This is a genomic window from uncultured Psychroserpens sp. (genome assembly GCF_947500255.1).
Classification (GTDB): domain Bacteria; phylum Bacteroidota; class Bacteroidia; order Flavobacteriales; family Flavobacteriaceae; genus Psychroserpens.
Genome location: NZ_CANMRL010000003.1, coordinates 1 through 230,686, shown reverse-complemented (window position 1 = coordinate 230,686; position 230,686 = coordinate 1). Strand labels below are relative to the sequence as shown.

At 33.6% G+C, this 230,686-nt stretch carries 207 protein-coding genes, 2 tRNA genes, 2 other RNA genes and 1 pseudogene (1 of these 212 cut by a window edge); 92 read left to right on the top strand and 120 right to left on the bottom strand.

Annotated features, from left to right (window positions below):
- Positions 1-492, bottom strand: partial view of an SRPBCC family protein gene (locus Q0783_RS10480; protein ID WP_298894926.1) — the 5' portion only. It extends 63 nt beyond the left edge of the window; 492 of the gene's 555 nt are visible here — the first part of the coding sequence; it begins with the start codon at positions 490-492; the stop codon falls past the left edge of the window.
- A 155-nt stretch (positions 493-647) separates the two neighbouring features.
- Here Q0783_RS10480 and Q0783_RS10475 point away from each other — a divergent pair, with 155 nt between their 5' ends.
- On the top strand, positions 648-1,757 hold the full coding sequence (locus tag Q0783_RS10475; RefSeq protein WP_298894924.1) for a helix-turn-helix domain-containing protein: 1,110 nt from the start codon (positions 648-650) through the stop codon (positions 1,755-1,757).
- A gap of 9 nt (positions 1,758-1,766) precedes the next feature.
- Here the strand turns inward: Q0783_RS10475 and Q0783_RS10470 are convergent, their stop codons facing one another.
- The 7 genes from Q0783_RS10470 to Q0783_RS10440 all read right to left on the bottom strand — a co-directional run bounded on the left by Q0783_RS10470 (position 1,767) and on the right by Q0783_RS10440 (position 8,891).
- Complete coding sequence (locus Q0783_RS10470) at positions 1,767-3,308, bottom strand: acyl-CoA carboxylase subunit beta (protein WP_298894923.1); 1,542 nt, start codon at positions 3,306-3,308, stop codon at positions 1,767-1,769.
- Positions 3,309-3,349: 41 nt separating this feature from the next.
- Positions 3,350-4,789: an acetyl-CoA carboxylase biotin carboxylase subunit gene (gene accC / locus Q0783_RS10465; RefSeq protein ID WP_298894922.1), complete on the bottom strand. Its 1,440-nt coding sequence runs from the start codon at positions 4,787-4,789 to the stop codon at positions 3,350-3,352.
- A gap of 1 nt (position 4,790) precedes the next feature.
- Positions 4,791-5,276 carry an acetyl-CoA carboxylase biotin carboxyl carrier protein subunit gene (locus tag Q0783_RS10460; protein ID WP_298894921.1) on the bottom strand — a complete coding sequence of 162 codons (486 nt, stop codon included), beginning with the start codon at positions 5,274-5,276 and terminating at the stop codon, positions 4,791-4,793.
- Positions 5,277-5,370: 94 nt separating this feature from the next.
- A complete protein-coding gene (locus Q0783_RS10455; RefSeq protein WP_298895463.1) occupies positions 5,371-6,057 on the bottom strand; it encodes a PrsW family glutamic-type intramembrane protease in 687 nt (228 codons plus the stop codon).
- A gap of 22 nt (positions 6,058-6,079) precedes the next feature.
- Positions 6,080-6,634: an NUDIX domain-containing protein gene (locus Q0783_RS10450; RefSeq protein ID WP_298894920.1), complete on the bottom strand. Its 555-nt coding sequence runs from the start codon at positions 6,632-6,634 to the stop codon at positions 6,080-6,082.
- A 4-nt stretch (positions 6,635-6,638) separates the two neighbouring features.
- Positions 6,639-7,796, bottom strand: coding sequence for an aminotransferase class V-fold PLP-dependent enzyme (locus tag Q0783_RS10445; RefSeq protein WP_298894919.1), 1,158 nt, complete (start codon positions 7,794-7,796; stop codon positions 6,639-6,641).
- Between the two features lie 6 nt (positions 7,797-7,802).
- Positions 7,803-8,891, bottom strand: a complete 1,089-nt coding sequence (locus Q0783_RS10440; protein ID WP_298894918.1) for a M42 family metallopeptidase — start codon at positions 8,889-8,891, stop codon at positions 7,803-7,805.
- A gap of 136 nt (positions 8,892-9,027) precedes the next feature.
- On the opposite strand from Q0783_RS10440, the gene Q0783_RS10435 reads away from it, so the two are divergent.
- The 4 genes from Q0783_RS10435 (at position 9,028) to Q0783_RS10420 (ending at position 15,077) form a co-directional block, all read left to right on the top strand.
- Positions 9,028-9,915 (top strand): ABC transporter ATP-binding protein, encoded by an 888-nt coding sequence (locus tag Q0783_RS10435; protein ID WP_298894917.1) that lies wholly within the window; start codon positions 9,028-9,030, stop codon positions 9,913-9,915.
- Between the two features lie 32 nt (positions 9,916-9,947).
- Positions 9,948-13,601, top strand: coding sequence for a M1 family aminopeptidase (locus Q0783_RS10430; RefSeq protein ID WP_298894916.1), 3,654 nt, complete (start codon positions 9,948-9,950; stop codon positions 13,599-13,601).
- 160 nt (positions 13,602-13,761) lie between these two features.
- Positions 13,762-14,451: a DUF4294 domain-containing protein gene (locus Q0783_RS10425; protein WP_298894915.1), complete on the top strand. Its 690-nt coding sequence runs from the start codon at positions 13,762-13,764 to the stop codon at positions 14,449-14,451.
- A complete protein-coding gene (locus Q0783_RS10420; RefSeq protein ID WP_298894914.1) occupies positions 14,451-15,077 on the top strand; it encodes a hemolysin III family protein in 627 nt (208 codons plus the stop codon). Before Q0783_RS10425 ends, Q0783_RS10420 begins: the two co-directional genes overlap by 1 nt.
- Here Q0783_RS10420 and Q0783_RS10415 read toward each other — a convergent pair.
- The 4 genes from Q0783_RS10415 to Q0783_RS10400 form a co-directional block, all read right to left on the bottom strand.
- Positions 15,074-15,445 (bottom strand): VOC family protein, encoded by a 372-nt coding sequence (locus Q0783_RS10415; RefSeq protein WP_298894913.1) that lies wholly within the window; start codon positions 15,443-15,445, stop codon positions 15,074-15,076. The genes Q0783_RS10420 and Q0783_RS10415 overlap by 4 nt on opposite strands.
- Before the next feature lie 82 nt (positions 15,446-15,527).
- Entirely contained in the window at positions 15,528-15,956 is a 429-nt protein-coding gene (locus Q0783_RS10410; protein WP_298894912.1) for a DUF4268 domain-containing protein, read from the bottom strand.
- A gap of 5 nt (positions 15,957-15,961) precedes the next feature.
- Positions 15,962-16,636, bottom strand: coding sequence for a ZIP family metal transporter (locus Q0783_RS10405; RefSeq protein ID WP_298894911.1), 675 nt, complete (start codon positions 16,634-16,636; stop codon positions 15,962-15,964).
- Positions 16,637-16,641: 5 nt separating this feature from the next.
- Positions 16,642-17,373 (bottom strand): class I SAM-dependent methyltransferase, encoded by a 732-nt coding sequence (locus Q0783_RS10400; RefSeq protein ID WP_298894910.1) that lies wholly within the window; start codon positions 17,371-17,373, stop codon positions 16,642-16,644.
- 91 nt (positions 17,374-17,464) lie between these two features.
- On the opposite strand from Q0783_RS10400, the gene Q0783_RS10395 reads away from it, so the two are divergent.
- Together Q0783_RS10395 and Q0783_RS10390 are read left to right on the top strand one after the other, a co-directional pair.
- Positions 17,465-18,625, top strand: coding sequence for a THUMP domain-containing protein (locus Q0783_RS10395; RefSeq protein WP_298894909.1), 1,161 nt, complete (start codon positions 17,465-17,467; stop codon positions 18,623-18,625).
- A 10-nt stretch (positions 18,626-18,635) separates the two neighbouring features.
- Positions 18,636-19,058 carry a hypothetical protein gene (locus Q0783_RS10390; protein ID WP_298894908.1) on the top strand — a complete coding sequence of 141 codons (423 nt, stop codon included), beginning with the start codon at positions 18,636-18,638 and terminating at the stop codon, positions 19,056-19,058.
- 34 nt (positions 19,059-19,092) lie between these two features.
- On the opposite strand, the gene Q0783_RS10385 is transcribed toward Q0783_RS10390, so the two are convergent.
- The 4 genes from Q0783_RS10385 to rlmD form a co-directional block, all read right to left on the bottom strand.
- Positions 19,093-19,641, bottom strand: a complete 549-nt coding sequence (locus tag Q0783_RS10385; RefSeq protein ID WP_298894907.1) for a DUF4136 domain-containing protein — start codon at positions 19,639-19,641, stop codon at positions 19,093-19,095.
- 76 nt (positions 19,642-19,717) lie between these two features.
- Positions 19,718-20,470 (bottom strand): DUF6048 family protein, encoded by a 753-nt coding sequence (locus tag Q0783_RS10380; protein ID WP_298894906.1) that lies wholly within the window; start codon positions 20,468-20,470, stop codon positions 19,718-19,720.
- Positions 20,436-20,987 carry a DUF6452 family protein gene (locus Q0783_RS10375; RefSeq protein WP_298894905.1) on the bottom strand — a complete coding sequence of 184 codons (552 nt, stop codon included), beginning with the start codon at positions 20,985-20,987 and terminating at the stop codon, positions 20,436-20,438. The genes Q0783_RS10380 and Q0783_RS10375 overlap by 35 nt, the downstream gene beginning before the upstream one ends.
- A gap of 20 nt (positions 20,988-21,007) precedes the next feature.
- Positions 21,008-22,462 (bottom strand): 23S rRNA (uracil(1939)-C(5))-methyltransferase RlmD, encoded by a 1,455-nt coding sequence (gene rlmD / locus Q0783_RS10370; protein WP_298894904.1) that lies wholly within the window; start codon positions 22,460-22,462, stop codon positions 21,008-21,010.
- 124 nt (positions 22,463-22,586) lie between these two features.
- Between rlmD and Q0783_RS10365 the strand changes: the two genes are divergently transcribed.
- The 4 genes from Q0783_RS10365 (at position 22,587) to rocD (ending at position 25,516) form a co-directional block, all read left to right on the top strand.
- Positions 22,587-23,093 (top strand): hypothetical protein, encoded by a 507-nt coding sequence (locus Q0783_RS10365; RefSeq protein WP_298894903.1) that lies wholly within the window; start codon positions 22,587-22,589, stop codon positions 23,091-23,093.
- Positions 23,094-23,651, top strand: a complete 558-nt coding sequence (locus Q0783_RS10360) for an RNA polymerase sigma factor (protein WP_298894902.1) — start codon at positions 23,094-23,096, stop codon at positions 23,649-23,651.
- Positions 23,652-23,691: 40 nt separating this feature from the next.
- Positions 23,692-24,072: a DUF6768 family protein gene (locus tag Q0783_RS10355; RefSeq protein ID WP_298759894.1), complete on the top strand. Its 381-nt coding sequence runs from the start codon at positions 23,692-23,694 to the stop codon at positions 24,070-24,072.
- A gap of 163 nt (positions 24,073-24,235) precedes the next feature.
- On the top strand, positions 24,236-25,516 hold the full coding sequence (rocD, locus tag Q0783_RS10350; protein WP_298894901.1) for an ornithine--oxo-acid transaminase: 1,281 nt from the start codon (positions 24,236-24,238) through the stop codon (positions 25,514-25,516).
- Positions 25,517-25,589: 73 nt separating this feature from the next.
- Here rocD and Q0783_RS10345 read toward each other — a convergent pair whose 3' ends face one another.
- Both Q0783_RS10345 and Q0783_RS10340 read right to left on the bottom strand, forming a co-directional pair.
- A complete protein-coding gene (locus Q0783_RS10345) occupies positions 25,590-25,934 on the bottom strand; it encodes a CCC motif membrane protein (protein WP_298759897.1) in 345 nt (114 codons plus the stop codon).
- An 11-nt stretch (positions 25,935-25,945) separates the two neighbouring features.
- Positions 25,946-26,248, bottom strand: a complete 303-nt coding sequence (locus Q0783_RS10340; RefSeq protein ID WP_298894900.1) for a DUF2752 domain-containing protein — start codon at positions 26,246-26,248, stop codon at positions 25,946-25,948.
- A 148-nt stretch (positions 26,249-26,396) separates the two neighbouring features.
- Here Q0783_RS10340 and Q0783_RS10335 point away from each other — a divergent pair, with 148 nt between their 5' ends.
- Both Q0783_RS10335 and Q0783_RS10330 read left to right on the top strand, forming a co-directional pair.
- Positions 26,397-26,591: a hypothetical protein gene (locus tag Q0783_RS10335; protein ID WP_298894899.1), complete on the top strand. Its 195-nt coding sequence runs from the start codon at positions 26,397-26,399 to the stop codon at positions 26,589-26,591.
- Positions 26,591-27,142 (top strand): Smr/MutS family protein, encoded by a 552-nt coding sequence (locus Q0783_RS10330; protein WP_298894898.1) that lies wholly within the window; start codon positions 26,591-26,593, stop codon positions 27,140-27,142. Before Q0783_RS10335 ends, Q0783_RS10330 begins: the two co-directional genes overlap by 1 nt.
- A gap of 1 nt (position 27,143) precedes the next feature.
- On the opposite strand, the gene Q0783_RS10325 is transcribed toward Q0783_RS10330, so the two are convergent.
- Positions 27,144-28,076: a hypothetical protein gene (locus tag Q0783_RS10325; protein ID WP_298894897.1), complete on the bottom strand. Its 933-nt coding sequence runs from the start codon at positions 28,074-28,076 to the stop codon at positions 27,144-27,146.
- A 134-nt stretch (positions 28,077-28,210) separates the two neighbouring features.
- On the opposite strand from Q0783_RS10325, the gene Q0783_RS10320 reads away from it, so the two are divergent.
- A complete protein-coding gene (locus Q0783_RS10320) occupies positions 28,211-29,353 on the top strand; it encodes a cysteine desulfurase family protein (RefSeq protein ID WP_298894896.1) in 1,143 nt (380 codons plus the stop codon).
- Positions 29,354-29,360: 7 nt separating this feature from the next.
- On the opposite strand, the gene Q0783_RS10315 is transcribed toward Q0783_RS10320, so the two are convergent.
- From Q0783_RS10315 to Q0783_RS10305, 3 genes are all read right to left on the bottom strand, one after another.
- Entirely contained in the window at positions 29,361-31,202 is a 1,842-nt protein-coding gene (locus tag Q0783_RS10315) for a hypothetical protein (RefSeq protein WP_298894894.1), read from the bottom strand.
- Positions 31,203-31,348: 146 nt separating this feature from the next.
- Positions 31,349-33,826: a carboxypeptidase-like regulatory domain-containing protein gene (locus Q0783_RS10310; protein ID WP_298894892.1), complete on the bottom strand. Its 2,478-nt coding sequence runs from the start codon at positions 33,824-33,826 to the stop codon at positions 31,349-31,351.
- Between the two features lie 11 nt (positions 33,827-33,837).
- Positions 33,838-35,529, bottom strand: coding sequence for a M23 family metallopeptidase (locus tag Q0783_RS10305; RefSeq protein WP_298894890.1), 1,692 nt, complete (start codon positions 35,527-35,529; stop codon positions 33,838-33,840).
- Positions 35,530-35,815: 286 nt separating this feature from the next.
- On the opposite strand from Q0783_RS10305, the gene Q0783_RS10300 reads away from it, so the two are divergent.
- The 4 genes from Q0783_RS10300 to rny all read left to right on the top strand — a co-directional run bounded on the left by Q0783_RS10300 (position 35,816) and on the right by rny (position 38,230).
- Positions 35,816-36,106 (top strand): hypothetical protein, encoded by a 291-nt coding sequence (locus Q0783_RS10300; RefSeq protein ID WP_230935710.1) that lies wholly within the window; start codon positions 35,816-35,818, stop codon positions 36,104-36,106.
- Between the two features lie 15 nt (positions 36,107-36,121).
- Positions 36,122-36,415: a cell division protein ZapA gene (locus Q0783_RS10295; RefSeq protein ID WP_230935709.1), complete on the top strand. Its 294-nt coding sequence runs from the start codon at positions 36,122-36,124 to the stop codon at positions 36,413-36,415.
- Between the two features lie 56 nt (positions 36,416-36,471).
- Positions 36,472-36,599, top strand: a non-coding RNA gene (gene ssrS / locus Q0783_RS10290) — 6S RNA.
- Positions 36,600-36,652: 53 nt separating this feature from the next.
- A complete protein-coding gene (gene rny, locus Q0783_RS10285; RefSeq protein ID WP_298894888.1) occupies positions 36,653-38,230 on the top strand; it encodes a ribonuclease Y in 1,578 nt (525 codons plus the stop codon).
- 29 nt (positions 38,231-38,259) lie between these two features.
- Here rny and Q0783_RS10280 read toward each other — a convergent pair whose 3' ends face one another.
- Both Q0783_RS10280 and xerA read right to left on the bottom strand, forming a co-directional pair.
- Positions 38,260-39,435 carry a PAS domain-containing sensor histidine kinase gene (locus Q0783_RS10280; protein ID WP_298894885.1) on the bottom strand — a complete coding sequence of 392 codons (1,176 nt, stop codon included), beginning with the start codon at positions 39,433-39,435 and terminating at the stop codon, positions 38,260-38,262.
- A 70-nt stretch (positions 39,436-39,505) separates the two neighbouring features.
- Positions 39,506-40,414 (bottom strand): site-specific tyrosine recombinase/integron integrase, encoded by a 909-nt coding sequence (xerA, locus tag Q0783_RS10275; RefSeq protein WP_298894883.1) that lies wholly within the window; start codon positions 40,412-40,414, stop codon positions 39,506-39,508.
- Positions 40,415-40,736: 322 nt separating this feature from the next.
- On the opposite strand from xerA, the gene Q0783_RS10270 reads away from it, so the two are divergent.
- From Q0783_RS10270 to Q0783_RS10255, 4 genes are all read left to right on the top strand, one after another.
- Entirely contained in the window at positions 40,737-41,324 is a 588-nt protein-coding gene (locus Q0783_RS10270) for an outer membrane beta-barrel protein (protein WP_298894881.1), read from the top strand.
- Positions 41,325-41,462: 138 nt separating this feature from the next.
- Positions 41,463-42,095 (top strand): porin family protein, encoded by a 633-nt coding sequence (locus tag Q0783_RS10265; RefSeq protein ID WP_298894880.1) that lies wholly within the window; start codon positions 41,463-41,465, stop codon positions 42,093-42,095.
- Between the two features lie 78 nt (positions 42,096-42,173).
- Entirely contained in the window at positions 42,174-42,593 is a 420-nt protein-coding gene (gene aroQ / locus Q0783_RS10260) for a type II 3-dehydroquinate dehydratase (RefSeq protein ID WP_298759941.1), read from the top strand.
- A 47-nt stretch (positions 42,594-42,640) separates the two neighbouring features.
- A complete protein-coding gene (locus tag Q0783_RS10255) occupies positions 42,641-43,123 on the top strand; it encodes an outer membrane beta-barrel protein (protein ID WP_298894878.1) in 483 nt (160 codons plus the stop codon).
- A 50-nt stretch (positions 43,124-43,173) separates the two neighbouring features.
- Here the strand turns inward: Q0783_RS10255 and lpdA are convergent, their stop codons facing one another.
- The 3 genes from lpdA to msrB all read right to left on the bottom strand — a co-directional run bounded on the left by lpdA (position 43,174) and on the right by msrB (position 45,745).
- The gene (lpdA, locus tag Q0783_RS10250) at positions 43,174-44,550 is read right to left on the bottom strand and encodes a dihydrolipoyl dehydrogenase (protein ID WP_230935701.1); all 1,377 of its coding nucleotides are present in this window, start codon (positions 44,548-44,550) and stop codon (positions 43,174-43,176) included.
- 56 nt (positions 44,551-44,606) lie between these two features.
- Complete coding sequence (locus Q0783_RS10245) at positions 44,607-45,161, bottom strand: DUF1572 family protein (protein ID WP_298894875.1); 555 nt, start codon at positions 45,159-45,161, stop codon at positions 44,607-44,609.
- Positions 45,162-45,262: 101 nt separating this feature from the next.
- Positions 45,263-45,745, bottom strand: coding sequence for a peptide-methionine (R)-S-oxide reductase MsrB (gene msrB, locus Q0783_RS10240; RefSeq protein ID WP_298894873.1), 483 nt, complete (start codon positions 45,743-45,745; stop codon positions 45,263-45,265).
- A gap of 109 nt (positions 45,746-45,854) precedes the next feature.
- On the opposite strand from msrB, the gene Q0783_RS10235 reads away from it, so the two are divergent.
- The 5 genes from Q0783_RS10235 to Q0783_RS10215 all read left to right on the top strand — a co-directional run bounded on the left by Q0783_RS10235 (position 45,855) and on the right by Q0783_RS10215 (position 49,904).
- Complete coding sequence (locus Q0783_RS10235) at positions 45,855-46,019, top strand: hypothetical protein (protein ID WP_298894871.1); 165 nt, start codon at positions 45,855-45,857, stop codon at positions 46,017-46,019.
- Between the two features lie 184 nt (positions 46,020-46,203).
- The gene (locus Q0783_RS10230; protein WP_298894870.1) at positions 46,204-47,034 is read left to right on the top strand and encodes a M48 family metallopeptidase; all 831 of its coding nucleotides are present in this window, start codon (positions 46,204-46,206) and stop codon (positions 47,032-47,034) included.
- Positions 47,035-47,103: 69 nt separating this feature from the next.
- Positions 47,104-48,438: an MFS transporter gene (locus Q0783_RS10225; protein ID WP_298894869.1), complete on the top strand. Its 1,335-nt coding sequence runs from the start codon at positions 47,104-47,106 to the stop codon at positions 48,436-48,438.
- Between the two features lie 33 nt (positions 48,439-48,471).
- Positions 48,472-49,053, top strand: a complete 582-nt coding sequence (locus Q0783_RS10220) for a hypothetical protein (protein WP_298894867.1) — start codon at positions 48,472-48,474, stop codon at positions 49,051-49,053.
- A gap of 122 nt (positions 49,054-49,175) precedes the next feature.
- Positions 49,176-49,904 carry a hypothetical protein gene (locus Q0783_RS10215; protein WP_298894866.1) on the top strand — a complete coding sequence of 243 codons (729 nt, stop codon included), beginning with the start codon at positions 49,176-49,178 and terminating at the stop codon, positions 49,902-49,904.
- Positions 49,905-49,975: 71 nt separating this feature from the next.
- Here Q0783_RS10215 and Q0783_RS10210 read toward each other — a convergent pair whose 3' ends face one another.
- From Q0783_RS10210 to Q0783_RS10195, 4 genes are read right to left on the bottom strand one after another with little or no spacing between them, the layout of a single operon-like run.
- Positions 49,976-50,692, bottom strand: a complete 717-nt coding sequence (locus tag Q0783_RS10210; protein ID WP_298894864.1) for a head GIN domain-containing protein — start codon at positions 50,690-50,692, stop codon at positions 49,976-49,978.
- Between the two features lie 29 nt (positions 50,693-50,721).
- On the bottom strand, positions 50,722-51,819 hold the full coding sequence (locus tag Q0783_RS10205; RefSeq protein ID WP_298894861.1) for a hypothetical protein: 1,098 nt from the start codon (positions 51,817-51,819) through the stop codon (positions 50,722-50,724).
- Positions 51,797-52,363: a hypothetical protein gene (locus Q0783_RS10200; protein WP_298894859.1), complete on the bottom strand. Its 567-nt coding sequence runs from the start codon at positions 52,361-52,363 to the stop codon at positions 51,797-51,799. Before Q0783_RS10200 ends, Q0783_RS10205 begins: the two co-directional genes overlap by 23 nt.
- 38 nt (positions 52,364-52,401) lie before the next feature.
- Positions 52,402-52,962 carry an RNA polymerase sigma factor gene (locus tag Q0783_RS10195; RefSeq protein ID WP_298894857.1) on the bottom strand — a complete coding sequence of 187 codons (561 nt, stop codon included), beginning with the start codon at positions 52,960-52,962 and terminating at the stop codon, positions 52,402-52,404.
- A gap of 230 nt (positions 52,963-53,192) precedes the next feature.
- Here Q0783_RS10195 and lon point away from each other — a divergent pair, with 230 nt between their 5' ends.
- The 4 genes from lon to cmk all read left to right on the top strand — a co-directional run bounded on the left by lon (position 53,193) and on the right by cmk (position 58,183).
- A complete protein-coding gene (gene lon / locus Q0783_RS10190; protein ID WP_298894855.1) occupies positions 53,193-55,646 on the top strand; it encodes an endopeptidase La in 2,454 nt (817 codons plus the stop codon).
- 7 nt (positions 55,647-55,653) lie between these two features.
- Positions 55,654-56,379, top strand: a complete 726-nt coding sequence (locus Q0783_RS10185; protein WP_298894853.1) for a LysM peptidoglycan-binding domain-containing protein — start codon at positions 55,654-55,656, stop codon at positions 56,377-56,379.
- A gap of 74 nt (positions 56,380-56,453) precedes the next feature.
- Entirely contained in the window at positions 56,454-57,473 is a 1,020-nt protein-coding gene (porQ, locus tag Q0783_RS10180; protein WP_230935684.1) for a type IX secretion system protein PorQ, read from the top strand.
- Complete coding sequence (gene cmk / locus Q0783_RS10175; RefSeq protein WP_298894851.1) at positions 57,473-58,183, top strand: (d)CMP kinase; 711 nt, start codon at positions 57,473-57,475, stop codon at positions 58,181-58,183. Before porQ ends, cmk begins: the two co-directional genes overlap by 1 nt.
- A gap of 29 nt (positions 58,184-58,212) precedes the next feature.
- Here the strand turns inward: cmk and Q0783_RS10170 are convergent, their stop codons facing one another.
- The gene (locus tag Q0783_RS10170; RefSeq protein ID WP_230935682.1) at positions 58,213-58,590 is read right to left on the bottom strand and encodes a LysM peptidoglycan-binding domain-containing protein; all 378 of its coding nucleotides are present in this window, start codon (positions 58,588-58,590) and stop codon (positions 58,213-58,215) included.
- 284 nt (positions 58,591-58,874) lie between these two features.
- On the opposite strand from Q0783_RS10170, the gene rpsA reads away from it, so the two are divergent.
- From rpsA to Q0783_RS10140, 6 genes are all read left to right on the top strand, one after another.
- Positions 58,875-60,710 (top strand): 30S ribosomal protein S1, encoded by a 1,836-nt coding sequence (gene rpsA, locus Q0783_RS10165; protein ID WP_230935681.1) that lies wholly within the window; start codon positions 58,875-58,877, stop codon positions 60,708-60,710.
- A gap of 125 nt (positions 60,711-60,835) precedes the next feature.
- The gene (gene pyrR / locus Q0783_RS10160) at positions 60,836-61,375 is read left to right on the top strand and encodes a bifunctional pyr operon transcriptional regulator/uracil phosphoribosyltransferase PyrR (protein WP_230935680.1); all 540 of its coding nucleotides are present in this window, start codon (positions 60,836-60,838) and stop codon (positions 61,373-61,375) included.
- Between the two features lie 5 nt (positions 61,376-61,380).
- Positions 61,381-62,310 (top strand): aspartate carbamoyltransferase catalytic subunit, encoded by a 930-nt coding sequence (locus tag Q0783_RS10155; protein WP_230935679.1) that lies wholly within the window; start codon positions 61,381-61,383, stop codon positions 62,308-62,310.
- A gap of 4 nt (positions 62,311-62,314) precedes the next feature.
- Positions 62,315-62,647, top strand: a complete 333-nt coding sequence (locus Q0783_RS10150; protein WP_298894847.1) for a ribonuclease Z — start codon at positions 62,315-62,317, stop codon at positions 62,645-62,647.
- The gene (locus Q0783_RS10145; protein WP_298894845.1) at positions 62,648-63,079 is read left to right on the top strand and encodes a hypothetical protein; all 432 of its coding nucleotides are present in this window, start codon (positions 62,648-62,650) and stop codon (positions 63,077-63,079) included.
- A gap of 1 nt (position 63,080) precedes the next feature.
- Positions 63,081-63,986: a ribonuclease Z gene (locus tag Q0783_RS10140; RefSeq protein ID WP_298894842.1), complete on the top strand. Its 906-nt coding sequence runs from the start codon at positions 63,081-63,083 to the stop codon at positions 63,984-63,986.
- On the opposite strand, the gene Q0783_RS10135 is transcribed toward Q0783_RS10140, so the two are convergent.
- Both Q0783_RS10135 and Q0783_RS10130 read right to left on the bottom strand, forming a co-directional pair.
- Positions 63,983-64,417: an SRPBCC family protein gene (locus tag Q0783_RS10135; RefSeq protein WP_298894840.1), complete on the bottom strand. Its 435-nt coding sequence runs from the start codon at positions 64,415-64,417 to the stop codon at positions 63,983-63,985. The genes Q0783_RS10140 and Q0783_RS10135 overlap by 4 nt on opposite strands.
- An 82-nt stretch (positions 64,418-64,499) precedes the next feature.
- Positions 64,500-64,931 (bottom strand): hypothetical protein, encoded by a 432-nt coding sequence (locus Q0783_RS10130; RefSeq protein WP_298894838.1) that lies wholly within the window; start codon positions 64,929-64,931, stop codon positions 64,500-64,502.
- An 82-nt stretch (positions 64,932-65,013) separates the two neighbouring features.
- Between Q0783_RS10130 and pdxH the strand changes: the two genes are divergently transcribed.
- Both pdxH and Q0783_RS10120 read left to right on the top strand, forming a co-directional pair.
- On the top strand, positions 65,014-65,661 hold the full coding sequence (gene pdxH, locus Q0783_RS10125) for a pyridoxamine 5'-phosphate oxidase (RefSeq protein WP_298894837.1): 648 nt from the start codon (positions 65,014-65,016) through the stop codon (positions 65,659-65,661).
- 199 nt (positions 65,662-65,860) lie between these two features.
- The gene (locus Q0783_RS10120; protein ID WP_230935672.1) at positions 65,861-66,355 is read left to right on the top strand and encodes a CAP domain-containing protein; all 495 of its coding nucleotides are present in this window, start codon (positions 65,861-65,863) and stop codon (positions 66,353-66,355) included.
- A 106-nt stretch (positions 66,356-66,461) separates the two neighbouring features.
- Here Q0783_RS10120 and Q0783_RS10115 read toward each other — a convergent pair whose 3' ends face one another.
- Both Q0783_RS10115 and Q0783_RS10110 read right to left on the bottom strand, forming a co-directional pair.
- Positions 66,462-67,157 carry a LytTR family DNA-binding domain-containing protein gene (locus Q0783_RS10115; protein ID WP_298894835.1) on the bottom strand — a complete coding sequence of 232 codons (696 nt, stop codon included), beginning with the start codon at positions 67,155-67,157 and terminating at the stop codon, positions 66,462-66,464.
- The gene (locus tag Q0783_RS10110) at positions 67,157-68,260 is read right to left on the bottom strand and encodes a histidine kinase (RefSeq protein WP_298894833.1); all 1,104 of its coding nucleotides are present in this window, start codon (positions 68,258-68,260) and stop codon (positions 67,157-67,159) included. The genes Q0783_RS10115 and Q0783_RS10110 overlap by 1 nt, the downstream gene beginning before the upstream one ends.
- A 211-nt stretch (positions 68,261-68,471) precedes the next feature.
- Here Q0783_RS10110 and Q0783_RS10105 point away from each other — a divergent pair, with 211 nt between their 5' ends.
- Together Q0783_RS10105 and Q0783_RS10100 are read left to right on the top strand one after the other, a co-directional pair.
- The gene (locus Q0783_RS10105) at positions 68,472-69,362 is read left to right on the top strand and encodes an ABC transporter ATP-binding protein (protein ID WP_298894831.1); all 891 of its coding nucleotides are present in this window, start codon (positions 68,472-68,474) and stop codon (positions 69,360-69,362) included.
- A 1-nt stretch (position 69,363) separates the two neighbouring features.
- Positions 69,364-72,927: a M1 family aminopeptidase gene (locus Q0783_RS10100; RefSeq protein WP_298894829.1), complete on the top strand. Its 3,564-nt coding sequence runs from the start codon at positions 69,364-69,366 to the stop codon at positions 72,925-72,927.
- A gap of 67 nt (positions 72,928-72,994) precedes the next feature.
- Here the strand turns inward: Q0783_RS10100 and Q0783_RS10095 are convergent, their stop codons facing one another.
- The 4 genes from Q0783_RS10095 to Q0783_RS10080 are packed head-to-tail and all read right to left on the bottom strand — an operon-like array spanning position 72,995 to position 87,703.
- The gene (locus Q0783_RS10095) at positions 72,995-74,929 is read right to left on the bottom strand and encodes an OmpA family protein (protein ID WP_298760029.1); all 1,935 of its coding nucleotides are present in this window, start codon (positions 74,927-74,929) and stop codon (positions 72,995-72,997) included.
- An 11-nt stretch (positions 74,930-74,940) separates the two neighbouring features.
- On the bottom strand, positions 74,941-75,858 hold the full coding sequence (locus Q0783_RS10090) for a type IX secretion system membrane protein PorP/SprF (protein WP_298894827.1): 918 nt from the start codon (positions 75,856-75,858) through the stop codon (positions 74,941-74,943).
- Positions 75,859-75,870: 12 nt separating this feature from the next.
- The gene (locus tag Q0783_RS10085) at positions 75,871-87,213 is read right to left on the bottom strand and encodes a gliding motility-associated C-terminal domain-containing protein (protein ID WP_298894826.1); all 11,343 of its coding nucleotides are present in this window, start codon (positions 87,211-87,213) and stop codon (positions 75,871-75,873) included.
- Positions 87,214-87,250: 37 nt separating this feature from the next.
- Positions 87,251-87,703 carry a hypothetical protein gene (locus Q0783_RS10080; RefSeq protein WP_298894824.1) on the bottom strand — a complete coding sequence of 151 codons (453 nt, stop codon included), beginning with the start codon at positions 87,701-87,703 and terminating at the stop codon, positions 87,251-87,253.
- Positions 87,704-88,016: 313 nt separating this feature from the next.
- Here Q0783_RS10080 and Q0783_RS10075 point away from each other — a divergent pair, with 313 nt between their 5' ends.
- From Q0783_RS10075 to Q0783_RS10060, 4 genes are all read left to right on the top strand, one after another.
- On the top strand, positions 88,017-88,502 hold the full coding sequence (locus Q0783_RS10075) for a histidine phosphatase family protein (protein ID WP_298894822.1): 486 nt from the start codon (positions 88,017-88,019) through the stop codon (positions 88,500-88,502).
- The gene (gene ppk1, locus Q0783_RS10070; RefSeq protein WP_298894820.1) at positions 88,502-90,553 is read left to right on the top strand and encodes a polyphosphate kinase 1; all 2,052 of its coding nucleotides are present in this window, start codon (positions 88,502-88,504) and stop codon (positions 90,551-90,553) included. Before Q0783_RS10075 ends, ppk1 begins: the two co-directional genes overlap by 1 nt.
- 1 nt (position 90,554) lies before the next feature.
- Positions 90,555-91,460, top strand: a complete 906-nt coding sequence (locus Q0783_RS10065; RefSeq protein ID WP_298894818.1) for a rod shape-determining protein — start codon at positions 90,555-90,557, stop codon at positions 91,458-91,460.
- A gap of 154 nt (positions 91,461-91,614) precedes the next feature.
- Positions 91,615-92,154: a porin family protein gene (locus tag Q0783_RS10060; protein WP_298894816.1), complete on the top strand. Its 540-nt coding sequence runs from the start codon at positions 91,615-91,617 to the stop codon at positions 92,152-92,154.
- Positions 92,155-92,229: 75 nt separating this feature from the next.
- Here Q0783_RS10060 and Q0783_RS10055 read toward each other — a convergent pair whose 3' ends face one another.
- The 4 genes from Q0783_RS10055 to dnaX all read right to left on the bottom strand — a co-directional run bounded on the left by Q0783_RS10055 (position 92,230) and on the right by dnaX (position 96,634).
- Entirely contained in the window at positions 92,230-93,690 is a 1,461-nt protein-coding gene (locus Q0783_RS10055; protein ID WP_298894814.1) for an META domain-containing protein, read from the bottom strand.
- 67 nt (positions 93,691-93,757) lie between these two features.
- On the bottom strand, positions 93,758-94,339 hold the full coding sequence (locus Q0783_RS10050; protein WP_298894812.1) for a tRNA-(ms[2]io[6]A)-hydroxylase: 582 nt from the start codon (positions 94,337-94,339) through the stop codon (positions 93,758-93,760).
- A gap of 2 nt (positions 94,340-94,341) precedes the next feature.
- Positions 94,342-94,905, bottom strand: a complete 564-nt coding sequence (locus Q0783_RS10045) for a hypothetical protein (protein WP_298894810.1) — start codon at positions 94,903-94,905, stop codon at positions 94,342-94,344.
- Between the two features lie 10 nt (positions 94,906-94,915).
- Positions 94,916-96,634 carry a DNA polymerase III subunit gamma/tau gene (dnaX, locus tag Q0783_RS10040; protein WP_298894808.1) on the bottom strand — a complete coding sequence of 573 codons (1,719 nt, stop codon included), beginning with the start codon at positions 96,632-96,634 and terminating at the stop codon, positions 94,916-94,918.
- A 102-nt stretch (positions 96,635-96,736) separates the two neighbouring features.
- On the opposite strand from dnaX, the gene rnpB reads away from it, so the two are divergent.
- From rnpB to Q0783_RS10020, 4 genes are all read left to right on the top strand, one after another.
- Positions 96,737-97,078, top strand: an RNA gene (gene rnpB, locus Q0783_RS10035) — RNase P RNA component class A.
- A gap of 77 nt (positions 97,079-97,155) precedes the next feature.
- A complete protein-coding gene (locus tag Q0783_RS10030; RefSeq protein ID WP_298894806.1) occupies positions 97,156-98,784 on the top strand; it encodes a tetratricopeptide repeat protein in 1,629 nt (542 codons plus the stop codon).
- An 86-nt stretch (positions 98,785-98,870) separates the two neighbouring features.
- Positions 98,871-99,884 carry a T9SS type A sorting domain-containing protein gene (locus tag Q0783_RS10025; RefSeq protein ID WP_298894804.1) on the top strand — a complete coding sequence of 338 codons (1,014 nt, stop codon included), beginning with the start codon at positions 98,871-98,873 and terminating at the stop codon, positions 99,882-99,884.
- Between the two features lie 113 nt (positions 99,885-99,997).
- Positions 99,998-101,575 carry a T9SS type A sorting domain-containing protein gene (locus Q0783_RS10020; RefSeq protein WP_298894802.1) on the top strand — a complete coding sequence of 526 codons (1,578 nt, stop codon included), beginning with the start codon at positions 99,998-100,000 and terminating at the stop codon, positions 101,573-101,575.
- A gap of 116 nt (positions 101,576-101,691) precedes the next feature.
- Here Q0783_RS10020 and Q0783_RS10015 read toward each other — a convergent pair whose 3' ends face one another.
- The 5 genes from Q0783_RS10015 to Q0783_RS09995 all read right to left on the bottom strand — a co-directional run bounded on the left by Q0783_RS10015 (position 101,692) and on the right by Q0783_RS09995 (position 105,313).
- Complete coding sequence (locus tag Q0783_RS10015) at positions 101,692-102,222, bottom strand: nuclear transport factor 2 family protein (RefSeq protein ID WP_298761360.1); 531 nt, start codon at positions 102,220-102,222, stop codon at positions 101,692-101,694.
- Between the two features lie 17 nt (positions 102,223-102,239).
- Positions 102,240-102,995 carry a hypothetical protein gene (locus Q0783_RS10010; protein ID WP_298894800.1) on the bottom strand — a complete coding sequence of 252 codons (756 nt, stop codon included), beginning with the start codon at positions 102,993-102,995 and terminating at the stop codon, positions 102,240-102,242.
- A gap of 233 nt (positions 102,996-103,228) precedes the next feature.
- The gene (gene rsmD / locus Q0783_RS10005; RefSeq protein ID WP_298894798.1) at positions 103,229-103,762 is read right to left on the bottom strand and encodes a 16S rRNA (guanine(966)-N(2))-methyltransferase RsmD; all 534 of its coding nucleotides are present in this window, start codon (positions 103,760-103,762) and stop codon (positions 103,229-103,231) included.
- On the bottom strand, positions 103,762-104,568 hold the full coding sequence (locus Q0783_RS10000; protein WP_298894796.1) for a DUF3822 family protein: 807 nt from the start codon (positions 104,566-104,568) through the stop codon (positions 103,762-103,764). The genes rsmD and Q0783_RS10000 overlap by 1 nt, the downstream gene beginning before the upstream one ends.
- Position 104,569: 1 nt before the next feature.
- Positions 104,570-105,313, bottom strand: coding sequence for a hypothetical protein (locus tag Q0783_RS09995; protein ID WP_298894794.1), 744 nt, complete (start codon positions 105,311-105,313; stop codon positions 104,570-104,572).
- A gap of 204 nt (positions 105,314-105,517) precedes the next feature.
- On the opposite strand from Q0783_RS09995, the gene Q0783_RS09990 reads away from it, so the two are divergent.
- The 7 genes from Q0783_RS09990 to Q0783_RS09960 all read left to right on the top strand — a co-directional run bounded on the left by Q0783_RS09990 (position 105,518) and on the right by Q0783_RS09960 (position 111,623).
- Positions 105,518-106,945, top strand: a complete 1,428-nt coding sequence (locus Q0783_RS09990) for an AAA family ATPase (protein ID WP_298894792.1) — start codon at positions 105,518-105,520, stop codon at positions 106,943-106,945.
- Positions 106,946-107,079: 134 nt separating this feature from the next.
- Complete coding sequence (kdsB, locus tag Q0783_RS09985) at positions 107,080-107,811, top strand: 3-deoxy-manno-octulosonate cytidylyltransferase (RefSeq protein WP_230935042.1); 732 nt, start codon at positions 107,080-107,082, stop codon at positions 107,809-107,811.
- Positions 107,808-108,512, top strand: a complete 705-nt coding sequence (locus Q0783_RS09980; RefSeq protein ID WP_298895461.1) for an HAD family hydrolase — start codon at positions 107,808-107,810, stop codon at positions 108,510-108,512. Before kdsB ends, Q0783_RS09980 begins: the two co-directional genes overlap by 4 nt.
- On the top strand, positions 108,512-109,132 hold the full coding sequence (locus Q0783_RS09975; RefSeq protein ID WP_298894789.1) for a CatA-like O-acetyltransferase: 621 nt from the start codon (positions 108,512-108,514) through the stop codon (positions 109,130-109,132). Before Q0783_RS09980 ends, Q0783_RS09975 begins: the two co-directional genes overlap by 1 nt.
- Positions 109,133-109,179: 47 nt before the next feature.
- Positions 109,180-110,262: an iron-containing alcohol dehydrogenase family protein gene (locus Q0783_RS09970; protein WP_298761346.1), complete on the top strand. Its 1,083-nt coding sequence runs from the start codon at positions 109,180-109,182 to the stop codon at positions 110,260-110,262.
- A 1-nt stretch (position 110,263) separates the two neighbouring features.
- The gene (locus tag Q0783_RS09965) at positions 110,264-110,812 is read left to right on the top strand and encodes a 1-acyl-sn-glycerol-3-phosphate acyltransferase (RefSeq protein ID WP_298894787.1); all 549 of its coding nucleotides are present in this window, start codon (positions 110,264-110,266) and stop codon (positions 110,810-110,812) included.
- Positions 110,813-110,825: 13 nt separating this feature from the next.
- Complete coding sequence (locus Q0783_RS09960) at positions 110,826-111,623, top strand: hypothetical protein (protein ID WP_298894785.1); 798 nt, start codon at positions 110,826-110,828, stop codon at positions 111,621-111,623.
- On the opposite strand, the gene Q0783_RS09955 is transcribed toward Q0783_RS09960, so the two are convergent.
- The 14 genes from Q0783_RS09955 to Q0783_RS09890 all read right to left on the bottom strand — a co-directional run bounded on the left by Q0783_RS09955 (position 111,620) and on the right by Q0783_RS09890 (position 128,506).
- Positions 111,620-112,033, bottom strand: coding sequence for a DUF3052 domain-containing protein (locus Q0783_RS09955; protein ID WP_298894783.1), 414 nt, complete (start codon positions 112,031-112,033; stop codon positions 111,620-111,622). The two genes, Q0783_RS09960 and Q0783_RS09955, sit on opposite strands and share 4 nt — an antisense overlap.
- 162 nt (positions 112,034-112,195) lie before the next feature.
- Entirely contained in the window at positions 112,196-112,660 is a 465-nt protein-coding gene (locus tag Q0783_RS09950; protein WP_298894781.1) for a nuclear transport factor 2 family protein, read from the bottom strand.
- A 143-nt stretch (positions 112,661-112,803) separates the two neighbouring features.
- A complete protein-coding gene (locus Q0783_RS09945) occupies positions 112,804-114,858 on the bottom strand; it encodes a DUF349 domain-containing protein (protein WP_298894779.1) in 2,055 nt (684 codons plus the stop codon).
- Between the two features lie 82 nt (positions 114,859-114,940).
- The gene (locus Q0783_RS09940) at positions 114,941-115,681 is read right to left on the bottom strand and encodes a shikimate dehydrogenase (RefSeq protein ID WP_298894777.1); all 741 of its coding nucleotides are present in this window, start codon (positions 115,679-115,681) and stop codon (positions 114,941-114,943) included.
- Positions 115,674-116,693: a DUF368 domain-containing protein gene (locus Q0783_RS09935; protein ID WP_298894775.1), complete on the bottom strand. Its 1,020-nt coding sequence runs from the start codon at positions 116,691-116,693 to the stop codon at positions 115,674-115,676. The genes Q0783_RS09940 and Q0783_RS09935 overlap by 8 nt, the downstream gene beginning before the upstream one ends.
- Positions 116,693-117,661, bottom strand: coding sequence for a DUF368 domain-containing protein (locus Q0783_RS09930; RefSeq protein ID WP_298894773.1), 969 nt, complete (start codon positions 117,659-117,661; stop codon positions 116,693-116,695). Before Q0783_RS09930 ends, Q0783_RS09935 begins: the two co-directional genes overlap by 1 nt.
- Before the next feature lie 98 nt (positions 117,662-117,759).
- The gene (locus Q0783_RS09925; protein WP_298894771.1) at positions 117,760-119,163 is read right to left on the bottom strand and encodes a tetratricopeptide repeat protein; all 1,404 of its coding nucleotides are present in this window, start codon (positions 119,161-119,163) and stop codon (positions 117,760-117,762) included.
- A 168-nt stretch (positions 119,164-119,331) separates the two neighbouring features.
- Positions 119,332-120,513: an aspartate aminotransferase family protein gene (locus Q0783_RS09920; protein WP_298894769.1), complete on the bottom strand. Its 1,182-nt coding sequence runs from the start codon at positions 120,511-120,513 to the stop codon at positions 119,332-119,334.
- Positions 120,513-122,303: an OstA-like protein gene (locus Q0783_RS09915; RefSeq protein WP_298894767.1), complete on the bottom strand. Its 1,791-nt coding sequence runs from the start codon at positions 122,301-122,303 to the stop codon at positions 120,513-120,515. The genes Q0783_RS09920 and Q0783_RS09915 overlap by 1 nt, the downstream gene beginning before the upstream one ends.
- Before the next feature lie 70 nt (positions 122,304-122,373).
- Positions 122,374-123,645 (bottom strand): adenylosuccinate synthase, encoded by a 1,272-nt coding sequence (locus Q0783_RS09910; RefSeq protein ID WP_298894765.1) that lies wholly within the window; start codon positions 123,643-123,645, stop codon positions 122,374-122,376.
- Positions 123,646-123,652: 7 nt separating this feature from the next.
- On the bottom strand, positions 123,653-124,108 hold the full coding sequence (locus Q0783_RS09905; protein ID WP_230935057.1) for a transcriptional repressor: 456 nt from the start codon (positions 124,106-124,108) through the stop codon (positions 123,653-123,655).
- Positions 124,109-124,134: 26 nt separating this feature from the next.
- Positions 124,135-126,339 carry a RelA/SpoT family protein gene (locus tag Q0783_RS09900; protein ID WP_230935058.1) on the bottom strand — a complete coding sequence of 735 codons (2,205 nt, stop codon included), beginning with the start codon at positions 126,337-126,339 and terminating at the stop codon, positions 124,135-124,137.
- A 127-nt stretch (positions 126,340-126,466) separates the two neighbouring features.
- On the bottom strand, positions 126,467-127,702 hold the full coding sequence (locus tag Q0783_RS09895; RefSeq protein ID WP_298894763.1) for a M48 family metallopeptidase: 1,236 nt from the start codon (positions 127,700-127,702) through the stop codon (positions 126,467-126,469).
- Positions 127,703-127,705: 3 nt separating this feature from the next.
- On the bottom strand, positions 127,706-128,506 hold the full coding sequence (locus Q0783_RS09890) for an RNA methyltransferase (RefSeq protein WP_298894761.1): 801 nt from the start codon (positions 128,504-128,506) through the stop codon (positions 127,706-127,708).
- A 185-nt stretch (positions 128,507-128,691) separates the two neighbouring features.
- Here Q0783_RS09890 and Q0783_RS09885 point away from each other — a divergent pair, with 185 nt between their 5' ends.
- A complete protein-coding gene (locus Q0783_RS09885; RefSeq protein ID WP_298894759.1) occupies positions 128,692-132,807 on the top strand; it encodes a T9SS type A sorting domain-containing protein in 4,116 nt (1,371 codons plus the stop codon).
- Positions 132,808-132,916: 109 nt separating this feature from the next.
- Entirely contained in the window at positions 132,917-133,720 is an 804-nt protein-coding gene (locus Q0783_RS09880; RefSeq protein WP_298894757.1) for a DUF6503 family protein, read from the top strand.
- Between the two features lie 71 nt (positions 133,721-133,791).
- Here Q0783_RS09880 and Q0783_RS09875 read toward each other — a convergent pair whose 3' ends face one another.
- The 4 genes from Q0783_RS09875 to Q0783_RS09860 all read right to left on the bottom strand — a co-directional run bounded on the left by Q0783_RS09875 (position 133,792) and on the right by Q0783_RS09860 (position 140,017).
- The gene (locus Q0783_RS09875; protein ID WP_230935063.1) at positions 133,792-135,102 is read right to left on the bottom strand and encodes an amidohydrolase family protein; all 1,311 of its coding nucleotides are present in this window, start codon (positions 135,100-135,102) and stop codon (positions 133,792-133,794) included.
- Positions 135,103-135,112: 10 nt separating this feature from the next.
- A complete protein-coding gene (locus Q0783_RS09870; RefSeq protein ID WP_298894753.1) occupies positions 135,113-138,091 on the bottom strand; it encodes an amidohydrolase family protein in 2,979 nt (992 codons plus the stop codon).
- Positions 138,092-138,157: 66 nt separating this feature from the next.
- The gene (locus Q0783_RS09865) at positions 138,158-139,243 is read right to left on the bottom strand and encodes a DUF3810 domain-containing protein (protein WP_298894751.1); all 1,086 of its coding nucleotides are present in this window, start codon (positions 139,241-139,243) and stop codon (positions 138,158-138,160) included.
- A gap of 27 nt (positions 139,244-139,270) precedes the next feature.
- On the bottom strand, positions 139,271-140,017 hold the full coding sequence (locus Q0783_RS09860; protein ID WP_298894749.1) for a hypothetical protein: 747 nt from the start codon (positions 140,015-140,017) through the stop codon (positions 139,271-139,273).
- Positions 140,018-140,088: 71 nt separating this feature from the next.
- On the opposite strand from Q0783_RS09860, the gene Q0783_RS09855 reads away from it, so the two are divergent.
- Positions 140,089-141,555 (top strand): aminoacyl-histidine dipeptidase, encoded by a 1,467-nt coding sequence (locus Q0783_RS09855; protein WP_298894747.1) that lies wholly within the window; start codon positions 140,089-140,091, stop codon positions 141,553-141,555.
- Positions 141,556-141,630: 75 nt separating this feature from the next.
- Here the strand turns inward: Q0783_RS09855 and Q0783_RS09850 are convergent, their stop codons facing one another.
- From Q0783_RS09850 to Q0783_RS09840, 3 genes are read right to left on the bottom strand one after another with little or no spacing between them, the layout of a single operon-like run.
- Entirely contained in the window at positions 141,631-142,857 is a 1,227-nt protein-coding gene (locus tag Q0783_RS09850) for a peptidylprolyl isomerase (protein ID WP_298761317.1), read from the bottom strand.
- Between the two features lie 16 nt (positions 142,858-142,873).
- On the bottom strand, positions 142,874-143,413 hold the full coding sequence (gene gldI, locus Q0783_RS09845) for a gliding motility-associated peptidyl-prolyl isomerase GldI (protein WP_298894745.1): 540 nt from the start codon (positions 143,411-143,413) through the stop codon (positions 142,874-142,876).
- A complete protein-coding gene (locus Q0783_RS09840) occupies positions 143,413-144,429 on the bottom strand; it encodes a bifunctional oligoribonuclease/PAP phosphatase NrnA (RefSeq protein WP_298894743.1) in 1,017 nt (338 codons plus the stop codon). Before Q0783_RS09840 ends, gldI begins: the two co-directional genes overlap by 1 nt.
- An 89-nt stretch (positions 144,430-144,518) precedes the next feature.
- On the opposite strand from Q0783_RS09840, the gene Q0783_RS09835 reads away from it, so the two are divergent.
- Together Q0783_RS09835 and Q0783_RS09830 are read left to right on the top strand one after the other, a co-directional pair.
- Positions 144,519-144,938, top strand: coding sequence for a nucleoside-diphosphate kinase (locus Q0783_RS09835; RefSeq protein ID WP_230935070.1), 420 nt, complete (start codon positions 144,519-144,521; stop codon positions 144,936-144,938).
- A 94-nt stretch (positions 144,939-145,032) separates the two neighbouring features.
- Positions 145,033-145,791, top strand: a complete 759-nt coding sequence (locus Q0783_RS09830) for a DUF481 domain-containing protein (protein WP_298894741.1) — start codon at positions 145,033-145,035, stop codon at positions 145,789-145,791.
- On the opposite strand, the gene Q0783_RS09825 is transcribed toward Q0783_RS09830, so the two are convergent.
- The 11 genes from Q0783_RS09825 to Q0783_RS09775 all read right to left on the bottom strand — a co-directional run bounded on the left by Q0783_RS09825 (position 145,792) and on the right by Q0783_RS09775 (position 156,325).
- Positions 145,792-146,352: a DUF4269 domain-containing protein gene (locus Q0783_RS09825; RefSeq protein WP_298894739.1), complete on the bottom strand. Its 561-nt coding sequence runs from the start codon at positions 146,350-146,352 to the stop codon at positions 145,792-145,794.
- A complete protein-coding gene (locus Q0783_RS09820; RefSeq protein ID WP_298894737.1) occupies positions 146,343-146,882 on the bottom strand; it encodes a YcxB family protein in 540 nt (179 codons plus the stop codon). The genes Q0783_RS09825 and Q0783_RS09820 overlap by 10 nt, the downstream gene beginning before the upstream one ends.
- Positions 146,883-146,989: 107 nt before the next feature.
- Complete coding sequence (locus tag Q0783_RS09815) at positions 146,990-147,184, bottom strand: cold-shock protein (protein ID WP_230935074.1); 195 nt, start codon at positions 147,182-147,184, stop codon at positions 146,990-146,992.
- Between the two features lie 280 nt (positions 147,185-147,464).
- Entirely contained in the window at positions 147,465-148,541 is a 1,077-nt protein-coding gene (locus tag Q0783_RS09810; RefSeq protein WP_298894734.1) for a DUF418 domain-containing protein, read from the bottom strand.
- A gap of 69 nt (positions 148,542-148,610) precedes the next feature.
- Complete coding sequence (locus tag Q0783_RS09805) at positions 148,611-149,381, bottom strand: hypothetical protein (protein ID WP_298894732.1); 771 nt, start codon at positions 149,379-149,381, stop codon at positions 148,611-148,613.
- 50 nt (positions 149,382-149,431) lie between these two features.
- Complete coding sequence (locus tag Q0783_RS09800) at positions 149,432-151,660, bottom strand: SulP family inorganic anion transporter (protein WP_298894730.1); 2,229 nt, start codon at positions 151,658-151,660, stop codon at positions 149,432-149,434.
- A gap of 30 nt (positions 151,661-151,690) precedes the next feature.
- Positions 151,691-152,047, bottom strand: coding sequence for a hypothetical protein (locus Q0783_RS09795; RefSeq protein WP_298761289.1), 357 nt, complete (start codon positions 152,045-152,047; stop codon positions 151,691-151,693).
- The gene (locus tag Q0783_RS09790) at positions 152,040-154,460 is read right to left on the bottom strand and encodes a penicillin acylase family protein (RefSeq protein WP_298894728.1); all 2,421 of its coding nucleotides are present in this window, start codon (positions 154,458-154,460) and stop codon (positions 152,040-152,042) included. The genes Q0783_RS09795 and Q0783_RS09790 overlap by 8 nt, the downstream gene beginning before the upstream one ends.
- Positions 154,461-154,533: 73 nt before the next feature.
- The gene (locus Q0783_RS09785; RefSeq protein WP_230935083.1) at positions 154,534-154,830 is read right to left on the bottom strand and encodes a DUF721 domain-containing protein; all 297 of its coding nucleotides are present in this window, start codon (positions 154,828-154,830) and stop codon (positions 154,534-154,536) included.
- Positions 154,830-155,249, bottom strand: coding sequence for a hypothetical protein (locus Q0783_RS09780; RefSeq protein ID WP_298894726.1), 420 nt, complete (start codon positions 155,247-155,249; stop codon positions 154,830-154,832). Before Q0783_RS09780 ends, Q0783_RS09785 begins: the two co-directional genes overlap by 1 nt.
- A complete protein-coding gene (locus Q0783_RS09775) occupies positions 155,246-156,325 on the bottom strand; it encodes a DNA replication/repair protein RecF (protein ID WP_298894724.1) in 1,080 nt (359 codons plus the stop codon). The genes Q0783_RS09780 and Q0783_RS09775 overlap by 4 nt, the downstream gene beginning before the upstream one ends.
- Before the next feature lie 121 nt (positions 156,326-156,446).
- On the opposite strand from Q0783_RS09775, the gene Q0783_RS09770 reads away from it, so the two are divergent.
- From Q0783_RS09770 to Q0783_RS09740, 7 genes are all read left to right on the top strand, one after another.
- Positions 156,447-157,223, top strand: a complete 777-nt coding sequence (locus Q0783_RS09770; protein ID WP_298894722.1) for a tetratricopeptide repeat protein — start codon at positions 156,447-156,449, stop codon at positions 157,221-157,223.
- 2 nt (positions 157,224-157,225) lie between these two features.
- Positions 157,226-157,708: a 6,7-dimethyl-8-ribityllumazine synthase gene (gene ribH, locus Q0783_RS09765; protein WP_298761281.1), complete on the top strand. Its 483-nt coding sequence runs from the start codon at positions 157,226-157,228 to the stop codon at positions 157,706-157,708.
- Positions 157,709-158,180: 472 nt separating this feature from the next.
- Entirely contained in the window at positions 158,181-158,486 is a 306-nt protein-coding gene (locus Q0783_RS09760) for a hypothetical protein (protein ID WP_298761277.1), read from the top strand.
- Positions 158,486-160,345: a DNA mismatch repair endonuclease MutL gene (gene mutL, locus Q0783_RS09755; RefSeq protein WP_298894718.1), complete on the top strand. Its 1,860-nt coding sequence runs from the start codon at positions 158,486-158,488 to the stop codon at positions 160,343-160,345. Before Q0783_RS09760 ends, mutL begins: the two co-directional genes overlap by 1 nt.
- 7 nt (positions 160,346-160,352) lie before the next feature.
- Positions 160,353-161,108, top strand: coding sequence for a rhomboid family intramembrane serine protease (locus tag Q0783_RS09750; RefSeq protein ID WP_298894716.1), 756 nt, complete (start codon positions 160,353-160,355; stop codon positions 161,106-161,108).
- On the top strand, positions 161,105-161,983 hold the full coding sequence (locus tag Q0783_RS09745) for a rhomboid family intramembrane serine protease (RefSeq protein ID WP_298894714.1): 879 nt from the start codon (positions 161,105-161,107) through the stop codon (positions 161,981-161,983). Before Q0783_RS09750 ends, Q0783_RS09745 begins: the two co-directional genes overlap by 4 nt.
- Positions 161,984-161,988: 5 nt before the next feature.
- A complete protein-coding gene (locus Q0783_RS09740) occupies positions 161,989-163,008 on the top strand; it encodes an endonuclease/exonuclease/phosphatase family protein (protein WP_298894712.1) in 1,020 nt (339 codons plus the stop codon).
- Here the strand turns inward: Q0783_RS09740 and Q0783_RS09735 are convergent, their stop codons facing one another.
- From Q0783_RS09735 to Q0783_RS09640, 20 genes are all read right to left on the bottom strand, one after another.
- Complete coding sequence (locus Q0783_RS09735) at positions 163,009-163,317, bottom strand: DUF6122 family protein (protein WP_298894710.1); 309 nt, start codon at positions 163,315-163,317, stop codon at positions 163,009-163,011.
- Positions 163,317-163,937 carry a WbqC family protein gene (locus Q0783_RS09730; protein WP_298894708.1) on the bottom strand — a complete coding sequence of 207 codons (621 nt, stop codon included), beginning with the start codon at positions 163,935-163,937 and terminating at the stop codon, positions 163,317-163,319. The genes Q0783_RS09735 and Q0783_RS09730 overlap by 1 nt, the downstream gene beginning before the upstream one ends.
- Positions 163,938-163,954: 17 nt before the next feature.
- Positions 163,955-165,673, bottom strand: coding sequence for a signal peptidase I (lepB, locus tag Q0783_RS09725; protein ID WP_298894705.1), 1,719 nt, complete (start codon positions 165,671-165,673; stop codon positions 163,955-163,957).
- A 60-nt stretch (positions 165,674-165,733) separates the two neighbouring features.
- A complete protein-coding gene (gene dapB / locus Q0783_RS09720; RefSeq protein WP_298894703.1) occupies positions 165,734-166,435 on the bottom strand; it encodes a 4-hydroxy-tetrahydrodipicolinate reductase in 702 nt (233 codons plus the stop codon).
- 3 nt (positions 166,436-166,438) lie between these two features.
- Entirely contained in the window at positions 166,439-167,035 is a 597-nt protein-coding gene (locus Q0783_RS09715; RefSeq protein ID WP_298894701.1) for a DUF5683 domain-containing protein, read from the bottom strand.
- Positions 167,025-167,924, bottom strand: a complete 900-nt coding sequence (locus Q0783_RS09710; protein ID WP_298894699.1) for a ParB/RepB/Spo0J family partition protein — start codon at positions 167,922-167,924, stop codon at positions 167,025-167,027. Before Q0783_RS09710 ends, Q0783_RS09715 begins: the two co-directional genes overlap by 11 nt.
- On the bottom strand, positions 167,924-168,688 hold the full coding sequence (locus Q0783_RS09705; RefSeq protein WP_230935100.1) for an AAA family ATPase: 765 nt from the start codon (positions 168,686-168,688) through the stop codon (positions 167,924-167,926). Before Q0783_RS09705 ends, Q0783_RS09710 begins: the two co-directional genes overlap by 1 nt.
- A 200-nt stretch (positions 168,689-168,888) precedes the next feature.
- Positions 168,889-171,738, bottom strand: a complete 2,850-nt coding sequence (locus Q0783_RS09700; RefSeq protein WP_298894697.1) for a pitrilysin family protein — start codon at positions 171,736-171,738, stop codon at positions 168,889-168,891.
- 184 nt (positions 171,739-171,922) lie between these two features.
- Positions 171,923-172,747 carry a hypothetical protein gene (locus tag Q0783_RS09695; RefSeq protein ID WP_298894695.1) on the bottom strand — a complete coding sequence of 275 codons (825 nt, stop codon included), beginning with the start codon at positions 172,745-172,747 and terminating at the stop codon, positions 171,923-171,925.
- A gap of 61 nt (positions 172,748-172,808) precedes the next feature.
- Positions 172,809-173,540 carry a type II CAAX endopeptidase family protein gene (locus tag Q0783_RS09690; RefSeq protein ID WP_298894693.1) on the bottom strand — a complete coding sequence of 244 codons (732 nt, stop codon included), beginning with the start codon at positions 173,538-173,540 and terminating at the stop codon, positions 172,809-172,811.
- Positions 173,541-173,587: 47 nt separating this feature from the next.
- Positions 173,588-174,097, bottom strand: coding sequence for a hypothetical protein (locus Q0783_RS09685; RefSeq protein WP_298894691.1), 510 nt, complete (start codon positions 174,095-174,097; stop codon positions 173,588-173,590).
- Positions 174,094-174,453 (bottom strand): RDD family protein, encoded by a 360-nt coding sequence (locus Q0783_RS09680; protein ID WP_298894689.1) that lies wholly within the window; start codon positions 174,451-174,453, stop codon positions 174,094-174,096. The genes Q0783_RS09685 and Q0783_RS09680 overlap by 4 nt, the downstream gene beginning before the upstream one ends.
- Positions 174,454-174,473: 20 nt before the next feature.
- Positions 174,474-176,594, bottom strand: coding sequence for a methylmalonyl-CoA mutase (gene scpA / locus Q0783_RS09675; RefSeq protein WP_298895459.1), 2,121 nt, complete (start codon positions 176,592-176,594; stop codon positions 174,474-174,476).
- Positions 176,591-177,193: a hypothetical protein gene (locus tag Q0783_RS09670; RefSeq protein WP_298894687.1), complete on the bottom strand. Its 603-nt coding sequence runs from the start codon at positions 177,191-177,193 to the stop codon at positions 176,591-176,593. The genes scpA and Q0783_RS09670 overlap by 4 nt, the downstream gene beginning before the upstream one ends.
- A gap of 3 nt (positions 177,194-177,196) precedes the next feature.
- Positions 177,197-177,844, bottom strand: coding sequence for a hypothetical protein (locus tag Q0783_RS09665; RefSeq protein WP_298894685.1), 648 nt, complete (start codon positions 177,842-177,844; stop codon positions 177,197-177,199).
- 11 nt (positions 177,845-177,855) lie between these two features.
- Entirely contained in the window at positions 177,856-179,217 is a 1,362-nt protein-coding gene (locus tag Q0783_RS09660; RefSeq protein ID WP_298894683.1) for a methylmalonyl-CoA mutase subunit beta, read from the bottom strand.
- The gene (locus tag Q0783_RS09655; protein WP_298894681.1) at positions 179,210-179,515 is read right to left on the bottom strand and encodes a septum formation initiator family protein; all 306 of its coding nucleotides are present in this window, start codon (positions 179,513-179,515) and stop codon (positions 179,210-179,212) included. Before Q0783_RS09655 ends, Q0783_RS09660 begins: the two co-directional genes overlap by 8 nt.
- On the bottom strand, positions 179,515-180,123 hold the full coding sequence (gene udk / locus Q0783_RS09650; RefSeq protein ID WP_230935109.1) for a uridine kinase: 609 nt from the start codon (positions 180,121-180,123) through the stop codon (positions 179,515-179,517). Before udk ends, Q0783_RS09655 begins: the two co-directional genes overlap by 1 nt.
- Positions 180,124-180,174: 51 nt before the next feature.
- Positions 180,175-180,633 carry a cytochrome c gene (locus tag Q0783_RS09645; RefSeq protein WP_298894679.1) on the bottom strand — a complete coding sequence of 153 codons (459 nt, stop codon included), beginning with the start codon at positions 180,631-180,633 and terminating at the stop codon, positions 180,175-180,177.
- On the bottom strand, positions 180,634-181,737 hold the full coding sequence (locus Q0783_RS09640) for a PQQ-dependent sugar dehydrogenase (protein ID WP_298894675.1): 1,104 nt from the start codon (positions 181,735-181,737) through the stop codon (positions 180,634-180,636).
- A 127-nt stretch (positions 181,738-181,864) separates the two neighbouring features.
- On the opposite strand from Q0783_RS09640, the gene Q0783_RS09635 reads away from it, so the two are divergent.
- From Q0783_RS09635 to Q0783_RS09625, 3 genes are all read left to right on the top strand, one after another.
- Positions 181,865-181,939: transfer RNA gene (locus Q0783_RS09635), tRNA-Pro, on the top strand.
- A gap of 9 nt (positions 181,940-181,948) precedes the next feature.
- Positions 181,949-182,022: transfer RNA gene (locus tag Q0783_RS09630), tRNA-Arg, on the top strand.
- A 452-nt stretch (positions 182,023-182,474) separates the two neighbouring features.
- Positions 182,475-183,050, top strand: a complete 576-nt coding sequence (locus Q0783_RS09625) for a sce7726 family protein (RefSeq protein WP_298894674.1) — start codon at positions 182,475-182,477, stop codon at positions 183,048-183,050.
- Here the strand turns inward: Q0783_RS09625 and Q0783_RS09620 are convergent.
- Both Q0783_RS09620 and Q0783_RS09615 read right to left on the bottom strand, forming a co-directional pair.
- Positions 183,031-184,095 carry a hypothetical protein gene (locus Q0783_RS09620; protein WP_298894673.1) on the bottom strand — a complete coding sequence of 355 codons (1,065 nt, stop codon included), beginning with the start codon at positions 184,093-184,095 and terminating at the stop codon, positions 183,031-183,033. The two genes, Q0783_RS09625 and Q0783_RS09620, sit on opposite strands and share 20 nt — an antisense overlap.
- A gap of 89 nt (positions 184,096-184,184) precedes the next feature.
- The gene (locus tag Q0783_RS09615) at positions 184,185-184,922 is read right to left on the bottom strand and encodes a DUF3800 domain-containing protein (RefSeq protein WP_298894672.1); all 738 of its coding nucleotides are present in this window, start codon (positions 184,920-184,922) and stop codon (positions 184,185-184,187) included.
- 528 nt (positions 184,923-185,450) lie between these two features.
- Between Q0783_RS09615 and Q0783_RS09610 the strand changes: the two genes are divergently transcribed.
- Complete coding sequence (locus tag Q0783_RS09610) at positions 185,451-185,873, top strand: hypothetical protein (protein ID WP_298761243.1); 423 nt, start codon at positions 185,451-185,453, stop codon at positions 185,871-185,873.
- Here Q0783_RS09610 and Q0783_RS09605 read toward each other — a convergent pair.
- From Q0783_RS09605 to Q0783_RS09590, 4 genes are all read right to left on the bottom strand, one after another.
- Entirely contained in the window at positions 185,870-187,051 is a 1,182-nt protein-coding gene (locus Q0783_RS09605) for a class I SAM-dependent methyltransferase (protein ID WP_298894671.1), read from the bottom strand. The two genes, Q0783_RS09610 and Q0783_RS09605, sit on opposite strands and share 4 nt — an antisense overlap.
- 7 nt (positions 187,052-187,058) lie before the next feature.
- Entirely contained in the window at positions 187,059-188,147 is a 1,089-nt protein-coding gene (locus Q0783_RS09600) for an AI-2E family transporter (protein ID WP_298894670.1), read from the bottom strand.
- 34 nt (positions 188,148-188,181) lie between these two features.
- Entirely contained in the window at positions 188,182-188,682 is a 501-nt protein-coding gene (locus Q0783_RS09595; RefSeq protein ID WP_298894669.1) for a TrmH family RNA methyltransferase, read from the bottom strand.
- Positions 188,683-188,895: 213 nt separating this feature from the next.
- Entirely contained in the window at positions 188,896-189,516 is a 621-nt protein-coding gene (locus tag Q0783_RS09590) for a DUF4159 domain-containing protein (protein ID WP_298894668.1), read from the bottom strand.
- A 76-nt stretch (positions 189,517-189,592) separates the two neighbouring features.
- Here Q0783_RS09590 and Q0783_RS09585 point away from each other — a divergent pair, with 76 nt between their 5' ends.
- On the top strand, positions 189,593-190,321 hold the full coding sequence (locus Q0783_RS09585; protein ID WP_298894667.1) for a thioredoxin family protein: 729 nt from the start codon (positions 189,593-189,595) through the stop codon (positions 190,319-190,321).
- Here Q0783_RS09585 and Q0783_RS09580 read toward each other — a convergent pair.
- The 4 genes from Q0783_RS09580 to Q0783_RS09565 all read right to left on the bottom strand — a co-directional run bounded on the left by Q0783_RS09580 (position 190,316) and on the right by Q0783_RS09565 (position 194,941).
- Positions 190,316-191,023, bottom strand: coding sequence for a 16S rRNA (uracil(1498)-N(3))-methyltransferase (locus Q0783_RS09580; protein ID WP_298894666.1), 708 nt, complete (start codon positions 191,021-191,023; stop codon positions 190,316-190,318). The genes Q0783_RS09585 and Q0783_RS09580 overlap by 6 nt on opposite strands.
- Entirely contained in the window at positions 191,023-191,661 is a 639-nt protein-coding gene (locus Q0783_RS09575; RefSeq protein WP_298894665.1) for a peptidylprolyl isomerase, read from the bottom strand. The genes Q0783_RS09580 and Q0783_RS09575 overlap by 1 nt, the downstream gene beginning before the upstream one ends.
- Positions 191,662-191,771: 110 nt before the next feature.
- A complete protein-coding gene (locus Q0783_RS09570) occupies positions 191,772-192,152 on the bottom strand; it encodes a Rid family detoxifying hydrolase (RefSeq protein ID WP_298894664.1) in 381 nt (126 codons plus the stop codon).
- A 17-nt stretch (positions 192,153-192,169) separates the two neighbouring features.
- Complete coding sequence (locus Q0783_RS09565) at positions 192,170-194,941, bottom strand: putative LPS assembly protein LptD (protein WP_298894663.1); 2,772 nt, start codon at positions 194,939-194,941, stop codon at positions 192,170-192,172.
- Positions 194,942-195,064: 123 nt separating this feature from the next.
- On the opposite strand from Q0783_RS09565, the gene Q0783_RS09560 reads away from it, so the two are divergent.
- The 12 genes from Q0783_RS09560 to bshA all read left to right on the top strand — a co-directional run bounded on the left by Q0783_RS09560 (position 195,065) and on the right by bshA (position 207,937).
- Positions 195,065-196,171 (top strand): N-acetylmuramoyl-L-alanine amidase, encoded by a 1,107-nt coding sequence (locus Q0783_RS09560; RefSeq protein WP_298894662.1) that lies wholly within the window; start codon positions 195,065-195,067, stop codon positions 196,169-196,171.
- 54 nt (positions 196,172-196,225) lie between these two features.
- Positions 196,226-197,167 (top strand): MlaD family protein, encoded by a 942-nt coding sequence (locus Q0783_RS09555; protein ID WP_298894661.1) that lies wholly within the window; start codon positions 196,226-196,228, stop codon positions 197,165-197,167.
- A gap of 7 nt (positions 197,168-197,174) precedes the next feature.
- Positions 197,175-198,482, top strand: a complete 1,308-nt coding sequence (locus Q0783_RS09550; protein ID WP_298894660.1) for a 4Fe-4S dicluster domain-containing protein — start codon at positions 197,175-197,177, stop codon at positions 198,480-198,482.
- Positions 198,483-198,484: 2 nt separating this feature from the next.
- Positions 198,485-198,823 carry a hypothetical protein gene (locus Q0783_RS09545; RefSeq protein ID WP_298894659.1) on the top strand — a complete coding sequence of 113 codons (339 nt, stop codon included), beginning with the start codon at positions 198,485-198,487 and terminating at the stop codon, positions 198,821-198,823.
- Positions 198,824-198,901: 78 nt separating this feature from the next.
- Complete coding sequence (locus Q0783_RS09540) at positions 198,902-199,693, top strand: (Fe-S)-binding protein (RefSeq protein WP_298894658.1); 792 nt, start codon at positions 198,902-198,904, stop codon at positions 199,691-199,693.
- A 3-nt stretch (positions 199,694-199,696) separates the two neighbouring features.
- On the top strand, positions 199,697-199,894 hold the full coding sequence (locus Q0783_RS09535; protein WP_230935129.1) for a hypothetical protein: 198 nt from the start codon (positions 199,697-199,699) through the stop codon (positions 199,892-199,894).
- Positions 199,895-199,901: 7 nt separating this feature from the next.
- Complete coding sequence (locus tag Q0783_RS09530) at positions 199,902-200,420, top strand: PH domain-containing protein (protein WP_298894657.1); 519 nt, start codon at positions 199,902-199,904, stop codon at positions 200,418-200,420.
- Positions 200,395-201,906 carry a PH domain-containing protein gene (locus Q0783_RS09525; protein WP_298894656.1) on the top strand — a complete coding sequence of 504 codons (1,512 nt, stop codon included), beginning with the start codon at positions 200,395-200,397 and terminating at the stop codon, positions 201,904-201,906. Before Q0783_RS09530 ends, Q0783_RS09525 begins: the two co-directional genes overlap by 26 nt.
- Before the next feature lie 34 nt (positions 201,907-201,940).
- Positions 201,941-202,426 (top strand): ABC transporter ATPase, encoded by a 486-nt coding sequence (locus tag Q0783_RS09520; protein WP_298894655.1) that lies wholly within the window; start codon positions 201,941-201,943, stop codon positions 202,424-202,426.
- Positions 202,427-202,443: 17 nt separating this feature from the next.
- Positions 202,444-203,667, top strand: coding sequence for a phosphoserine phosphatase SerB (gene serB / locus Q0783_RS09515; RefSeq protein ID WP_298894654.1), 1,224 nt, complete (start codon positions 202,444-202,446; stop codon positions 203,665-203,667).
- 166 nt (positions 203,668-203,833) lie between these two features.
- Positions 203,834-206,788, top strand: a complete 2,955-nt coding sequence (locus Q0783_RS09510) for a glycoside hydrolase family 3 N-terminal domain-containing protein (RefSeq protein WP_298894653.1) — start codon at positions 203,834-203,836, stop codon at positions 206,786-206,788.
- A gap of 12 nt (positions 206,789-206,800) precedes the next feature.
- Entirely contained in the window at positions 206,801-207,937 is a 1,137-nt protein-coding gene (gene bshA / locus Q0783_RS09505) for an N-acetyl-alpha-D-glucosaminyl L-malate synthase BshA (protein ID WP_298894652.1), read from the top strand.
- Positions 207,938-208,006: 69 nt separating this feature from the next.
- Here the strand turns inward: bshA and Q0783_RS09500 are convergent, their stop codons facing one another.
- Positions 208,007-208,813, bottom strand: coding sequence for a DUF1853 family protein (locus tag Q0783_RS09500; RefSeq protein ID WP_298894651.1), 807 nt, complete (start codon positions 208,811-208,813; stop codon positions 208,007-208,009).
- Between the two features lie 81 nt (positions 208,814-208,894).
- On the opposite strand from Q0783_RS09500, the gene Q0783_RS09495 reads away from it, so the two are divergent.
- Positions 208,895-210,016, top strand: coding sequence for a DEAD/DEAH box helicase (locus tag Q0783_RS09495; protein ID WP_298894650.1), 1,122 nt, complete (start codon positions 208,895-208,897; stop codon positions 210,014-210,016).
- 64 nt (positions 210,017-210,080) lie between these two features.
- The gene (locus Q0783_RS09490) at positions 210,081-210,626 is read left to right on the top strand and encodes a DUF4251 domain-containing protein (RefSeq protein WP_298894649.1); all 546 of its coding nucleotides are present in this window, start codon (positions 210,081-210,083) and stop codon (positions 210,624-210,626) included.
- A gap of 1 nt (position 210,627) precedes the next feature.
- On the opposite strand, the gene Q0783_RS09485 is transcribed toward Q0783_RS09490, so the two are convergent.
- Entirely contained in the window at positions 210,628-211,326 is a 699-nt protein-coding gene (locus Q0783_RS09485) for a LytTR family DNA-binding domain-containing protein (protein ID WP_298894648.1), read from the bottom strand.
- Positions 211,323-212,117 (bottom strand): histidine kinase, encoded by a 795-nt coding sequence (locus Q0783_RS09480; RefSeq protein WP_298894647.1) that lies wholly within the window; start codon positions 212,115-212,117, stop codon positions 211,323-211,325. Before Q0783_RS09480 ends, Q0783_RS09485 begins: the two co-directional genes overlap by 4 nt.
- Before the next feature lie 208 nt (positions 212,118-212,325).
- On the opposite strand from Q0783_RS09480, the gene Q0783_RS09475 reads away from it, so the two are divergent.
- From Q0783_RS09475 to Q0783_RS09465, 3 genes are read left to right on the top strand one after another with little or no spacing between them, the layout of a single operon-like run.
- The gene (locus Q0783_RS09475) at positions 212,326-213,216 is read left to right on the top strand and encodes an ABC transporter ATP-binding protein (protein WP_298894646.1); all 891 of its coding nucleotides are present in this window, start codon (positions 212,326-212,328) and stop codon (positions 213,214-213,216) included.
- Positions 213,217-213,218: 2 nt separating this feature from the next.
- Complete coding sequence (locus tag Q0783_RS09470; protein WP_298894645.1) at positions 213,219-216,491, top strand: M1 family aminopeptidase; 3,273 nt, start codon at positions 213,219-213,221, stop codon at positions 216,489-216,491.
- Between the two features lie 52 nt (positions 216,492-216,543).
- Positions 216,544-217,020, top strand: a complete 477-nt coding sequence (locus Q0783_RS09465) for a nuclear transport factor 2 family protein (protein WP_298894644.1) — start codon at positions 216,544-216,546, stop codon at positions 217,018-217,020.
- A 1-nt stretch (position 217,021) separates the two neighbouring features.
- Here Q0783_RS09465 and Q0783_RS09460 read toward each other — a convergent pair whose 3' ends face one another.
- The 3 genes from Q0783_RS09460 to Q0783_RS09450 are packed head-to-tail and all read right to left on the bottom strand — an operon-like array spanning position 217,022 to position 218,422.
- Positions 217,022-217,213 (bottom strand): hypothetical protein, encoded by a 192-nt coding sequence (locus Q0783_RS09460; RefSeq protein WP_298761207.1) that lies wholly within the window; start codon positions 217,211-217,213, stop codon positions 217,022-217,024.
- 37 nt (positions 217,214-217,250) lie between these two features.
- Positions 217,251-217,847 (bottom strand): hypothetical protein, encoded by a 597-nt coding sequence (locus Q0783_RS09455; protein WP_298894643.1) that lies wholly within the window; start codon positions 217,845-217,847, stop codon positions 217,251-217,253.
- On the bottom strand, positions 217,844-218,422 hold the full coding sequence (locus tag Q0783_RS09450) for a YceI family protein (RefSeq protein ID WP_298894642.1): 579 nt from the start codon (positions 218,420-218,422) through the stop codon (positions 217,844-217,846). The genes Q0783_RS09455 and Q0783_RS09450 overlap by 4 nt, the downstream gene beginning before the upstream one ends.
- Before the next feature lie 128 nt (positions 218,423-218,550).
- Between Q0783_RS09450 and Q0783_RS09445 the strand changes: the two genes are divergently transcribed.
- Positions 218,551-219,417, top strand: coding sequence for a winged helix-turn-helix domain-containing protein (locus Q0783_RS09445; protein ID WP_298894641.1), 867 nt, complete (start codon positions 218,551-218,553; stop codon positions 219,415-219,417).
- A gap of 175 nt (positions 219,418-219,592) precedes the next feature.
- Positions 219,593-220,033 carry a hypothetical protein gene (locus tag Q0783_RS09440; RefSeq protein ID WP_298894640.1) on the top strand — a complete coding sequence of 147 codons (441 nt, stop codon included), beginning with the start codon at positions 219,593-219,595 and terminating at the stop codon, positions 220,031-220,033.
- 9 nt (positions 220,034-220,042) lie between these two features.
- On the opposite strand, the gene Q0783_RS09435 is transcribed toward Q0783_RS09440, so the two are convergent.
- From Q0783_RS09435 to Q0783_RS09425, 3 genes and pseudogenes are all read right to left on the bottom strand, one after another.
- Positions 220,043-221,047 carry a type IX secretion system membrane protein PorP/SprF gene (locus Q0783_RS09435; RefSeq protein WP_230935149.1) on the bottom strand — a complete coding sequence of 335 codons (1,005 nt, stop codon included), beginning with the start codon at positions 221,045-221,047 and terminating at the stop codon, positions 220,043-220,045.
- Positions 221,048-221,069: 22 nt separating this feature from the next.
- A complete protein-coding gene (locus tag Q0783_RS09430; RefSeq protein ID WP_298894639.1) occupies positions 221,070-229,286 on the bottom strand; it encodes a T9SS type B sorting domain-containing protein in 8,217 nt (2,738 codons plus the stop codon).
- 75 nt (positions 229,287-229,361) lie between these two features.
- Positions 229,362-230,686 (bottom strand): annotated as a pseudogene (locus Q0783_RS09425) (hypothetical protein); the annotation flags it as partial.

Here is a 230,686-nt window from a genome sequence, read left to right as displayed (position 1 = left end):
TTGTTTTTCTCCTAAATTCAGAAATAAACCACCTAAGAATGCATTTTTAAATTCATAGCTCATGTCTATGGTTATTTTAGTTTTGTTGGGACTAATAGCATCTATTTTCCAGATTGCAGAAAGAGATTTGAAGGGAAGAGGATAGTCTTCCTTTTGCGTGTTGACTTCAAAACCAAATTCTTTTTCGGGAATCCATGACGTACAGGTTTCTTCCCAACTATTTCCATTTTGATCTGCACATATACGTTTTAAACCTAGTCCTTCTCCTTCTATTATTTTAACATCGTCAATACCATCAGCAGTGACTTTATGGTAATTACCTACATCTGATATGATACGCCACACTTTAGCTTTTGGGGCCTCAACAATGCGTTCTGAAATAAAGTGATTAGTGCCTTTTGCTTTTGAGTATTGTATGCTGCCATAAACTAATATGATGACAATTAAAGCACTAATAATAATCGAAGTCCATTTTAATATTTTACGTACCATTTGAAAAATAATTTTGATTAAAATTAGAGGATTGCTGTGATGTTTTTTAGTAAAAAGGGGCACGCTTAATTAATTGAAACCGATTGATTGAATGCAAATCATAAAAAGCTATTATCAATTAATAAAGGCTTACTATATTGCATTAAGTTTTTATTATGGATAGTTTAGGAGCATCAGCATTTGTACTTACATTCTTATTAGGAGGAACCATTCTAATTGGACTTTTTGTAATAGTGGTATTATTTAGAGCAAGATCTCTGGGAATATCAAGATGGTTTTTAGCAGCATTATTATTTTTTCTGATTTTACATTTAGATACGTTTTTGCTTTTTACTACTGAAATCATTAAGCAATACCCAAATCTATTAGGTCTTAGTTATCCGACTTTATTTCTTTTAGGGCCTTCTTATTTTTTGTTTGTAAAAAGTTTTAATACTAAGCGATTTACTTTTAATAGAGTGGATATGTTGCATACGTTGCCATTTATAATTGCATTTATTGAGCAGTTTATTTATTTAATGCAACCAACAGCTGCTAAGGTGAATACTATTAATTACTATTATAAAAATATACCAGATGGAAATGTTACGTTTATAGAATGGCTATCGGCTAACCTATTTATAATTCTGTTTTTTATTTATGTTGTTGTTTCATTAAAATTAATTAAGTTAAAATTCAACGGCAATAAGTCAGTACTCAATCGTATTTCATGGACCTTAATTGTTCTATGCGTATTTTACATGATATTTCAAACAGGATTTTTAATTACAGGAGTTTCTGCTATTACTACTGAAATTGTATTGGCAAGTTTAATGGCCATTACAATATTGCTTTTGAGTTATTCGGTAGTGGATATAAAAGATGTATTCTCAAAAAACAAAACTAAGTATGAAACATCACCTTTAAATAAATCTGAACAGATTTTAATTAATGAAAAACTGACTCATGCTGTTGCTGTAGAAAAAATGTATCTTAAGACCAATTTAAAGATAAAAGACTTATCTGTTGCAATAGATGTGCCTTCTCATCATATTTCTCAGGTATTGAGCGAACATATGAATATCTCTTTTTACGATTTTATCAACTCATACCGAATAGAGGAAGCCAAGCAATTATTTAAAAAAGGAACAGCATCAAAGCTTTCAATACAAGCTATTGGAGAAGAATGTGGATTTGGCAATAAAACAAGTTTCTATAGGGCGTTTAAAAAATTCACAAATGAAACTCCAAATTCCTATTTCAGTAAAATCACAAAAGAACTCTAGGGATAGATATTACAATGGAATATTTCCATGCTTGCGTTTTGGACGATCAACAACTTTATCTTCTAGCATTGCAAAGGCTTTTATTAGCTTTCTTCTTGTGTTCTTTGGAAGAATAACTTCATCAACAAAACCACGTTCTGCTGCGCTATACGGGTTTGCAAAAAGCTCAGCATATTCAGCCTCTTTCTCTTTCCATTTCGCTTCCTTGTCTTGGGCAGCGTTTATATCCTTTTTAAAGATGATTTCCGCAGCACCTTTGGCTCCCATAACGGCAATTTCGGCACTAGGCCAAGCAAAATTCATATCACTACCTATATGTTTTGAGTTCATAACGTCATAGGCACCTCCATAAGCTTTTCGTGTAATTACAGTTACTCTTGGCACTGTAGCTTCACTAAATGCATAGAGTAGTTTTGCGCCATGAACAATTATACCATTCCATTCTTGATCTGTGCCTGGTAAAAAACCAGGAACATCTTCTAGTACAAGTAAAGGAATATTAAAACAATCACAGAAACGTACAAATCGCGCTGCCTTTTTTGAACTGTTTACATCCAGTACACCTGCTAAAAACATAGGTTGATTGGCCACAATACCAATACTACGGCCACCTAAACGAGCAAAACCAACAATAATATTTTCAGCATGATCTTTATGAATCTCATAGAAAGAATCTTCATCTATGATACCTTTGATTACATCATGCATGTCATAAGGTTTATTAGCATTATCAGGAACTATTGTAGATAAGCTATCTCTTATTTCGTCTTGTAGGTTGTAGGGTAAAAGCTTAGGGGTTTCTGTGTTATTTTGTGGTAAGTAACTTAGCAAGGTTTTAACATCCTCTAGGCATTCAACATCGTTTGATGATGTTTTATGAGCTACACCAGATTTTGTTGAGTGTGTACTTGCACCACCAAGTTCTTCACTTGTAACCTCTTCATTGGTTACTGTTTTTACAACATTTGGCCCAGTAACGAACATATAACTCGTATCTTCTACCATAATTGTAAAATCTGTCATAGCTGGTGAATATACAGCACCTCCAGCACAAGGACCCATGATTGCTGAAATTTGCGGAATGACACCAGATGCCTGTACATTTCTGTAAAAAATATCTGCATAACCACCAAGAGAACGAACACCCTCTTGAATTCTGGCGCCTCCTGAATCATTTAATCCAATAACAGGCGCTCCAACTTTTACGGCCAAGTCCATTATTTTACAGATTTTCTCTGCATGAGTTTCAGAAAGAGAGCCACCAAATACAGTAAAGTCTTGTGCAAAGACATATACTAAACGTCCATCAACTGTACCATAACCTGTAACAACACCATCGCCATAGAATTTTTGGTTTTCCATTCCAAAATCTTTTGTTCTATGGGTTACTAAAGCACCTATTTCTTCAAAAGAGCCTTCATCTAAAAAATACATTACACGTTCACGCGCAGTGAGTTTTTTCTTTTGATGCTGCTTATCAATTCTAACTTGTCCGCCTCCTAAATAGGCCTTTTGTAATTTGTCGTTTAGGGTTTTTATTTTTGAATCCATAGAAAATGGTATGTTATTGAATGATTTATTTTAAACTGAATTTAATTTGGAATACGCAAAAGTTTTTGCTCTTCTAAATAGTGTTTTACGGCAACAAGAGCTGCAATTTTGGCTTCAGTTTTTTGTTGATCGATTAAATCCTCTGGCGCATAATAACGTTTCACAAAATGAGTATCGAAGTTTCCACTTTTAAAAGCCTCATGTTCACAAACGTAAGTTCCAAAAGGTAAAGTCGTTTGGATTCCTTCAATATGATAATCGTCAATAGCCTTTAGCATTAAAGATATAGCTTCATCACGTGTATTTCCGTAGGTAATAAGTTTAGAGATCATTGGATCATAATAGATAGGGATTTCCATACCTTGCTCAAATCCATTATCAACCCTAATGCCTTTTCCTTTAGGAAGTTTGTACGTCTCAAGAGTTCCTACGCTAGGTAAAAAATCATTTAGAGGATCTTCGGCATAAACGCGTAATTCTAAAGCGTGACCATGAATTTCAAGATCGTCTTGCTTTAGAGCTAATACTTCACCACGAGCCACTCGAATTTGAAGTTCTACTAAGTCGGTATTAGTAATAATCTCTGATACGGGATGTTCAACTTGTAAACGTGTATTCATTTCAAGAAAATAGAAATTGTGAGTATCGTCCAACAAAAATTCTACAGTTCCAGCACCAACATAATCACATGCTTGAGCAACTCTTACGGCTGCGTCTCCCATTTTTTGTCTAAGTTCAGGACTTAGCACACTTGATGGAGCTTCTTCAACGACTTTTTGATGACGTCTTTGAATACTGCATTCACGCTCAAATAAGTGGATGATATTACCATGTGTATCTGCCATTATCTGTATTTCAATATGACGAGGAGACGTGACGTATTTTTCAATAAATACAGAGCCATCACCAAATGCATTAACAGCTTCACTAATAGCTCGATCCATTTGAGATTCAAATTCCTCTTCATTTTGTACGATACGCATTCCTTTTCCACCACCTCCAGCAGAGGCTTTTATCAATATTGGAAAACCAATATCTTTTGCGATTTTTTTAGCTTCAGGAATGTCTGTAATAGCTTCATCTGTTCCAGGGACCATTGGTATATCATAAGCTTTAACAGCCTCCTTTGCAGCTAGTTTGCTACCCATGACTCTAATAGCTTTAGACTTTGGGCCAATAAATGTAATGTTGTTTGCTTCACAAAGTTCAGCGAAATCTGCATTTTCACTTAAAAACCCATAACCTGGATGAATACCATCAACATCTAAGCTTTTTGCAACCTCTATAATTTTATCACCTAATAGATAAGATTGATTAGAAGGAGCTTCACCAATAAGTACAGCTTCATCTGCATATTTTACATGCGGAGAATGTCTATCGATAGTTGAATAAACAGCTACTGTTTTAATACCCATTTTTTTTGCTGTAAGCATGACGCGAATTGCAATTTCTCCACGATTAGCTACTAATATTTTTTTCATTTTATTCGAATTCTATGAGCAATTGATTTTTTTCTACGGCATCACCTTTTTCTACTGAAATAGATTTTATGACACCATCTCTAGGAGAGGTAAGTACATTTTCCATTTTCATGGCTTCCAAGATTAAAAGCGTGTCATTTTCGCTAACTTCTTGACCATTCTTTACATTAATTTCAAGAATTAATCCAGGCATAGGTGCTTTAATATCATTAACAATTTTTGAGCTACCTATTTCAAATCCCATTTCTTTTATTAATGAGTCTAACTCATTTATAATATTTACATTATAAGTATTGTTGTTAACTTTTACTTGAAATTCTTTTTTGTTGAAATCTGATCTAGTTATTTCAGTTTTGTATGATGAATTTTCATGTAAAACATGATGTTCGCTTGCTGAAGTTTTGATGCTGTTGAGTTGGGAGCTTTCTGTTTCTGAAATATCAAAATCGAATGATGAATTGACATTTACCTTAAAGGATTGACTCATTAAAATGGTTTTTTTATTCGCAGTAAAGGTAACGAATTATAACGTTTTCGTAACGGATTATTTTTAGCAAAATAATTAAAATACATTATAGAAATTATAAACCATTTTTTGGATTGAAATGAGAATTCTCTTGATGAGTTTTAATGGCTTTGTGTGATAATATAATACCAAGAATAAGCGATATAAATGCGCCAACCCATATACCAGGAATAAAATCTATAAATAAGAAAAAGTCATAAAACCCATGAAATGTGACAGCCAATAATAATCCAAAGAGGTTGAGTTTGATCCTATTTTTTGAGAATTTTGCTTTTCCCATAAAATAACCCATTAAAATACCAAATGTAGCATGCGCCGGAACAGCAGTAAAAGCTCTTAAAATACCTGTGGCGTAACCACCTTCTAAAACATAAAGTATATTTTCTGTAGCCGCAAAACCCATAGATACCATGACTGCATACATGATGCCATCAAAAGGTTCGTTAAAGGCATCTTTTGGCTGAGAGAAAAACCGAACAATTATATATTTGCTAAATTCTTCAGTGAGGCCAACAACTAAGAATGCTTTTACAAACTGTTGAGGCACGCTAAACTCATCTTTAAGTGGAAGTATGATGTCAAATCCAATATAGATTATGGTTGTAATAATAATACTTATGATGGCTCCTAATAAAAAGCTTGCTAATAAAAGACCTTTTGGTTCCCTGTCATATTTATCCTTATAATACACGTATAGAATAATTATAAAGATAGGAGCAATGGCGAGTACAAGTAAATTGATCATGAACGAAAAGTAGTGAAAATTATTTAGCTAGGTTATTTTTAATGGCTTCTAAAACGAATTGATAGTAGGTTTTGTTACTTGATATGAAATGATTATTCATATCGCTATGCTCTAGTTTCTCATTAAATTCTGAAATCGTAACAAATTTTAAGGCTTCTACCTCGTTTGGGTTTGGAGTGAAATCCCCTATGTCTAAGTTAAATTTTACGATGTATGTATTGTGGAACTCATTATCAATAATACCGTTTGAATACGATTGAAAACATTCAAAAACACCTATCTTAATGAGTTGTTCTTCGGAAATTGAAATACCAATCTCTTCTTTTGTTTCTCTAATAGCAGCCTGTTCTATGGTTTCGCCTGCATCTACATGACCTGCAACAGAAACATCCCATAACAATGGGCAAATCAGTTTTGAAGCAGCACGTTGCTGAAGTAGAATTTCACCATCTGAAGTAAACAACCATATATGTGCTGTATGATGAAAATGTCCCTTAGAGTGAATTTCAGATTTTGAAGCCGAAACGCCAGTTAATTTTCCTTTTCTATCAGCGATATCGATATAATCTTCCATACTATTAGAGTACAGATTTAATGCAATTAACTAAGGTTTCAAAATCGGATTTAGTATTGTAGAAGTGGCAGGAAATTCGAATGAATTTACCTCTAAATGATACGTAAATCTGCTGTTCTTGTAGTGCCGTTTTGAGTTTCTTGATATCAAGGTTTTCAGGCAGTTTAACACCAAACAAATGATGTGTCCTATTTTCTGGGTGTTCAATTTGACAGCCTAAAGCTATTAATTGTTCTGTAGCAGATAGAGAAATAGATCTGCAATACTCTTGAATAGTATTCGATTTCCATTGAATCACTTGTTTTAGTGCTTCGATTTGCATTTTCACATAAATGAAATTGCCACTTTCACCTACAGCATATCTATTAGCTAGAGGTTTGTAACGCGCTTCATAATTAGTAAGGTCAGCTAATTTTTCACTATTCAATCGGTTGGCCCAATTGTTTTCAATAGGTTCTCCGTTATCGAAATAATTTCCATAATATGCATAAGCACATCCATAAGGACCAAAGAGCCATTTGTATCCAGCACAAATAAGCGCGTCTGGTTGAATCTCTTTAATTGAAAACGGATAAGCACCTATAGTTTGACTGCCATCTACAATCAATAAAGCGTCATGCGTTCTTGTTTTTGATCTTATAGCTTTTAAATCGAAAATTGTTCCATTAGACCAATGGATATTGCCTAAAGCCACAACAGCAGTTTTATCGGAAATAGCGTCAAGAATGTCTTTATTCCACTGTTTGCCATTATCTTCTGTAAGATTTGGGCTAGCTATGGTTATAATTTTTGCATCATAAGTTTCTGCAAGTTTCCTCCAAGCATAGATATTACTCGGAAACTGCTCTTCAATAACTAAAATCTCATCATTGGGATTGAGTTTGATATTGTTAGTAACAGTAGCCATTCCGTAGGAAACGGAAGGGATGGTTGCTATACGTTCAGGTTCATCTGTGTCAATGAGTTTTGCAAATAAATGCTTGAGTTCAGTTACAGGATCAAAAAAATCTGAAACCGGAATTGTATAGGGTTTGCTTTTTTGTAGTACGGCATCAAGACCAGCTTTCTCAACAGCTTTAAAAGAGGGAGAGAGGCTAGCTATATTTAGATAAGTAACGTCTTCAGGAATACTGAAAAGGTGTTTTTGATGTTGAATACTCATAAGTATTTATTCAAAATAAGAGAATGTATCTCCATCTTTAATTTTAAGAAGTGTTTCATAAATCATTTTAATGACATTTTCCACATCATCACGATGCACCATTTCAACAGTTGTATGCATGTAACGCAATGGTAAAGAGATTAATGCAGAGGCAACACCTCCATTGCTATAAGCAAATGCATCTGTGTCTGTACCAGTGGCTCTAGACAAGGCAGAACGTTGGAATGGTATTTTCTTTTCTTCAGCAGTATCTGTTATTAAATCACGCAATTTTTGTTGTACTGCTGGTGCATAGGCTACAACAGGACCTTTACCAATTTGTAAATGACCTTCTTTCTTTTTATCAATCATTGGTGTTGTTGTATCGTGCGTAACGTCAGTAACTATTGCTACGTTTGGTTTGATAGTATCTGTAATCATTTGAGCACCACGTAATCCAATTTCCTCTTGAACGGAGTTGGTGATATATAAACCAAAAGGTAATTTCTTTTTATTCAGTTTTAGTAATCGGGCTACTTCGGCAATCATAAATCCGCCCATTCGATTGTCTAATGCACGACAAACAAATTTATTTTTATTTAGAATATGAAAAGTGTCGGGATATGTGATCACACAACCAACATGTATTCCTAGTTTTTCGACTTCTTTCTTATTGCTGCAACCGCAATCTATAAAAATATTGTTTGGTTTTGGTGGTTCTTCCTTTGCGCGACTTCTTGTGTGGATAGCTGGCCAACCAAAGACACCTTTGACAATCCCTTTTTTAGTATGGATATCTACAATTTTACTTGGAGCAATTTGATGATCACTTCCTCCATTCCTGATCACATAGATCAATCCGTTATCTGAAATATAATTTACATACCATGAAATTTCATCTGCATGACCTTCAATAACTACTTTGTACTTAGCTTTTGGGTTGATTACGCCAACTGCCGTTCCGTAGGTGTCAGTGATAAACTCGTCTACATAAGGTTTTAGATAATCCATCCAAACCTTTTGACCGTTCCATTCATAACCTGTAGGTGCTGCATTATTTAAATATTTTTCAAGGAAATCGAGTGATTTTTTATTTAGGATACTTTTTGATGCCATAGATATGTTGTTATTTGTATTTCTGTAAAAATAAAAGGATTTATTCAGTATTAAAATGTTACTCAATTAAATTTTGTAACAAAATGAACTATTTTTACACTTATCACCTTATAAATTTAATTTTAAACAAAAACAGATGAAGCTAGTCATTAAAGATTTAACAAAAACATATAAAAATGGTGTCAAAGCTATAGATAATCTTAATCTCGAAATTGGTACTGGAATGTTTGGTTTACTTGGTCCAAATGGAGCAGGAAAGTCATCGCTTATGAGAACGATTGCAACATTGCAAAGTCCAGATTCGGGTTCGATTATGTTTGGAGACATTAATGTTTTGGAAGATAAAATGGCACTCAGAAGAATTTTAGGATACTTACCACAATCGTTTGGTGTGTATCCAAAAATGTCTGCTGAAGCTTTACTGGATTATTTTGCTACTTTAAAAGGAGTCGCTTCAAAAAGTGACCGAGCTGCATTGGTTAATGAAGTTTTAGAGATCACGAATTTATCAGACGTGCGTAAAAAGAATGTTGCAGGTTATTCAGGAGGAATGAAACAACGTTTTGGGATAGCTCAATTATTATTAAATAGCCCTAAACTTATTATTGTAGATGAGCCTACTGCAGGTTTAGATCCAGCTGAAAGACATCGTTTTTTAAATGTACTTCGCGAGGTAGGAACCAACTGCACTGTGATTTTTTCGACACATATTGTTGAAGATGTTAAAGAACTATGTAATGAAATGGCTATTTTAAATGGTGGACGTATTTTGAAACATTCGACGCCTTCAAAAGCTAGAGAAGAGCTTAGCGGGAAAATTTGGACCAAGATTATCGAGCGTGATAATTTAGAGGAAAATGAAGCTAAATACAATGTGTTGTCTTCTAATTATAATGAAGATAATACATTAAACATTAGAGTGTTTTCAGATCAATTACCTGATGCCGATTTTAAATCAACCGAGCCACAGTTAGACGATGTGTATTTTATAGCATTACGACAGGATGAACCTGTTTTAAGCTAATTGAAATTTATTTGCAACTAAAATAATACACTATGTTTTCTACTATATTTTTTCATGAATTGAAGTACTGGTTAAAAAAACCTGCCTTCTATATTTATATGGCAATTTTCTTTGCTTTGGCTCTATTTATTTCTGCAGCCAATGCAGGAATATTCGATAGCATAACAGTTACGACCGGTTCATCTAGAACTGTAAATTCACCGTTCGGTATTGCTAATTTATTTATTTCATTAACCATTTTTATTTTCTTTTTATTTCCATCAATTATTGGTGTATCAGTATATAGAGATTATAAGAGTGATATGCATACTATTTTATATTCATACCCATTTACAAAAAGCAGCTATTTATTTGCCAAATTTTTTAGCGCAGTACTTATTGTAACTTGTGTTGTATTAACTATTGGAATTGGAATGTTTATTGGGTATCGCTTACCAGGAACTAATCCTGATTTGATCACTGCATTTGATTTCAAATCTTATTTTAATGCGTATTGGGTATTCATTTTACCCAATATATTATTGTTTGGGGCTATTGTTTTTGGAGTTGTTACGTTTACAAGAAATATAGCGGCTGGATTTATAACTGTTATCTTACTGTTATTTGTCCAAGGCGTGGCCGAGAGCTTTTTATCGGATCCAGAGCATAGATATATTGCTGCCTTGGCAGACCCTTTTGGTGGAGCGGCTATGCAATATTATACTAGGTATTGGACTGTTGCAGAGCAAAATGAGTTGCATATCCCTATTAAAGAAGTTATTATATATAACCGTTTGATTTGGTTGGGTGTGTCTTCAGTTGTGTTTGCTTTGGTTTATAGATTCTTTAAGTTTAGCCAAAATGCTATTTCATTTTCACTCTTTAAAAAATCACAAGGTGTACGTTCTACAAAACGCAATTTTGGAGGTATAACAAGAGTAAATTTACCTAAAGTTAATTTTGATTACTCTTTTCTACAAAACCTGAAAAACACATGGAAAATATCTAATGTAGAATTTAAATATATTGTTAAGAGCTGGCCATTTATTAGTATTGTATTGGTAGGTCTTATTATTGTATTAATAGCGCTTGCAGATTTAGGAAACCCTTTCGGAACACCATCATATCCTAGAACATGGCGTATGTTACAAGGCGGAGGCGCATTTGTAATTGCTATCAATATTTGTACATTTTTATACGCAGGAATGTTAGTCAACCGTAGTAAGATTGCAAAAATGAATGGTATAGAGGACGTGACTCCAATTCCAAATTGGTCACTGTTTTTATCAAAATTTATTGCCATTGTAAAAATGCAAATGCTGTTGTTAACAGTTATTATGATATCAGGAATTTTATTTCAATTATATAAAGGATATTTTGATATTGAGATAGGATTATACATTAAAGAATTATTTGGTTTAAAGCTTATTAACTATGTGATTTGGGCTTTCTTAGCGCTATGGATTCAGACTTTGATACGAAATCCATATCTAGGTCTTTTTGTGTTGTTGGTTATTGCGATTGGTATTCCATTCTTGAGTTTGGCTGGTGTAGAACAGCCTATTTTTAAATATAACGAAGGTCCTGGGTTTAGATTTAATGACATGAATGGATACGGAGATTCTTTAGGTCGCTACTTATTATATAAAAGCTATTGGGTTCTTGGTGGATTAGTATTGATGGTCATTGCAGGCTTATTTTGGGTTAGAGGGTTGCCACATTCGTTTAAAGAGCGTATTAAAATTGCAAAATCTAGATTTAAGACTCCAGTTGCTATCACATTTTTAGTATTGCTTATCGGCTTTTTGTCTTTAGGTTTTAGAATTTTCCACGAAACAAATATTAAGAATGAAAGCTATTCTTCAAAAGAACAAGAGCAGCAACGTGTAGAGTGGGAGAAGCTCTATAAAAAATATCAAGATGTTGCCCAGCCTAGAATAATTGCTGTAAAAGCAAACTTGGATATTTTTCCGAAGACAAGAGATTTTAATGGGTCTGGAGAATATCTCATGGTCAACAAAACAGACCAAGTAATTGATAGTATTTTCTTAAACCATAATAGCTATCCAAGCACATTCGAATTTGATAGAGCTAATCAACTCGTATTAGAAGATACCTTGTACAACTTTGATATTTATGAATTAAAGCGTCCGTTGATACCTGGTGATACTATGAAGTTGCATTTTACAGTCAAAAATAAACCTAATACAATTTTAAGGCGTAATTCTCCTGTTATTGAAAATGGAACATTTCTTAATAATTTTCAGTTATTTCCAAGTTTAGGTTATGATGGGAGTAATGAACTTAGAGATGACAAAACGCGTAAAAAATATGATCTACCTCCTAATGCATTGCGACCTCACCCAAGTGATTCATCTGCCTTAGGAAACACATATATATCCAAGGATAGTGATTGGGTCGATTTTGAAGCTACAGTGAGTACGAGTGAAGATCAAATCGCAATTGCTCCAGGTTATCTACAGAAGGAATGGGTTGAAGATGGTCGCCGTTATTTTCATTATAAGATGGATAGTAAAATATTACATTTCTATGCGTTTAATTCTGCTAGATATGAAGTAAAGCGAGACAAATGGAATGATGTCGATTTAGAGATATATTACCATAAAGGCCATGAATATAATCTCGATAGAATGATGAGAGGTATGAAAGCATCATTGGCTTATAATACAGAAAATTTTAGTCCGTACCAACACAAACAAGTCCGCATTATAGAATTCCCAGCTGGTGGGTTTGCTCAGTCATTTCCAAATACGATTCCATTTTCTGGCGACGCAGGTTTTATTGCCGAGGTTGATGATAGTGAAGATGGAGGTGTAGATTACACTTATGCTATTACTGTTCATGAAGTAGCTCATCAATGGTGGGCACATCAAGTGATTGGTGCAGATGTTTTGGGAGCGACCATGATGTCTGAAAGTTTATCGGAATATGTATCATTAAAAGTTCTTGAGAAGGAAATAGGAAAAGATCAAATGCGCAAATTTTTAAAGAAAGCCTTAGATGATTATCTAACATCGAGAACCTTTGAGAGTAAACGAGAAAAACCATTAATGTATAATGATGGCCAAGGTTATATACGTTACCAAAAAGGATCGTTAGTGTTGTATGCTTTAAGTGATTATATTGGAGAGGATGTACTTAACAATGCACTTAAAACCTATGTAGAGAAAGTGAAATTTCAAGAACCACCTTATACAACATCAATAGATATGGTCAATCATGTTAAAGCAGTCACTCCAGATAGTTTGCAGTATGTGATCAAAGACATGTTTGAAACCATTACGCTATATGATAATAGAATTCTTAGTGCTTCTACTACTGAAATGGATAATGGAAAATATAAAGTTGATATCGAATTTAACGTGAGTAAATACCGAAATAATGAAAAAGGAAGACGATACTATTCTGAGGTTGGTAGAGACTCAATTACGTATTTACCTGAAGGAAAAGATAAGCCATTATTATCAGTAAAATTAGAAGATTATATCGATATTGGTATTTTCACCGAAGATGATAGCGATGGAAAGAAAAAGGAACGTGTCCTATATTTAAAGAAACATAAGATCACAGAGATTAATAATACACTGTCTATTATTGTTGATGAAAAGCCTACCGAAGTTGGTGTAGACCCTTACAATAAGTTAATTGACACACGTTCTGACGACAACCGACAGAACATAAATTAGTAATACTAACAAAATTGAGAAAACCCTTAAATAAATCATTTTTGGGTTTTCTTTGTTATTATAACTTAATTATAATATTAACACGAAATAAAGGTTTATAAACTAACAAATAATTAATTTTGATGATCTAAATGGAATGGTTTTGGCAGTAAGCTTACATATGAGATTAGTAGTATACCTTTTAATATGCTTTCCGTTGTGTCTTTTCGCTCAGGTTGAACCTGTTGAAAAAGACTCTACATTGGTACAGTATATCTATGTAGAAGGAGATTCTATTGTAAAAGAAGCTATAGACCTAAAAGAAGTTTTAGTGCTTAATAAGATCAATTTTTCAGATCGAGAAGAACGTAGACAGTACTTAATCTTAAAGAGAAAGACCTTAAAAGTGTATCCTTATGCTAAATTGGCAGCCGACCGTTTGATTACCTTAAAGCAGCGTCTGGAAACACTTGAAAAAAAGAGAGATAAAAAACGTTATGCAAAGAAAATTCAAAAGTATATTGAAGATGAATTTTCTGCAGAACTCAAAAAACTCACACGAACTGAAGGTCAGATACTTGTTAAATTAATTCATCGACAAACTGGGAAAACAACATTTCAGTTAATTAAAGAATTGCGCAGTGGTTGGCGTGCCTTTTGGTTTAATAGTACAGCCAACTTGTTTGATATTTCTCTTAAGCGTGAGTTTAACCCAATGGAGATAAAAGAAGATTTCTTTATTGAAGATATCCTAGAACGTGCGTTTCAAGACAGGGTTCTAAAACGTCAAGAACCAGCTATCGAATTCGATTACTACGACTTATCTGATAAATGGTTAAAGAATAAATCAACAGCCGAAATTAAAAACTAATGCGTATACAATCGCCTCTAGAAGAACGCTTAAATGCTTGGAGTCATGGTATTGGTGCTGCACTTGGAATTGCAGGTTTGGTGCTACTTATTGTCTTTTTAAAAGGAGAAACACCTTACGGACTCTTTAGTGTTATCATTTACGGAGTTTCAATTATCGTTTTGTTTTTGGCTTCTACATTTTATCATGCCGTAAAAGGGGATAAGCGTAAGCATTACTTTCGAATCGTTGATCATATTAGCATTTATCTACTTATCGCAGGAACCTATACACCTGTGCTGCTCATCATGTTGTCCGACAGCTTAGGTTGGGTACTCTTTTGGGTGGTTTGGGGAATTGCCGCCTTTGGAGTAATTCTAAAACTATTCTTTACAGGTAGATTCGAAACCTTTTCCACATTATTATACCTCGTTATGGGATGGTTAATTGTTTTTGACTTCTCTACCTTAGCCGATAGACTAGATACTAACGGATTGTACTTATTGTTTGCAGGAGGATTGCTTTACACAGTGGGAATCGTTTTTTATGCCATTGATAAAATACCTTATAACCATGTGATTTGGCACTTATTTGTATTAGGAGGTGCCATTTGCCACTTTTTCATGGTGTACTTTTTCGTTATTTAAACATGTTGATCGACTAATACAGCGTTGCCATCAGGATCGAGCATTACAATGCTTGCAGGACCAGAAGTCGACTCATCTGCCTCGCGTTCTAATTTCACATTCTGCGATTTAAGATGTTTTTGAATCGCTCTTACATCATCAAACTCTTCTAGTGTATTGGCATTTTCATCCCAGCCAGGATTGAAGGTCAGGATATTGTTTTCAAACATGCCTTGAAATAAGCCAACTAAAGCGTTTCCATTTTTCATAATAAGGTAATTGCGTTCTAAATCTCCAGCAAACACAGTAAATCCTAAGGTTTCATAAAAAGCCTTAGACGCGTGAATGTCTTTTACGGCTAAGCTAATTGAAAAAGCGCCAAGTTTCATAATTTTTTGTTTTAGGTTGATGTTTTAAAGATATAAATTTTACTCTATTATACTTTTCAATTTAAAATGAAAGCATAAGTGATTAATCGCTTATTATATCACGATACTCCTCAAAGAAGGCCTCAAATTTACTCATAGTCTCATTAAAAAACACCATCACCTCTTGCCATGAGTTTTTATTGTGAATAGACACCTTATGGTCTAAAGGTAAATAGATTCTAGAGATTTCTTTACCATTATCTAAGTAGAATTCTTCTTCAAAGTAAACTTCAGGTAAGTAATCTTCTCTTAAAATAGACTGTAATGATTGTAGTTTTTCCCAATAGATGATACGGTTTTCTAAATCGTCTTCTAAATCTAAAGCAACCAATGCCTTCTTTGTGTCGAAATGAAATTTGAATGAAAACCCTTTTATTTTGGTGTCATATAAAATCCACTTTCTTGGAAATGATTTTCCAAAACTGGTCCAAAATTCTTGCCGGAGTAGACGGCTTTCTTCCTTTGAAAACATAAAAACTAGATAAAAAACGCAATACCAACACCTAAAATAATTGCCACTAATTTTGAAAGGTTGAATTTATGACCTTCACTACTTTCAAATAAAATAGTTGTAGAAATATGAAAGAATATACCAATCACAATAGCATTTATCATGTTGAGGTATTCGGTATTAATGCTTGTAGCGTTAGAAATATAAGTTCCTAAGGGTGTCATTGCGGTAAAGACCGTTAAAAAGGAAATAATTTGAAGCTTACTATAACTGGATTGTAGTAAGAACATCGTCAATAATATGGCAATAGGGATTTTATGTACAAGTACGCCATAAACCATATCATTATGTTGATGAATAGGGAACCCTTCTAAAAAACTATGAATGCATAAACTTATAAACAAAAGCCATGGAAATGCGGTTTCATTTTTATGGATATGAACATGCCCATGCTCGGCACCTCTAGAGAAAAACTCAAGAATGATTTGTAATAGGATTCCACACATAATGAACAATCCTGTTTGCTTGGCTTCTAAATGCTCATAAACTTCAGGTAAGAGGTCAAAAAGAGTGAGTGCTAATAAAAAGGCGCCACTAAAAGAGAGGAGCAATTTTGTATAGGTATTTCTCTGTTGTTTAAAAATAACAACAATTATAATACCTAACACTACCGCATATACTGGAAATAAATATGTATTCATTTATATTATTTAAAAACCATAACTAAACGCTCAGATGTTTTATGATGAAACTTTCTAAGCTTGTAATCTCCAAAAACGTCTAACAGGTATACGCCTGCTTTTTCAAAAAGCGCTTCAAAATCGTTTAGGGTAAATGCTTTTACACGTTCCTGAAATTGAAAATCTTCACCTTCTGTAGAAAAAGAGATATCCTTAACTATATAACCGTCTTTAAGACTTCTTTTTTGATGAAAATCGATGCCTTCAACAGTTTTTACATTTTCAGTAATAAGGTTGTTAATAACATAATCACTATTCATAAAGTCGATCACACCAAATCCAAACTCGTTAAGATTAGCCTTTATGGCTTCTATGGTTCTTAGATTGTCTTCCTCATTTTCGAAATATCCAAAACTGGTAAATAAATTAAAAACAGCATCAAATTGTTTTTTGTAAGGTTTGCACATGTCATGAACTTCGAAATGAAGTGTATCATTCTCAAACTGTTTTGCATATTCAATGCTATTTTCAGACAGATCTACACCAGTGACATTATAACCCAGACTATTGAGATATACAGAGTGTCTTCCTTTTCCACAAGCTAAATCTAAGATGTCTCCTTGCTCTGGAACATTGAGATATTCAGTAAGATTATCCATAAACACCTGAGCTTCATTGTGATCTCTATCTTTATATAAAATATGATAGAATGGCGTATCAAACCATGAAGCATACCAATGTTGTGTGTCTTTTGTCATATTAACTTTCTAGTTAAATAAGAATCTCATTTTTAAATCTTCTTCTAAGCCACAAAAATACTTTATTTTTGCAATCTATTAGTCGTACAGCATGGAGAATAATTATAAAATGGTTGCAAAAACCTTGTATGGTTTTGAAGATTTATTGGAGCGAGAACTCATTCAATTAGGCGCAATGGAAGTTAAAAAAGGCGTTAGAAATGTGAGTTTTGTTGGTGACAAAGGGTTTATGTACAAGGTTAATCTAGCGTTGCGCACTGCGATAAAAATTTTAAAGCCTATAAAAACATTCCGTGTTTTAAATGAGCAAGATCTTTACGATCAAGTCTATAAAATGTCGTGGAGTAAGCATTTAAAGCCGACAGGTAGTCTAGCTGTTGATGCTACTGTGCATTCTAAAGCATTTACGCATTCAAAATATGTAGCATTGAAAACGAAGGATGCTATTGTAGATAAATTTAGAAGTACCGACGGCCAACGTCCTAATGTAGATTTGCGCTTTCCTGATTTAAAAATCAATGTGCACATAGATCGTCAAGTATGCACTATTTCTTTAGATACGTCTGGAGAGTCGTTACACAAACGTGGTTATAAATCTGCAACCAATATCGCGCCAATTAATGAGGTTTTGGCAGCAGGCTTAGTGATGCTTTCGGGTTGGGATGGACAGTCAGATTTTATGGATCCCATGTGTGGTAGTGGAACCATTTTAGCCGAAGCAGCTATGATTGCTTGTAATATTCCGCCAAATTTGATGCGAAAAGAATTTGCTTTTGAACGCTGGCAAGATTGGGATGTTGACCTATTTGAAAAGATTGAAGAATCTCTGCTTAGCAAAACCAGAGACTTTCATCATAAAATGATTGGTTACGATAAATCACCAAGTGCTGTGTCTAAGGCGAAGGCTAATATTAAAAACGCACATTTAGATGAGTTTATCACAATTCAGCATGAAGACTTTTTTAAGACACAAAAAGCAGGTGACAATAAATTACATATGGTATTTAATCCGCCATATGGTGAACGTTTAGATATTGATATGGAAACGTTTTATAAAGAGATAGGTGATACGTTAAAGCAAGGATATCCAGGAACAGATGCATGGTTTATTACATCTAATCTAGATGCTTTAAAACATGTTGGTTTACGTCCTTCACGTAAAATTCATTTATTTAATGCTAAATTGGAGTCCCGATTAGTGAAATACGTCATGTACGAAGGAAGTAAGAAGGGTAAATATATGGATAACTAAATACACTAAAATGATGAAACAACATATAAGTCTAGTTCTATTACTGTTAGTTTGCGTGATGTCTTACGGACAAGAATTAAAATGTAAAGAATTTAAAACAGGCACTTTTATTATTCCTGCTACCGATGTTGTTCCTTTGTCAACATTGAAACGATCTGAAACTTCTCAATTTGAATCCATCTCAAAAGATGATTTTATGGTGTTGGATATTGAATGGATTGATGACTGTAATTATATCCTAAAAACGAATGTTGAAAAAACGCCTGCGAAGCGTATTACAGATATTGACAAAACTATTGATAAAAATGGCGGCCTAAGAATTGAGATGCTTAGAACTGTAAAGGACACCTTGTTCTTTAGAGCTAAAGCTACTTTCAATGGCAAAGAGTATCCAATAGATGGCTATCAAATAAAAATTAGTGATGACTACTAGTGCTAAAGGCACACTGTTAATACTGGTACCTTAATTACTCAATAGGTTTTACAATATTAGGATAGGTTTCAAAAAGAGTTTTGACAGTTTTTGCTATATGCGACTCTAGTTTGGTGTCAGATATATTCATATTACAAGGCATAGATGCTTGCCAAATAATTTGATTTTTCTCCAAATTTGACATATAAATAATTAATGTTTCGTCGGTATATGTTTCTGTTTCTATAGTACATTCTCTCCAGTAGTTAAACTCACTAAATTCAGAGCAATCTCTAAAGGTTGCAGTTTCTTCTGAAATAACCAATCTAAATCCAACTTGAACATCAGGATTGGTACTATCAACAGTTAATCCTAGGTTTTCAACTTGCGAAGACACTTCTTGAGATAAATATTCTCTTATGCTAGCATTATCGTAATCTGGATAATTGGAGTGTTCGACCAATAGATCGTCTTCGCAGATAACAAAAGTATTATGGCTATTAAAGTCCTCATCAATATCATAGTCAAAAACTATAGATGATGTTGCTGCACAGCTTACAATAAGCAAAAATATAAATAGATAAGGTAATTGAAACGTTTTCATAGGATACGCTTTATGTGATTTCTACGACATAAAGGTCTATATACTTACAGAAAAATACTATGATATATGTCAGTTGTTAATTGTCTTCTTTTTCTACAACAACCTTTTTATCTTTTTTGTAAATAGGTATCATATAAGACACAGTGTAACCAAATCCAATTCCAAATCGTCCGCTGTCATACGTTCTATTGAATCCTGGAACATAAAGGTTTTCAAAACCTGAAGGTTGATCTTCACTAAGCATTCCTTTTAATTGAACATTTAGTCCTGCGTAAAAGTTTGTAAATAACTCAGCTTTGAGTCCGATAATTAATTCCGCCCAAATAGCAGTAAGTCCATTAAACTCTCGCTCAGTATTATCAGTAAAAGGTGCTTCCCAATATTGGTCTGTGTTAAAAATGGTGATACTATTTTGAGTTTGACTAAAACTACTTACGCCAACTCTAAATCCAGTATAAATCATGTTTTGCATGTCTAACCAGTTTTTGTAAGTGTTGTAATCTACACCAGCTTTGAAATAACTTCCTTTGGCTGTAACATCTAGAAAGTCATTTGTAATTCTGCGCTCTTCAGTACCTAATTCTCCAGCTATATATAGTTTTTTAGTTAGTCTGTAATCACCGTTAATTTCAAAGCCAGAATAATCATCATCTATAGCAGCACGTACTAGTTTTCCAATATCACCTCCAAGTCTGAGGCCATACTTTTGCTTATAGACAAGAGTGTCTGTTGTAGTTTCGTTGGATTCTGTTTGTGCTAGTGATGTCAATGGAAGCAACATCACGATTATCATACTAATGATAAATAATAATCTGTGCTGCATTTTCATTGTCTATGGTTTCGTTTACAATTTCAGTATTGGTAATCCAAATTTCGCTATCTACTTCTCTGGTAATGCCTCCAGTTGGGCCAAAGTTGAAAATACTTTTATAGCCACAAGCTCTTGATACGTATATAAATTCAGGAGTGTATTTAATTTCTATAATGTCTATATTAGAATCGTTATTAGGATCCATATTGTCAGCAAAATCAGCATCTTTTTCAAGCTGAAATCGGGTAATGGTTTCGATACCTTCTTCGGCAAATCGCAATGGGAGCACAATAGAGTCTGTATTAACTCTACTTAAAATTGGAGTTTCTGAAAACGGTAACCCATCATCACCTAGACCTTTAATCTCCAATTGTCTTACATCCTTAAAATTGTTTTGATTGTTGACATCATAAAACCTAATGATAAGGTGTGGTGTCGTTGCTGTGCCTTCAGCACAAATATCGTCGCGTTCACAACTCCATATAATAAATGAGGTAAGGATTGTTATGCTAAGTAGTACTATAAATCGTTTCAATTCTTCTTCAGTATTTGCGTTTAATGCTTTTCTAAAAGCAAAACGGTCTCAATATGAGCTGTATGTGGAAATTGATCCACCAAACTCAATTTTTTAACATCATAACCAGCTATCGTCAATTGCTCGACGTCTCTTGCCTGTGTTGCTGGATTGCAAGATACATAAACCAAACGTTCTGAATTTAGGTTTATGATTTTTTTAAGCGTTTTTGGTGTGATTCCTGCTCGGGCAGGGTCCAGAATTATTGTTCTAATTTTATTAATATATTCTGGATGTTCACTTAAAAACTTGCCAACGTCTGCTGCATAAAACTTTAAACCGTCTATATTATTGCGTTTAGCATTTTCTTTTGCATCTTCTATTGCAGATGCAACGATATCTACACCAATGATTTTTGTGTTATGAGCCTTAGATGCTATAATTTGCCCAATAGTTCCAGTGCCACAAAAAAGATCGAGTACAACCGAATTATCTATAGCCTCTTTTTTTTCAAGAGCATAGTCAACTACTTTTGAATATAGTTTTTCTGCAGATTTTGGGTTGGTTTGAAAAAAGCTCTTCATGCTAATTTCAAAATTCAATCCTAACAACTCCTCAACAATTTTATCTTTTCCATGAATAAGTGTTATGCTTCCAGAGGTAGCAATCGTTCTATCACCAATTTCATCATTTATGGTATGTAATAATCCAGCAAATCGTTCTCCAAAAATATCAACTAATAGATTTGCAAATTTATTTAAATCGAACTTATCCAATTCATAAGATGTTGTTACTAGATTAAATAATAGTTCATTAGTTTTATATGATTTACGTACGACAAAATATCTGAAGAAGCCTTCTTTTTTTGGACCATGCCATGGTGATAAACTTGTATCTTCACAGTACTGTCTAATGCGTTTTAAATTATCTTCTACTTCCTTATCAAATAACCCTGAATCTTTATTTAGATTATCTCCCATCCACCAAGTGCCTCGCCTTTTAAAACCAAGAGTGAATTCGTCAATATCTGTTTTTTGAGCTCTGTCATATCCAATGGCTGAAAAACCATATTCCATTTTGTTTCTGTAATGAAACACATTAGGTGAACTTATAAATTCATCAAATAACGACTCAATATGTTCTACTTTTCCAATGCGTTTAAATAAAGATAAAGTGCTCTCTTTTTTGTATTTGTGTTGCAATTCTATTGGAAGCTGAATATATGGCGCTCCTGGAATATCTTGGTAAGGCATCTCGACCTCATCTTCAGATGGTTTTAAAACTTCAATAAGTTTGCATTCAGCATATTTTTTGCTAGTTTTTTTTACCTGCCCCTTAACTAATTGACCAGGAAGTGTATTGGGAACAAACACTACAAATTCACCATGCTCATTTCTTATTCGAGCAATCCCTTTACCTCCAAAGGCATAGTCTTCAATAAGCAATTCAATTATTTGTCCGCGTTTTACAAATTTATTTCGTTCTCTTCGAGGCATTATATATCAGAATTTAATGTTTGCAAAATTAGAAAAAGTTATGGTTTGAATGCCTTAAACCCAAACAATAGTTATTATTTTTATTAATAAATGAACCTTTTTAGGTTTTCTACGTCTTTAGAGTATGCAAGTCATTAATATTCACAAACGAAAAATTAGTCAACCTAAAGAAAAGGTTTCTCTTTTGTTTAAAACCTTAGCGACTTCTAATGATCACATTTGGCCTTATAGGAATTGGCCAGCCATGCGATTTAAAGATGGTTTAAAGATTGGAAGCAATGGAGGTCATGGGAGAATTAGATATACGATTATTGAATTTGAAGACGGGAATTTTATTAAGTTTAAATTTAGAAAACCAGATGGGTTTTATGGGACTCACGAACTATCTATCAATGCTGTAAGTGAGAATACTTCAGAAATCATTCATAAAATTGACATGAAGACATCTTTAAAAGCTAGTGTGCTTTGGGTATTTATGATTAGATGGTTGCATGACGCTTTAATTGAAGATGCTTTTGATAATGTAGAGAATTACTTTTCCGAAGAGAAAAAAACAACACCATATAATGTTTGGGTTAAGGTATTAAGAACGTATTATAAAAGTACCTCATTTAAAACAAAACACGCTTAGTTGAAAACCAATACACATATAGATGTAGAGCTTATAGAGGCGTATAAATCTGGAAACCAAAATGCAATGGCTCAATTGGTGAAACGATGGCATGTTATATTTTGTAAGAAGGCGTTCTGGATTGTTAAGGATGCCGATTTATCTAAAGATATAGCGCAAGACAGTTGGCAAGTTATTATGGAAAAATTGCATGCCCTGCAAAAGCCCTCAAGTTTTAAAAGTTGGGCATTTCGGATTGTGTATTCAAAATCATTGGATGCATTGCGGCAACAACAAAAAGAGCAAGTAAAAGGTGAAACGTACAAGCGAGAACAAATCGCACTAGAATATAATAATGAAGAGAATGACAATGCTTTATTAAAAGAAAAACTATTAAAAGCCATTCTCACTTTACCAATGCAACAACAACATATTATAAAACTGTTTTACGTTGAATCGTATTCACTAAAAGAGATAAGTGATTTGTTAAGCATATCTGTGGGAACAGTAAAATCTAGATTATTTCATGCAAGAGAAAAACTGAAACTTATATTAAAAGACAAAAAAAACAGATATTAATACAGTTTCCGAAGTAACGGAACATATAAAACAAACGATTATGAAAACAAATATGGAAGATATCGATCAGTTAATAAAAGACACATTAACGCAAGAGGAAGCAAAATTTTATGACTCTTTAGAAGAACAAAATGTTCTAGGAATGATCTGGGGATTGTTTAGAGGAAAGAATAAATGGATTCTCATATTAATGAACATCATGACACTACTGTTTTTTGGTTTATTTGTGTATTGTGTTGTTCAGTTTTTTGATACTACTGAGACGAACGAGCTTATAAAATGGGGACTAGGAAGTCTTGTTTTTTTATTAGGTGTTAGCATGCTAAAAGTGTTTGCATGGATGCAAATGGATAAGAATGCTTTAATTAGAGAAATCAAGCGTTTAGAGCTTCAAGTGTCATCATTGTCTGGAAAATTGTGAGCATAACATTTTTAGAAGCAACTAATATTTATTAATTTGCGAGCCCTAGGGATGATTTCTCTCCCACGCTGCTTTTTCAAGTCTTTGAAAGAATAAAGGTACAGAAGGAATGGACATTTTAGATATCCATTTGTTTGGATATGAACCTTTAAATTATTTTAAAATGGCTGTTTTAGACCAATTAACTTCGCAACAAGCGATCGATTTAGAAAACAAGTATGGTGCACACAATTACCATCCGTTACCAGTAGTATTGAGTAGAGGAGAAGGTGTGTATGTTTGGGATGTAGAAGGTAAGAAATATTATGATTTTTTATCGGCTTACTCCGCAGTAAACCAAGGACATTGTCATCCAAAGATTGTGAATGCGATGACACAACAAGCGCAAACATTAAGTTTAACGTCTAGAGCGTTTTACAATGACATGCTTGGAAAGTATGAAAAATTTGCTTCAGAGTATTTTCACTTTGATAAGTTATTACCAATGAATACAGGAGCTGAAGCTGTAGAGACAGCTTTAAAACTTTGTAGAAAATGGGCTTATGAAGTCAAAGGAATTGATGAGAATGAAGCTGAAATTATCGTATGTGAGAATAATTTCCACGGACGAACAACAACGATTATATCATTTAGTAATGATCCAGTAGCGCGAAAAAACTTTGGGCCTTATACAGACGGATTTATTAAAATTGAATACGATAACCTTCAAGCATTAGAAGATGCGTTAGTAAATAATAAAAATGTCGCAGGGTTTTTAGTTGAGCCTATTCAAGGAGAAGCTGGAGTTTATGTGCCTAGCGAAGGTTATTTAGCAAAAGCAAAAGCTTTGTGTGAACAACATAATGTATTGTTTATTGCAGATGAAGTACAAACAGGTATTGCTAGAACAGGACGTTTATTAGCGACTTGCGGAAATTGTAGTTGTGAGAATAAAAATTGTTCAGGAACCCCAGAAGTTAAGCCAGATGTTTTAATACTTGGTAAGGCGTTATCTGGAGGAGCCTATCCCGTGAGCGCTGTATTGGCAAATGATGCTGTAATGAATGTCATCAAACCTGGAAATCATGGTAGTACATTTGGAGGTAATCCGATAGCTGCAGCTGTTGCAGTTGCTGCTCTTGAGGTTGTTCGTGAGGAGGACCTTGCAGAGAACGCATTTCAACTAGGAGAATTGTTCAGAAGTGAATTAAATAGATATATAGAAACAAGTTCTATAGTTAATTTAGTAAGAGGAAAAGGCTTGCTTAATGCGATTGTTATTAATGATGATGAAGACAGTGATACGGCTTGGAATATTTGTTTAGCACTTCGTGATAATGGATTACTAGCCAAACCAACACATGGTAACATTATTAGATTTGCGCCTCCATTGGTGATGACTAAAGAGCAATTACTAGACTGTGTATCGATTATTACTAAAACTCTAAAGCAATTTGAAGTTTAATCAGTTTTAAATATTAAGTATAAAAAAAACCTCAATAGTAGCTATTGAGGTTTTTTATTAATATGGGTCTCTATTATTGTCCCATCATTTCTTCTAATCTTTGTTGCATTAATTCTTGATCTTGAAGTGCTTCCATTCCAAATGTAACGATCAGCCAAATCACTAAACACATATAGATTACGCTTATTACCAATCCAATAATGGCTAAAATCTTACCAATTTTTACATTTTGATATCCTAAGTACATTTCTGGATTCTGTGCATATGTTTTTGTCGCTTTTTGCGCTAAGATTAAGGCGACAATTGCTAGAATTATCCCCAAAACTCCATAACAGAAACATCCTATTATAGATAGGATTCCTAAAATTAAAATTAGTGTTGCGTTTTGTAATTGTTCTTGTGGTTGATATTCGTTCATGGTAGTATATGTTAATTTAAAAAAGTTTTATAAATAAAATTACCTAAAATTAAAATGGCATTTACAACTGCCAAAGTAATAATAATTTTATAGGCATGCTTAAAATTTCTAAAGTAATTTAATAAAATTACACCTAATAAAGCAATTAAACTGTAGATAGCTGGATACATATAGAATGCAGCTATAAGGTCTCCCTCTAGAATTAATGCGAGAGATCTTTGCATACCACAACCCATACAATCAAGACCAAAAATCTTTTTGTTGATACAGGGTAGCATGTAATCTTCTGGAGACACCATTCTATAAAATTTCATTCAAAAATAATAAAATTGAAGGATAATTGTTGACAGAGTTTTTTGCCAATTGCCAAAAGTGAATAAAAAAACAGATTAGACCTGTTAATTAAGTTTCTAAAATTGTATTTTCGATTTATTATAGTTTTACACGATAATTCAAAAATCAATGCCGAGAAAACTTAGTTACATTTTAATCCTGATTGGAGGGATAATTGCCATTTACGCTCAAGCTCAAGAAGAGCAAAATCAATATATCTTAATTGGAGGTATTGTTATTTTAATGGTAGGTATTTACAATATATCTCGTAATATTCCGAGTAAGAATGACCAGGACGACACAGATAATGAAAACCTTGAGTGATGCATTTAAAAATTGGCGATCATGTTTCGGTTTTAGATGAAGATATTAATGGTGTTATCATTCAAATTTTTGGTAATACGATAACTATTGAAACAGAAGATGGTTTTGACATGGAGTTTTTACCTTCCGAAATTATAAAAACACAATCCTTTTCTTCTCAAATGTTCTCTAATACAGATGCTAATGCCGTTATAAATGAAAAGGAACAATCACATAAACCTAAGTCAGTAAGAGTAAAACCTAAAGCGCGAACACTGCCTGCAATGGAGGTAGATTTGCACATCCACCAAATTACAACACAGAATAAGCATATGAATAATTTTGATATGCTCAACTTACAGTTAGATACCGCAAGGCATAAGTTGGAATTCGCTATAAAAAAACGCATACAGAAAGTAGTCTTTATTCATGGTGTTGGAGAAGGGGTTCTCAAAACCGAATTAGAATATCTGTTTAGTCGATATGATAATGTGAAGTACTATGCAGCCGACTACCAAAAATATGGCACTGGCGCTACAGAAGTCTATATTTTCCAGAATGTAAAATCCTAGTTTAATTATCTTCTGGGAGTGTTATTGTAAATGTGTAAGTGCCTAAAGTTTGGTCATCAATACTAGCAATGCTAATGTTTGCATTCATGATATCTACCGTCACAACGATGGTTCTTGTATATTCATTTTCCAACAAATCACCAGCTGTAAAGGATTCTGCAGCATCTGGATTTAAATAACGCGCAGTATTAGGATTTGGCCCAACTTCATCAAAATCATCAGTTAATGAAGAGTTACTGTTTTCATCTTCGTTAATGGTAGGAACACCATCACCATCATCATCGTTATCCAAATAATTCGGAATCATGTCACCATTGGTAAAATCAAGGTCAGTATTAACGGCATCAGACGGGTTGCCATCGCCATCGGGATCAGCATTTTCATTAATAGTGAGTATATTGTCATTATCATCGTCTTGATCAATATAATCAGGAATACCATCACCATCAGTATCTATGGCATCAGGATACGTACCATCATCAGCTTGAGCACCACGACCTTCAAATTCAGATAAGATACCGTCATTATCATCATCATCAAAAGATGTAACGAATTTTGCTTCAGCACCAGACCCTGCCGCATAATCATTAGTAATCGTTGTTCCTGGATTTGGAATAATTTGACAGATTAAGTCGTTTGGATCACCACTATAAGTTCTATAGTTGAACATAGTTGATGTGCCGTTAATAGGAATAATCTTTTCATAATCATCTGAAGGAGGATTAAAAATATCGCCATTGCTAGCAATAGGAAAAAGTAGCGATAACGATTCGTTAGGATCTACTTTGGTGTCATATAGTAAATAATCACCTTCATTAGCATCAAGACAAAGCTCAAGTGTTTGGTCAAACTCTAAGTTAACTTCAAACACATCACCATCATCACAGGACAGAGCCAATAATCCAATTAAACATATATAAAGTAGTTGTCGCATTGTCATAGATTTTAAACAAAAATAAAAGATTTGATTGTTTAATATGTCGCTTTAACAAATAATTTTGAACGCTTAGCTAAGGAGTTTTAAAAACCCTTAGAAAGTTGCATCTTTGTATCAGAATTTTAATTGATATGAAGACTGTTTATTTTGATAATGCTGCAACAACCCAATTGCGAGATGAAGTCATTGATCGTATGAGTGAAGTGATGAAATTTAATTTTGGAAATCCTTCATCTACACATAGTTATGGAAGACAATCTAAATCATTAATTGAATCATCAAGAAAGCGTATTGCATCCCATTTTAACGTGTCGGCTTCGGAAATTGTATTCACTTCTGGAGGTACAGAAGCAGACAATCTGGTATTGAGAAGTGCTGTAAGAGACTTAGGTATTACAGAGGTCATCACTTCAAAAATTGAGCACCATGCTATTTTGCATACCATAGACCAACTTCAAGAGGAGTATGATGTTTCAGTTAAATATGTAAAGCTAAACGACAAAGGAGATGTAGATATATCTCATCTGGAAACTTTGTTGACATCTGAAACCAAACAATTGGTATCGTTAATGCATATCAATAATGAAATAGGGAACAAATTAAATCTTAAGTTAGTTGCAGAATTATGTAAGGCTAACAATGTCTTATTTCATAGTGATACCGTACAATCGGTAGGTCATTATAAACTAGATCTTCAAGATATCCCTATTGATTATTTGGCTGCTAGTGCTCATAAGTTTCATGGACCAAAAGGTGTTGGTTTTGCTTTTCTGAGAAAAAATAGCGGACTTCGAGCTTTGATATTTGGAGGTGAGCAGGAGCGAGGGTTGCGAGCTGGAACAGAATCTATTCACAATATTGTAGGATTGGATGAAGCTTTACACCTGTCTTATAAGAATTTAGAAACAGAGGCTACTTATATTTTGGATATAAAATCCTATTTTATCGAAAAACTAAAGCAAGTTATTCCAAACGTGACTTTTAACGGTCAATCTGGAGACTTAGATAAGAGTACGTACACGCTTGTTAATGTGTGCTTACCCATTTCAGCAGATAAGGCTAGTCTGTTACAATTTCAATTAGATTTAAAAGGTATTGCTTGTTCTAAGGGCAGTGCGTGTCAAAGCGGAAGTTCTCAACATTCGCATGTGTTGACTGAAATTCTTGATAATGACCATTTGCAGCGACCATCTATCCGTTTCTCTTTTAGTAAGTATAATACGAAAGCAGATGTCGATTATGTGATTGATGTTTTAAAGGAATTCGTAGATTGATCTGAGTTTAGAAACTCATAATGTGTTTTTCTAAATTTTCTTCAGAAGAAAGATTGAGCTTTTTTCGAAGCCTATATCTAGCCTTTTTTACACCTTCGAGTGATATGTTAAGCAAAGATGCAATTGAGTTTGAATCGTATTTCATTTTCAATAAAGCAATTAATCTAATATCATTCTTTGTGAGATCACTATGAAGCTCAGTGATGCTTTTATAGAAACTTGGATTCATTTCAATAAACTGAGTAGTAAACTGTTCCCAGTTATCATCTATCTGCTTGTCAATATGTAATTTGTTAATCAGATGGTTGACCCGAGTATTATTAGTGTTGTCTTTTTTTATGGTCGTGAGGTCTTCTTTGAGTTCTATTAGCATTTCATTCTTTTGAGCTATATGAAGCGCTTTAGAGGCGAGTTCTCTTTTTTGATATTCAATTTTTTGATTAAGATTATCGTTTTCTAATTCTGTTACTTTAGTTATAGCCTCTTGTTTTGTAGCTCTTAATCTAAATTTATTTATCAATGCGTAAGCTATAGCAGCTAAAAGGAGCAAAGAGATGATTAAGGCTATGTTCCGGTTGTTTGCAGCCGTATTTTTAGTTGTTAAGAGATCATTTTCCTGTTGCTGGATTTTGATTTGATTGTCCCGCTTTTCAGCTTCGTAGAATTTTTCAAGAGCAGCGACCTCTTTTTGTTTTTCGGCACCTAAAATACTGTCTTTTAGTTTGATATATTCTAAAAAGGCATTGCGACTTTCTTCATGTTTATTAACATCGTGACTTGTGTTCGCTAACGTTAACAAGCTTTTTAATTTCTCGTATTTGTCGTCAATAAGTTTTGAAACCGAATCAGATTTAAGCGCATACTTATAGGCAATAGCATTGTTACCTTTTTTCTTGTAGTTATCTACTAAGAAGCTATAGAAATTGATATTTAGACCACGGTCACCAATGCCTTCATTAATCTTTAGGCCAGTCTTTAAATTATCTATGGCTTCGTCATATCTTCCTAATTGCCCATATAGATTACCGTAATGTTGATATACGTAGGCATTAGCAAGCTGATGTTTGTCCTTAACTATTTTGTGTGCAATGGGTAAATATTTTAAAACGCTATCGGTTTCTTCCATATCTAAATAAGTAGAAGACATATCTATAAGAGCTACAGCATAATTCATAGTTCTACCAGCCTTTTTATATATCATTGCAGCTTTTTTAGTAGAAGCAATAGATTTTAAATTTTCTTGAAAATGCGTATAAACAATTGCTAAGTCTAAATTAACCATTGCAATACCTGTAGAGTCTTTTATTGCAGTATAGTTTTTTTCAGATTCTAATAAATTTGTTAAGGCATTTTTATAGTCATTTATATTGATGTAGGCAGCTCCAATATAAGACTGAGCATGAGCAATACGCTCTAGTTCTCCACATTTTTTGGCAATCTCTAAGCTGTGTTTTGCACGATCAAGCGTATTTGGGTGATTTTGAAATAAAGAAAAACGTGTAAGATTAAATTGGCTTATCGCTAGTTTGCATTGATATTCAGTAGATTTTAATCTTTCATAACCATTTTTGTGCATTTGCTCAGCTATGCTATCCCAGTGCCCCATATTAAGTCTTAGATTGGCAAATTTGTGATAATAAAGTGCGGCAGTAGTATCTACCTCTAAGTGTTGTATGGAGGAGTCTAAGGCTTCAAAAAACTTTGGATCTGCATTCGCACTTCCTAAATCTGCTTTGAAATGTTCATAAATACTATCCAAAGCGGTTTGATTATAAATTTCATTTTGAGAATTACATAAGGCATAAGAAAGAAAGAATATAAAAACCCAAGAGATTTTAGAGATATGCATTGTGAGACTTATTAAATGGTTGATAGCTAATTATATCCATAAAAATAAGCCTTTTTAAAAAGATTAAAAAGTCAAGTCTTTATAAATGGGAAAAACTAAAAATCGAAACGCTAATTAAACATGCAGGTAATAACAAAAGCTTTCGTCTAGAACCGTGTAGAAAGTCTCACATTAAATACACGTGGTGTTAAAAAGTTAGGAATTGCAAATTGACGTTTACTATATACATCACGAACCCAAGTATTGGTTATCGTATTTTGAGCATTAAACATATTAAAGATCTCAACTCCTAAAGTGAGTTCTTTAAATTTTTGTTTCCATTTTGACGTATACGTTTTATTTTTATCAACTATGACATATGAAATTCCTAAATCGGCACGTTTATAATCGCGAAGACGCGTTTGGAAATCATAAGGATCAGCATAGCTAGGCGAACCTCCTGGAACTCCAGTATTGTAAACAAGGTTTAAATACATCTTTAAATCAGGAATGTTAGGCACATAATCTTGAAAAAGCACACCAAACTTCAGGCGTTGATCTGTTGGTCTTGAAATGTAACCTCTATCATCAATATTTTCTTCGGTTTTTAGATACCCGAAACTAAACCAGCTTTCTGTACCTGGCACAAATTCTCCATTAAGCCGTAGGTCTACACCATAGGCGTAGGCTTTCGCATTATTTCTTGCTCTATATCGTATTCTAACATTTTCTAAGGTATACGGATTTACATCACTTAAGCCTTTATAGTATGCTTCAGACACTAGCTTAAATGGACGATCCCAAATCTCAAAACTATACTCGTTTCCTAGAACAATATGAAATGATTTTTGAGCTTTTACATCTGGCTGAACTGTTCCTGAAGAATCTCGTAATTCGCGATAAAAAGGCGGTTGATAATACACACCTCCTGCAATACGAAACAACATGTCTTTGTCCCAATCTGGTTTTATTGCAAATTGAGCTCTCGGGCTAAACACGGTTTGGGTAGAGGAGGAAATACCATCTTGATTAGGTATGTCGCTATTTACAGTCCAGTTGTGAATTCTCACACCAGCATTATAAAACACTTCGTTACTACCAAGCATTGTTCGTTTGCTCCATTGAGCATAGGCTTGGAGCCTATCAATTTGTACAGCATTGGTAGCCCTAACATTTTGAAACGCAACAAGAGGACCTTCAAACGGCTCATAGGGTTGATTGTTCGGGATATCAAAAATAGGAGGTCGTACCGAAAACCCAGCACTATCAATAACTTCCCATTCTACTATACGATCTCTAATATCTTCATGCGTATATTTTACAGACCACTCTAGAGTGCTTTCTTCATCGAGTTTATAATCGCCTTTATGCTCAATATTAACAATGACAGCATCCAAATCATTTCGTGCATGAGTTAATTGTGAACCAATACCTTCGGAAAACTCAACTTCACCTAAGTTTTCGTCACCAATATTACTATTAACTTCACCAAGACGGTATTGTGCTAAGATGTCAAAATATTCCTCTTCAGTAGTGTGATACGCTGAAGCAATAAGTTTTAGTGAAAGATCATCATTAACAAAATAATTAGCTTTAAATGCACCAAAAGTGGTTAAATACTGATCTTTTTCTTGACCTTCATAAAATACTAAAAGCGCTACAGGTTCATCTAAAGTACCAAAATTGGTTTGTCTGTTCTTTGGTTGAAAGTCATATTTATTTAAAGAGATATTTCCCAAGAAATTTAAATGAAACTTATCACTAAACTTGTAAGTTAAATAGGTTTGAGCATCAGCAAAAACTGGAGTTACGTTGGTTTCAGTTTCAAGAGAGTTAATTAACAAGCTATTGTCTCTATAGCGCAAACCTACTATTCCAGAGAATTTCGAGTCTTTACTTGCAGCTTCAGCTGTAACACTTCCTCCCAAAAGGCTGGCATCTGCACGAATGCCAAATGACACAGGATTTCTATAGGTGATATCTAATACAGATGACAATTTATCACCATACTTAGCTTGAAATCCACCTGCCGAAAAGTCTACGTTTTGTACCATGTCCGTATTCACAAAACTCAAGCCTTCCTGTTGACCAGAACGAATAAGAAATGGACGATAGACTTCAATATCATTTACATACACAAGGTTTTCGTCAAAGTTTCCACCGCGAACAGAGTATTGGGTACTTAATTCGTTGGATATATTAACACCTGGTAAAGTTTTTAATAGATTTTCTACGCCAGGATTAGCACCTTTAATGGTTCTTATTACTTCAGGAGTAATTGTAGTGACACCATCAACCGATTGCCTTGTATTGCCATTTATGACAACAGTTGTTATTTGTTCTATCTCTACACTCATCACTGGATTGAATTCAATCTCTTGACCATTTTTCAAATTGAAGGTAGCTTCAACACGTTTATGGCCTAAGTGCGTAAAAACAACAGTTACATTAGTGTTTGCTGGGATTTTAAGGATGTAAAACCCATTTTCATTGGTTGTGGTCCCATCATTGCCTGCTTTAATACTAACACTAGAGATTGGTAATTTAGCATCGTCTAAAATGACACCTCTAATGGTTGCGGTTTGAGATATTCCGAAGAATGAAAAGCCTAATAAGGCAATGAGTAGCGTAATATTTAGTTTCAAAAGGCTATTTTTTATTTTCTAAAAAAGGTTGCTTCAAATGTAGTACTATTTCCAACATTATCTGTAACAATTATTTTAAGATTATTTTCGGTCTCAGTATTGACATTATCATCAAAGTCATAGGTTAAGGTATCTTTTTTATAATCATACTCCATTAAAATCCACTTTCCGTTTATAGTTGCTCTGTAATTACTAATACCAGACAGATCATCATCAATTCTCACTTTCAGATAGTCGAGTTTACTTAACCATTTTCCATCCTGAAAATTAATAGGATTAATAGTTGGGTTTACCGTATCTCTTGCAAGAGCAAAGGTTCCTAATGATTTTGTTCTTGCTGATAACTTGTTGCCAAGACGTTTTGTACTGATATAACTCGGATTTTTATAATAACCGTATAATTTGGCAATAAATAATTTGCTTTTGTCTTCTTCACTGTAACTGCTTACATCATAAGTAATGGTATAACTTTTCAGCATAGGCACAACATCTCTATGCAATTTTAAGGTATCACTATCCACGCCAAAATCAATATAAAAGTCTTCGTAAAAGCTTTGTTTTGGAAAGTATACTGAGATATTTTCACTTTCTAATTCGTTAACTTGATCTGCATAGATGTAATGGTCTGGTTTTAATTCTGGAGCTTCTAAGATTTCTTTGGCAGGTCTTCCTTTTATTGGAATAGACAACCATGACTCATTCCCTTTAAAATCTCTAATTCGTACTTTATATACCGTATTAGTACTATCTTCAACTTTTATATAACCATGACTGTCAACATCTTTAAGCATGCTTAAAGTGTTTCCAGATTGAACAAAGAGTTTCTGAATTCTTGATTTTTCCTCTTTAAATACTTCAAAATCTATAAAGCGATTGATGTGTTTAGATTCACTAAAACTGAAACGCTTAAAATCCATTTCAAAACTTTTATTACCATTATAAAATGTTTGAATATTACTTACACCATTTTTATTATTGGCAAGATCTTGCTGGTCATAACTCACAATTCCAAAACCAATATCACCTAGTGCTTCAATAGGTTCTGTACTGTAATCGCCATTTTTATTTGGTATTAATCGCAGTTCTTTTCGCTTTTTTTCATCATCTACATGAGAATTTCTGTCTTTTGGATAGGCATAAGCAGCCAATAGAAAAGGGCTTTTCGTGTCTTTTACATCAATACCAAATAGCAAAGGATTAATAGGGCGTTCTTCATTGTCGCGAATTTCAAAATGAAGATGCGGACCACCAGAGCCTCCAGTATTTCCAGAAAAGGCTACAACTTCATCTGATGAAATAGGAAGCTCATCAGGAGACGGAAACATTTCAACCTCATAACTTTCCTTTTCGTACTGACACGCTTTGATATATTTTTGAATTTTTGGAGAAAACTTATTTAAATGAGCATAAACACTCACATAACCATTTGGGTGTGTAATGTAAAGTGCTTTTCCGTAGCCATAATGAGATATTTTAATACGACTTACATAACCTTGAGCCGCAGCATATACTTTTAGACCAGTACGTTGTTGCGTTTTGATATCTAAACCAGAGTGAAAATGATTTGAACGTAATTCGGCAAATGTACCAGAAAGTACAAGTGTAATATCTAATGGGTTTCTAAAATAGTCTTGAGGATAAGGTGTTTCTGATTGTCCAAAAGCAAAAGTGTAAGCAAAGAAAAGTAAAATTAGGTACTTCATGTGTTATGAGTTTACGTCAAAAGTTATATAACGCAAAAATATTGATTAAAATTAAATATAGAAAATATTCTATATATGTTATTTTTAATATTAATGAGTGAATATCTGAAAAAAACTGAAAATAATAAACAAAAACTTATAAAAAAGGAATCAGAAGCATTTGTAAATTGTTAGTCATGAGCCATTATGACTAAAGAAGTGCCATAAATTTCAAAATTAATATGAAAACAATTGCGATTTTTCACTTAGTATGTTAACTTTGTTACATCAGTATTGAAATTTGTAAATGAGTAAAATTGAAGATATTGTAGATTCTTTAGAGAACAAAATCAGTAAAGTTTTGCACAAACTAGAAGTTTTAAAGCAAACTAATGCTAAAATCTCTGAAGAATTAGCAATACAACAACAGAAAAACCTTCAACAGCAAGAAGAATTAAGTTCTTGGGTTGAAAAATATGAATCACTCAAAATGGCAAATTCATTACTGGGCAGTGACGAGAATAACAGAGAAACAAAGCTCAAAATAAACACATTAATCAGAGATATTGACCATTGTATTGCTCAATTATCTGAATAATGCTAATTACAATTAATGGCAGAACAGCTTAAAATAAAGCTATCTATAGCAAATAGAGTTTATCCTCTTACCATTGCGCCAAGCCAAGAAGAAGGGTTGCGCAAGGCCGCTAAAAAGATTGAAGCCATGATAACACAGTTTGAGCAAAACTATTCTGTGAGAGATAAACAAGATGTATTAGCCATGTGTGCTTTGCAGTTTGCATCTCAAGTAGAACAGAAAACAATAGATAAAGCCAATGTAAGTGAAGAAGTAGAGGAGAAGCTCAATGCTTTAAACCAATTACTTCACGAACATATAAGTGCATAACGTTCTTTAAAATAAACAATAGGTTACTGCCTACATTAGTTATTTATTTTTGATAAACTCAACGTTAATTCTTTAAAAAGGGTGAGTTGAAGTTGTAAAACCGTGCTGCTAATACTAATTTATTTTAGTATTTGGGCAGATTTTTGATCAGCTTGTTAGCCCTAAACTTGTTTTTAAGGAGTTTATACAGAATCCAAAACTGATGTAGGCTTTTTTTATATATAAACACTAACTAACATGGATACGAACACAATTTTAATGATTGTAGGAGGCGTGGTACTAGGCATAGTACTCGGATATATTATTGCAAAAGCATTAGAAAAAAATAATGCTTCCAAACTCATAAAAGAAGCAAAGAATGAAGCAAATTCAATTTTAAAAAATGCTAAGAGCGAAGGAGAAACGATTAAAAAAGATAAGATTCTTCAAGCTAAAGAAAAATTTATAGAACTCAAAGCAGAGCACGAGAAAGTCATCTTATCTCGTGACAAGAAAATGGCTGAGGCAGAAAAGCGAACTAGAGATAAAGAATCACAAATCTCTAATGAGTTGTCAAAAAATAAAAAAGCAAATCAGTCTTTGGAGAGTAAGATAAAGGACTACGATTTTAGACTTGAGTTTCTGGAGAAAAAGAAAGATGAAGTCGAAAAAGCCCATAAAAGTCAAATTAAACAACTCGAGGTTATCTCTGGATTATCTGCAGAAGATGCTAAAACCCAGTTGGTAGAATCACTCAAGGGTGAAGCCAAAACAGATGCGATGAGTTATATTCAAGACACTCTTGAAGAAGCAAAACTCACCGCCCAACAGGAAGCCAAAAAGGTTATTATTAATACTATACAGCGAATAGGAACAGAAGAAGCTATTGATAATTGCGTTTCTGTATTTAATATTGAGTCTGATGATGTTAAAGGACGAATTATCGGACGAGAAGGACGAAATATTCGAGCCATTGAAGCCGCTACTGGCGTTGAAATCATTGTCGATGATACACCAGAAGCCATTATTTTATCTTGTTTTGATTCAGTGAGACGTGAAGTGGCACGATTATCACTTCATAAGCTTGTAACAGATGGACGAATCCATCCTGCACGAATTGAAGAAATTGTTAGAAAAACACAAAAACAGATTGAACAGGAAATTGCAGAAGTTGGTAAACGAACTGTTATCGATTTAGGAATTCATGGATTACACCCAGAGTTAATAAAAATGGTAGGTCGTATGAAGTATCGTTCGTCTTACGGACAAAACTTACTGCAGCATTCACGTGAAGTAGCTAAACTGTGTGGTGTTATGGCTGCAGAACTTGGATTAAATCCAAAATTAGCTAAACGTGCTGGACTATTACATGATATTGGTAAGGTGCCATCTTCTGAATCTGATATGGAAACGCCTCATGCTATTTTAGGAATGCAATGGGCCGAAAAGCATGGAGAAAAGTCTGAAGTATGTAATGCCATTGGAGCACACCACGATGAAATAGAAATGACAACATTGTTATCACCTATAGTTCAAGTGTGTGATGCTATTTCAGGAGCAAGACCAGGTGCAAGACGTCAGGTACTAGATTCTTATATTCAAAGACTCAAAGATTTAGAGGAGGTTGCTTTTGGTTTTAATGGTGTCAATAAGGCTTATGCTATTCAAGCTGGTCGAGAATTGCGTGTTATGGTTGAAAGCGAGAAGGTTTCAGATGAGCAGGCAGCAAACTTGTCTTTTGAGATCTCTCAAAAGATTCAAACAGATATGACCTATCCTGGTCAAGTAAAAGTAACTGTTATTAGAGAGACTAGAGCGGTAAATATTGCGAAGTAGGAACTTTATACATATAATAATAAAGCACTCTATTTAGAGTGCTTTTGTTTTTTAAAAATTAGAGTAAACGTTGTCCCTTCATTAAGTTCACTATCAACATCAATAGTACCACCCATAGCTTCAACTTGTGTTTTAGTTATGTATAAACCTACACCTCTTGAGTCTTCTCGATCTGTACCATGAAAAGTTTGATACATTTCAAATAGTTGATTTTTGAACTTTTTGGTATCTATACCTATTCCATTGTCAGATATCAAAATCTTAAGCGTTTCTTCGTTTTGTAGAGTTTGTATTACAACTTTAGACTTTCGTTGTTGATGACTATACTTTATTCCGTTTGAAATGAGGTTGTAAAGAACACTTTCTAAATAGGACCTATTGGCAATCAAAAAGTCATTTTTATCAACCGAATTATAAAGTGTTATATCATTGCTTGTGCTTTCAATTTCAAGACTTTCAATAATTTTTTCGGTACAATCAAAAATATTTATCTTTTCATTAAGTTCACTGGTATCAGATTTCGATTTTATACTAATGATGTCATCCAAATCTACAATAGTTGTTGTCAATGCTTCGGAAATCGTCTTTAAATGATTCATGAGTTCTTCTTTTTCGTTTTCAGAGTTAGACTCGTCATAGAACTCAAGTATATTTTTAAAATTTCCGATATGTGTTTTTAAATTGTGAGAAACAATATGTGTAAAATTGTGAAGTCTCTTATTCTGACTAGTAATTAACTGAAGATACTTCTCCAATTGCTCTTCTTTTTCAATTCTTGACGTAATATCAGTATGTGTACCAATAACTCGTTTGTGTTTTCCTTCTGAAGTCCATTCAACAACTTTTCCACGATCTCTTATCCATTTATAGCTTCCGTCTTCACATAAAACACGATGCTCATTTTCATACATCGATTTACCGTTACTAAGATGGTCTTGAAAATCTTGAAAATATTTGACTTTATCTTCGGTATGAACACGATCATTCCAATCATTTGGGTTTTTACCAAAATTATGGTCTTCAACACCTATTATTTGTTTAGAACCTTCAGAGAAAAACACGCTGTCTAGCTCTGCATCGTATTCCCAAAGACCAATACTGGAGTATTCTAAGGCCAGTTCCCACTTTTTTACTTCAGAGAACTTTGAATCTATTTCTTGAGGAGTTGATGGTGAATTAAGAAGCTTTTTTAATAGCTTTTTCATAGGTTAAGATTTTATAAATAAGACACATGAATTGCAAAGATGTCACTTTTTTACTACAAAATTAAGATTATTATTTTCTAGGATGGTAAGACATCAACACATCTTTAAGATGTGAACGGTCTACATGCATATATATTTCGGTGGTCGTAATGCTTTCATGACCTAACATGAGTTGAATAGCTCTAAGGTCGGCTCCATTTTCTAATAGGTGCGTAGCAAAAGAATGTCGGAACGTATGCGGAGAAATTACTTTATTTAGATTAATAGCTTTTGCTAAATCTTTTATAATGGTAAAAATCATTGCTCTAGTGAGTTGCTTTCCTCTGTTATTAAGAAACAAGGTGTCTTTGTATTCTGGATCTACGCTCATATGCACTCTTAAGTCTTTCCAAATATTGATATAGTTCTGTGTGTTAGTACCTATAGGTACGAAACGTTGTTTATCTCCCTTTCCAGTAACTTTAATAAAACCTTCATCAAAGAATAAATCTGATAGCTTTAAATTAATAAGTTCACTAACACGGAGTCCGCAACTATACAAGGTTTCAAGAATTGCTCTATTTCGTTCCCCAATACGTACACGATTAAACTCTCTATTTAAATCTATGGCATTAATCAAGGCATCAATTTCATCAATAGAAAGCGTATCTGGCAATTTGCGTCCTATTTTTGGAGATTCGATATGATCTAACGGATTGGTTTTTCTGTAATCTTCAAATACTAAGTAGCTAAAAAAACTTCGTAAACCTGATATTAAGCGAGATTGTGATCTAGAGTTTAATTGTTTCGACGCGTCATAAATAAAGGCTTGTACTGTTTCATATTCGATATCTACAGGAGAAATAGAAATGTCATGGATAGTTAAGTAATTGATTAACTTTTCAACATCTAACTCATAGTTGGTAATTGAATTTGCAGATAACCCTCTCTCAATTTTAAGATAGTATTTATAATCATGGAGTGCATTTTGCCATTTCATTGAACAAACTTGGTTTTGAGTCTCGTGATAATTCACTTCAAAAATACTGCAAAATATTAAGTTACAGGTATCTTAAATTAGTGATATTCAAGACTAAAATTTAAAGTGGTGTTAATGACATGTGATTAATATTTACTATCAGTCATAGTTTTAAAAAATATGAGAATCATAATAGCACTTTTTTTATCATTAATCCGTTGAAATATATTATTTTATCGACGAAATACATAAAATTATGTGTTTTTTCTTGTGAGACTAAAAATTATCTTTTATGTTTGCCGACCAAATAAAATAAAAACCAAATTATTTAAACTTAACAATTATGAAAAAATTATTACTAATGGCTGCAGTTGCAGTTTTCGGATTTACAAACGTAAATGCACAAGATGAAAACACTACAGGTGGTTTTGAAGAAGGAGATGTTTATGTGTCTGGTACAGTTGGATATAACAGTACTAAAGAAGGAGATTTAAAAACTAACAGATTTGATTTTATGCCTACGGTAGGATACTTTGTAAGCGAAAATATCGCTTTAGAAGCTAATTTATCTATTGGTTCTGCTGAAAATGCTGCAGATGATAAAACTACGACGTTTGGAGGAGGTTTAGGAGCTACATACTTCTTTACTCCAGCAAATCAATTTTCTTTCACAGTAGGTGCAGGAGTTTCTTACGCTAACTCTAAATTTGAGCCAAATGGTGGAGCAGAGTCTAAATTTGATGTATTCGCAATTGCTGTAGGACCAGGTCTTAACTATTTTGTATCTGATTGTTTCGCTTTAAGAGCATCAGTTGGTGCATTGTCTTATGCTAGTGCTAAACCAGATGTTGATGGAGCAGAGTCTACTAATTCTTTTGGATTAAACTTTGATTTATCTGATATCAATTTCGGAGTTACTTATAAGTTCTAATTGGTATTAACCATAAGAAAAACCGAAGTGATATCGCTTCGGTTTTTTTATGCTTAAAGCTTATATTTTACGATTTTTTACACTTTTAATTGTAAGTAAAATCTTAGATTCGCAGCCTAACAAAACTTTAAATCTATTATGAAAAAATTAATTACAATTGTCTTTATAACTCTATGCTGTAGCTTAAATCTTAATGCTCAAGCTGATAAAGGCGATTTTGAAATTGGAACAGGACTTGGTTTAAACATATCTAATGTTGTTGTAGGATCAGATTCTAATAATGGAACTCGATCAAAAACAGGTTTTAACCTTGGAGTATCTGGTGAATATTATTTCTCAGACCGTTGGGGAATAAAGGCAAAACTTATCTATGATTCAAAAGGATGGGGAGATGGATTTTTTGATAACGAACTTACAAATGAGTCTTATATTACAGACTTTAATGTGACGTATTTAACTGTTCCAGTTATGGCAAATTGGCATTTTGGGTCGACAAGAAAATGGTATTTGAATTTTGGTCCTTATATTGGGTTCCTTTTAAATGCTGAAGAGGATAGAGGCGGAACAGATGTTAAAGACGCTTTTAATTCTACAGATTTTGGTATTGCTCTAGGTGTTGGTTACAAATTCAATGTTGGAGAAAACACTAAATTATTTGTAGAATACGATGCGCAATCTGGTTTATCAGATGTTTTTAGTAACAACCTTGGCTCTTCTGTACGAAACGGTAGAAGTAGTTTTAATATTGGTGTTATTTTAAATAATTTATAGGGATCAACTCTTTAAAATATTCAAACCGAAGCCTTTTGCTTCGGTTTTTTTGTACTCAAATTTTAATATCTTTACTTTATGAAAAAACTCATCATTATTAATGGTCCTAACTTAAATTTATTAGGAAAGCGTGAAACCAATATCTACGGAAACTTATCATTTACCGACTTTTTTGAGCGCGTTGTCAATAAGTATCCAAATATCACGTTAGAACATTATCAATCAAATATTGAAGGAGAGCTCATAGATAAACTTCAGGAGGTTGGATATAGCTATGACGGAATTATTTTAAATGCTGCTGCTTATACACATACATCAATTGGTATTGGTGACGTTGTAAAAGCAATAGAAACTCCTGTAGTAGAAGTGCATATTTCTAATACATTCTCTAGAGAAGAGTTTAGACATCAATCCTATATATCACCTAATGCTAGAGGTGTTATTCTAGGTTTTGGGTTACAAAGTTATGAGTTGGCTATTCAAAGCTTTTTTGATTGATATAAGACTAAAATTAATAGATTCTAAATATTCTAAACGATTATAATATGAAAAAAGGAGTGTTTGTTTTTCTGAGTATTTTGCTTTCTAATCTTTATGTATTTGCACAGTCTAATGCCGAATTTGGTATTAAAGGCGGATTAAACCTTACTTTTTTTAATGTCGAACAAGCTAACTTTGGCCCAAACGCTGAAACTGAAGTTGGTTATTATGGTGGCATTTTTGTTGATGTGCATATTGATGAGTCCCTTTCGATACAACCAGAATTACTCTATATTGGTCTTGGTGACTTTGAGTTTTTGAATGCACCAATTTATGCAAAATATGAAGTGGCAAACAATTTTGATATTCTTGTTGGACCAAGTCTAAATTATTTTTTTGATTTTTTTTCGAATAAATTTAAAGTAAGAGGTGATGTGAGTGTCGCTTATCATATTATAAAACCCTTAGATATACATATGAAATACACTATTGGCTTTGAAGAGATTTCTCCCAATGGACTCTTTATAGGGTTAGGGTATAGATTATAAAAAAAGCGATTCTTTTAGAATCGCTTTTTTTATATATTCATTTATGAAGTTTAAAGATGAATCACTTCATCGTAAGCATCTGCAACTGCTTCCATAACCGCTTCACTCATGGTTGGGTGAGGGTGAATGGCTTTTAATACTTCATGTCCAGTCGTTTCAAGTTTACGTCCAAGCACAGCTTCAGCAATCATATCAGTAACTCCAGCGCCAATCATATGACAACCTAACCATTCTCCATATTTTGCATCAAAAATTACTTTTACGAAACCGTCTTTGTTTCCTCCTGCACTGGCTTTTCCAGATGCAGAGAAAGGAAATTTACCCACTTTAATATCTATACCTTGCTCTTTAGCCTGCTTTTCTGTTAATCCTACACTTGCAATTTCTGGTGAACAATAGGTACAACCAGGCACATTTCCGTAGTCTATTGCTTCGACATGATGTCCTGCAATTTTTTCTACGCATAAAATACCTTCCGCAGAAGCAACGTGCGCTAAAGCTTGACCAGGAGTAACATCCCCAATAGCATAATAACCAGGAATGTTTGTTTGATAGTAATCATTCACTAATATTTTATCTCTATCAACAGCAATACCAACATCTTCTAATCCAATATTCTCAATATTAGATTTAATACCAACTGCAGATAATACTAAATCAGCCTCTAATACTTCTTCACCTTTTTTAGTTTTTACGGTAGCTTTTACACCTTTTCCAGATGTATCTACTTTAGTTACTTCCGAAGAGGTCATAATCTTAATACCACTTTTCTTAAATGAACGCTCTAATTGCTTAGAAACATCTTCATCTTCTACAGGTACTACATTTGGTAAATACTCTACAATAGTAACTTCTGTTCCCATAGAGTTATAGAAATACGCAAACTCTACACCAATAGCTCCAGATCCAACGACAATCATTTTCTTTGGTTGTTTATCTAAAGTCATGGCCTCTCTATATCCAATCACTTTTTTGCCATCTTGAGGTAAGCTTGGCAACTCGCGTGAGCGTGCTCCAGTAGCTATAATAATATGGTCTGCGCTATATTCTTTTCCGTCTACTTCAACTTTCTTCCCTGTTTTTAAGGTACCATAACCTTCAATGACATCAATTTTATTTTTCTTCATTAAAAATTGAACACCTTTACTCATGCCATCTGCAACACCACGACTACGTTTCACAACAGCACCAAAATCGTGACTAGCATCTTTTACATTAAGACCGTAATCTTCTGCATGTTTTAAATATTCAAAAACTTGAGCAGATTTAAGTAATGCTTTTGTTGGTATACATCCCCAATTTAGGCAAACACCACCTAAGCTTTCTTTTTCCACAATAGCAGTCTTAAAGCCTAATTGAGATGCTCTAATTGCTGTTACGTAGCCTCCAGGACCACTTCCAAGTACTATAATATCGTATTTACTCATGAGTCTATTTTTGTCTAATTTTTAAGGTTACGAAGTTACAAAACCTTATTGTAATATTAAAGGTCATCTGTAAAATGTCTACGACCTTTTTCTTTACTGAATTTTTCTTTGTTATATGTAGTGGATTTTCCCTTTGGGATGGATAAAGATACCCAGTTTTGCCCTTTGGATAGTTTTCCTAAAAAGACCAACTGTCCTATGTGATAAGCGTAATGTGCCAATTGCCTATTAATAGCTTCTGTTACTGTATGACCTTGATTTCTTATGTAAATTATACGCTCTAGATCGTCTGAAGTTAATGGTCTTATGGCATTAAATAAACATTCCCATCCTTTGTTCCAATAATTGAATAGCTCTTCTTTAGATTGAAACGTGTCCTCAAATTCACTATCGCGATGTCTCCATTCTTTTTCGCCATCTTCAGTTAAGAAATTAGTCCAACGACTAAGCATATTTCCCGCAATATGTTTTGTAATGATAGCAACAGAATTTGTATCCTCAACAAATTCGTGTTTAAGCTCTGTTAGAGTTAATTGATTTAAGGTCTTATCGCCTAGAGATTTGTAATACTCAAATTGTTTGAGAATACTACTTAGATATGAGTGCTCCATTATATTTAATTAGTACTATAAAAATAGCGATACAAAATGGCTATAACTATAAATAGTCATAGTTAGATTTTATATCGCTATAAGTAATGGGTACTATTAATTTATTTTTCTGGAACAAATTTTAAAGCCACACCATTAATGCAGTGGCGTTTTCCAGTTGTTTTTCTAGGTCCATCATTGAAAACATGTCCAAGATGCCCTCCACAAGTTGCACAATGTTCCTCATTTCTGGCATAACCTAAATTATAATCTACAGAATAGTCTACATTACCCTCAATTTCTCTATCGAAACTTGGCCAACCTGTACCCGAATCAAATTTGTGTTCACTTTTAAATAACGGTGTATCACATGCAGCGCAGTGATAGATACCTTTGCGACTTTCTTTATTTAGTGAACTAGAGTATCGTCGTTCTGTTCCGGCTTCTCTTAATACATAATATTGCTCACTAGTGAGTTCTTTTTTCCATTCGGCATCAGTTTTTGTAACTGGATACACTTTTTCTTCTTTGGCTTCTGTTTTTTGTGCTGAAGAATTACAACTAAAAAATAACATAATTGTAAGTAGTGTGATAATCTTTTTCATAGAGTAAAAATATGGTTTTTTATGTTTTCTTCTGTCGAAATTAAAAACTTGAACTTACGCAAATGTTGTAAATTTAATAATCGACTTTTATTACGGCATTATTGATAGTATGCCAATCTATATTAAAGAAGGTGCTATTATTCCAAAGTACACAAAACAACAATATGTTGGTAAAAAAAAGATCGATTCTGTTATTTTGGACGTATATTATAAAAAGGAGAAGGAGCGTTCACAATTTTTCGATAAATTAAAGAAATCCAATGGGATAATGTGATAGTTCCTTTAGATCATGTAAAAACAAATGGTATTTCTAATATGATTATACACAAGGAATTTACTGAGTTGTATTTTATAGGAGAATATTTTTTTGTGCTTGAATGTGACAAAATTCTATTGTTTTGTGTCTAAATAAATAGAATCATTTTGTAAATTTAGCTTACACTTAAAACCCATTAACAATGCGTATAAAAAATAACATAGTTCTCATAGGTACAATAGCTCTATTTCTATCGTGCACAACAAATCCTTTTACAGGAAAAAAAACGTTAGCATTAGTACCAAATTCCCAATTATTCCCGACAGCTTTTGCTCAGTATAATCAATTTTTAACTGAAAATAATGTCATTACTGGAACAGCCGATGCCGAAATGATAAAGCGAGTTGGTCAACGTATTGCTGTGGCTGCCGAACGTTGGCTAAATGCCAATGGACATCAAGGCTATTTAGAAGACTATAAATGGGAATACAATTTAGTAAATGATAAAACGGTGAACGCTTGGTGTATGCCTGGCGGTAAAATAGTATTCTATACGGGAATCTTACCTATAGCACAAAACGAAACAGGAATTGCTGCAATTATGGGACATGAGGTAGCTCATGCACTAGCAAATCATGGTCAACAGCGTATGAGTGCAGGAATGTTGCAACAGTTAGGTGCTGTAGCAGGAAATGTAGCAATTAAAGACGAACAAACACGTAACATATTTAATCAAGCCTATGGTGTTGGAAGCACAGTAGGAGTGATGCTACCTTTTAGCAGGGGCCATGAAACACAATCTGATGAAATTGGATTGTATTTAATGGCGATAGCAGGATATAATCCGGATGAAGCTGCCGAATTGTGGAAACGTATGAAAGCAAATAGTGGAGGACAAGCTCCGCCAGAATTCTTAAGTACGCATCCGTCTAATGATACCAGAATCAGTAATTTACAGCAATGGGCTCCAAAGGCTAAAGCTGAAGCAAAAAAGTTTGGCGTAGATTCATTTAGACCTTTAGGTAACTTTTAATTGTAAAGATTAAAAATTATAGTAATTTAGAAGCTGTCCACTAAAGGGCAGCTTTTTTAACTTAACTATATGGCAAACCTAGAAAAAGGCAGTAAAAAACTGCTGAATGCTTGGGCATTTTATGATTGGGCTAATTCTGTTTATACGCTTACCATTGCTTCATCAATATTTCCAATATTTTATTCCGCTTTATTTATTTCTCAGGTAGAAAAAACGGTTCCAGCCTTTGGAATGGTTTTTAAAAGTACTGCTCTCATTACTTATGTGACCGCATTTACCTTCTTGGTAGTAGCATTTACATCACCTATACTTTCAGGTATTGCTGATTATGTAGGAAATAAAAAGAGCTTTATGAAATTCTTCTGTTATGTTGGTGGTATTGGATGTATTGGTCTCTATTATTTTAGTTTAGAGCATATTCATTTAAGTTTATTATTTTATTTCATGGGATTAATTGGATATTGGGGCAGTCTAGTATTCTATAATTCTTATTTACCAGATATTGCTTATCCCGAACAACAAGATAGTATAAGTGCTAAAGGCTTTAGTTTAGGTTATATAGGAAGTGTGATTTTATTGCTTCTAAACCTCGCTATGGTAATGAAACCTAGCTGGTTTGGCTTTGATGTTGGTACAACTCAGGAGGATAAAGATTTGGCTTCACTTGAGGCTATGCGTGTTGCATTTATCACTGTTGGTTTATGGTGGATTCTCTTTAGTCAATATACCTTTTACATCCTGCCAAAGGGCGTCTCTAATGGTCATAAAGTGACAAAAGCTGTAGTATTTAATGGTCTAAAAGAATTAAAGCTAGTTTGGAGTCAACTTAAACAAAACCTACGTTTAAAACGCTATCTCGTCGCCTTTTTCGTATTTAGTATGGCTGTACAAACTATTATGTTAGTAGCAGTCTACTTTGGAGAAGAAGAAATTTTATGGGGCGATTCTGATGCTAAAACACAAGGATTGATTGTAAGTATCTTGGTCATTCAATTAGTTGCTGTTTTAGGTGCTATCTTAACATCTAGAGCATCGTCCAAATTTGGAAATATAAAAACATTAATCGTCATCAACTTTATATGGATGTCGCTTTGTATTTATGCCTATTTCATGAAAACACCTATGCAGTTTTATATAGCTGCTTCTTTAGTTGGTTTGGTGATGGGTGGAATTCAAGCATTAGCACGTTCGACCTATTCTAAATTTTTACCCGAAACAGATGATACTACATCTTATTTCAGTTTTTACGATGTTGCTGAAAAAATAGGAATCGTTATAGGGATGGTAATTTTTGCAACCATAGATCAAATAACAGGTAGTATGCGTAATGCAATCTTGTTTTTATTCATTTTCTTTTTTGTAGGAATAGTTTTATTGTATAGAGTACCTAAGGAAAGTAAATAATTACTATGTTTGTTAAAACTAAATTAATTTATAATGAAAAAACTTAGCTTTCTTTTTGCCTTATTTATATTATTAACAGCATTTACTTGTGAAGACGAACCGTTAGAAGGAGACTTTCAAAATGAGAATTCAAACAACAATGCAACATTAGTTGGTACATGGTCTTTAATTGATTTTAATGCAGATATTACTTCGGAATCAAGTTTTGGAGGCATAGACTTTGTTGTTGATTTTACAGCTGAAATGGTTGAGGCAGATTATGAATTAGTTTTTGCAGAATCTGATTATACGGTTTCTGGAGATTATGAATTACAAGTATCAACAACATTTGAAGGAGAAACAACAAGTTATTCAGATGCCTATACCAATGTGAATGGTTCTGGAACTTATTCTACTAACGGAAACATTATGACTGTTGATGGTTCATTTGTTGAATTTGATTTTGAAGACATGCCAATGGAAGTTGATCAAGGCGAGCAAATGGCAGAGTTTTCGTTAAGTGCAGACGGACAAACATTAACTTTTTTCCAAGATATAGTTCAGACTGAAAATGGAGGAGGAGCAAACGTTACAGTATCAACCGTTGCCACTTCGGTTTGGCAAAAAGTTGAATAGAGAATACACTCTAAATAAATATATAGACCAGAGTTTACTCTGGTCTTTTTTGTTTTATAGAGCATCTAAAAATCTATTATGCAAGAAATTAGTATGTTTGTATAAACCCAATTTAGTTTATTATGAAAAAAATTCTGACGATCTTAACCTGCGCAGCTATCTTTAGTTTTGTGTCCTGTGAGGATGAACCTTTAGAAGGAGACTTTGTTCAAGGAGGATTGACTTGTGAGACAGCTACTGCCAATACAGCTCAAGCTGCTTTAAATTTTTTAGGTGTAAATGTTGATAATTATACACAATTATGTATTGCTTATCGTAATGCTCTTGAAGCACAAATACAAGCTTGTGGAGATGACGACGGAACGCTCCAAGCTCTAGTTGATACTCTTGGCGATTGTACAAATGATGTTGAACCTACTGAAGTTGAAGGGACATGGTTATTAACGGCATGGATTGGTGAAGAACCTATTGATTTAAATAATGATGACACTGAGAGTGCTAACTTTTTAGATGAAATGGATTGCTATAACAATGAAACTATTGTGTTTAATAATGATGGATCTGGAACAGTGATGAGTACGTCATATGCCGAATTCACTTTTGAAATTGTTGTTGGTACCACAGATGAATATAATTATACCATCGAATGTATTGATGAAATAGAAAATACAGATGTAACTTGGACGCAGTCTGGAAATACTGTCTCAATTACTGATGATTTCGGAACTACAGATTGGACCTTAAACGGTAACGAATTATCTATTACAATTCCTGATGGTTTTAGTTCGTCAAATGAAGACGGAAGTATTATTATAACTCAAGATTTAACTTTTGTTTATACAAAACAATAAATAACTATCTAACTACAAAAAAAGCCACTGGTAAGCAATTACTAGTGGCTTTTTAATTAGATGTGATAAGTTTAATTCTCTATACTTCCAGAACCTGACACTTTAGTGTCAGAATTTGTTGGATTTCCTCTATATTCGATATCTCCAGAACCCGTAACTCGTGCCTTAAACTTTCCGTTACAAACCACTTCAGCATCACCAGATCCTGTTACAGAAACGTCAGTATTTGTTGATTTTAGGTTAAAGCCATGAAAGTCACCAGATCCAGTAACACCAGCTCTTAAATCGGTTGTTGCTCCTTTCAATGTTAAATCACCAGATCCTGTTACTTTTCCTGATACACTTCTTGTTTGTACGTCTAAAACAACATCTCCGGAACCTGATAATGATACTTCGAGATTATCTGATGTAATTAAATCTTCATTCCATAAATCTCCCGAACCTGATAATGATACTTTATCAAGGTCTTTAAAAGGAATTGTTACTTTTATCGTTTTATTTCTACTCGGACTTATATTTTTACCTTTTTTTGTTTTGATGTGTAAGCTTCCATTTTTGACTTCGGTTACCACATATTCTAAAAGATTTGATTCACCTTCTAATGTAATTTGACCTTCAGTTCCTGCAACGAGGATATAATCAAAACTCCCTGCGCATTTAACGGTGTCATAATCTGAAGTCGATCTCGTGACTGTAGTCATATTTCCGTTACCTTTTATTTTCTTCCATTGTGCTTGAGAAACCGTAAAGCTTAGCAAAGCAACTATTAATAATATTGAATGTTTCATTGTCTTAAATTTTATTGTGTGTTATTATATTATTTTCTTTTGAATGTTACGCTGCCATACTCAGATTTGATTCTAATCATGTTTCCGCTATTGGCATTTCCTTGGTAACCTTGGTAATACTTATCTGATGATTCGATACGTCTCTTCGTAAATTCAAAGGCATCGGCATCTCGTAATGATGCATGTTCTAAATCAATGTCAAAACTAAATTGATACCCAGAGTCGTAACCAATTGTAATCCCATTATAATCTGATTCTATGTCAATGTTTCCTGCATTCGCAGCCATCTTTTCTATTTTAATTGATCCATAATCGGCTTTAATACCAACATTTTTATAAATCGTCCCCAATCTTAAGGTCAAATAATCGCCATTACCTACAACATTGTTAGCGTTACCAACTTTTAAAGTACCATAATCACAGTTGTAATTAATGTCTTCAGCTATCTCAATTTCAGATGTTGTATAATCTGCATTGATGTCTAGGTTTTTTGTTTTTCCAATAGTATAACTGCTGTAATCTGCATTGATTTTTCCACTATTGATAAATTCAAAATAGCACTTGTTTGTGTAATCAAAAGAGAGGTAGTTATTACTCGCCATTAATTCCTTAGTGGTGATTTTTCCGTAGTCACAATTAATCGTTGCACGACCTTCAAGTTTATCGAGATCAATACTTCCGTAGTCGTTGTTTAAATCTACATTGTTGGTTATCGGCATTTTAATAATGTAATTGATTTCCATGTTCACATTATTGTTTTTGCCCCAATTCCATATCGACTTTGACTTATTCTTACTAAAGAGTGTTTTTGCCGATACCATAGAGCTTGATGCATTAAACTCTACATCGATGTTGTCTAGTTTTTTCTGAACTTTCTCAAGGTTGTTACCATTGGTTTTTATTTTTATTTCAAACGTAATGGTAGAGCCTTCATAAGTAGTAATATTAATATTTCCGTAGCTATTATTAACTTTTAATGTGGCATCAGAACTTACAGAAAATTCCTTTTTTATAGTTTTTTCTTTAGTGTGTTTGCCATTCCATTTATCGTGTACTCCATTTGCACATGATATTGAAGGAATTAAAATAAAAGCAAAAATTAGCTTATATAGTAGTTGTGTTTTCATTTTGGTTGTTTTTAAAATTTTTGACTTCTTCAATGTGTTCTAAAACGGTTTTTAATACGTTTACTCTATTTTGAAAATTGGTAATCATTGCATAAATAACGCGTTGATCATTACCACTTTCGGTTAAATCTATTTTAAGTGATTCGTATTCATCTTCGAGAATATTTAGTTCTCTCATAGCTGAATAAATCATTTGTTCGGTTTCTGGAGAACGCTCAGCTTCTAACAGTGTTATTTCTTGTTGGATAGCAGCAGTAAAAAAGGATTGTGTTTGTGATAATTCTGGAGACACACTCGCTAAATCCATTAATTCTGGTTCTTGTTGTTGCATCATAGTAAATACACTAAAGCATAATACTATGGATGCTGCAACCGCTAAAAACGGTTTCCAGTAACTTCGCTTCTTAGATTCACTTAAAACAACAGGATTATTTTGCTGTTTAAGCTTGTCCAAAAACCTATTCTCATGACCAGAGTTTGGCATTTCGGTATCGAAGCCGCCTTCTAGTGATTGGAATAATTCATTTATAGTATCTTTTTTCATAAGCTTTACTTATAGTCTATGGTTTAGACTGTTATTATTTAATAGTGCGCTAAAGGTTCAAGCTTTTTTCTTAAACTGTCTTTTGCGCGAGAGATCATTGTTCTACAATTTGCAGGTGAAATATTCATAATTTCACAGATCTCATCATAATCATAACCTTCAATTAAATGGAGCGTTAAGCTCATACGATAATTATCTTTAAGCGTTTTCATTGTCTCCAGAACTTGATTCGCTTTAAGATTATTAAATTCATAATCTTCAGTTATTCCTGAACAGTCTTCAATTTTATATAACACATCATCTAAAGGTAAATCTTGATACTTACTATTTTTCTTGTAATGATGTATACTGTTATTGATTACAATTCGTTTTAACCATGAACCAAATGTTTTAATCTCTTTAAGACTATCCAACTTTGTGAAAGCGGTTAAAAATGAATCTTGCATGATGTCTTCAGCTTCAAAATTGTCTTTTACAATTCTGTGTGCCGTATTATACATCGCTTTGTAATACCTATTATAGACTTCCATTTGCGCATGTTGGTTGCCTGATTTACAAAGCTGCAATAACTGCTCTATATTTTGATTGGTTAGTGTCAAAAAACAAATGCTTTAATGTAAAGATGAAAGTGTATTATGTTTGTTACACTTTTAGTGAAAAAAGTTTTTAATCTGAAGACGTGTAATGGCATAACTATTGAAATTATATAAAGGTATATAATTGCTTTGACATTGTAAGTATTTGATTTTAAATGTATTTAGCGATTATTTAAATAATTATAAATCTATAGTTTTGTTGTTTTTAATGACAGAATGACTAAAAAAATAATATGGCAAAGTCTAAATTTTTAAAGCTTGACAGTTTGTCATTTCAGGATTTTGATGAAAACTCAGAATTAATTCCTTTAATGACACCTGAAGATGAAGCAGAAATAAATAACGAACTCCTTCCCGAATCATTACCTATTTTACCATTGCGTAACACCGTTTTGTTTCCTGGTGTGGTGATTCCGATTACCGCTGGTAGAGATAAATCTATTAAGCTTATAAATGATGCTAATAATGGAAGTAAGGTTATTGGAGTTGTATCTCAAAAAGATGAAACGGTAGAAGATCCTTCTGCTAAGGATATTTTCAAAAAAGGAACGGTAGCTCGAATTTTGAAAGTTCTTAAAATGCCTGATGGTAATACTACGATTATTATTCAAGGTAAAAAACGTTTTGAAATTCAAGATGTGGTTACAGAACAACCCTATTTGACAGCTACAGTAAAAGATGTTCCTGAAGCAAAACCAGCAATCGATAATGAAGAATTTACAGCGATCATTGATTCCATAAAGGACCTGTCGTTGCAAATTATAAAGGATAGTCCAAATATTCCGACAGAAGCGTCTTTTGCGATTAAGAATATTGAAAGCAACTCATTTTTGGTGAATTTTGTATCGTCTAATATGAATCTTTCCGTAAAAGAAAAGCAGCAATTATTAGAGATCAACGATCTAAAAGAGCGTGCATTAACTACTTTAAAATACATGAATACTGAGCTTCAAAAACTGGAGCTTAAAAATGATATTCAGTCTAAGGTTCAAAGTGATATGAACCAACAGCAACGTGAGTATTTCTTGCACCAGCAAATGAAAACCATTCAGGAAGAACTTGGTGGTGGTGTGTCTTCTGGAGAAGAGATTGAAGATATGCGACAACGTGCAAAGACTAAAAAATGGGATGATAAAGTTGCCGAGCATTTTGACAAAGAATTAGCCAAAATGCAACGTATGAATCCGCAAGTTGCAGAATACTCCATACAACGTAATTACCTTGACCTGTTCTTAGATTTACCTTGGAATGAATTTAGCGAAGATAAATTTGATCTAAAGCGTGCAATGAAAATCTTAGATCGTGACCATTATGGTCTAGATGATGTAAAGAAGCGTATCATTGAGTATCTAGCCGTTCTAAAATTGCGTAATGATATGAAGTCACCAATTCTTTGTTTGTACGGACCTCCAGGTGTTGGTAAAACATCTTTAGGAAAATCAATTGCCGAAGCTTTAGGTAGAGAATATGTACGTATGTCTTTAGGTGGTTTACGTGACGAAGCTGAAATTCGCGGACATAGAAAAACCTACATTGGTGCTATGCCTGGACGAATTATTCAAAGTTTGAAAAAAGCAGGTACATCCAATCCTGTTTTTGTTTTAGACGAAATAGATAAATTATCTAATACACATCAAGGCGATCCTTCTTCTGCGTTGCTAGAAGTTTTAGATCCAGAGCAAAACAGCGAATTCTATGATAATTTCCTAGAAATGGGGTTTGATTTGTCTAAAGTGATGTTCATCGCAACATCTAATAGTTTGAATACAATTCAGCCTGCGTTAAGAGACCGTATGGAAATTATTAATGTGACTGGATATACTATTGAAGAAAAAGTAGAAATAGGTAAGCGTCACTTATTACCTAAGCAATTAAAGGAACATGGTTTATCTGATAAGCACCTCAAAGTTGCTAAACCACAACTGGAGAAAGTTGTTGAAGGATATACCCGAGAATCTGGTGTTAGAGGATTAGAAAAACAAATCGCCAAATTAGTGCGCCACGCAGCTAAGAATATTGCGATGGAAGAAGACTATAACCTTAAAGTTACTAATGAAGATGTTATAGAGGTTTTAGGCGCACCTAGACTTGAGCGCGATAAATATGAAAACAACAATGTTGCAGGTGTTGTTACTGGATTGGCATGGACAAGAGTAGGTGGAGATATTTTATTTATTGAATCGATATTGTCTAAAGGTAAAGGTAATTTGACCATTACAGGTAACTTGGGCAAAGTGATGAAGGAGTCGGCTACCATTGCCATGGAATACATTAAGGCAAATGCAGATGAATTTGGAATTGACTCTGATGTTTTCGGAAAATACAATGTACATATTCATGTCCCTGAAGGAGCAACTCCAAAAGATGGTCCAAGTGCAGGTGTGACTATGTTAACTTCTTTAGTATCTTTGTTTACACAACGCAAAGTCAAAAATAGTTTGGCAATGACTGGTGAGATTACATTAAGAGGTAAAGTATTACCCGTTGGTGGTATCAAAGAAAAGATATTAGCTGCTAAACGTGCAAGAATTAAAGAGATTTTGTTATGTGAAGATAACAAGCGTGATATAGATGAGATTAAGCCAGAATATTTAAAAGGACTTACGTTTCATTATGTTAAGGACATGAGTGATGTCTTAAAGCTTGCACTAACAAATCAAAAAGTTAAAAATGCTAAAAAGCTTTAAATTAATAGTGTCAGTCTTAGTGTTAACAGCTTCAAGTTTTGGAGCTGTTGCACAAACGGACACTTATAAAGATGTACTTCTCAACGGAAAGCCAGCAAAACTCAACATAAAGACAGGAGAAATAGTTTTAGTAGATGCATCATCTATAAAAACAAAAGATAGTATAGTTGGTAAAACAGAAATACAAGCTAATCTAATTACTAACACACCTAATGCTAATAAAAAAGATAGCACATTAGTAATTGTAACAAATAGACCTGATACACTTACAAACTATTTTAAAAAGAAAAATGTACTAGCTACTGCAACTACAGATTCATTACAGACACAATCTATTCCTGAACAGCGAGAGCCAAAACTATCAGAAAAAGCAAAAAAGGCAACCACTTTGGTTTATGATATTTCTCAACCAGTTGCCACAGAAACTAATGATTCTAATTATCATACAGTAAAAAAAGGAGAAACCTTATATGCGTTATCTAAGCGTTATAATACGGACTTAGATGAACTCAAGCGCGCCAATAATTTAGATACAACACTTATAAAAATAGGGCAAGAGTTAAGGGTGAGAAACTTCGAAGACCTTTACAATTCTGACGTTTGGATTGTAGTAAAGGGAGATACCCTATATAGTATTGCCAAAAAATCGAATACTACAGTTGCAGAAATAAAAGCTTTAAATGGTTTAACAAGTAACTTGATTAAGATTGGACAAAAACTTCAATTAAAATAGAATTCGTTCCTTTTAAAAAAATAAAATACACATATAGTCGTTTTAAGATAGATTTAGTTACTTTGCACACTTATATGCTAAAGAAAATTGCCACTATTTTTTGTCTATTCTTGACAACAACTTTTTATGCCCAAGTTGGTGGTGAGTCTACATATCAATTTCTAAACTTAATTGCATCACCTAGGCAAGCTGCTTTGGGAGGAAAAGTAATCACCAATTACGATTATGACGTTACTGGCGGTTTGTTTAACCCTGCTACTATCAATTCGGAAATGGATAACCAACTAGCGATTAACTATTCAAGTTACTTAGGTGGTATAAGTTATGGTTCGGCGGCATATGCTTATACATGGGATAGACATGTGCAAACCTTGCATGTTGGAATGACCTATATCAACTACGGAAGTTTTGAAGGGTACGATCTTAATGGTGTTTCTACGGGATCATTCACAGGCAATGAAGCGGCACTTTCTGCTGGTTATGCTTATCAAATTCCGTTTACCGATTTTTATTTAGGTGCTAACTTAAAATTAATCACTTCCAAATTAGAACAATACAATTCTATTGGTGTGGCTACAGATCTAGGAGCGATGTACATTAATGAACGTCTAGAGTTTCAAATGGCATTAGTAGTTAGAAATCTTGGTACTCAAATAGTAACCTATGCTGGTCAAAATGAAAAACTCCCATTAGAAATTAATTTAGGATTATCACAAACTCTAGAAAATATGCCATTACGTTGGCATTTAACCTTTGAGAATTTACAAGCTTGGCCAATTCGGTTTTCTAATCCTGCAAGAGCTACAACAGACTTAGATGGCAATCAAACTCAAGAAAAGGTTGGTTTTTTAGGCGAATTGTTACGCCATACCATTATAGGTGCAGAATTGTTTCCAGACAAAGGTTTCAATATAAGAATGGCTTATAACTTTAGACGAGCTGAAGAATTACGTATCTTAGAACAACGAAATTTTTCAGGACTATCGTTTGGTGTCGGTATTAAACTTAATAAAACACGATTTAGTTATACACATGCTAGATACTCTGGCGCAAGTAATGCCAATTTCTTTGGTGTACAAATAGATTTAAGATAATGACCAAAATTACCATTGCAATTGACGGATTTTCATCTACAGGGAAAAGTACTGTGGCCAAACGATTAGCTAAAGCATTAGGCTATGTGTATGTAGATTCAGGAGCAATGTATCGTGCGGTTACATTATATACGATGCAAAATGGATTTATCGAAAGTGATTGTTTTGATGTTGAAGGTCTTATTTCTCAATTGGAGCATATCGAAATTAGTTTTAAACTCAATGAAGATTTAGGGTTTGCCGAAGTGTTTCTAAATGGAGAAAATGTTGAAAAAGAGATTAGAACACTTGAAGTCTCACAGTTTGTGAGTCAGGTAGCAACTATATCTGAAGTACGAGAGCAGCTAGTTAAGCAACAGCAAAGTTTTGGAAAAGATAAAGGAGTGGTTATGGATGGTCGTGATATTGGCACTGTGGTATTTCCTGAAGCCGAATTAAAATTATTCATGACAGCTTCCGCAGAAAAAAGAGCCCAACGTCGTTATGATGAACTTCTAGAAAGGGGAGATGATGTTTGTTACGAAGAGGTTTTAGCAAATGTACAGTCTCGAGATCATATTGATTCTACAAGAGAAGATTCGCCTTTAACCATGGCTGAAGATGCTATTGAGGTTGATAATTCAAATATGACTCTAGACGAGCAATTCGAATTTATAGTGTCACTTGCAAAGAACAAGATAAATTCACTTCATAAAAAAAAGCGACACTAGGTCGCTTTTACTTTTTTAATATACCACTTTTATAAATTTGGTATAATTAATTCTTGATCTGGATGAATTAAATCAGGATTCTTTAAGATGTCATTGTTTGCAGCAAAAATATCTTTGTATTTCATTGCATCACCATAATAGTGCTTAGCAATCTTTCCTAATGTCTCTCCACTTTTTACTGTGTGTCTTGCATAAACAGACGTGTCTGCTACTTGAATATCTGCCATAATATCGCTTGGGTTATCACCACCAGCTGCTTTTATTGCATCCCATAAAAGATTCTTTTCGTATTGAGTTTTTGCAGTTCCTGTTACTTTTAATACGCCATTCTCTTCTTTTACATCACCATTTTCGATGTTCAACGATTCTCCTAAGTCTAATACACTTTGGTATTTTGATCTTACCATAATTTTTGTTTTTAATTTAGTGTTAATACTATTGTAAATATACCAATTTATGTGCCAAAAATTAAACATGCTAAGTAAGAATTTTTAACATTTTTAGTTTCTGAAACTCAAATGATTAGACAATGTTGTATTTATTTTGTTTTATTGTAAATAAAACGTATTTTTGCACTCCTTTTAGCGAAATAAAGAAAGATAAAAGGGACAAACAATCACAAACAATAACGCTTCTGTGTGTTAGCGCTTAATTCTTTCTAAACATACAGAATACAAATTTTATTCAGCACATGTCTGAAAAAGAAACAAAACAAGCTGAAGTAGCAACTACTGAAGCTCCTCAAACTGAAGCTCCTCAAGTCTCTGAGGCTCAGGCAAACCCAGAAAAATTCTTAAAAGATTTCAATTGGCACAATTACGAAGAAGGAATTGATCCTGTTGATGACAAGCAATTAGAAGAATTTGAAAAATTAGTATCAGAAAATTTTGTAGATACTTTAGATGATGAAGTTGTAGAAGGTGAAGTTATCCATATTACAGATCGCGATGCTATCATTGACATCAATGCTAAATCTGAAGGTGTAATATCTCTTAATGAGTTTCGTTACAATCCAGATTTAAAAGTTGGTGACAAAGTAGAAGTATTAATTGATGTTCGTGAAGATGCAACTGGTCAATTAGTATTATCTCACAGAAAAGCTCGTGTAATCAAGGCATGGGATCGTGTAAACAATGCACACGAAACTGGTGAAATCGTTAATGGTTTTGTAAAATGCAGAACTAAAGGTGGTATGATCGTTGACGTATTTGGTATTGAAGCATTCTTACCAGGTTCTCAAATCGATGTAAAACCAATTAGAGATTACGATCAGTACGTAAATAAAACAATGGAATTTAAAGTGGTGAAAATCAACCACGAATTCAAAAACATTGTTGTATCTCATAAAGCGCTTATTGAAGCTGATATTGAGGAACAAAAGAAAGAAATCATTGGTCAATTAGAAAAAGGTCAAGTATTAGAAGGTATCGTGAAGAACATTACGTCTTACGGTGTGTTTATTGATCTTGGAGGTGTTGACGGTTTAGTTCATATCACAGATTTATCTTGGTCTAGAATTAATCATCCAAATGAAATCGTAGAATTAGACCAAAAACTAAACGTTGTAATCTTAGACTTCGATGAAGATAAGTCTAGAATCCAATTAGGTCTTAAGCAATTAAGCAAGCATCCTTGGGAAGCTTTAGGTGAAACTGTAAAAGTTGGCGATAAAGTGAAAGGTAAAGTTGTTGTTATTGCTGATTACGGTGCATTTGTTGAAGTAGAAGAAGGTGTAGAAGGATTAGTTCACGTTAGTGAAATGTCTTGGTCAACTCATTTACGCTCAGCTCAAGATTTCGTATCTGTAGGAGATGAAATCGAAGCTGTAATCTTAACTCTTGATAGAGAAGATCGTAAAATGTCTCTTGGTATCAAACAATTAACTCCAGACCCATGGACTGATATTACATCTAAATATCCTGTAGGTTCTAAACATTCAGGTATTGTACGTAACTTCACAAACTTTGGTGTTTTTGTTGAATTAGAAGAAGGTATCGACGGATTGATTTATATCTCTGATTTATCTTGGACTAAGAAAATTAAGCATCCAAGTGAGTTTACTAATGTAGGCGATAAGTTAGATGTAGTGGTATTAGAATTAGATGTTGAAGGACGTAAATTATCTTTAGGTCACAAACAAACTACTGATAATCCTTGGGATAAGTATGAAACTGAATTCGCTTTAGGAACAACACATACTGCTGAGATTGCTGAAATCGTAGACAAAGGTGCTACAATCAATTTCAACGATGATATCGTTGCATTTGTACCATCTCGTCACTTAGAAAAAGAAGACGGAAGCAAACTTAAGAAAGGTGAAGGAGCAGACTTTAAAATTATTGAATTCAATAAAGAATTCAAAAGAGTTGTAGCCTCTCATACTGCTATCTTTAAAGAAGAAGAAATGGCAAATGTAAAAGCAGCTGTTAAGAAGCAAGAAGCTCAAGCAGCAGAAGCTAAACCAACTTTAGGTGATGCTAATGACGCTTTACAAGCGCTTAAAGATAAAATGGACGGGAAGAAATAATTCCTTGAATTTTTGACATTGAAAAGCCTCTCAGATATGAGAGGCTTTTTTTATTGATATATAAAACGATTGCAAACCCTGATTTTTTAACTTAACTTTGCCAACCAAACACGTTTGGAAACCATATGAGTCAAAAAGTTTTACTTAATGCTAAAGAGGTAAACATCATTCTTCATAGACTGGCTTGTCAACTTATTGAAAATCACAACGATTTTTCTAATACAGTACTTATCGGATTACAACCAAGAGGTAAATTTCTTGCCAATCGTTTAGCGGTCATGCTAAAAAACGATTATAAGATTAAAAACATCCAATTGGGCCATTTAGATATCACGTTTTTTAGAGACGATTTTAGACGTGGTGAAAAGATATTGGAAGCCAATACTACCGAAATTGATTTTATTGTAGAAAACAAGAACATCGTTTTTATTGATGATGTGCTGCATACTGGGCGAAGTATTAGAGCAGCATTAACAGCGATTCAATCTTTTGGTAGACCAAATGAAATTGAACTATTGACATTAATAGACAGACGTTTTAGTAGACATTTACCTATCCAACCAAATTATAGAGGTCGTCAGGTTGATGCTATAAATAAAGAAAAAGTAAAAGTTAATTGGGTTGAGAATGAAGGTGAAGACTCAGTGTACTTGATAAATAATTAATAGTTATGAGCGAATTAAGTGTTAATCACTTATTGGGAATTAAATACCTTAATAAAAAGGATATTCAATTAATTTTTGAAACAGCCGATCATTTCAAAGAGGTGATTAATAGGCCAATTAAAAAAGTGCCTTCGCTTAGAGATATTACTATAGCTAATTTATTCTTTGAAAACTCAACACGTACCAAGTTATCTTTCGAGCTTGCAGAAAAGCGACTATCTGCAGACGTAATCAATTTTTCGGCTTCCCAATCTTCAGTTAAAAAAGGGGAAACACTTATTGATACAGTAAATAATATCTTGTCTATGAAAGTAGATATGGTTGTGATGAGGCATCCAAACCCAGGAGCAGGTGTGTTTTTGTCACAGCATGTAGATGCTAGTATTATTAATGCTGGTGATGGTGCTCATGAGCATCCTACACAAGCATTATTGGATAGTTACTCTATTAGAGAACGTTTAGGTGACGTCAAAGGTAAAAATGTAGTTATCGTTGGCGATATTCTACATAGTAGAGTAGCTCTATCAAACATTTATGCCTTGCAATTACAAGGTGCAAATGTGATGGTTTGCGGACCAAAGACCTTACTTCCGAAGTATATAAAAGATTTAGGGGTTAAGGTTGAAACCAATTTGCGAAAAGCTTTAAATTGGTGCGATGTTGCTAATATGTTACGTGTTCAAAACGAGCGAATGGATATTAGTTATTTCCCATCAACACGAGAATATACACAACAATACGGAGTTAATAAAGCATTGCTAAATTCATTAGATAAAGACATCACGATTATGCATCCAGGACCTATCAATAGAGGTGTAGAAATTACGAGTGATGTTGCCGATTCTGATCAAGCTATTATTTTGGACCAAGTTCAAAATGGTGTAGCAATTAGAATGGCAGTAATTTATTTATTAGCTTCAAAAATAAAACACTAGGATTATGATTTTTGATAAAGATGGAAATACATCCATAATCACACAGGAAAAAGCGTCTATAATTGAACTTGTAAAAAAAATTGGTGTATTATACGAACGTTTTAAAAATGACAACATCATCGTTAACCTTACAACATTAAACAAGGTGTCTCTCCAAGACATTGTAGAGTTTTTGCAGTTATCTAATAAACATCGAAGAGCGAAACATTCGTTTGTTATTGTCACTTCTAAAGCTAATCTTAATGAAACTCCAGATGAAATCATAGTGGTCCCAACGATGCAAGAAGCTCGTGATATTATCGAAATGGAGGAAATTGAGCGCGATTTAGGGTTTTAAATGAATAAAAGAATAGTTCTTTCTGATGAACAATTATTTGATGCTATTTATCAAACACTGTTTTTCTTCTTGTCGTTCATTCCTTTATTTTTGTTTGAAGATCTAGTTGAGAACGAAATTCTAAATAAAGCTATATATTACATCCTAATATTAGTAGTCATTTCTGCTATTAAAATATCAAAACGAGTTTCTATTCATAATGGTTTTGTCGTAAAAGATTTGCATACTTTATTCTTAGGGTCTATAAAAAAAATGGCACATTTTCCTATTTCAGAAATAGGGGATATTGTCTTAAACCAAAATGAGGAACTTTATTTCGAAATTACAGCCAAAAGAAAAAATGGCACAGATTTTATTTTTAAAACATTGCCTAATAAAAACCCTGCTTTGAAAGAATTGGAATTAATAAAAAGTCATTTAAGAATACAATAATTTGAAACTAACAATACTAGGTTGCTACAGCGCTACACCATTAATACACACCAATCCCACTGCTCAAGTTCTTGATATAAAGAACCATACCTTTTTAATAGATTGTGGAGAGGGAACTCAGGTTGAGTTACGTAGAAACAAAGTAAAGTTTGGTCGTATAAAACACATTTTTATTTCGCATTTACATGGTGATCATTGCTTTGGTCTTGCTGGTTTGATTTCAACATTTAGATTGTTAACGCGTGAGGCAGATTTACATATTTATGCACCAAAAGGGCTAAAGGACGTCATAACAATGCAAATGAAACTTTCAGAGTCTTGGACCAATTACAAATTGATCTTTCATGAATTGTCTTCGAAGTCATCAGAATTGATATTTGAAGATGATAAAGTTGAAGTGTACACTATTCCTTTAGATCATCGTATTTATACTAACGGATTTCTATTTAAAGAGAAACTTGGAGAACGCAAATTAGATATGAATGCAGTATTAAATGCCGATATCGATGTTGCATATTACCGAAAGTTAAAGCAAGGTGCCGATGTTCCTGATAATAATGGAAATATAGTAAACAATGCCTCAGTTACACTGGATCCAAAACCGCCGAAGAGTTATGCATTTTGTAGTGACACAGCATATAACGAATCCATTGTGCCCATCATAAAAGGTGTAAACGCTCTATATCACGAATCTACATTTATTGAAAAGAACGAAGCTCTAGCCTTACCGACAAAGCATTCTACTGCCAAACAGGCTGCCACTATTGCAAAAAAGGCAGATGTTGGTCAGTTAATTTTGGGGCATTACTCTACGCGTTATGATGATTTGACTCCATTTAAAACAGAAGCAGAAACAATTTTTCCTAAGGTAGAATTAGCTAAAGATGGAAAGACCTTTGAATTTTAATGTAGAAGAGACTCGGTATAGCTCTTAAACTGTTTCATCCATTTATAGACTTGCTTCTTAAACATACCTGGAAATAAAGTTGCCATGATTTTGATGAACAGTCCATTAAATTTAGTGTAATCTATCTCAGATATATATTGTGTTTTATCGTCAGCAAGAGCTTTAAACTGTACTCTCATAGTATTGGTCATATGCTTGTGCTCATAAAGCGCTTTAAACTCTGCTGGTAGATTATTGGTGATTATTGTTTCTTTGAGTTCAAGTTTTTCATATGTCATTTTTGAAATAGCTCCCTCTGATCCTTCAGTTCCGCTAATAAGTTCTTTAGAAATAAAACCATCTTGAAAATGCTTTAGATTGTCTGGATTTTCAAAAACGGCTGCAGTATGATCTATAGGTGCATTTATAATAATTTCGCAGCTAAACTTCATAAGTCGTAGTTTTTATTCCTATAAAAATACAGAAATCTAACTCAACTACTTTAAGGCTTTAAGAAAGAAGAAAAATAATAAACTATTTAAGTTTGGTTTCCTTTTTAAATTCATCGAGATTGGTCATCCATTCGATAGCTTCATCGAGACTATGACAGCGTTTTAAACTTTTTTGGAAGAAATGTTTTTCTAATGAAGAATTGAGATAACTAAAGTCACTATAAGAGACAATAGCACTAGCTATCATGAAATCGTATTCATTATTAAAGTCTAACCATAATTGTGGTTCAAAAGAATAAGAGTTAATACGATTGGCGATGTATCCAATTTTAATACCTTTTCTTATATACTCTGAAAATTTACTAATCAGTTCACTTACTATAGTATAGTCAACATGAATACCTTCGTTTAGTTCTGACACTACAAAATGCTTAGTGGTATAGATTGTTCCGAACGGAAACTCAATTTTTTTGTATTCTAAAAGTTTAGAATATTTACTGTTTTCAAATTTCATTAGTAGGGATTATTGCTTAAATTTATACTAAATATCTAAGGCTAGAAAAGAAAAGCCATGTTAAATTTTATATTTGAATCTAATGAATACAGACTTAGGGAGTTACAGAAAGTCATATGAAAAGCAAGAATTACTTGAAGAAAACGTGAGTGACAATCCGATGGAATTGTTTCAAAAATGGTTTCATGAGGTTGATCATAATTTTGATATTGCGGAAACAAATGCGATGACAATAAGCACTCTGGGATTGGATGGCTTTCCAAAAAGTAGAGTAGTACTCCTTAAAAAATATACTTATGAAGGTTTTATTTTCTACACGAACTATGATAGTGAAAAAGGTAAAGCCATACTTAATAACCCTAAAGTTTGCTTGTCATTCTTTTGGCCAGCCGCCGAACGTCAAATCATAATTAAAGGAAAAGCCGAAAAAATAGCTGATAATTTAAGTGATGGTTACTTTGAATCTCGACCTCGCGGAAGTCAATTAGGAGCTTTGGTCTCAAATCAAAGTGAAACTATAGCAGACAGAACAGTTTTAGAAAAACGTCTTAAAGCATTAGAAAAGAAATATGAAGGTAAAGATATCCCAAGACCTGAGTTTTGGGGAGGATTTATAGTTAAACCTCAAGAAATTGAATTTTGGCAAGGTCGTCCAAATAGACTTCACGATAGATTGCGCTATCAATTGGATGATGAATTTAATTGGAATATGGACCGATTATCTCCTTAACACTATAATTAAAAAAATCGATTAAATGCATTTAAATAACGTTTAAATGCATTTTTTTTGTTTTCAAATGTGCATTTCATCGATGTTTTGCATAATTTTTCGATGAAATGCATGCTTTTTATCGATTTTAACAATTCATTAACATTTTTTATATAATCAGGTCTCTATTTTAGTAATCCCAAATCTATAATAACCGCTTATGAGACCCTTTAAACACTTGCCAATTATGGCATTAGTAGCTCTGCTATCGTTTTCATGCTCTACAGAAAGTATTCCTGATGAGACCATTGATACAATGGCATTACCAGTCCCACCAGCTGCTAAAACAATCGAAATAGAAATTTTAGAGCTTATCAATGCTCATAGAATTAATGAAGGCCTTACACCATTAAATAATCACAACACCATCAAAGCTGTTGCTTATACACATACAGATTACATGGTTGAATCTAATAATGTAGGTCACGATAATTTTTTCCAACGTAAAAACAGTTTAATGCAAAATGCATCTGCTACAAGAGTATCAGAAAATGTTGCTTATGCATATAGCTCTGCAGAATCTGTAGTCAATGCATGGATCAATAGTGACGGACATAGAGACAATATTGAAGGCGATTTTACCGACTTTGATATTTCAGCAGAACAAAACGATGAAGGTAAATGGTATTTCACCAATATCTTTATTAAAAGATAATGACTTAAAAATTGATTAATAGCAAATCGTTATTTTTAGGCCACAGTTTTTAACTGTGGCTTTTTTAATTTCAAATTTTGAAAAATTGTAAATACTAGTTTTAAAGTTAGGTATTATAAAGCTTAGTTACTAGACTTTTGTAGGTACGTCCAATAGGTACTTTATGTCCAGAAATCCAAATAATATTCCCTTCGATTTGATTTATTCTATCTAATGCAATGATGAATGACTTATGTACTCTTAAAAAATGATTGGTAGATAATAAGTTGATATAATGAGATATACTTTCATGGCTAACGATATAACTATCTTCAAAATAAAGTTTAGTGTAATTGCCATAGGCTTCAATATATAAAATATCCTCAGATTTTATTTGGTGATATTTTTTATCGCCTTTAACAAAAAAATTTATATGCTCAGGTGATAGACTATTACTAATAATTGTTGGCGATTCAGAACCAATAGTTTTGTTGATGGCCTTAACAAAGCGTTCAAAACTAAACGGCTTTACCAGATAGTCTGAAATATTTAACTCATAACCTTCTAATGCAAACTCCTTATAAGCTGTTGTTACTATAACTTTTGGTGGATTAGTTAATGTCTTTAAAAATTCGAAACCACTAAGCTTTGGCATGTTTAAATCTAAAAACATCAAGTCTACAGATTCAGTATTCAAAAATGCCATGGCGTCTAGGGCATTATAGCAGTTTTTCTTAAGCTCTAGATGAGGCAACATACCACAAAATTCTTCAATTATTTCATGTGCCAATGGTTCATCGTCTATTATGATATATGATGTCATTATTTATTAATCGTTAATTCAACTTTATAAGTTGAAGTCGTTTGATTGATTGTTAGTTTATGAGAATCTGGATAGATAAGTAATAGCCTACGTTTCAAATTCTCTATTCCAATGCCTTTATTATTATTATTTTCTGAAGGTATTTCATAATTATTTTCAACTGAGAAGTAAATTTGATTTTTATCGCTATGCAGAACTATAATCACATAAGCATCACTTGTAAGCTTCTCAACACCATGTTTAAAAGCATTTTCTAACAAGATAATGAATAACAATGGAGCAATTTCATCAGCTGGTAATATATTGTGCTCAAATTCAATACTTACATTTTTTTTATGTCTAATTTCATGAAGTGCTATGTAATTTTTCAAATAGTCTATTTCTTCAGAAAGCAGTACTCGTTCATTTTTGCCTTCATAAATAGTATAACGCATCATATCAGACAATTTCAGAATCATTTCGGGTGCTTTCTCAGATTGTTTTACTGTAAGGGCATATAAATTATTTAAGGTATTGAAAAGAAAATGCGGATTCACTTGAGTTTTCAACAATTCTAGTTCGGCTTTTCCTTTTTCAGATTTTAAAGTATTAAACCATTTCCATTGTTCATATATCCAAATAAAGAATAGAACAGGAATAGGGAACATGAGTAGATTTAGTATTCTATCATGATATAGTTCTGTATAGTTTTCATCAAGACGCAAGTAAAAAAAATAGCAAAGTATCAAGCCATAAACGAGTAAGATGAGTATACTATATTTTTTAAAGAACTTTGGAAAAAACAGATAGAATACACCTAGCCAAAACACTACAATTAGAAAAATTACAATAGGATGATTTGGAATATTAAAATAGTTGTCTGTTCCAAATGTTAGGAAGGCAATAATAAGCAAGACTACTATTTTTAATAATACTGCTTTTTTCTTTTTAAGATGTCCAAAATGAAATAGAGCAAAACCTGTTACCAACCACCAGAATCCAAAAATAACAACTGTCTCTAGTGGAGCATCTTTAGGGATGCGTATAAAACCAATATACTCAAAATACCACGTGACTATTGCAACTATTATTGCTGCTAGTCCAAAAGCTTTATATTTTTTCATGAATGCCATCATACTTCAAAACTACACTAGTAAAAGTATCTAAACAAACTAATTGATAAACGACATGTTTATTTTCATCAATGGTATTGCTTTTTATTTAAAGTGTAATTGAAGCCCTTTAGGAGGTTGTGTGTTTATAAAATAGCGACACTGGTCATTTTTATTGGTAGGTAAAGGATGTCTAAAATAAATTCGCTAAAAACAAAAATCAATGAATACACTTACAATTCAAAATGTGTCTAAAACCTATCCTAATGGTGTAAAAGCATTAGATAATATTAATTTGACGATATCAAACGGAATGTTTGGTTTGCTTGGAGCTAATGGAGCAGGGAAATCAAGTTTAATGCGAACTATAGCAGCATTACAAAAACCTTCTAATGGTACTCTGGAGTTTAATGCTATAGACATTATTGAAACTCCTCAAGATGTACGCAAGCATCTTGGGTACTTGCCACAAGAGTTTGGTGTGTATCCAAAAATTTCTGCTCAAAAATTATTGGATCATTTGGCCATTTTAAAAGGCATATTAGATAAGAAAGAGCGTCAGGAACAAGTTGAAGCTCTTTTACATCAAACTAATTTATACCAACATAGGAAGAAATCTGTTCACACGTTTTCAGGAGGAATGAAGCAACGTTTTGGAATTGCACAAGCCTTATTAGCTAATCCTCAGCTTATTATAGTTGATGAGCCAACTGCTGGCCTAGATCCAGAAGAGCGTTATCGTTTTTTAAATCTATTAAGTGAAATAGGAGAAAATGTGATTGTAGTACTATCTACACACATTGTAGAAGACATCCAAGAATTATGTACACAAATGGCTGTATTAGCTGATGGCAAAATTATTTCAAAAGGTCGTCCATCAGATTTGGTTAAATCCATTTCTGGAAAAGTATGGAGTAAAATTATACCAAAAGTAGAATTAGACGATTATAGTGATAATTATCAAGTCATATCAACACGACTTATCGCAGGCGAAACACAAATACGAGTGCTATCAAATAACCAGCCTAATCCAGAATTTAAGCCTGTTACAGCAGGATTAGAAGATTATTATTTTACACAAATGTTTCTAAATCAATCATCAAAAAACGACTAATATGTTATTACAATTATTGCGTTTTGAAGTTTTATATCAATCAAAACAACGCGCCTTACTAATTTTTGTTTTGCTCTTTTTTATCTATGGTTTCTTTCTTGGAGGTTTAGGGCAAGCTCCAGCTCAAGTCAATTTCAATTCGGCGTATCAAATTGCCAATTACACTACTATTTCTACATTGGGATGTGTCTTTATCATCATGTTTTTTGCTATTAGTGGAGTGATTAGAGACAAAAAGCATCAAATGGAATCCCTTATATTTAGTACATCTATAAGTAAAACACATTTTTTTTGGAGCCGATTTATTGGAGTATTCCTGTTTAGTGTTTTAGCTTTTTGTCTTTTTCTTCCAGGATTTATTATTGGTTTATCTATTTCAGATTTAGATGTTACTCGTTTATCACCTTTTCAGTTACAAACATATGTATGGCCATTTTTAGTGATAATTATTCCAAACTTCTTTATATGTAGTGCGCTTATTTTTTCGGTAAGTATACTGTCAAAAAGTAATCTAGCTACTTATGCTAGTGCAGTTCTTATTTATATATTATACTTTCTTGTAGCATTTTATTCTAATTCGCCTATTATGGCATCATCTGTACCAGCTTCTGCAGAAAGTTTGACCATCTCAGCTCTGGTTGATCCATTTGCAGGCGCCACATTTTTCGAATACACTCATTTTTGGACGCCTTATGAAAAGAATAACATGATGTTCTCATTTACTGGAACTTATTTTTGGAACAGGTTAATTTGGATTGGATTTTCATTTATAGTTCTAGGCTTTACATATTGGTCATTTTCATTCAGAAAACAAACTCAAAGGATCAAAAGAAAACAGCATGAACCTAGCAATGAAGCTGTGATTAAACCATATTTTTCTGTCCTAACACAATACAATACAAAATCACAATTGCTGGCTTTTAAATCATCATTAGATGTTGATATTAAAGGTATTTTTAAGAGTCTACCATTTTTAGTTGTTGTTGGAACCTTATTAGTTGCTTCTATATTAGAAATTTATGCAAGAATTTTTGAAGGTGGTTCTTATGGAGATAGTTGGTACCCATTTACAAATCTACTTCTTGAAATCGTTATGGAACTGGTTCCAATCTTAAGTCTCATACTTATTGTGTTTTATAGTGGAGAGCTTATATGGAAAGCCAGAGATAAAAAAATTGATAGCATTTTAAATACAACACCTACCCAAAATTGGGTGTTTTTCTTGTCAAAGTTAGTTGCGCTGACATTGGTTCCATTAGTACTTATAGCTACAGTGACATTAGTATGTATTGGTTTCCAATTGACAAATGGATATACCAATTTTGAGATAGAACAATACCTCTCAGTATTTTACTATTATGGAGCACCAATGGTTGTTTATGCTATGATCGCTATATTCATTCAAAGCATAGTAAATAGTAAATTCCTTGGGATGGGTATTACAGGGTTTGTATTTCTTTTTTTAGGATCTTCATTAGCCTCAAATATCGGGATTGAGCACCCAATGTTAAGAGTTGGTAATATGCCAATTCCATTATACTCCAATATGTCAGGATATTCTATACACGCATCTGCGTTTAATACTTATGCTATATTTTGGACTACATTTGGAGTTGTACTATCATTTTTGTCTTTTAAGCTCTGGAAGCGTAGAATTGAAGGGACAGAACATTTTCTCGAAAGCTTAAGTATTAAAAAATGGAAGCGTTGGGAAATAGTAGGATTGCTCAGTTCTATTGTTTTGTTTTTAGTATTTGGAACACTATTATTTATAGAATTAAATATTAAAAATAACTACATGAATTCTAACGATTTCATGGATCATGCCGAACAATATGAGCGAAAGTTTAAAGTATATGACACTATTCCAAGACTTCACTATATAGATTTGAAAACGAAAGTTGACATATATCCCAGTAAACAAAAGTATAGTGTAGATGCAGATTATATACTTATTAATAAAAATGAAATTCCTGTTACACATATATTTATTACTGAACGCAAAGTACTATCGGAAATCTCTGTTGATAATACAGAATTAATATTTAAAGACAGTGTTTTTGGGACTTATCTTTTTAAATTTTTTAATCCTATTCTTCCTCAGGAAACTGTAAGATTGCGTTATAATTTTACTAAACAATCTAGTCCATATAATGTAGATAGGACCATTGTGAAAAACGGTTCATATATCAGGCATGATGGTTTTGAACCTGCATTGGGTTACCGAAGTTCTATGGAAATATCTAATCCGCACGAACGTCAAAAAAGAGAACTTCCTAAGCAAGATGTTGAATTTGAGGGAGATGAACATCTTTTTTCTAGAGAAGCTAGTTTAGGGAATGTTTCATATCAAACTATTGTGTCGACTGCAGAAGATCAAAAAGCTCTGGCTGTTGGTAATCTATTAAAAGAATGGAAAGACAATAATAGAAATTATTATCATTATAAATTACCAGATAAAAATATTCCTGCGTTAGCATATTTTTCTGGAAGTTATTCATCAAAAAATAACATTTATAAGGATGTGTCTTTAGAATATTATTATCATCCAGATCATGATATGAATCATAAGGCTATAGATGCGAGCACGAAAGCTACTTTAGATTATTGTATAGACAATTTTGGCAATTATCCTTTTGATCATTTACGTATTGCAGAAATACCATCATATCATAGTTTTGGAGGGGCAGCACATCCAGGACTCATCAATATGGTAGAAGATAATTTGTATCTCATAGATATTAGAAATACTGGGACTTTTAATTTAGTTGCAAAGCGTACTGTTCACGAAGTTGCTCATCAATGGTGGGGAATGATTCTTAAAGCTAAAAATGTAGAAGGAGGAGGGTTTATAGTTGAAGGTTTTACAAAATATATTGAAGGTGTTGTTCTGGAAAAAATGTATGGAAAGGGAGCTTTATGGGAACTCAATAAAGCCTCTAATGATAGGTATTTTGGAGGCCGTACGTTTGCATCAACAAAAGAACCACCAGTGTATCTTACAGATAGTGAAAATTATCTAAACTACGGAAAGAGTAGTCTAGTTATGTTGTCATTACGAGATTTAATAGGTGAAGATAAGTTAAATCAAGTATTGCGTATCCTTACAGAACGATATGCACAAAGTCAAGAATTTGAAGTTCATACATTAGAATTTATTGAAGAATTGTATAAAGTAACGCCTGAAATTTATCATGATTTAGTTGATGACTGGATGAAAAAAATAGTACGTTATGATTTATCTATCGGTGATTCTTCGTCTGAAAAATTAGAAGATGGAGCATACGAAATTACATTAGAAGTAAAAGCAAAACGCTTTGTAACAATGGAAAATGGCGAAGAAAAAGCAATAGGCATTAATGAACCAATTAAAATAGGATTATTTAGTAAGCACCCTAAACATTTAGGTAAAAATGATTTGCCAATCTATTTACAATCTCATTTAATAGACAAGGAGTCTAATATATTAAAGATTAGAGTAGAGGAGTTGCCTAAACTAATGTCAATTGATCCATTTTTAACACGTGTAGATCGTATTTATTCAGATAACCTAAAGGAACTTTAATTTGAAATATCTAAAAAAAAGCAGACTCATAATAAGTCTGCTTTTTCAAGTTTAGTTTAGAGGGTGATTATTCTTTTAATATATAGAAATATGATCTTCTATTTAATTGATGCTTTTCTTCGCTACATTTGACACCATTAGAACATTCATTTAGTAATTGAGATTCTCCGTATCCAATAGCACTTTCTATGCGTTCAGGAGCAATACCTCTTGAAATAATATATTCCATTGTAGATTTCGCTCTTCGATCTGATAATTTCATATTGTATTTATCGCGTCCACGACTATCTGTATGTGATTCAATTTTAATAACCATAGTTGGATGCGCGCGCATAACATCTACAATATTCTCTAGTTCATACTGAGCATCTGTTCTAATATTCCATTTGTCAAAATCAAAGAAGATAGGGTTAATTACAATCTGACTATCAGTAATTAATGGTTCTAAATATAAATCGGCTTCTGTTACCTTTTCATGCTCATTATCTGTAGTCACTTTCTTTTGATCATCTTTAAAGTCTTCTTTGCTAGCAATAACGGTATAGTTAGTATTACAATCGGCAGTGAATTCATAGCTTCCATCATCACCAGATTCTATTTCGGCGATAACTTTTCCAACTTCATTAATAAGTTTTACAGTTGCACCTGGTAGTATCTCATTAGTATTTCTATCTCTAGTAATTCCTTTTATGGTTTGAATACAAATTGAAGCATCAAAACCGTATATATCATCACTTCCTTGTCCGCCTGGTCTATTTGAAGAGAAATATCCAGTGTGTTCATTTTCTGCTTCAGAAGTATTTTTGAAATACGCAAAATCATCGGAGCCACTATTATATGGTGCTCCTAAATTTTCTGGTTCGGCCAATTCATCTTTTAGAAGGTTAGATTTAAAAATATCTAACAGTCCTAAATTTAAGTGACCATCCGAAGAAAAATAAAAGGTACTGTCTTTAGCTATAAAAGGGAACATTTCTCGACCTTCCGTATTAATTTGTTCTCCTAAATTTCTTGGCTCAGAATATTCATTTCCGCCTTTAATATCAACAACATATATATCAGTACTTCCTAATCCGTCTTCACGATCAGAAACGAAGTATAATTGCTTGTTATCTGGACTTAGTGCAGGATGACCTGTAGAGAATACATCGTCATTAAATGGCAATTCTACTATGTTGGTCCATTGATTATCAACTAAAGTTGCTTTGTATAATTTAAGATGTGTCGTTCCTTTTTTATCGTATTTTACTTTTTTAGTACTCTTGCCCACATTATCTCTTGTGAAATACATCGTATTTCCATCATTGGTAATAGCTACAGAAGCTTCGTGAAAATCTGTATTTAACTTTTCAGCAGCTATAAAATCTGGTGTACCATACGTTGTTGTATCTACACTTTTGTCAACAGATACTTGATAGATATCCAAAAATGGCTCCTTATTCCAGCTATACAATTTCTTTTCATCTGTGTTTCTAGACGACGCAAAATAAAGCTGACCATTATGAATGTAAGATCCAAAATCTGAATACTTAGAGTTAAATGGTAAATTTTGAAGCTTCACGACTTTATTTTTATCTGCACTAGCTAATTCATTATACTTCGCTATATTCTCAGGATTATAACCTTTGATACGCGTATCATTATTTTGAATTTCCATGAATGTCTTCATCCATGTATCGGCTTCTTCATATTGACCTAAACTGCGTAAAGATTGTATATGCTTATAGATATATTCTGGATTGATATCATCTTTTCCATACTTTTCTAAAGCTTTGTCATACCAAAATGCTGCTTTTTCAGATTTAGAATTGTTATAATAACAATCACCTAAACGTGTCAAGACATGAAGACTGGTATCACCTTTTTTCAGAACTTCTTCATAGAGTTCTGTGGCTTTTACATACCCAAAATTGCTAAAAAACTTATCAGCAAGTTTTTCTTGGGCAATCATAATTGTGCTACTAAGCGCAAATATTAAGATTAAAAACTTTGATTTCATCATTGATTTGTTTTTTAGAAATATCGTGGTGATTTAATACGCTTACTTTTAAATATTTCAAACATTAATAGCACTTCGTGAGTTCCACTTGTATAAGGCCTAAGATCTGAAATTGGATATTCGTATGCGTAACCAATTCGTAATTGTTTTGATATTTGAAAATCTGCAATACCACCAATAGCAGCAGCACGTTCATTTATTCTGTAACCAGCACCAACCCAAAATTTTTCATAAAATAAAAAGTTGGCAGTAAGGTCAAAAGATAAAGGCGCACCATTTGTTGCTTTTAAAAGTGTTGCAGGCTTAAATTTTGTGTTTTCACTTAAGTCAAATACATAACCACCAGTGAAATAATAGCTAATTCTTTCCAAAGACTCAAATTCTGCATCACCAGTATAATCTGTATTTAAAAGTCGAGGAGCAGATAGTCCTACATACCATTTACTACTGTGCCAATAGACACCAGTACCAATATTGGGTTTCCAGCGGTCTTCAAAACCAAAAATCACAGGATCATTTGCTTGTGACTGTTGAAAATCACTATCTAAACTATAACTTGTGAATCCAGCTTTGATACCAAATGCTAGTTTGCTATTCTCACCTGTTGGGATTGTATATGAAAAATCGCCATAGAGGTAAGAGAAGTTTTGATATCCGAGTTCGTCATTAATAAATGACAAACCTAGACCAACTCTTTCATTTCTCATTGGAGTATGTATAGAAAGAGTTTGCGTTTGCGGTCCTCCTTCTAGACCAACCCACTGACTTCTATGCAGACCAACAACACTCAAAGTTTCTCTACTCCCTGCATAGGCGGGATTTATAGAAATAGTATTGTACATATACTGAGTAAACTGCGGAAGCTGTTGTGCAACTCCCATCCAGCTACTGAATAGTATAAATGCTATAATATTAAACTTGACTAATTTCATATAGGTTAAGGTTTATTTTGTTGAAACGTAGATTGGGCCCGTAAACGGTTTTAGTCCACTGTTCTTTATATTTATAACGTAATAATAGGTTCCTGTTGGTACAAAGTCTGAGTTTCCAATTGAAGCTTTAGATGATGTACCATTCCAATCATTTTGGTAATTGAAATTCTCATATATTTTTGCTCCCCAACGATTGAAAATCTGTAGTTCGTATGTAAATCCACATTCTTCAACTCCAGTAATCGTAAAGAATTCATTAATACCATCGAAGTTAGCAGTTACTGCTTTAGAAATTTCAACATCATCTTCACCACAAGGGAATACTACACATTCATCATTTAATGTGATAGTGACTGATACCATTCCAGGGCATTCGCCTTCGTAAGTATATGTGAATACATAATCACCAAGTTGATCTTGCGTATAATCATCATTGAAGTCTAATAATGACGATGGATTAAAAATACTACCATTAATAGTTGCGTTGCCAGTAGTAACAGTCCAAACACCATCAATGTCATAATCGCCTAATAGTAAATCAAATAGATCAAAATCAATATCTTCAGTAATACATAAATCTGCATCATCAGTAGGAATTTCACTTTGTACTGTAACATTTACAGTTTGTGTATATAAAGCCTCATTCCCACATTCGTCACTTACAAACCAATCTCTGATGATAGTGTAATCCGTTTCAGATCCATCAGAAGTTGATGTTTCATTAAACTCTACTGTAATATTTGTAGAACATGCATCTTCAAATACTAACTCTGGAACTTCAGGAATATCACTACAAACCACATTGATTACTTCTTCTAGCTCACCAACTAGAGTTGGAGCAGTAGAATCTATAATGCTAATTGTTTGTACAAGACTTGTTGTATTATCACACTCATCTGTTAATGTCCATGTTCTAGTTATAGTAGACTCGTTTGGACAATCACCTTCAGAAATAGCATCAGTAAATACAGCTTCTAAATCTGTTGAACAGTTATCAGCTTCATCAGTAACATCACCAGTTAAAGTAATATCAGTAGCATCTTGGTCACACTCCAGTGTAATATTTTCAGGAACTGTAAACGTAGGCGCAGTTGTATCTTGTACTGTAATGGTTTGAACTAAAGTAGTTGTATTATCACAGTCATCCGTTAAAGTCCATGTTCTGGTAACGATAGATGAATTTGGACAATCACCTTCAGTAACGGCATCAGTAAATGTCGCTTCCAAACCAGTAGAACAGTTATCTGCTTCATCAACCACGTCACCAGTTAAGGTTATATCTGAAATATCTGCATTACAATCTAAGCTTACATCTGCTGGAACAGTAAATGTTGGTGCAGTCGTATCTTCAACTGTAATTGTTTGTATTAAAGCAGTTGCATTTCCACAATCGTCAGTAACAGTCCATACTCTAGTAATGATAGATGCGTTAGGACAATCACCTTGAGCAACAGTATCCGTAAATGTTGCTTCTAAGTCTGTAGAACAGTTATCAGCTTCATCAGTCACATCACCAGTTAACGTTAGGTCAGAACTATCTTCATCACATTCTAGCGTTACATTTTCTGGTACTGTAAACGTAGGCGGAATTGTATCGTCAACTGTAATTGTTTGTACTAAAGTGGTCGTATTATCACATTCATCAGTTAAAGTCCATGTTCTTGTAATAATAGAAGCATTAGGACAATCACCTTGAGCAACAGTATCTGTAAAAGTTGCTTCTAAACCAATAGAACAGTTATCAGCTTCATCAGTCACATCACCGGTTAACGTTAGATCAGAACTATCTTCGTCACATTCTAGCGTTACATTTTCTGGTACTGTAAACGTAGGCGGAGTTGTATCTTGAACTGTAATCGTTTGAACTAAAGTAGTTGTATTGTCACAATCATCAGTTAAAGTCCATGTTCTTGTAATAATAGAAGCATTAGGACAATCACCTTGAGCAACAGTATCTGTAAATGTTGCTTCTAAGTCTGTAGAACAGTTATCCGCTTCATCAGTCACGTCACCAGTTAACGTTAGATCAGAAATATCTTCATCACATTCTAGCGTTACACTTTCAGGCACTGTAAATGTAGGTGGTGTTGTATCTTGAATTGTAATCGTTTGAACTAAAGTAGTTGTATTATCACAGTCATCAGTTAAAGTCCATGTTCTTGTAATAATAGATTCATTAGGACATGAACCATTAGCAAGGGTATCCGTAAATGTTGCTTCTAAGTCTGTAGAACAGTTATCCGCTTCATCAGTCACGTCACCAGTTAATGTTAGATCAGTACTATCTTGATCACATTCTAAGGTTATGCTTTCAGGTACTGTAAATGTAGGTGGCGTTGTATCTTGAATTGTAATCGTTTGAACTAAAGTAGTTGTATTATCACACTCATCAGTTAATGTCCATGTTCTTGTAATAATAGATTCATTAGGACATGAACCATCAGCAACGGCATCAGTAAATGTTGCTTCTAAACCAGTAGAACAGTTATCCGCTTCATCAGTCACGTCACCAGTTAATGTTAAATCAGTACTATCTTGATCACATTCTAAGGTTATGCTTTCAGGTACTGTAAACGTAGGAGGCGTTGTATCTTGAATTGTAATCGTTTGAACTAAAGTAGTTGTATTATCACAGTCATCAGTTAAAGTCCATGTTCTTGTAATTATAGACTCACTAGGACATGAACCATCAGCAACGGCATCTGTAAATGTTGCTTCTAAAAGACCAGAACAAACATCGGTTTCATCTGTTACATCACCAGTAAGCGTTAAATCTAATGGATCTTGATCACATTCAATTGTAATACTCTCAGGAACAGTAAACGTTGGAGGCGTTGTGTCTTCAATTGTTAATGTCGCTTGAAGTGTAGTTGAGTTTCCACACTCATCTGAAATTGTATAGGTTGCAGATATGCTTCCACTTAATCCACAAGATGATACAAAATTTGTATAATCATAATCTGAAGTCACAGTTACAGCTAAATCATCTGCACAAGCTTGAAGTGTTACAATGTTATTTTGATTCCAATCGTTCGCTAATGTTTCATTTTCATCACCTGAACACTCTAATGTTATATCTTGAATATCACAATCAGACAAATCAGGAATTGTTTCATCTCCAAAAGTTAATACTGCAGTAAGTGTTGTTGCATTACCACAATCATCAGTAACAGTATAAGTCACACTAATTGTTCCACAAGGACCACATACCGTATTAAGGTTATTAAAATCATAATCTGAAGTCACCTGACCAGTAAAGTCCGTATCGCAAGAATCAGTAGCACAAGCCTCAAGCGCTGCAATATTGGCCGCATTCCAAGCATCAGCAAATGATTCATTTTCAGTATCAGAACATTCTAACGACGTATTTTCTACAGTACAATTTGAAAGGTCTGGCGCAACTGTATCCTCAAGTGTTAGTGTTGCATTTAATGTTGTTGCATTACCACAGTTATCAGTAATGGTATATACAACAGCAATTGTTCCACCAAGACCACATGTAGATACTAAGTTTGCATAGGCATAATCAGAAGTGACCTGAGTATTTAAGTCTGTATCACACGAATCAGCAGCACAAGCTTCAAGCGCAGCAATGTTAGCTGCATTCCAATCGTTAGCTAATTGTTCGTTATCATCACCAGAACACTCAATCGACTGATCAGTTACCGAGCAGTTATCAAGGTTTGGAGGCGTTGTATCTTCTAAAGTCAATGTCGCATTCAATGTTGTTGCATTACCACAGTCATCAGTAATGGTATATATAACAGTGATTGTTCCACCAAGACCACAAGTAGATACTAAGTTTGCATAGGCATAATCAGAAGTGACCTGAGTATTTAAGTCTGTATCACACGAATCAGCAGCACAAGCTTCAAGCGCAGCAATGTTAGCTGCATTCCAATCGTTGGCTAATTGTTCGTTGTCATCACCAGAACACTCAATAGACTGATCAGTTACCGAGCAGTTATCAAGGTTAGGTGGCGTTGTATCTTCTAAAGTTAATGTTGCATTCAATGTTGTTGCATTACCACAGTCATCAGTAATGGTATAGACAACAGCTATTGTTCCGCCAAGACCACAAGTAGATGCTAAGTTTGCATAGGCATAATCAGAAGTGACCTGAGTATTTAAGTCTGTATCACACGAATCAGCAGCACAAGCTTCAAGCGCAGCAATGTTAGCTGCATTCCAATCGTTAGCTAATTGTTCGTTATCATCACCAGAACACTCAATCGACTGATCAGTTACCGAGCAGTTATCAAGGTTAGGAGGCGTTGTATCTTCAAGAGTTAATGTTGCATTCAATGTTGTTGCATTACCACAGTCATCAGTAATGGTATATACAACAGCGATTGTTCCACCAAGACCACAAGTAGATACTAAGTTAGTAAATACATAGTTTGATGTTACAGTAACACCAAGATCATCGGCACAAGTTTCAAGTGCAGCGATATTAGCAGCATTCCAATCGTTGGCTAATTGTTCGTTATCATTACCAGAACACTCAATCGACTCATCAGTAACAGTACAGTTTGACAAATCAGGAATAGTTCCGTCATCAAAAGTTAATGTTGCGATTACAGTAGACGCATTTCCACAATCGTCAGTAATAGTATATGTAACATTTAGTGTTCCACAAGGACCACAAGTTGTATTTAGGTTATTAAAATCATAATCAGAAGTCACCTGACCAGTAAAGTCAGTATCACAAGAATCAGTAGCACAAGCCTCAAGCGCTGCGATATTGGCCGCATTCCAAGCATCAGCAAGTGATTCATTTTCAGTATCAGAACATTCTAACGACGTATTTTCTACAGTACAATTTGAAAGGTCTGGCGCAACTGTATCCTCAAGTGTTAGTGTTGCATTTAATGTTGTTGCATTACCACAGTCATCAGTAATGGTATATACAACAGCAATTGTTCCACCAAGACCACATGTAGATACTAAGTTTGCATAGGCATAATCAGAAGTGACCTGCGTGTTTAAGTCTGTATCACACGAATCAGCAGCACAAGCTTCAAGCGCAGCAATGTTAGCTGCATTCCAATCGTTAGCTAATTGTTCGTTGTCATCACCAGAACACTCAATCGACTGATCAGTAACCGAGCAGTTATCAAGGTTTGGAGGTGTTGTATCTTCTAAAGTTAATATCGCATTCAATGTTGTTGTATTACCACAGTCATCAGTAATGGTATATACAACAGCGATTGTTCCACCTTGACCACAAGTAGATACTAAGTTTGTGTATACATAATCAGAAGTGACTTGACCAGTAAAGTCCGTATCACAAGAATCAGAAGCACAAGCTTCGAGCGCAGCAATGTTAGCTGCATTCCAATCGTTAGCTAATTGTTCGTTATCATCACCAGAACACTCAATCGACTGATCAGTTACCGAGCAGTTATCCAGGTTTGGAGGTGTTGTATCTTCTAAAGTCAATGTCGCATTCAATGTTGTTGCATTACCACAGTCATCAGTAATGGTATATACAACAGCTATTGTTCCACCAAGACCACAAGTAGATACTAAGTTTGCATAGGCATAATCAGAAGTGACCTGAGTATTTAAGTCTGTATCACACGAATCAGCAGCACAAGCTTCAAGCGCAGCAATGTTAGCTGCATTCCAATCGTTGGCTAATTGTTCGTTATCATCACCAGAACACTCAATCGACTGATCAGTTACCGAGCAGTTATCAAGGTTTGGAGGCGTTGTATCTTCTAAAGTTAATGTCGCATTCAATGTTGTTGCATTACCACAGTCATCAGTAATGGTATATACAACAGCGATTGTTCCACCAAGACCACAAGTAGATACTAAGTTTGTGTATACATAATCAGAAGTAACTTGACCAGTAAAGTCCGTATCACATGAATCAGTAGCACAAGCTTCAAGTGCAGCGATATTAGCAGCATTCCAATCGTTGGCTAATTGTTCGTTGTCATCACCAGAACACTCAATAGACTGATCAGTTACCGAGCAGTTATCAAGGTTTGGAGGCGTTGTATCTTCTAAAGTTAATGTCGCATTCAATGTTGTTGCATTACCACAGTCATCAGTAATGGTATATACAACAGCGATTGTTCCACCAAGACCACAAGTAGATACTAAGTTTGTGTATACATAATCAGAAGTAACTTGACCAGTAAAGTCCGTATCACATGAATCAGTAGCACAAGCTTCAAGTGCAGCGATATTAGCAGCATTCCAATCGTTGGCTAATTGTTCGTTATCATCACCAGAACACTCAATAGATTGATCAGTTACTGAGCAGTTATCAAGGTTAGGCGGCGTTGTATCTTCTAAAGTTAATGTTGCATTCAATGTTGTTGCATTACCACAGTCATCAGTAATGGTATATACAACAGCTATTGTTCCACCAAGACCACAAGTAGATACTAAGTTTGTGTATACATAATCAGAAGTGACTTGACCAGTAAAGTCCGTATCACAAGAATCAGTAGCACAAGCTTCAAGTGCAGCGATATTAGCTGCATTCCAATCGTTGGCTAATTGTTCGTTATCATCACCAGAACACTCAATCGACTGATCAGTTACCGAGCAGTTATCAAGGTTAGGCGGCGTAGTATCTTCTAAAGTTAATGTCGCACTCAATGTTGTTGCATTACCACAATCATCAGTAATGGTATAGACAACAGCGATTGTTCCACCAAGACCACAAGTAGATACTAAGTTAGCAAATGCATAGTTTGATGTTACAGTAACACCAAGATCATCGGCACAAGTTTCAAGTGCAGCAATATTAGCAGCATTCCAATCGTTGGCTAATTGTTCGTTATCATTACCAGAACACTCAATAGACTCATCAGTAACAGTACAGTTTGACAAATCAGGAATAGTTCCGTCATCAAAAGTTAATGTTGCGATTACAGTAGACGCATTTCCACAATCGTCAGTAATAGTATATGTAACATTTAGTGTTCCACAAGGACCACAAGTTGTATTTAGGTTATTAAAATCGTAATCAGAAGTTATTGTCAGATCTGCATCACAGGCATCTGTAGCACAAGCTTCAAGCGCTGCAATATTGGCCGCGTTCCAAGCATCTGCAAGTGTTTCGTTATTAGTGTCTGAGCATTCTAATGTGGTATTTTCTACAGTACAAGATGAAACATCTGGTGCAATAGTATCCACCACAGTAATTGTTTGTGTCTCAGATACAGAATTCCCACAGTCATCAGTAGCTGTCCAAGTTCTAGTAATTGTTTCAGTATTTCCACAAGCATCAACAGATATATCAGTAAATGTTACTGTTGTATTTCCACAAGTATCAGTAGCTGTAGCATTTCCAGTAGCAGTTGGGTCGGTACTTTCAGTACATTCAACAGTAGCATCAGAAGGTATTGTCAATATAGGTGCTACAGTATCTCTTACAGTGATTGTTTGCGTGTCAGAGATAGTATTTCCACAATCATCAGTAGCCGTCCAAGTTCTAGTAATGGTTTCAGTGTTACCGCAATTACTAATGCTAGTATCATTATAGGTTACAGTTGCATTTCCACAAGTATCAGTAGTTGTAGCATTTCCAGTAGCAGTTGGGTCTGTACTTTCGGTACATTCAACTGTAATATCAGCAGGAATTGTTAAAGTAGGAGCAGTAGTATCAACTACAGAAATGGTTTGTGTATCAGATGTTGTATTTCCACAATCATCAGTAGCCGTCCAAGTTCTAGTAATTGTTTGTGTGCTACCACAAGCATTGACCACAGTATCGCTAAAAGTTACAGTAGCATTTCCACAGGTATCGGTAGCAGTTGCATTTCCAGTATTTGCCGGATCAGTACTATCTGTACACTCTTGAGTAATATCACTCGGTATGTTTAAAGTAGGAGCAGTAGTGTCAACTACAGAAATAGTTTGTGTATCAGATGTTGTATTTCCACAATCATCAGTAGCCGTCCAAGTTCTAGTAATTATTTGAGTATTTCCACAACCAGCAATAGACGCATCTGTAAAGGTTACCGTTGCATTTCCGCAGGTATCAGTAGCAGTAGCGTTTCCAGTATTAGCTGGATCAATAGATTCTGTACACTCTACAGAAATGTCATTTGGAATATTTAATATTGGAGCAGTAGTATCTACTACAGAAATTGTCTGAGTATCAGATGTTGTATTACCACAGTCATCTGTAGCTGTCCATGTTCTAGTAATCGTTTGAGTATTTCCACAACCAGTTACGGATACATCGTTAAATGTTACAATTGCATTTCCACAAGTATCAGTAGCAGTTGCATTTCCAGTAGCAGCAGGATCTGTACTTTCAGTACATTCTACCGTAATATCAGTTGGAATCGTTAACGTAGGATCTACAGTATCCTGAACGTTTATAGTTTGTGTATCTGAAGCTGTATTTCCACAGTCATCAGTGGCAGTCCAAGTTCTAGTTATTGTTTCAGTATTTCCACATCCAGTAATAGAAGTGTCTGTAAATGTTATCGTTACATTTCCACAAGTATCAGTAGCAGTTGCATTTCCAGTAGCAGCAGGATTTGTACTTTCAGTACATTCTACTGTAATATCAGCTGGAATTGTTAACGTAGGAGCAGTAGTGTCTACTACAGAAATGGTTTGCGTATCAGATGTTGCATTTCCACAATCGTCAGTAGCCGTCCAAGTTCTAGTTATCATTTCAGTATTTCCACAACTAGTTACAGATGTATCGTTAAACGTTATAGTAACATTTCCACAAGTATCAGTAGCAGTTGCATTTCCAGTAGCAGCAGGATCTGTACTTTCAGTACATTCAACTGTAGTGTCTGCCGGAATCGTTAGCGTAGGAGCAGTAGTATCAACTACAGAAATGGTTTGCGTATCAGATGTTGCATTTCCACAATCATCAGTAGCCGTCCAAGTTCTAGTAATTGTTTGAGTATTTCCACAACCAGTTACAGATGTATCGTTAAACGTTATAGTAACATTTCCGCAGGTATCAGTAGCAGTTGCATTTCCTGTAGCAGAAGGATCAATACTTTCTGGGCATTCAACAGAAACGTCGTTTGGTATTGTCAATGTTGGAGGTGTATTATCCTCTACAGAAATAGTTTGTATTTCAGAAGCTGTATTTCCACATTCATCAGTAGCCGTCCAAGTTCTAGTTATTGTTTCAGTATTTCCACAAGCATCAACTGAGGTATCAGCAAATGTAATGGTAACACTTCCACAAGTATCAGTAGCAGTAGCATTTCCAGTATTAATAGGATCTGTACTTTCTCCACATTCCACAATTTTATTTTGAGGAATAGTTAAAGTAGGAGCTGTAGTATCAACAATAGAAATAGTTTGCGTATCAGAAATTGAATTTCCACAATCGTCAGTAGCCGTCCAAGTTCTAGTTATTGTTTCAGTATTTCCACAAGCATCAACTGAGGTATCAGCAAATGTAATGGTAACACTTCCACAGTCATCAATAGCAGTTGCATTACCTGTATTTGCAGGATCAATACTATTGTTACATTCTACGGTAGCATCATCAGGTATTGTTAATGTAGGTGGAGTAGTGTCTTCTACGATAATATTTTGTACATATTCTAAAGTTGCACCACATTCATCAGTAAATGTCCATGTATTAGTGTAAGTACCATTAGAAGGACAATCTGGGTCTACAACAAACGCACCAGACGTTTTGGTGATAGTAAAGTCACATTTGTCAGTTTCAGGTTCGAGATCTTGCGCATCATCTAAGGCATCGGCATCTGAACATTCTACAGTTCTATCCAATTCACCAGGAGCTGTTTCCCAATTAACAACAGGTTGAATAATGTTTATCGTTAAAGGAAGCTTATTACCTATATTACAATCACCTAAAGCTGAAGAGCTTAATGTTGATTGGCTATTTGGGTTTTGAACACCATTATAATTAGCAATAAATTGTAAATCAAATGATAAATCACAGTTCTCTTCTAAGAAATAACACTCGTCCTTAATAATAAGATCAAAATCGATTGTTAATTCTGGGTCTCCAGCATCTACCATTCCATTCTCAAAGTCAAACACAAGTTCTCCTGTATCTGAATCAAATGTATATGTAATACCAGATGGTAAATTGTTTGGAGTAATATCTTCTATCTGAGGCGGTAATGTTGCCGAAATGGATAAATTTACGGCATTGTCATTTCCTTTATTTATAACTGAAAAGTTAAAACCTAGTACATCTCCGGGATTGGAAGGGCTAGATCCCGAGTCCATCACAACCTCAATAGGATCTAAATCTGGAGCCCAAACATCAACGGCGAGTCCAACCAAATATAAACCATAAGTTTCTTGATTAGATGTTAATCTTAAAGTTGCAGACGTTTGATTGTTAGTAATTATGCTGTTAGAAGTATTGTCAAGTGAAAATACAGCGGCATCAAAACCTAATGTATTTAAACTGGCTGGGTTTCTATCTGTAAAATTTGAATTACCAAGAGTTATTCTACTATTGAAAAAATTATTACTTGATCTTTGAGGAGCAGAAATAGGAACAAAAGTATTTAATGGTGTTCTTATTTGTAATTGATCACCACTTAAATCCTGATCACCTTCTAAAGAACCTATTACAACATTTGCATTAACATCACCAGTAGGAACAGTTTGAAAACCACCAAAAGTGATGTCAAAATTATTTGTTGAAGCTGTTACATTGGCATATCCATCAAATAAACCGATGTTTTTTGATGGCAGTTTAGGACTTTCATATACAAATACAATTTGCCATCCACCAGAAGTACCAATGGTTCCACCATCATGACCAATTACACTACCAGTTTTGGCTTCGACATTTGCTACTTGATATGTACCAAAAGGGTCATCTAAACCAGTTACTATGCTAGTGATATCTTTAACGCATATGTATGGATCGTTATAAACATGGGTATTTCTACCTCTAAATATTATGTCATCTGCCGTTAAGGTCGCATACGAAGATTGACCAGGCAGCATAAGTTTTATGTCATTATAATTCCAATCTGGTTGATTTTCTGAGTTAGCATCTGTATCAGGCTCCCTATCTGCTGCTGCCCAATATAAATACACTTTATAGACAGATAAGCATGATAGTTGAGGTTCAGGATTTATGAAATTAGCACTACTAGAGTTAAATGTAGTGTCATCATTATCGATATCTACATACACATTATTTGTAAAATCGTGATTTCCATCACCACCATTATAGTTGCCAGTCGCAGTTCTGGATAACATATTATTAGCGATCATAGTTACATCTCCTTTAACCGTTTCGTTAAAACGAGGAGTGAAAGGGTCTAAAACCTGTGCAGAGGCATAGATTCCAGAAACAAACATAATCACGCTAAGTATGTTCTTTATTTTGTTATGATTAATAGCATTTTTCATAAGTCCTAATTTTGATTTGTGGCTTAATTAGATTGTACTAATTAAAACTCTTGGGATCTGGAATTAATGATTTTATTATTATAGGATTACTTAATGATTTTCCTGTTTTTGATATTGCTTTAACTTCGGAACAGTTCCAAGTATTAAGTTTAGTGTTTTTGGGTCTAGATATTTTAACGTAAAACTCTAATGTCTCACCAGCTCCAACACTCATGCTTTTGGCAGTATTACTTTTTTGTTTGTTTAAAGTATTCTGCTTAAGCGCAACTTGTTTCTGAGCACTAACATTTTCACATGTTACATTTTCTGTTGAAATACTAAACTCAATGCTCTTATTTGCATTGTTAGTTATTTCCATTAAGTAGAAATGCTCAGTTTCATTGACGGTTTTGTCTGAATCCTTCTTTAAGGATAAGCTCAACTGCTCTTGACCAAAAAATGATTGAAAGCCAAAGCATGCTAGTAAAACTGTAATTACAATTTTTTTCATGTTTAAATTAATTAACAATATGTTATATTTCGCTAAGCGATGTTTTAAAAAATACAAATAGAAGTGATTGGAACTTTGCGGGCCTTAATCAAATTTTCTATTTTTTTTGAGGGAAGAACATTGGTAACCAATGTTTGGTAAATGGATATATTAATATATTTTTGATTTGGGGTCATTAAACACTTAATTTACTAAACAAAAGAACTGATTACGAGTACCTTTGACAAATTTAAATGTTAAAGGGAGCAAAATACTCGTTAAAACGGAAATATGCAACATTTTATCGATAAAAAACGCATTTAATCGAATATCTATGAAAACAATAATACTTGTTAGACATGCTAAATCTTCTTGGGAATATGACGTAAGTGACCAAGAAAGACCATTAAAAAAACGTGGAATAAATGATGCGAACCTAGTAGCTAATGCTTTCACAGAAAGACTATTAGTTCCAAACATTGTGTATTCTAGTCCGGCTAATCGTGCTTTATCCACCTGTAAGATTTTTATGAAAATTTTAAAAATTGAAACGGATATGTTAGAAATTCATCCAGATCTTTATGATTTTGGAGGGGAAAATGTGATTAATTTCATAAAAAAATTGGATGAAGATTATCAAAAAGTTATGATTTTTGGACATAATCATGCATTCACATCTATTTGCAATATATTTGGTGATAAATTTATTGATAACCTTCCAACAAGTGGTTTAGTTGTTATAGATTTTGATGTAAATTCATGGTCGGAAATTAGCCATGGAACAACACGATTTATGATTTTGCCCAGAGATTTAAAATAATGACAAAAGATAAAAATAGTTACATAAATAGAGAATTAAGTTGGCTTCAGTTTAATGAACGCGTTTTACAAGAAGCAGCAGATGAAAGTGTTCCATTGATTGAACGCTTTCGTTTTTTAGGTATTTTCTCCAACAATTTAGATGAATTCTTCAAAGTGCGATATGCTACAGTTAAGCGTATTGATGAAGCTGGAAAAGGAGGGAAAAGTGAGTTAGGGATTAAAGCAGCTGATCTATTAGAAATCATTACTCAAGTTGTAATTAAACAGCAAAGTAAAAGTTTGGACATTTTGAGTAATATCCAAAAGAAATTAGAAAACGAAGGTATTTATATTATAAATGAAACTCAAGTTGATGAAGAGCAACACTCATTTATAAAAAATTACTTTATTCAGCAGATTAGCCCTGCATTGGTTAACATTGTTTTAAGCGATTCAGTAGACCTTCCACACCTCAAGGATAGTGCTGCGTATTTAGCTGTTAAAATGGAACTGACCAATGCAGAAAAACAATTCGCTCTTATCGAAATCCCAAAATCTATGAATCGCTTTGTTGTTCTTCCAAAGAAAAATGACAAATGCTATATCATGATTCTTGATGATTTACTTAGGTATTGTTTAGATGATATTTTCAATATATTCAGTTATAATAATATCACAGCTAATATGATTAAAATCACTCGTGATGGTGAATTGGACTTTGACAGTGATTTGAGTAAAAGTTTTATTGAGAAAATTTCAGATAGTGTAAAAGACAGGCAAATTGGTGATCCGGTACGTTTTGTTTATGATAAAACCATTGATGAAGAAACGCTTGAATATTTAATGACCAAAATGGGAATTGACTCAAAGGATAGTGTGATTCCTGGTGGTCGCTACCATAATAGACGTGATTATATGGGCTTTCCTAGTTTAGGAAGAACAGATTTGTTATATCAAAAAATTAATCCGCTGCAAATCAAGGGCTTGAGCCTAGAACGAAGTATTTTCAACACAATAGCCAAAAAGGATTACCTGCTTCATACACCTTACCAAACCTTTTCATATGTTGTTAAATTTTTGCGTGAAGCTGCATTAGATCCAAAGGTAAAAACGATAAAGATCACCATATATAGACTAGCACAAATTTCACATATTGCTAGTTCTCTTATTAATGCGGCCAAGAACGGTAAAAAAGTAACTGTGGTTATCGAATTAAGAGCGAGATTTGATGAACAAGCCAATATAGATTATGCAGAGCAAATGCAGGATGAAGGAGTAAACATGCTCTTTGGAGTTTCTGGTTTAAAAGTCCATAGTAAGATTTGTGTTATTGAACGTGAAGAAGGAAAAGATATTAAACGTTATGGTTTTATAAGTACAGGTAACTTTAATGAGTCTACAGCAAAAATATATACAGATTTCACCTTATTTACCGCCAATCAAAAAGTACTAAAGGATGTGAACAAAGTGTTTAACTTTTTTGAAACTAATTACCGCATTTATAGATATAAACACATCATTACTTCGCCTCATTACACTAAATCAAAACTATTTGCGCTTATAGATATTGAAATTGAAAATGTGAAACAAGGTAAGCCTGCCTTTATTAAATTGAAATTAAACAGCATTTCGAGTTATAAGATGATAGATAAGCTCTATGAAGCTAGTCGTGCTGGTGTAAAAATTCAAATGATTGTTAGAGGTATTTGTTGTTTGATTCCAGGAGTTAAAGGTATGAGTGAAAATATTGAAGTCATTAGTATCATTGATAAATTTCTTGAACATACAAGACTATATGTGTTTTGTAACGATGGCGATCCAAAAGTTTATATTTCTTCTGCAGATTGGATGACACGTAATATAGAAAATAGAGTAGAAGTGAGTTGCCCTATTTATCAAAGCGATATCAAGCAAGAGTTATTGGATGTTTTTGATATTTGTTGGAATGACAATGTTAAAGCTAGAGTGATTGATGAAACTCAGAGTAATGAATATATAAGAAATGACCAAGATAAGGTTAGAGCTCAATTCGCACTATATGACTATTTTGAAAAAAAACTGAAATCTTAATATGCTATCCATAAAAAAATATGCAGCAATAGATATAGGTTCGAATGCTGTAAGACTTTTAATTTCGAATATTATTGAGCAAAAAGGAAGGCCTGTGCAGTTCAAGAAAAGCTCATTAGTTCGTGTGCCCATTAGACTTGGTTCTGATGTGTTTTTGAATGGCGAGATTTCCGAGGAAAATAAAAAGCGTATGCTGGATACGATGACTGCATTTAATTTATTAATGAAATCACATAAAGTAGTCACATATAAAGCTTGCGCTACATCAGCAATGCGCGAAGCTACTAATGGGAGGGAGATAGCAAAACTAATTTTAGAACAAGCTAATATAGACATCGATATTATTGATGGTGAAGAGGAAGCGGCTATAATTGCGGCTACAGATTTGCATTCGTATATAAAAGAAGATAAAACCTATTTGTATGTTGATGTTGGAGGAGGAAGTACCGAGTTCTCTGTAATTCACCTCGGAAACACCGTAGCATCCAAATCGTTTAAGATTGGGACAGTGAGATTGCTGAATGATATTGTAAAAAAAGACACATGGTCAAACTTAGAGGATTGGATTAAGCAAAACACTAAAGGCTATGACAAAGTAGATCTCATAGGTTCTGGAGGAAATATTAATAAAATATTCAAGATTTCTGGGAAGTCCTTGGGAAAACCATTAACCTATTTTTACTTGACTTCCTATTACAATAAGCTTCAAACCTATTCTTATGAGGAGCGCATCACAGAATTAGATCTTAATCAGGATCGTGCCGATGTAATTATTCCTGCTACACGTATTTATCTTTCTGCAATGAAGTGGAGTGGAGCCAAAGACATTTATGTGCCAAAAATCGGTCTGTCCGATGGCATTATAAAGAGTATTTACTACAATACAGTTTCTAGCGTAAACATCTAAATTTAAGTTCGTTTAGCGTTTTTTTGGGCGTAACACCCAATATTTATTTTGTATGTTTAATTTTCATTATATATTAGCCTACTCAAATCTTTGCTACGTATTAGCATAATTTTGATACCCTCTCAATATAATGAGAACCCTAAATAAAATTGTTATGCAAATAAAATCAATTGTACTTACGTTAGTATTCGTTGCCATGTCTACATTGTCTTTCTCACAAGAAGTAAGCTATGGTGTTAGAGCAGGTGTTAATATTTCAAATTTAGATTTTGATCCTGATGCGACCTTTGTAAATCAGCATAGAAACGGGTTTGCCTTTGGTGGATTTGTTGACTATGGAGTTACAGAGACTTTTTCTGTTCAGTTGGAGATTCAATATTCTGCAGAAGGAGGAAAAGCAGACGACTTAAGAGCAGATTATATCCAAATGCCAATTATGGCGCGTTTTTCTTTAGGCGATAAGTTTGCTTTGGGTGTTGGACCAATGGTGAGTTTAAAAACATGGAAAAATCAAGATGCCTTTTCAACCTTTACATTTTCTGGTGTAGGAGGAATCGAGTATATGATCAATGAGGAATTATTTGTTGATGCTCGAGTGCATTATGGGTTAAGCAATATCTTGGATGAAGATACATCTAACGGACTAGAAGCGCAAAACACAACATTTCAGTTTGGATTCGGAATTAGAATCTAATAACAAGAAATTATAATATAATAGAAAAGCTTCAGTTCAACTGAAGCTTTTTCTTTTTGTCCTTTACCGAAATATCTACTCCTTGATAAATTTTAGTGTTTCAAATTGAATGCTTGAATTATATACTTTTATGAAGTACAATCCCGATTGCAATTGGATTACAGGTAGTGAATTTGACGTGATGTTACCATTCATGACGAGTCTACCAGATATAGAATATATTTCATATGTGGCATCATTATAGTCTTCTGAAAAATCTATGATATTTGTCACTGGGTTTTGATCAATCTTAAGTTGAGATAAATTCAATTCAACATCATCAACAGATAAGGCTTGTCTTCCAAAAAAGGCTTGATTTCCATTAGAAAGGTTGATTACAGATAACGTTGCGTCGTCACCAGTTCCTGTAATTTGATAGTCAAATTCATTATTAACTCCTGTATCCAAAACCGAATATAAATATAAATTCTCAAAGTTGTTTTCTTCAGCATTGTCGCAAGGGTCGCCCAATGTTACGCTTAAACTTCCATCGGTGCTGAAGGTTTGTTCTGGATTGAAATAGTAATTACCAGCATAACCAGTGCAAATGGCAAAACCATCAAAAAACAAACCAGTACTATCACTATTCGTAGAGAAGTTTATCGTAGGAATTGCAAATCCAGGAATATTGATTTGGTTTGAATCTACAATTAAATAGTGCAAAAACCAGTCGCCAATCATACTGGGCGTTTGTTGTGTATTTCCAAAGGTTGCGTAATTGGAATTATCAGTATTAGTTAAAATGAGTGTTTGTTCATCGCCATTCATCACAATATCATAGCTAAAGGTAGTTTCATCTGTAGCTCCAAGTACATCATTTATATAGGAGCTTTTAAATTCATCTGTATTATTGTTGTCACAAAACACCAAAGTTGTTGAAAAATCTAGTTTTCTAAGCGTTCCGTCTAAATTAAAAATATACTCTCCAAAAAAGTCATTACAACTTAAACCATCATATAAAAAGCTTGTATAACCATAGTCATTAGTAAATGCAATTTTAGGCTGACCATTGCCAAATTGGGCATTATACAGATTAACGCCTTGAACAGTTGTAGAATATAAATACCAGTCACCTATAATATCTGTAGGACGAGATCGCCTTCCAAGCACCGCATAGTTTGAAGTTATCATGTTTGTTAACACTAGAGTTTCATCCAAACCTGTGCCAGTAATTTCATAGTCTAATGGACTTGCTAAAATTTGGAAGTAAGCATGTTCAAATTGTTGAATGGCATCAGAATTACATGGACCATTTGTTGAAGCCACTCCATATATTTCAATCGTATTTGTATTGATCGTTAAATAATTAGAAAAATAAGCATTGCAGACGCCACCCTCAAAAGTAGAAATACCGTTTTCGGTAATAATTCTAAGATTAGGATAATCAATTGTATATAACTCTTGGTTATAGCTGGTTGTATTGTCAACACTTATAGAGTATAAATACCAATCACCCAAAACTTCGGTTTGTGCTTTGGTGTTTATATGAACTATCATGAAAACAAGGAGTAGGTAAAACTTTTTTATAACTAGCAAGATTGATTTTTCTTACAAGTTACAAAATTTAGCCATGAATAGTTTCGCTTTTGCCTAAATCTTTCATGATATCAGCTTCAAATTCAAGCAATTGTTGCCATTTTTTATCTACCTCTTTGCGGTCTCCATATTGTCGAGCAAATCCTAAAAACATCGTATAATGATTGGCTTCGCTTACCATGAGTTTTCTGTAAAACTCAGCTAAATCTTTATCTTGTAATTCTTCAGAAAGCAATCTAAAGCGTTCACAGCTTCTGGCTTCAATTAAAGCAGCATACAATAAGCGATGTATTAATTGAGTGGTTCTACTGCCACCTTTTGGGAAGAATTTGAGTAATTGTAAGACGTACTCGTCTTTTCTATCACGACCGAGAACCCAACCATTAGCAATAATGCGATCATGCACCATTTTAAAATGACTAATCTCTTCTTTGACTAGTGCAGTCATCTCTTTAACCAAATCGGTATATTCAGGAAAACTTACAATTAATGAAATAGCTGTACTGGCCGCCTTTTGCTCACAATAAGCGTGATCTGTAAGAATATCTTCTACGTTCTTTTCAACAATGTTTACCCAACGCGGATCTGTTGGTAGTTTTAATCCAAGCATAATTAACTGTGATCTTCAATTAGAGTTAAACGCTCTTTACCGTTTTTATCGATGAGCATTTCGTAGAATTTATAGGCTTTGTTATTCGGATTTACAAATGAGATACCCAATGCCAAAGTGTTGGTATTTGAGGCATCTTGATCTATCCAAATATGTTCTAGCGTCGCATTTTTCCAAAATTCTGAATTTGAATAACCTCTAAATTCTTCTGCTGAAATATGCTTGTCGTAAATTATCTTATCAGAAACAGCCACTAGAATATCAGATTCAAAAACACGATGGTACATTGTAAGTTCTGTACTGTTTTTTGATGAAGAATGCACAGGAATTTCGTTAACCATTGATGTGTAATTTTTTATGCTCACAAGAAACGTATTTGAAATTACTGAATCTGTTTTTATTTCTGTGTATGTTTCAGGATAATAGGATTTTAAAGCTTCAATTTTAAAGTTTTTATTGAAATCTAAAACAGCATTTTCTAATTGCTCTTTTTTACTAGTCCTTCTATCACAAGACATCAAAACTAACACTAATAAACACGGAACTAATAGGACTAATTTTTTCATGATATATGTATTAAATATCTAAACCAAATGTTTTTCTAAGCACTTCGATACTCGGGTTTTTCTCTTTTAACTTCTCATATTTTTCCTGAGTTGTAAAAGCGTATTTTTTTGAAATTTCCTCATTAACACTAATATCGAGTTTTAAATTAAAATTCTGTAGTGTTTTTCTAAGAAATTCCATTAAAGGATATTGTGCTCTTTCTAATTCAACTCTTAAAGTATCGTTAGGAAACTCAAGCTGTATATCTGTTCCTTTCAATCCTGGTTTGCCCATTTCCAAGATAGATGCCATAATTTTCTCGCCCTTTTTATGAAGTTGAGCAATGTAAGCGTTCCAGGCTTCATGAAATTGTTCTTCTGTAAAGTCTTCAGTAGGTAAATCATCAACATCAATTACGACCTCCATTTGTTTAATTTGATGTTCTTTTTTTGCTCTAATACTTTTTAGAGATAATCCAGAAGTGCGTTGGTCTTTCTTTAATTCTAAAACTGGTTTTGGAGGTTCGGCAGTAATAGGATTATCAACTACATTTTGATCGTTATCTTTAACGGTCTTTGCCTGTGGTTCTAAAGTTTCCTTAGACTTCGGAATGCTAACAGGAATTGGAGTGATGCCCTTAGCTTTAAAGTAAGATGGCGGAATTATGTAATGTTTGCTATTTTTTTTTTCTCCATCAAAAGTGATAGAGGCAAGTTGCATTAAGCATAGTTCAACTAATAAGCGTTGATTTTTACTGCTTTTATACTTTAAATCACAGTCGTTGGCCAGCTCTATTCCTTTTATAAGGAAATCATGAGGCGCTTTTCTAGATTGTTCAAGATATTTTGCTTTGGTATCATCACCAACTTCAAGAAGTTCTATGGTTTGCTCATTTTGACAAACCAATAAATCTCTAAAATGTGAGGCTAGACCAGCTATAAAGTGATGACCATCAAAACCTTTAGAAAGCGTATGGTTAAACTGAATGAGCAATTCAGGTATTTTATTTTCTAAAATGAGGTTAGTACTATTGAAGTATGTTTCATAGTCTAGAACATTTAGATTTTCGGTAACGGCTTCTCGTGTAAGTTCTTTTCCAGAGAAACTTACCACACGATCAAAAATAGATAAGGCATCACGCATGGCACCATCAGCTTTTTGAGCTATGATATGCAAGGCATCATCCTCAGCATTTATACCTTGCTCTTTGGCGATATATTTCAAATACTCTTTAGCATCTTTTACTGTAATTCGTTTAAAATCGAAAATTTGACAACGCGATAAAATCGTTGGAATAATCTTATGCTTTTCAGTAGTTGCAAGAATAAATATGCAATGTTTTGGCGGTTCCTCTAAGGTTTTTAGAAAGGCATTAAAAGCTGCTTGAGAAAGCATGTGAACCTCATCGATAATATAGACCTTATATTTTCCTACTTGAGGCGGAATACGAACCTGATCTGTAAGGCTTCTAATATCATCTACCGAATTATTTGAAGCCGCATCCAATTCGAAGATATTAAAAGCAAAATCTTCATCTTCAGTTTCCGATCCATCGCTATTAATCATCTTGGCTAAAATACGAGCACATGTTGTTTTGCCAACACCTCTCGGACCAGTAAATAGCAAGGCTTGTGCTAAATGATTGTTTTCAATGGCATTTAATAAAGTATTTGTAATAGCTTGCTGACCAACAACATCCTTGAATGTTTGTGGTCTGTATTTACGTGCAGATACTACAAAGTGTTCCATGAAAAAAACTTAGAAGAACAAAGTTAAAAATTCAGTTTAAAATTAAGAATTATGTAGCTTTAATTTAGGAGGAGTTATTAACAATTAATTGTATTTTTGCACCAAGCAGATCGCCTTATCGCAGTGGCATTTATTGCCTCTGAGGAAAGTCCGAACACCATAGTGCAATCATAGTGGTTAACAGCCATCCATCGTAAGGTGAGGAAAAGTGCAACAGAAAGAATGTACAGGTTAAGCTGTAGTGAAATCAGGTAAACTCTATGTGGTGCAATGTCATGTATACCAACGCTTGAGTGCTGCACGCGCGATTGTTGGAGGGTAGGCAGCTAAAGTTTGCTAGTAATAGTAAACGTAGATAAATGATAAGGGCTTTTCTTTTTTTGAGAATTCATTTTCTCAAAAAAAGAAAATGTACAGAATTCGGCTTATAGATCTGCTTTTTTCTTTTTTGACACGTTTTGACACTTTAGTTATGGTCGTTTTCTTCTGTTCTGATTTTTGATAATCATTAGTTTTATAACATGAAATGTATTATATCATATATCCTGTTTTTTTCCTTGTCACTTTCAGTTTTATCTCAGGAAATAGATAGTGTTAGAGTTATTTTAGAAAGTAATTTAAAGGAAGCTAATTCAGATGCTCAAAAGTTAAGGGCTATGTTGGCTTTGGGAGAACTTGAATTGGATCATAATTTTACAAAAGCAAAGTATATCATTAATGATGCATTTGAATTAATTAATAAAACACCTACAAAATTCACTAATCATGAAAAGGCTTTAGTATTAGTTCAATATGGTGTGCTTAAAAGACGTTTGGGTAAACACGTTCAGGCTTTAGATAGCTACCTCCAAGCTTTAAAACGATTTGAAGTAGACGAAGACTATAAAAATATAGCAGATGTGTATCATAACATCGCAATGGTCTACAGGTCACAAAAAGAGTATCGTAAATCAATTCAATATTTTAAAAAATCTATAGTAGTTAATCAGGCTTTAGATAATAATCACGGCGTGGGCCAGGCGATTCTAATGCTTGGAGTCTCTTATAGTAGTACTAAACAATTAGATTCGGCATTGATTTGTTATAACAAGGCAAAAGCCATTTTTAATACACTTAATGCTGACGAACAACTTCAAGAGGTTAATGACAATTTAGTAGCGATTTATAGAAAGCAGAAAGACTATGATGCAGCTTTGAATCTTAGTTTAAAAAACGTCGATTATTCGAAGCGCAAAGGAAAACAATTGGCTTTGTGCGGAAATTACTATGATACCGCTTTAGTTTATGAAAAACTTAAAGCCTATAAACTGGCTGGTAAATATGTAGATTCCTCAATAAAATTAGCAAAGAAAGAAAAATTTATTCATCGTATAGCAAAAGGCTATAAAAAGCGTTCGCAATTATGGGATAAATTAGAGAATTATGGAGCAGCTTATAGAGATTATAAGCGCTTTAAAAAATATTCAGATTCTATTTTTAATATAGAAACGGTATCACAAATTCAAGAATTAGAACTGAAATATACTTTTGAAAAAGAACAGCAAGAAGCTAAATTGATTACAGAAAATGAACGCTCCAAAAAATGGTTGTATTTAGCTTTGTTTATTCTAACATTAATTGGGGCGATTGTGATCACCTTATTAGTACGAAAAAATTATAGAAATAAAATTGAATTAGCACGTATAAATCATAAAGCCGAGACGCTTTCTTTAGATCAGGAGATTAAAAATAAAGAAGTTAATGTTAAACAACTTATTGCAGATAATACGATGCGATTGGATTTTAAAAAGGAATTATTGGATCGCATTAGAAATGATAATGAGACAGCAGATGCTAAAGAATTCATTTCAAAACTGGCCAATGATTTAAGGCTTCAAATTGAAACAGAAAGTAAATTATCTAATTTGCAATATACCATAGACGCTACAAATACAGCATTCGATACTATTTTGAAAACACGCTTTTCTGACTTAACAAAAGGGGAGCGGGAAGTTGCTTCTTTATTGCGCTTAAACTTGAGTGTCAAAGAAATTATGACTATTCGTAATGTTTCTGAAGACTCCGTTAAATCAATGCGTCGTCGTATTCGGAAGAAAATGCAAGTTCCTAAAGCACAACGTATAGAAGATTTTATTCAATCGCTCAATTAAGACTTTTGACACGTTTTGACACGTGTCTTTTATGGGTTTGAAACATTTAGCTATGTATTTTAGCTGAAATTTTAAACCTTTAATCGATGAAACCTACTTTTTTACTGTTACTTTTTTGTTTAATAACATACAGTACCAATGCTCAAATCACTCAAGATAATACGGCATTAAGTGGTTTAGTACCTTCAGACTCACCAGTTACTATTACTGTGCCTACAGGGAATAATAAAGCCCTGATTATGGTGATTAGTGATGCTAGCTCAGCTCAAGTTTCTGATATACAAAATTTTAATGGCTTGCCAGTATATAGCTTAAATGATTCTAGTTTTGAGACTAAAGTTTTCATAGTCTACTTAGGTGATGTCACTACCGAATTTGTTGCAGATTTAAATTTTTCAAAAGGTATAAATACAGTATTTACTTTAAATAATGTAGAGCAAACTATAGATGATACTAAACTTAATGATTTTGAAAACATCATTGGGCAAAAGCCTGTATTTACGCATTTAGGTAGTTTAAATAAAGAGCCGGGTGATTTTGTAATAAATGGATTTAGAATAAGTAACTCACTTGGAGGTGAATGCACACAACCAGAGTTTAGTGTTTTTAATTCTCATGGAAACACAGTCAACCTTGAGTTTGAACAATCTACTGGAGTAGGATCGGGTCTTCAATGGACTATTTATTCGTCTATTGTTTCCAATTCTAACGAGTATACAATTTGGTCTTTAGCAGATAATTGTTTCGATAATACCACTGGTCGTTATGCTGATGATTTTCAATATTATGCAGTTAGACACTATAGTATTATTATAAAATCTGTACCAGCACAAACACTTGCTACTACCGTTATTGACAATGAGATAGATTTTAAATTATTTCCTAATCCAACCGATTCCATTTTACAATTTAACCAATCTGTTAATGGAACATATGCGATTTATAATACCGCTGGTCAGAATGTATTGTCATCTAAATCGGTTGAAATAGTTAATCATATTAATATTTCAACCTTATCAACAGGCACTTATGTCATTAAAATAGAAACTAAGGATGGCAAATCTTTCCAAAAACAATTTATAGTCAATAATAGAAAATAATGCTGTTAAGTCATTAACAAAGATAAGCGACACCTTTTGACACTCATCTTTTATGAGCCAAAATAATACAGCCATTATTTTTGCAAAAAATTAAAAACACTAAATCTACACAAATGAAACATTTTTATCTACTATTAATATCACTAGTCTTTACATACACGGCAAATGCCCAATACACTGTTATTCCTGACGCGAACTTTGAAATTGCATTAGCAGCCTATGATGACATTCCAGGAGATGGACAAGTACCAACTAACAATATAAATACGCTAACTTTTTTAAATGTTGGAGACAATAATATAAGTAGTCTTAATGGGATTCAGGATTTTGAAGCATTAGAACAGTTAAGATGTAATAATAATAATCTTATGACTCTAGATTTGAGTCAGAATTTAAATCTACAAAGATTGCGTTGTTATAGTAATCCGCTAGTTAATTTGGATCTGTCTAATAATCTTCAACTATTTGAATTAAGAAGTTATGCTTGTCCTTTACTTACCAGCTTAAATATTGCCAATGGTAATAATAGTAATATCAATCATCTTAATATATCTTCTAATGCAAATTTAACGCGCGTAGAGGTAGATAACTCAACTTTAGCAGATGATTGGAACAATAGCATAAACTTACCAGCAACATACTCCGCAGGATCTAGTGTTGTTTATTCTGTTTTAGGCGTAAACGAAACCTATGTGCCAGATGATGCTTTTGAAGCGTATTTAGAATCCAACAGTTTAGGTAATGGCATTGCTAATGACAATAGAGTTGATAAGAGTTTAATAAGTACAGTAACTTCAATTAACCTAGAGAACTTGGGCATTATAGATGCCATTGGTATCAACGAGTTTGTCGCTTTAGAAACCTTACAGGTTAATGATAATAACCTTGAGGTCATTTATCTAGACAATTTAATCAATTTAGTTACGTTTAGAGCAACTCGTAATAACTTAGTTACTTTAGATTTAAGTAATAGTACAAGTCTCGAGGTTCTTATTGTAGATTCAAATAATCTGTCTACACTTTTATTAAATTCAACCGTATTAATATATTATCAAATCGCTGGGAATAACTTTTCATCCATAGATTTAACTAATTTTCCATTATTAGAAAGACTCTTTTGCGGTGGAAATAGTATATTAAACTTGGATGTTAATAGTAATCCAGAATTAATTACAATAGAATGTCAGAATAATGATATTGAAAGTCTTGATGTATCAAACAATCCAGATTTAGTTAGCTTATTAGCTTTTAGTAATGCGTTAACCTCTTTAGATGTTAAGAATGGGAATAATGGTATCATGACTATTTTTAGAGCCGATAACAATACTAATTTATCGTGTGTAGAAGTTGACAATGAAGTAGCAGCAACAAATGGTTTAGGGAATTATTCAAGTTGGATGAAAGATGCTGGTACTGTATATTCTGAAGATTGTGCTGCTACGTTAGGCACAAACACCTTTGAGTTAAATACTATTTCTGTATATCCCAATCCAGTTGTAGATATTTTGAATATCAATGCAACTAATAATGAATTAAAAAGATTAGATATATTAGATATTAATGGTCGACTAGTGATTACAAAATATAACAGCTTTGAGAACGTAGATATGCATCAATTGAATGCAGGTGTATACTTTATGAGGCTATACAACAAGAGTGCTACTAAGACACTTAAACTTATTAAGCAATAGTATGTGTAATAGTTAATTAGTTTATTTTTAAGATTATATAGAGGCTTTATGTGCTACAAACTTAAATAAAGAACCCTTTACAAGTTGTAAAGGGTTTTTTATGTATTTCAAAACAACTATTGCTTAGGGGGCGTAATCGTAAAGCCTTGACTTTCTAGAATGTTTAGCATGTCGTAAAAATAGCGTATGAAAACAATTTTACCATTATCGATAAGCGATACAGTGTGATACGGAATTGCAATTGTTTTTCCCGTTTTTTTGTCGGTTACAGTATTTGTTCCCCAAGACAAAAGCCATTCGCCTTCATTCCAGTTATTTTCTACTTTAACAGGCAAATATAAATCACCACTTATAGAGTGTTTATATTGGTTTGTGCTTTGAGTAAAATAAGTCTTGTGTTGTTCTACATTTAAAGAATCTAGACCACCACCAAGTCCATATATCATGGCTTTTTCATGAAGTTGAGCATTCATTTTGTCAACGTTTCCTTCTTGTAGTGCATCTGTGTAATTTCGAATAAGCTTATTTGCTATTTCAGCATTTTCAAATTCTAAAGTAACCTTTGGTTTAGTGTCTTGAGCATAAGTGTATATTGGAAATAATAAGGCTACTGTAAATAGAGCTACTATATTTTTTAAAGATCTCATAATTGAATTGTTTTGGATTAATTAGATGGATTATAACTTAAGTCTGGTCTAATATCACCTTCAACTTGATCATATTTTGAAGTAAGTTTGATTACATTAAAGAATGTATCTCCTTTGTCATCGCCAAAAAGCTCATCATTTTCTTTGCCTCCTAATGCTATAGCGACATCATCTTTACCTGCAATAGATACCATATAGTAGCTCTCAGTACTTCCAAAACCACTGTGATAAATATCATAACCATTTTTGATGCCTTTAGATTTAAACAGTTCTTTTACTTTGGTCATTGCTTCTTTCATAGCTTTAGCATTTTTTGGAGGATAATATAAAAAGTGATACTCTCTATGATTTTTGCCTTCAACACTATAACCCTCAGGGTTATAAGAAAGTTCAGGGTTGTAATGCACAATAGCGTTACTATGAGAATCATAACATTGATCCATATCTTCAAACAACTTCCCAGCTGCATCTCCCATTTTTTCAAAAAGTGGTTCCATTGGGTTTTTATCTAAGTCTGCCATTTTTTCAATAGGAGAGACATAGACATAACGACCATCCTCAACACTAATGGTTGTCCAGTTTACATCTTTGATATTGTATTTTACACAATTGTCTTTAAGACTTTTGGCAGCTTGTTCATATTGGGGTATTTTTTCAAATTTCACATTGTCTGTATGAACAACAAACATGGTTGGTGCATCTTGTGAATGCGCAAAATTGACTGTAAATACTACAGAAATTAGGATAACTAGTCCTCTTTTTAAAGTTTTCATAATTAATTGATTTAAGTTAATATGTTGAATGCATTAATAGCCGTTAATTAATCATAACACGGTAATTCAACTGTAAATCGGAGGACAATAAGATAAGTAGTAAATTGAGTCTTAACTCAGAAGTGAGGTATATAATATAGTTAAAAAATATTATTAGGATTTATACTACAAATAAATGTAAGAATGCGCTTATATTCTAGAGAGGAATTACTCAAATACAAAAACAGGTAGATTTACTCGAAAAAACTGAACATGTTGCCACCATAACTTTTTGAGTGCGAGTAATGTTCTAGGTGAGATAAATCGGTATGTTTTGAATGCTCAACTATTAATAAACCATCGTCTTCTAACAGGTCATTTTGAAAAACTAATTGTGGGATATTTGCAAATGCTTCAATTGGAAAGTCATATGGAGGGTCGGCAAAAATAATTGTGTTTTGTTGCTGGCTTTTTTCTAAAAATTTGAAGACATCACTTTTAATTGTAGAAATGTTCATTTCGAAACTCTCAGCAGTCTCATTAATGAATTTGATGCAGCCATAATTCTCATCAACGGCTGTAATGCGTTCTGTCCCTCGAGAAGCAAATTCGTAGCTAATGTTTCCTGTTCCAGCAAACAAATCTAATACAGATATCTCATCAAAATAAAACTGATTATTCAAGATGTTGAACAACGATTCTTTTGCCATATCTGTTGTAGGTCTTACAGGTAGCTTTTTGGGAGCAGTTATTCGACGTCCTTTATATTGACCAGATATAATTCGCATTAGCTAAAACTATTTAGAATGATTAGATTGTTATGATCTGAGCCAGACTCAACGTTTGCACCATTTATATAGTTATGATGTGGTTTCAAAAAGTCCACGAATCTAATATACTTATACAATATATTATAATAATCATCTCCATTTTCAATCTGACCAGATATCACTGTTTTCAACACTTCTGGGTTAAGTTTAAGCTGCTCAATACTAAATAAGATATAATAAATAAAGTCTTCTTTAGTATGGTACTCAAAAGTATTGTAGAATCTTAACTTTCCATCTTTAATATAAAGTACTTCAAAAGTAGAGGAGTTTACATTGATATGCATTTGTTCTTCATTCGATTCGGCGAGTTGAAGTAAAGTTTCTATAAGTATCGTAGAAGAATGCTTATAAACGAAGCTTCCAAATGTATCAAAAATGTAATTATTAATATTTACTAAAGGCACATAAATATTAACACTCTCATTAGTTGGTAAACGATCAAAACTTATGAAATCTGTTTGTAATATTTTGGCATTAAATTTTAGATAGTCTGCTAGATTCTTTTCGTCAAATATAGCTTCTGGCACAAGGCAGGATAGTTCATTTTGATAGATGCAAGTTATAGAATCAAAAGCTTGTTCAAAATCAGAGTTGGACTCTATAATGACTTTTAAATCGTTAAGAAGTTCAAAAGGTGTAGCCTTTTTTTCTAAATGAACATGTTTTAATAACTCAATAGTATTAGTTGTACGATTTAGAATGCAAAAAGAAAGTCCACTCAAACGAATTTGAATGGACAGTGCTTTTATACTATTTTGTTTCAATTTACTCTTTTTTGGTTATAAGGTTTTTAGGCCAGTTCCCTTTGGTAACATCTTCCTGCATAGAACCTACTTGTAATTTTGGTCCTCTTACGCCGTCAACAGACATTACTTCTTTTTCTTTTTCTACTAGATTTTTTTCTTGGTCATGTAAAATAACATCTTTTGTTACAGATGCTTCAAATATTGCAATACCAGTATCATCAAGTTTTCCTGCTTCAAGCTTAAATTTAGCACCAGCAGGACCAACACCTTCAGGAAGATTCATCATGGTCTTGTAACGAGGATCATCACCAAATAAAGAATCTCTAACCGATACGAAATCTAAGGTGTCGATAAGAACTATATCTTTATATGTTTCAACTCCACCAAAACGACGCGTTAATTCTTCATCTAAAATAGTAGAGTCACGTCTTTGTGTAATCGTAAATTGAGCTGTATCTACAAACTTGATTAAATCATCAAAGTTTCCAGCAAAATTTTTATTTACTGTTCGATGCGCTAATTGTGCATCTCTAATATCAATTAATTTTGCTATAACTGATCTGTAACGCTCTTCTTTAAGTTTGTTAAACTTAATTTCGCCGTACACCGACATGAAAGTAAGATACCCTAAAAAGACGATCAACGCCCAAAGAACTATATTTAATATAGGTTTTAATTTTTTGGGTACAAATTTATCGATTAACCAAACGATACCAATTGTAAGTAAAATAAGGCCTACAACTACAAGAATTACTTTTAACATAGTTAGTTTTTTTATATTGTTTTTAGGAGTTACGCAAATCTACAATTTTTTTTTGTTCGTTAAAATATTGTAGAGAAAATTCAATTAAAGGTGAAAGATATAAAATTACTTTCATATTATATAACAAATTTTGCCATGTAATCCCATAAAATTATTATGTTTTAAATCATATCTTGCGTTTTTATTTGGATTTCAATTACATAGATGACTGCATCAGATTTTTATAAATTACTAATTCATAAGTTTCCTTTCGAGCCTACTATGAAACAAACAGTAGCATTAGAGCAATTATCACAATTCGTTTTTGATAATTCTCCCAATGCTTTATATCTTTTAAAAGGGTTTGCTGGAACCGGAAAAACGAGTATTATTGGTGCTTTAGTTTCCAATTTATGGGAAACTAAAAAAAGTGCAGTTTTAATGGCTCCAACAGGTAGAGCAGCAAAAGTAATCTCGAATTATTCAAAAAAAGAGGCATTCACAATTCATAAAAAAATATACTTCCCAAAGAAAGATAGAGGAGGAGGCGTGAAATTTGTTATGCAGCCTAACAAGCATCGAAATACAATCTTTATTGTTGACGAAGCTTCAATGATTCCTGATACACCCGCAGATTCTAAAAACTTTGAGAGTACATCATTGCTAGATGACCTTATTCAATATGTGTATTCTGGACATAAATGTAAACTCTTATTGATAGGAGATAAGGCACAATTGCCTCCAGTAAAATCGGATCTGTCACCAGCACTAAATCAAGATAAACTCGATTTAAATTATAACAAAAGAGTAACTTCTATTGAGTTGGATGAAGTTGTTAGACAAAACCAAGATTCAGGAATCTTAAATAATGCCACACGCATCCGAGAAGTTTTAGAACACGAGTTTTACGAGTCTTTTAAATTTAATATTAATGGCTTTACTGATATTGTTAGGTTAATTGACGGACACGAAATCATGGATGCCATAAATGATTCTTATAGTGAGCATGGCCATGATGATACAGCTATTATTGTAAGAAGTAATAAGCGTGCTAATCTTTACAATCAACAAATTAGAAATAGGATTTTATTTAACGAAAATGAATTGACAGTTGGTGATTTTTTAATGGTTGTGAAAAATAATTACTTTTGGATCAAACCGACTACCGAAGCTGGGTTTATAGCTAATGGCGATATCATTCAAGTTTTAGAAATCTTCTCAATTATCACGCTTTATGATTTTCGATTTGCTGAAGTCAAAGTGCAAATGGTCGACTATCCAAAAATGCGTCCGTTTGAAACCGTTTTGCTTTTAGATACCATAGAAGCCGAAACACCATCACTTACTTATGAAGACAGTAACAGATTATACCAAGAAGTTCAAAAAGATTATGAAGATGAAACATCAAACTATAAGAAATTTTTAAAGATAAAAGGCAATAAGCACTTTAATGCCTTGCAGGTTAAGTTCTCTTATGCTATTACCTGTCATAAATCTCAAGGAGGACAATGGCACACTATTTTTGTAGAGCAACCCTATTTGCCAAACGGTGTTGATAGGGATTATATGAGATGGTTGTATACAGCTGTAACTAGAGCTAAAGAGAAACTCTACCTCATTGGTTTTAAAGATGAATTTTTTGAAGACGCATAGAAATTTTAATGCTGTCAATATATATAATATCACCAGCTTAGGGAGAACTTATTTTAGTTTATAAAAAGATTAAAAGAAGTAGGACCAAAATCACATAAAAGTTTTATTTTTGATATTCAACCTATTTCGGTCAAATGAAGATAATATCTATGATACCTGCACGCTATAGTGCATCTCGATTTCCAGGGAAGCTTATGCAAAATCTTGCAGGAAAGACAGTTATTTTAAGAACTTATGAGGCTACTGTTGCTACAGATTTATTTGATGATGTTTATGTGGTAACAGATAGCGAAACTATTTATGATGAGATCGTTAATAACGGAGGAAAAGCCATCATGAGCCAAAAAGAACACGAATCAGGTAGTGATCGTATTGCCGAAGCTGTTGAGAATTTAGATGTTGATATTGTCGTAAATGTGCAAGGAGATGAACCTTTTACTGAACGCGAAAGTTTAGAGAAAGTGCTTGGCGTATTTAAAGATGATCATCAAAAAGAAATTGATTTAGCATCACTTATGGTTGAAATTCATGATTGGGATGAAATTAATAACCCCAATACTGTTAAGGTTATCGTCGATCAAAATAATTTTGCGCTATACTTTTCAAGAAGTCCAATTCCTTTTCCGAGAGATAAGGAAGCTGGAGCTCGCTATTTCAAACATAAAGGGATTTATGCATTTCGAAAAGATGCTTTATTGGACTTCTATACATTACCAATGCAATTTATAGAAGCTACTGAAAAGATTGAATGTATTAGATATTTAGAGTACGGAAAGCGTATTAAAATGGTTGAGACCACAGTTGAAGGCGTAGAAATAGATACGCCTGAAGATTTAGAACGCGCAAAAAAACTTTGGAAAAATTGAACACAGAATACCAACATATTAAAGTCATCGGATTTGACGCAGACGATACATTATGGGTAAATGAAACCTATTTTCGTGATGCCGAATTAGAATTTGCAAAACTCATGGCACCTTATGAAACAGCCAACAAAATTGATCAAGAACTGTTTAAAAAGGAAATGGACAACCTATCATTATATGGATATGGTGTTAAAGGCTTTGTATTGTCTATGGTAGAATCTGCGATTGAGTTATCTAACGGCTCAGTGTCTAATGATACTATAGAAAAAATATTAGCTATTGGTAAGGACATGTTAAACAAGCCTGTAGAGCTGTTGGATGGCGTTGAAGAGACGTTAAAAACCTTGTCTCTAGACTATCGATTAATCCTAGTTACAAAAGGTGATTTACTCGATCAAGAACGTAAGCTTGAAAAATCAAATTTGAGTTCTTATTTTCACCATATTGAAGTATTAAGTGATAAAAAAGAAATGAATTATTCAAAATTGCTAAATCATTTGGATATAAACCCTTCTGAGTTCTTGATGGTGGGTAATTCATTGAAATCGGATATTTTACCACTCGTAAATTTGAAAGCAAAAGCTGTACATGTGCCTTTTCATACCACTTGGTTACATGAACAAGTTAACGATCAAGATACAAAGCAGAAAGACTACAAAACAATATCTAGTTTATCAGATTTAAAAACCATTTTAAATTAATGAAAGTTATAGATCTAGATACTTGGAAGCGTCAAGCACATTATGAGCATTTTAGTAAGTTTACAGACCCTTATTTTGGTGTGGTGATTCCTTTTGATGTTAGTGAAGCTTATCGGTTTGCTAAATCAAATCAAATATCCTTCTTCGGAAAATATTTGCATGATTGTATGAAAGCGATAAATGATGTAGACGAGTTAAAACTTAGGGTTGAAAATGGCGATATTGTTCAGTACGATACAATTAATGCATCAGCTACAATAATGAGAACCAATAAAACCTTTGGATGCTCATACATAGAGTTTGATAATAAATTAGAAGAATTTTTAATCAATTTAGATAAAGAGAAAAAAAGAATAGAGCATTCAAATGAGTTATTTCCAGAGCGAAATGATTTGTCCTGTGTACATTGTTCTGCATTGCCTTGGGTGAATTTTTCAGGACATAAAGAACCTGTGTCTGGTGCAATGGAGTCTGTTCCAAAATTAGCCTTTAGTAAAATTGAGAATCAACAGGACGGAAAAATTATGATGAACGTATCTATACATGTAAATCACGCTTTAGTAGATGGTTATCATGTTGGATTATTTTCTGAAAAATTCCAACATTATTTAAATAAGTAAAGATAAATCCAACTATGTTTTTATTTTTGTTACACGAAGACGAATAAATGAATTATAAAAATTATCCAATGGTGTCCAGAGTTGTCTTTGGACGAGGCAGTTTTAATCAGTTAGGTGATATTATAGCACCTGAGCGCTTGAATAGAAAAGCACCATTTATATTTTTGGTCGATGATGTATTCAAAGGTAATTCCGATTTAACGTCTAGAATTCCTTTAGCCTACGATGACCAACTTTTATATATTTCTGCTGAGCACGAACCTAAAACATCTCAAGTTGATGAATTGGTGGAGAGCATCATCCTTACTCATAAGGATAGACCTTCTGGTATTATTGGTATTGGTGGAGGTACGATTTTGGATCTTGCCAAAGCTGTAGCAATCATGCTTACTAACGAAGGTGAGGCAAAAAATTATCAAGGCTGGGACTTGGTTAAGAATCCAGCTATTTATCACGTAGGTATTCCAACTATATCTGGTACAGGAGCAGAAGTGTCACGTACGACTATATTAACTGGACCAGAACGCAAACTTGGTATTAATAGTGATTACACACCTTTTGATCAAGTTATTTTAGATCCAGAATTAACTAAAGATGTTCCAAAAGATCAATGGTTTTATACAGGAATGGATTGTTTTGTGCATTGTATTGAGTCTTTAAATGGAACCTATCTTAATGCTTTTAGTAAAAGTTATGGTGAGAAAGCCTTAGAACTCTGTAAAGAAATATTTATTGAAGATAACTTATCTGATGAAGAATCTGCAGATAAACTTATGATGGCATCGTGGCATGGAGGTATGAGTATTGCCTATTCTCAAGTAGGTGTAGCGCATGCAATGAGTTATGGACTGGGCTATTTGTTGGGTATTAAGCATGGTGTTGGAAATTGTATTGTTTTTGAACATTTAGAAGACTATTATCCTGAAGGTGTGGCTTTGTATAAAGCCATGAGAAAAAAACACAACATAAAAATTCCTCAAGGAATTTGTGCTGATCTTCATGATGACGAATTTGACACTATGATTGACGTGGCCTTGAGTTTAGAACCACTTTGGGAAAACGCCATTGGTAAAAATTGGAAACAAGTTATTACCAGAAATAAACTCAAAGCACTTTATCAAAAAATGTAATATGCGATGGCTAGCTCGACTTATCTATTTTAAAATTTGGGGATGGAAAGTCACTGGCAATACCAATTTTTCAAAAGACACGATTAAAAAAGCAGTGATCATAGCTGTTCCGCATACCAGTTGGTACGACTTCATTATTGGTATTTTGCTTCGGAAAGTAACTAATGTTAAAACTAATTTTGTTGCAAAAAAAGAACTATTTAAATGGCCATTTGGTTGGTATTTTAGAGCAGTTGGAGGTGCAGCATTAGACCGAACATCAGGACAAAACAAGGTTGATGCTATAGCGAAACTTTTTGAAGATAAAGACGAATTTAGATTAGCATTGGCTCCAGAAGGTACGAGGAAAAAAGTAAACGAATGGAAAACAGGGTTTTACTATATAGCTAAAGCAGCTCAAGTGCCAATTATCATGTTTACTTTAGATTTTAAGAATAAGCAAAATCATATTTCAGACCCGTTTTTTCCGACAGATAATGTTGAAGCAGATTTTGCCTTTATGAAGGCTTTTTATAAAGGTGTTGTTGGAAAAAAGCCTGAGTACTCATAGATAAACTTCAAACATGAAATTATCCTTTCCTATCCACAAAATCATTTGCTTTGGATTTTGCTTTGCATTTTTGAATTGTTCTACTAAAGATGAATCACCTCAATTAGCTGCTTATACTAGTAGCGAGTGTAAAGACGTCTATTTTAAAAATATGCGTAGGATACAAAATCGAATTCTTGAACAACGTTTTTCTGATTCTTTGTTAGTGTGTAAAATATTTGTTGTAGATAATTGTGAGCGAACAGAAGAAGGAGCCATTTCTATTTCTGGAGATACATTAGATTTAATTTATCATGGTGTTAGAATCCATAGTACTGAAACCAGAAAGATAAACGATTCTATTACAGAAGTTATTGACGTGTATACAGAGGCGTTGGTAGAATGCGATTGTGCATATGAATTAACGTATAAAATTGAAGGTTTTAAAAAACAACCGAAGATCATCACATTAAATGGTAAAAGAATAACTGAAACAAAGCATAAATATAAAATTGTTAGAGAACAACCAACGTACAAAATTATTGATAATGATACTATAAATTTTATTGATATCTATGGTTTAAAGCAAGGTGTTCATGTGACTTATCGAAAGGGTAGAAAACTTGCCTCAAGGCTTATCTATATTGATGGCGAACCGTTTTCGGGTCTAGCCAATGTGCGTTATGACAGTAATGGCCTCATAAAGGAAGAAATGTATATGGACAATCGAAAATATTCTAAGCGTAAGCATTACAAAAATGGAAAGCTTATCAAAGTTTGTGATACCGAAGGTGTTTTTGATGATGATACTAATTGTGAATATGTAGATTAGCTTCTATCTTTTAGTCTGTACACAAATTTTAATCCACTCCAATCTGCATCTATAGCAGCAACTTTTATATCGACAAGACCTTTATTCAGAATTAAATCTCTAATTGGCTCGCGCTTTAGATTAGTTTCTATTTTACTACTTCCTTTAGGCCAACTTACCCAAAGCAAACCGTTAATTTTTAATGCAGGTTTGTAATGATCAATGACCTTATTTAAATCTTCAAGAGTTGTACAAAACACATGAATGAAGTCTGCAGATTTTTCGCTTGCTTCAGTGAGCTCGTGGATGTCATCTGGCAAGTCTTCAAATAAGTTAAAGTATTGATTTGGAGCATTATATAGTAAAAAAGTGTATCCAGATTTTATACCTAATTTTTTTGCTAATGGTGTTTTTGAATATCCAGAATTCATGCTAATTATTTATATAAATATTATCGTTTTGGCACACATTTTGCAATTCATAAAGTGTAATCAAATACTGAAACATAAAGTAAGCTATTAGTCTCTAAAAAGAAACAGATATTGATTATTACAAAAGCTATTTAAGACCATCTTAAATAGCTTTTTTGTTTTTTATAGGTTTTTCTCAAACTTGCTTAATAAATGATTAGTTTGTTGGTTCAGTTTTTTTCTAAAAAAACCAGTTCCGCCTAATAGTAACCCTTTAAATCCCATAGCTTGTTTGGCCCATCTATGTAAGTTAAATTGATCGGTATGTTTAATAATTTTATCGTCTTTAAATTCAAAAGTTGCCGAAATAATATTGTGAACTTTACGTCCTGTTTTGCTAAAATTATAAAAGGCTTCCCACTTGGCGTTACCTTTTCCGTTATCAGAATTAATATTAGAAAACGTAACTCTAAATTCCTTTCCTTGTTGTGAGGCACAAAGCATACGCCACATATTGCCTGCATGTTCACCTTTTAAAACACCAAATGCTGGGTCTTCAAAAATAATATCGTCATGATAGCATGACACCATGGTTTCAGAATCTAACTCGTTAAAGGCTTTATAAAATTTTTCTATAAGTGCGTCCATGTTTTAAATTTAGTGATTATTATGTATAAAACCCAAACTCATTGAGATGGGTATATATAAAAATTAGAGTAAGGAATTTATAAAAAGAAAAGACCATCTGTACAATTAAGCAAATGGTCTCTTATAGTTTAGGCTATATTAGCTTAATACATGCTCTTAACCTTTTTAAGCTTCTCTTGCCAAACCGAAAGCCCTTGTTTATGTTTTTCAATATTTTTAATCACATCTTTTACCAAAGGATTCGTTTCATCTACATTTGAGAAAAACTGCATATTATTTTCCAGTTGATTAATTTCTCCTTTTATTTCTGAAATTCTCTTTCTAATAAAATTCTGTTCATTATCGAGTAATCGTGTATCGTTTGGCTGTGCAAGATTTTCTAATTTATTTTCAAATTTGATCATTTCCAGCTTTGCCTTGTCCATATCTAGCTTACCAAATAATCCGTCCAATGTTTTATTAAATTTTCCATCTATATAACGTTTGTTAGACGGTACGTGTCCGATAGCTTTCCAAGCCGCAATTTTTTCCTTAATCGTTTGTATATCTTTCTCAGGTTTACCAGATAATTCAAGAGTCTTAAGCTCTTCTAGCATTGCCGATTTTTGTTCATAAGCAACCATTAATTCCTTATTAGCTTCATTACGTTCAGCATTTAGTCTATCAAAATAAGAATTACAAGCGGCTTTAAACTCTTTCCATATTTTGTCACTATCACGTCTCGGTACATGTCCAATTTTTTTCCAGTCGCTCTGTATTTTTTTCATTAGAGGTGTCGTGGCTGAAAAATCTTCATTGTCCTTATTATCTAGTGCAATTTGAATTAAAGCTTTCTTTTTTTCTAGATTCTCGTATTGATCTTTTTTAAGGTTCTTATAGAAGGCATTTTTATTTCTATTAAATGTTCTAACAGCGCCTTTAAATTTTGACCAAGTGGCTTCATTCATTTTTTGAGGCACTCTACCTGCATTAAAAAAGTTTTCTCTTAACGCTTCAATAGCTTTTATTTTCTTCTGCCAAGCTTGATGAGAATTAGTTGTATCTGCAGCAACTTCTTCAATTTTTGAAATAATATCTTCTTTGCGTTCCAGATTTTTTTCTCTTGCTTTATCTAAATCGGCATAATAAACTTGACGTTTGTCATGAATAGTTTTAGTTGCGTTACTAAAACGTTCCCATATCTCATCGCGATGTTCTCTTGCTACAGGACCTAAATCTTCTTTCCATAATTTATGAAGGACTTGCAATTCTCTAAATGAGCGGTTGATATTATCATCTTTTGCTAATTCTTCAGCACGTTCAATAATTTTAGTTTTTTGCTCGAGATTGTGCTTAAAGTCCATATCACGTAAATCCCGATTGAGGTGCAATACGTCATAAAAAATCTCAACATGATGGTGGTAAGAGTTCCAGGCATTATTATATCGATCTCTAGGAATAGGTCCGGCATTACGCCATTGTTCCTGAAGGTCTTTGAAATGCTTATAGGTTGTATTAATATTTTCCTCGGCGTTTACTAGGCCTTTAATTTCCTCAATAATAGCAAGTCGTCTTTCAAGATTTGCCTTTAAATTGTTTTCACGCTCTTTATAGTAAGCAGTTAAACTATTTCTATACGTTTTAAATGCATTATTAAAACGCTTTTTTACAGGAGAGGAGTAGTAGAAATCAATTTCATTTCCACCTTCGTTGATAAACTCTTCTTTTTTCTCATCAAGCAATGCATCAAATTTAGAATTGAATTCTGATTTAATCTCATCAACTTGGGTTTTTATATTTTGAATTTTATGGTTATCTATAAGATGTTCAAACTCTATAGTGAGCTGTTCCATAGACATTGAATGGTAGTCTTTAGATTCTAGCTCATGGCGTTCAGCATTTTCTTCATCTTCAGCATCTTCAGCATTGGCCTCTTCAATTTCCTCTACATGTGCATCAGCTTTAATCGTATCCTCGGCAACAACTTCGGTCGTTTCTTTTGAAGCTTCACTAGTTGATTCTTCACTAGTTTCTGAAGGTGTTTCGATTTCTCCAACTTCTGCTTTAGTAGCATCTTCAGTAGATTCTTTAGGTGCTTCTTTTGGGTCTTCGAAAATAGGCAGCTCTGAAGGTTGCTGTTTTTCAGGTGTTTGAGGTACTTCAGTAGTTTTTAATTCAGTTTTTCCATCTGCTTCTTGCAGGTTATCATTCTCAGACATTTTTCAATGTTTTACGTATTAGAAGGCTAATATACAACCAAGCGACTGATTTACAAAAAGAAGTCTGTTAATGATATTCTTTTTAGAAGGTAGATTTCCATATTTTCCATGCTTTTTCAGCTTGAAAAACTAACATTTGATATCCATTAACTGTACGTGCTCCTTGAAGCTTACCCGTTTTTAAAAACTTGGTTTCATCAGGATTGTAAATTAGATCGTAGAGTAGGTGTTTAGCGGTAATCCCATCATATGGAATATCTGGACATGAGTTTACATTAGGATGTGTTCCAATTGGTGTGCAATTAATAATAATTGTGTAGTTTTTTATCGTATCTAAATCTAAATTGTCATAGGTGAATTTAACACCTTCTTTTTTTGATCGAGATACATAATCATACTTAATATTTAATTTTTTGAAAGTGTATGCTATAGCTTTCGAAGCACCTCCAGTACCAAGTATTAGTGCTTTTTTATGATGTGATTTAAGAAAAGGTTTTATAGATTTTTTAAAACCGTAACAATCTGTATTGTAGCCTTTTAGTTTTCCTTTGGAGTTTATGGTGATGGTATTGACCGCTCCTATTTTTTTTGCTTTTTTATCTAGAGCATCTAAATAAGGAATAACCTCTTCTTTGTAAGGAATGGTTACGTTGAGTCCTTTGATATTAGGATTGTGTTTTAATAATTGTGGTAATTCGGAGATATGCTCTAAGTCAAAATTCTCATACGTAAAAGCCAATTGAAGGGCTTCAAATTTCTGAGAAAAATACTCTTGGGAAAATGAGTATGAGATATGCCGTCCTAACAATCCTAATCTAGACATACGCTTTATTTGTACGTTGGCCGTACCATTCTAGAGCGAGCACGACTAAAATTCCTAAAATAATATAACCAATGGCAAAATAGGTTTCTGTATTAAAATCTGGTAAGAAGCGTTCATAATTTGAAATAATCTTTCCTCCATTAGAATCTAATAAGAAACTACCATCTTCTTGTGTTTTGAATATGGTTTTTTTCCATGGCCATACCACACCTAATGACCCTACTATAAAACCAATAATAGATGCCGTAGTAATGCTTTTATAGTGTTTTAGTACATAACTCAATAGATGAGAAAAAGTGACTAAACCTGTTACAGATCCTAAGGTAAACATACCTAATACTTTGAGTAACCTCACACGCATTGCATTTTCAACAAAACTAAAATCGCCTGTAATTAACTCGGCAAAGGTATCGTAAAGCGCATTCACAGAGTCTACAAGCAATAAGACATAATTTCCTAATATAATAAGAATGAATGAACCAGAAAATCCGGGAAGTGTCATTCCAGATACACTTATAATTCCACAGAAAAAGACAAAAATTAAATTGTCATTTTCTTTTGCGGGATCTAAAAAGCTAATGGCGATTCCAAGAGCAATGCCAATAATAAGCGAAAGAATACTTTTATAATTCCAATCTTTAAAATCCTTATTGATATAGTATATAGAGCCTACGATCATTCCGAAGAATAAACTCCAGACATACAATTCATAATTTTGTAGGAAATAGTCTAGGATCTTAGAAACACTGAAATAGCTAACGATCATTCCAAAGAACAGTAGGCCTAAGAATTTTCCATTGATATAGCGATAAAAGCTATTAAATCGACCATTAAATAACAATTTGAAGGCTGTTTTATTTACACGTTGTAGCGAATAAATAAATTCTTCATAAAAGCCAGCAACAAAGGCTACAACACCACCAGAAACACCAGGAACTTTATTCGCAGCTCCCATGCCTAATCCTTTAATGACTAGGAAAATCTTATCTTTTAGCGTTCTAGTGCTTTCCATTAAACAGTTGACTTTTTATGTCCTAAACTTTCAAGAATTAGAATGGTGGCAAATCCCAATATAACTAAAACTAACGCAAGAACAATTTGGTTGTCTCCTATATAAGAGGTAGGTAAAATGCTTTTATCTAACACAGTAACCTCTAGGCCTTCAGAATTAATACGTGTTTTAAGAACTTCTTTCCAAGGCCATATTTTATTTAGAGAACCAACCATAAATCCAGTGAGGATAGCCAAAGTCAGGTTTTTTTTGTGCTTAAACATCCAGTTGAGCAACTTCGAAAACACTTTCAGTCCAACAATAGCTCCAATGCCTAGTAAAAAGAATTTTAGCAAAGCATCTTTTAGTAGATCGAAATTTCCAGTAGACAATCCTTCTAAAAGATTGTTAACTGTATTTATTGCAGTTTCATAAGCGCCAAGAATAAGTAATATAAACGCACCAGAAACTCCTGGTAAGATCATGGCTATTATTGCTATAAAGCCACAAAACAACAAGTATATTGAACTATCAGGTGATGCAAAAGGTTCGGCTAGTGTAATAAAATACGAAAGTATTGATGTTATAATAATGGCTATAACGACCTGTAGAGACCATGTTTTTATTTGTTTTGCTATGTACAATATACTTGCCAGAACAAGTCCAAAGAAAAATGACCACAATAGTATGGGTTCATTGTGTAACAAATACTTGATGAGTTTTGCCAATGATAAAATACTAATGGCGATTCCAGAAAATAAGGCGAGTAGAAATGTTCCGTTTATAGAATTCCAAGCAGTCTTAAATCCTTGTTGTTTCCAAGTTTTGAAAACACTCAAGTTGATATTGTCTATACTTTCAATAAGTTCTTCATAAATACCAGAAATAAAAGCTATGGTACCACCAGAAACTCCAGGAACAACATCTGCTGCTCCCATTGCAATGCCTTTAAATGTAATAAGAAAGTAATCTTTGAATTGTCTTTGCATGTTGTTTTTAATCGCTAGGGTAAAGGTATGAAATAGCTATGAGTAATTTCAGACAAAAACTAAAATGATTTGGGTTGTTCTAACGGAAATAAGACTTTTTATTTCTTGGCGTTGGCAATCATTTCAACTACCGAAGGCCTGTGCATAACATTAGGAAATAATTCTTCTAAGACGAACTCGTACTCATGATTGAGTAGTAGTGCATTTTTGAGATGATAATGTCCTTTACTGTTTTGATTAAGTGTAAAATTTAATCCAGCTAGCCTAAATTCGAGCTCAGCAGTCTCTGGATAGAACTCAGCAGCTTGAATTAAATTAATAATAGACGCTTCATATTCACCCAGAGCAATAAGGATATCTGCCCTAGACAACCATGTTTGTAGTTCGTAATTACCTAGATCTAATGTCTTTTTATAACCACGTTCGGCTTCTTCAAGAAAATTAAGACGCTGATTTATTTGAGCGTATAACTTCCAATACACCACATTTTCACCATCTATATTTATGGCTTTATTGATGTAAAACAATGCTTTTTGATAATTCTGTTTCTTATTATAAAATTTAGTTATCGCGATCCACCCTTTATCAAGTAGTGGATCTTCATGAACTGTTTTATAAAAATACTGCACTGCAAGATCATCATTTCCAAGCTTTTCATAACAATATCCAATTCGTAGCAAAGCAAATGAAGTTGGCTCGTCTAACGCCAAAGTGATTTTATAATTATCGATAGCTTCATGGTATAATTTTTTCTTTTCTAAGACTTTCCCCTTTTCTAAATACGCACCAACAAAACTATCATCTGAAATAATAGCAAAATCAAAAGCAGCTAATGCCTTGTCATAATCTTTGATTGTGAAATACTGTCGTCCTAGTTGGTGCCAAGCCACTTCACAATATGGGTTTTTATCTAAATAGGAATTTAAAAATACAATGGCATCTTCATTTTCATCTAAAAAATCGTAGCAATAAATAATATTATATAATGCTGAGTAATCCTCTAGATCTAATTCCAAACATTTTTTGAAATATGTTCTTGCATTATGAAACTGGTCCAAAAACAAATACTCCATACCAATTAATGCGTATAGGTCACTAGTACCTTCATCACCTTGAGACAAGTCTAGTGCAATTAATAAGGTTTGAACTGCTTTTTCGTGTTCGTCTTGCTTTGAAAGCACATTGGCTTTTTGAATATAGATTTCTTCATTAGAAGGTTCTAAAATATGAAGTTCATCAAGTAACTTGTCTGCTTCATCAAACTTGTTCTCTAAGACATAAAGTTCTGTTTGAAATAATTTTAGATTTATGGAAGAGGGATGTTGTTCTAGGCCTAATTTTACAGCTTTTTTTGCTAAAGCTATTTTACCTGTTTCAAGGTAATGATGTATAATGTTTTCAAATTCTCCAGAATCAAAGAACAAAACATTATTAGTCTTGAGCATAGATTCAAATCGATTAAGCGAAATATTGTTGTTGTCTTGAGGTAGACCAAACTCCATAAGCAAATAGCATTGTTTGTTAAATAAAAGTACTCTTATCAGTTAAAAATTTTAACATCTAGGTTTAATGTTTTCAACAAAATAGTTAACAGGTAGAGTAGTAGTTAAGATTAGTTGATTTTAGGTTCTAAAAATCAAATACTTAATACAATAATGAAGTAGCATAAATTATGCCGAAATAGAATCTAAAACTTGAGTTATGATCTTACATCCTTTAATAATTTCAGCTTTTGAAATGGTTAAAGGTGGTGTAATTCGGATGGCGCATGGCTCAAAAAGTAGCCAAAATAGGATTAATCCTTCGTCTTGACACTTCAAAATCACTTCATTTGTGACATCTGCAGATGGTGTCATAGCAGCTAGCATTAATCCTTGTCCGCGTATTTCTGTAATTAATTCATGTTGCAAATGTTCACGAATTAATTGCTCTTTTTCCAAAGTTTCTTTTATGAGATTACTCTCTGTAATCTCTTTCACTGTGGCTAGCGCTGCAGCTGCTATCACTGGATGACCGCCAAATGTGGTAATATGACCAAGTTTAGGAGCATCTTGTAATGTATTCATAAATGTTGTCGAAGATGTAAATGCACCAATAGGCATACCTCCTCCTAAGCCTTTTCCAGTAACTAATATATCTGGTACACAGTTGTAATGTTCAAATCCGAAAAGTTTTCCTGTACGTCCAAACCCAGGTTGTATTTCATCTAATATTAATAAAGCACCAACATCATCACAGCGTTTGCGAACTTTTTCTAAATAATTATTCAAAGGAAGAATAAAGCCTGCACCACCTTGAATCGTTTCTAAAATGACAGCAGCCGTTTTATGAGTAATTTTTGATAATTCTTCTTCATTATTAAATTGAATGAAACGTACATCAGGAACCAATGGTCTGAACACACGTTTTCGTTCTTCGAAGCCCATCACGCTCATAGAGCCCATAGTATTTCCATGATAGGCATGATGTGCAGCTACAATTTCACTGTGTCCAGTAACACGTTTTGCTAATTTGAGTGCACCTTCAATAGCTTCTGTACCAGAATTGGTTAAATAGGTTTTTTCTAACTTCTTCGGAAGGTGTGCTGCCAATAATTTTGCGAGTTCAACAGCAGGTTCTTGAATATACTCACCATAAACCATCACGTGTAGATAACTATCTAATTGTGTTTTTATGGCTTCAACTACTTTAGGATGCTTATGACCTAAACTACAAGCAGAAACACCAGCAACAAAATCTAAATATGCCTTTTGGTTAGTATCATAAATATAAGAGCCTTCGGCATGTGATATGGTCATGGCCAAAGGGTGAGGAGTTGTTTGCGCTTGATATTTGAAGAAATCTTCTTTCATCAATTATCTTTCTTTGCTTTAGAATATACAGGTAACTTGCTTTTTAAGGGTTTAGACTGTTTTTTGAGTCTGTCCTTTTTGGGAATCTGCCTATTAGCTTTATTTTCTTTGCTCTTGTCTTTTTTCTTTGCTGTATCTACACGTTTCATAAGAGCATCATCAAAAAACTCTTCATCTTCAACATAAGGTTCTAATCCTTTAATTACTGGTAAAACCAAGGGAGGGTCATCACTAAATAAATCTTCAACGCTTTTGGGTTGTTCATCACCTCTCCAATCAAAACCTCTAAATTTTCGAGCATTCTCTGGAAACTGTGATTCTGGATATATGTCACCATCTACTTGATTTAGCAAGGTGATAATCTTATAAGGTCCGTCAAATTGAAGATTAATACTTCCAGATTTCGATTTATTAATACCAATTAAGGTGTCTTTGTCGTCTCGAGTATAAAAAATAATTTCTGCATTCTTTATAATATCAACATTATAGAGCTCATTATCCTTAAACAATCCTATTAATTTCTGACCTTTTATTTGATTGAAGCCATCACCAAGTGTATCCTTGCTTATCAAAAAGGCATTATCGAAGACTTTAAGAGAATCGAGTTCTTCTTTTTCAACATCTGAAATTAAATGAATAGAATCACCCGTCATTTGATTTCCAAGATTCCAGAGTATAGGTCTTCGTTTTGCAGAAAAGTCATCACCAGTAGAATAGCGTTTTAAATTCATTAATTGTGTCAATCCAGTTTTGTGATCGGCATGAATGGAATCTGCTTTTCCACTCATATCACTTTTATACATTTTAGCGTTGTAATACGCTCTTGTGATGCGATGTTCAGGTTTTCCAGTCACCATTAGGGTGTCGGCATGTATATATATTGAATCTTGTTCTTGAACCGTTATGGCTAGTGCGCGTTTGGTTATAAAAACAGAATCTTTGGCTCTAAAGACTTCAGCATAATGCCCTTTAACAATGCTCTTATTAATGGTATCTGTAACCGTAATATTATTTGTTGCAGACGCAAAACTGTTAGTCCTATCAAAATATAAACTATCACCTTCGACTCTTCGATTGTCATAGTCGATCTTCGAATTCTTTATAAAATAACCAACATCGTTATTGGTATCGTAAAACCCACGTTCAGAATACACTTTACTCGTTTCTCCAACAATTGTTGATGGTCCATACATATAAGCGTGTCCAGTTTCCGAATAAAAATCTAGCTGATTTGTATTTAGTGTATATTCTGGATTGACAAGGACTACATCTTTATAAAAGCGATATTTACTTTCATTCAAATAGTAGCGACCGATCTGACTCGTAATAGTGCCCGAAGAGTCCCTAACAACCTTACCCATACTCTTGTAATAAGCTTGTTGCTTCGTTCTATCAAAATATAAGGTATCTGTTGTAAGTGTCGATTGTGGTTCTGTTAACACAACATCACCAGCAGCAAAGGCAAGTTGTGTGATGCCACTATACTCTACATATTTTGAAGTCATATTAATGGTGTCACCTTGTTTGATAACGACATTGCTAAAAGCTTCAATAAAGTCTTCATTTTGATAATAAATGGCTTTGTCACACCACATATCAACACCTTCGTGTACAATATGAATTTGACCTTGATCACTACGTACAAATGTTGTAACGTTAGGACCAGAAAGTGAATCTCTAACCGTAAAGCCAGAGTATTCTATAAAAATTTTCTTTGATTCTTGAGAATAAGAATATGCTGTTGCTAAACAACCTGCTAGTATAAGTATGTATCTGAATATTAGATTCAAGTCAATGTGATTTGCTCCAAAAATAACTATAATCTCTTCGGAATAGTATGCCTTAACAGATTTTTAATACCTAGCGATTGATGGTCTGTGTACGATCTGGACCAACAGACACTATAGTGATAGGAATCTCTAATTCTTTTTCTAAAAATGCGATGTATTCGTTTAATTCCGATGGGAATTCTGACACGTTTCTCATTTTGGTTAGATCTTCTTTCCAACCTTTAAAATCTGTATAGATTGGTGTCACGTTCTCTTGTTCGATATTAAATGGTAAGTGTGTGATTGTTTCGCCTTTATATTTGTAGGCTGTACATACTTTTAAAGTTTTAAAACCTGATAGTACATCACCTTTCATCATACTCAATTGCGTAACACCATTTACTTGACAAGCATATTTAAGAGCAACCAAATCTAACCATCCACAGCGTCTAGGTCGACCAGTTACGGCACCAAACTCATGACCAATACGTGCCATTTCGGCTCCAGTTTCATCAAATAATTCGGTAGGAAATGGACCAGATCCAACACGAGTAGTATAAGCTTTAAAAATTCCGAATACTTCACCAATCCTATTTGGTGCAACTCCTAGACCAGTACAGGCTCCAGATGCTGTTGTATTTGATGATGTCACAAACGGATAGGTTCCGAAGTCGATATCGAGTAATGATCCTTGAGCACCTTCAGCTAAGATTGGTTTTCCTGCTTTTAATGCTTGGTTTAAATACTCTTCGCTATCTATAAATTGTAATTCTTTTAGGCGTTCAACTGCAGAAAAGAATTCATCTTCCATTTCTTTTAAATCATATTGGATGTCTACATTATAAAATCCAATCATTGCTTCATGTTTATTGGCTAGAGCACGATACTTATCTTTCCAATTGTCTAATTCAAGATCGCCAATTCTAATTCCGTTTCGACCTGTTTTATCCATATAAGTTGGTCCAATACCTTTGAGAGTAGAACCAATTTTAGCTTTTCCTTTAGACGTTTCAGAAGCTGCATCTAATAAACGATGTGTTGGTAAAATAACATGAGCTTTTCTTGAAATTATCAATTTTGACTTATAATCTAAATCAAACTTATCTAAGCCATCTAATTCCTGCACAAAAACAACAGGGTCTATTACAACACCATTTCCTATCACGTTGGTAGAATCATCATGAAAAATCCCAGAGGGAATTGTTCTTAGAACATGTTTGATGCCATCAAATTCCAACGTGTGTCCAGCATTTGGCCCACCTTGAAAACGAGCAATAATATTGTATTTGGAGGTGAGTACATCAACAATTTTTCCTTTGCCTTCGTCGCCCCATTGTAATCCTAGTAGTAAATCTACTGCCATTGTGTAATTAGTTAGTTGGTTTGTTTTTTGTTCCGTAAAAGTAGAGAGAGTGATTAGAGATAGAAATATCAAAAACCTCTTCGATTGTTTTTTTAATTGATTGAATTCGAGGATCACAGAACTCGATGACTTCGCCAGTATCTGTCATAATCACATGATCGTGTTGTTTATCGAAATATGATTTTTCATAGTGGGCTTGGTTTTGACCAAACTGATGCTTTCTTACCAAAGCACATTCCATTAATATTTCAATAGTATTGTAAAGTGTAGCACGACTCACACGATAGTTTTTATTTTTCATTTTAATATATAAAGACTCAATATCAAAATGTTCTTCACTATCATAAATTTCTTGAAGAATAGCGTAGCGCTCAGGTGTTTTTCTGTGGCCTTTTTCTTCTAAGAACTTTGTAAAAACGTTTTTTACAATCTCTTGGTTAGTCTGTTCTGTATTTTCACTCATAATCAAGGCACAAATTTACACATTTTTTAGACTCTAGTCACCTTATCTATTCCATTAATTTTTTTAAGATTATCTATCAGTTTTTTTAGCATGTTAATATTATTCACTACAACATTAATCTTACCGCTAAACACGCCATCATCTGTCTCAAAACTGATGCTTTTCATGTTCACGTGCATGTTAGAAGAAATAACCTCAGTAATGTTATTAACCAAACCTAAATTATCAATGCCAGAAAGTTTTATTTGCGTTGCAAATTCTTGCTGAGTAGAATCGATCCACTTGGCTTGCATTATACGATATGCATAATTGGATTGCATGCTAAGTGCATTCGGACAATTTTTTTTATGAACTTTTATACCATCATTTATGGTTAGAAATCCAAATACTGGATCACCAGGAATAGGATTACAACATGTGGATAGTTTATAATCTAATTTTTCTTCCTCTTTGCCAAATACCAGTTGATCGTATTTTGAGGTAATCTCATCTTTATCAATATCTGGAGCAGCGGTAGGTTTACGAATTCTATTTTTAATATAACTCATAAACATATTGCTGCGTGAAGATGCATAATCTTTAAGCATGCTATTATCTATAGTGCCAATACCAACTCTATAAAATAAATCTAAGCTCGTTTTGAGTTTGAAATGGTTTACCATTTCATTCACCGATTTTTCATCAAGTAGAATTTTAAGCTGTTTAAGCTTTCGTCTTAAAATTTCTTTTCCTTCTTCGGCGACATCTTTTTTCTCTGCTTTGAGCGATGATTTAATTTTACTTCTTGCTCTTGCAGTAGTTGCATAGTCTAGCCAGTTACGGTTTGGTTTTATGTTTTCGGCTGTTAGAATTTCGACTTGATCACCACTATTGAGTTCATGACTCAAAGGGACCAGTTTTCCGTTAACTTTTGCACCTTTAGTTTTCATGCCAACTTCGGTATGAATACTAAATGCAAAATCGATAGGAGTAGCACCTTTTGGTAATGATTTTAATTGACCTTTAGGTGAGAATACGAATATTTCTTTTGAATACAGATTAAGTTTAAACTGTTCAACAAAATCGACGGCATTAGTTTCGTTGCTTTCTAGAGCCTCTTGTAGCTTATCAATCCATGTATCTAGGGCGTCCTCGGCATTACCTTGCTTATACTTATAGTGAGCAGCATAGCCTTTTTCGGCAATTTCATTCATACGTTCACTTCGAATTTGAACTTCAACCCATCTACTTTTTGGACCCATTACAGTTATGTGAAGAGCTTCATAACCTGTAGATTTTGGTGACGAAATCCAATCGCGTAATCGTGTTGGATTAGGTCTAAAATGATCTGTTACTATAGAATAAATTTTCCAGGCTAGGAATTTTTCATTTTTAAAATCGGATTTATAGATAATCCTTACGGCAAACTTATCATAGACTTCTTCAAAATTAACTCCTTGTTTAACGATCTTTTTTCTGATGGAGTAAATAGACTTTGGTCGCCCTTTAATTTCGTAGTTAAGACCTTCTTTATCTAATGAATCCACTATGACTTTAGAAAAATCTTTAATATAACTATCCTGTTCTGCTTTACTATCTTGTATTTTTTCTAAAAGATCATTGTATACTTCAGGCTCGGTGTATTTGAGTCCGAGATCTTCAAGTTCTGTTTTTATGTTATAGAGTCCAATTCTATGAGCAAGAGGAGCATAGATGTATAAGGTTTCCGAAGCAATTTTCTCTTGTTTATCCTTACGCATGGAATCCATGGTTTGCATATTGTGAAGACGATCGGCTATTTTAATAATGATTACACGAACATCATCATTAAGCGTTAGTAACATCTTCCGGAAATTTTCAGCTTGGGTAGATACATCGGCATCTTTACTAAGTGAAGAAATCTTGGTCAACCCATCGACAATGCGTGCCACAGTTTCACCAAAAAGGCGTTCGATATCATCTTTTGTGTAATCTGGGTTATCTTCAACAACATCATGAAGTAGGGCAGCAGCAATACTTGTCGCATCTAATCCAATCTCACTTGCAACAATCTTCGCCACAGCAATAGGGTGAAAGATATAGGCTTCGCCTGATTTTCTTCGTTGTCCGTTATGCGCATCTACTGCAACCTCAAAGGCCTCTCTTATTAGTTTTTTATCCTCTTTGGAGAGGGTTTGATAACTTACTTTTAGGAGCTCTTTGTAGGCTTTGGCAATCTCTGCATTTTCTTTTTCAATCTCTACTTCAGTCATAGAACTAAAGTATGAATAAGAAATGTAATGTGCAACGGGTTTTTGGTTTATTATAAGTAAACTAACTCTTACCAATTAAATAGTCTGGCAGGAAATTTTGAACGGTCTTGAGTTGTGCTTTTACCTTTTACATTTTCTTCAAATTCTTAACACGCTGTAATAATGTAGGATGTGAATAGTGTGCAAATACATACGAAGGATGTGGCGTTAAATTACTCAAACTATTTTTGGAGAGTTTTTTTAGAGAGGTCACTAATGGTTCAGCTTTATAAGTATCTTTTGCATAATCATCGGCCTGATATTCAAATTTACGCGAGAGGTGATTCATTACTAAACTTGTTAATTCTGAAATAGGCGAGTAGAGGAGTCCGAAAGCAATTAAACCAACATGAAAACTATGCGTTTCAACACCAAGTGCATTTGATAGTAAAGGATTAGATATAAAAATAGAGAGGATAAAAAAGGTGAGTCCAGTTAAAGCGATGGACGCTATCAGATTATATATAATATGCTTTCGTTTGTAATGACCAACTTCGTGAGCTAGTACCGCAACAATTTCCTCTTCATTAAGTTCTTTAACTAAGGTGTCATAAAGTGTCACACGTTTTTCACTACCAAACCCTGAAAAATAAGCATTGGCTTTGGTACTACGTTTGGAACCATCAATAATAAATATCTTATCCAAATTAAAGCCTACAGATTTAGCATATTCTGAAATTTTATCTCGTAAACTTCCATCATCCAAAGGTGTTTGCTTATTAAATAAAGGAACAATAAGTTTGGAGTAAAACATATTCATAAAAACGGTGAATACGGTCACAATTCCCCAAGCATATAACCAAAATAAATCTTGTGTTTGTTGATAAAACCAAATAATTAGAGTTAAAATACCACCTCCAATAATAGCCGTCATTAACAACCCTTTGATCTTATCAAGTATAAATGTTTTTTTTGTGGTTTTATTAAAACCGAATTGTTCTTCAATAACAAAAGTTTTATAATAACTAAAAGGTGTAGATATAATATCGCTTCCGAGCATAATGATTCCGAAGAAAATCAGTGCTACAATAATTGGATGCTCGCTAAAACTTCTAGCAATAGTATCAACATATTCAAAGCCATCGAACCATAAAAACCCAAGAGTTAAAGTCAAAGAAAAAAGTGAACTCCATATACCGAATTTATAATTGGTCTTTTTATAAGCCTGAGATTTTTTGTATTCAGCTTCATCATAGACATCACTTAATTCATCTGGCACTGGATCGTTGTAATGTTTTGCATTTAGCGCATCTAAATATTTATCAATAATAAAGTTGATGATAATAATTGAAATAATAGTATAGAAAAGAGTATCTGTTGTCATATGCTAATTAAATTTTCGTTGTCGTTTGGCCTCAAAAATTAAAATTCCTGCAGCCACAGAAACATTCATACTATCAATTACACCTTGCATAGGAATAATAATATTTTGAGTTGAATTATTCAACCAGTCATTACTCAATCCAGTAGCTTCAGTACCAACGACGATAGCAGTCGCTTTCAAAAAATCTTGTGTATGATAATCTACAGAAGCCTGCAAAGCTGCACAATAAATTGAGAAATTCTGCTGCTTCAAGAAAGCTATAATATCATTTGTTGCACCTATAGCAACTTGATTGGTGAATACACAGCCAACACTAGATCTAATAATATTTGGATTATACAAATCACTTTTCGGATTTGCAATAATCACAGCATCAACGTTGGCGGCATCTGCTGTACGAAGTAGAGCACCAATATTCCCTGGTTTCTCAGGTGCTTCAGCAACGAGTACTAAAGGATTTTCTTTGTCAAATTTTAAATGCTCAATGCTATGCGATTTTATTTTGGCAATAGCAATAATACCCTCTGTAGTATCGCGATGTGCTAATTTCTGAAAGACCTCTTTAGAGACTTCGATAAGTTCAGTTTCTGAAGTAACTATAGACTTTATTGTTTCTTTAGAGATCAATTCAGAGTAAAACAAAACTGCTTTAATATGATAGTTAGCACTTAGAGCCAAACTTAATTCACGCTGACCTTCAATAATAAAAAGTTCATTTTTTTTTCGTTCACGAGACTTTTCTTTTAAAACAATAATTTGTTTTACCAATTGGTTTTGTGTACTCGTAATGGCTTTGTGATTCATCAATTCTCTTTAAGAGATTACAAATTTAAGCTTTTATAAGTCATCCGCAATGCCAAATAAGTCATAGTATTTTATTAATAGGTAGGAAAATTCAGAATTAATCTGTTATACTAGTGACATCAATCCATTGGCTATTAACTTCAAGGTAAATAGTTGATAAAACTACTAACCAAACTATTTTTTCTATGAAAGTAAAATTACTGTTTCCGCTTTTTGCCCTCCTTTTTTCAATAACTACTTTTTCACAAACACTCAACCAACCAAATGATATGTTTGTTTGTGATGATAATATTCCTGACGGTATAACCGAATTTGACATAGAGTCTCAAACACCTCTTATACTTGGTGGTTTAAGTCCGAATGATTATACAATTACTTACCATGTAACTGAAGCCGATGCTTTAAATCAACAAAATCCACTGGTATCACCTTATACTAATATTTCAAATCCGCAAACCATTTATGTTAGCGCTTTTCAAAATTCTACTGGTAATTTGGAGATATTTACGTTTGATTTAATTGTTAATAGTTTACCCATAACTAATTTTGCTCAAGATGTAGTGGCATGTGATGAAGGTGGTGGTTTTGCTACATTTGACTTGACCATTTTTGATGCAGAGTTTGCTCAAGGCAATCCAAATTTAGAGGTGTCATATTATGAAACCTTTCAGAATGCCGATTTAGGAATTAATGCAATAACAAACCCAAGCGTTTATATTAATACAGTAGCTTATTTTCAAACATTATATGTAAGAGTTACAGATATCACTAGTGGTTGCTCTTATGCTGATCTAAATTTTGCACTGTATTTAAATGTAGAAGAAGGTATAATAATTAATACCCCAACGCCTCTTGTGTTTTGCGATGACAATGACGATGGTTTTGGTATATTCGAAATAGTAAGTAAAGATGATGAAATACTTGGTGGAAATCAAAATCCAAATTTTATTGTCACGTATCACGAAACTCAACAAGATGCAGACAACAATGTAAATCCATTATCAAGCCCATACAATAATATTGTAGCATTTAATCAAACATTATTTGTTAGAGTGGGTTCGATTTTTGGTAATTGCGCACAGACAACTACCCTTGACTTGGTCGTTGACATAGATTGCCTTTCTGTGTCGTCTGCCACAATACAGTTTTGTTCTGATGATCCAAATTTAGAAGTCGATTTTGATTTAACGCCTCAGAATGCAAATATTGTTAACGGACAAGATATTTCAGGGTTTAATTTCACCTATTATTTAACTGAAGCTGATGCCGAAAATCAAAGTAATCCGATATCTAATCCAACATCATATCAATATCCAGTTGGGACACTTATCGTTTATGTACATGTAGAAGAAATTGCAACTGGTAACACAGCAATCACGACGTTAACAGTGACTGGAAATTTAGCGCCAATTGTAGATTATGCTGGACCGTATACTATTTGTAGCGGAGAGGAAATCGTATTAACTCCATTAGTTTCTGGAGGAAGTGGAACATATAATTACTTGTGGAGTATAGGAGCAACAACTCCTGAAATAATTGTTTTCGAAGGAGGTACATATACAGTTACGGTAAGTGATGCTATAACTGGTTGTGTGTCTAATACGTTTACTATAGAAATCACCGAAGGAGAATCTATAACCCTAGGTGATGCAACAGATCTTAGCAGTTGTAATCCTAACGAAATTTTTGATCTAACAGTCACGATTCCTGAAATTTTATTAGGAGCTGATCAAAATTCATATGTCATTCGATTTTATGAAAATGTAAATGATGCTTTCTTTAATGTAAACCCTTTAGCGGCTCCTGAAGCCTATACTAGCAATGGAGTAACCCAAACTATTTATGTTAGAGTCGAAAATACTAATGATACTTGCTTTGCATTATCAGATTTTAACTTGGTAATAGAAACATGTCCTATTGATGTGGTTTGTGGTGAAGAACCAGTAAATACAACTTACTGTTATGAGCTTAATGATGCAACACCATATGTATATACAAGTACAGATGGCTCGCCTTTACAAGTTTTTTTCAATGCAGGACAAGTTGAAGATACTTGGGATGAATTAGTTGTGTTAGATTCTGACGGTGTAACCAACTTAAATCCAGGATCTACTACATATGGAAATGGTGGAGATCTTACTGGATTATCTTTCATGTCTACAGGAGACACCATTACGATTTTTGTCAATTCTGATGATGTTTTTGCCTGTGTAGATCAAAATTATACACCTATAGATTATACTGTAAGTTGTATTGATCTTAATGCACTTCCTAATTGCACCTCAGTACTAGTATTAGAAAATGGAACTGAAGACGTAAATGAAAATGCAGATTTGACTTGGACAGCTTCGACTGGTTTAGTTAGTGGTTATAAAGTATCTGTAGGAATTACACCAGGAGGATCTGAGGTTATAGATAATGTCGACGTTGGAAATGTATTAACATACGATATTGGAACATTGGATTATGAAGTGACCTATTATGTAACTATTGTACCTTATAATGATAATGGACATGCAGAAGGGTGTAATGAACAAAGTTTTACAACAAGAGCTAATCCTAACCAACTTGTAGAGTGTGATGGAGGAGCTGTCAATACGACGTATTGCTACGGAAATAATGATACAAGCGAATTTGGTTTTGAAAGTAGCGACGGATTACCTCTTACTGTATTTTTTAATACAGGAGGAACAGAAGTGACTTACGATGAAATTTCAATAATAGATTCAGATGGTACAGTTTTAAACCCAACACTCCCTTATGGAAATGACGGTGATTTTGCAGGATTAACATATACATCTTCAGGAAGTAGTATCACAGTTAGATTTGATACAGATGGTTCTGTAAGCTGTCAAGCAGGAAGTGCTTGTTGTACCGAAGTATTTGATTTTGATGTGTTTTGTGCGTCTTCGGTTGGATTTATTCAAGTGAATGCGTTTGTAGATACTAATACTAACTCAGTATTTGATGCTAATGAGTTTAATTTTTCCAACGGATATTTTACCTATGAGGTTAATGGTGATGGAACAATTAATACAGTAAACTCGTCTACAGGAAACTTCCAAATCATTAGTGTTAACGAAACCGATACTTACGAAATCACCTTTAATTTATATGAAGAATCCGCAGGTTGTTATGATGTAACTACTGCAAGTTTTAGTAATATATCTGTAGCAAACGGAAATACTGTTACAGTAGACTTTCCTGTGGTTGAAGAACAAAGTTGTGAAGATTTAGCTGTGTATCTTATTAATAATTGGACGCCTCCAAGACCAGGTTTCACACATAGTAACTATCTATATTTGGAGAATTTAGGATTTACTACTATTGCATCTGGTACTGTAGAATTTACAGTAGATCCACAAATGGTATATAACAGTACTTTCAATGTTAATCCAGCATATACAATTACTGCCACTACTACTGGATTTACAGTAGATTTTGTAAATCTTCAACCAGGAGATGTAGAGAGTATAGGCATTTCAATAACATGCCCAGCAAGTGTTGAGCTAGGTGATATTGTGACCAATACAGCAACATATATTACAGATAGTAATGATTTAGTTGAGGTTAACAATTATTCAACACTATCCGAAATTGTTATTGGATCTTGGGATCCAAATGATAAAATGGAATCTCATGGTCCTGAAATTGTATTTGATGACTTTGTAGCGTCAGATGAATATTTGTATTACACAATTCGTTTTCAAAATTTAGGAACAGCTCCTGCTACATTTGTGAGAATAGAGGATATGTTAGATGATCAATTAGATCCAACTACATTCCAAATGCTACGTTCAAGTCATGACTATGTGGTAACACGAACAGAGACGGATTTGGAGTGGTTTTTTGATGCTATTAATTTACCTGCAGAACAAGATGACGCAGATGGCAGCAGAGGATTTGTATACTTTAAGATCAAACCAAAACCAGGGTATGCCATAGGTGATATTATTCCAAATACAGCTGCGATCTATTTTGATTTTAATGCACCTGTGATCACCAATAGGTTTGATAGTGAGTTCGTTGAATTCGCCTTATCTGTTTCTGAAGTTGAAGTGACATCTTTTGATTTATTTCCTAATCCTGCGAAAGATAAAGTGACCATTAGGTTGAATTCTAATGTCTACGGAAATGTAACAGCTAATGTTATAGATATCCAAGGAAAGCAAATTTTAGAAGGACAAATTTCTGAAGGAAATAGTATGGATTTAGATACATCAAATCTACAAAGCGGAATGTACTTTGTTAAAGTAAATACCGATAGAAAAAGTATCGTTAAGAAATTAATAATAGAATAGTCCAAATCTTTTATTTAGTTGAATTTAGGCCTCAGAATTTTTCTGAGGCTTTTTTGTAAACTATTCTCCTTAACTTCGTCTAAGCACGAAACCATAATAACTATGACAAATGAAACTTAAAGCATTACTTTTAATTGCACTTCTTGTTTTTGCATCTTGTAAAGACAATAAAGAAACTGAAACTGTTGAATCTATCGATTATTCTGAAGAAAATTTAGATGTGACCACCAGTACGTATCCAAAAAATATCACTAAAGTATTTGATGCGCATGGCGGTATAGATGTTTGGAATAAGATGAAGACCTTATCATTTACTATGGATAAACCTAATGGTAAAGAGGTAACAACGACCAATTTAAAAACTCGAGCTGAGCTTATCGATACACCAACATACATGTCTGGTTATGATGGTAGCAAATTATGGGTTTCTGAAAAAGATGGAAATGAATATAAAGGGAATGCAAAGTTTTACAAAGGCTTGATGATGTATTTTTATGCTATGCCTTTTATAGTAGGAGATGATGGCATTATATATGAAGATGCAGAGTCTTTAACATTTGAAGGCAAAACATATCCAGGAATTTTAATTTCCTATGAAGCTGGAGTAGGAGTATCTCCAGATGACCAATATATTGTGTATTACGATGAAGAAACTGGCCAAATGCAATGGCTAGCATATACTGTTACCTTTGGAAAAGATGGAAAGAGTGATAATTTCCGATTTATACGCTATAATGATTGGCAGACGATTAATGGTCTGGTATTACCAAAAAGTATCGACTGGTATAATTATGAAGATCGAGTACCAACTGAAAAACGTAACACTGTTGAGTTTACTAATGTTATGGTAACTGATAAAACAAAAGACGATTCACTTTTTAAAATGCCAAAAGGTGCAACCATTATAGAGTAAAGTAAATAATTCTAAGCATAAAAAAACCTGTCAATAATACTGACAGGTTTTTAATTTTATAATAATACGCTTTATTTCTCGCTCTTTAGCTTGTTAGAATAACGTTTCCATAATTTAGTTTGATGTGTTTCTAAACTTATCATACGGCCATCAATAAAGGCATGCGTTATGATATTTGTTCTCATATCGAGAGCGTCACCTTCACTAATAAATAATGTTGCACTTTTCCCAGCCTCTAGACTTCCATAGTTATCATCAATACCTAGAATCTTTGCAGGATTAAGTGTTATTAATTGCAAAGCTTGCTCTTTAGTTAACCCATGTGCAACCGTAGTACCTGCATAAAATGGTAAGTTACGAGAGTTCATACGTTCCATTTGGCCACTGGTTTCTAAAGCCACAGTAACACCTTTATCAGTTAATAGCTTTGCCAATTTAAATGGCATATCATAATCATCATCGGTTTGACTTGGTCTTGTATGTACACGTTGTAATAACACTGAAATATTATTTTTCTTGAGCATATCTGCAACTTTATGAGATTCATAACCACCAACGATAACGGTAGATTTTACATTATGCATTTTAGAAAAGTTAACGGCGTCTGTAATTCCTTTTTCATCATCGACATGAATATAGAGCGTCTTTGAACCATCAAACAACCCATTAGTCGCTTCATAAGGCAGATTTTTTACAGATTTATCACTTTGCATATAAGCCTTAGTGCCATTAAAATAATCACTAATGGCAGTCACCTGTGTGTCATAATCTTTATTAGGTTTCATTGCTGGATCTTCACCTAACCACCAACGGCCTCTAGAAAAACTTCTTGGCCAGTTCATATGAATACCATCATCTTCTTTGATTACAGCATCTTCCCAGTTCCATGCGTCAAATTGTACTACAGACGAAGTACCAGAAATCCGTCCACCTCTTGGTGTGATCTGCCCTAATAAAATACCATTAGGTCGCATAGATTCCACTATTTTAGATTCGGCATTATAAGCGATTAAACTTCGAATGTGTGGATTCCAAGTTCCTAATTCAGAATCGTCATCAGTTGCTCTAACTGCACTAATTTCTACTAATCCTAGAGTAGAATTTGGTACAATAAAACCTGGATAAACATGCTTTCCACTAGCATTAATAATTTCCATCTTTGACATGTCAACTTTTACAGTAGTGCCATCTAGAACTTGCAATAGCTTTCCATCTTCGAAGATTATCAAGCTATTTGTAATCACTTTTCCATTACCAATGTGAGCCGTGGCTCCTGTAATAGCTACTGTTTTACTTTGCTTGGGAGCAGGAGTTTGTTGTGCATATCCTAAAGAAAAACTTAGGAGTAATACAACGAGAGTTTTTATATGTGTTGTTTTCATAGTCATCTTTTTAGTGTTGTTCATGGTCTAAGTAATCACAATGCATTTGATCCTTTTCTTTCTTCTTAATTGGTTGTGTTTTCAAACCTTTATTTTTTGCTTGCATCATCATATTGATGAGCTCACTTTTCTCCTTTTTAATTTGTGAACGCATTTGTTCATCACGTTTCAAATCAAAATAGGTAACACCTTCAATAATTGTTTTTTCAGCTTTTGCGTAGACTGACATTGGATGGTCGCTCCATAATACCACATCGGCATCTTTTCCAACTTTTAAACTTCCTACACGATCGTCTATATGCAATAATTTTGCAGGATTTAATGTCACGAATTTCCATGCATCTTCTTCACTTACACCACCATATTTAACAGATTTTGCCGCCTCTTGGTTTAATCGACGAGACATTTCACCATCATCACTGTTAATAGCAACAACAACACCAGCATCGTGCATAATAGCAGCATTGTATGGTATAGCATCATTAACTTCATATTTGTAAGCCCACCAATCACTAAAGGTTGATCCACCCACGCCATGCTTAGCCATTTTATCTGCTACTTTATAGCCTTCAAGAATATGTGTGAAGGTGTTAATATTGAAGTCAAACTTTTCAGCGACTTTCATCAACATATTGATTTCACTTTGAACATAAGAATGGCAAGAGATAAAACGTTCTTTATTTAGAATTTCAGCAAGGACATCCATTTCAATGTCTTTACGATATGGCTTTCCGCTTTTCTTTAATTTATCATAAGCTTTTGCTCGATTGAAGTAATCCATATATAGTTGTTCGACACCCATTCTGGTTTGAGGGAATCGGGCAAAACTTTGCCAATTAGATTGCTTGACATTTTCACCGAGAGCGAATTTTATAAATTTCGGACTGTTATCATAAATCAAATTATTTGCAGATTCTCCCCATTTTAATTTAATAATGGCCGAACGCCCTCCAATAGGATTCGCAGATCCATGAAGAATTTGAATTGAGGTAACACCTCCAGCAAGGTTTCTGTAAATGTCTATATCTTCATCATCAATAACATCTTCAATAGACACTTCAGCTGATGAGTTATGACCTCCTTCATTAATTGAAGCAGCAGCAATATGTGAGTGTTCATCTATAACTCCAGCAGTTAAATGCTTTCCAGTAGCGTCAATCACAGTTGCATTTCCGCCTGAAAGATTTTGACCAATTTTTGCAATCTTCCCATTTTTAATGAGTACATCTGTATTCTGTAAAATGCCATCACTTTCATTTGTCCATACAGTGGCATTCTTGAATAGCAAAGTTTCAGCTTTAGGTCGTTCTGTAAATCCATAGGCCATATTAGGATAGGTCACAGGTAACGTTTCCTTTGGAGGTTTAGCATCCATTTTCTTTTTATCATCAGAAGCGGTTTCGTCTTTTTCGATTTTATTGGCATAGAAAGTCATTTCGTTACCATCTGGAAAAATAGCCTTACCATTTAATGTGTTTGCATATGAAACATTTGCAACCAATCTAATGAACTCTTGTTGTGTAGAATCTTTGGTGGTCATTGAAATATTAACCCAGTCATCTGCATAACTAATTTTTGACCCTCTATTTTTTCCATTACTAGTAATCTCAGATTTTAGTTTACTTACAGATCCTTTTAAAGTCATTTTGTAGGCTTCACCAGCTAAACGGAATTCATAATCACCTCTAATATCCTTAACCGACATATCTTCAAGTACCGTTTTTTGCCCTTGAACCCAATTTTCATAAAGTGTGGTCTTAGCATCAAAAATATCTCCAGACGTAATTAAAAAGTTTGCATAAGCACCTTTGTTTAGAGTACCTATTTGTGATGATTTGCCTAATAGTTGTGCAGGTATTGTTGTAAGAGCTTCTAAAGCTTTTTCTTTTGGAAGCCCGTATTCTATAGCTTTAATAATATTAGACCTAAAAGACTTTGGTGATTTTAGATCATGAGTTGTAAATGCAAAGCGGACACCATTTTCAGCTAAAACTTTTGGGTTTGAAGGCTCTTGATTCCAAGCTCTCATATCACTTAAGGATAATGATCTGCTTAAAAACGCATTTTCTACATCATAGGCAGCTTGAAAGTTTACAGGAAGAATATATGAGGCATTCGTCGCTTTCACATCGTTTACACGTTCATATTCATCACCACCACCTAGCATGATATATTGTACACCAAATTGGTCTCCAATCTTATCAGCTCTCAATGCATTTGCTCTACTACCAGCACCAAAAATTTGAACGAGCCCCTTATTAGCATTCAAAGCTTCTAGTGACAAATCTTTGGTGTCACTATATCCTTTTGCATACCAATCGGCATCCAAATACATTTGACGCAGTAATGCAATACTTCCCATAATAGAACCTGGATACGATTGTCTTGAGGTTACACTCTTACTAAATGAAAAATATTGACCTGAGTGCGGATCTAATACACGAGCTTCATTACCAGCATCTGGGTTTAAAGCCACTAAAGTTCCGCTACCTCTAATAATACCGTCTTCAATGTGTGTATTTACAACACCAAAGCCAGCTTTCATAAGTTCTTTGGCTTTTTTAGAGTCATATCTAAACTTTTCCATAGCCTTATTTTCAGGCATAACATGGTCATTCCAATAGTAACCACTTCGGCTTGGACCATATTGCGGACCTCTAGCATTGCTATTTGGTCGTTCTGGTTTTTTAACACCAAAGGTCGAGTACATATCTATAAAAGATGGATAGATACTTTTGCCTTCTAGATTAACAACTGTCGTGTTTTTAGGAATACTTACTTGCTTTCCAGACGCTACCACTTTGCCATCTTTAATAAGTAAAGTACCATTCTCTATGATTTGAGTTGGCGTGACATAAATTTTAGCATTCGTAAAAGCTTGATAATTGGTGTTGGTCGTTTTTACACCATTGTTCTTGGGGAAATAGTCTTGTGCAAATAATGCAAAACTGCAAAAGCACAATGCAATTGCAAACTTTATTTTATTCATATAAATGGGTTGATTATTTAATTCCTTCTAAAGATAGAAATTAAGAACCTAAGACGTAAGAAAAAATTAGTTTTTTAACGTTTGATCTATAGGATTATTTTTGTGGTAATTCACTAATAATGCAACGACATAGCTATAGCTTTCCATTCCACCAGCTTGATTGTTTGATTTGAGAAAATTATTATACGTGGCTTTAAACAAGGGTTCGGTAGGATTTTTATAGCCATCCCAAAACTCTTGTACTTCACGATAGTTGTAGAGAATACCTTTGTTGACTTGTTTTAGAAGTTCCTTGTATTGCTTCTGATCACGTTTATACGTTTCATGCAAACAATGACGCAGTGCAAATGCAAATCCGGAATAATTAAAGTAGATATCTGGATGCCGCATAGCTGCCATACTACCTATAAAGTTGGCTTCATTTTCGGCTGCATAACCCAATTGATGTGCTACCTCATGACTTCCAGTTGTTGGAAATTTAAAAGTGGGAATCAAACCATCGATTTGTGCTTCGTTAGTGAATGGGTTTAAATAGCCTGAAAACCCCATATAAGTTAATGGTACACTATATATTGATCGCTTGATACTTCTTGGATGATAGGCTAAATATGGAAACTCTTTAGACAATTCGTCATAGCCATCAGGAATCATTTTTAAGACTTCGGTTTTTGAATATGGCATCTCCACTTTAGCCGAATCATGTTCAGCTAAACGCAATTGAAGACTATTTGTTTTAGTAATTAATTGTTTGGTTAGGCTTAGTAATTCTTCAGTAGTATACTCGTGTTCAATGTTCAACGATTTGTGAAGCGGCAAGCGATAGTAATTAAATGCCCATAATAAGTGAAAGGCAAAATAGCCAACCGAAATTGCCGATAGCACGTCTAAAATCCACTGCTTAGTATCTTTTAGTATTCGTTTCCTATTGATATAGAGCCATCTTATGATATATAGAACAAGAAGCGTATATAAAACATCACCTACGGAAAACGGCAACCAACCAAATGCATAACGCATCGCTTTTGAGATCCAAATGTAAATGCCATGGCTATAAACAGATTCTACAAAATTTGGAAAGTTTGCCAATACATTCAGAAAAATAATCTGAGGAATAATTGATAAGGCAATGATGAGTTTTTTGTGTTTCAGCATGACTCAAAAATAGACGTTTTTTATATATTAATCTTCATAAATACCATACCAATCAAAATCTGATAGCCAATCTACTTTATTATAATCAACAGTTGTATTGGTATAGACACGAAACATCTTTGTAATCTTAGTTTTTTTCAAAATGGTTTTGATTGAGTCAATTTGATGTCGTTTGACATTTTGATCAATGATTAAATTGAATTGATAGTCTGAAATATCTGCATAACGTCTTGAAAGTCTTTCCATGTGAACTTCTCGAGCAATCTCACTTAAATCACTTGTTCTATAATCTAGGGTTGTTGAAGTGAGTATGTCATTCCTATACCCAACAAAAATATCTATGTTATTTGCGTTATTATTTTTAATCACATCTTTCTTTATTGGCAGCTCAACTTCAATTTTTGCTTCCTTTAACAGATAATCATATGCACTATATATCCTTAGAAATTGCACATTGAAATCAGTCTCATCTTTGTTTCTTAGGTATAAGGTGTCTCCATTATCACTTAGTTTATAAAACAGATAAAACTCTTTATTGTCGATATCTGAAAAGTGCTGCTTGATAACTTTAAAATGTAATATGTCATTTTCTACAGACCAACTATTTGTATAATGTTGCCCAAATGATCTTACCACCATGGAGTCTTTGTAAAATTCATATTCGTTGCTTCCGTGTATCAAACTCCAATTTCCTATAAGCTTGTCTTTATATTCATTGGAATTACAACTTTGAAATAGAAAACAAAAAATTATAAGGCGAAATAAAAATCTCATAGAGAAGTCTTAATGGTATATTCCAAAAATACTAAAAAGAATGTACCTTTGTTAAACTAAAAAAATAAAGCATGAGCTCAGAAATAAGACAACTAGAACCCAAACAACTTTGGAATAAATTTGCCGACTTGAACGCAGTACCAAGACCTTCAAAAAAGGAGGAGCGCGTGATTCAATTCATGAAAGATTTTGGGAACAATCTTGGTTTAGAAACTATAGAAGATGAAGTAGGAAATGTCATTATAAAAAAACCAGCAACCGCTGGAATGGAAGACCGTAAAACGATTGTGATGCAATCACATTTAGATATGGTACACCAGAAAAATAACGATACAGTTTTTGACTTTGATAATCAAGGTATTGAAATGTATATTGATGGTGATTGGGTAAGAGCTAAAGGAACAACTCTAGGTGCTGATAATGGGTTAGGTGTTGCGACGATAATGGCTATTTTAGAAAGTACTGATATTCCTCATCCAGCTATCGAAGCCTTATTTACTATTGATGAAGAAACTGGAATGACTGGAGCTATGGGATTAAAAGGAGGTATGCTTGACGGTGAGATTCTTTTAAATCTTGACACAGAAGAAGATGATGAAATTGGTGTTGGTTGCGCTGGAGGTGTTGATGTCACAGCAACTAGAACGTATGAGCAGGAAGACACTCCGGAATTTAAAATCGGATTTAAAATTTCGGTTAAAGGATTGCAAGGTGGTCATTCAGGAATGCAAATTCATGAAGGTTTAGGAAATGCCAATAAGATTATGAACCGTTTATTATTTGATGGTTTTGAGAACTTTGGTTTGCGTATTTCTGAAATTGACGGTGGAAGTTTACGAAACGCTATTCCGAGAGAAAGTAATGCAATTGTTGCTATTGATGCCATTCATGAAAAGGCTTTTGTTTCTGAAATGAATGATATAAGCAAGGAGATAAAAACTGAATTAAAAACCATGGAGCCAGACCTCATAATTGAAGTGTCTAAAATAGACATGCCTAGTCATATTATGGATCTTGGTGTTCAAGAAGGGTTGACTAGAGCGATCTATGCTGCTTTAAATGGTGTGTATCGCATGAGTGCTGATATTCCCGATTTGGTAGAAACATCTAACAATATTGCTCGAGTGATTGTTAAAGAAGGTGACATTAAAATAGGATGTTTAACGCGTAGTTCTGTGGAAAGCTCTAAATGGGATTTAGCAAATATGCTGCGTGCCACTTTTGAATTAACAGGATGCGAAGTCGAGTTTTCTGGTGATTATCCAGGTTGGACACCAAATATGGATTCTGATATTCTAAAGGTGATGGTGCCTTTGTACAAAGAGTTGAATAATGGTGAAGAACCACATGTAGCAGCTTGTCATGCAGGTTTAGAATGTGGAATTTTAGGAACCAACTATCCAGATATGGATATGATTAGTTTTGGCCCTAATATTAAAGGTGCGCATTCACCTGATGAACGTGCTCAAATTTCTTCAGCTCAAAAATACTGGACCTATGTATTAGAGATCTTAAAAAATATACCAAAATCATCTTAAGACAAAAGTTGTATATCAATAAAAAAGCCTTTCATTACGAAAGGCTTTTTTGTTTTAGTTGGTAAGTGGTAGTTATTAGTTTACTATTTCTGTCATTTCTAAAATAAATGTCAAATCTGTATTTGGTTTGATACTTCCTCTTCCACGTTCGCCATAGGCTAGGTGAGATGGTATATAGAAAAAGGCACGTTCACCAACTTTCATAGACGCAATAGCTTCTTTAAAACCAGCTATCATTTGAGCATCAGGGCGAATTTGCATTCTAGATGCACCATACATTCCAGCATCTTCACGTCTCTGATCGTACATTCCCGATTTTTCGGCAACAGCTTTTTGGTTAGAATCAAATAAACGACCATCTGTAAAATAACCTTCGTATTTGATCATTGCAAATTCTCCTTCTTTTGGTTTAGCTCCTGTACCTTCAGTAATTACATGTTTCTTTAAACCTGAAGCCAATGTTGTTGCCTTTGCATTGTAATCATCAATTAATGGTTTTGTTTCTTTAGCTACTTCGGCAATTTTTTCTTCGCGTTCTATTCGTTCAGCTTCTGCTTTTTCCTTTGCGATTTCTTTAAGCGCTTCCCATTTTTTAGGAGCATTCTCTAATTCATCTTCAAATACTTTAGGCGCATTGAACGACTTTGCATCAGATCCTTTTCGAATAATCGTCACTTTGGTCATATATACTGGTTCAAGTGGCTTACTGCTTCCTTGTGCAACAGGTACATTAGAAATGGCATCTTGTACTTCAATTCCTTTTACCAATTCGCCAAAGACACTGTGACAACTCACACGTGGTCGGTCACATGGTTTTAAATTTCCGTTGGCATCAAAAGCATCTAAACTTGGGTAAGGTACTTCAGTAACAAAAAACTGACTTCCATTGGTTCCAATTCCACCAGAGTTTGCCATAGAAAGGATACCACCTTTATCATGTTTTAAGGTTTCATCAAATTCAGAAGTGAATTTATATCCTGGGTTTCCACCACCAGTTCCAGTGTGGTCACCGCCTTGAATCATAAACTGATCCATAACTCTATGAAACGTCAAACTATCATAGTATTTCTTTCCTTTGAATTCTTCACTTACCATTGGGTGATTCCCTTCGGCCAAAGCCACAAAGTTCGCAACAGTTAGCGGTACTTTGTCATAAAACAATTTGGCGATCATGGTGTCTTTTGACGTGATGATTTCGGCATAAAGTCCGTCTTCAAGATCTGGATATTCTTCTTTACATGAGGTTAATGTTACAAAAAGGCATAACATTAAAATTTGGAGTGTTTTGCTAATCAATTGCATTGGTATTATATTAAATTTATTGGTTTTGTTTTATAGTGTTTACAGTTACTTTGCACATTAAAGGAATATTAGTTCCAATTCTATTGTTATCGCCATAATAACCATAGGCTTTTTGCGACGGAAACAGGAACGTTGCCGATTCTGTCGGTTTCATTAGTTTCAGTCCTTCTCGAAGTCCTTGAAATATTTCTTCCTGATCCATAGCATAATTTTGCGTGCCTAACTCTTCTTTGGTATATATTACATTTCCGTTGAGATCCTTTACATCATAATCGAAGTTAACGATATCTCCAAAACTAGCTGTAATCGTATCTATTTCAACTTTAGTATGGTAGTAATACCAAAAGCCGTTAGCAGAAGCCACATAATCATATTCAGGGTTTTGTGCCATTATAGCTTCAATACGTTTTTGTTCACGTTCGTTAAGCTTTTTGTTACGTTCGGCAGATTCTTTAATGAATGATCCCGATTTAACATCTTTAGGCTTACGAGCCTCAGGAGTTTTGCAACTCATGGCCAATAAAATTAAAAAGAGTAAAGGATATATGGTTTTCATTATGCTTTGAGGTCTTGTTTATATTGAGGCAAGATACTAATAAATTTATCAATGGTGTCGCTTAAATTTAAATCACTTTTTCCTCCAGCAGCATTAGTATGACCTCCACCGCTAAAATGCTCTCTTGACAATTCGTTTACCGAAAAACCACCTTTACTACGCAGGGAAATCTTGATGATGTTCTCTTGTTGATTCTCAATAAAAATGGCTGCAAAAATCACACCTTTAAGTGATAGACCATAGTTAACGAAACCTTCGGTATCACCCTTTTTAAATTTAAATGTATTAAGTTCTTCTTGAGATAGTGTAATGTAAGCTGTATGATATTCGGGAATTACTTTTAAGTTGCTTAATGCACGTCCTAATAATTGCAAGCGTTCATAACTATTGGTGTCATATAAGTTGTTATGAATTTCAGAATTATTAGCACCTTTTTCAATCAGGTTCCCAATGATCTTATGAGTTGCACTCGTTGTAGATGGAAATCGGAAAGATCCAGTATCTGTCATAATCCCTACATACAAACATGTAGCGATATCTGAATTAATTTTATCAGAATCACCAAGCATATCAATAAAATTATAAACCATTTCACAGGTCGATGACATGCTTACATCAGAATACATATACTCGGCATAATTATCAGGTTGTTGATGATGATCGATCATAATTTTCATGCCTTTGGATGCTGCTACTGCAGTTTCCATATCACCAATTCGACTCAATGAATTAAAGTCTAAAGTAAAGATGATATCTGCATCTTTGATATAGTCGTCACTTTCAGTAGTATCGCTTTCATATTTCAGGATGGTCGACTCGCCAGGCATCCACTTAAGGAAATCTGGATAATCATTTGGCGCAATAATAATGGCTTTATGATTGTGAGATTTGAGATAATGATATAATCCAAGAGTAGACCCAATGGCATCTCCATCTGGATTTTTATGTGGAATGATAACAATGGCTTTAGGTGAACTTAAAAGCGTTTTGATGCTATTAATGTCGTCTTTATTCATAGAGGACGAATATACAATTTTTTAATAATGGTTTTTACTGAATAATCTAATAATTGTGTTATTTTTGCACTCAAATTTAAAATATACAAATGGCAACAAATAGAACATTTACCATGCTTAAACCAGATTCTGTTGAAAAAGGGAATATTGGTGCAATTTTAGAAAAGATTACAGCTTCAGGTTTTAGAATCGTAGCGATGAAATTAACGCATATGACTACTCAAGATGCTAAAGCATTTTATGCTGTGCACAGTGAAAGACCATTTTATGGAGAATTGGTTGAGTATATGACAAGAGGACCAGTTGTGGCAGCGATCTTAGAAAAAGATAATGCTGTTGAAGATTTCAGAACTTTAATTGGTGCGACAAATCCAGCTGAAGCAGCTGAAGGAACAATTAGAAAATTATATGCAGCTTCTATGGGAGAAAATGCGGTTCACGGAAGTGATAGTGATGAGAATGCAGCTATTGAAGGTGCTTTCCATTTCTCAGGTAGAGAGATGTTTTAAGCAACGCATACGTTTATAATATTTATATAGTTAAAGCGCGACTCACTGAGTTGCGCTTTTTTGATTTATTTTTGTGGTTTTTATACGATATCAAATGAAAAGGATTTTATATTGTTTCGTTTTTCTTCCTATGCTTTTATCGGCTCAAATCAATGAAAGTGACACGCTTAAACTAAAAGCTAATTTGTCACTTACAGGGTTTTGGCAGGCAGGAAATGTGGAGACCTTGATTTTTAGGGCAAAGTCAGATTTGAGTGTGAAGCCTTGGAAGAAATGGGTATTTAAAACTAATAATTCTTATGTCTATCAAGAGTTTGGGAAGGAGAAAGCAGATGAAGATTTTTTAAGTCTTAACTTTTTGTATTTCAATCCAGAACGAAAATTCTACCCTTTAGCTTTAGGGTTTATCAGTACCAACTTTAGAAGAGAAATTGATGTGCGTTATCTCTTTGGTGCTGGTGTGACTTATCAAGTGTTGAACAAGAATAAAAATTGGCTTAAATTTTCAATTACTGGTGAATATGAACAAACCAATTTTTCTGAAACCGACTTTAATATTTCGGAATATGATGGCAGTAAATCGATCAACACCTTAAGAGGTACAATATGGGTTAATGGAAAATATCATCTGTTTAAAAATAAGTTGATTCTAACCCATGAAAGTTATGTGCAACCGTCTCTGGAGCAAAGTAATAATTACAGATGGCGTGCCGATCTTGGACTTGAGCTTCCTGTTTGGAAGTTTTTAAATTTTAAAATCAACTACCTACATACTTTTGAAAGCATTGTCATTGAAGGTCAAAAGCGTCAGGACAAATTTTTAACCTTAGGATTTACTTTAAAAAGCTATTAATTAGAGTTCTAGTTTTAGCAATTCAATATAAGGATCACCACTTAATCCTAAAAGCTTTGCAAATGCTGGCTCTGTCTTCATGCCGTTAGATTTCAACCTTATGATTTCTTGCTTAAATTTTAACCCCTTTTCTGTCAAAATTTTATCTTCAATAAGCATATGTTGGTAGGCGTTCTGCTGTTCGGTTGGGATATGTTGACCGAAAATTTCAAATGACAACTGTTCTACTTTAAACTCTGCAATTGTCGATTCTATATTTTGATATGTTGTGGAGTAAACTTTAAAGTGGTCGTAATGCCCAAACGATTTTGTGACATGTAAGGAAAAGGCTTTGTGATTGTTACATTGGCAAATAATATCCAAATCACTGTCTGGTAAATCAATACCAATGGGTATAGTTCCTGTTAGAATAGGATCATAGGCTTTGAGCTGATCTAGAATGTTAAGCTTTCTAATAACAGCATATGCACGTTTTTGTCTGTCATTACCAGATTTAAGATAGTTGATATGTTTAAAATCTTTGGTCAATTCTAAATTACTTGGATTCTCTATTATTTCCACTCCCAATCCAGTTCATCTACATAATCTAAATCAATATCAGTAAATAGTTTTTTAAATTCTGCATGATCTGTAACAGCTCGTTTTGGGATGATTATGGTCAAATCTGATTTCAACCTCAAAAAATAATGGTCTTTTAATTCAATTAATTTATCAAACTCCGATTCTTGTATTCTGCTTTGTGATCCAAAACTGGACGTTTCTATAAAATCGGCTTCATCACCAAAAGTGAGTTCATTCTCTTTTCCTATTCTGTTTGTATAATTTTCTTTGATGTGATTTTCGAAGTGTCTTTTATATCTCCCTTTGGAATACAATGGATAAAAGACATACCAGAGTAGTGCGAATAGAATAAATAGTATTGAAAGCTCTGTCTTCTTCAAAATGAACATCACTAATCCTAGTATCACATAAATTATTGGTATTATAATTCTTGATTTGTTTCTGTTCTGTTTTTGTCGTTTAGATTTAGAAGATGCATAAAGTTGGTATTCTAAAAAATCGTCGAAGTTTAACGTGTAATTTAATGTCATTGGTGTTTAATCCTTGTTGATACAAGGAGGAAAGTTAAAAAAAAAAGATTGCCTATCTAGACAATCTTTAATTTTGAACTATAAGAAATAGTTTGATTTGTTTCTATTTAATGAATTACTTCAACGTTAATAGCATTTAATCCTTTTTTTCCTTGTTCAGTTCTAAACTGAACTTTGTCATCTTCTTTGATGTTATCAATCAAACCTGAATTGTGTACAAAAATATCCTCTCCTGAGTCTTTTGATGTGATAAACCCAAATCCTTTTGAGCTGTTAAAAAATTTTACTGTGCCTTCTTGCATCTTTACTAAATTTAAAATTAAAAATAAGTTTTGTTCAAGATTATATCCTGTGACGCTAATTTGAGTATATCATAAGCTTTGTTATGAGCTATTCATGATTTTGCAAACGCTTAAAAAATAAAGTAGTGATGAAATAAAAAAGGAAAGAAGGGCTAAACTCTTTAATTGATTATAAAATAATACCCTAGAATTGTAAAGGTGTTCTGCTTGAACAGTGCAAATATAGACTATTAAATATTGGAATATGTGCTAATACTTAAAAATCTTCATCGCCAGCTTTTTAATTGGTTAGTTTTCTCATGATCCATTCCAATGGTCCTGATTGTTTATATTTCCGCCACACTATAGCAAATATAATGCACAGCAGACTAAAACCTAATGCATAAGCTACTGAAAACTGAACAGAATACTGACCCATTTTTGAAGGGTCTATCGTGTCAATAAGTCCCATACCGATAATAACATGCGCCACATAAAAGGTTAGCGCTAATTGTCCAGTTTTATTTAAAGCAGTAATTATGATATTATTTTCATAGCGCTTGGCGATGAGTATACACGCTGAAATGATGGAGAAGGCTATTGCAATTCCGTTGAACATATAAATAGGTAATGGTGGCATTGGATTGGTTCCAATAATTTCAGCTAATTCTTTTGCAGTGTCTTGGTTTCCTGCTGATAAGACCACAATAGAGACATAAGAAAGTGCTTGAATAGATAAGAAAATAAGTGTACTCACCCAAAAGGTCTTTTTTATGAACTTATCATTGTGCAAATCCTGTTTTCCAAACCAATAGCCAAATAACATAAAGGCAGTCCACGGAATTACAGGATGAAAACCGTTAAAAAACAGATTCCTCATAAACCCATTAAAGGTCCAAAAATCTTGATAGGTTAGTGTCTTAAAGTCCCAACCAGTTTCGTAATTCCAAAGTGTCATAAGTATTGGGAAAGTCAATATTATGGCGATTGCTGAAGCTATAAGTGTCTTCCCTTTGCTGGTTAATAGCAACATAGTTATTGCCATATAAATCCCATAAAAATGAAGAATGTCTGCTGGCCAAATGGCGATGTAGGAGATACCGATAACAAATAGGAATACAGCTCGTTTTGCAATTCTGTTGCGAGCAATTTTTAATTTGGCTTGATCATTATTTAGAATGGCAGAATTGGTCATTAAAGCGAGTCCGACACCAGCTAGCACCACAAATGTTGCAGCAGCTTTTCCATCAAAAATGCCAACGATAGACCTTAACCAATTAGGACCAGATTGCCCAAAAACAACTTTAAAATTGACAATGATCATTCCGATAATAGCCAATGCTCGTGCAACATCAATTCCAATGATTCTTTTCTTCATGTCTTTCTTTTCTATATTAAATAGACGTGAAATGTTGTATGATGGTTGCCTGAAGTGCTAGTACTTTTGTTATTTGTTTTTTATTAATAGAGGATACACCTCTCCAGAATCGTGCTCATCAATAATAAACATAAAGTTGTTTTTGTAGTTCAGTCCTTCGAACTTTTGTTCAAAGTCCATTTTCATTAATGTTTCGTGAATCGCAATAAAGCCTTCAAACTTGTATAATTCAAACAGTTCTATAAGTCCGTCTAATTCATCGATATCCACATCTTTATACTCTGAAGGTAATTTCTCATCATCTAGTATGGCCAAAGAATCCATAAAACTCATGGTAATTCCTGGTAAGGCATCAAATTTGGTGGCGAAGTCATAGTCGTATCCCATATCAAACTCTTCTGTTTGGACTTTGTAGTCTTTCCAAGTCCCAATGCCATAGGCAGCAGCATCTACACCTTCCATTAAAAAATAGCCATCAAACTCGAAGAGTATGGCAAATAACTCCTCGTCTCTTATAATGCCCTTTTCAGGATTTATCCACCATTCGTTAAGGTTCTTCTCAATCTCAACCTCTAAGTGTTTCTTATAGGTTTCAAAATCATAGGACTTTAACTCCTGATATAAACGATACAGTAGCTTATCCAAATTTGGTATAGCATTAAAATTGGTGTCATATTCGTTTCTAAGACTGAATAATGTTGCTATTATTTTGCTGTTGCTCATGGTTGTTTTTTGATTTAGGTCTAAGTTAGTAAACGAGAATGAACTATAAGGTATTCCGTAGGATTTTGCTAACGCCAGTTCGCTTGGCTCGTTTCCAAATACAAAAAGAACTAGCAATTGGCTATACACATTGTTGCCAGTAGTTTTTTACGTTCTATTTCTATATCCTAATCCATTATGTCTATGAGTGTGGCTAATTCTTTACCATAATCTATAAATGCAATGGTTTCATCTGTCCTTGCCAATTTGATTTTATCAAAAATGACTAGTGCCTCACCATTACTTTCTAAATGATAAATCTGACGACTTTCGAAAAAGCGAATGATTTCATCTGAAAAAAATGACCTAATCTCAGATTCATTATTCCCCATAAGCAAGAATTTTTTAGAAAAATCAGGATACATATCAAAATCAATGTCCTTATAGCCAGTAAATGCCATCACCTTGTCAAATATTTTTTCTAATACAGCTTCTTTTTCCATGGTAAAAACGGGAATTTTTTTATTCAATTTTAAGACCATTAGAGTGGTGTTAAACGTCTCAGCTGTAAAAGCCTGACCTTCATTGAATGTTACATCTGCAATTTCCCAAGATACATCCAAATCTTTAAATGTTCCCTTGAGACAATTGTATTTGCCTTCAATAGGTCTAATTTCAAAAAAGTGGAACTTCTTTAAATAATCTGTATTCCAATCAACTTGACTTGCGTATTGATAATTTTTCTCAGTTGCTAAATTTCGTAATCGCTTTTGCCTTTGAGATAGTTTAGTTCCAGAACCAGCGAAATTAATTTTTAAAGCCCTATTATAGGTAGATGATGAAACATGAGAATCCAATCCTGATATAACGACCTTGCCGCCTGTAGCCCTTTGTATGTTTAGGTAGTCCACTAGGTAGTCCATATAGGTAATACCTACCAATCTTGTTTCTGATAAATCAATATTGACATCTGCTCCAGAAGGAATTTGTGCCACTAGTTTATCGACTTTTATAATGCCTAAAAAATTCGCAATACCTCTAATCTTTAAATCGAAACTGCCATCTGGTCGTTCTATTAATTTTGTACGAGACTTATAAACCATTTTAAAAAATCGAGAGATGGATACCCTTGCCAATAACATGTGAATGACCAGCGCCAATAATAGCCCGCCGAGTAAACCAATTAATAAATTGGTGTATAGCGTTAAAACCATGGTGCCAACAAAAAATATTAATTGCTCGATTCCTTGATTATAAATTTGTTTAAAAACGGCAGGAGAAGCTAATTTAAACCCAGTATACACAAGTAAAATTGCAAAAGCACATAGCGGGACTTGTCTCATTATTGGACTCAAAACCACAATAAAAACTAACAGTAAAAGTCCTTGATACATGTTGGACCACTTTGTCTTTGCACCATTATGAATATTAACCGTACTTCTAATAATCACAGCTATAATTGGCAGACCTCCAATCATACCAGCTACGATTGTACTCAATCCAATACCTGTCAAATCTTTATTTAAATCCGTCTTTCGTTTATAAGGATCAATTTTGTCAACTGCTTTCGCAATGGCTAATGATTCAATACTTGTTATGATTAAAATAGATACTACGGTTGTCCAGAATTCAATGGTATTAATTTTACTAAAATTTGGATGCATTATTGAATCCATAATATTATCTGGAATATCCAACAGCAGATTAGGACCTACCTCGTATGCCTTTCCAAAGAATGAAAGCGTATGTTGGTCAAAGAAATTGAAAAAATAAACAAAGGGAATGGAAAGGGCAACGACCCACATTGGCGTTGGCAAAATATGGAAAAATCGATTACTGATTTTGGAATGAAACAATAATAAAAGCAAGCCAACCAAAGCAATAATCACCACAAAAGGATTCGCTTGAGGTAGGTATAGAACCGCATCAATAAGGTTTTGTATAATACTCGGACTATCTGAATGCGTGCCTAAGGCGACATGGATTTGTTTAGCAAAGATGATAATTCCGATTGCTGCCAAAATACCATGAATTACAGAAGAATGGAATATATCCGCTAATCGACCCAATTTCAATACTCCCAATAATACTTGAATAGCACCTGAAACGACCACTGCAGCCAATACATAATTAAATGCTTGCCCAGAACCATCATCCATCAATACAATTCCCAAAAGTATGACAGCAATAACTCCTTTTGCAGGTCCGTTGACCGATATATGACCACCTCGATAAAGGGTTGTTACAACACCGCCAACAATTGCTGAGATGATACCGGACATTGCAGGTGCACCTGCTGCCAAAGCAATGCCTAATGAAAGAGGTAGTGCAATGAGTGATACACTCACTGCTGCAATTAAATCACTTTGCCAATTTTGAATTAAACCTTTAAAGCCTTTTTCTGGTGTAATTTCCATGTATTTAACTATCTGTGTTTATAAAATATTTTAACGTCCTCCTAAAATGCTTAATTGTTTTCCTAATAAGGCCGAAACACCAGCAGCTAAGCCGCCTACAACTCCAGTCACGAGGATGAGGAGATATGGATTTCCACCTAAATAGAGTAGCACCGAAATCTTTTTGGCGAGTGTGAAGTCGTTGCCACTACTTACCATAAACGCATAAACGACCCAAAACAAAAGAATCGCAAAAAATGGTACAAAAAACACTGCCGATTTTTTTAAACTAAAAAATAGAGCAGAGACAAATCCTGCCACCATAACCGACCACCAAGGTAAAAATTGTGATAGGATAAGAGCTAATATAATGGTAACAACAAAGTTGATGATATTTGGTTTAGTCATTGGTAGAAGGTGTTAAGGTTTGTGTAGAGATAATATCGCTTGTTGCTGTGTCGTTTTGCATAAAATTGAGTTCGTGATATTTCCCAGCGGCCCAATCATCTATAAAATTGTCGTAATAGGTACTTCCCGGATTTCCAGATTGACCTCCTGGATAAATCCCTAAGGCTTTTGGAGGGGAACTCATTTCGACGATCATACGCCATGATGGTCCATGGTTTTTAGATGTGGCATTCACGATATTAGCATCACCACCTATAGGTAAATCAAAGCGCGAAAAGGCAGGTAACCCTTGTAATAGGTGTCCGACATAGGTGCCTTTAAAATCGCCCCAATTGTAATCGCCATGCTTGGCTTTCCATTCGGTAAGATAACTAGCCGCTTCTTTAAAGGATTTTAGAAACAAATCATTAGCTGTTTCTTTTTCAGGTGTGTCGAGAATATCCATAAATGGGTCTTCTGGATGGTTTTTCAATAAATAGATGGCTTGATAAGTAAAAGGCGAAGTTAAGGCTTCATCCTCACTATCAAACTCATCCCAAATCATTGGATACAACGCATACCACCACGCACGCCATATACTTGGTCCGACCTTATCGATGTCATTATAGAAATCCCAGCCTTTTAATTGATCTAACAGCTTTTTTTCGTCTGGTGTTAATCCAGAATCTTCCATATGCGCATACATGTGTGGTAAGAGTTCGGCCGCTTTTAAATTATAGTTGTTATTGTGCAGTGCTTTAAAGTCGTCTACAGAGAATTGTTTCTTAGAACTGAAGAAACTATTAATCACACGATTTCGATAGGTTTCGTAGCCATCGTTAAATACATAGAACGGATAACTTTCATCTACAGGATGCTGGTTAGCAGAACTCACAAAACCACGTTCTGGATTCTTTACATGAGCATTAAAAGCTTGCGGAATAAAACTTTGCCAATCGTGATCCGGATTAGAACCATCCATTAAGAATTTCCCTTGACCTTCCCATTTATTTGGAAAGAGTCCTTGAATCCACAAAGCGATATCACCTTCGGTAGAGGCGAACACAAAGTTTTGCGCAGGTGCTGTATATGTTTTTAGAGCATCGACATAGTCGTCGTAATTCTTGGCTTTATTGAGTGCTAAAAACGGACGTTGGTTATTGCCACCAATATGACCAACCCATTTCATAGCATAGCCAGCACGTTCGTTATCACTTTTAAAATTATGATCGTAAGTCACAGGTCCATGATGTGTGTAGATTACAGAATCGATAACCGTTTGCGCACCTCGTACTTTTATGCTTTCCACACGAACACTTGTGTTTTTCCATTGTTTGTCATGTTTGTACTGTGTTCTTGTCTCGTCTTTAAATTCGATTTTATACCAATCTAAAACATCACGTGTTGCATTGGTTTCGCCCCAAGCGATATGTTCATTAAATCCTGAAATCACACCTAAAGCACCTGGTAGTGTTGCTCCCATAGTTTTATGGTTTGGTGTACTTAATTGCATGACAAACCAAATAGAAGGGATATTTAGACTTAAATGCGGATCGTTAGCGAGTATTGGATTCCCTGTTGCCGATTTAGCGCCTGAAACTGCCCAGTTGTTACTGCCATTATCAGGATGTGGCTTTTCAATGGTCTCTCTAATGGTATCTAGAGGCAATTCACTTCGTGGTGTTTTTGTTTTTTCGGTATCAATAAAACTCCAATCAGTCTCTTTAGGAATTACAGGATCGTTCACATCAAAGAATTCTGGAAAGAGCAAATCGAAGCGTTCCTGACCAAATTTACGTAAGATGTTGGTGTATTCGAGATCGTCATCACCACCTGCTAACATTTTGGTCATATACATCAAAAGCAAGGCTGTTTTTTTGATGGTCCAAGGTTCTGGTTTATAGTCTAATAATTTATATTCTACCGGAATGCTCTTCGTGTCTAAAGATTCGATATAAGCATTCACACCATCACGATAGGCCTCTAAGAATGCTATAGCTTCAGGATCATCTTTCATTTTTTCTAAAGCTTTTTCTGCGCCATACGCCATACCACGTCTGCGTTCACGACGATCATAATCTATAGCGTTTTCTCCTACAATTTCAGATAAGCGTCCAGCAGCAGCATGCGTTTGAAACTCCATTTGCCACAAACGGTGTTTTGCAGTGATATAACCTTGAGCTTTATAAAGATCGGCGTCGTTTTGTGCGAAGACATGCGGAATTAAATGTTCGTCATAATGAATTGTAACTGGAGCCGATAAACCTTTGATGGTTACATTTCCGTCGATAACCTCATTAGTATCATTTTGCCAGACACCGCTTACAGGATCGAGGAATTTTCCAATGGGAGGGATGCTACCTAGCTTTGTATTTAAACAATAAAAAACAACTAAGGTGAGCACCAAAGTTGTAATGAGTTTGATGTATTTCATGCGGTTGGAACTTTTAAGGCATGAATTTACTGAAATATTTTGAAATTAATTATTTGGATGAGTAATTAAAAGCTTACCTAAGTACCAACTTTTTAATCACTTCCTTACCCACAGATTCATTAAGCATATCAATAATCTTTTGTTTGCCATAACTTAACTCTTCACGGAGTACACTGGAGCTTAATGACACATATAAAGTATCTCTATCTAGTTTGATATCGGTTGTGTAGTTATTTACACCATTTCCCATCATTTTAGACCAAGCTTCTCTCACATCGACCTTGTCCAAACCAGCTTGTAGCTTATTAGTATCTACAAATTCCTTGAGGATATCGCTTATAGGTAAGTGATCATTTTGTCGTTTGGCCATTAGTCTAAATCTAGAGGTTCATAACGTCTATAAAGATACATATCTTTATTGGTATTATTGATAATAAGTAACTCATTTTCGGTAGCATTTAACACTGTTTCTTTCCAGTTGGCATAAGGTGTTTTGTAATAGATATTTAAACTATCATTTTCTAGTTTTATATGAAATGACTCCATGCTTTTTGAAGTTTCGTATTTCCCTAAAAGATTAGGCTTTAGTTTCCGGCGAGTACCTGTTAAACTGTCTGAAACTTCAATATAATCTATAGTATTGTTAAACCTATAATCTCTTTTAGAACCATCGCTAAGTGTTACTTCGTCAATTTCCCAATAGCCTTCAAGATGAATCATAAAGGTTTCAGGATCTTTTGAGCAGCCCATTGTGATACTAACAAAGAGTAGGAGTAGGATCTTTTTCATAATTTGAAAATTTTATACGATTGATGGATTTGCTTCACTACATTTTCGGTACGCTCGGCATGTGTATCACTTATGAATAATTGTCCGAAATCATCATTATCCACCAAACTGATAATTTGTGCCACCCGATTTTCGTCTAACTTATCAAAAATATCATCCAGTAATAACAATGGTGTTACACCACTTTGTTGCTTTATAAAGTCAAATTGCGCTAGTTTTAGAGCAATTAGGAAAGATTTTTGCTGACCTTGGCTTCCAAATTTTTTAATAGGATAGGTATCAATCTGAAAATTGAGATCATCTTTATGAATTCCAACACTCGTATATTGCAAGGCTTTATCTTTATTGATGTTTTTGGCTAATAGTGTCTGTAAGTCGCCATCAAACAGGTCACTCTTATACTTTAAATTCACATTTTCATTTTTGTTACTAATGGCTTCGTAACGTGCTTTAAATATCGGAATGAATGTTTTTAGAAAGGCATCACGAGTTTTAAAAATCTCGCTTCCGTAGGTCGTTAACTGCTCATTATACACGTCTAGTGTTTGTGCATTGAAGGTGTTATTAAGTGCAAAGTATTTGAGTAAAGCATTACGCTGGGACAATACTTTATTGTAGTTAATCAAATTATTGAGGTAGCTTTTGTCACTTTGTGAGATGACACTATCAATAAACTTACGTCGTGTATCACTACCTTCGATAATGAGATCGCGATCTGCTGGTGAAATAATAACCAAAGGAATAAATCCAATATGATCGCTAAACTTCTCATACGCTTTCCCATTGCGTTTGATCATTTTCTTTTGTCCGCGCTTTAAGGACACCACAATTTTTTCAGTTTTATCATTTTTACTGAAAATCCCATCCACAACAAAAAAGTCTTCATCGTGTTTAATATTTTGTGTAGCTACAGGGTTGAAGTAACTTTTTCCGAAGGATAAATGGTAAATAGCGTCAAGAGCATTGGTTTTACCGACACCATTGGCTCCAACAAAACAGTTAATTTTAGTATCAAATTCAAAATCCTGACTTTCAAAATTCTTGTAATTAACTAAGCTTAACGTGTTTAAAATCATAAAACTAATAGGAATATTCTTAATAAGGTTGGCTTTATTGTAAGCGGAAGTAAAAATAACAAATAATTTACCTTTTAAATCCCAATAAAAATTTTATTTTTGCGGGCACAAATACTGAATTATGGCAACATATAAGAAAAGAGGATACAAACCGAAACCGATAAAGGAAAAAGGTGAAAAAATAGAAGTTTTAGAACAAGAGTCTACAACAGCAGAAGTATTTAACACCTTAGATGAAGGTGCTAATAAAGCTGAAGACTTTGTGGCGAGAAATCAAAAAGGTATTTTCATTATTGTAGGTTTAGCTGCATTAATCGTACTTGGGTATTTAGGTTACAATAAGTTTATTGCTGGACCTAAGGCTAAAGAAGCTATGAATGAAATGTATACAGCTCAAAAGAATTTTGAAGATGCATTTGGAGTAGGCGTGAATAAAGACTCGTTATTACAGGTTGCACTTGATGGTTCTGAAGGAAAATTAGGTTTAACTGATATTGTAGAGCAATACGGCAGCACACCAGCAGGAAATGTAGCGAACTATAGTGCTGGTATGGCATACTTAAACTTAAAAGATTATACAAATGCTGTAAAGTATTTGGGTGATTTTAGTTCAGATGATGATGTTTTTGGTCCGTTAGCTAAAGGAGGAATTGGTGATGCATTTGTACAATTAGAACAATTACCAGAAGCTTTAGATTACTATGAGCAAGCGATTAAGGCATCTACAAATGGTTATACAACACCATTATTTTTGTTAAAAGCTGCCAATGTGGCACAGACACTAGGACAGTCTGATAAAGCATTACAATACTATAAGAGAATCAAATCTGATTATTCAGAATCTGATCAGGCTAAGAATATAGAAACATTTATTGGTAGAGCAGAAGCAAGCAAATAATTATGGCAACTGCAAATCATAATTTATCAAACTACGATAAAAACACAATCCCAAACGCGAAAGATTTTCGGTTTGGGATTGTTGTTTCAGAATGGAATGATACGATCACAAATGGCTTGTATCAAGGCGCTTATGATGCCTTAATAGACTGTGGTGCATTAGCTGATAACATTATTAAATGGGATGTTCCTGGAAGTTTTGAACTGATCTACGGAAGTAAAAAAATGATCACCCAAAACGTTGATGCTGTTATAGCTATTGGCTGCGTGATACAAGGTGAAACTAAACATTTTGATTTTGTTTGTGAAGGTGTTACTCATGGTATCAAAGAATTGAATTTAACGTCAGACACTCCTGTTATCTTTTGCGTACTTACCGATAATACGATGCAGCAATCGATTGATCGCTCTGGAGGGAAGCATGGTAATAAAGGAACTGAAGCTGCTATTGCAGCAATTAAAATGGCCGAACTTTCTAAGCGCTAATAGGTCTTAGTCTTTAATGTCATGTGTTGAATAGGGCACTACCAAATGAGGTGCATCTTGTAGGCCTTATGGTTCTCGGTCAAATAGCTTCACTTTCAAAAATTTAGTTTTTGAGATTTTGAATACATTTAAGGAGTTGGCATTCTTTTTGTTAATAATTTTAGCGAATCCTTAAGTGTTTTTTCCTTGTAATTTCTGTACTTTTGAGAGATATCAGGTTTAATTTAGTAAGTCAACTTGTTTAATCAAAGAAAAAATAGGCGTTTTAATTATAAGTCACGTATTAAGGATTCTAATACCGAGAGTTATCGGGAAGAGTCTAAAGAAGACTTGAAAGCGAAGTGGGAAGAAATGCGAGGTAATACCAGGCGTAAAGGCAGTATATTCACCTCTCTACCAGCTTTAATACTAATTTTAGTAGCGCTTTTTGTTTTAATTTATATCCTCAATAGATATATTAAATAATTGTACTATGGGTCCAATAAAATTTACTTTAATCAAAAGATTACCTAGAAATAAAAGGTTCAACTATACACCAAGATATTACAATGGTAAAGAAGATACAGATACATCTCAATACCCAACAAAGATTGATGCCTATGCCGATAATTATAATAAAAATGATATATCTGGCCAATGGCATGAAAATAGAATAAAGAACAGAACCAGAAATAATTCTGAATTTAATAGAACCATTCTAATTTTGATTGGAGTCTTCGTTTTAGTATTCTTATACATCATAGATTTCGATTTATCCATTTTCTCCCTTAAACGCTAATGGCAGACATTATTCAATTGTTACCAGATCATGTTGCGAATCAAATAGCAGCAGGAGAAGTTGTGCAACGTCCAGCTTCGGTAGTTAAAGAATTATTAGAAAACGCCATAGATGCTGGTGCAAATTCTATAAAACTTATTGTTAAAGACGCAGGTAAGGCCCTTATTCAAGTTATCGATAATGGAAAAGGAATGAGTGCCACAGATGCACGATTAAGCTTTGAACGCCATGCCACGTCAAAAATACGTTCTGCAGAGGACCTATTCAGTTTGAATACTAAAGGGTTTCGAGGTGAGGCTTTAGCTAGTATTGCTGCAATTGCTCATGTTGAATTAAAAACGAAGTTAGACGATGATGAGTTAGGAACACTCATAGAAATTGAGGGAAGTACTATTAAGAGTCAAGATGTTACTGTAACACCTAAAGGAACTTCACTATCTGTAAAGAATTTGTTTTTTAATATTCCAGCAAGACGAAATTTCCTAAAATCAAATAATGTAGAGTTACGACATATCATAGATGAGTTTCATCGTGTCGCTTTAGCACATCCAAATATTACTTTTGCTATGTATCACAATGGTAGTGAGAGTTTTAATTTACCAGAAAGCAATTATAGACAGCGCATCGTTAATATTTTTGGAGGAAAGACCAACGAAAAATTGGTTCCCGTTGAGGAAGAAACAGAAGTGCTAAAAATTTCAGGTTTTGTTGGAAAACCAGAGTTTGCTAAGCGCACAAAGAGTGAGCAGTTCTTTTTTGTCAATAATAGGTTTATTAAAAGTGCATATTTAAATCATGCTATAAATTCGGCATATGAAGGCTTGGTAAAAGATGGTAGTTATCCGAGTTATTTTTTGAATTTGACGGTTGATCCAAAAACCATAGACATTAATATTCATCCTACTAAAACGGAGATCAAATTTGATGATGAGCATACTTTATATGCGATTTTGAGATCTTCGGTAAAGCATAGTTTGGGTCAGTTTAATATTGCGCCTGTATTAGATTTTGATCGTGATAACAACTTAGATACGCCTTACGATTACAAAGATAAAAATGCATCTACACCAACGATTGAAGTTGATCGTACGTTTAATCCGTTTCAGGATGAAAAACCAGTATCTAAGTCTAGTGGCGTGTCGACGTCTTATAGAAAAGAGCCTGCAGCTCAATGGGAAAGTTTATATGTTGGATTAGAATCTAAAAGTACCAAGGTCGAGCATGATTTTAGTGAAATCGAATTTGAAAGTGAGTCTGAAAACGCATCGTTGTTTTCCGAAGATAAATTAGTTGAAACGACGCAAACCACGTATCAGCTTCACAACAAGTATATCATCAGTACGATAAAGTCTGGAATGCTAATTTTAGATCAACATCGTTCTCATCAGCGTGTACTTTATGAAGGGTTTTTGAAGCACCTGACCGTTAAAGAAGCTGTGAGTCAGCAATTACTATTTCCATTGACTTTGGAATTTACTTCTACGGAAATGGAATCATTATCACAGCTAAAAGAAGACCTAGAGCATACTGGTTTTGTGTTTTCATCGTTTAAGGACAAGGCTATAGAAATTACAGGTGTACCAATTAATGTTCCTGAAAGTGAAGTATCTATTATTTTGGAACAATTGATAAGTGATGTAGAGCAAGAAGTTCCAGATAGTAATTTTAGTGCTACAGATTTATTGGCAAAATCGATGTCGAAGAGTTTGGCTATTAAAACAGGTCAGTCTTTAACACGATTTGAGCAGGAGCATTTGGTGAATAGTTTGTTTGCTTGTAAAGAACCATCGGTTTCACCAACTAATAGAATCACATTCATCACGATGAGCGTTGATGATTTTGATAAAAAATTTATGTAAATAATATATGATAAGAGGTATTACAGATACGGTTAAACATTTGCTCATTATAAACGTTATCATGTTTATTGGAACATTAACTTTGGGTAATGGTGAATTGTTTTACCATTGGTTTTCAATGTATTTCCCAGAAAATGAGTTGTTTAAACCATGGCAAATTTTCACACACATGTTCATGCATGGTGGACCAGTACATATATTCTTTAATATGTTCGCATTATGGATGTTTGGAACGGCTGTAGAAACACAATTAGGGTCTAAGAAATTTTTATTTTTATATATCTCTGCTGGTTTGGGAGCTGTATTATTTCAAGTAGGGTATTATTATTTCAACTATTTGCCTGCCTATTCTGAATTAATCGCATCTGGTATAACTGATTCTCAGTTAATAGAAATGTTTACAACTAACAAACAGGTTGTGAATTTGTCTGCAGCGCAATTGAGTTTAGCTCAAGATGCTTTTAGTTCTTATAACGCATCTATGGTAGGTGCCTCAGGATGTATTATGGGGGTTTTGGCTGCTTTTGGGATGATGAATCCTGAAGCGAAATTGATGTTGATCTTTTTTCCTATTCCAATAAAAGCTAAATATTTTATTCCAGGAATCATTATTCTTGATATTATATCTGCTATAACAGGCCGATCATTCTTTAGTCCAAGTAATACAGCCTATATGGCTCACGTTGGAGGTGCTATTACGGGCTTCTTAATTATGTGGTATTGGAAGAAAACACAGTTTAACAAAAACCGTTGGGATCGATGACTTCGTTAAATTACGACTTTAAGGACAAGCTTAAACGCTTAAATGTTTTTGAGAAGATTATAGCAGTAAACATTGGAATTTTTTTCTTGGGTTGGGTACTAATGCTTATAAGAAGAGTACCAAGAGGAAATACGTTGACATGGCTTGAGTTACCAAAAGATTTCTTTGAGTTCTTAACTAGACCTTGGTCTATTATTACTTACGGATTCACACATTATGATTTTTTTCATCTCCTTTTTAACATGTTGGTGCTCTATTTTGTATCGAGAACCATGGTTAATATATTTCCAAGAAAGCAATCTTTAAATATTTACTTCCTTGGGATTATAACAGGCGGGTTGGCATATTTAGCTATTTATAATATTTTGCCTGAACGTTTAGTATTAGCTAATGCTGGGGCACTTGTTGGCGCATCGGCTGGTGTACGTGCTTTATTGATATTTATTTGTGCTTATATGCCATATCGTGAAGCCCGTTTTTTTGCAGTAAAAATTAAGTTATGGTATATTGGAGTTGCCCTTGTTGCATTTGATATCATTGGTCTATTTGGAAATAATCAAGGTGGTAATGTTGCACATTTAGGTGGTGTTTTATTAGGTTATCTATATGCTACCCAATTGTTAAAAGGAAAAGATATTGGTGAAGGTTTTGGACGATTCATGGATAAGATAGCTAATGTGTTCAAACCAAAATCACCACTTAAGACAGTTCATAAAAATAAGAAGAAACCTTTTGCTGGTCATAATAAAGACGAATTTAATGAGTTTAATAATCAGAAAAAAGTAGACCTCATTCTAGATAAAATCAGTAAAAGTGGTTACGAAAGTTTAACTAAAGAAGAAAAGACATTTTTATTTAAAGCAGGTAAGGATTAAACCATATGCGTAAACTTAAACGTTATGAGAAGCTGATATTTATCGTCAATTCGTTGATGGCATTTGCTTTGTTATTGTCTTACATTTTACCTTATATCGAACCAGAGAAGTTTGCTTTTTTATCTGTTCTCAGTCTAGCTGTACCGTTTTTAATCATTATTAATATTCTATTTACAATTTATTGGTTGCTCAAAGTTAAGAAGCAACTATTAGTGTCTTTGGTTGTGCTTTTAATTGGTTACAGTTATGTGTTCTCTCTCTACAAATTTTCATCGTCGAAGAATGTTGATGATCATCAAAACCTTTCGGTAATGAACTATAATGTTCGATTATTCAATATTTTTGATTGGATTGATAGTCCGAATATAAAGGAGAATATTTTGAGTTTTATTTCTGAAAAGCAACCAGATATTTTGTGTTTGCAGGAATATAGGCGAGATGATGATATGCATTTTGATGGCTATCATAAATATGAAAAGATTACAGGTAATAAAGTAAAGAGTGGTCAAGCCATTTTAACTAAGTATCCTATTGTTAATTCGGGTTCGATAGAGTTTCCCAATACATCTAATAATGCCATATTCGTCGACGTTATTGTTAAAAACGATACCATACGAGTTTATAATTTACATTTAGAATCGTTGCGAATAAATTCCGACGTTGAAAGCTTAGCTAAAGAAGATTCTGGCAATTTATTTAATCGTGTGAGTTCTACGTTTAAGATGCAGCAATCACAGGCTGAATTATTTTTAAAGCATCAATCCAAATGCAAATATCAAATGATTATCTGTGGTGATTTTAACAATACAGCATATTCTTATGTCTATAAAGAAATTAAAGGTGATTTAAAAGATGCCTTCGAGCAAGCTGGAAATGGATTCGGAAGAACCTTTGATTTTAAATTCTTTCCTGTGCGTATTGATTTTGTTTTGGTAGATGACGGATTTGAAATTAATGCCTTTAAAACCTTTGATGTCAAATATTCCGATCATTATCCAATTATGGCTAAGGTTAAGCTCAAATAACTACATCATCCAACAATCTGCTTGGTCTGCAATGATGTGTATGACTAAACCCAATCCAATAGGTCTAGTCTTTTTCCAAATTACTAAAAGTACATAAACACCAATGGCGTAGTAGGAGTGAAGCGGATGAAAGTTAATACTGCATCTATTTGGGTCAAACATGGGGTTGGCTAACATATGATCTAGATCAATTATAAAAGTACCTAACATAATGAGATAAGCAATAATCCACTGTTTTCTAAAAAAGACTAAAGCAATTATTAGTGGCAATAGGAAATGAATCCCATAATGAACAATAGGTTGTAACATTACAGATTTAAGGTTTGCGATTCGAGGTAAAGCTCTGTGTTAGGACCTTCGTTAAATAGTAAATCTAGAATACTAAGATTTGGAATAAACCCATGTTTGGAATCAAATACCTGAGCATAAGGTGTGAGGTTTTGCTGAATCTCTTTTCGGCTATTAACTAAACCTCTAGCATCAATAATTCCCTTTGGTTCTGGATCGAATTGCTGAGTTGTATTATAGGAAAAAGGTAGCTGTAAACAATCAAAAACGGCTTCAATACATGTAAAGTTAAACGCCATTATCGTTTTGTATTCCGTTTGAAACAAAGGCAATAAATCATCAATATAGAATTCAAAGAAAGGAGAGGTACGGTAGGCAGACTCAAGTGATTTAAGATGTTGCGTTTGCCAATTTTCGGAATTGAAAATAGCGACATCTTTTGATAGCTGTCTATTCTTTTGAGAATACACAACAGGAACATTAAGATCTAGTTTACCATTAGCACCAAAAATTGATGCTCGATTTCTATACGTTTGTTTTTGGTAATTGTCGCAGACCTCAAAAATGATACGATCTGCTTGTAGCATAGCAACAAAATGAGCCATACTCGGAAAATATGTTGGATGTAATACTACGTCCATATACTACAAATAAAACCTTATTTTGCTTTTTTCTTCTTACGCCATTTACTGTATCCAATCCAAGCAGCTATGAGCACTAAAAACGGAATTAAGTATGATACAGGTTTACCTGAGCCTCCAACTGTTGTAAACCAGCGTTCCCAACGCGGATTTTTAATACCATCCCAACTCATCCATATAAATACAGGTTTACCAACAACGTGGTCAAAAGGAACATATCCCCAACCTCGAGAATCGATGGAATTGTTTCTATTATCTCCCATCATCCAGTAGTAGTCTTGATCGAAAGTATAAGATGTCGTTGGTTCTCCTTCAATTAGAATTTGATTACCACGTGTCGTTACTTTTTTACCTTCATACTCTGAGATCAAACGTTTATAAAGTGGTAAAACTTCCATGTTTAGTTCAATAGTTTCTCCCTTTTTTGGAATATAAACAGGTCCGAAATTATCATAATTCCAATTGTATTGTGGATTATGAGGAAAAACAGTTGGGTTTCTTAACTGATGAGAGAATTGATTGAGTGATACTGTATTTGATAAGCTTTTAATTTTGTCAGCATTTTCTGCAGTAAGGTTTATATTAAATTTATTCTCAACAGGCTTCATCCTTAATTTTATCATGTCATCGTATTGTATGTAACCGACAACCTCAGTCATAAGAGAATCTCTTGATGATTCTTTTAAGTACGATCTATCTTCCTCAGCTAAATAATCTTTTACTCTCTGATCATCCCACAATTGATTTTCTATTTTATAAAATCTCCAAAAATTCTCTATTTCATAAGTGTCAACAAAATTTTGGGTGATATTAGATTTTGATACCCAAGTATAGTAGTGCTGTAATTTTGCACGATCGGGTAATTCATTTTTTTGACCATTAATATAGACATAACCTCCTTTTACTTCTAATGAATCACCAGGAACACCAACACAACGTTTAACTAAATTCGTTCGTTTGTCAATAGGCTTATAATAATTCCGATCAGGAGTAAAGTCGTTCATGTTGACTAATGTATCAGCAGGTTGATTGAAAACGACAATGTCATTACGTTCTATACTTTCAAAACCAGGAATTCTCATGTAAGGCAGTTGCAATTTGTTCTTTAATGAGGATTTGTTCTCTTCTAGTTTATCATTGTATAGGTATGACTTAACTTTTGCAAGAGGAATCGTATCATGTACCATAGGAGTGGCAACAGTAGTCATTGGAATACGTGCACCATAATGCACTTTGCTAACAAACAAGAAATCACCTACCAATAAGGATTTTTCAAGAGATGAACTTGGTATGGTAAACGGTTGCACAAAATAAGTGTGTACAATGGTGGCAGCCACAATGGCAAATAAAATAGAGCTTACCCAATCACCTGAACTAGACTTTGGGTTTATGTCTCTGTCCTGTACATAGCTAACATCTGTTGCATAATTAAGGTAATAGTTATAAAACCCTAAAGTGATAACGGCTAAAAAGGTATCGAGATACTGATTTTTCCCAAAACTTCGGGCTGTTTCTACCCAAACGATAATAAACATAATCAAGTTCACTATGGGTACAAATAGTAAAATCGTCCACCACCAAGGACGCTTTATAATCTTCATTAAAATTACTGCATTATATACAGGTACAAAAGCTTCCCAAGCTTTCCTTCCTGCTTTTACGTATAATTTCCATGTTCCAAGTCCGTGTATAACTTGAATTACTAGAATAAATATTAACCACTCAGTGATAGTCATAGTTTTTTGTTTGTGTTGTAAGTTGAATTGTATTAGACAATGTTACATCAAATACTAATGTTAACTTATATTTAATACATCTTTCATTGTAAATATTCCTTTTTTATCATGAACATATTCTGCAGCAATAACAGCACCTAAAGCAAAGCCCTGTCTACTATGAGCCGTGTGTTTTATTTGTATACTATCTACTTCAGAATCATAATTAATCTCATGTGTGCCAGGCACATTTTCAATACGTTTTGCTAAAATACCAATCTCATTTTGTTTTGGTGCATCCAAGCTCCAATTTTTATAATTAGTTCGCTCAATAATGTCATCTGCCAACGTAATTGCAGTACCACTTGGAGCGTCTAGTTTTTGTGTATGATGAATTTCTTCTATACTTGTTTTATAGTCTGGTAAACTTCGCATGAGTTTAGCTAGAGTCTTATTGATCTCGAAAAAAATATTAACACCAAGACTAAAATTTGAGGCGTATAAAAAGGTGCCTTTTTTAGATGAGCAAAGCGATATCATATCATCATATTGGTCTAACCATCCAGTTGTTCCAGAAATCACAGGTACATTGGCATTAAAACATTTGGTGATGTTAGCAACAGCAGTAGATGGCAGGCTAAAATCGATAGCAACATCAATATCATCTAATATGAAATCTTTAGTAGAACTGGAAACTTTTAAAGTTATATCATGTCCACGTTCTAAGGCAATTTTTTCAATTGCTTTTCCCATTTTTCCGTAACCTAATAATGCGATATTCATACGTCAGAATTTGAAATTCAATGTAAAACCTAAATCCGTATTATTTTCCATTTGGTTGTATTTAAAATGTGGTCGTAACGATAGGTCTTCATCCACATTAAATTGCAGTAAATGTGCATCAACATTAGCGTCGATAATATTTAGAGCATACATTCCTATAGTTATTAATAGGGCTAATTCTTTGTTTCGTCGTAACTGCTGTTGAGCTCTTATAAGTCCGTCATTTGATACATTTGGAAAAGGGTCACCTTCAGAACCTTGACCAAACCCAGCCAAACGTCTTTTATAGGCATCACGATATAAGTTATAGTCTTTATCGTTTTTGATATATAAATATAATGGCGTACCAATCAAAGCGTAAGCTATTGGGATTTTCCAATACTTTTTGTTGTAGGCTTGTCCCAAACCAGGAAGAATAGCAGAATAAAACGCAGCTTTTGAAGGAGCTAAAACATTAAGAGGCTCTCTTTTCGTTTTAATAGAATCTTTGACAACTACTAAATCAGAATTAATGTCTTCAGTTTTTTTATTTTCTTGAGCGAAAATCACACCACTGAAAAAAAGAGAAAAAAATAAGCTGTAGACTAATTTATTTAGCACGTTGCACTAGTTTTTTAATACGATTGAAATCTTCTTCAGAATGGAACGGAATTGTTATTTGACCTTTACCATTCTTAGATAGTTTAACGCCAATTTTGTGGCCAAAGTATTCTGAAAATTCTTTTATGCCTTTTTTAACAAATTTAGGTAGTTCTTGGCTTTCAGAAGGTTTTTTGGCTGTTGGGTTGTGGTAATTTTTAACTAGGGCTTCAGTAGCTCTAACAGATAATTTATCAGTAATGATCTTTTCATAGATATCTAACTGAACATTTTGATCCTCAATATTGATTATCGCACGACCATGACCCATAGAAATAAACCCGTCGCGCATACCAGTTTGAATGATTGGATCTAATTTTAACAATCGTAAATAGTTAGCTATCGTAGAACGCTTTTTTCCTACACGCTCACTCATTTGTTCTTGCGTTAAAGCAATCTCATCAATTAATCGCTGATAGGAAAGTGCAATTTCAATAGGATCTAAATCTTGGCGTTGAATATTTTCCACCAGAGCCATTTCTAACGACTCTTGGTCATTGGCAATACGTATGTAGGCAGGAATAGTTTTTAAACCAATTAATTTTGAAGCTCTAAAACGACGTTCTCCAGATACCAATTGAAATTTATTGAATTCCAATTTTCTAACTGTAATTGGTTGTATAACACCCAACTCTTTTATAGATGATGCTAATTCACGTAAGGTTTCTTCATTGAAATTGGTACGTGGTTGAAACGGATTAATTTCAATGGCCTCTATATCTAGTTCTACAATATTGCCAATAATAGTATCTGCATTTTTATCATTTGCAGATTTTATATCATTAGAAGGATCTTTCAACAATGCAGATAAACCTCTACCTAATGCTTGTTTTTTTGTTGCCTTCGCCATTATGAGTTCTTGTTTATTATTTCTTTTGCTAAACTTAAATAATTTGTAGCACCTTTACTACTCACATCATATTTAATGATACTTTCTCCATAGCTTGGTGCTTCGCCTAGTCTTACATTTCTTTGAATAATGGTTTCAAAAACCATATCACTAAAATGCTTTTGTACTTCTTCTACTACCTGATTTGATAAACGTAGTCGTTGATCAAACATTGTAAGTAGCATTCCTTCAATATCTAACTCGGTATTATGAATTTTTTGAACACTTTTCACAGTATTCAATAATTTTCCTAAACCTTCGAGTGCAAAATATTCACACTGAATAGGAATAATAACAGAATCTGACGCAGTAAGCGCATTTAAAGTTAATAATCCCAGAGAAGGAGCACAGTCGATTAAAATGTAATCATAAGATGATTTTAAATGCGATACAGCCTTTCTGAGCATATATTCGCGTTCATCTTTATCTACTAGCTCAATTTCAATAGCAACTAAGTCGATATGAGCAGGTATAATATCTACATTAGGTGAATCGGTTTCTATAATGCATTCTTCGGCCGATGCCGTATGCTCTAATAACTGGTAGGTTCCAATCTCAACTTGTTCGACATCAATACCAAGTCCTGAAGTTGCATTAGCCTGCGGATCTGCGTCGATAAGCAAGACTTTTTTTTCTAGAACTCCTAATGATGCTGCTAAATTTACAGAAGTCGTTGTTTTTCCAACACCTCCTTTTTGATTGGCAATTGCAATGATTTTACCCATTAAATGATTTGGTTTTATTTACTGAAGTTTTTATACTTTCTTCAACTGTAAAAATACGATTATTTACGAGTTTTGGAAATGGAAGTTGTTAACAGTACTGCAATATATGCAGAGGTGTCTATTTGTTTAGAAATGAAGCTGATTGGTTATAAAAAAAGCAGCCTATTCAGGCTGCTTTTGATTTATAGAGTAAGGCGATATTATTCTTCTGGTAATAAAATCGCTTTCAAATAACCATCTTGTAAGTATTTCTTAGCAACATTATGAATATCTTCTGTTGTTAAGGCATTTACATTAGCATCATAATTCACAACATTATCTAAATCTGATTTGTTGTAATCTGCATTTTTAATAGCAGATAACCAGAAACGATTTTGCTCTAGTTGTTCTTTTCTCGTTAACAACAAAGCCTTTTTCACCTTATCGAGATCTGTTGCTTCAGGACCATTATCAATAATTTTCTGAAGTTCAGCTATAGAAGCTGCCGCGAGTTTTTCGGCATTTTCAGGAGCACAAGGAAAGGAGATACTAAAGTTGAAATTTCCATAAGGAATTTTACGTATTGCTCCTCTGGCACCAGCGCCATAAACACCACCTTCTTCTTCTCTTAATTTTTCAATAAGCTTAATACTCAAGATTTCGCCTAAAGCATTCATTGCTCTTGCTTCATTAACATCATATTTGGTTTCACCTCTAAAGACAAGATTAACTTGACTCTTTGGCTCTGTACCTTTTCTGTATGTGAATTCTTGAGCTCCAGATTTTGGTCTAAAAGAAGACACGTTATACGTTTCTCTCTCTGAAGTTCCAGGTAAAGATGCGATATAGGTTTCGGCTAATTCTGCAATTTTACTTTCATCAATATTTCCAACGAAATAAAAATTGAAATCACCAGCATTTGCAAAACGTTCCTTATATTTTTCATAAGCAAGATCATAATTGGCTTTGTCTAGTCTTTCAGGAGTTGGAAAACCTGTATATCTCGGATTTCCTTCATTCAAGAACTCACCTAAAGCGATTGAAAATGAAACATTAGGATTAGATAAAATGTTACCTAAAAATGCTTTTTGTTTACTAATGAATGATGCAAATGCTTCAGGATCTTTATCTAGTTTTGTAAAATATAAATGTACCATCTGGAACATGGTTTCCAAATCTTTTGGTGTTGTAGAACCTCTCATACCTTCGTCTAAACCTCCAATGTAAGGTCTAACGTTTGCAATTTTACCAGACATCACTTTTGTCATGTCATTTTTTGAAAGTCCGTCAATACCAGCTTCAGTTAATCCTCCATTTGCACTCGCTGTTTGCTTTAAAACATCATTCGAATATAAGGATGTGCCACCATAGCTAAAGGCCTCAAATAAGATTTCATCATTTTTAAAATCCGTTTTCTTGTACGTTACTTTTGCACCATTACTCAAGGTCATGGTTGTTGTTTCGTTTAATTTCCCTTTGTTATTAACAGTAACATTACTAATGCTTCCTTTAGCAGGTTTGTTAGCCATTAATTCTGAACGCACTTCTTCGTCTTCATATCCTTTCAGCTCTGCATTTTTAACGCTATCTAATAAATCAATAACTTCTTTTTCGGTTACTTTTGTTAATCCGTCTTTTTTCGGACCAGTAAGTACTACTAAGCGATTATCGTCATGTAAGAAATCTTTAATCAATCCGTTTACTTCTTCAAGCTTTATTGTAGGTAATTGTGACTTTACATAGTTGTATGTCCATTCTGCACCAGGCATTGGGCTTTCCTGTAAGAAATTTTGAATATAACGACCTACAATTCGTCCAGATTCTTGTTTATCTCTATCTTTATAAGAACGCTCTGTTCTAGCAAAGTAATCCTTTTTAGCACGCTCTAATTCTGATGCATTAAATCCAAAACGCTTCACACGTTCATTTTCTTCTAAAAGTGTTTTTAAAGCTTCTAATTGACCAGTTTCGTTAGTCTGCGCGATAGATTGATAGGCTTCTTTATTTCCTATGATACCACCATGAAATGAAAATCCGAAAATAAATGGTGGATTTGGCTTGTTACTGTATTCTCTAAGTCGGTTATTAATCATTTGAGTGAATAAACCTTCAACCATATTATCTCTGTAATCCTTTACAGTTCTGGTTTTTTTAACTTCGCCTTTGTCTTTGTAATAGATTTGCACCTGGCTTCCAGTTGCTTCTTCGTCCCATTCGATAGCGACAAATGTGCCTTCATGGTTTTCAGAACCAAACTCTTGTCTAGGCTTTGGGTTTTTAGGGTTTTCTAGACCACTAAAATTATCTTTAATCTTTTTTTCAAGAGTCTCTACATCCAAATCTCCAACAGCAATAACTGCCATTAGATTTGGGCGATACCAATCTTTTTGAAAGTTTCTTAAGCTTTCATATTTAAAGTTTTCTAGATTCTCCTTTGTACCAATAGGTAAACGATCTGCATATTGAGATTTATATGCAATTTTGTCTAAGTATTTCGATTGCATTCTCGTTGAGGCACCTAATCGTGTACGATATTCTTCAATCACAACACCTCGCTCTTCGTCTATGTCTTCAGCGGTAAGCAAAGCACCACCAGCCCAGTCTTGTAATATTTGAAATCCTTTATCTAATTTTTCTGGATCATCACTAGGAATAGGTAAGATGTAAACCGTTTGATCAAAACCAGTATAAGCATTTAGATCTGCTCCAAATTCTACACCAATACTTTGTAGATAATCAACGAGTTCATTTTTTTTAAAATTCGTGGTTCCGTTGAAGTTCATATGCTCCATAAAGTGAGCTAGACCTTTCTGATCTTCCGTTTCTAATATAGACCCAGCTTTTATAGCTAGACGTAATTCTACTTTGTCTTCAGGTTTTCCATTGTTTTGAATGTAATAGGTGAGGCCATTACTAAGCACGCCTGTTTTTACATCTGGATTCATTGGAATAGGATCCGAAGGGGAGATTTCTTTTTGTTCCATTGTGGTTTCCTGTGCAAAAGAAACCATAGACATAAAGAATACCATAAACATGCTAAGCATGATTTTTCTTGATGGTTTTAGATTCATGTGTTTGAGTTTAATTGATTTAAAAATTTGAATGTATAAATATAACTAAGTTTTTAGTTGAATTAATTAATTTTGTACTAAAATTCTTAATTATTTTCCGAAGATAATAAAGAACGTTTTGATTTTGTGAAGTTTAACAGGTTTTAACGCAGGCCAAACACAGGAGGATGCGAAATTAATAATCTCATAAGGTTTTTAAATACCGCTTTACAGATTTTCTAAAGTAACGTCTTAATCTGCGCTCCATATTTTCATTGGAAATAGGCTGGCGATATTCAAAACCATTAAAATGGACTTTAGTTTTTCCATTTTTAGTTTTTATCATAGACAATTGGACATTATGTAAAGTATCATTCTCAATGATAAATTCCTTTATTCTATAATAAATGAGGCTATCTTGTCTATACCTGTAAGGAATAATAGGAGAGTTAATTGTATCCTGCTTGATGTCGAATTTATGGAGTTTTTCTAAAATTTGTTGTTGTGATAACCTCAAAGTAACATCGCAATTATGGCATACAAAGTTACTATTGTTAGCCGTTAAATAATAGTTTCTTGGAGGCGTCTCAGAGATCAAAATAAAAAGTGTTGGGAGTAGGATGATTGCTGAATGTAATTTGGTATTAATGACAAAAGCCGATTCTTTTTGAATCTTAATGATCAGATAATAGGCGAGAGGCAACATGAATAAGGCGATATAATCTGTATAATCTACTACTCTTGAGGTTTTTATGAATGCGTATTGGTTATAAAAATCAATAGCACTCGTAGATAATGACGATTTCCAAAACATAAAGAGAACTGCAGATAGGAACAAGTTGAATTTAACATGCTTCGGATTGAAAAACGTAATTAGAACAGGAAGAATGATCATACCAACAATATCTGATAGTTTACCAGTGAACCAATTAGAAAATTCCCATTTTAAGACATGGTCGTTTAAAACCAGAATAATTAAACAAGAAATGAAAATGTAATTTAGAAGTAGTTGACGTCGTTCAAATTTCATAAAGACACAACGCAATTTGTTTCATAATATTTGAGAGAAATGGATTGCTTTAGTTATTATTCTATAAAACTCGATCAACCATTGAAAGTGTATTTAGAATACAATGTGCAATAATTAATGCCCATAAATTTCGTCCAGAAACATAATAAGCAATACCCATTATTAATCCAATGATACCAACAGTAATGGAACGTTCGGAGAGATCATAACTATGTCTAAACCCAAATATTACAGCTTGTAGAAGTACTGCTAAAATGGTAGCTATAGTCGTTTTAGAAAATAGTTTTTCAAACCAATTCATTAAAAAACCTCGATCCAATAACTCTTCAAGTGTAGATTCAATTAATACTGCTATAATAATTGTGAAAAACAATGGCCAATTATCCTTTAGATTGCCAAACTTTGATGTAGTTTCTTCAACCGAAGCAGTTTCAGGTGAAGCAAAAAATGGAATTTGATCTTTTATGATATTAAATAGTAATAGAGACACAACGGTTGACACTAAAATCAAGATGGTCGTCAACAACATTTTTTTGATATTCTTAGGTTTACGTAAGCCTAAATCATACCATGATATTCCTCTTGCGTGCATTCGCCATGACGCTATTGCTAATGTTGTAAATGACCAGGATAGACCATTTACCAAAAAATTAACATTGGGAAATGCTAACTCTCGTATCAAAAACATCACAGAAATATAGATAATCAAATCTAAAAGTATGCCTGTAAAGGGAACAGCTTTATGAGGTTTGATCATCGTATGATTAGAAGAGGAGCTGGTGTCTGAACCCATGTTTTTTTGATTGATTGCGTCAGTTAGACTAGCATAGCACAAAAAAGTTACACTATTGATTCTAATTTAGATACTACTAATTGTTTTAAACTCATATTTAAATCGTCAAATACAATAGCCTTCTCAGGTTGGTTTATTTTATAAATGATGTAATTTGATTTTACCTGTTTGCTGTTGTTTTTAAATTCGATGTCGTAGATTTTACCAGAAACTTCATATTCAAAAAGATGCAGATTAAAAGAAGATGTTTTATTAGGTTTTATGACATCACTGTATATGAGTTGGCCTTTAACAATCATGCCATTAGAGAGAATGCTGATAATTTTCTTTTTCTTTAAATCCCATTGAACTAAACTCAAAATAAATAGCACTTGAAATATGATGGTTGCACCTTTCCAAAATAGGCCTTGCGTAACTAAAAATCGTGGTTGTGAGCTAAACAGATCTATATTTATTATGGCAAAAACAACAATAACAATATAAAGGATGTAGTTGTTTCTGTTAAGTGCCTTAGACATTTTTGCAGTATCTTGTATTTGAATTTTACCTGTTCTCATTTAGCTTTAATGAGTTTAGTACTTGAGAATAAGTCATGCATTCCTAATTCATAACCAAACATATAGGAAAGTGCATCAAAAGGCAATACTCTTGATATCGAACGAATTAAAATCCTAATAACATTTGGTTTGGTACCATCATTATAGATGACTCTAGTTTTGGTCATCATTTTACCTAAGGTTTGATGAGTTGTCAATTCAAACATGAAATAATAGGTAAACATAATACTATAGAATGCCAAATAATTAACGCCGTAGCTATTCTCGAATATAGTAAACACAAAAAACAAAAGATAAACAACAAGCATATCGATTATGTAATTAGCAAGTCGCGTGGTTTTATCTATGTTTTTCATTTATATCATATTTCGATAATTTAATCAATTAGAATATCTAATATCTTAATGGCAGCATCACTAATTTTGGTGCCTGGACCAAATACAGCAACAGCACCAGCATCAAATAAATATTGATAATCTTGCTTAGGAATCACGCCTCCAACAATAACCATGATGTCTTCACGTCCATAATTTTTAAGTTCTTGTATTACTTGAGGTACTAATGTCTTATGACCTGCTGCTAAGGAAGATACGCCTAAAATATGAACATCGTTTTCTACAGCTTGTTTTGCCGCTTCTTTTGGTGTTTGAAACAGCGGACCAATATCTACATCAAAACCAACATCTGCATATCCAGTGGCTACAACTTTAGCTCCACGATCATGACCATCTTGCCCCATTTTGGCAATCATTATTCTTGGTCTTCGGCCGTCTTGTTCTGCAAAAGCATCGGCTAATTCTCTAGCTTTTTTAAAGCTTTCGTCGTCTTTAATTTCTTTACTATACACGCCTGAAAATGATTTTATTTGTGCTTTATATCGTCCAAATTCTGCTTCTAGTGCATCACTAATTTCACCTAATGTAGCACGTTCTCTCGCTGCATCTACTGCTAAAGCTAATAAATTCTCTTTGCCTGAGCGAGCTGCATCGGTTAATTTTGATAGCGCTTGGTGTACTGCTTCGGTATTTCTTGTGGATTTGATTTGCTCTAAACGTTTAATTTGTCCGTTTCTAACTGTTTGATTATCCACTTCTAAAGTTGAAATTGGATCTTCTTCTTCCAATCTAAATTTATTGACTCCAACAATAATGTCTTGTCCAGAATCGATACGAGCTTGCTTACGTGCAGCAGCTTCTTCAATTCTTAATTTAGGAATACCAGCTTCAATAGCCTTTGTCATTCCACCAAGTTCTTCAACTTCCTCAATTAAAGACCAGGCTTTCTGAGCAATATCATGAGTGAGTTTTTCGATATAATAACTTCCAGCCCAAGGATCGACAGTTTTAGTAATTCCAGTTTCCTCTTGTAAAAAGATTTGTGTGTTTCTTGCAATACGTGCCGAAAAATCGGTTGGTAGTGCTATGGCTTCATCTAAAGCATTGGTATGTAAACTCTGTGTACCGCCAAAAGCAGCAGCAGCAGCCTCTATTGTAGTTCGAGCCACATTATTAAACGGATCTTGTTCTGTTAAACTCCATCCAGAGGTTTGGCAATGTGTTCGTAAAGCTAAAGATTTTTGGTTTTTAGGATTGAATTGACTCACTAGTTTTGCCCAGAGCATTCGAGCAGCACGCATCTTTGCAATCTCCATAAAGTGATTCATTCCTATAGCCCAAAAGAAGGATAATCGAGGCGCAAAAGTGTCTATATCCATTCCAGCTTCAAGTCCTTTCTTGATGTATTCTAATCCGTCAGCCAATGTATAAGCCAACTCAATATCACAAGTAGCTCCAGCCTCTTGCATATGATATCCAGAAATACTAATGCTATTAAATTTGGGCATGTTTTGACTTGTGAATTCAAAAATATCTGAAATAATCTTCATTGAAGGTGTAGGCGGATAGATATAAGTATTACGCACCATAAACTCTTTGAGAATATCATTTTGAATTGTTCCAGCCAATTGCTCTGGAGAAACGCCTTGCTCTTCAGCAGCCACTATATAAAAAGCCATTATGGGTAGTACAGCGCCATTCATGGTCATAGATACCGACATTTTATCAAGTGGAATTTGATCGAATAGAATCTTCATATCCTCAACCGAATCTATAGCTACACCAGCTTTACCAACATCACCAACAACGCGTTCATGATCAGAATCATATCCTCTATGTGTAGCGAGATCGAAAGCTACAGAGAGCCCTTTTTGACCAGCGGCTAGGTTTCTTCTATAGAACGCATTACTATCCTCAGCTGTCGAAAAACCAGCATATTGACGAATGGTCCAAGGTCTGCGCACATACATAGTCGAGTAAGGTCCACGTAGGTTAGGTGCTAAACCAGCAACGAAGTTTAAATGCTCAAGATTTTCAATATCGTCTTTAGAATAAGAGGATTTAACCTCGATATCCTCTGCAGTTTGAAAAGTGTTTTTAGGAACAGGTTTATGAATCGTTTTACGATCTATTGTAATATGTTGAAGGTTTTTACGCATTATTTCACAACTATTTTTTCAATATAAGCATTATAGTTTTTGTTCGCAGTTGAATATATATTCATTGCAAATGTTTTATAATTTGATGAAATGATATAGATGGTATTATAGCTACTACGTCCTTGTCCATCATTCATTCTAAAACTAGATTTAAATACTTTTGTCTTTACATTTCCTGAATAACCAGCATTTAGTCGCTCACAATTCAAGCCTACAGCCTCAGCATAATCACTACATGATTGAGATAGCATTGACGCTAGCATAGCTGATTCTTCTCTTGAGAAAGGCAAAAAATCTGAAACTTTCACACTAATTAATGTTGACGATGCGATATCTCTAAAATAATAGATACTTCCTTTTGAATATTTTAAAAAATCAAATCGTCTTTTTTCTATTCTCTTTTCTTCAGAATCTGGAAAGCTTTCAATTAATTCACCGTAAGCGTCTTCTGAAAATTCCTGAAAATAAGATGGCAAATAGATGTCAATATTATCATGTTCTAATTCAAAATATTCACCAGGAACATCATCTCTTTTGTTGGCTTCATCTTTACATGCTAAAACAGTAAAAATACATATAGCAAAAGCTAGTTTAATTTTCATCAACTAGTGATTATGCCCATCATGAGAAGAGTGTTCACGTGTATTTGCCTCTACTTTTTCAGGTGCTTTACTAAAATCAATATCATATATTTTTCCGTAGAAAAACTCTAAAGCGATGTAAGTTGCCAAATATTTATCATCTTTCATTCCAAACGTTTTACGCTTCAACTCTTCACCTAACATGCGTAAACTCATACTATTGGTTTGAAGCAAAGCACTAAATGTTTTTTGTAAAGGTTCATCTTTTATATTATCTCCAACACATGCAAAAAATGGATGTTCATAATTGACTCTGCTGCCAAAAGCATCTACTGCTGGTCGCCATAAACTTTCTTGTTGTTTTAAGGCTTCTAACACTTTTTTAGAGTGTTCAGATGTCATTTTATGATAATCAACTTTATTATTAGATGCTTGACTCACAAACATACTATAGGCACGAGAGTAGACAGGGCTACCAGGTGTGTAAAAGTTGACCAAATCATTTTCAAAAGAATGAAAAGCTTCTCTTAGTAAATCGGTATCCACATTGTCACAATCTAATATATTTTCAACGCTTGGATATTTGTATTCAAAGTCTACTTTTTTTGTTGTCTCTTCTTTACAGTTGAACAGGCAAAAGCATAGTGCCAATAGTGTTAATCTTAACTTCATGTTTTTGATTTTTATTCGGTTTTAAGTCGTTCTTGTTCTATGGTTTCTGCAAGACGTTTTTCTATAATTGGTTCGATCAACGTTTTCACAGGGTTGGTTTTTACAAATGGATATAACTCTAAGTCATTTTTCATTGTATCATGCGGATTCGGATGTTTATTAGTTCCTAATAACACATGATCTCCAGCATCAAATTGGTTTTGTTCTTTAGAGGCACTTTCTTTAATTTTCTTTTGAATAATACCTTCTTTGAGCTGGTTTAAGAATCCGCCATTTGCTTCAATATCTTTGAATAACGCTAAAGCCTTATCACTTAATTGAGTTGTTAAACTTTCAATATAATAAGCACCATCAGCAGGATTATCGACCTTATCAAAATAGCTCTCATGTTTTAAAACCAATAATTGATTACGTGAGATGCGATCACCAAATTCATTGTTTTTATGATAAATTGCATCATAAGGTAAATTGGTAATAACATTAGCGCCACCTAAAACAGCACTCATGCATTCAGTTGTCGTGCGTAGCATATTAGTATTGTAATCATAAATAGTCTTATTTCGCTTTGTAGGTGTTACTTTAATCAAACATTCTTGATTTATAGTATACTCTTGTGCTAAGGTACTATATAATGAACGCAATGCTCTCAATTTTGCAATTTCAAAAAAATAATTGGTACCAACAGATACATTAAAAATCACTTTTAGCGATTGCTTTTGAGTTGTATTTAATTTGCTGTCAAAATGATTAAAATACTCATTAATATGGGCGATTGCATAAGCTAATTGCTGAGTCATATTAGCGCCAGCGTTTTGGTAGAGGTCAACATTAATACTAATTGTATTTGTTTGTTTTACTACCATTTCAAAATGGTTGTGATCTTCTTTTAAGCTATGATACCAATTCCCTGTTCTCGCGAGATGACCAATAATGTCAACTTGAACATCACTATTTTTTACTGAAGGCATTTTCGCTATAAATTCTGAAGATAAAAACTGAGGCGTAATCGTTATTGGAGTAGAAGAGGAATCTATATCTTTTAATAGGTTTAAAATAGACGTATCTTCGGTAGGAATTACAAATTCAATAGTTTCTGCGCCTCTTGAAATAGCATCAACCGCTTTAGTATTTGATTTTCCAGTATGTGCTACAAAAATAGACTGGCCAATCTTAAATTCGCTAGCTTTAGCATCTGACATAAAAGGCAAATTATCGAATTCATCTGCGTGATAAAAGGGTTTGACATCTATGCCTTCATTGGTATTCCAAATTAGAGATTCGTTATAATCTGCTCCTTTTAAATCGGCTTGAATTTTTTGTTTCCACTGTTTTGAAGAAACTTTAGAAAAATTGCTAAATAATGTTTTACTCATCGTACTTCTCGAGTTTTAGGCTGTCTTCATATTCAATTATGTAGATATCTTCATTTTCTTTCTTCATATAGTATTTTTCACGAGCTAGTTTTTCTACGCCTTCCTCTGTACTTAACTCTTTAATGGCTTTATTGTCTTTTTCTATTCCACTTTTATAATATTCCTTTTCATCATTTAAATCATTCATATCTTTATTTAGTTCTCTATGAATGATTAATGAATTAGAATCAATAAACAACATCCATATCGCAAAAACGACAAAGACGATGGCATATATATTTTTAAGATATTTTAGCATTAATTTAATTTTTCGTTGATAATAGTTTTCACTATATCAACTGCAACTGTGTTGTATTTGTTGTTTGGAATTATAATATCTGCATATTCTTTCATGGGTTCTATAAACTGTTGATGCATAGGCTTAAGTGTTGTTTGGTATCTACTAAGCACTTCATCGATATCTCGTCCTCGTTCTGAAATATCACGCTTTAAACGTCGTATTAGGCGTTCATCACTATCGGCATGCACAAAAATCTTAATATCAAACATATCGCGTAATTCGGGATTTGTAAGAATTAAAATGCCTTCTACAATCATTACTTTACGTGGATTTGTTTTAATAACATCTCCTGTTCTGTTATGCTTTACAAAAGAATATACAGGCTGGTCTATAGCTTGTCCCTCTCTCAATTGTTTTAAATGTACTTCCAATAATTCAAAATCTATAGAACGTGGGTGATCAAAATTAATTTTCACACGTTCCTCATAACTCAAATGGGATGTGTCTTTATAATAGGAGTCCTGAGAAATAACACCGACTTCTCCTTCAGGTAATTCGTTAAGTATTTGATTTACAACAGTTGTTTTTCCACATCCTGTTCCTCCAGCAATTCCTATAATGAGCATAAATAATGACTGATTTTTTTGTTGGACAAATTTAACAATTATGATAGAAAATCATTGCTCAATTTCTGAAACTTCTTTTTCAGTTATCAACTCGTCATTTGTATTTCCCCAACTGTTCGTAATATAATTCATAACATCGGCAACTTCATTGTCTTCAAGTCCTAAAGGTGTCATAACACCATTGTATTTTACACCATTCACAGTAATCTCTCCTGATTGTCCATACTTAATAGATTTGATGCTTTCTATACGATTATTCATTAAATAATCTGATTTAGCAAGAGGAGGAAAGGTGTTGATTACGCCCTTGCCATTTGGCAAATGACAACTAACACAAAAATTGGTGTATACATCCTTTCCGCGTTTCATACTTGCTACAAGTTCAGGGTTTTGTTTTTCCTTAACTTCTTTTGCACTTTTCTTCTTTGTGACTTCTTCTTTTTTTTCAGAAGAATTACACGCAACAAAAGCAAGTAGAAGCATTAATGTGATTGCCGAGATTCTTTTCATTTATTCTTTTTTAAGTTTTACAATTCCTAAGTTTTCTATTCCTACATATATATAACCATCTGGTCCTTGATTAATTGAACGAACTCTACCTAAACCATCTAAAAGGCGTTCTTGTCTAATAACTTTATCATCTTCGATATAGCAATTATCTAAATACTGAAACTTTAGTGAACCAACCAATAAATTCCCTTTCCAGCCTTTATATTTATCACTTGAGATAAACTCCATACCACTTGGAGCAATAGATGGTGTCCAATAATGTAAAGGCTGTTCCATGCCTTTTCGTTCTGTTTCCTTAGTAATTCTTGTACCTGAATAATTAACTCCATAGGTAATTACTGGCCAACCATAGTTTTTGCCTGCACTTATAATATTTATTTCATCACCACCTTTGGGGCCATGCTCATGTGTCCAAATCTCTCTTGTTTCTGGATGAATGGCCATACCTTGCGGATTTCGATGTCCGTAAGAATAAATGGCAGTTTTTGCATTTTCGTCATTAATAAAGGGATTATCATCTGGTATAGAGCCGTCATCATGTAAGCGATATACTTTACCGCCATCACGAGTAATATCCTGTGGATTTACATCTCGATTACCACGTTCACCTATGGTAAAATATAAATAACCACTATCATCAAAAACAATTCTGGATCCAAAATGCTGACCTCTAGTCGTATTTGGAGTTGCTTTGTAGAGCACCTCTTTATTTATTAAAGCATTGTCTTTAAGCTGCGCACGCATAAGTGCAGTGTTACCACCTCTATCAGTGCCTTCGGAAGAAGCATATGTGATATAAATCCAACCGTTACTTTCATATTTAGGATGTAATTTAATGTCTAATAATCCTCCTTGACCTCGATTATAAACTTGAGGTACATTTTTGATAGTTATTTTCTTTCCATTTTTGAAATGAATAATTTCACCAGCTTTTTCATTAATCAACATTGAGCCATCTGGTAAAAAAGTGAATCCCCAAGGGTTATTTAGTTCAGAAACAACAAGTTCATAAGAATGTTCAGTATTGACGGGGTTTTTGTCTTGAGCACATGCATATAGACTTAGAAAACTAATAAAGAATAGAGATTGTCTTACAAATTTCATTAAATTAAATTTTATGCTTAAATTTAATAATAAAAGTTATCAATTTTTAAAGAAAAGATATATATTTGCACCTCGAATTTTTGGAGAAATTATTAATTTAAAGCTTCAAAAAGCTGATAACCGTTTTCGGGGTGTAGCGTAGCCCGGTTATCGCGCCGCGTTTGGGACGCGGAGGTCGCAGGTTCGAATCCTGCCACCCCGACTTTTATTAGGGCTCTTAGCTCAGCTGGATAGAGCACCTCCCTTCTAAGGAGGCGGTCGAAGGTTCGAATCCTTCAGGGCTCACTTAAAGCCGCACTAGTGATAGTGCGGCTTTTATGTTTTTAATGATTTTTATTTCCTTAATATTTTTCACAAAAAAAATACATTTTACATACATTTTTTACATACACAGAAAAATATAAGACATTGATAATAAGCATTTTGAGTTATAAAAAACTAGAAGCGGTCGATGGTGTAAAATGTATGTAAAATGTATTAGAGTATTTAGATTAGTTTTAATTGAATAACAAGTAAGATTTAATTTTTGGACCCTGATTGTAAAAAAGTATTCGCAATGATAAGATTAACTTTTATTGTTGCAATAGAAGTTATGAGTGAGTCTGTTTTTTTTATTATGTTTGCTAAAGAATTTGAGTTTTGATATTCATGTTGAAAAAATCCTTATATTAATGACTACATTTTATTTATCGATTGAGCAAGTCCCAACTTTTTTTGCGTTAATCAAATAAAAAATTATGAGAGATTTTGATATCCGTAAACTATTAAGAGATACTACCCTTAAAAAATTTATTGTAGATTCTGATTCTAAAATTGTTGATGAACTTAATATTCCAATTACAAAGTCGAGAATTGATATAGCGGTTTTAAATGGACATTTACATGGCTATGAAATAAAAAGCTCAAGAGATAACCTCATTAGACTACCTCATCAAATAGAAGGTTATTCAAAAGTTTTTGATTATTTAACTGTAGTTACGGAAAATAAACATCATGAAAAAATCCTTAAAATGTTACCTGAATGGGTTGGATTACAAGTATGTGTTGAAACGTCTGTCGGATTTAGAATTGAAACAATTCGTAAGCCATATATTAACAAAAACAAAGAAGGTTTTTTTCTTGCCAAATTGCTATGGAGAGAAGAAATTGAGAACATCTTAAAATCTCAAGAAATATCTTTTAGAAAAAAAGATACTGTATGGAAGTTAAGTGAATTATTAGGCTGTAAAATACCAACTAGAAAACTTTCTAAAATTGTCCGTGAAACTCTAAAGAAAAGAGTTGATTGGAAACTTAAAGAATACTATGCATGAGTGTTATGTGATGATTTTGGCTAAACTGTACCCATTGCATTGAATTTCCAGGGCTTCCGTTTTGTAAATCTTGTTGACTGATTTCAAAATATCGTAAATCTCCCCAACTAAATGCGTTACCGCTAAAATATGCTGAGTCAATTAGTTTCCTCGAGTGACTTATAAATTGTTTATGCCCAAGATGGTGATCAACAGTTCTTAAACCTCTATAGATAACATACTCTTGTGAAGTGCTATATTTTAAGCTAATTGAGCCCATATAATTTACATCTTCAAATATTGCCGTCTTAGTTCCATAGTCTCCATATTTAATCATATCTAAATTGCCTCTAGCTATATTATTAAATAAGCTCCACTCATATCTAACAATTGTGTGAGCTTCTTCTGAGCTTTCAAAACCTCCTAAACCAGCTGGAAATGAAGATGAAGCTAGAATAACAGATTCAAATTGATTCAAGTCATAATTTAAATTTTGCAAAACGACACCTGCAGAAGATCCAATTGTATTATAATTTCCTGAATCAATTTGACCAAGATCTGTTAGAATTATCAAATTATTTAATTCAATTCTAAATTCACCTATAAGATTTGCGATGTCATTGTCCATGTGGACAAAACCTCCACTTGAATTAGAAAAACGAAAGCATAAATTGCAATTATAATTACCAACCAACTCTCTAATCAAGTTCTTGTATGATTGAGTAGAGTTAGTTTGTACTGACGGTATTATGTTTACACCTGAGTTTAATAATCTAATTAGAGTATCTCTTAAAAAATCTATATGATTATCCCACTCAACAAAAAGAGAAAAGTCTAGTATGATCTGATTATTAAAAAAATTCCAATGAGTGCGTAAGAACCTTTCAAATTTGTCTGAGTACGACATTGTCTCAACGCCAGTGGCTTTGTCTGTCTTAAATTTTATTAGAGTACTATTAATCACTTCTATTATTGGACATATTTCATCTTTGACATGCTGCTCTAGATGTTGTAAAGCTCCGATTTCTCCATTTTTTGATACTAATATTGGATAGTAGTTTTTCATAATTTTTGTAAATTTGTAATATAGTGAGTTGGACGTATGTCCCGCCGCTGGGAAGCCTTAAGTTTTTTAAATTTAAGGTTTCACCGTGTTTAGGGGAAAAATTTCAATCCATATCCTCTTTTTTCTCCATACCGACTGCGGTATATTTTATTTTCAAATAAATCATATGTTGGCTGACTCCTTTCAGGTGACAATACTTTTCTTGCTATTGGATAAGCGCATAAATCTGCAAGTTGCAAGCCGTTTATATTTTGATTTTTTGCTCTAAAAAACAAATTTGGATGACATACTTTAAAATCGTCAGTTGATTTATAATCTGTTCCATAACGGACAATTTTTGTGTACAATTTTTTCAAATCTCTATCTTTTCTATTACCTCTTTTTTCCAAACAAAAATGTAGCGTCTGTTTTTTATTATTCTCTCCAATGCTAGAAATAGATCTTTCACATAAAAACTTTAATGCATCTTCATATGCGAAATTATGAAGAGGGTATTTCTTTTTATATTCTTCTTTATTGACTATGCATGAAATAACTTTATATGTATGTTGTGTGAAAATCTTCTCAATACCATTATAGAATTCATTTAATACTTTTTTATCTTGAAAGACTTTAAACGCTCCCTTATTTTTACGCATGGTATATGAATGAAGTATCACATCTTCATTGCCAAAAAGCTTTCTTTTTAAATCTTTTAATTCTGTGTCAAATCTGTTATAATGATCTTCCCGAAACACTACACCGCAAAGAGCAAAAATGTTATATCTAGGATCTAAATTATTAATGTTGGCTTCGCCAGTTTCATCAATAAATACAAAGTATCTCATAAAAAGAACACATTCGAATTAAAAAACGTCAATTGAATTAATTATACTATAGGGAAGAATTATGTTAAATCTACAAAAAAAATGTAGAAAATTATTACAAATTTTGAAAATCATGACAAATATTAGCTTTTCTATTTTTTAATATAATTGAGAATAAAACTATTTGTAAGATATAACTTACAAAAAAATGTATTTATTTTGTATTTATCAATTTAAACTAAAGGTAATACATTGATTATTAATAAGTTAAAATTTATTCTAAATCCCTTCTAAGGAGGCGGTCGAAGGTTCGAATCCTTCAGGGCTCACAGAATCCCTTTCATTAGTTTGGAAGGGATTTCTTGTTTTATAGACCTAAACAATGTCTTTTTTATTCATAATTACAACTTAATTTAAGGTGTCGTTCGTCGATATTTCATCTTTAAAAACACACTTAATCGAATATTTTTATCATTTAAACGATAAAATAGTTTGGTTTTGTGGATTTTAAAATTACCTTTGTCTTATATTTCATTAAACCCCAAATCGATGAAAAACCTACTTAAAAATGCAATTGCATGTGCAATTGTTATGACTACATGCTTTAATTGTTCTGTAGAATCAATTGAAAGCGACCAGTTTGATAACTTAATTCTGGAGAATCAAAATACTCAAGATCCTTGTTCAAATCAAGATCCTCAAGCTAGGATAACTAACAACGGTACAGTCTCTATTACTTTACAAATTGCTAATATAGATGGAACTTTGTTGCATACAGTTTCTAATCTTGCTCCAGGTGATGCTTCTGGGTTTTTGACTTTTTCTGCAGACGATATTATTTTTAATGTATCAAAGAACACAACTGGAATTAGTGATGAAAAAGTTGTGTATACTATGGATCAGTGCATGAGTTTTGATATGGAAGTTGATGTGGATAATTATCTTACAAGTAGTACACCACAAAATCTTTAATCTGCTTTTGAGCAAACAATTACAATTTTTTCGTTCAGATAATTCGTAGTAAAAAAGAGATAGGTGTTTCCTCCATCTTTTATGCGATATTTTTTACGGAGTTGTTGCACTGTTTCTGAAAAATTTCTAGTGGTAATATTTGCTTGGGAGATTTTTAACGACTTTAGTCTTTTTTTGTTGTAATCGATTACGTTTTCAACTTTAAAAGAACGTCCGGGAAATTGAATCAAATCATTACTGGTATACAAATGGGAATGCTGGTGTAGCTTTGAAACTTTTAGATGTTCTGCTAAACTGTTAAAACCTCCAGATTTTAAAATTGACGAATTAGGCTCAAAAAGATACCTTAATGGTAGTTCATAAGTAATATTGGCTTGTGATTCGTTATTTAGTTTAAACGAAAAGGTATCTTTATATCCTTCTATTATATTAGCGGTTTTGATAGTTATTTGACTATTAAAACCGTTTTCTAGTATCCATATTAACTCTTTTACTTCATTCTTTACAGCTACAACATGAATATCTTTGACATGCTTAAGCTCATTTATTCCTACTGAAATATCTAATAAAGGAGATGTTTTAATCGCAATAGTACTGCTATAATCAAATAAAGTCTCTAAATGTTCTGGGATATTTGGTAAGCAATCCTTCAGAAAAAACACTTTGCCTTTACTGTCATGCCTACGTGAAGGGTCAACATATATCCAATCATAATGGAATGAGTTAGCTTTCAAATACTCCATGCCATCTAAGGGAACAGTAGTTACATTTGTAACACCTAATTGCATATAATTATGCTCAACAATGCTTGATAATGATGTATCGATCTCACAGTGTGTAACTTCATTAAACCGCTTCGAAAAGTAAAAACAATCTACACCAAATCCGCCAGTAATGTCTATAATCGACTGTCCAGAAAACAACAGTGACTTATACAGTGCAGTAATTTCTGAAGATGTTTGTTCGATATTGAGTTTGTTGGGGAAATAAATACCTTTCTTAGAAAACCAAGTGGGGAGTTTTTTTTTGCACTTTGTCTTGGCTTGAATTTGTTCAATAATCTCACGAGTAGTGACCTGTTCGAAATTAGTACCCTTTAAAAGAATCTTAGTTGCTTCTGTTGTTAGATTTTTGGTGATAAAATCTTGAATTTCAGTATTTAAAACTTTAATATTCAATTGCTAATTATAAACCTTGAGTTAATTTTTTCACCATTTTATTATCTGATAAAAACTCTTTTAAAATAACTTTAATGGCTGTGTATGATGGTACAGCCACAATCATTCCTACAACACCAAAAAGTAAACCAGCAATAATGATAATCAAGAATATTTCTAGAGGATGTGATTTTACACTTTTTGAAAAAATATAAGGTTGACTAAAGAAGTTATCAACTAATTGGGCAACCGCAATAATAATCATAGTGTAAATAATTTTTGGTAAAATGATATCATTAAAACTGTCACCTAAGTTATTAGTCATTACTAAAAACAACATTAGAATGGCTCCAATTAAAGGACCTAGATATGGAATTAAGTTAATGAGAGCACATAAAAACGCAATTACTACAGCATTCTTAACACCTATGATTAATAGCCCAATAGTATAAATCACAAACAATATTAAAATTTGAAAAAAGAGTCCAACAAAATAACGCGACAATAAATCTGAGATCTTTGTAAATGAACGTTTAGTCTTTGATTCCTTTTGATTTGGCACAAATGTTAAAATGCCTTTTTGAAATAAGTTACTATCCTTTAAAAAGAAAAATGCAATAAATAAAACAGACATCAAGCCTATGCTAAAACTTCCTAAACCAGAGACAATACTGTTTAAAAAATTTGGAATGACGCTATAATCTAAATTGGATAAAACTTTGGATTCTTTTATAGCTTGTTCAGCGTCTATGTGATTGAGTTCTAAATATGCAATTCCAGATCTATAGAGCTCTTCTATGTTTTCTTGCAAAGCAGTAATATCAAGTAGTGATAAGTTTTGTCCTTGCTCGACAAGAAGCGGAATTAAAAGTCCGATAACGCCCACAAAAATCCCGACAAGAAAAAGCATAGTCACAACAACAGCTATTGTATTTCTAAACTTTAATCGTCGTCTTAAAAAAATAACGATAGGTCTTCCGATAAGTGAAATAACAGCTGCAATGAGAATATATACGATTACTGATTGAATTTTGTACAGGAAGTAAAGTACAAGCGCAACAGCTACTACAATGCCAACTGCTCTTAGGATACCATTTGCAATAGTTCTAGAATTCATTTGATTGATTTTACTTTATAAATATATAAAGACTTTATTTAAGTTGCCTTGTAATTTCATACAAAGTGATGCTAGTGGCTTGTACAACATTCATACTACTATTTTGACCATACATATCTATGTGAATTGTCGCATCACAAGTATTCAAAATTGCTTCCGAAACGCCAAAGTTTTCATCTCCTATAACCAATGCGATAGGTGTGTCTTTCGGAAATATATAATCTACCAAAGCTTTACTATTTGTAGTAATCTCAAGGGCAACGATAAAATAGCCGCTATTTTTTAATGATAAAACTACATCTGAAGCATTTGCTTTTACCTCATATTTAACCGATTTCTCAGTCGCTCTAGACGTTTTCATCATTTTTCGACCTAATGGTATGTGCTCACCACAAAAAATAATCTGCTCAATACCAAATGCATCAGCAGTCCTAAATAAGCTACCAATGTTTGGTGCATTTGTAACATGCTCACAAACTAAAGTAATTGGAAAGTTGCGTTTGTTAAAATGTGTAGAGTAGTGGTCGAGCTGCATATATTCGAGTCTAATTGGAGTTAAACTCTTTTAACTCAATAAATTCTAAGCGAGTATTTTCTAAGCAGCACATTACACAGTTCCAATCGCGACCATTCGAAACTCCAACTGTATAAGTATGGCTGTTAATTTGGCTCAAAGGCATTCTTAAAAAAACCACAATCATTAACGCAGTTAAACCTTTAAAAACAATGTTCTTTGTGTACATAAGCATTAGTTCTCAAAGGCATATTTGACAATATTAGCTCCCATTTTAAGTGCTTTTTCTCTAACATCTTCGGGATCGTTGTGCACTTCAGGATCTTCCCATCCATCACCAAGATCACTTTCGAAAGTAAACAATAATACTAATCTACTTTCATGAAAAAGTCCTAAAGCTTGTGGTCGTTTGCCATCATGCTCATGAATTTTTGGTAAGCCTTCAGGAAATTTATAGGCAATATTAAATATTTCGTGATCTTTTGGTAATTCTATCAACTCCTGATTAGGGAACACTTTTTTAAGCTCTTTTTTTATGTATGGTTCCATTCCGTAATTGTCATCGATATGAAGAAAGCCTCCAGAAACTAAGTATTTGTTTAAATTTTCAGCATCCTCGTCTGTCAAGAATATGTTTCCATGACCTGTCATATGTAAGAGCGGGAACTGAAAAATATCAACACTACCAACTTCAACAACTTGTGGCTTTTCATTCATCTGTGTTTTGATATTGTCATTACAGAATTCGATTAAATTTGGTAATGCTGTAGGGTTGCTATACCAATCTCCTCCACCTTTATACTTAACTATGGCTAAATCCTGAGCACTAGCTGTAAAAGCTGTTAAACTTATCATAAGTATTAATAGCACTGTAAGATTTCTTAAATGTTGCGAACTAAACTTCATATCTCAAAAATAAAAAATAAGCGCTATGAAACATATCCTTTTAACGTTATTTATGATACCATTACTTTTTTCTACGGAAAAAGTAGAAACCTATCCGCCTGTTACTGTATTAGAATTATTTACATCTCAAGGTTGTTCTAGTTGCCCGCCAGCCGATAAGCTTTTAACAGCAATTCAAGATAGAGATGATAAAAATAGCGTGATAGCCTTGTCATATCATGTTGATTATTGGAATTATATAGGCTGGAAAGATCCGTTTAGTAAAGAATCTTTTAGTGATAAGCAACGTTCGTATAGCCGAAAATTTAATAGCAGCACTATTTATACACCTCAAGTCGTGGTGAACGGAAAGGAGCATTTTGTTGGTTCTAATGAAGTTGTGATGAAAAACAAATTAAAGGCTTATGCGTCAATTGCGTCAAAAAACAAAATAGATGTTACATCTATAGTTAACTCACAAGACAATATAAGTTTTGAGTATAGCATTGTTGGAAGTATTAAAAATAAAGTGTTGCGTGTGGCTTTGGTTATTGAAGAACGCATTACTAAAATCGCTCGTGGTGAAAACAGAAATAGAACACTAAAAAATTCAAATATCGTCGTATTAGAGGATAAACTGAATTTAAAAAGTGCTACGGGAACTCATCAATTGACCATTCCGAATCTTGTAAATAAAACAGATAAAATAAAACTTGTTTTTATTATACAAAATACTGATTTAGATATTCTTGGTGCGAGTCAGGTAAACTTATAGTTCATTATAAAAAGCAACCGAATGACAGGCTACTATAGCTGCTGTTTCTGTACGTAACCTTGTAGAGCCAAGTGCAACAGGAGTAAATTTGTTTTGTAAAGCAAACTCAATTTCATTTGTGCTAAAATCACCTTCAGGACCAATTAAAATAGTAACATGCTCATTGGTTTTTAGTACATGTTTCAAAGCCGTTCTATCTGTATCCTCGCAGTGCGCAATAAACCGTTGTCCTTTAAAATTTTTAGCAATAAACTCTTTAAACGAAATAGCATCATGAAGAATTGGTGCATAGCAACTTAAAGATTGCTTCATTGCAGATTGTATTATTTTTTCAAAACGTTCTGGTTTTATAACACGTCGTTCGCTATTATCACAAAAAACAGGAGTGATACTGTCTATACCAATTTCAGTAGCTTTTTCTAAAAACCACTCGTAACGATCGTTCATTTTGGTAGGCGCAACAGCTAGATGCAGGGTGTACTCTCTTTTTGGTTGCAACTCACAAGATTGAATTAATGCAATACAATTTTTAATATCGGAAAGACTGATTTCAGCAGTAAACAAATACCCTTTACCGTTGGTGATATGTAATGTGTCACCTACCGATTTACGCAATACTTTTACAATATGTCTACTTTCTTCCTTAGAAAAACGTATTTCAGAATCGCCTTGTGATAAATCTTGATTGTAAAAGAGTTGCATTATTTTCTTGGTTCGGTAACTTTTAAGACTTTAACTTCATCGATAAGCTGTTGTTCTTGCGTCATAACAACAACATAATAGGCCTTAATCTCTGGAATATCAATGGTGAATATATCGTCTGCTACATAATTCCCATTAACGATTGGTTTTTCAAATTCTGGATGTAGATCCCCTTCCTTAAACCAGCCCATGTCGCCGCCACGTTTAGCAGTTTCGTCCATAGAGTATTGTGACGCTAAGTCAGTAAACATATAACCTTCATGATATTTAGCAATCACTTTTTTTCGTATCGCGTTAATCTCTTCAATAGATTTTTTGTTTCCGTCTAAAAACACCACGCTTACTTTATAATAAGGTATTTTATACTTCTCAATAACTTTATAATATGTTTTTTGAGGAGCATCTGAGAACGATTTTTTAGCTCCAACGCGCATTCCAAATATAGCTTCGGCCATACGTGTGTGGTGCTTTACTTTATTAAAAACAATCACTTTCCCTTTAGCTTTCTTATTCTTCTCAAAAAATATAGTGACATCATCTAGTGTTTGAACAGAATCTAAAGATTTTTCGAAATTATCTTGAGCAAAGGCAATTGAAGCCGATAGAAAAATTAAAGTAGATAGTAAGAATTTAAACATAGTTATAGGATGTATTATTTAATGCTTCAAATTTAAAAGGATGAAGACATTGTTAAACACTTTGGTATTGAAGTTTTTAAGAAATGATTGTTTATAACTTTTAAAACAGTTTATCTCACTGCAATCATGCTAATTTCAACATTAACGAACTTAGGCAAATTAGCCACTTCTACGGTTTCACGTGCAGGTGCAGTATTGACATCAAAATATTTGGCATAGACTTCATTAATTTGAGAAAAATTATGCATATCACTTATAAATATTGAAGTTTTTATGACATTGTCAAAAGTCATTTCTGCTGCATCTAATACCGCTTTTAAATTTTGCATCACTTGTTCTGTTTCTGCAGAGATAGAATCTAAAACCAATTCACCAGTAGTCACATCAATAGCGATTTGACCTGAAGTATATAAGGTGTTTCCTGTTAAAACAGCTTGATTATAAGGCCCAATTGGTGCTGGAGCATTTGGTGTATTTATTATAGTTTTCATAATATGTTGGTTTTATGTTATAATTGTTGATCTCGTTGTCTACGCTTATCATACTTAAGATCTTTAAGTAGATTCGATCGTATACCTATAAAGAAATTCCATGAGTTGTATTGTCCAAACGGAACCCAAGTAAAGTTCATTCGCCAACTTAATAGATCACGCTCAAAGCGTAATTGTGTTTGTGTAAACCCTTTGTTTACAAAATCATAACCTGAGGATGCGCCAACTGCCCAACGTGGAGATAGTTCGATATCACCTGAGAACATCAGGGAATTGTTCGAGATTCTATTTTGCCTAGCCGAATTGGTATAATTCACAGCGTAAGCCAAGCGGAGACTCCAGGGGATTTTATAATTGTAAAATTCTGAAGGTTCCTTCTTTTTATCTGAGCGATCTACGTCAGTTAATCGTTGATCGGCAAAATCTTGAGGTTTACCAAATAAATCATCTGCTCGTCCACCACTACGCAAAGATTCTTGAATAGCACGATCATCTTCGTCACCATCTTCACCTTCAAATTCTTTACTAGAAAGCGAGTAGCTAATGTTAAGGTTGGCTGATGTTAAACGAAATAAACTCCCACCATTGTCAATATTGAATTTATCAATTTTTCGATTGTTATTATCCAAAGCATATGGATCTAATACCATTCCAAAGTTAATATTCATCTTATCTTTTAAGATGGTGGTTCCACCAGAAACTCTTAATGGACTCCATTGCAACGAATCGCCAGCAAAATTATAAGACGTAGAAAAATTAAGGTTATTTAGTAGCTTAATCTTTTTAGGTTCTGTTGCTGTACTATCGCGATCTCTTACTTTGGCTTCAAAGTTATTACCTACCGAAATTCCCATAGAACTAGAAAAGGTCCTGTTAGGCACACCAAATAAAGCGCCTTCAAACCTTGTGAATTGCTCTCTTTGCACTTCTCCAGCAGTAGTTCCATCTGCATCTACAATCTCAAAAGTGTCATAATACTGATCAAAAGCCGGATTGATATTATAACTTATCGAAGGGCGAATGACATGTCTAACCTGTTGAATTTTTGATGTACTGCCTTCTTTCCCAAACATTCCATATATAGTAGTTCCGATACTCGCGCTAAAATTATAGGTTAGAAAACGATCAAATTGGTTGAGATCTTCAGTTACAATCTCGTCATTCTCTTGGTCATAGAATCGATTGATCGTATTAAGTGTCCAGTTCTCTTCAAAATTAGCATTTGCACTCATGCTAAAATACTTAAACACTTTAAAGTTGGTCGATACAGGTATAGAATGTACAGCGCCTACACGTGCATCATCGAACATTTCAGATTTAAAGAATAATGAATCTGTTGTTTGTATTCTGTTTTCACCTCGTACATTATATTGCAAGTTTATATTTTGGATAATTCCCTTTTTTGTACCTGCTTTTGGTGCAAAAGGAAATACACGACTAACACTAGCCTGAATGGTTGGCAAAGTCATATTAATTTGCTCTGTGTTAGTGTTTTGAGAATGTGTTGCAGTAACGTTCATATTCACTTGAGGTTCTCCTGAAAACGTTTTTGAGTATGAAATCGATGATGCTAAGGTGTTATTTTGAGTATTTGATAAATTAAGCTGATTAATAGATTGTCTGTAATACTGACTACTACCTAAGTTTACCGATGCCGAAAAGCGCGAGTTGGGATTTGCTTTTGCATCTTGATTGTGAGACCATCTGATGTTATAAATGGTAGATTTTGCAAAGTCTGGAAAACCGCGTTCACTGTTGATTAGGTTTTCAAATCTAAAACTTAGAGTCCCTCTAAATTTATAGCGCAAGGCATAATTACTTTCTAAACGCAAACCATAACTACCATTGGTATAATAATCTCCCAAAACAGCTAAATCTAGATAGTCACTTATGGCAAAATAGTAACCACCATTTTGCAAAAAATAACCTCTGTCATTACCAAGATCTTGACCAGGAGTTGGCATGATAACACCAGACGTTTGCTTTTTGGTCATTGGGAAATAGGCAAAAGGCAATCCAATAGGAGTAGGGACATCATAGATAAATAAATTGGTCACACCTGTCACTACTTTTACACCAGGAACAACTTTTGCTATTCGCATTAGAAAATAATATTCTGGATCGTCTAAATTTTCTGAAGTAGTAAACTTTCCATTTTTTATAAAAAGTATAGAATCATTTTCCCGTTTTGTTTCTTCGGCTATTATTGTGCCTTCGCCATATTCGGTTTTAGAATTAAATATTTTGGCCTTTCTTGTGACAGTATTCGATATGATAGAATCGGCCTCAACAACACTCTGACCTTGAGTGAATACAGGGGCTTGTGTGTATACACCAGCTGAATCTTTTAGTCGTCCAGCATAAACCAAATTTTTTGTATGATCAATGACAATGATACCAGCTTTGATATTCATGTCTGTGTAGTTCACTTCTGCTTCGTTATAAAGCGTTGTTCTGTTTTCTCTTTGATTAAGCCTTACGTAGTCTTTGGCTTTATAATTTACAATACCAGCAAGGACTTCTTTTTTCTTTGGAACTGAATCATTTTTCACACTATCCTGTTCCTTAATATTAAGTGGTTTTGACAATAAAGTGTCTACAGAAACCGTAACTGTATCTTTTTCAGTTTTTGGTTTTATAGGGTCCTTCGTATTTGGCAACTCTTGTGCAAAGCAAAACATGTTAATAAACATGGTAAAACTTAGGGTAAAAAGTATGTGTAAGCTTTTTGTACGCAATGCTTTTAAATGTATTTTTGCTAAAGTATGGCTCGGTTTTTGAATTGCCAAAATTACATATATTTTTTATGATTAATTTATAATTCAATTAATTTATCAAAAGTATTCAAAGCTTATCAAACCTAGGTGTTTGAAGACTTAAAATAAACCGAGTTGATTAAACGTTAAACACGTATGAAAACGATAACACATTATATATTCGTATTGGTAGCCTTTTTATTTACCAGTATTTTAACATCTGCTCACGCACTTCAAAAAGATCCAGATAAATTTGTGGTCGTTTTAGATGCAGGTCATGGAGGTCATGATTCTGGAAACTTGGGTAGTGGTTATAAGGAAAAAGATATAGCTTTAAAGATTATTCTTCAAATAGGTAAAGCCTTGGAGAAAAATGATGACATTAAAGTTATCTACACAAGAAAGAAGGATGTTTTCGTAACCTTGAGAGGTCGCGCAAAAATTGCTAATGACGCAGATGCCGATTTATTTGTATCAGTACATTGTAATGCTCATAATTCTTCTGCCAATGGAACTGAAACATTTGTTTTAGGGCTTCACGCGAATCAGCGTAATTTTGAAATTGCAAAAAAGGAGAACGAAGTAATTTTCTTAGAAGCTGATTATGAACAGCATTATGAAGGATTTGATCCTAATTCGCCAGAATCGTTTATCACTTTAAGTCTTTTACAAGAAGACTATTTAGACCAAAGTATTAGATTGGCTAGATATATAGAAGACAATTTCAAATCACAACAAAAACGAAAGAGTAGAGGTGTGAAACAAGCTGGGTTTTGGGTATTACACAATACATATATGCCAAGTGTTTTAGTAGAAACAGGTTTTTTAACTTATAAAAAAGAAGGATCTTATTTAAACTCTAAAACTGGACAATCAAAAATGTCTAAGTCTATTACAGATGCCATTTTAGATTACAAAAAGCAACTAGATCTTAATGTTGGTGAAAATATATATCAAGACACTAGCACAACAACAGAAGTAGAACCACAAATTGTCGATAATGTGGTGTTTAAGGTTCAAATTGCAGCAAGCTCAAAAGAATTAGCGCCAAAGTCTTATAATTTTAAAGGATTGCCAGAAATTTCTAGAGAGAAAGTGGGTAATATTTACAAGTATTTTTATGGATATACTTCAGACTATAGTAAGATAAAGCAATTTCAGTCTGAGGCCAAAGCAAAAGGTTATGCAGACTGTTTTGTAGTCGCTTATAAAGATGGAAACAAAATAGATGTTTCCGAAGCATTAAAATCTGCATCTAATTAGAAACATTCTTTATATATTTATCACTAATTTTGTTTTAACCCAAAATTGTAAATTTTGAAAATTTCAAGAGAAGTAAAAACAGCTGTACTCGTACTTTCGGGTATTATATTATTGATATTTTTATTCAATTATCTTAAAGGTGAAAACCTTTTCGAGTCTCCCAATACCTATTATACAGAGTTTGATTATAATGCATTAAGTACGTCGTCTCCAGTGACTGTTAGAGGTAATTCTGTAGGCAAAATTAAAAAGATCTCTTATGATTTTGATACAGGTAAAACCAGAGTTGCATTTACAGTAGATGACAAATTAACATTCTCTAAGCAAAGTAAAATTAGATTGTATCAAACTGGAATTATGGGTGGTAATGCACTTGCAGTTATTATCAGTCAAGAAGGAGAAATAGCTAAACCTGGAGATTTCCTTCAATCTGAAATTAAAGAAGGCTTGGTTCAAAATCTAACAGATAATTTTGAAGGCGTAAGTGGAAGCCTTGGTTCTACATTGAAATCGGCAGATACACTTCTAGTAAGTCTAAATAATCTTGTTGAAGACGAATCTGAAGATGGTATCAAAAACGCCATAAAGGAGCTTAATGCAACGATGAAATCATTCAAATCGGTCGCTTATTCTATTAGTGCTTTAGTCGATAAAAATGATGATAAGATTGCTGCTGTATTGACAAATTTTGATTCTATAACAAAAAGCTTGTCTGTTATTACTTCAGATTTAAAAAATGTCAAGTTCTCAGAAACTGTTGCCAAATTGGATGAGACTTTATCTTCTGTTAATACGCTAATGACAAGTATTCAAAATGGTGATGGTACTATAGGTAAGCTATTAAAAGATGAAGGCTTGTATGATAATCTTGAGGCTGCATCAAAAGAAATGGAAGAGCTCTTAAGAGATATTAAATTGCATCCTGCACGCTACAGACGTATTCTGTCGAAAAAAGAAATACCATACACACCGCCTAGCGAAGACCAAAAAAACTAACCATAATATGGACTACTTACCACAAATATTATTTGCTATAGCACTTATTGCTGGCATAGGATATTTTGCAAGAAATGTTAAAAAACTAATGAGAAACATCAAACTTGGTCGCGATGTTGATGTTAGTGATAATAAGTCACAACGATGGAAGAACATGACCATGATTGCACTTGGGCAAAGTAAAATGGTAAAACGCCCAATTGCAGGATTACTTCATGTCATCGTTTATGTTGGCTTTGTTGTGATCAATATTGAAGTTCTAGAAATTATTATTGACGGATTAACAGGTAAGCATCGTATATTTTCTTCTGCTGGAGCTATATATGGATTCCTCATCGGGACTTTTGAGATTCTAGCTGTGTTGGTTTTTGTATCTGTTATTGTGTTCTGGTTGCGTCGAAATGTCATTAAACTTAAACGATTTTTAAGCTCTGAAATGAAAGGTTGGCCTAAGAACGATGGTAATATGATTCTTTATTTTGAAATGGTACTAATGACCTTGTTTTTGGTTATGAATGCCACCGATTTAAAATTTCAGGCTATGGATTCTGGAAATATTATCAGTCAGCACATAACACCTTGGTTTAGCAATTTTTCAGAACACAGTATTCATCTTATTGAAAGAACTGCGTGGTGGCTACATATACTTGGAATTCTTATATTCTTAAATTACTTATACTTTTCTAAACATTTACATATTCTTTTAGCATTCCCAAATACCTACTACGGAAAATTAACACCAAAAGGGCAATTTGAGAATAATGAAGCTGTAACTAAAGAAGTAAAAATGATGATGGATCCAAATGTTGATCCATTTGCGGCACCTCCTGAAGGAGCAGAGACTGCTGTTCCTGCCAAATTTGGAGCAAGCGATGTTAAGGATCTGAGTTGGGTTAATTTGCTTAATGCTTATACGTGCACAGAATGCGGACGTTGTACTAGTGAGTGCCCTGCCAACCAAACAGGAAAGAAATTATCACCTCGTAAAATTATGATGGACACTCGTGATCGTCTTGAGGAAGTAGGAAAAAACATAGATGCAAACAAAGGTGAATTTAAAGATGACGGTAAGCAATTACTCGGCGATTATATTACCAACGAAGAGCTTTGGGCTTGTACTAGCTGTAATGCTTGTGTTGAAGCTTGTCCAGTAAGTATCGACCCCTTGAATATCATTATGCAAATGCGCCAATACCTTGTAATGGAGCAAAGTGCTGCACCAATGGAGCTCAACAATATGATGACCAATATAGAGAATAACGGAGCGCCATGGCCATACAATCAAATGGATCGTTTAAACTGGAAAGATGAATAAACATGAGTGTTTTTGTGTGGAAATATAAATACATTCTTACAGCTATACTTTGTTTTTATAGTACACTATTAAGTGCGCAATCTTATACTAAAGACTCGTTACAAATTAAATCGTATACACTTATAGAATATCGGAATAATGAAGTTAAAGAGATTAAGCTTTTAAAAGTGTTGTGTGATTATTGTACAGATTATCAAAAGCAAATTATTGGAGAGGAAGCAAAACGCAGAACATTTCTAGAACGTTTAGATCCGAAAAATAGATTAAAAGAAGGTCAAAAAAAATTGGCCATTTATATAAGAATAGCAAAAAAAGATTTTGCTGAAATTAAAGAACATTAAGTAGAACTGTTTTCAGATTAAGTAAAAGTTATAGGTTTATATAAGTATTAGTCATCAGTTCTCAAAAATATAAAGTTTATGAGCGAATTACTCAAAGTGCCAACAATGGCAGAATTTATGGCAGCGGGAAAGCAACCTGAAGTATTGTTTTGGGTTGGATGTGCTGGAAGCTTTGACGATAGAGCAAAAAAAATAACAAAGGCATTTGTAAAACTACTCAATAAGGCAAATGTTGAGTTTGCAGTATTAGGAACAGAAGAAAGTTGCACAGGAGATCCTGCCAAGCGTTCAGGTAATGAATTTTTGTTTCAAATGCAGGCTGTGACCAATATTGAGGTCATGAATGCTTATGAAATAAAGAAAATTGTAACTACATGTCCGCATTGTTTTAATACGATTAAAAATGAATACCCAGAATTAGGAGGTAATTATGAAGTAATGCATCATACACAGTTTTTAAAATCGCTGCTCGCCGAAGGTCGTCTAACCATAGAAGGCGGACAATATAAAGGCAAACGCATTACATTTCACGATCCATGTTATTTAGGTCGTGCTAATCAAGTTTATGAAGCTCCTCGTGATCTAATACGTAAATTAGATGCCGAGCTTGTAGAAATGAAAAGCTGTAAATCAAGAGGTTTATGTTGTGGAGCGGGAGGTGCGCAGATGTTTAAAGAGCCTGAAAAAGGAAATAAAGACGTGAATATCGAAAGAACGGAACAAGCTCTAGAAACAAAGCCTCAGATTATAGCTGCTGGTTGTCCATTTTGTAACACAATGATGACTGATGGCGTAAAGAATAAAGAAAAAGAAAATGATATTGCAGTTATGGATATCGCTGAACTTATTGCTAATGCCCAAGACCTATAACCTATGGCTGAAATAAATAAAAAACGTGTTGTTGTTGCTGCATTAATTGGCGGATTAGTATTTTGTGGAATTGTAACCGTATTCGATTATCTCTTAGGTAGAGGTTTTGAATGGGGAAGAATGGCTTTTTACTTTCCTTTTGCTGTTGTTATGTATGGCTTCTTAACCTATAGAGCGTTGAAGAAGCAGCAAAAAAAATAACTATTTTATGAGCTTTACGAACTCTCAAATATTCAATGATGCCTTACCGAAGCTCGAAGATGTTAAGTTAAAGCCAATTTCCAAACGGTATTTAAAGATTATAATTTTGAATAAACTAGCAATGTGTGCTGCTTTTTTAGGAGTGTTGATTGTTGGGAAACTATTTATTGAAAGAGAAGCTTTTCAAGATAATTTCTGGTTTATATTTTCAATAGTTATGGTGTTTTGCTTAATCAATTTTGTTATTGCAATTCTAGCGTTTAAAAAGCGTAAATACGCTATTAGAGACCACGATGTTATATATGCAAGCGGGTTAATTGTTAACTCAATTACAACAGTGCCAATTTCAAGAATTCAGCATATTGAAGAATCCCGAAGTTGGTTGGCTAGGCAATTTAATCTTGCAGCACTTAATCTCTATACTGCTGGAGAATCTGGGAGTGATTTAAGTATAAAAGGACTTCCGCATGAAGAAGCAAAGCAGATAAACGACTATATAAGTGTTAGAATCAATGGAAATCAGTGATTTTTCTCAACCAGCTCGTCAGTCGGCTAAAGGTATCATCATTATTTTTGGGTTTAATACCTTTAAGTTTTTTAAAAAATTCTTTGTTTTATTCTTAGCTCTGGGACTCTCATTAATGAAGAAGAAGACCTTTGCAAGTTTAAGTCCTACAATTATAATTTTAATAGTAGCAGGGATTTTAATTGTTCTATTGCTCTTTGCTATTTTAAAGTACTTGAATTTCAGATTTCATATTAGTAAAGATGATTTTCATTTGTCTACAGGAATTTTCAATAAGGATAATACGATTATTCCAAAATCAAAAATTCAAAATGTTTATGTGAAACAAAACTTTCTACAGCAACTTATAAATGTAGTATCATTAAATATAGAAACTGCTGGTGATAATAAATCTGAAATTGAAATTAGTGCCTTAGACAAATCAACAGCATTACTTCTTAAGAAAGAGCTCTTCAATAAAAATGAAGCAAATGCAGATAGTGACTCGACTTTGGTTAATGAGCAAAAAACGGTGTTTTTTAAAGTATCTCCTAAACGATTATTGCTTGAAGGTGTATCTCAAAATCATTTAAAAAGCTTTGCTATTATAGCGTCCTTTGTGTTTGGATTGTATTATGAATTCAAAGATTACATTAAAGATCTAAAGATTAGGGAGCGTATTGAAGGGGTAATACAATTAGATGAAGCCACATTATTTGGTATTTTTTTGACCAATCTGTTTATAGTCGTTCTTGCAATTTTATTTTCATTAGTGTTTTCAGTAATAAAAACATTTATTACTAATTTTAATTTACAAGTGGTTGAAAATCAAAAAACCATTGAAATTAATAAGGGTCTGTTTAATAAGATATCATTAAGCTTAACGCCAAGTAGGATTCAAAATATAGTTATCAAAACCAATCGTCTTAAGCAATATTTTGGATTACATACGATGTCGGTTAAACAAGCCATGGTGAATGCAAAGCAAAAAAAGAATTTTGTGATTATAGCTTTGGAAAAAAACCAAGTAAATCATTTAATAGATAAGCTATTAGAGAATTATACTAGTCACTTAGAAGCGTATAAGCCAGCTTACTATTATAAGCGGATTTTGGGACTTGATATGCTGATAACAGCTGTCATTGCTAATGGTATTGCGCATTTAATCTTTGGAAGTAATGTATGGTGGATAAATCTTATTCTTGTTCCTTTAGCCATATTATATGTGTATTATGGTTTTAAAAAGGCGTATTATAAGATTGATGATGAATTTGTCACTATTGGAGGAGGAGTTATAGATACAACCACCAATATTCTAGAAATCCATAAAATTCAAGCTGTAAAGCTAAAACAAACCATATTTCAAAAACGAAGACAAATTACATCTGTTATTATCTCAACAGCATCAAAGTCTGTTAAGATACCTTATATTAAAGAAAGTGAAGCTAAATCCATATATGATTTCTTATTGTATAAAGTAGAATCACAAGACAAAGATTGGATGTAATATTGTATTTTTGTCCTCAGAAAAAAAATAAAAGATGCTAGTTGATTTTAATACACTTCCTGATGAATCTCGCGTTTGGATTTACCAAGCCAATAGATCATTCACTGATGATGAGCTTTCAGAAATAAAAGAAAAACTCGATATATTTATTGATAACTGGACTGCTCATGGTAGTGATTTGAAATCTGGATATACAATTGAATACAAGCGTTTTATAGTTATAGCTTTAAATCAAAACTTGAATAGTGCTACCGGATGTAGTATTGATGCTTCTGTACATTTTATTCAACAATTGGAAAAAGACTATAATGTAGATTTAATGGACAAAATGAATGTGTCTTATAAGCAAGGAGAATATGTAGCTTATAAGTCGCTTTTAGACTTCAAAAAGATGGTAAAAGACAAAGCTGTTTCGAAAAAAACCATTGTTTTTAATAATCTCGTTACTAATATTGCTGAGTTTAAAGAAAATTGGGAAGTACCTGCTAGTGAGAGTTGGCACAACAGATTTTTAAATTAACCAGTTGTAGTTGACGTATGGCGAAAGACATTTTTTTACTAAACATTTCAGGACAAGATAAACCAGGATTAACCTCTAGCTTAACTAGTGTTTTATCAAATTATGGGGCAAAAGTACTTGATATAGGTCAGGCAAACATACATGATACATTATCATTAGGTTTTTTATTTGAAATTGAATCTGGAAATAATTCGGCTTCTGTATTAAAAGATTTGCTTTTTAAAGCTTATGAGCTGGGTGTGACAGCTAAATTCACTCCGATTTCATCTGAAGATTATGAAAACTGGGTAAAACTACAAGGGAAAGACCGCTATATCATTACAATTTTAGGTGAGCGCTTAACAGCAGAACAAATATCAAAGGTCACTCAAGTTATATCTGATAGAAACCTTAATATTGATGCCATAAAACGACTTACAGGACGAACGTCTCTTGTAAGAGAAGAAGAATATCCACGAGCTTCTATAGAATTGTCCATTCGAGGAAAAATTGATTGTAAATTGGAATTTACCGAAAAGTTCATGGAGATATCCACAGACATGGATGTTGATATAGCATTTCAAGAAGATAATATCTTTAGAAGAAATAGGCGTTTGGTGTGTTTTGATATGGATTCTACACTTATTCAAACTGAAGTTATTGACAAATTAGCAGAACTTGCTGGTGTAGGTGACGAAGTAAAAGCCATCACAGAATCTGCCATGCAAGGTGAAATAGATTTTAATGAAAGTTTCAAAAAACGAATGAAACTTCTAAAAGGATTAAGTGAAGAGGTGCTGCATGATGTTGCAGTTAATCTACCAATTACCAAAGGAGCCAAACGATTGATAGATACCTTAAGAAGTTATGGATTTAAAACTGCTATCCTCTCAGGAGGCTTTACCTATTTTGGTAACTATTTAAAAGAAGAACTCGGTATGGACTATGTATATGCCAATCAGCTTGAAATTAAAGATGGTAAGTTAACAGGTGGTTATATTGGAGATATTGTTGATGGTAATAAAAAGGCAGATTACCTTAAAGAAATTGCAAAAAAAGAAGGCATAGATATTGGTCAGACTATTGCTGTTGGCGATGGAGCTAACGATTTACCAATGTTAAATTTGGCAGGATTAGGAATAGCATTTCATGCCAAACCGAAAGTAAAGGATAATGCACAAAACTCTATATCTAGTATTGGTTTAGATGGTGTGCTATATCTTTTAGGATACCATGATAGACATATAGATTTAATAGATTAAGTATCATAAATCAATTCTACTCACTTCTCAAGTGAGTGATGATGTTTCCATTTGTTCACAACCTTCTTTATAAATCTATCTTAAAGTCTTTTATACTTAATACTAAAATACTATTTTGGCATAGTTTTTAGTTCTAATTAAGAACAAATCAAAAGACCTTTAGTTTATGCGTTATATATTGTCCCTCATTTGTATTTTTTCAATCGTGTTGCCTACGTTCTCTCAAAATGCAGGCCATCCGTTAGCACATGAAAACTTAGAAGCCCAACAGAAATGGGTGGATAGTATTTACAACAGTATGAGTTTGAAAGAAAAAGTTGGACAATTGTTTATGGTTCGTGCGTTTTCTAATAACAATAAAAGTAATGAAGCTGAAATCGCTAAATTGATCAATAATAATCATATTGGAGGATTGATATTTTCTACTGGTGGTCCAATACGTCAAGCTAAACTAAACAACTTATACCAAGCAATCTCTAAAACACCTTTATTAATTGGTATGGATGCAGAATGGGGATTAAGTATGCGTTTGGATTCTACTTACGCGTTTCCATGGAACATGACACTCGGTGCTATAGAAGATAACAAGCTTGTTGAACGTACAGGCTACCATATTGGAGAGCATTGTAAGCGTATTGGCGTGCATTTTAATTTTGCTCCTGTTGTTGATATCAATACGAATCCTAAGAACCCTATTATAGGTAATCGTTCGTTTGGAGAAGACAGAGATAATGTTACAGCAAAGGCTTCGGCATTTATGAAGGGTATGCAAGATGCAGGTGTATTAGCTAATGCAAAACATTTCCCTGGTCATGGCGATACAGATAGTGATTCTCACAAAACACTTCCAACAATCAATTTCAATGAAAAGCGTATAGATTCTATTGAATTATATCCTTATAAACAACTTATAAAAGAAGGCTTATCTAGTGTTATGGTTGCACATTTAAATGTACCTAGTTTAGAACCACGTGACGGATTTCCATCGTCATTGTCTACTCATATTGTGTCAGATATACTAAAAGATTCCTTGGGATTTAAAGGACTTATTTTTACTGATGCTCTTGAAATGAAAGGAGTTTCTAACTACAGTACGCCTGGTGACATAGATCTCGCTGCTTTTCAAGCTGGAAATGATGTTTTACTTATTTCTGAAGATGTACCAAAAGCCATTGCAAAAATCATTAAGGCTTATAATGATAAAGACGTCACTGAAGAACGCTTAGCACATTCTGTAAAAAAGATTTTAATGGCTAAATATAAAGTTGGTTTAGATCATTATCAACCTATTGGCACTACAACTTTAGTAAAAGATCTCAACAGATTGCAAGATGATGTACTATATGAAGAATTATTCGAAGGAGCCATCACAGTATTAAAAAACAAATCTGATCTATTACCGCTTCGTAATCTTGAAACTAAAAAAATTGCTTATGTAGAACTAGGAGATGATACAGGTTCTACATTTTATGACGAGCTTAAAAAGTATACTAAGGTTCATAAGGTTAAAGCCGAAAAGCTAGATGAACTTATGACAAAACTTCAAAATTATAATACGGTTATTGTTGGTTTTCATAAGAAAAATCAAAATCCGTGGCAAGGTTATAAATTCAAAGACAAAGAGTTAGTTTGGTTATATGAGATCGCTAGAACCAATACAGTAGTTTTAGATGTTTTCGCACGACCGTATTCTCTTATTGATCTATCTAGTATAGAAAATATTGAAGGGATTGTTATGAGCTATCAGAACAGTGCTATCGCTCAGCAAAAATCTGCACAACTAATTTTTGGTGCGATTCCGTCCAAAGGAACAATTCCAGTATCTCTTGGAGATCATTTTAAGGTTGGTGATGGTATTACTTACAGTTCTATTTCATCATTAAGTTATGGTTTGCCAGAGCGCGTTGGAATGAGTACAGATAGACTCAAGCGCTTAGACTCTGTTGCTAATTATGCAGTTAATAATAAGATGACGCCAGGAATTCAGTTGTTGGTAGCCAGAAAGGGAAAAGTTATTTACAATAAGAACTTTGGTAAACATACATACAAAGGAAAGGAAAAAGTCAAATTTGAAGATTTATATGATGTAGCTTCTTTGACAAAAATTTTAGCAACCTTACCACTTTTAATGGAGCTTGAAGAAAAGAAGGCTTTGTCTTTAAACACAAAGCTATCTCGTATACTTCCAGAATATAGTTCTTCTAATAAAAAGAATGTAACCATTAAGCAAATGCTATCGCACTATGCGCAACTACGTCCTTGGGTACCTTTTTATGTATCTACTTTAGATTCGGTTACAAAAAAACCACTAACTAAATATTACAGAAGAACATCATCACCAAGATTCAATATTAAGGTGGCAGAGAACATGTATTTAAGACATGATTACCCAGATTCTATCCAAAAAATTATTGTGGAGACTGAGTTATTATCTTCATTGCGTTACCGTTACAGTGATTTACCATATTATATTCTTAAAAAATATATTGAAGGCTATTATGATAAACCATTAGATGAATTGGCACAACAACATTTCTATCAATCACTAGGAGCAAATTATACAACTTATAATCCATCTACCAAGTTTAGTGACAAGAATATCATTCCTACAGAAGTTGATGACTACTTTCGTTTTCAAGAAGTACATGGATATGTTCATGATATGGGAGCAGCTATGCAAAATGGTGTAGGTGGTCATGCAGGTGTTTTTAGTAATGCCAATGACGTTGCCAAAATCATGCAAATGTACCTTCAGAAAGGGTATTATGGTGGTAAGCGCTATTTAAAATCTGAAACTGTTAATAAATTTAATACCTGTCATTTTTGTCATAAAAATGTAAGGAGAGGTGTAGGTTTCGACAAACCACAGCTAGGAGACGAAGGGCCAACATGTGGTTGTGTGTCGATGACAAGTTTTGGACACTCTGGATTTACAGGAACCTATGCTTGGGCAGATCCTGAAGAAGAAATTATTTACATATTCTTAGCCAATAGAACTTATCCAAAAGCTGGAAAGAATTTATTGTTAAGAGAAAATATAAGAACAGAAATACAGCGTTTGATCTATGAGGCTATTATTGATGATGACTCTGAAAATGATATCGCTGAGCACAAAAAATAGAGATACAAATATATGCGAATAGGAATAGTTTGTTACCCAACATTTGGAGGCAGTGGAGTTGTAGCAACAGAATTAGGATTAGAATTATCTAAGCGTGGCCATGAAATCCATTTCATTACTTACAGTCAGCCTGTTCGGTTAGAGTTGTTAAGTAATAATGTGCACTATCATGAAGTAAATGTGCCAGAATACCCATTGTTTTTGTATCAACCATATGAGTTGGCTTTATCTAGCAAACTGGTAGATATGGTTAAACTTCATAAAATAGAAGTATTACATGTACATTATGCTATTCCACATGCTTATGCTGCTTATATGGCTAAAAAAATGCTACAAGAGGAAGGTATTTATGTTCCTATAGTAACAACTTTACACGGGACAGATATTACACTAGTTGGTAGCCATCCGTTTTACAAACCAGCAGTAACTTTCAGTATCAACAAATCTGATGCTGTTACTTCTGTATCTCAAAGTTTAAAAGATGATACGTTGCGCTTGTTTGATATAAAGAAAGACATCAATGTAGTACCAAATTTTATTGATTTGGCAAAACATGAACCTAATTTTACCGATTGCCAGCGAGCCATGATGGCTAAAGATGAAGAGAAGATTATCACGCATATTAGTAATTTTAGAGAAGTCAAACAAATTCCCGATGTCATCAAGGTGTTTTACAACATTCAAAAAGAGATTCCGGCGAAATTGATGATGGTTGGGGAAGGACCAGAACGTGAACCAGCAGAGCGTTTATGTGAGGAATTGGGAATTAGTGATAAAGTTGTATTCTTCGGAAATAGTCATGAAATTGATAAAATACTTTGTTTTAGTGATCTATTCTTATTGCCATCGCTAACAGAGAGCTTTGGATTATCGGCACTTGAAGCTATGGCATCTGGTGTGCCAGTGATATCAAGTAATACTGGTGGAATCCCTGAAGTGAATGAGCATGGTGTTTCTGGATATTTAAGTCCTATAAATGATGTAGATGACATGTCTAAGAATGCTCTTCATATTTTGACTGATGAGCAACGTTTGACAACATTTAAATCTAATGCTAAAGCTGTTTCTAAGAAATTTGGAATTCATGAGATCGTACCACAATATGAGGCAATTTATGAAGACACTTTGAAAAAGTGCTTGATATTGTAATGACACCAATCAAAATACTAGTGTTAAGTATTTTTTAGGGCTAAAACTGAAAAACAGATTGGCAAATTATTACCACCACACCAAAAATCCTTTAGTTAATTCATCTGTTTTGTTTTTCATCCAAAACAAAGGCGATTGTTTATTTTCTAGATAAACGTTTACTGCCATTTTGAAGCTAGAATAATTCAACCAATCAACATTATCATTGGGATTGAGAAACCAATCGATCTTTGCTGGTACATAGAATTGACAATCCGTAAATTCTTCTAATTGAATTACATTGATGTAGAACCCATAAACACAGGCTTCATTGAGGTGTTCAAAATTGACAACTTGCTGATAAGGCATAAAGAGCTGTGCTTTAAATAGAATGTGTTGTTCAAAGTTTAAGTGATCTAAATTTAATTGTGCTAATGTATTTTTACAATTGTTAGAGTAGAGTAGCGGTAATTGTTTATCACCTAGTTTCTTTAGCTTTTCGGATAGACTGTCTTTTCTATTTGGGCCAATCCATTGCTCTATTTCAGATGGACCAGCAGCGGCATCATAAACATAAAATTTATAGACAATCTCTAGATGGATGGGTTGTTTATCTAAGGTCATCAGAACGTCTAATTCGCCAAGCGTTTGTTTTCCTTTCTGAATTTGAATATTTTCAGCTAATAATTCAATGGTGTCACAAAGTTCCAGTGCATTAAACACAAATTGTTCAGCTAATTGCCCAAGCCTAAGTTGCCGTTCCAATTTCCGAAGAAATATAGAATGTTGATCAGTAGGAAATTCTAATTGCATTAAATCTAAAACAGCATTGCCTTTCCAAAGTAAAGGGGTTTTACAGCAAGCTTGATACAGATTTTGAATATGATTTGACTCCATTTGCATTGAGATTCGAAATTACGAATATTAATTCTGAAAGCTTGTAGAATAACAATACCTTTGCGCCATATTAATTTGATTATGGATAAGACATTTTTCGACTTAGGGGTTTCTAAGCCTTTCATTAAAGGATTAAAGGAACTTCATATTAAAGCACCAACGCAAATACAAGAAGAAGCGATTCCTGTGTTACTGAAGAACGATACCGATTTTATTGGTTTAGCTCAAACAGGAACAGGTAAAACGGCAGCATATGGCTTGCCTATCCTTGAAAATATAAATCCGAAAAAGGATCACGTACAAGCTTTGATTTTGGCACCTACACGAGAATTGGTACAACAAATACAAAAGCAGTTATTTAAGTTTACTAAGTATTGTGATGCGAAAATTTTTGCAGAAGGGGTGTATGGTGGTGAGAAAATGGACATTCAAATTAAGCGTTTGCAACGTACAACTCATATTATTGTGGCAACACCTGGGCGTTTACTAGATTTTATAGAACGAGGAGACGTAAATATAAAGCATATTGAAACCTTAGTGTTAGATGAAGCAGATGAAATGTTGAGTATGGGATTTAAACAAGATTTGAATAAAATCTTAAAATACACGACTGGTACTCGACATACATGGTTATTCTCTGCAACGATGCCTGATGAGATCCAAAAAATTATAAGAACGTACATGTCTGATGATGCCGTTCGTGTAGAGATTGATAGAAATAGCATTGTAAATGCAAACATCTCTCATCACTATATTGTGACTTCAATTAAGGAAAAAGCAAATATAATTACCAGATTATTAGATAAATTTGATAATGATAGAGGTATTATTTTTTGTAGAACCAAAGCAGGAACTAATCAACTTACAGGAGTATTAAAAGCTGAAGGATTCTCTGTAGATGCACTACAAGGTGATATGCAACAAAAGGAACGCGATAAAGTGATGCGCGCCTTTAAAAATCAATCGTTACAATATTTGGTATCAACTGATGTTTCGGCAAGAGGTATAGACGTAAATAATTTAGCATTTGTTATTCATCATCAATTACCAGATCAATTAGAGTATTATACACACCGAAGTGGAAGAACAGCTAGGGCTGGTAAAACTGGAGCGTCAATTGCACTTATAATTTCAGGAGAAGAGCAAAATATTCAAGGTATTCAAAAAGATTTGGGCATTAAGTTCAAGCAAATGACTTTATAAAATGTTAAAAAGCAAGTATATACGCTGCTTTATTCGTATCTTAATAGCACTAAATATTGTTGCTATGAAAGCTAAATATATAATTGTATTGATGGTAAGCTGTTTTTTACTATCGTGTAGTTCTACAAAGTCTAGTGCTACTCCAGAGCAAATAGAAACTTTAGATGCTTTGGTTGCTGGGAAATCTTTTGAAATTAAATCAGATTGGGCTTATCCTCAAGCTTCAAGTGGCTTATTGGCTCTTCAAAACTCTGGCTTGTTAGCTCCTGGAGACGCTAATGCTGGACGTTTTAGTTTGATAGGTAATCCTAACCACTTCAGGTTATCAAATGATAATATCGATTCGTATTTGCCTTATTTTGGGGAACGTCAAATGGTAACCGATAGGTCAGGTAATGGTAGTATAGAGTTTAAAAACACTATCAAAGATTATAAGGTTACCAAAAAAGATAATAATTCGTATATCATCAAGTTTTCGGCAAAGAGTCATAACGAAAACTTTAATGTTATCGTTACCTTATTTCCTAGTTTAAAAAGTGAAATTATGTTACAAGGTGCCAAGCGCTTTCCTATACGATATTCAGGAAAAGTAGTGGCCATTTCAGAATAGTTTACTTCAATAACTCGTTGACGTTCATTTTATACATTTTCCCAATAGGAACAATATAGTCTTGTATATGTATTCTATTACCTTCTATACTGGTAATATGTGTTTTAGCTACAGCAAATGATTTATGTACTTGTAAAAAAACATCAGTAGGCAAGGATACTAACATTTCAGAAATTTTTTCCCTTATCGTAATGGTATCATTAGTTGTAACTACTTTGGTATAATTCCCTGAAGCTTCGATAAATAAAATACTAGGAATATCAATTTGAATATAACTTTTGTTTTGTCTTAAAAAGATTTGATTTATAGTTGATGTATTTTCTGGCATTGACGAATGCTTACTATTTATATCTGATCCAACCACCTTATTAATAGCCTTTAAAAAACGTTCAAATCCAAATGGTTTTAATAGATAATCTATAATGTTAAGCTCATAACCTTCTAAAGCAAACTCGCTATAGGCAGTTGTTACAATAACTTTTGGAGGCGATTTTAGTGTCTTTAAAAATTCAAAACCTTTCAATTTCGGCATATTGAGATCTAAAAAAATAAGATCTACAGATTGATTGCTTAAATAATCTAGGGCTTCTATTGCGTCATAGCAATCTGTCATATGTTTCATATTAGGCAACATATCACAATAGCCTTTTATGATATCATGTGCAATATGTTCGTCATCAATAATGATATATGTAATCATAGTTTAGAAATTGTAAGTTGGGCATTAAAAATGTCATTAGTCTTAGAAATAAGTAAGTCATGTTGCTTTGGATATACTAATTCTAAACGCCTTTTTAGATTTTCTAACCCGATACCTTCTTGTTCATTTTCAAGGGTTGAATCAAAATTATTCTTTATGTCAAAATGGACTTGCTTATGTTTTGCAGACATAGTAATGTAAACATAAGCATTCTCTCTTAAATTTTCCACACCATGTTTAAATGCGTTTTCTAAAAGTATAATAAATAACAATGGCATAATTTGATAATCATTATCATCAATATCAACATTAAATTGTATATCTATGGTTTTATGGTAACGCATCTTATGAAGCTCAATATAATTTTTTAAATAGTCTATTTCTTCGGAAAGTAACACAGTGTCTTTTTGGCCTTCATAGATACTATAACGCATCATATCTGATAACTTTAATATCAATTCTTGTGCTTTTTTAGAATCTTTATCTACTAAGCCATATAGATTATTTAGCATATTGAAGAAGAAATGTGGATTCACCTGACTCTTTAAATGCATGAGTTCGGTTTTTGCTTTTTCATTTTTCAGTCTTATAACAGATTTTATCTGTTTTAACAACCAATAGATTATACTAAGAAATAACAGAAGGAAATAGAACAAACCAAAAATTACAAACGGTTCGTCGTCACCAAAAGCATCATTAAAGATTATAATAATAATTCCAGTCACTATCAATACCATCCTATACAGACGTCTAATAAGTGGTTTTTTATGTTTAGGTATTTTAAATTTCATAGTCAATATTAACTAAATAATAATCCTCGAACAAATAAGTTGACAAACAGTTTGAGGTATGTGACAAACTATTATCTAACCGTTATAAAACACCTTCATACTACACCATAGTCCTTATATCACTACTAAGTGGTTTTATATCCCAATTCCTTTTTTGTGTAATACCTCATGAATAGGTTTGCTCCAAATCAATTAAAAAACTAACAGTATGAAACTCATTATTGACAATCTATCAAAAACATATTCGAATGGTGTTAATGCCTTGCAGAATATTTCTTTAGACATACCAAAAGGAATGTTTGGTTTGCTTGGGCCAAATGGAGCAGGTAAATCAACTTTAATGCGAACAATTGCAACATTGCAAGAGGCAGATAAGGGGACTATCTTTTTAGACGATATTGATGTAATGCATCAAAAAAATGAGTTACGACAGGTATTGGGATATTTACCACAGCAGTTTGGTTTGTATCCCAAAATATCTGCTGAAGTTTTGCTTAATCATTTTGCAGTACTAAAAGGAATTTCTAATAAAAATGAACGTAAAGATCTTGTCAAGGCATTACTTCATAAAACAAATCTTTATGAGGTTAGAAAACAAAAATTAAGCGGTTATTCTGGAGGCATGAAACAACGTTTTGGGATTGCACAAGCATTGCTTAACAATCCTAAACTGCTCATAGTAGACGAGCCAACTGCAGGTTTAGATCCAGTTGAAAGAAATCGCTTTTACAATGTGCTTAGCGAATTGGGAGAACAAACCATTGTTATTTTATCTACGCATATCGTTGAAGATGTTAAAGAATTGTGTACAAATATGGCCATTATTAATCAAGGTCAAGTATCTCTAAAAGGCAATCCGATAAAGATAATTGAAGATCTAAAAGGTAAAGTCTATCAAAAGACAATTACAAAATCGGAGTTAGAAATTTATAAGCAAAACTATAAAGTAATAAGTGAGAAGTTATTCCTTGGAAAACCAATCATTCATATTCTAAGTAATACAAACCCTGGAAATGGTTTTTCTCTTATAGATGCTGATTTAGAAGATGTATACTTCTCTCAAATTTTTCAAAATAACACTAACCAAAAAACAGTATAATCATGTGGTATAACGTATTTAAATTTGAAATTCAGTATCGAATAAAACGAGCAGATACCTATATTTTCTTCTTCTTCTTATTTCTTTTTTCGACTGTAGGTGCAGAATTTATTTTTCAAGGTATAGAATTGGGGATTCTGAAAAAAAACTCTCCAATAGTGATTGCTAAAGCTATGGGAGCTATTACTGGAATATTTATGATCTTGGCCTCGATGATCATGGGTGTTTCTGTATTAAGAGACTTTGAATATCAGATAGATTCGTTAATATTTTCTACACCTGTTACGAAAAAAGACTATTTATTAGGTCGATTCTTAGGATCATTTACTGTTTTACTTTTTGTGTTTTCAGGCATTTTATTTGGAATGGCTTTAGGTGAATTTATGCCTTGGCACAAGCCTGAAGATCTACTAGCATTCAACTTTATTACTTATCTGAAGCCATTCGTATTAGTCACTTTACCTATTTTGTTTTTTGGAGCTTCTTTATTTTTTATTAGTGGAGCACTGAGCAGAAAGTTGGTAGTAGTTTACACACAAGGAATTATATTTTTTGTAATATTTATGCTCACTAAATCCATTACAAATGATACAATACAAGCAATTTTAGATCCGTTTTCATTAACAACATTATCATTAGTTACAGATTCATGGACAGCTTTAGAAAAAAGTACACAGCCTATTCCTTTTATTAGTGTTCTACTTTACAATAAATTATTTTGGGCTTTACTAGGAGTTGTTATTTTATTATTTGGTTACAAAAAGTTCAACTATAATGTTGTGAAAAATAGACGATATAAAAACAAATCTGCTAATGCTTCAAGTTTTTCCGTTGATTATGATAATGCATCTGTCTCAATACCTGATACTAAAACACAGCATAATACTTCTTCGAAATGGTTGCAACTAAGGCACTTTTCTTGGTTTTATTTTATAAATATTTTTAAGCAGCCATCATTTTGGGCCATATTGATTTGTGGAATGATAATCATTTTAATTAATTCTGTTAGCCTTGGTACTGTTTATGGCGTAGATAGTTATCCAACAACGTACTTTATTGTTGAAGAACTTCAAGAAACATCAATCTACTTTTTTATAATCATTTTAATGTTTTATTCTGGAGAACTCATATGGAAAGAAAGAGATGTGAAACTAAATTTAATCTATGATGCAACATCAATGTCAAGCTTTATAAATTTACTTAGTAAATTTATTGGACTTAATCTAGTCTATATTGTTTTAATAATTGCTTTAATTATATCTGGTGTTTTATTTCAAACGTTAAATGGTTATTACAATTATGAATTTCATGTTTACTTTAATGGCTTTTTTTTAGAAGTCTTGCCATTTTTAACTTTATACACTGGGCTTTCATTCTTTTTACAGATAGTAGTTAATCATAAATTTATTGGAATAATACTTACCATTTTGTTATTTATATGTATTGCTACTCTAGGTGTATTTGGATTTGATCATGATTTATTTCTATTTGGAGGAAGTGCTCTTGGAAGTTATTCTGATATGAATGGCTATGGACATTTTTTAAAGCCGTATATGTTTATTAAAACTTATTGGTTTTTATTTGTATTACTTCTGTTAATTACTGCGTCATTGATTTCTGTGCGAGGAAAGGAAATGAAATTTACTAAGCGATTGAAAGGCGCTAGATATAGAACTAGTAAGCCATTTTTAAAATTGAGTGGAAGTATTGCAACTATCTTCATTATACTGGGTGGCTTTATCTTTTACAACACGAATATTTTAAACACGTATTGGACCAATTCGGAAGCTGTAGATTTCAGGGTTTCTTATGAAAAAACATTAAAGGCTTATGAATATTTACTACAACCAAAAATAACAGACGTCAACTTAAAGGTAGAGCTATACCCTATACAGAGGCATTATACTGCTGAAGGTTATTACATGTTAAAAAACGAAACTACAAAGCCAATCACCGAAATTCATATTCAAAAGCAAATAGAAAATAACACAACTTTAGAGTATGTAACTTTTGAAAGTAAGTTTATAGTTGACAATACATATGAAGTTTATGATTATCACATTTATAAATTGGATAACGCCTTACAGCCAGGTGAATCTTTGAAAATGAATTTTAAGCAAAGCTTTGAAACCAAGGGTTTTGAATTAGGTAGCTCAAACGAAAATATTATTGCTAACGGAACGTTCTTTGATAATGCACATTTCCCAACTATAGGCTATAACAGAAAATATGAACTGACCGACAATGAAGAACGCAATGCATATAATTTGCCAGTTCGACCAAATAAGTCAGATCGAGATAATTTAGATGAACTAGTAAATGCGAGATCTGGTGGCGATTCTAACGGGATTCATTTTGAAATGATTCTTGGTACTGATAAAGACCAAAAAGCAGTTGCACCTGGAAATTTATTGAAGCAATGGACCAAAAACAATCGAAACTATTTTCATTATAAAATGGATATTTCAATGATTAATTTTTATGCTATCGTTTCTGCTCAATATGAATTGAAAAAAGACACATGGATACTCAAATCAGATTCGATCACAAAGCCTATAGACCTAGAAATATATTATCATAAAACACATGTGCATAATTTAGACCGCATGATGTCTTCAATGAGAGCATCATTAGATTATTATAGTACAAATTTCAGTCCGTATCAATATAATCAGTTGCGCATCATGGAATTTCCACGCTATGCACAATTTGCGCAGTCATTTCCTGGAACTGTGCCATTTTCTGAGTCTATAGGATTCGTACTTGATATTGATGACGAAAAAGATGTAGACATGGCTTTTTATATAACAGCACATGAAATTGCACATCAATGGTTTGGTATGCAAGTAGAAGCAGCTAATGTAAAAGGGAGGCATTTTATTTTAGAGAGCTTATCACAATATGCCGCTTTAATGGTTCTCAAAAATCATTATTCCGAAGATAAAGTAGCTCAATTTTTAGAGTTTCAGAAAGAAACGTACAAAAAGGGTCAACAGCAAGAAAAAATTGAAGAGCCTTCTCTTGTTGATGTGGAAAATCAAGACTATGTTTACTACGCGAAAGGCGCTATCAATATGTACAAATTTCAAAATGAAATTGGAGAGGATAAAGTAAATCTTGCTTTAAAGTATTTCATTGAAGATTGGAATACAATTGATGGAAAATTGAAAACACAAAGCGATAGATACGCTACAAGTAAAGATCTTATTGATTACTTTAAACGTGTAACACCTGAAGATAAAAAGCACATTATTACAGAATTGTTCGAAAACTAAGTGCATTTATTATCTTTAGCTCCTGAGTCTAAACCTCATAAATCATAACACAATGAAATTATCAAAATCCTATCTTATGAAATCTATATGTTCAATACTACTACTTATGTGTACCATGCAATTTGCTATAGCTCAAACTTTCACAGGTAATGAAGACGACATTGCACAAATACTTAAAAACACTGAGACATTTTCCGAATATATAAAAGCATCTAATTATAAAATGATAGGTGCATCGTATACAGCTGATGCGAAGATATTTCCAAATAATAAAGAGATCTTAGAAGGAACAGAAGCCATTGTTAACTACTGGAAGCTACCAAAAGGTGTTAGTATTAAATATCATAAAGTGATTTCGCATGAGATTAAAGTTTTAGGCAATGAGGCCTATGATTATGGCATTTATGAAGGCACTACTTTACTAAGTAGTGGAGAAGAGGTATCATGGAAAGGTAAATATGTTATTGTTTGGAAAAAAGAAAATAATACATGGAAAATGTATTTAGATATTTGGAATAGTATAAAATAATCTAATCAATATCTAATTCATCTTTCAACTTGTCCAAAGCTTTAGTTGCATCATCTAGTGCTTGTTTATTGTCTTCGTATACCATTGTGATAACGGTTTTACAATTTGGACATGTAAATTCTTTTTCTTTTAAAACATCATGCAGTTCAAATTCAATACTAGATTGACAATTTGGGCAAGGAATACTTGGCATTTTTTAGATATTTAATGAGATTATTTTATAAATATAATCAATCCTCACAAACATTATCCCTAAGTTCGATATCTTTAAATTTTTCCCATATATTTCCTTCAAAGTCTTGAGGTGATAATCTGAAACTGATATTTGATGTATTATTTTCTTCACAATTATGAACCTTAGCCAATAGATTTAAAGTTATCATTTTTTGAGTATTGAATGCATCGTAAACATTTAATTTTCCAACAAAATCGGCATTATCATAACCATTTCCCTTAGTATTTATAATGAGAGTAGTGGTTTTAGGGACTTCAAAATCTTTTTTCTTATTTACGGCTTTCATTAGTCCATCATAATAAAATCCCATTTGTTCTTCTAGATCCTTAGCTGTAAACTTTTGAATGCCTTTAATATGCCATACGAAAGTATAACACCAAAAATCTGGATGGTCTTTATCTCTCCATTTCTTTGCAAATCTGAGATCTTCATAACCTTCGTATTTTATTTCTGGGGCAAAACCTAGCGGGAATTTTATGATTTCTTTTAACCAAGTCGTATCAGATACAAATACACCTTTTTCTTGCTCTTCTTGAGCATTAATAGAAAAAGAATAGAGTAGAAGCCCGATAATCAGTACTGCTTTTTTCATTCATCTAGTTTTTTTAAATTAAGTGTGACTTCAAAACCAATAGCATCAGAAATGGCACCATCTCTCAATTTGCTATTATAGTTAATTCCCCAACGCATTCTATCAATTTTAAACCTAGTGGTCATTTGTTCTTTTTCGAAATCAACTTCAGCTTGAAATTCTATCGGCAATGTAATACCTTTTATGGTTAAATCTGCAAAAATCTTCATATGAGTAGGATCGTGATACGTCACATTGGTAATTTTTAGTATGGCTTCGGAAAATTTCGCAACATCAAAAAAGTCTGGATCTTTTAAATGATTAACAAGACTTTCATTAGCATCTGCAGTTTTAATATCGTCACATGTAATGCTGTTCATATCTATAGTAAATTCGCCACCTGTAATAGCATCTCCAGTTTTTATAAAGTGACCATTTTTAAAATCAATAGTTCCGTTGTGTCCTCCAAAATAAAAAGTATACTCACCAGACCATTTTAGTTCACTTTTTGATGTGTCTATAGTTAATTTCTGTTGAGCGTAGCTAAATGATAATGAGCAAATAGCTGTAATAAGTAATAACATACGAGTTTTCATAAGTTTTGTTTTTGATTAATACTGGATGTAAAACTATCGGCAGCTTTGGCAAAAAGTGTCAAAAAAGTGTAAAAGAAGTGTCAAGAGTTGCAAAAAGTCATGAAATTGTATGTTATTTACAGGAAATTATGAGCAAGAAAAGAATTTACACCTATACTGTTTTAATTGTCCTAGTGATTATTGGATGGATATTATCTAATTCAGATAAGAAAAATGAAGCGTTTACTGAGCGTGTGAAAATTTCATTACGTGAGGTTGGAAATCAATTATTATTATCCAATCAAGATTCTACATCATTGATTTTACCCGTAAAAAAATTGAGCGATTATAAGTATCAAGTATCATTTAATGAGCAACTTTCATTTGAACCAAATAATTTGGTGACCATTATTGATAGTACACTTAATATATCTCAACTTCCAAAGCATTATAGAGTAGAAGTATTACAGTGTTTAGATCAAGAAGTTGCTTATAGTTATCAGATGAGCAAGGAAGAGGAAAGTACGATTATACCGTGTAATGGACGTTATTTAACTAATGGATGTTATACCATTGAAGTTACATTTTTCAAACGCGTGACCTCATTTTTTAATAGAAAGAACTTATTTTATCTTTTATTATCAATTGTGATCTTATTCATAATTGATAGTTTCTATTCAAAACGAAAACGTGAAATAGTATCAGAAAATGATCATAAAAAATATACGTCGATAGGTCGTTTCCGGTTTTATCCAGAGCAAAACAAATTGGTCAAAGAAGCAGAAGAAATTAGTTTATCTAAAAAAGAATGTGAGCTTTTAGAAATATTTGTTGCTCATCCAAATGAAATCATCAAGCGTGATGAACTTACTAAAAAAGTATGGGAAGACAATGGTGTTTTTGTTGGAAGAAGTTTAGACACGTATATTTCCAAGTTAAGAAAAAAGCTAAAAGATGATGATGCTATAAAGCTCACCAATGTTCATGGTGTGGGGTATAAGCTAGAAGTTAGTTAACCCATCGTCAATTATAAAAAAAACATTATATTTGAAGTAAGCACTGAAAATCAGTGTTGTATCTCTCCCTATTTAAGAATTTAAAAGGTCGGTAATGGCCAACAAAAACAGTACTCGTGTGTATCTATTACATGAGTTATAATTAGTTTATGTAAATATCTTAAATCAATATATTATGGCTTCACAAAACTATTTTTCTCTTTACAGAAATAGAGAGAACACTTCAATTTTTAAATCTGATGTACAAGGAGAGAATGACCCGTCAACTGGACCAAAAGCAATTTTTCAATGGTTGGCACTTTTCGCTGGTGTCCTCATTCAACCTTTCTATGCGTTTTATAAAGAAGCAAGAAACTTTGGTACTCCTAGTGAAGTATATCAAGACTATTATTTTGTTGTATTTGCTTTAATTGTATCTATTGTTGCTTTTCCAACGGTATACAGAAAGGCCTTTGATGCAAATAGGCCAAAGTGGATGCAATTAATACCAGTATTTACGGCTGGTCTTGGTTGGCAAACAATTGTCGATACAGCAGTTGAAGTTGCAACTCCTACACAAGAACAGGTTGATAGTGTAACGATACTAATTAGTTATTTCAATAACATGCTAGTTTAGTAGAGGTATTTAGTTTCTATTATTACCATTATTCTTATACTTTCTATAGCTTGTACCTTTTGTACAAGCACAATTACTAATGCCTTGTAAGAAATCTAATCCTATAGTAATACTATGCGTACCTGAGTTAAATCCAGAAAGGTCATTAATGGTCAATTGGTATGAGTAGGCAAAATATAATCTATTCTTCATGATTCCTGCCATAGGACCAAAGTTTAATGGTTTCAAAAATTGATCATTTAAGAAACGATATGAAGCACCAACCCAGTAGTAATCACCAGATCTATTGAACTTTCTATATTTAAAATTGAAATCGGTTGCAGAACGTCCATCACTATTAAACAATTGAAAAAATACTGATGGTTCAAACTCAACACTATTATTTCGTTTGTTACCAAATACATATCCAGTATAGGCTTGAAAGTTTAAAAGATTATTAGGTTCAAAACCCGTAAAATCATCAATTTTCTTCTCTAATATATTATTTGCATTAACACTAAGATAAAAACGGTCCCAACGGTAAAGTAAGCCCACATCAAAATTATGATTGGTTACTGATCTATCATCAGTAATACTAGGATCTACAATAGGAATTTCTTCTGTAGGCTGAAAGTTTTCAATATCAATTCGAAAGCTATTGATATTGTATGACATACCAAATGAAAAATATTGCTTAGATGTATAGTCTAGAATGATATGATGTGCAAACGAGAACTTAGCTCCCTTTTGACGTGTATTACCATTTCTGTCATTATACATAGATACACCAATGCCAGATTGATTAGCAATTCTGAAATCGGCATACAGAGCTTGATTGTCTGGTGCATTTTTAATACCTACCCATTGCGTAAGTCCGTTAGCTCGTATTTTTAAATTATCTCCAATTCCTGCATAAGTAGGAGAGATAATAAAATCATTATCTGCTAAGTATTGAGTCCATACAGGCAAGTTTAGCTCTTGTCCAAAACTAAATGAACAGAACATTAAGAGAATATATAGTTTGATATTTTTCATTTCAATAATTGTTTTAAATCTATTACCTGTAAAGTGTAAAATGTCCAACATACTCTTTAGCTACTGCTGGATTATTTGGTCTAACTACATACCAATAATCACCTGTTGGTAATTCTGTTCCATTATATCTTCCGTCCCAGTATTCACCTACACGATAGGTTGCAACTTTACGACCGTATCTATCAAAAATGTCAAAGGTTAGGTTTGGAAAATCTTCAGTACATCCTGGAGACCAAGTATCGGTTACGCCATCACCATTCGGACTGAAATAATTAGGAATACAAGGCCCTAAAATTTCTAATTCAATTACAGCTACAGCTTCACATCCAGCGCTATCTGTAACAACAACAGTATAGACACCAGATTCTGTTACATAGTATACGTTAGTATCACCATAATCTTCATCATTAAAAGTAAACTGATACACACCAGTTCCTCCGGCAGCATTTGCAATGATCTCTCCAGCCTCATCACCTTCAACTAAAACCAATGATATTGGTGCATAGTCTTCTATGTCAAATAATTCTGTTGTTTGAATACAACCATTAGTATGTCTAACATCGATATAATGATCTGTACCTGGTAGTACATCTGTAAATACATTACTAATTTGGTAAGGTCCTCCATCTAAAGAGTAATCTAATTGTGAAAGATCAGTAATACTTTCATCTACGGTTACTGTAACTGTGTTAGTAAGTGCATTGTTCTCACATAAGTATTCAATTTCTATAACAGGGTTAATTGTCACCGATTCTGGGAAGGTAATATTCCACTCAGATTCACAACCTTGAGCATCACGCACGTATACCGTATGGTCACCACCACCTAATCCGGTAAAATCAAAAATAGTTTGACCAGCCGCTCCAGTGGTATATGGACCATCATAAGTATCTAAACTCACACTGTATGGTAAGCTTCCTCCAGAAATATCAATACTAAATTCACCATTGCCTTCTCCTTCACAAGTTTCTTCAAATAATGAATCTGGAACAATACTAAGAATCACTTGTTGAGGATCATTGATAGTAAAATCAAAAGTGACATAGCAACCTAAAACGTCCTGCACAATAACATCGTAAGTACCAGGGGCTAAATTTTCAAAAATATTGGTCTCAAAAAATTGATCTAATTGTGGTGAAATAGCATATTTAATGATTCCTGTTCCTCCAGTAGCATTTATTTCTAATACACCATCATCATTTCCACTACAAGTCACATCATTTACAACGAAATCGACTTCTAGTGGAGCAGTTGGCTCTGTAATAGTTATTGGAGCTGTAGCTGTATTGCAATCACCACTTACAACGGTAACAACATAAGTTCCGGCGATAAGTTCTGTAAATATCCCAGGACTATTTTGTGTTGCTGGAATTGTATTACCAAGTGTATCTTCTAAAGTGTACACATAATCTCCTAATCCACCTTGAGCTGTTGCTACGATAGATCCATTGTTATCACCTGCACAATTTATTGTTGGATTTGTTGATTGTAAGTTTATCTCTAAATCTGGAAGCGGATCAATAGTAATTTCATTAGATACATTTGCAATACAACCATTAGCATCTCTTACATAATATTGATAAGTACCAGGTGGCACAGAGAATGTAGTAGACGAATTAAATGTTCCCAATATAGTTGTGAAAGAACTGTCGTTACTATAGGTGTAAATACCAGTTCCTCCTGAAGCACTTAATGTCAATGTCGATTCAGTTAAACATGTTTGAGTTGTTGCAGTGACTAAACTAGCTTGAATAGGTGTAGGTTCAGTAATAACGATATCAATCGAAGTTAAAGAACATTCATAGCTATCAGTTATAGTAACAGAGTATGTTCCTGCTCCTAAGTTGCTAAATACATTTGTCGTTTGTGGACCAGATGTACTAGGTGTAGGTAGAATAGTATTTAAGGTGTAAATATATTCTGTTCCTTGACCTCCAGTAACATTAGTAATCGTTATTGATGCATCTTGATCTCCAAAACATGACAATACTGATGTATTAGGTGTAAATGTAGCGTTTATAGGTGTTGGTTCTGTAAGCGTAACATCAACAGATACAATACAGCCTTCAGCATCTCTAGCGTTTACTGTATAATTTCCTGCAGATAAATCTGTAAAGGTACCATTTGAAGAATACGCCACAGTAGCATCTCCTGTTAATTCATATTCATAATCACCCCAACCTCCAGTTGCAATAGCAGTTATAGTTCCTTGACTGTTATCACAAGTTACATTAGATGTTTCATTGGCAGTTAATGCCAAGATCTCAGAAGGTGAAGCAATAACTACAGTTGAATTAGCAGAACAGAAAGGGCTTTCTGTTTCAGTAATAACTACTGAAAACGTTCCAGCTGACATTCCTGATACAGTTAATGGATTGGTAGATGTATTAGCATTTACCACTCCAGTAACTGAAGCACCTAAACTGTCAAATACTTCATAAGTATAAGTTCCTGTATAACCATTTATGTCTATATCAAATGACCCAGAATTATCCCCAAAACATGTGACTCCTGTTGGTGTTGTCGTAAATAATGGAGGTGTAGCTTCTGGTATTGATATTGTTGTTTCTTCTGTACATGAAGTTACAGTATCTGTAATAGTAATTGTATAAACTCCTGATGGCACACCAGAAAACACATCTCCACTTAAACTAATGGATGCAGGGTTTGGACTTATACTGTATGTATACGTTCCTGAACCTCCTGTTGTTACCAAGGTAATTTCGCCATCATCATCGTTACATGTGGATAATCCTGTAATGCTTGGAGTCAATGTCAATGGTGCTTGAATATCAACTGATACTAAGTTACCACATCCGTTGACATCCTGTATTTCAATTGTATGCGTTCCGGAGAATAAATTAGATATCGTAAATGGAACTGTTTGTGTCTGAAAAGCGCCACCATCTATACTAAAACTATATGGTGCAATACCTGGAGTATCTAAAGTAACGTCTATTTCAAAATTTCCTTCTGTTACAGTACATAAGTTAGTAACTGTAGCAGAAATGACAGGCGTCGTATCCATTGGTAAAACCACAACAGGACTTGAAACAACACATCCATAAGCATCTAAAGCATGTACATAATAGTTTCCGGCATCTACGTTAAATGTACTTGCTGAAGCCCAACCAGCATCTGTTGCTAAAGGCGCAGCAGCGGTAGTAGTTATTTGGTATTGATATGGAGCAGTACCATCTTGTGCAATCGCACTAATCACTCCAGAGTTTGTATTACAATTTGCATTTTGATCTATAGAAACATCTAAGTTCAATAAGATAGCAGATTCAGTTATATTGAAAGGCGCAGTCACTACACCACAACCAGAATTTGCTCCAGATGTTTCAGTAATAGAAACAAAGTAATTACCAAAAGGTAATAGTCCTAAATCGGTTACAGTAAGTGAACCACCAGCTGGAACACTGCCAGAACCTGTTATACCAGTTGATGCTAAGGTTAATGCATCAAAAATTTCATAGTTGACGTTTACTGCAGTTCCATAGACACTATTAATTGTAAATGACACATTTCCATCATCGCTTCCAGTACATGTAATATTATTTGAACTAACTGCACTCAATGTCAACGTTGAATTTGTTGGAATTGGTGTTGTCGCTGGTTCATAATAACTACAATTAGTTGAGGCGTCATAAACTATAAACGTATAAGTAACACCAGAAGTTAAACCAGTAAATGTTGCAGATTCACTACCAGGCGTATCTTCTGGAATCCATGATCCTGGCGGATTAGGATATACTGAAATAGGACCTTGATATATACTGAAAAAGAATGGACCAGAACTAGTTAAGGTAGATCCAACACTTACTACTGCTTCTCCACCAGTAAGACAATCTACAGTAGCAGTTACTGAGATATCTAGATCGGTTGGAGGGGAGGCAACCAGTACATCTTGTTCTAATACAGAACAACCATTGGCATCTACAACATTAATTTCATATAATCCAAAATCTACGACATCAAAACTAACAGAGGTAGAGCCTGTTGCATTAAGCTCAGAGTTGGCATAACCATTTGTTCCAGTAACAAAATAATTATAAGGTGCTGTTCCACCAGTAACAGAGTTAATAATTATAGAACCTTGTGATACACCACCTGGTCCACAACTAATATCTACTGTAGTATAATCTACAACTATAGGATCTGGTTCACTAATGACAATAACTTCGTTAGCTGTACAAGAATTTGCATCTGTAACAGTAACAGTATATGAACCAGCTGGTAATCCTGATGTTTGAGATCCATAATTTGTTCCAGTTGTATCATTGTTCACATTTATAGTAAATGGAGGTGTCCCTACCGTAGTATCGATTGTAATATCTATAGCTCCATTAGAATCTCCATTACAAAGAATTTGTTCAGATTGTACTACAACACTTAAGTTAGGAAGCGATAAAGGTTCTATTGTTATTACACTAGATTCTGCAATACAACCATTGGCATCTGTAATTTCAAATTGATATGTTCCGTCTATTGCTGTTGTATATGTAAATGATGTTCCAGTAGTGCCTAATGATGCATATGCCGTACCATTAATAGATACCGCATAGGTAAATGGAGCTGTTCCTGTAATGTTTCCTGTTATAATAGCATCTGGTGTAACTGTACAATTTAAATCTTGAGTTAATACTACATTTACTGTAGGAGTTGGAATTGGATTTATAGTATAAGATTCAGTATACACACAATCATTTTCATCTCGTACTTGAAATGTATAGGTTCCAGGTTCTAATCCAGCAAAACTGTTAGATGTTTGGTATGGTGTAGCACTAGCCGCTGGAGCAATAATTTGATATTCTAAAACTCCAGTACCACCAGTAGTTCCTGTTATGGTAACTGTAGTTGTATTTGACGGACATGTAATAGGAGAGTTGTCAAACATTAAATCTGTTGGAGGATTTAATGAGTCTATAGTTATTTCATTTGTAATAGCAGTACAATTATTAGTGTCTTGTATAGTAATTGTATATGTTCCATCTGTTAAACCAGTAAACGTATTACTAGCTTGAAATGTAACACCATCAATACTATATGTATATGGTCCATCTCCACCTGTAACACCTGTAACTATAATTGTTCCATTAGATGTACATGTGTAAGGCGCATCTAATTCGGCAGTGCCAGATATCGCGTCATTGGCTATTATAGTAACTGTTTGCGGTACTGAGGCACATACAGATGCACCAATAGAATATTGTACTACAACATCATAATCGCCTGCAGCAAGACCGGGAAATACTGGTGAATTGAAAAAGGATGCTCCACCATCTATACTATATTCTAATGCATAACCATTACTTGCAGTTACATTTATATTGATACTACCTGTTTCTCCAGAACAAGATATATCTGTTGTTACTATATTGAATTCAGGTTCTGGTAGCGGATCTACTATTATTGATGTACTAGCACTACAATTATTAGAATCAACTACAGTTATGTCATATGTTCCTGCCGTAGTAACAACAATTTCTGGTACTGTTTGAAAATCTGTAGAACCATTTACAAAGTAGAAATATGGAGGTGTCCCGCCTTCAGGATATACAGTAATTTCTCCATCTGTACATGTTAAAGGAATTGTAATTGCTGCTGTAACCGTTAACAATGGCGGCTCAACAATAGTGACATCTTCAGAATAAATACAGCCATTTTCAGTTTCAACTGTAGCTGTATATGTTCCAGGATTCAAATTAGCAAATGTATATGTGTTTTCCATAATTGGCCCAACGCTATTGACTAATGTGCCACCTTCAAATAATGAGAATGAATATTGTGGATCTACATCATTAGCGGCCAATTGTATACTTCCTAAATCGCCATTACACAATGGCTGAAGAATTGTTGTAGACACTGTAAAATCACGATCTCTAATTTGAACATCTGGAACAGTAAATACACATGGGTTTGTTGGTACGCCAATTTGTCTTATGTATACAGTATATAATCCCGGAGTATTTACTGTAAATACATTACTCGTTTGATAATTAATATCATCAAGACTATACTCATAACCAGATGGTACATCAATTACTGTTATTGTTCCTGGAGTTGTACAAATAATATCTGTAGCTATAACATCGGCATTTAATAAATTCTGATAAACATTAAAGTAAAATTGCACAAAACAACCACCTGAGAAATTTATAGTTAGCCTAAATTGACCTGATGTATTAGCTAAGAAATCTGGTCCATCACCCACTTGATTCCACGTACATGTATCATCTTCATTAGCACAATCTGGATCGGTTACAGCAGGACAACTAGATTCATCTAATTGTTCCCAAATAATTGATGTTGCACTAGTGATATTTGTTTCAATAAACCTAGAATCATTGGCACCACATAAAAATATATTTGGTAGTAACTTTCCATCATTTGGACAGGTCACTACTTCATCTGCATAAGGTATTACCGGATTTTCAATATTACCTCCAAAAAGTTCTACATGATATTCCTGCTCAATAGATTGACAAGGTGCGATGGCTGTATTAAATGAATAGTAAGTACCAACATTGGTAACAGTAATTGTTTGTGTTGTTCCTATGACTGGTGTTCCTGTTGGACTTGTTGACCAAGAATACGAATCGTATCCATTGGCAGCAGTTAGTTCTACACTAGAACCACATAAAATAATATCTTCTATAAACGTACAATCTAGATCAGCTAAAAAGTTAGTAGCTTGTGGAGATAATAAACAGCCTGTATTGCTATTTAAACTTGGATCATCTGTAATTTGGAACGTAGGATTAAAAAAACCGTTATATGTAGCGAATGCTTGATTATTAATGATATTTGAGCATGCATCTGCTAATTCACCACAAGAATCAACCACTTGTACTTCAATGCGAATTTCATATACAGGATCATTTTCTTCAACTAAATAATCTTCAATATCAAATATAATCTCTCGTGTTACTGGATTATAACTGGCAACAGTAACACCAGGAGGTAATACTAAATCGTCAGGGTAGTTAAAAATAATATTGATTGGAAGTATATCTCTAATTTGAAAGTTAGTAGCATTATCATTTCCTGTATTTTGAAAACCAATGACATAGTTTAATGAGGAACCAAGACCTACGGTTTGACCTCCAATGTCATTACCTGCATCGTCTTCTACGATTTTAGTTAGTACAATATTAGGCTCAATAATCTCAACAGCGAAGGCAAAAAAGTATGGAAAATAAGTGTCACCACTGGTTTCTAATCTAATCACCCCTGAAGTGGCATCGTTGGCTATAACAGTATTTCCTGGGTTTGGAATCGCAATAGTTCCTGTATCAAAACCTAAGGTATTGGTGCTATTAGGAACTCTATTATCTACAGGTGTAGCATCAAGTCGTGTTACCGAACTATTAAAGAAATTAGTTTCAGGTCTATCGACAGTCGATAAACTAACACCATTTAGTCGTAATCGATCTCCCAAAATAGGACTATCACCTTCTAACGTAGCAAAAGCAAAATTTGCTCTAACTGGAGCAGGAGCAGGGACCGTTCTAAATCCGTCAACTGGAATATCTAAAGTTGGGTTGTTGCCAGGCACACTAATTGCACTAAAGCCATCAAAACTAGTAATTGACTTACCAGGAAGTGTAGGATCTTCATAGACTATGAACAATGACCAACCAGCAGATTGTCCAGTACCATTATATGGATCAAAGTTTGCTGTTTCTCCTAAACCAGAAGAAACGTTAGCAACTGTATACGTTCCTAAATCAACTCCTGAACCATAACTTGTTACAATCGCTGTTACATCTGCAAAACATGCATAAGAAAAACTATCACCTCCATCAACAGTCGTTCCATTGGCATCATAAATAATAGTACCTTGTATATCGTTATACCCTCCAACAGGTCCTTTGAGCTTTACTTCAGTAATCGGTTCATCTCCTGGATTAACAGCTCCCCAATATAAACCAGCATAAATAATTCTATAACAATTTGGATTTGGAATTTCTAGATCCGCACTTGACGAACTAAAAGTAGATGCATCACCATCAATATCAATATATTGCATATTAACATTGTGATTGTATACAGAATTATCATTGAATGCATTATTGTCTGGCCCTAATATATTATTTCCAATAAGTACAATATCTCCTTTTAAATCCTCATTAAATCGTGGTGTAAAAGGTTCGTAATTTTGGGCATATGATATAAGACCAAAAAATAGTAATGAAACAATGATGGTGATTTTAGAAAATGTAGGTCTTTTCATGATATTTAAAATTTATAATTCCTTTTTCATTGACAGGGCAATCTCTGAACTCGGAATTGGGCCATAACTTACTTATTATTTATTCTCAATTTTTGCAATAGACATTTTACCGTTATACGGTCTGTTTCCTTTTGATTTTAATCCTTCATTTGCAGCCTCTATGTAATCAAACTTATCGTAATAAATGTAATATTTACTTGTGTTGACATCATAGAAAAAGTCTATATCTGTTCGTCCAGAGGCAACAACTTTTCTCAAGAAGTCATCTCTTTTCTTAACGTCACTATGTACAGCTAATATTAAATAGTATCCATTCTCAACATTGGTTACATTCTCGAGAATTTGAATATTATCACTTTGCTGTTCTCCAAAATCAAAATCTTCAGTTTTAAGCGGCGTGCTGCTTAATCCAGTAGATTGTTTAATGTTTTGTAACGTCGCTCTATCTTGAGCATAGCGCTCGTCTTCATTATCGAAAGCAGCACGTTTGATTCGTCGTCGTCTTTCAAACTCGGTTGCTACTTTAATATCTTCTAATCGCGTTTCTAATGTAACTTTCGCTTCTAAAGCATTTAATTGTTCTGTTTCTAGACGTTTTAATGCTTTTTGGTAATACAAATACACTTCATCATTAGTTATAGTAGCCGCTTCGTATTTGTCTTCATATAATTCTTTTAGCTTTTCAATGTCTTCGCCTCGCTTTTTAATAACAGCGTCTAAATCAGATTTGATTGCATTTAAGGCGTTATTTTCGGCAGTAATACTTTTAAATGGTTTTGGCGTCACTGCAATACCTTGTTCGCTTAAATCATTTTCTTCTTTTAAATCTTTTAAATCTTTATCCTTAATAGCGACAATATCATCGAATTTTTTCAATAATTCATTTTGAGTTGTTTTAGAATTCTCTGTCTCTAGCGCTAATGCATACATAGACTTCCCGAGCTCATCTTGAGGGTTAGTAATTAACTCCTCTTTTGCTTTGGCATCAGCTTCTTCTTTAGCTTTCTGTTCAGCTAATAACCTTGCTTTAGCATCAGCTTCTTCTTGAGCTTTCTGTTCAGCTAATAATCTTGCTTTAGCATCAGCTTCTTCTTTAGCTTTCTGTTCAGCTAATAGTCTTGCTTTAGCATCAGCTTCTTCTTGAGCTTTCTGTTCAGCTAATAACCTTGCTTTGGCATCAGCTTCTTCTTGAGCTTTCTGTTCAGCTAATAACCTTGCTTTGGCATCAGCTTCTTCTTGAGCTTTCTGTTCAGCTAATAATCTTGCTTTAGCATCAGCTTCTTCTTGAGCTTTCTGTTCAGCTAATAATCTTGCTTTAGCATCAGCTTCTTCTTGAGCTTTCTGTTCAGCTAATAATCTTGCTTTAGCATCAGCTTCTTCTTTAGCTTTCTGTTCAGCTA

Bases quoted from the DNA above. Each gene is read 5' to 3' on its own strand.
- Q0783_RS10130 (WP_298894838.1), bottom strand. From the start codon at position 64,931: ATGAAATTTGAAAACAGTAAATATTCTAAACTTTTAGAATACAAAAAA.
- Q0783_RS09695 (WP_298894695.1), bottom strand. From the start codon at position 172,747: ATGAAATTTGAACGACGTCAACTACTTCTAAATTACATTTTCATTTCT.
- msrB (WP_298894873.1), bottom strand. From the start codon at position 45,745: ATGAAAAAGATTATCACACTACTTACAATTATGTTATTTTTTAGTTGT.
- Q0783_RS09540 (WP_298894658.1), top strand. From the start codon at position 198,902: ATGAGCGAATTACTCAAAGTGCCAACAATGGCAGAATTTATGGCAGCG.
- Q0783_RS09475 (WP_298894646.1), top strand. From the start codon at position 212,326: ATGAAACTCATTATTGACAATCTATCAAAAACATATTCGAATGGTGTT.
- Q0783_RS09855 (WP_298894747.1), top strand. From the start codon at position 140,089: ATGAGCTCAGAAATAAGACAACTAGAACCCAAACAACTTTGGAATAAA.
- kdsB (WP_230935042.1), top strand. From the start codon at position 107,080: ATGAAGATAATATCTATGATACCTGCACGCTATAGTGCATCTCGATTT.
- Q0783_RS09660 (WP_298894683.1), bottom strand. From the start codon at position 179,217: ATGAGTAAAACATTATTTAGCAATTTTTCTAAAGTTTCTTCAAAACAG.
- Q0783_RS09960 (WP_298894785.1), top strand. From the start codon at position 110,826: ATGAAATTATCCTTTCCTATCCACAAAATCATTTGCTTTGGATTTTGC.
- Q0783_RS09945 (WP_298894779.1), bottom strand. From the start codon at position 114,858: ATGTCTGAGAATGATAACCTGCAAGAAGCAGATGGAAAAACTGAATTA.
- Q0783_RS09910 (WP_298894765.1), bottom strand. From the start codon at position 123,645: ATGGCAGTAGATTTACTACTAGGATTACAATGGGGCGACGAAGGCAAA.
- cmk (WP_298894851.1), top strand. From the start codon at position 57,473: ATGACCAAAATTACCATTGCAATTGACGGATTTTCATCTACAGGGAAA.
- Q0783_RS10090 (WP_298894827.1), bottom strand. From the start codon at position 75,858: ATGAAATTAGTCAAGTTTAATATTATAGCATTTATACTATTCAGTAGC.
- Q0783_RS09615 (WP_298894672.1), bottom strand. From the start codon at position 184,922: ATGAGATACTTTGTATTTATTGATGAAACTGGCGAAGCCAACATTAAT.
- Q0783_RS09435 (WP_230935149.1), bottom strand. From the start codon at position 221,047: ATGAAAAATATCAAACTATATATTCTCTTAATGTTCTGTTCATTTAGT.
- Q0783_RS09585 (WP_298894667.1), top strand. From the start codon at position 189,593: ATGAAACATATCCTTTTAACGTTATTTATGATACCATTACTTTTTTCT.
- xerA (WP_298894883.1), bottom strand. From the start codon at position 40,414: ATGAAATGGCAAAATGCACTCCATGATTATAAATACTATCTTAAAATT.
- Q0783_RS10110 (WP_298894833.1), bottom strand. From the start codon at position 68,260: ATGAAAAAATATAAAGCTTTTGGACTAGCAGCAATAATAGTTGCAATA.
- Q0783_RS09520 (WP_298894655.1), top strand. From the start codon at position 201,941: ATGCTAGTTGATTTTAATACACTTCCTGATGAATCTCGCGTTTGGATT.
- Q0783_RS09835 (WP_230935070.1), top strand. From the start codon at position 144,519: ATGGCAACAAATAGAACATTTACCATGCTTAAACCAGATTCTGTTGAA.
- Q0783_RS09750 (WP_298894716.1), top strand. From the start codon at position 160,353: ATGATAAGAGGTATTACAGATACGGTTAAACATTTGCTCATTATAAAC.
- Q0783_RS10450 (WP_298894920.1), bottom strand. From the start codon at position 6,634: ATGGAAGATTATATCGATATCGCTGATAGAAAAGGAAAATTAACTGGC.
- Q0783_RS10280 (WP_298894885.1), bottom strand. From the start codon at position 39,435: ATGAAAAAGCTATTAAAAAAGCTTCTTAATTCACCATCAACTCCTCAA.
- Q0783_RS09670 (WP_298894687.1), bottom strand. From the start codon at position 177,193: ATGAAAATTAAACTAGCTTTTGCTATATGTATTTTTACTGTTTTAGCA.
- Q0783_RS10155 (WP_230935679.1), top strand. From the start codon at position 61,381: ATGAGCGAATTAAGTGTTAATCACTTATTGGGAATTAAATACCTTAAT.
- Q0783_RS10330 (WP_298894898.1), top strand. From the start codon at position 26,591: ATGCATTTAAAAATTGGCGATCATGTTTCGGTTTTAGATGAAGATATT.
- Q0783_RS10315 (WP_298894894.1), bottom strand. From the start codon at position 31,202: ATGCATATCTCTAAAATCTCTTGGGTTTTTATATTCTTTCTTTCTTAT.
- Q0783_RS09970 (WP_298761346.1), top strand. From the start codon at position 109,180: ATGAATTATAAAAATTATCCAATGGTGTCCAGAGTTGTCTTTGGACGA.
- Q0783_RS09665 (WP_298894685.1), bottom strand. From the start codon at position 177,844: ATGAAGTTAAGATTAACACTATTGGCACTATGCTTTTGCCTGTTCAAC.
- Q0783_RS10460 (WP_298894921.1), bottom strand. From the start codon at position 5,276: ATGAGTCAATCCTTTAAGGTAAATGTCAATTCATCATTCGATTTTGAT.
- Q0783_RS10235 (WP_298894871.1), top strand. From the start codon at position 45,855: ATGCCAATCTATATTAAAGAAGGTGCTATTATTCCAAAGTACACAAAA.
- Q0783_RS09900 (WP_230935058.1), bottom strand. From the start codon at position 126,339: ATGACTGAAGTAGAGATTGAAAAAGAAAATGCAGAGATTGCCAAAGCC.
- Q0783_RS10395 (WP_298894909.1), top strand. From the start codon at position 17,465: ATGGAGAATAATTATAAAATGGTTGCAAAAACCTTGTATGGTTTTGAA.
- rny (WP_298894888.1), top strand. From the start codon at position 36,653: ATGGATACGAACACAATTTTAATGATTGTAGGAGGCGTGGTACTAGGC.
- Q0783_RS10445 (WP_298894919.1), bottom strand. From the start codon at position 7,796: ATGAGTATTCAACATCAAAAACACCTTTTCAGTATTCCTGAAGACGTT.
- Q0783_RS09480 (WP_298894647.1), bottom strand. From the start codon at position 212,117: ATGAAATTTAAAATACCTAAACATAAAAAACCACTTATTAGACGTCTG.
- bshA (WP_298894652.1), top strand. From the start codon at position 206,801: ATGCGAATAGGAATAGTTTGTTACCCAACATTTGGAGGCAGTGGAGTT.
- Q0783_RS09760 (WP_298761277.1), top strand. From the start codon at position 158,181: ATGGGTCCAATAAAATTTACTTTAATCAAAAGATTACCTAGAAATAAA.
- Q0783_RS10340 (WP_298894900.1), bottom strand. From the start codon at position 26,248: ATGAAATTTTATAGAATGGTGTCTCCAGAAGATTACATGCTACCCTGT.
- Q0783_RS09560 (WP_298894662.1), top strand. From the start codon at position 195,065: ATGAAAACGATAACACATTATATATTCGTATTGGTAGCCTTTTTATTT.
- Q0783_RS10325 (WP_298894897.1), bottom strand. From the start codon at position 28,076: ATGCGACAACTACTTTATATATGTTTAATTGGATTATTGGCTCTGTCC.
- porQ (WP_230935684.1), top strand. From the start codon at position 56,454: ATGCTAAAGAAAATTGCCACTATTTTTTGTCTATTCTTGACAACAACT.
- Q0783_RS09575 (WP_298894665.1), bottom strand. From the start codon at position 191,661: ATGTTTAAATTCTTACTATCTACTTTAATTTTTCTATCGGCTTCAATT.
- Q0783_RS10440 (WP_298894918.1), bottom strand. From the start codon at position 8,891: ATGGCATCAAAAAGTATCCTAAATAAAAAATCACTCGATTTCCTTGAA.
- Q0783_RS09865 (WP_298894751.1), bottom strand. From the start codon at position 139,243: ATGCTGAAACACAAAAAACTCATCATTGCCTTATCAATTATTCCTCAG.
- Q0783_RS10200 (WP_298894859.1), bottom strand. From the start codon at position 52,363: ATGAAAAAAGATACTATAAATGAATTATTCCAATCACTAGAAGGCGGC.
- udk (WP_230935109.1), bottom strand. From the start codon at position 180,123: ATGCTCATTATAGGAATTGCTGGAGGAACAGGATGTGGAAAAACAACT.
- Q0783_RS09860 (WP_298894749.1), bottom strand. From the start codon at position 140,017: ATGAGATTTTTATTTCGCCTTATAATTTTTTGTTTTCTATTTCAAAGT.
- Q0783_RS09895 (WP_298894763.1), bottom strand. From the start codon at position 127,702: ATGACAACAGATACTCTTTTCTATACTATTATTTCAATTATTATCATC.
- Q0783_RS09550 (WP_298894660.1), top strand. From the start codon at position 197,175: ATGGACTACTTACCACAAATATTATTTGCTATAGCACTTATTGCTGGC.
- Q0783_RS10170 (WP_230935682.1), bottom strand. From the start codon at position 58,590: ATGGTAAGATCAAAATACCAAAGTGTATTAGACTTAGGAGAATCGTTG.
- ribH (WP_298761281.1), top strand. From the start codon at position 157,226: ATGGCAACTGCAAATCATAATTTATCAAACTACGATAAAAACACAATC.
- Q0783_RS10230 (WP_298894870.1), top strand. From the start codon at position 46,204: ATGCGTATAAAAAATAACATAGTTCTCATAGGTACAATAGCTCTATTT.
- Q0783_RS09930 (WP_298894773.1), bottom strand. From the start codon at position 117,661: ATGCAAAGACAATTCAAAGATTACTTTCTTATTACATTTAAAGGCATT.
- Q0783_RS10045 (WP_298894810.1), bottom strand. From the start codon at position 94,905: ATGAAAAAATTAGTCCTATTAGTTCCGTGTTTATTAGTGTTAGTTTTG.
- Q0783_RS10075 (WP_298894822.1), top strand. From the start codon at position 88,017: ATGAAAACAATAATACTTGTTAGACATGCTAAATCTTCTTGGGAATAT.
- Q0783_RS09955 (WP_298894783.1), bottom strand. From the start codon at position 112,033: ATGAATTCTGGATATTCAAAAACACCATTAGCAAAAAAATTAGGTATA.
- Q0783_RS09530 (WP_298894657.1), top strand. From the start codon at position 199,902: ATGAGCTTTACGAACTCTCAAATATTCAATGATGCCTTACCGAAGCTC.
- Q0783_RS10120 (WP_230935672.1), top strand. From the start codon at position 65,861: ATGAGACCCTTTAAACACTTGCCAATTATGGCATTAGTAGCTCTGCTA.
- Q0783_RS10105 (WP_298894831.1), top strand. From the start codon at position 68,472: ATGAATACACTTACAATTCAAAATGTGTCTAAAACCTATCCTAATGGT.
- Q0783_RS10295 (WP_230935709.1), top strand. From the start codon at position 36,122: ATGGCAGAACAGCTTAAAATAAAGCTATCTATAGCAAATAGAGTTTAT.
- Q0783_RS10100 (WP_298894829.1), top strand. From the start codon at position 69,364: ATGTTATTACAATTATTGCGTTTTGAAGTTTTATATCAATCAAAACAA.
- Q0783_RS09995 (WP_298894794.1), bottom strand. From the start codon at position 105,313: ATGTTAAAAGTAATTCTTGTAGTTGTAGGCCTTATTTTACTTACAATT.
- Q0783_RS10270 (WP_298894881.1), top strand. From the start codon at position 40,737: ATGAAAAAATTATTACTAATGGCTGCAGTTGCAGTTTTCGGATTTACA.
- Q0783_RS09710 (WP_298894699.1), bottom strand. From the start codon at position 167,924: ATGGCGAAGGCAACAAAAAAACAAGCATTAGGTAGAGGTTTATCTGCA.
- Q0783_RS09495 (WP_298894650.1), top strand. From the start codon at position 208,895: ATGGATAAGACATTTTTCGACTTAGGGGTTTCTAAGCCTTTCATTAAA.
- lepB (WP_298894705.1), bottom strand. From the start codon at position 165,673: ATGACTATCACTGAGTGGTTAATATTTATTCTAGTAATTCAAGTTATA.
- Q0783_RS09485 (WP_298894648.1), bottom strand. From the start codon at position 211,326: ATGATTACATATATCATTATTGATGACGAACATATTGCACATGATATC.
- Q0783_RS10085 (WP_298894826.1), bottom strand. From the start codon at position 87,213: ATGAAAAATGCTATTAATCATAACAAAATAAAGAACATACTTAGCGTG.
- Q0783_RS09645 (WP_298894679.1), bottom strand. From the start codon at position 180,633: ATGAAAAGAATCTCGGCAATCACATTAATGCTTCTACTTGCTTTTGTT.
- Q0783_RS09455 (WP_298894643.1), bottom strand. From the start codon at position 217,847: ATGAAAAAAGCAGTACTGATTATCGGGCTTCTACTCTATTCTTTTTCT.
- Q0783_RS09870 (WP_298894753.1), bottom strand. From the start codon at position 138,091: ATGAATAAAATAAAGTTTGCAATTGCATTGTGCTTTTGCAGTTTTGCA.
- lpdA (WP_230935701.1), bottom strand. From the start codon at position 44,550: ATGAGTAAATACGATATTATAGTACTTGGAAGTGGTCCTGGAGGCTAC.
- Q0783_RS10205 (WP_298894861.1), bottom strand. From the start codon at position 51,819: ATGAAAACACAACTACTATATAAGCTAATTTTTGCTTTTATTTTAATT.
- Q0783_RS10435 (WP_298894917.1), top strand. From the start codon at position 9,028: ATGAAGCTAGTCATTAAAGATTTAACAAAAACATATAAAAATGGTGTC.
- Q0783_RS10355 (WP_298759894.1), top strand. From the start codon at position 23,692: ATGAAAACAAATATGGAAGATATCGATCAGTTAATAAAAGACACATTA.
- Q0783_RS10030 (WP_298894806.1), top strand. From the start codon at position 97,156: ATGAAATGTATTATATCATATATCCTGTTTTTTTCCTTGTCACTTTCA.
- Q0783_RS09445 (WP_298894641.1), top strand. From the start codon at position 218,551: ATGAGCAAGAAAAGAATTTACACCTATACTGTTTTAATTGTCCTAGTG.
- Q0783_RS09595 (WP_298894669.1), bottom strand. From the start codon at position 188,682: ATGCAGCTCGACCACTACTCTACACATTTTAACAAACGCAACTTTCCA.
- Q0783_RS09690 (WP_298894693.1), bottom strand. From the start codon at position 173,540: ATGGGTTCAGACACCAGCTCCTCTTCTAATCATACGATGATCAAACCT.
- aroQ (WP_298759941.1), top strand. From the start codon at position 42,174: ATGAAAAAACTCATCATTATTAATGGTCCTAACTTAAATTTATTAGGA.
- Q0783_RS09770 (WP_298894722.1), top strand. From the start codon at position 156,447: ATGGCAACATATAAGAAAAGAGGATACAAACCGAAACCGATAAAGGAA.
- Q0783_RS10475 (WP_298894924.1), top strand. From the start codon at position 648: ATGGATAGTTTAGGAGCATCAGCATTTGTACTTACATTCTTATTAGGA.
- Q0783_RS09885 (WP_298894759.1), top strand. From the start codon at position 128,692: ATGAAAGTAAAATTACTGTTTCCGCTTTTTGCCCTCCTTTTTTCAATA.
- Q0783_RS09700 (WP_298894697.1), bottom strand. From the start codon at position 171,738: ATGAATCTAAAACCATCAAGAAAAATCATGCTTAGCATGTTTATGGTA.
- Q0783_RS10365 (WP_298894903.1), top strand. From the start codon at position 22,587: ATGCAAGTCATTAATATTCACAAACGAAAAATTAGTCAACCTAAAGAA.
- Q0783_RS09610 (WP_298761243.1), top strand. From the start codon at position 185,451: ATGAAAAACCTACTTAAAAATGCAATTGCATGTGCAATTGTTATGACT.
- Q0783_RS09935 (WP_298894775.1), bottom strand. From the start codon at position 116,693: ATGGAAAGCACTAGAACGCTAAAAGATAAGATTTTCCTAGTCATTAAA.
- Q0783_RS10405 (WP_298894911.1), bottom strand. From the start codon at position 16,636: ATGAATACATATTTATTTCCAGTATATGCGGTAGTGTTAGGTATTATA.
- Q0783_RS09500 (WP_298894651.1), bottom strand. From the start codon at position 208,813: ATGGAGTCAAATCATATTCAAAATCTGTATCAAGCTTGCTGTAAAACC.
- dnaX (WP_298894808.1), bottom strand. From the start codon at position 96,634: ATGGAACACTTTGTAGTATCTGCACGTAAATACAGACCACAAACATTC.
- Q0783_RS09470 (WP_298894645.1), top strand. From the start codon at position 213,219: ATGTGGTATAACGTATTTAAATTTGAAATTCAGTATCGAATAAAACGA.
- Q0783_RS09620 (WP_298894673.1), bottom strand. From the start codon at position 184,095: ATGAAAAACTACTATCCAATATTAGTATCAAAAAATGGAGAAATCGGA.
- Q0783_RS09625 (WP_298894674.1), top strand. From the start codon at position 182,475: ATGAGAGATTTTGATATCCGTAAACTATTAAGAGATACTACCCTTAAA.
- Q0783_RS09490 (WP_298894649.1), top strand. From the start codon at position 210,081: ATGAAAGCTAAATATATAATTGTATTGATGGTAAGCTGTTTTTTACTA.
- rlmD (WP_298894904.1), bottom strand. From the start codon at position 22,462: ATGCCTCGAAGAGAACGAAATAAATTTGTAAAACGCGGACAAATAATT.
- Q0783_RS09600 (WP_298894670.1), bottom strand. From the start codon at position 188,147: ATGAATTCTAGAACTATTGCAAATGGTATCCTAAGAGCAGTTGGCATT.
- Q0783_RS10150 (WP_298894847.1), top strand. From the start codon at position 62,315: ATGATTTTTGATAAAGATGGAAATACATCCATAATCACACAGGAAAAA.
- Q0783_RS09730 (WP_298894708.1), bottom strand. From the start codon at position 163,937: ATGGACGTAGTATTACATCCAACATATTTTCCGAGTATGGCTCATTTT.
- Q0783_RS09875 (WP_230935063.1), bottom strand. From the start codon at position 135,102: ATGAAAACAACACATATAAAAACTCTCGTTGTATTACTCCTAAGTTTT.
- Q0783_RS09815 (WP_230935074.1), bottom strand. From the start codon at position 147,184: ATGCAAGAAGGCACAGTAAAATTTTTTAACAGCTCAAAAGGATTTGGG.
- Q0783_RS10390 (WP_298894908.1), top strand. From the start codon at position 18,636: ATGATGAAACAACATATAAGTCTAGTTCTATTACTGTTAGTTTGCGTG.
- Q0783_RS10215 (WP_298894866.1), top strand. From the start codon at position 49,176: ATGAAAAAAATTCTGACGATCTTAACCTGCGCAGCTATCTTTAGTTTT.
- Q0783_RS09570 (WP_298894664.1), bottom strand. From the start codon at position 192,152: ATGAAAACTATAATAAATACACCAAATGCTCCAGCACCAATTGGGCCT.
- Q0783_RS09450 (WP_298894642.1), bottom strand. From the start codon at position 218,422: ATGAAAACTCGTATGTTATTACTTATTACAGCTATTTGCTCATTATCA.
- Q0783_RS09685 (WP_298894691.1), bottom strand. From the start codon at position 174,097: ATGAGAACAGGTAAAATTCAAATACAAGATACTGCAAAAATGTCTAAG.
- Q0783_RS09975 (WP_298894789.1), top strand. From the start codon at position 108,512: ATGAAAGTTATAGATCTAGATACTTGGAAGCGTCAAGCACATTATGAG.
- Q0783_RS10265 (WP_298894880.1), top strand. From the start codon at position 41,463: ATGAAAAAATTAATTACAATTGTCTTTATAACTCTATGCTGTAGCTTA.
- mutL (WP_298894718.1), top strand. From the start codon at position 158,486: ATGGCAGACATTATTCAATTGTTACCAGATCATGTTGCGAATCAAATA.
- Q0783_RS10345 (WP_298759897.1), bottom strand. From the start codon at position 25,934: ATGAACGAATATCAACCACAAGAACAATTACAAAACGCAACACTAATT.
- Q0783_RS09440 (WP_298894640.1), top strand. From the start codon at position 219,593: ATGGCTTCACAAAACTATTTTTCTCTTTACAGAAATAGAGAGAACACT.
- Q0783_RS09580 (WP_298894666.1), bottom strand. From the start codon at position 191,023: ATGCAACTCTTTTACAATCAAGATTTATCACAAGGCGATTCTGAAATA.
- Q0783_RS10470 (WP_298894923.1), bottom strand. From the start codon at position 3,308: ATGGATTCAAAAATAAAAACCCTAAACGACAAATTACAAAAGGCCTAT.
- Q0783_RS10135 (WP_298894840.1), bottom strand. From the start codon at position 64,417: ATGAAGTTTAGCTGCGAAATTATTATAAATGCACCTATAGATCATACT.
- Q0783_RS09840 (WP_298894743.1), bottom strand. From the start codon at position 144,429: ATGAATAAAGACGACATTAATAGCATCAAAACGCTTTTAAGTTCACCT.
- Q0783_RS09545 (WP_298894659.1), top strand. From the start codon at position 198,485: ATGAGTGTTTTTGTGTGGAAATATAAATACATTCTTACAGCTATACTT.
- Q0783_RS10410 (WP_298894912.1), bottom strand. From the start codon at position 15,956: ATGTTTTCAAAGGAAGAAAGCCGTCTACTCCGGCAAGAATTTTGGACC.
- lon (WP_298894855.1), top strand. From the start codon at position 53,193: ATGGCAAAGTCTAAATTTTTAAAGCTTGACAGTTTGTCATTTCAGGAT.
- Q0783_RS09880 (WP_298894757.1), top strand. From the start codon at position 132,917: ATGAAACTTAAAGCATTACTTTTAATTGCACTTCTTGTTTTTGCATCT.
- Q0783_RS10320 (WP_298894896.1), top strand. From the start codon at position 28,211: ATGAAGACTGTTTATTTTGATAATGCTGCAACAACCCAATTGCGAGAT.
- rocD (WP_298894901.1), top strand. From the start codon at position 24,236: ATGGCTGTTTTAGACCAATTAACTTCGCAACAAGCGATCGATTTAGAA.
- Q0783_RS09965 (WP_298894787.1), top strand. From the start codon at position 110,264: ATGCGATGGCTAGCTCGACTTATCTATTTTAAAATTTGGGGATGGAAA.
- Q0783_RS09820 (WP_298894737.1), bottom strand. From the start codon at position 146,882: ATGACATTAAATTACACGTTAAACTTCGACGATTTTTTAGAATACCAA.
- Q0783_RS10420 (WP_298894914.1), top strand. From the start codon at position 14,451: ATGCGTATACAATCGCCTCTAGAAGAACGCTTAAATGCTTGGAGTCAT.
- Q0783_RS10065 (WP_298894818.1), top strand. From the start codon at position 90,555: ATGCTATCCATAAAAAAATATGCAGCAATAGATATAGGTTCGAATGCT.
- Q0783_RS10220 (WP_298894867.1), top strand. From the start codon at position 48,472: ATGAAAAAACTTAGCTTTCTTTTTGCCTTATTTATATTATTAACAGCA.
- Q0783_RS10210 (WP_298894864.1), bottom strand. From the start codon at position 50,692: ATGAAACATTCAATATTATTAATAGTTGCTTTGCTAAGCTTTACGGTT.
- Q0783_RS09775 (WP_298894724.1), bottom strand. From the start codon at position 156,325: ATGATTTTAAACACGTTAAGCTTAGTTAATTACAAGAATTTTGAAAGT.
- Q0783_RS09905 (WP_230935057.1), bottom strand. From the start codon at position 124,108: ATGAGTGAAAATACAGAACAGACTAACCAAGAGATTGTAAAAAACGTT.
- Q0783_RS10115 (WP_298894835.1), bottom strand. From the start codon at position 67,157: ATGACATCATATATCATAATAGACGATGAACCATTGGCACATGAAATA.
- Q0783_RS10245 (WP_298894875.1), bottom strand. From the start codon at position 45,161: ATGGAGCACTCATATCTAAGTAGTATTCTCAAACAATTTGAGTATTAC.
- Q0783_RS10025 (WP_298894804.1), top strand. From the start codon at position 98,871: ATGAAACCTACTTTTTTACTGTTACTTTTTTGTTTAATAACATACAGT.
- Q0783_RS09810 (WP_298894734.1), bottom strand. From the start codon at position 148,541: ATGAAGAAAAGAATCATTGGAATTGATGTTGCACGAGCATTGGCTATT.
- Q0783_RS10050 (WP_298894812.1), bottom strand. From the start codon at position 94,339: ATGCTTGGATTAAAACTACCAACAGATCCGCGTTGGGTAAACATTGTT.
- Q0783_RS10055 (WP_298894814.1), bottom strand. From the start codon at position 93,690: ATGATAGTTCATATAAACACCAAAGCACAAACCGAAGTTTTGGGTGAT.
- Q0783_RS10080 (WP_298894824.1), bottom strand. From the start codon at position 87,703: ATGAAAAAAATTGTAATTACAGTTTTACTAGCATGCTTTGGCTTTCAA.
- serB (WP_298894654.1), top strand. From the start codon at position 202,444: ATGGCGAAAGACATTTTTTTACTAAACATTTCAGGACAAGATAAACCA.
- Q0783_RS09850 (WP_298761317.1), bottom strand. From the start codon at position 142,857: ATGCAATTGATTAGCAAAACACTCCAAATTTTAATGTTATGCCTTTTT.
- Q0783_RS10425 (WP_298894915.1), top strand. From the start codon at position 13,762: ATGAGATTAGTAGTATACCTTTTAATATGCTTTCCGTTGTGTCTTTTC.
- Q0783_RS09920 (WP_298894769.1), bottom strand. From the start codon at position 120,513: ATGAAAGAAGATTTCTTCAAATATCAAGCGCAAACAACTCCTCACCCT.
- Q0783_RS10305 (WP_298894890.1), bottom strand. From the start codon at position 35,529: ATGAAGTACCTAATTTTACTTTTCTTTGCTTACACTTTTGCTTTTGGA.
- gldI (WP_298894745.1), bottom strand. From the start codon at position 143,413: ATGAAAACCATATATCCTTTACTCTTTTTAATTTTATTGGCCATGAGT.
- Q0783_RS10145 (WP_298894845.1), top strand. From the start codon at position 62,648: ATGAATAAAAGAATAGTTCTTTCTGATGAACAATTATTTGATGCTATT.
- pdxH (WP_298894837.1), top strand. From the start codon at position 65,014: ATGAATACAGACTTAGGGAGTTACAGAAAGTCATATGAAAAGCAAGAA.
- accC (WP_298894922.1), bottom strand. From the start codon at position 4,789: ATGAAAAAAATATTAGTAGCTAATCGTGGAGAAATTGCAATTCGCGTC.
- Q0783_RS09990 (WP_298894792.1), top strand. From the start codon at position 105,518: ATGACTGCATCAGATTTTTATAAATTACTAATTCATAAGTTTCCTTTC.
- Q0783_RS09925 (WP_298894771.1), bottom strand. From the start codon at position 119,163: ATGGAGTTTGGTCTACCTCAAGACAACAACAATATTTCGCTTAATCGA.
- Q0783_RS09590 (WP_298894668.1), bottom strand. From the start codon at position 189,516: ATGATAAGTTTAACAGCTTTTACAGCTAGTGCTCAGGATTTAGCCATA.
- Q0783_RS10430 (WP_298894916.1), top strand. From the start codon at position 9,948: ATGTTTTCTACTATATTTTTTCATGAATTGAAGTACTGGTTAAAAAAA.
- Q0783_RS09460 (WP_298761207.1), bottom strand. From the start codon at position 217,213: ATGCCAAGTATTCCTTGCCCAAATTGTCAATCTAGTATTGAATTTGAA.
- Q0783_RS09735 (WP_298894710.1), bottom strand. From the start codon at position 163,317: ATGTTACAACCTATTGTTCATTATGGGATTCATTTCCTATTGCCACTA.
- Q0783_RS10415 (WP_298894913.1), bottom strand. From the start codon at position 15,445: ATGAAACTTGGCGCTTTTTCAATTAGCTTAGCCGTAAAAGACATTCAC.
- Q0783_RS09800 (WP_298894730.1), bottom strand. From the start codon at position 151,660: ATGGAAATTACACCAGAAAAAGGCTTTAAAGGTTTAATTCAAAATTGG.
- Q0783_RS09655 (WP_298894681.1), bottom strand. From the start codon at position 179,515: ATGCTAAAATATCTTAAAAATATATATGCCATCGTCTTTGTCGTTTTT.
- rsmD (WP_298894798.1), bottom strand. From the start codon at position 103,762: ATGCGAATTATATCTGGTCAATATAAAGGACGTCGAATAACTGCTCCC.
- Q0783_RS09740 (WP_298894712.1), top strand. From the start codon at position 161,989: ATGCGTAAACTTAAACGTTATGAGAAGCTGATATTTATCGTCAATTCG.
- Q0783_RS09640 (WP_298894675.1), bottom strand. From the start codon at position 181,737: ATGAAATTTGTAAGACAATCTCTATTCTTTATTAGTTTTCTAAGTCTA.
- Q0783_RS09745 (WP_298894714.1), top strand. From the start codon at position 161,105: ATGACTTCGTTAAATTACGACTTTAAGGACAAGCTTAAACGCTTAAAT.
- Q0783_RS10335 (WP_298894899.1), top strand. From the start codon at position 26,397: ATGCCGAGAAAACTTAGTTACATTTTAATCCTGATTGGAGGGATAATT.
- Q0783_RS09785 (WP_230935083.1), bottom strand. From the start codon at position 154,830: ATGGCCAAACGACAAAATGATCACTTACCTATAAGCGATATCCTCAAG.
- Q0783_RS09795 (WP_298761289.1), bottom strand. From the start codon at position 152,047: ATGACTAAACCAAATATCATCAACTTTGTTGTTACCATTATATTAGCT.
- Q0783_RS10095 (WP_298760029.1), bottom strand. From the start codon at position 74,929: ATGATGAAATCAAAGTTTTTAATCTTAATATTTGCGCTTAGTAGCACA.
- pyrR (WP_230935680.1), top strand. From the start codon at position 60,836: ATGAGTCAAAAAGTTTTACTTAATGCTAAAGAGGTAAACATCATTCTT.
- Q0783_RS09705 (WP_230935100.1), bottom strand. From the start codon at position 168,688: ATGGGTAAAATCATTGCAATTGCCAATCAAAAAGGAGGTGTTGGAAAA.
- Q0783_RS10020 (WP_298894802.1), top strand. From the start codon at position 99,998: ATGAAACATTTTTATCTACTATTAATATCACTAGTCTTTACATACACG.
- Q0783_RS09430 (WP_298894639.1), bottom strand. From the start codon at position 229,286: ATGAAAAGACCTACATTTTCTAAAATCACCATCATTGTTTCATTACTA.
- Q0783_RS09950 (WP_298894781.1), bottom strand. From the start codon at position 112,660: ATGGACGCACTTATAGAAAAATTTTATAAAGCCTTTAACGAGTTAGAT.
- Q0783_RS10400 (WP_298894910.1), bottom strand. From the start codon at position 17,373: ATGACAAAAGACACACAACATTGGTATGCTTCATGGTTTGATACGCCA.
- Q0783_RS10015 (WP_298761360.1), bottom strand. From the start codon at position 102,222: ATGAGATCTTTAAAAAATATAGTAGCTCTATTTACAGTAGCCTTATTA.
- dapB (WP_298894703.1), bottom strand. From the start codon at position 166,435: ATGAATATCGCATTATTAGGTTACGGAAAAATGGGAAAAGCAATTGAA.
- Q0783_RS09890 (WP_298894761.1), bottom strand. From the start codon at position 128,506: ATGAATCACAAAGCCATTACGAGTACACAAAACCAATTGGTAAAACAA.
- Q0783_RS09680 (WP_298894689.1), bottom strand. From the start codon at position 174,453: ATGAAAAACATAGATAAAACCACGCGACTTGCTAATTACATAATCGAT.
- Q0783_RS10385 (WP_298894907.1), bottom strand. From the start codon at position 19,641: ATGAAAACGTTTCAATTACCTTATCTATTTATATTTTTGCTTATTGTA.
- Q0783_RS10300 (WP_230935710.1), top strand. From the start codon at position 35,816: ATGAGTAAAATTGAAGATATTGTAGATTCTTTAGAGAACAAAATCAGT.
- Q0783_RS10380 (WP_298894906.1), bottom strand. From the start codon at position 20,470: ATGAAAATGCAGCACAGATTATTATTTATCATTAGTATGATAATCGTG.
- Q0783_RS10060 (WP_298894816.1), top strand. From the start codon at position 91,615: ATGCAAATAAAATCAATTGTACTTACGTTAGTATTCGTTGCCATGTCT.
- Q0783_RS09790 (WP_298894728.1), bottom strand. From the start codon at position 154,460: ATGAAATACATCAAACTCATTACAACTTTGGTGCTCACCTTAGTTGTT.
- Q0783_RS09465 (WP_298894644.1), top strand. From the start codon at position 216,544: ATGAAATTATCAAAATCCTATCTTATGAAATCTATATGTTCAATACTA.
- Q0783_RS10255 (WP_298894878.1), top strand. From the start codon at position 42,641: ATGAAAAAAGGAGTGTTTGTTTTTCTGAGTATTTTGCTTTCTAATCTT.
- Q0783_RS09830 (WP_298894741.1), top strand. From the start codon at position 145,033: ATGAAAAGGATTTTATATTGTTTCGTTTTTCTTCCTATGCTTTTATCG.
- Q0783_RS09510 (WP_298894653.1), top strand. From the start codon at position 203,834: ATGCGTTATATATTGTCCCTCATTTGTATTTTTTCAATCGTGTTGCCT.
- ppk1 (WP_298894820.1), top strand. From the start codon at position 88,502: ATGACAAAAGATAAAAATAGTTACATAAATAGAGAATTAAGTTGGCTT.
- Q0783_RS10010 (WP_298894800.1), bottom strand. From the start codon at position 102,995: ATGAAAACTTTAAAAAGAGGACTAGTTATCCTAATTTCTGTAGTATTT.
- Q0783_RS09940 (WP_298894777.1), bottom strand. From the start codon at position 115,681: ATGTCTAGATTAGGATTGTTAGGACGGCATATCTCATACTCATTTTCC.
- Q0783_RS09780 (WP_298894726.1), bottom strand. From the start codon at position 155,249: ATGAAAAAGATCCTACTCCTACTCTTTGTTAGTATCACAATGGGCTGC.
- Q0783_RS09535 (WP_230935129.1), top strand. From the start codon at position 199,697: ATGGCTGAAATAAATAAAAAACGTGTTGTTGTTGCTGCATTAATTGGC.
- Q0783_RS10225 (WP_298894869.1), top strand. From the start codon at position 47,104: ATGGCAAACCTAGAAAAAGGCAGTAAAAAACTGCTGAATGCTTGGGCA.
- rpsA (WP_230935681.1), top strand. From the start codon at position 58,875: ATGTCTGAAAAAGAAACAAAACAAGCTGAAGTAGCAACTACTGAAGCT.